Origin of the sequence: Allobosea sp. Root483D1, from assembly GCF_001429505.1 — a bacterium.
In the GTDB taxonomy this organism is placed as follows: domain Bacteria; phylum Pseudomonadota; class Alphaproteobacteria; order Rhizobiales; family Beijerinckiaceae; genus Allobosea.
In genome coordinates, this window is sequence record NZ_LMJW01000011.1 from 1 (window position 1) to 224,848 (window position 224,848).

Below are 224,848 nucleotides of genomic sequence, written 5' to 3' on the forward strand. Positions count from 1 at the left end.
TTCGTATTTGTGATCCCAGGAGATGATCGGAATGGACGGCGACGCAGACATTGCCCTCGCCGAAGGGGGTGAGCTAGCCACTACGCAGAGTGGCTCGCAACAATTTTCGGGACTGCCTCTGAATATATCATACCGAGCTGGAAGCCTGCAGTCCGTCTATTTCTTTCAATCGCCCGCGACATCAGGTCCGGAGAAAGCGCCGGCAGAGCAGGTCGTAAAGGACATCCGCCGAGCGACGCGGCGACAGTTCTCGGCCGAAGAGAAGATCCGCATCGTGCTGGAGCGCGTGCGCGGCGAGGAGAGCATCGCCGAGCTGTACCAGCCCGAGGGGATCGCCGCGTCGATGTATTACGGCTGGTCAAGGCCTCGCATCTGCCGGCACGGCGCACACTGGACAAGCTCGGCATTTTCCCTGCGCCACGTTCTACCGCTGGTCTGATCGCTATCTCGCAGGCGGGATCGAGGCGCTTGCCGATCATCGCTCGCGGCCAGATCGCGTCTGGAACCGGATCCCCGACACAATCCGGGCCGAGATCGTCGATCTGGCGCTGCGCGAGACGGAGCTGAGCCAACGCGAGCTCGCGGTGCGCTTCACCGACGAAAAGCGCTACTTCGTCTCGGAAGCATCGGCGTGTCGGCTGCTGAAGGCGCATGATCTGATCACCAGCCTTAGCCTACATCGTCATCAAGGCGGCGTCCGAGTGCAAGGACAAGACGACGGCGCCCAACCAGCTCTGGCAGACCGACTTTACCTACCTCAAGAACACCGGCTGGGGCTGGTACTATCTCTCGACACACCTAGACTTTGAGGTCCTGACGAGTCGCGCATTGGTTAGAGCAGCGTGTGGCCGCTCTCAGTCTTGCTTGCCACGCGTACGTCGGCCGCCTTCAGCTAACGACCCACCTGACGACCTCCGACTGCACCACTCGTTCGGTTTTGAAGCTATTCGCCGCATGGGCATCGTCCGGCCATCCGAATGATATGCCGCAAACCACCCTTCGGTTGTCCGGCAAGAAAAAATGCTCACGGATATCAGCGGCATACTCGGCGAGGGCTCCTTGCGCGATCGTGCCGATACCGAGCGACTGGGCGGCCAGAATGAAATGCGAGACATAGCCGCCGCAGTCGACGGCGCCGTACACGCCCAGCGCCTCGTCGCTGGTGACGATGGCGACATGTGGGGCGTCGAACAGGGCGAAGTTGCGCATCGTCTGATGTGCATAGGCCGCCTTGTCGCCGCGCTCGATGCCGACCGCGGCATAGAGCTGGAACCCGCAGGCGCGTCGCCGCGCGAGATGGTCGCCGGCATATTCGCGCGGAAAGGGGAAGTCGCGCCGGGCAGGTGCCGACGAGCCCGCCTTGTCCAGCATCAGCCGGCGGAAGCGCTCCGTCCCCTCGTCCCGGGTGATCAGGAGCTGCCAGGGCTGTACATTGTTCCAGGAAGGCGCCCGCTGCGCGATCGTCAGGATACGGTCGATCAGCGCCTGCGGAAGCGGATCGGGCAGGAAAGCGCGACAGCTGCGACGCGCATCGGCAAGCCGCTCGAAGGCAAGGGCGTCCCCGGCCTCCAAAGCGGCAGGTGTCGGCAGGCTCCGTTCCATCATACTCAGTCCGTCTCTGGAGCGCGGTCTCGGCATGGACTGCGAGGGGGTGGCGGAAGCCGCCGGGCTATCGTCCCGCCTCGGCGACCTTTGCACCGGGATTTGCGCCCAGCATCATGGCGAGGAGGCAGACCGCGAAGGAGAGCAGCGTCAGCATGGTCGAGACGGCCGCGATCACCGGCGTGTTCTCCCACATGATGCTGCTGTACATCTTGACCGGCAGGGTAATCGTCGTCGGGCCGTTCAGGAACCAGGCGATGACGACCTCGTCGAACGAGGCCAGGAAGGCGAAGAGGAAACCGGCAAAGATCGAGATTTTCAGCTGCGGCAGCACAACCTGGACGAAGACGCGTGCCGGCGATGCGCCCATCACCATGGCCGCCTTCTCAAGGGCCGGGTCGACCTGGGTCATGCCGCTGAGGACGAGCATGACGACGAAGGGCAGCCCGTACATGGCGTGGGCCAGGACGAGCGTCGTGAACCGCCCCTGCTGTCCAGTCGCCGCGGCCAGGAAATAGAGCCCGAGCGCGATCACGATGACCGGCACGAACATCGGCGAGATCACCAGCATCTGCACGGTCGAGCGCCCGCAGAAGCGTCCGCGCGCAAAGGCATAGGCGGCGGGGATGCCGATCAGCGTTGCCAGTATCGAGGCGGCGGTCGCGACCTGCAGGCTGTTCCACAGGGCCGCGATCCAGGCCTCGGAGCCGAAGAACTGCCGGAACAGGTTCAGCGACAGGCGCGCCTTGTCGAACGTGAACTCACCGGCCTCCGACAGAGAAATCGGCATGACGACGAGGCTGGGCACGACCAGATAGGCATAGACCAGGCAGGCGAGCACGGTCGAGGCGCGCGGCAGGCGCGCTCCGATCCGGAGGCCGGGTCTTGCTGTCGTCGCGGTCATCTAGCGCCCCACCTTCAGCTGCAGTTTCAGGACCGCGCCGGCGAGCAGGCCGCAGAACAGCAGCAGCAGCAGCGCGATGATCGAGGCGCTCTGCCAGTCCAGGACCTCGCGGGTATAGAGGTCGATGACGTTCGCCATCATCATGTCCTGGCGCCCGCCGAGCAGGGCCGGGGTGACGAAGAAGCCCATGGACAGGACGAGGCAGAGCAGGAAGGCCGCCAGGACGCCGGGCAGGCTCTGCGGGAAGGTGATCGACCAGAACACCCGCATCGGCGAGGCACCCATCACCTCGCCCGCGGCCTGGATCGACTGGTTCTGCGCGGACAGACTGGCGAGGATCGGAAAAATCGCAAAGGGAATGAGCGCGTTGCTCATGCCGACGATGACGGCGAAGCGATTGAACATCATGTCGAAGCCTTCGAACCCCCAGGCGCGCAGGGCGGTGTTGATCACGCCGCGCTCGCCGAGGATCACGATGAAGGCGTAGCTCTTCACCAGAATGCTGGTCCAGAACGGCACCAGCACCAGCGTCAGGCAGACCGCCTTCCAGAGCCGCTTCTGGCGCATCACGTGCAGGGCCACCGGATAGGCCAGAAGCACGCTGACGAAGGCGGTGGTCAGGCTGATGTGTACGGTGTTCAGGAAAACCCGGAAGACGAGGTTCGACCCGGCGACCTCGCGGACGCCGTCCAGCAGGCCGCGCTCCTCGCCGACCGTGTAGGCCGCGACGAAGATCATCGGAAGCACGAACAGGCAGAGCGCGACCAGCGCCGCCGGCGTGGCGAAAAGCGCGAGCGAAGGCAGCAGCTCGGGGCGTCGGGTTGCGATCATTCCAGCCTCTGTCGAGGGCGATAGTTATATCACTATGTGCCATATGTTATCAATTTACAATATCGCTCATCGACAATATGCTCTGCCCTGGATGCGGCGATAGGGAGCCGCACAATGGGGTCGAGCATGAGCACGGTGGCACTGAGCGGCATTGCGAAGAGCTATGCGAACTTCGCCGCGCTCAACGGAGTCGACCTGACCATTCCCGAGGGAGAATTCCTGACGCTCCTCGGCGCCAGCGGCTCAGGCAAGACAACGCTGCTGAACGTCGTTGCCGGGATGATCTCGCCCGATCGCGGCATCGTCTCGATCGGCGGCCGCGACGTGACCCATGTGCCGCCGCGCCAGCGTGGCCTCGGCATGGTGTTCCAGAGCTATGCGCTCGTGCCGCACATGTCGGTGTTCGACAACATCGCCTTTCCGCTGCGGATCCGGCGGACGGCATCGGCCGAGATCAAGCGCCGGGTCGAGAAGATCCTCGACATCGTACAGCTCGGGCATATCGCGCATCGCAAGCCGCGCGAGCTCTCGGGCGGCCAGCAGCAGCGTGTCGCCATCGCCAGGTGCCTGGTCTACCAGCCGCCGGTGATCCTGATGGACGAGCCGCTCGGCGCGCTAGACAAGAAGCTGCGCGAGCAGTTGCAGCAGGAGATCCGGCGCATCCACAAAGAGATGGGCATCACGATCCTCTACGTTACCCACGACCAGGAGGAGGCTCTCTATCTCTCGGATCGGATCTGTCTGATGAATGCCGGCCAGATCGAGCAGCTCGGCACACCGCAGGAACTCTACTTCAAGCCCGCTAACGCCTTCGTCGCCGATTTCATCGGTGAATCCAACCTGCTTGCCTGCGATATCGTCGCGCCCGATCGCGTGCGCCTCGACGCGTCGGGGCAGGACATCCGCATCGCCCAGTATGCCAGCGGCGCAGCCAACCGCCTGATGATCCGTCCCGACAAGATCGCCGTCCTCGCCGATGGCGAGAGCCGCGCTAACGAAGTCTCGGGCCAGATCGAGGAGATCGCCTTCGTCGGGGAGACGATGCGCCTGACGGTTCGCAGTGGCAGCCAGGCTTTTACTGTAAAGGCGCCGACGAGCCACTCGGCGGATCGCAAGCTCGGCTCCACTGCCCGCATTGGTTGGGAGCCTCAGGACGCACTGCTGCTCGAGGCCAAGTCCTAAGGCCTCGAGAACCCGAATCAGGCGAGGCTGTCTGCTGAGGTTGCCTCCACCGCAGCCCGGCAACCTGTTGCGGCGAGCCGGGCGAAAATGAAACGGGCCAGCGCATCAGCGCCGGCCCGTTCGTCTAGCTGGTCATTTGCGCGGGGCCGATCAGATTCGAACAACCCGCCTGGCAAAGCCCGCGCCCCTCGACGGGAGCACCGTATCGGTCGGCCTGCGACTACGGCCGCCCGATAGGTGCCCTCGGCGCTGCGATCAGAGCAGCAGCCATTCCTTGAAGCGCTTGTCCAGCGTGTCGTAGTTTTTGCCCCAGTACTCGTCGTCGATGAATGCGTTGGTCTGGCTCGTCAGGTTCGGCAGCCATTTGCGGGCATCTTCCGACATCAGCTTGGTCGCCTCGGTGAGCACGGGGGCGAGGCTGAGCTTCTCGGCGAGCTTGGCCTGCGTCCCGGGCTGCAGGGCGAAGGCGAGATACTCCATCGCCGCCTTCTTGCGCTTCGAACCCTTCAGCACCGCCATGTAGTTGAACGCGTTGACGTTCTGCTCGAACGAGAAGGCCAGCGGCACACCGGTCTGCACGGCCGCCCGGATCCGGTTCGGATAGGCGTAGATGAAGTCGATCTCGCTGCTCTGGATCAGCGTCACCATCTGCGGGGTCTGCTCGAACCACTTGCGGACATGCGGCTTGATCCGCTCGAGCGCCTTGAAGCCGCGCTCGACATCCAGCGGATAGAGATCCTTAGGCGCAACTCCATCGGCCAGGAGTGCGACCTCGAGCGTTTCCGAGACGCGGTTGCGGAAGCCGCGTCGGCCCGGAAAGGCTCCGGTGTCCCAGAGCTGAGCGAAGGTCTGCGGCCGCTTGGTCGCGTTGCCCGTCGTGTTCCAGGCGATGCCGCCGCAGAAGATGTAGTTCGGCACCCGGTCACGGCCGACGCCGCCGACGATCGCCCCGGTCTTGACGATCGAGGTGTCGATATCCTCCCAGTAGTTGTTGTTCGAGCCGGCCATGATCAGCGGGCCGGAGGCGTCGAAGATGTCCCATTCGACATTCTTCGAGGTAACCTGCGCCTTGACCTTCGCGAGGTCCGGCGTGTTCAGGATCTGGACGGGAATGCCGCTCGCCTTGGTGAAAGGATCGGCGATCACTTCCTTTAAGGCTTCGGCATAGGAGCCGCCATAGCTGACCATCACCAGCGGCTGCGCCTGGGCACGGGCACCGATGATCGCGGGCGCAGAGGCAGTGAATGCGGCCGTTGCCGCAAGACCACCCAGGAAGCGGCGGCGATTGCTCGCGAGGAGCAGTTCAGGCTTGTCGGTCATATCCCCTCCTTATCATATATTGATAACTTATATCTAATATCGTTGCACAACGGTCGAGGATGTCAACGTTGAACTGCGATGGTGCGAACGGGAAAGTCCGTGAGCGCGCCACGCCTCCCGTCCACGCCGTCGACATCTCCGCCGCCATGCCGCGCTCTCACGGCGCTGACGCAAGCTTTTCGGCATCCCAGCCATCGTCCAGCGCCTTGCTGAGCTCGTGCTTGCGGATGCGCTGGGTCGGCGTGCGCGGGAAGTCGTCGGCAAAGGCGACGAAGCGCGGTACCTGGAATTTCGCCATGCGCTCGCGACACCAGGACAGGAATGGCTCGACCGCGAAGGGTTTCCCGACCGGCTTGATGAAGACCTTGAGGTCCTCGTCGCCGAACTCGTTGACCACCATGATCGCGGCGCTCTCCTCGACCTGCGGATGCTGGTTGATCACGCGCTCGACCTCCCAGGCCGAGACGTTCTCCCCGCGCCGGCGGATGCTGTCCTTCTGGCGGGCGAAGAACCAGAACACGCCGTCCTCGTCCTGGCGGACCAGATCGCCGGTATGCAACCAGCCTTCCCGGATGGTCGCCGCCGTCGCCTCGGGATTGCGGTAGTAGCCGGGCGTGACGATGCCGGGCTGCTTGCCGCGGATCAGCAGTTGTCCGACCTCGCCGGTGCCGGCAGGCTCGCCGGCCTCGTCGATCACGCGCGCCTCGAAATAGGGCAGAGGGACGCCGAGCGCGCCCGGAATGCCGCGGGTGTTGACGATGTTGAGCGCCGCCGTCTCGGTCATGCCGAAGCTGTCGCGCATCTCGATGCCGAAGCGCTCCTCGAAAGGATGCCAGGTCTGCGTTGGGCAGCCTCCGCCCCAGGCGACGCGAATGCCGTGGCTGCGATCCTCCGGCTGTGGCGGCTGGCGAAGCAGCAGCTGCAGCACGCCGCCGACATAATGGATGTGGGTCGCCTTGCTCGCGCGCGCCCAGCGCCAGAAGCTCGAGGCGCTGAAACGCTCGACCATGGCGAGGGTCACCGGCTTGCACAGGGCGAGCACCACCACCTCGATGCCGAAGAGATGGTACATCGGCTCCCAGAACAGCGGCACATCGCCTTCGTCGATGCCGGACAGCAGCAGCGAGCTCGTCGCCGCGGCGCGGTACATCGCATCGGTCATCAGCACGCCCTTCGGCGCCCCGGTGGTGCCCGAGGTGTAGCAGATCGCCACGATGTCCCCGGCGCCGGCGCGGTGCGCCGGCCGCCCGGCCGGACCGCGGCTCATCTCGACGAAGCCGATCACCTGCGTCTGAGCAGTGGGTTGCGGCTCGTTGGCGCCGCGCCAGATCAACCGTACCGGCCCACCGACGGCGTCGAGCGCCGGCAGCAGCTGCTCCGCGAACTCCTCGTCGGCGATGATCGCCTGCGGCTCGCTATGGCTGAGCTGGTAGCACAGGCCCTCTCCGCGCAGATGCGTGTTGATCGGCACCTCGATCGCACCGATCCGCAGCAGGGCGAGCAGGGTCAGGATATGGTCGGGATGATGGGCGAGCATGACCGCGACGTGGCTTCCGGCCGTGATGCCGTTCGCCAGCAGGCCGTTCGCCAACCGGTCCACCCGCTCGCCGAGTTCGGCATAGGTGATGCTCTCCTGTTGCCAGGTACAAAACACCCTGTCGCCGTGCTCGCGGACGCGCGCGTCGAGGAGATCGCTGACCGAGAGGTCAGTGTCGATATGCTGCATGATCGGCAATGCCTTGGTCTGGGCGGGCGTCAGTAGAGCCAGCGGCCGGCGTTCGCGATTTCCCAGGTCTCGCCGGTCGGGTTGCGCGCATCCGGACTCGGCTGGCGGGAGACCGCGACGCGGCCGTTCAGCGTCCAGGCCGTGACGCTCTGGAAGGCGAAGCTGGCATGGCGCAGCGCCTCCGGCGCATCCGGCGTAAAGGGCAGGAACGAGCCGAGCGTGATCGCGAACCGGTCGTCGCTGAGGCGCTGCAGCTCGAAATCCTGGCCCTGGGCCTTGAGCATGCGGGCGAAGAAAGTCGCGATCGCCTCCGCATCGTTGCCGTCGACGCCGGTATCGGACTTGAGTTCCCTGGCATATTGCACGGCCATGCCGCGCATCGTCTGCTCCCAGAGATAATTGGTGGTATGGGGGCCATACATCTGCCGAAGGCAGTCGAGCGTCGTCGCGACGTATTCGCGCGACCAGTTGCGGCGCGCCTTCAGCATGCGGGACTCTGGCCACAGGTTCTCGTCGAGGCGGGGCGCCTTGGCGGGGTCGAATTCCGGCGTATGCGCGACTTGTTCGAAGCGCAGCTCCTCGCCCGGTGCGAGGTCGTGGTCGTATTCGTAGAAATAGCCCTCGTCATAGGGCTCGCCCTCCATGACGAATTTGGTAGCGACCCAACCGAGGCGCTTATTGCCCATCATCCGGCCATTGGCGGGGTGCCAGATCGAGAAGATCGTGCGCCGGAGCGAGGCCGGCATCGCCAGCATGGACGTGCCTGGATAGGTCCACATCGGCGCGGTGTAGCGGATCCAGACCTTCTTCGGCGTCTCCTCGACATACTCCATCGTCAGGCCGCCGATCAGGTTGGTGTACCAATGGTACTTGCCTGCCGCGACCGCCGGCGGCTCGTCCGGCGAGATGCCGAGCTTGATCAGCCCCTGCTTGTAGAAGCCCTGCTGGTGCTGGTGGAGCATCAGCTGCCAGAGACGCTTGATCGCGTCCTCGCCCTTCTCGCGGAAGACGATGGCGCCGATGGCGCCGAAGGTCCGGCCCCAGAACTTCGCGGCGAGGCCGCAATCCGCCCGCAGTTCCTCGATCTCGCTCTGGATCATGCCCCGACTCCACCTTTGTTGCTATCTAATAATGAGTAGAGATATCAAATAATGATTGTCAATGTCCTTTGTCGCTAGTGCTGCAGCCCGCGGATCCCTGCGATCGCGTCGGTGCAGTCTTCCTGGCGGGGCGCATTTCCGGCTTGATCGCCTTCCGGGTATCGGCGTAATGTGATAGTTACTATCAATATTCGATGTCGACCGGCATGAAGAAGCTCGGTCGCGCAATCCAGTGGGGCCCGTGATGACCGATCCCGAACTCCTTCTGCGCCATGAGGATGGCGTTGCGATCGTCACGCTCAACAACCCCGCGCGGCTAAACGCCTGGACGAGCGCGATGCGCGCCGCACTGGGCCGGATGCTGGCGCAGATCGGCGCCGATGATGCCGTCAAGGCGGTCGTGCTGACCGGCGCCGGCGAGCGGGCTTTCTGCTCCGGGCAGGATTTCAGCGAGTCGCAGAATTTCGATGGCGGCGCCGACGCCGATCGGTGGCTCGCCGCGGTCAAGAGCTTCTACGAGATCATTCGCAGCATCGAGAAGCCGACCATCTGCGCCCTCAACGGGCTGGCGGCGGGGTCCGGTTTCCAGGTCGCGCTGCTGCTTGATTACCGGGTCGGCCATGCCGGCGTGACCATGGGCCAGCCCGAGCTCAACAACGGCATTCCGAGCGTCGTCGGCCCCTGGGCGATCTTCGCCGAGCGCATCGGTGTCGCAAGGAGCATGGAGCTGATCCTGACGGGCCGCATGATCGACGCGCAGGAAGCGAGGCAGATTGGCCTGCTCAACGAGATCGTCCCACCCGCGCAGGTGCTCCCGCGGAGCATCGCATTCGCGCGCGAGCTAGGCGGCAAGCCGCCGGTCGCACTGCGGCTGACCAAGCGCGCCTATCGCGAGGCGACGCAGCCGGCTTTCGACCGCGCCTTCCAGATCGCCGAGGAGGCGCAGAGGCAGGCTTTCGCCTCGGGGGAGCCACAGCGGTGCATGGAGGAGTTCTTCCGCATTCGCGCCGCCCGCAAATCCGCCTGACCCCGCGCACGCACGCTATGGTGCAAGGAGAAGCCGCGATGAATGAGACGCTGAGGCAGCTGGTGGAGCGGCGGGCCGCGACCAATGGCGCGGACGTCTTCTTGATGTTCGGCGAGGAGGTGATCACCTTCGCCGAGCTCAAGACGCAGATCGACGCGCGCGCCGCGGCGCTGCTACGTCATGGCATCCGGCCGGGCGACCGGGTCGGCCTCATGCTGCCGACCGTGCCCGAGCACATCTACCTGTTCTTCGCGCTGGCCTGGCTCGACGCGATCGTTGTGCCGATCAGCGTCCATCTCAAGGCGCTCGGCATCCGGACCCAGCTCGCCAGCGCGCGGCCTCGCTTCATCATCGCCGATGGCGGATTCGTGGAGCTCGCCCACGCGCTGTCCGAAGACGCGCGCGTCGAGGGCGTGCTCTGGCGCGGCGAGACGCCGGACGGCGATCCGCGTTTCAAGGCCCTCGCCGACATCATGGCGCAGGGCGGGCTGGTCCCCCCGCACGCCGCCGGCGGCCTCGAACGGCGCTGCATGGTCTCTTACACTTCGGGCACCACCGGCGAGCCCAAGGGTGCCGTGCTTTCCGAGCGCTGGTTCCAGATCGGCGCCAAGAATGCCGGCCTGTTGGCCGAGGTCCGGCCTGGTGACGTGCTCTTCCTCTGGGAGCCGTTCTTCCACGTCGCGGGCTGGATGACGGTACTGATGAGCCTGCAGCATGGCGTGCGCGTCGGCATGGTCGAGCGCTTCAGCGCCTCGCAGTGCTGGGATCAGATGCGCCGCTATGGCGCGACGCAGTTCCACTATCTCGGCGGAGCCATGAACCTCTTGCTCAAGCAACCTGAGCGGCCGGATGACGGCGACAACCCCGTCCGCATCGCTTGGGGAGCGGCGGCGCCGACCCAGAGCTGGAAGGCCTTCGAGCAGCGCTTCGGCGTATCGATCCGCGAGGGCTACGGCATCACCGAGGCCGGAAACTTCACCATGCTCAACCACGATGGGCCGCTCGGCTCGATCGGCAAGCCGGTCGAGGAGTTCGACGCATTCATTGCCGACGAGGCGGGAAATCAGATCGCGGACGGCACGGTCGGTGAGATCGTCCTGCGGCCGAAGGAACCCGGCATCACCATGCTCGAATATCTCGGCAATCCCGAGAAGACCGCCGAGGTGCTGCGCGACGGCTGCGTCTTTTCCGGCGATCTCGGCTATCGCGACGCCGAGGGCCAATTCTATTTCTCGGGCCGCAAGAAGGACGCCCTGCGCCGGCGCGGCGAGAACGTCTCGGCCTGGGAGGTCGAGCGCGTGATCAACGCTCATCCGACCGTCGAGGAATCGGCGGTGATCGGCGTCCCCTCCGAAATGGGCGAGCAGGATATCAAGGCCTTCGTGCGCGCGGCGCCCGACGTGGCGGTGGCGCCAGCCGACATCCTGGCTTGGTGCAAGCAGCATCTCGCCTATTATCAGGTGCCTCGTTTCATCGAGATCGTCACGGATTTCCCGCGTGGGCCGACGCAGCGCATCCGCAAGACCGAGCTGCCGCTGTCGACGGCCGGAAGCTGGGATGCCGAAACAGCGCGCGAAGGTAGTGATTCAGCACGCTGACGGCGAGCTATTGCTTCACATGTCGATAGAAACGGTCGGATATTGCTATTCCTGATCCGGCCGGCCATAGGTGGAAGCGTCTGGTTTCCAAGCTAAGGGCTCGGCATGAACAGTGGCAAACCTGCCGCGAAAACGGTTCGCCCTGCGGGCGAGTCCGGCCTCTTCAACTCCTCGTTGGAGAAAGGGCTGAGCGTCCTGCAGGCCTTCGACGACGGCCGCCCCAGCCTGACGCTGACACAGGTGGCGGCCGTGACCGGGCTGGAGAAGAGCGCCGCCCAGCGCTTCACGGCGACGTTGGTTGCCCTCGGCTATCTGCAGAAGGACCAGGCGACGCGCCAGTACAGCCTGACCTCGCGGGTGCTGCAGCTGAGCGCCAATTATCTGCGCTGCCACGCCCTGCTGGAGCGAGCGACGCCCTATATGCTGGAGTGGAACAGCCGCTATGGCGAGGCGGTCAACCTCGCCGAGATGGACGGCACGGACGTAATCTTCATCGTCCGCTACCGGAACAGTCACGTCGTCAGCCCCACCATCGTCGCCGGGTCGAAATTCCCCTGGTATATCAGCGCGCTCGGACAAGCCATGGTGGCCTATAAGCCGGCCGAGGAGCGCGCCCGCATCCTCGCCGCGACGGAGCCCGTCGCCTATGCCAGTCAGACCCTGGTGACGCGCGAGGCGCTGGAAAAGCGCATCGAGACGATCAGGGCCGATCGTTTCGCGATGACGCATCGCGAGTCCTTCGAAACCGAGATATCGCTAGCCGCTCCCGTCTTCGGACCGACCGGCGCCGTGATCGCGGCGGTAGGCACGGCCGTCGTGACGACGCAATGTACAGTGGAAGAGGCGCGCACCCGGCTCGCGCCCGCTCTCCTCGATCTGGCGCAGGCAGTGTCGAGCCCGTCGCAGGTTAGTCGACCTGACAGAGGCATCTAGAGGACCAGTCAAGACGCCGTTGAACGAATGTCGGGCGCCTCGATTTTCGGAAGATCATGGCTGAGGTTGGCCGGAGAACCGGGCGAGTCATCGCAAGGCCTGCTCCAGCCGACCTCTGTCTGACCGATGCAGCTTCGTCAGTGAGGTTGAGGCGTCACTTCGCTCGCAAGCTGCTCCCCGTTTCAACTTGAGAATGTCAGCTGCCCGGCAATCGCCAGATGTCCGCTCATGGCGCTTTACGTGTAGACGCACTGCCAAATGCGTGCCGTCCTGGCACGTGTCGTCACTGGCGGGGTTAGGGTTGCCCGCGCCAATCGACGCGCCGGACTCGGCATGCCCGGAGCTTGCAAGCATCAGGCCGCTGATTGCCGCACTCGAAATTGATGCGTCGGCAAGAGAAGGCAGGGTCCGGCGCGCCGCAGGCCGCTGAAATCACAGAGGCTTGCGGATGCTTGCCCGAAAGGCGCTGACTACTCCTGATAGGTCTCGTCACCATCCGGGACCGGCTTCTCGAACAGAATAAACGCCAGGTTGTCTCCGGGCTCCGACATCACGTCGGTGCGCAGGCCCGATATCTCGCCGGTCACGCTGCTTGCATATTCCGCCACCACTTCGCCGAAGCTGTTGCGCTGGATGGCGATCTTCTGGCCGGCTTCGACCTTGTCGTTGAGCTTGACCAGATGCTCGACGAACCCGCCCTGGGTTGCGGCAACCGGGACTGCGCCACGGCCGACAAAGACGCGCACATCCTTGCCGGTGCGCCCCATCGGGCCGGTGATGATGCCGTGCTGCTTGAGCACGTTCATTGTGCCCTCCACGAACAGCGCAATCATCGGGAGGTCCAGGACGCGCGCGGCGCCGACTTCCGGGCAGATTGCTGGGATGCCCGCGGCGAGAAGCGCGTTATGCAGGGTTGTGGGATAGGCACGTTTCGGCATGTCGAGGATCTGGCCGACTGGATAGAGGTCGGCCATCGCCTTGACCTCCGGCACATCCATGCTGGCAATATTGAATGCGCTGACTTCGAAGCCGGTTGTTCCGGTATGGAAGTCGATCGCGGCGTCCGCGTTCGGCCGCAGCAGCCGGTTGAACACCAGCGCGGCGTGCCGGCTGGGCGCGGTGCCGTTCTCGTTTCCGGGCCACTCCCTGTTGAGGTCGACCAGATCGATGCTCCGGCTCGCATTGGGCCATTTGCGCTGCATGACCAACATGGCCGGGCGCGATATATCGGTGACCGCCATCACCGTGCCCGACATCTGAGCCGGATCGAGCTGGTTCATCACGGTCATGACCGCATGCACGGAGCTCATCTCGTCGCCATGCACGCCACTGGTCAGGACAACGCGTTTGCCGGGCTTTGCGCCCCTGGCGACCGTCACCGACACGTACCAGTACTGTCCAGTGCGCATCTGTGCGCCCTGAAAATACAAGAGGTGTTTCTTGCCGGGTTCCAGGTCGTTGACGTCGAGCGCGCTGACGACTTTCTTCCCCTGGATGACCTCTCCGGTATAGACCGTGCCCTGAGGTTTTCCGGCCGCGGCGCCGGCAGAGGGAGCGGCCAAGCCCTGAGCCGTCGCCGGATCGGCACTGGCCGCAAGCGCTGTCACCGCCCCGACCGCAGCAAGAGACGCCACGATCAGATCACGGCGATCGATGCCGTTTTCGGGTTTGTCCGTCATGTCCGGAGCCTTTCTTGTGGTGAAGGGAGACACTCGCACCGGGACGGCGCAGAAAGGTCTTCCTGGGGGCGGTTGGTGTCGTCGTGGCCGAAGTCTCGTAGCGTGTCAGGGCTCGCCCTGATTCCGGCGAGGACCATGACGCCGAGAACTCTACGCAGCCTTGGCTAGGCTTCGAAGTTAGATCCAGACCCAGCGGCACTGCCGGACACGCCGGCCGCGCCTATCCGTCTCGAACCGGCAGACCTGACGGCGCCTGACATGACGAGGACGGTGGCGAAAACGGCTGTCCCGATGCTGCCAGTGAGGCGATTGGTTCTGGCCTTGAGCATATTCGAGCTTGAGATCATCGAGCGACGCAACCGGCTCGCGTTTGACGAGAGGCGCGGGCGGCGATGCAGGGGCCACGGCTGCTTCGGCGCGGCTGGCGCCCGCAGCCGCAAGCGCACCCAAAATGAAGAAACGACGATCCATACCGAGATCCTTTCCCGCGCTTGAAACCCGACAAGGCCAAAGCTCACAAGGCGGCCGCGTCCCGATCGAAACCACGAGAAATGGGCGGCCGTCATGTCGGAAGCTTAAGTCCCCTGGAATTGACCCTCCTTAACTTCCCGTGTCGATCTTTGACGCCCTGTCCCGATCTGCCGGTTCGGAGCCAGATGGGCCATTTTTGTTCGGGGCATTCATCGCGCACCGAGCGGCGTCCGTAGGAATGAGTGCAGACGCCTCCGTCGTGAAGCGCGACGGGATTCACCGCTTCCGACACCTTGCCGTCATTCGGTCCGTGAAACATCGACGAGAGCAAGGGGTTTGCTCGCGCCTCTGCGTGCTCGAAGGCTTCTACGGGCATGCAGAGCAAGCGAACATCAGGGTTCGACGCTATTCGGGCAGGAATGTCGCATATGCCGAGGCCGTCGAATAGCAAAGCCGTGTGCCGCAGCTTCGCAACGAGCTCTTCGGGCTTGTGCTTCTTCTGCGGCATAATGGGCATCCTCCAAGGCGCGAAAGCCTACTTCAGGGAGGACCACTTTTCAGGGCCCCGCCAGCTCGCTGACCCTGCCAGATTTGCTACATTCGTTTGCTACAAAACCTAGGTGATCCGCTCATCCGGGCCGTCATAACCGCTTGATAGAATTGGTGCCGTGAAACTGGATTCTGGCGTCTCTGAATCTTCATAAATTATTGAATTTAAATATAAATTTGTGACCCCGGGGGCCGACCGAGAAGATGTCCGGCCGGGCTTCGACAGGCCCTGCACATCAATGGATGTGCAGGGGTTCGGCGAGTGCGCGGAGCAACCGAGCATGGCCGCGATCGACGTCTTCGCCGCCGAGCCGGGATCTCCTCACGCGTTGCAAAGACTCTCTGGCGTCGGGACGATAATCGGTTGCCGATCCGAGTTATCTGGTATAATGTATGCCAGATGGGTTTGTGACGAGCGCTGTGCGCTGGTGGAGGGACCGGATCATGAGAATCCATGAGTTCCAGGCAAAGCATCTCCTGGCCCGCTATGGGCTGAACGCGCCGGAGGGCGCCGTCGCGATCACCGCCCGGGAGGCCGGCGAGATTTCGCAGCGCCTCGCTGGCCCGGTGGTGGTCAAGGCGCAGATCCATGCCGGTGGCCGGGCGCGCGCCGGTGGCATTTTACGCGCGGAGAGCCCTGCCGCCGCCCAGGCTGCGGCCGAGGAGCTGCTCGGCAAGAACCTTGTGACCGCCCAGGCGGGGCCGGCGGGCCAGATCGTCAGGCGCGTCCTCGTCGAGCGCGCCCTGCCGGCGCGGCGCGAGCTGCATCTCGCTTTGCTGGTCGATTCCACCTCGGGCGAGGTGATGCTGATCGGCAGCGAACGGGGCGGCGCCGATATCGAGGAGCAGGCGGCGCGCGGCGAGCTCCAGATCCGCGAGCTCAGGCTCGGCACCGGCGGCGAGGCGCGGGCGCAGGAGGTGGCAGCCTTCGTTGCGACGCTTGGTCTGGAGGGCGCGCTGCACGAGCAAGGCTGCGCGCTCGTGGACGGCCTGCGGCGAGCCTTTGTCGAGCTCGACGCCAGCCTGATCGAGCTCAATCCGCTTGCGATCACCGAAGACGGGAGGTTGGCCGCGCTCGACGCCAAGATGACGCTCGACGACAACGCCCTGTTCCGGCATCCCGAACTCGCGGCGCTGCGCGACGAGGACGACACCAGCGCCGCCGAGTTGCAGGCCCAACGCCATCAGCTCAACTATGTCCAGCTCGACGGCGATGTTGGCATGGTAGCGAATGGCGCCGGCTTAGGTCTCGCCACGCTTGACATGGTCGTCGCCGCCAAGGGCCGGCCAGCCAATTTCATGGACATCCGGACCACCGCCAAGAGCCTCGACATCGCCCATGGCTTCGGGCTGCTGCTCGACAATCCGGCGACGCGCGCGATCCTCATCAATGTACATGGCGGCGGGATGCAAGCCTGCGACACCATCGCCGAGGGGCTCGGCATCGCCTTGCGCCGCACCGGCCGCTCGCTGCCGCTGGTCGTCCGCCTCGCCGGCAACAACGCCGATTTCGGGCGCTCGCGCCTGCAGAACTTCGGCTGCGCGGTGATCGACTGCCCGGACATGTGGACTGCGGCCACGAAGGCGGTCGCGCTGGCGCAGAAGGGAGCCTGAGCCATGGCCGTCTTTCTGAATCGCGAGACCCGCGTTCTCTGCCAGGGCATGACCGGCTGGGCCGGAACTTATCATGTCGCGCGGATGATGGAGTACGGCACGCAGGTCGTCGGCGGGGTGACGCCGGGCAAGGGCGGTCGCTCGCATCTGAACCTGCCGGTCTATGAGCGCGTGGCGGAAGCGCGGCGCGAGACCGGCGCCAATGCGAGCATCGTCTTCGTGCCGCCGGCCAATGCCGCGGCCGCGATGATCGAGGCGATCGAAGCCGAGATGCCGCTGGTGGTCACGGTCACCGAGCGCGTGCCGACACTGGACATGGTGCGGGTGCGGGCCGCGCTGAAGGGCGGGCGCACCATCCTGGTCGGCGCCAATTCGCAGGGCATCCTGGTGCCGGGCGTCGGCAAGCTCGGCGTCATGGCGACCGGCAGCGAGCGTCCCGGCGGCGTCGGCATCATCTCGCGCTCGGCCTCGTTGACGAGCGAGGTGGTGGCGCAGGTCACCGCGGCGGGGCTCGGCCAGTCGGCGACGATCGGCGTCGGCGGCGATCCGATCCATGGCATCGGCATGCGCGAATGCCTCGAGCTCCTGCTCGACGACGCGGATACCGAAGGCGTGGTGCTGATCGGCGAGATCGGCGGCACGGAGGAAGAGGAGGTCGCCGCCTACCTTGCCGGCACGCCTGCGTCGAAGCCTGTGGTCGCGCTGATCGTCGGCCGCGAGGCGCCGCCCGAGCGCCGCATGGGCCATGCCGGCGCGCTCACCTTGCGCGGCAAGGGTGATGCTGCCGGCAAGATCAGGGCGCTGGAGGCCGCGGGCGTTCGGATCGCGCCGAGCGCGCATCTCGTCGGCGAGACCATCAGGCAGGCGCTCGCCGAGCGTGGGTAGCGCTCTTCTTCCCTTGCGGGAGAAGGCCGGGAGCACCTCACTCCCGCTTCGGCAGCCGGCCGCCGATCGAGCGGGTGATCTCGTCGGCGGCGCGGCGCACCATCGGTCCGTAGTCGTCGAGCTTGCGCGGGGTCACGCGCACGGTCGGCCCCGATACCGAAACGCCGGCGATCGCTTCGGCATGTTCGTTGAAGATCGGCGCGGCGACGCAGCGCATGCCGAGGGTGCGTTCCTCGTCGTCGAGCGCCCAGCCGTTCCGACGCCCCTGCGCGAGCTCGCGCAGGAACTCGCCCAGATCCGTGATCGTGTGCTCGGTGAAGCGGTCGAGGCGCCTGAGCGCGCAGATCTGGCGCACGCGGTGCTCGGGGAACTCGGCCAGCAGCGCCTTGCCGACGCCAGAGGCATGCATTGCGCCGCGGCTGCCCGCCCGGAAGAAGGCGCGCAGCGTGTCGTGGCTCTCGACCTGCGAGATGAACACCACCTCGCCATTGTCCTCGATGCCGAGATTGACCGTCTCGCCGCTGGCCTCCATCAGCGCATGCATGGTGGCGCGCCCCATGCTCGCGACGCGGCGGTTGCGCAGGAAGGCCGAGCCGGTCTTGAAAGCGCCGACACCAACCAGCCAGATGCCACGCTCCATGTCGTGCTGGACGTAAGCGCGGCTCTCGAGCGTCAGCAGGACGCGATGCGCCGTCGAGGCCGAGACGTCCGAGCGCCGGCTGAGCTCGCTGAGCGTCAGCCCGTCCTCTTCGGCCAAGATCTCCAGCAGGGCCAACCCGCGATCGAGCGCCTGTACCGCTCCGCCGGCGATCGCCGGCTTCAGCGAGCGCGGCCGCCCGCGCCCCTTGCGTTGCTCGATCGGGCTCATGCGCATCTCCTTGACCGTCGCCGGGACGGTAGCAGACCACGGATGGTCCGCCATGGCCAATTCAAAGCGAAATCATTTTCACGTAATCAAAATTATGGCTGTCTGATATTATTGTAAAATCTTGTTTTTAAACAAGAAATTATTTTCTATCAAAGTATGAAAAAATATTCTGAAATAAATTGACCCAGTCCCATATCTGGAATTTGGTATGCCAGTACACGGTTTTCTCACGGGAGAACGGGCCATGCCGAAAATGAGAGCCGTCGAGGCTGCGATCAGGGTTCTGGAGCGGGAAGGCGTGACGCAGGCCTTCGGCGTGCCCGGCGCGGCGATCAACCCGCTCTATGCCGCGCTGAGGAGCCGGCAAAGCATCCACCATATCCTGGCGCGCCATGTCGAAGGCGCCTCGCATATGGCGGAGGGCTATACCCGCGCCAAGGCCGGCAATATCGGCGTCTGTATCGGCACCTCGGGTCCGGCTGGCACCGACATGATTACCGGTCTCTATTCGGCCATAGCCGATTCCATTCCGATCCTCTGCATCACCGGCCAGGCGCCGCGCGCCCGCCTCTACAAGGAGGATTTCCAGGCCGTCGACATCGAGTCGATCGCCAAGCCGGTAACGAAATGGGCGGTGACGGTGCGCGAGCCGGCGCTGGTGCCGCGCGTCTTCCAGCAGGCCTTCCACATCATGCGCTCCGGTCGCCCCGGCCCGGTGCTGATCGACCTGCCGGTCGACGTCCAGATGGCCGAGATGGAGTTTGATGACGAGACCTATGAGCCGCTCCCGGTCTACAAGCCGGCCGCGTCGCGCCGGCAGATCGAGAAGGCGATGGCGATGCTGGACGCGGCCGAGCGGCCGTTGATCGTCGCCGGCGGCGGCATCATCAATGCCGATGCCGCGGAGCTGCTGGTCGAGTTCGCTGAACTGATCGGCGTGCCGGTGGTGCCGACGCTGATGGGCTGGGGCGCGATCCCCGACGACCACCCGCTGATGGCGGGTATGGTCGGGCTGCAGACCAGCCATCGCTACGGCAACGCGACGATGCTCGCCTCGGATTTCGTGATGGGCATCGGCAACCGCTGGGCCAACCGCCATACGGGCTCGATCGAGACCTACACCAAGGGCCGGAAATTCGTTCATGTCGACATCGAGCCGACCCAGATCGGCCGTGTCTTCGATCCCGATTTCGGCATCGTCTCCGATGCGAAGGCGGCGCTCGAACTCTTCGTCGACGTGGCGCGCGAACGGGAAGGCAAGGGACTGCTGAAGAACCGGACGAGCTGGGCGCAGGATTGCCGCGACCGGCGCGCGACCATGCTGCGCAGGAGCCATTTCGACAACGTGCCGCTGAAGCCGCAGCGAGTCTACGAGGAGATGAACGAGGCCTTCGGCCGCGACGTCTGCTACGTCTCGACCATCGGTCTGTCGCAGATCGCCGGCGCGCAGTTCCTGCGGGTCCACAATCCCCGCCACTGGATCAATTGCGGCCAGGCCGGCCCGCTTGGCTGGACCCTGCCGGCGGCGCTGGGCGTGCGTGCGGCCGATCCGGAGCGCGAGATCGTGGCGCTCTCGGGCGATTACGATTTCCAGTTCCTGATCGAAGAGCTGGCGGTCGGGGCGCAGTTCAAGCTGCCCTACATCCACATCGTCGTGAACAACTCCTATCTCGGCCTGATCCGCCAGGCCCAGCGCGGCTTCGACATGGATTTCCAGGTCGGGCTCGCCTTCGAGAACATCAACTCGCCCGACCTCGACGGCTATGGCGTCGACCATGTCGCGGTCGCCGAGGGGCTCGGCTGCAAGGCGATCCGGGTGAAGAGCCCCAACGAGTTCAAGGCCGCCTTCGCCCAGGCCAAGGCCTGGCTCAAGGAGCATCAGGTTCCCGTGGTGATGGAGTTCATCCTCGAACGGGTCACCAACATCGCGATGGGAACCGAAATCGACAATGTCGTCGAGTTCGAGGAGGTGCTCGACCTGCCTCTGCCCGAACCCGAGCTGCAGCCAGCCCAGTAAGCCCGATCAGCCTACGCCATCAGGGGAGAGACCCATGCCTCGCTTCGCCGCAAACCTGACGATGCTGTTCAACGAATTGCCCTTCCTGGAGCGCTTCCAGGCGGCGGCGGAAGCCGGCTTCCACGGCGTCGAGTACCTGTTCCCCTATGGTTACGACAAATACGAGCTGGCAAGCCGGCTGAAGCGCTGGAAGCTGACGCAGGTGCTGCACAATCTGCCGGCTGGAGACTGGGCCGCCGGGGAGCGCGGCATCGCGATCCTGCCCGACCGGATCAGCGAGTTCCAGCGTGGCGTGTTCGACGCTATCGACTATGCCACCAAGCTGGGCTGCAGGCAGGTCAACTGCCTTGCGGGCATCGCGCCGCAAGGTGTCGAGCGGGCCAGGCTGCACGAGACGCTGGTCAACAACCTGCGCTTTGCCGCCCATGAACTGTCGCAGGAGGGGATCGCGCTCTTGGTCGAGCCGATCAACACGCGCGACATGCCCGGCTTCTTCCTGAACAGCACGGCGCAGGCGCTGAGCCTGCTCGACGACGTCGATTCAACCAACGTCTTCATCCAGTACGACGTCTACCATATGCAGGTCATGGAAGGGGATCTCGCCCGAACGATCGAGGCCAATCTCGACCGGATCGCCCATATCCAGATCGCCGACAATCCCGGCCGCAACGAGCCCGGCACCGGCGAGATCAACTTCCCCTTTCTGTACCGGCATCTCGACGCCATCGGCTACGCCGGCTGGGTCGGCTGCGAATACAAGCCCGCCCGCAGCACCCGCGACGGCCTGGCCTGGCTGCCGGGGCAGCCGCAGGCCGCGTGACCGGAGACGGTCGACGATCCAGTCGAACGGAGGCTACGAAAACATGGCGAATATCGGCTTCATCGGCCTCGGCATCATGGGCCGCCCCATGGCGGAACACCTGATCACGGGCGGCCATACGCTGCACGTCTCGAGCCATCACAAGGCGCCGGACGCCGAACTGCAGGCGAAGGCGATCACGGTCTATCCGACGCCGAAGGCGGTCGCGGCGGCGAGCGAGATCGTCATGCTGATGCTCCCCGACACGCCGCAGGTCGAGGATGTCCTGTTCGGCACCAACGGTGTCGCCCTCGGCCTGAACACGGGCAGCATCGTCGTCGATATGAGCTCGATCTCGCCGATGGCGACCAAGGAGTTCGCGAAGCGGGTCGAGACGGCCGGCTCATCCTATCTCGACGCGCCGGTCTCGGGCGGCGAGGTCGGCGCCAAGGCGGCGACGCTCACCATCATGGTCGGCGGGCCGCAGGCGGCCTTCGACACGGTCAAGCCGCTGTTCGAGCTGATGGGCAAGAACATTACGCTGGTCGGTGGCAATGGCGACGGCCAGACCACCAAGGTCGCCAACCAGATCATCGTCGCGCTCACGATCGAGGCGGTCGGAGAGGCCCTGCTCTTCGCCTCCAAGGCGGGGGCGGATCCCGCGAAGGTGCGCCAGGCGCTGATGGGCGGCTTCGCCTCCTCCAAGATCCTGGAGATCCATGGCGAGCGCATGGTCAAGCGCAGCTTCAATCCAGGCTTCCGCATCGGGCTGCACCAGAAGGACCTGAACCTCGCTCTGTCGACGGCGCGCTCGCTCGGCGTCTCACTGCCGAACACGGCGACGGCGCAGGAGCTGTTCAATGCCTGCGTCGCCCATGGCGGCAAGGACTGGGATCACTCGGCCATGGTGCGGGCGCTGGAGATGATGGCGAACCACCAGGTCGCGACTCCATAAGAGCAAGAAAGGGACGGCCCATGAAGATCTGCATCTACGGCGCCGGCGCGATCGGCGGCTATATGGGCGTGATGCTCAAGCGCGGCGGCCTCGATGTCTCGCTGGTGGCTCGCGGCGCCCATCTCGAGGCGATCAAAGCCAGGGGCCTGACCCTCGTCACCAAGACCGAGACGATCACCGAGCAGATGCCGGCGAGCCAGGATCCGCGCGATCTCGGCCGCCAGGACGTGGTGATCATCGCGCTCAAGGCGCACCAGGCCTGGGAGGCCGCGGAGAACCTGAAGCCACTGCTCGGGCCGGAGACAGCCGTCGTCACCGCCCAGAACGGTGTGCCCTGGTGGTATTTCCACGGGCTGGACGGTCCCTATGCCGATTTGCGCCTGCGCAGCGTCGATCCCGGCAACCGGCAGTGGAACGCGATCGGCCCGGAGCGCGTCATCGGCTGCACGGTCTACCCGGCGACCGAGGTCATCGAGCCCGGCGTCGTCAAGCACGTCTATGGCGACCAGTTCGGCCTCGGCGAGCCCAATCGCAGGGAAAGCGAGCGGCTGACGCGGTTCGCCGATGCGCTGACCGCCGGTGGCCTGAAGCCGCGCCTGTTTGCCGATATCCGCGACGATATCTGGCTCAAGCTCTGGGGCAATCTCTGCTTCAACCCGATCTCGGCATTGACCCATGCGACGCTCGATGTCGTCGCCACCGAGCCCGGCACGCGGGCGCTCGCGCGCAACATGATGCTGGAGGCCCAGGAGATCGGCGAAAGGCTCGGCGTCACCTTCCGCGTCGACGTCGAGCGCCGGATCAACGGCGCAGCGGGCGTCGGCGCCCATCGCACCTCGATGCTGCAGGATCTGGAGAAGGGTCGCCCACTCGAGATCGACGCCCTGCTCGGCGCCGTGCAGGAGATGGGGCGGCTGACCGAGACGCGCACGCCCTATATCGATGCCGTGCTCGGACTCGTCCAGCAGATGGCCAGCGTGAAGGGGCTCTATCCGACCTTCCCGCCCGACGTGTTCGCCGAGGAGGGAAGGGCGGCCGAACTCGCCCAGGAGCCGCCGCTCCAGCTGGCGGCCTCGTGACGGAGGAGATGGTGCCATGTTGAACGCGACAATCGAGCCGATGGTGCGGAGAGAGACTAGCCGGGCGAGTGCGCGTTGGGTGCGCTTTGCGCTTGCGGGCCGCGAACGCTTCGGCACGCTGATTGGGGAGACGATCGCGATCCATAGCGGTGACATGTTCGCCGGCGCGCGACCGACGGGCGAGAGGGTGCCGCTCGCCGAGGTCACGCTGCTGGCGCCGAGCACGCCGTCCAAGATCATTGCGCTCTGGAACAATTTCCACGCGCTCGCCGGCAAGCTGGCGATGCCGGTGCCGGCGGAGCCGCTCTATCTGATGAAGGCGCCGTCCAGTGCCGCGCCGCCCGGCTTCACGGTGGTGCGCCCGCCATCCTATGGCGGCAAGGTGGTCTATGAGGGCGAGCTCGGCATCGTCATCGGCCGCAATTGCAGCCGCGTGAGCCCTCAGGCCGCCGGCGCGTTCATCTTCGGCTATACCTGCATCAACGACATCACGGCGCTCGACCTGATCGCGGCCGACCCGACCTTCCCACAATGGGTGCGCGCCAAGAGCTTCGATGGCTTCGGGCCGTTCGGGCCGGTGGTGGCGACCGGGCTCGATCCGCGGGAACTCACGGTCCGGACGCTGCTGAACGGCCAGGAGCGCCAGAACTACCCGATCGCGGACATGATCTTCCAGCCGCATGAGCTGGTCAGCCGCCTCTCCCACGACATGACGCTGCTGCCGGGCGACCTGATCTGCTGCGGCACCTCGCTGGGGGTCGGCGTGATGAAGGAACCGGTCAACACGGTCGAGGTGACGATCGAGGGCATCGGCACGCTGGCGAACGCCTTCGTGCAGGGCGCCTGATCGGAACCTGCCCTAATCGAAGATGTCGGCGTGCTGGTCGACATAGGCGGCGAGGCCGAGCGTGTGGTCGCGCGACAATTGCTCGGCCAGGCTGATGTCGCGCCGCTCCAGGGCCTCGATGATCTGCAGATGGTCGACGATCGAGCGGCTGGCGCGGTCGTGGCGCCCGATCGTCATCTGGCGGATGCCGCGTACATGCAGCAGCAGGTTGTCGGTCATCTCGACGAGCAATTGCGATTTGCTCAGCCCGATCAATGTCTGATGGAAGACGAGATTGGCAGACGAGTATTCGCCGACATGGTCGGACGGCTTGTGGGCCTCGTCGAAATCCTTGAACAGCGTGCGCAGCTTGCCGATCTCGGCATCGCTGGCGCGCTCGACGACGAGCCGCGCGGCCATGCTTTCCAGCGCCGCCCAGGCCTGGATCATCTCGACGATCTCGTTCTTGGTCTTCTTCAGCACCATGATGCCGCGACGCGGCAGCGACTTCACCAGTCCTTCCTGTTCGAGCATGGCGACGGCTTCGCGCACCGGCGTGCGGCTGACGCCGAGCTGTTCGGAGAGCTGGCGCTCGTCGATCCAGGTCGGCTCGGGTGAGCCGTAGATATCCATGTTGATGATCGCCTGCTTCAGCGAGGCATAGACCTTGGTCTTGAAGGTCTCCTCAGGCGTGAAGCGTTCGAGGACGAGCTTCTGGGTCGCGCTGGCCGGGGTGGTGGTTTTCAAGGTCGCTGCTCCCTGCATTGCTGCAGCGCATAGCGCCCGGCTGACGCTACGTCCATGCGGGAGGTGGCAATGGGGCCCTCGATGCCGCCATCAAGGCGGCCCCGCGACCAGGTTGTCGCGAGGCCGTCAAGCGGGCAGGTCGGCCCCGCCGATCGTCGCGAGAATTAGAAGGACCACTCGATCTCGGCGCAGCGCTTCTGGATGCCGACCTCGCCGTTAAGCAGCTCCATTAGCGTCTTGCCGAGGCGCGCCGGCGAGGGCGAGACCGTGATGCCGGCGGCTTCCATCGCCGCGATCTTGTCCTCGGCGCCGCCCTTGCCGCCCGAGATGATCGCGCCTGCATGGCCCATGCGACGGCCCGGAGGCGCGGTGCGGCCGGCGATGAAGCCGACCATCGGCTTGCAGCGGCCGCGTTTGGCTTCGTCCCGGATGAACTGCGCCGCGTCTTCCTCGGCCGAGCCGCCGATCTCGCCGATCATCACGATCGACTCGGTCGCGGGGTCGGCCAGGAAGAGCTCCAGCATGTCGATGAATTCGGTGCCTTTCACCGGGTCGCCGCCGATGCCGACGGCTGTGGTCTGGCCCAGCCCCTCGCAACTGGTCTGGAACACCGCCTCATAGGTCAGCGTGCCCGAGCGCGAGACGATACCGACCGAGCCGCGCTTGAAGATGTTGGCCGGCATGATGCCGATCTTGCTCTCGCCGGCGGTGACGATGCCGGGGCAGTTCGGGCCGATCAGCCGGGACTTCGAGCCGCTCAGCATGCGCTTGACCTTGACCATGTCCATCACCGGGATGCCTTCGGTGATGCAGACGATCAGCGGGACCTCGGCGTCGATCGCCTCGCAGATCGCGTCGGCCGCGCCCGGTGGCGGGACATAGACGACGGAGGCGGTGGCACCGGTCTTCTGCTTCGCCTCGGCGACCGTGTTGAAGACGGGCAGGCCGAGATGGCTCTGGCCGCCCTTGCCGGGGGCGACGCCGCCGACCATGCGGGTGCCGTAGGCGATCGCCTGCTCGGAATGGAAGGTGCCGTTCTTGCCGGTGAAGCCCTGGCAGATGACCTTGGTGGTCTTGTCGATCAGGATGGACATGCTCGCTCCCCCTCAGTTCTTGCGCACGGCGGAAACGATCTTCTGGGCGGCGTCGTCGAGGTCGTCGGCGGGTATGACGTTGAGGCCGGAGGAGCGGATGATCGCCTTTCCCTCCTCGACATTGGTACCTTCGAGCCGGACGACGAGCGGAACTTCGAGCCCGACCGTCTTCACCGCCGCGATCACGCCGCGGGCGATGACGTCGCACTTCATGATGCCGCCGAAGATGTTGACCAGGATGCCCTTCACGTTGGGATCGGCGGTGATGATCTTGAACGCCGCCGTGACCTTCTCCTCGGTGGCGCCGCCGCCGACATCGAGGAAGTTGGCGGGGCTTTCGCCGTAGAGCTGGATGATGTCGAGCGTCGCCATGGCGAGGCCGGCGCCGTTGACCATGCAGCCGATCNTTCCTCGGTCTCGTCGCGCAGCCTGTAGACGTCCGGATGCCGGTAGAGCGCGTTGTCGTCGAAGGAGATCTTGGCGTCGAGGCAGCGCAGCTTGGCGTCCTTGGTGACGATCAGCGGGTTGATCTCGAGCATCGCCATGTCTTTGGCGATGAAGGCCGCATAGAGCTTCGCCGTCAGATCCTCGGCCTGCTTGGCGAGGTCGCCGGCAAGACCCAGCGCTTCGGCGACGGTGCGGCCATGCAGTGGCATGATCCCGGTCGCCGGATCGACCGAGAAGGTCTTGATCTTCTCCGGCGCGTCGTGGGCGACAGCCTCGATATCCATGCCGCCCTCCGTCGAGACGACGAAGGATATCCGCGAGGTCTCGCGGTCGACGAGCATGGAGAGGTAGAATTCGCGGTCGATCAGCGACCCGTCCTCGATGTAGAGGCGGTTGACCTGTTTGCCGGCCGGGCCGGTCTGGACGGTGACCAGGGTGTGGCCGAGCATCTGCTGGACGAAAGCCTTCGCCTCGTCGATCGACTTGGCCAAGCGTACGCCGCCCTTTTCGCCGGCCTCGGGCTCCTTGAAGCTGCCCTTGCCGCGGCCGCCGGCATGGATCTGCGATTTGACCACCCAGACCGGGCCGCGCAGCTGTTTCACCGCGGCGTCGGCATCTTCCGCTGTCAATATGGGAAACCCGTCCGGGACCGGCACCCCGAATTCCCTGAGCAACCCCTTCGCCTGGTATTCATGGATGTTCATCGCGATCTCTCTCGGATTTCGGGGAGAGCGACCGGGCCTTTCCGCGGCGCCGGCCATTCGGAACAGAAGCCTTGAACGATTTGTAAGCGGCCGCTCCCCTCCAGCAGGCAGGGAGCGGCGATCACGCGAAGCGAGGGGCCGACGGCGGACGGAGTCCGGGCGTCGGCGGAGTCGGTACCTGCCGGTCAGCCCTTGATCAGGCCGGCGGCGCGCGCCCACTTGTACTTGGCGCCGAGCACCTCGACGGGCGTCTCCGTGGTGTACGGATAGGCCACGATGCCATGGTCGTAGAGCTTCTCGCAGGCCTTCTCGACCTCGACGTCGCCGACCAGCGAGGCGACGATCGGCTTGTCGATGCCCTTGGCGCGGGCTTCGGTGACGACCTCGATCATCTTGTCGGCGAAGACCAGCGGCGGGGTCACGATCGTGTGCCAGTAGCCCAGGATGAGCGCATGGATGCGCTCGTCGTTGAGGCCGAGCCGGACCGTGTTCTGGTAGGTCAGCGGCGGCTCGCCGCCGGTGATGTCGACCGGGTTGCCGGCGGCGCCGAAGGGCGGAATGAACTTGCGGAAGGCCGCGTCGAGATCATCCGGCATCTTCATCAGCGTCAGGCCGTTGTCGAAGCAGGCGTCCGAGAGCAGCACGCCGGAGCCGCCCGCACCTGTGATGATCAGGACGTTCTCGCCCTTCGGCGCCGGCAGGACCTGCACGCCGCGGGCATATTCGAGCATGCCGCGCAGCGAGGGCGCGCGGATGACGCCCGAAGCCTTGAGGATGTCGTCATAGATCTTGTCGTTGCCGGCGAGCGCGCCGGTATGCGAGGCGGCTGCCTTGGCGCCGTAGGCCGTGCGCCCGGCCTTGAGCACGATCACCGGCTTCTTCTTCGAGACGCGTTCGGCAACCTCGGAAAAGGCGCGGCCGTCCTTCAGGTCCTCGCAGTGCATCGCGATCACCGAGGTGTTCGGATCCTGCTCGAAGAAGGTCAGCAGGTCGTCCTCGTCGAGGTCCGACTTGTTGCCGAGGCCGACGATCGCGGAGACGCCCATCTTGGTCGAGCGGGCAAAGCCGATGATCGACATGCCGACACCGCCGGATTGCGACGACAGGGCCGCCTTGCCCTTGACGTCGAAGGCCGTGCAGAAGGTCGCGCAGAGGTTCTCCGGGGTATAGTAGAAGCCGTAGATGTTCGGCCCCATGATGCGGACATTGTACTTGCGGGCGGTCGCCAGCAGCTCTTCCTGCAGTTCGGGCTCGCCCGATTCGGCGAAGCCCGAGGGGATCATCACCGTGCCGGGAACGCCCTTGCGGCCGACCTCGTCCATGGCGCCGTTGCAGAGCTTCGCCGGTACCGCGAAGACCGCGACGTCGACCTCGCCGTCATAGTCGAGGATCGACTTGTAGGCCTTGATGCCCTCGATCGTGTCGGCCTTTGGGTGGACCGGGACGATCGTGCCCTTGTAGCCGCCATTGATCAGATTCCTCATCACCGAATTGCCGATCTTACCGACCTCGTTCGAGGCGCCGATCACCGCCACGGCCTTCGGATGGAAGATGCGGTTCATCGCCTTGACGATGCTGTCCTGATCCGGACGGAAGCGTTCCTTGCGTGCCTCGAAATTGCAGACGATGCGGGCATCGACCGCGGTCGCGCCGGATTTCGTCGCGAATACGGGGTTGAGGTCGAGTTCCTCGATCTCCGGGAAGTCGTCGAGCAGCGCCGAGACCTGGACGAGGATCGCGGCAAGCGCGCCGCGGTCGACGGCTTCGCTGCCGCGCACGCCGTCGAGCATCTCCTGGGCCTTGATCGAGCCGATCATCTCAAGTGCCTGCGCCTCGTTCACCGGCGCGAGGCGGAAGGTCAGGTCCTTCAGCACCTCGACGAGGATGCCGCCGAGACCGAACGCAACTAGCTTGCCGAAAGAGGGATCGGTGATCGCGCCGACCAGCGTCTCGGTCGCGCCCGTGGGCAGCATCTGCTGGACCTGGATGCCCTCGATCTTGGCGTCGGCCTTGTACTTGCGGGCATTGGCCAGGATCGTGTCATGGGCGGCGCGGGCCTCGGCGTCGCTCTTGACGCCGACGATCACGCCGCCGGCATCGGTCTTGTGCAGGATGTCGGCTGACACGATCTTCATAACGACGGGGTAGCCCATGCCGCCGGCGAGCTTGACCGCCTCATCGGCCGATTTGGCGAGGCCTTCCTTGGGCAGCGGAATGTCGTAGGCGTCGCAGACCAGCTTGGCCTCAGGGGCCGTCAGGCTGGTGCGGCCATCGGCCTTGACGCCATCCAGGACCTTGCGGACCGTGGCCTGGTCGACAGCTGTTTCGCGCGGCTTAATCTTGAGGGCTGCCTGGTTCACCATGATGCGCTTCCTCCCGTGGAATTTTATTTTGTTGAGCCATCGTCGGGCCGCCGCCTGCTTTAGGCGCATCTGCCCGCTCGGGTTCTTGGTTGGTATTTGGCATGCCAATTCGCGTCGCTGTCAAGAGGGAGAATGACGGCGCGAATCCACGGAGCGGAGTAAACGTATGCGGCTCAACGAAGACGGTTGTTATGATCTGGCATTATGCATGCCAGAGGTTGGCACCTTAGAATCTTTCGGATAATCTCGCGTTTCGCCGCAAGTGCCGGGATAACGGCACAGGCAGACGGGATCCCGGTTCCGGAGAGGGAGGACATTTCGGCCGATGAGTGGGCAGCACGATCCGCGCAACCAGAATGTCCATGCCTTCGAGCATCCGGGCCTCGGCCGGAAACGCGCCAGGTCGACCCCGAAGGGACGGCAGGTCGAGCCGCGCGCGCTGGAGGAGATCGCGGAGCTGCTCGGCGAACGCCCGCGCCGGCGCGACCTCCTGATCGAGCATCTCCATCTGGTCCAGGACCGCTACCACCAGATCTCGGCGGCCCATCTGGCGGCGCTGGCCGATGAGATGCAGCTATCCTTCGCGGAAGTCTTCGAGACTGCGACATTCTACGCCCATTTCGACATCGTGAAGGAAGGTGAGCCTGCGCTCCCGCCGCTGACCGTGCGCGTCTGCGACAGTCTCACCTGCGCGATGCACGGCGCGGAAGAGCTGCTTGGAAACCTGACCAATGCCGCCGGTCCGTCGGTCCGGGTCGTCCGGGCGCCTTGCGTCGGCCTGTGCGACCAGGCTCCCGCGGTGGAGGTTGGCCACCATTTCATCCATGCCGCGACCACGCAGAGCGTCCTCGCCGCGATCGAGGCGGGTGATACCCATCCGCACCCCGCGGATTATGTTGACTACGACGCCTATGTCGCGGGCGGCGGCTACGCGTTGCTGAACGCCTTGTGCTCGGGCGAACGCAGCGTCGATTCGATCCTGTCCATTCTCGACGATTCCGGATTGCGTGGGCTCGGCGGCGCCGGCTTCCCGACCGGCCGCAAATGGCGCGCCGTGCTCGGCGAGCCGGGTCCGCGCCTGATGGCGGTCAACGGCGACGAGGGCGAGCCCGGCACGTTCAAGGATCGCCATTACCTCAACACCGATCCACACCGCTTCCTCGAGGGGACGCTGATCGGCGCCCATGTCGTCGCGGCCACCGACGTCTACATCTATCTGCGCGACGAATACCCGCTGGCGCGCGAAATCCTGGCGCGGGAAATCGCCAAGCTCCCGCCGGGCGGTCCGGCGCTGCATCTGCGCCGCGGCGCTGGCGCCTATATCTGCGGCGAGGAATCCTCCCTGCTCGAAAGCATCGAGGGCAAGCGCGGCCTGCCGCGGCACAAGCCGCCCTATCCGTTCCAGGTCGGCCTCTTCGGCCAGCCGACGCTGATCAACAATGTCGAGACGCTCTACTGGATCCGCGACATCGTCGAGAAGGGCAATGGCTGGTGGAATTCCCATGGCCGCAACGGCCGCACCGGCCTGCGCAGCTATTCGGTCTCGGGCCGGGTCAGGGAGCCCGGCGTCAAGCTCGCCCCGGCCGGCGTCACTATCCGCGAGCTGATCGAGGAATTCTGCGGCGGCATGCAGGACGGCCACCGTTTCCGCGCCTATCTGCCGGGCGGAGCCTCCGGCGGCATCCTGCCGGCGTCGATGGACGACATTCCGCTCGATTTCGGCACGCTCGAGAAGCATGGCTGCTTCATCGGCTCGGCCGCCGTGGTGGTGCTCTCGGATCAGGACGACATGCGCGCTGCGGCGCTGAACCTGATGCGCTTCTTCGAGGATGAGAGCTGCGGGCAGTGCACGCCCTGCCGCGTCGGCACGCAGAAGGCGGTGACGCTGATGCAGCGTCCGATCTGGAACCAGGACCTGCTCGGCGAGCTCTCCCAGGCGATGCGCGACGCCTCGATCTGCGGACTCGGCCAGGCGGCCTCGAACCCGCTGACCTGCGTGATGCGTTACTTCCCCGAGGAATTCATGACGAGGGATGCTGCGGAATGACCCAGGGCATCAGCTTCGAACTGAATGGCGAGCGCGTCGAGGCCGCTTATGGCGAGACGATCTGGCAGGTGGCGCAGCGGCTCGGCACCGCGATCCCGCATCTGTGCTACTCGCCGGAGCCCGATTACCGGGCCGACGGCAATTGCCGCGTTTGCATGGTCGAGATCGAGGGCGAGCGCGTGCTTGCCGCCTCCTGCATGCGCAAGCCAACCGTCGGGATGAAGGTCCACACCGGAACCGAGCGCGCCGAGAAGGCCCGCAAGATGGTGATGGAACTCCTCGTCGCCGACCAGCCGGCGCGGGCGACCTCGCATGATCCGACCTCGAAATTCTGGAACTGGGCGGACAAGACCGGCGTCACCGAGAGCCGTTTCCCCGCGGCCCAGCGCTGGAGCTCGGATGTCAGCCACACCGCGATGAGCGTCAATCTCGACGCCTGCATCCAGTGCGGCCTGTGCGTGCGGGCCTGCCGCGAGGTCCAGGTCAACGACGTGATCGGCATGGCCTATCGCAGTGCCGGCACCAAGATCGTCTTCGATTTCGACGACCCGATGGGCCAGTCGACCTGCGTCGCCTGCGGCGAATGCGTGCAGGCCTGCCCGACCGGGGCGCTGATGCCCTCGGCCTTCCTCGACGAGAACCAGACGCGCACCGTCTGGGCCGACAAGAAGGTCGATTCGCTTTGTCCCTATTGCGGCGTCGGCTGCCAGGTCAGCTACAACGTCAAGGGCAACGAGATCGTCTACGCCGAGGGGCGCGACGGCCCGGCCAACCGCAACCGGCTCTGCGTCAAAGGCCGCTTCGGTTTCGACTATATCCATCACCCGCATCGGCTGACCAAACCGCTGGTACGGCTGCCGAACATGCCCAAGGACGCCCGCGACCAGGTCGATCCCGCCAACCCCTGGACGCATTTCCGCGAGGCCTCCTGGGAGGAGGCGCTTGATCTCGCTGCAAAGGGGCTGAACCGCGTCCGCGATGAGAAGGGGCGCAAGGCGCTCGCCGGCTTCGGCTCGGCCAAGGGCTCGAACGAGGAGGCCTATCTCTTCCAGAAGCTGGTGCGCACCGGCTTCGGCTCCAACAATGTCGACCATTGCACCAGGCTCTGCCACGCCTCCTCGGTGGCGGCGCTGATGGAGGGCGTCAATTCCGGCGCGGTCACCGCGCCGTTCGCGGCCGCGCTCGATGCCGAAGTCATCATCGTCATCGGTGCCAATCCGACCGTGAACCATCCGGTCGCGGCGACCTTCATCAAGAACGCCGCCAAGAAGGGCACCAGGCTCGTCATCATGGATCCGCGCCGGCAGACGCTCTCGCGCCATGCCTGGAAGCACCTTGCCTTCAAGCCGGGCAGCGACGTCGCCATGCTGAACGCGCTGCTGCACACCATCATCACCGAGGGGTTGACTGACGAGCAGTACATCGCCGGCTACACGGAAGGCTATGAAAGGCTGAAGGAGAGCATCCAGGCCTTCCCGCCGGAGACCATGGCGGCGGTCTGCGGCATCCCGGCCGAGGAGCTGAAGGAGGTTGCGCGTGCCTATGCCCGTTCGCGGGCCTCGATCATCTTCTGGGGCATGGGCATCAGCCAGCACATCCACGGCACCGACAATGCCCGCTGCCTGATCGCGCTCGCGATGGTGACCGGCCAGATCGGCCGGCCCGGGACCGGCCTGCATCCGCTGCGCGGCCAGAACAATGTCCAGGGGGCTTCCGACGCCGGCCTGATCCCGATGGTCTATCCGGACTACCAGTCGGTCGAGAAGGCCGAGGTCCGCGCGGTCTTCGAGGAACTCTGGGGCCAGTCGCTCGATCCGAAGAAGGGCCTCACCGTCGTCGAGATCATGAACGCGATCCACGCGGGCGAGATCAACGGCATGTATATCGAGGGCGAGAATCCGGCGATGTCGGACCCGGACCTCAACCATGCCCGCGGCGCGCTGGCCATGCTCGGCCATCTGGTCGTGCAGGACCTGTTCCTGACCGAGACCGCCTTCCACGCCGATGTCGTGCTGCCGGCCTCGGCCTTCGCCGAGAAGGTCGGCACCTTCACCAATACCGACAGGCGTGTCCAGATGGCCCGCCAGGTCGTACGTCCGCCGGGCGATGCCAGGCAGGACTGGTGGATCATCCAGGAGGTCGCCCGGCGGATGGGCTGCGACTGGCGCTATGGCGGCCCGGCCGATGTCTTCGCCGAGATGGCGCTGGTCATGCCGTCCTTCCGCAACATCACCTGGGAGCGGCTGGAGCGGGAAGGGGCGGTGACCTATCCGGTCGACGGGCCGGACCAGCCCGGCAACGAGATCATCTTCGCCCGTGGTTTCCCGACTGAGAGCGGGCGCGCCAAGATCGTGCCGGCCAAGATCGTCGCGCCCGACGAACTGCCGGACGACGAATATCCGATGGTGCTGTCGACCGGGCGCGTGCTCGAGCACTGGCATACCGGCTCGATGACCAGGCGCGCCGGCGTCCTCGATGATCTCGAGCCGGAAGCTGTGGCGCTGATGTCGCCCCGCGATCTCGGCCGCCTCGGCCTCACGCCCGGCGGCTTCGTCAGGCTGGAGACGCGCCGCGGAGCGATCGCCGTCAAGGTGCGCAGCGATCGCGACGTGCCGCAGAACATGGTCTTCCTGCCGTTCTGCTATGCCGAGGCCGCGGCCAATCTTTTGACCAATCCGGCGCTCGACCCCTTCGGCAAGATTCCCGAGTTCAAGTTCTGCGCCGTAAGAGCGCTCCCGGTCGAGGAAGCGCTGATCACCGCGGCGGAGTGAAGCCCGGTGAGCGGCGCATTGCACGAGATGTCATAGGGCAGGGCGGTCCGCAGAGGACCACCACCGGCATGGTGGATGCGCGCTCTGGTCGGAAATCAACACTGTCCGGGTACGGCCCATCGGGCTGACTGGCCGGCCGATGGGCCGGAGCATCTCGCCACCCGAGAAAGAATCAGGCGGGCCGGGCGTTGCAGCGCCCGGCCCNGCTTCCAGCGGCCCCTTGGGCAGCGGCACCAGGAACCAGACCTCGAACATCATGAAATTGACGATCGCGATGCCGAGCGAGACAGCCAGGGCCTTCCACACCGCAAACTTGCCGAAGAACACCATGAAGCTGCCGATATAGATCGCGGCCGAGACGTAGATACCGATGTAATTCGTCGCCAGCACGAAGAGGACGGCGGGAACGAAGATCGCCGCCATGCGCTTGATCCCCGGAATGGTCGTTGCGATCTTCTCGCCATCCGGGGTGCGCGGCAGTGCCTGGGCCAGGTTGACCAGGGAAGCGATGGCCATCGCCACGACGATGTAGAACGGGAACAGGCCGGGCTGCGGTCCCTCGTTCGGCTTCCAGGAGATACCGAGGCGCAGGCTGTCGGTTATCACGATCGCCGCGACGATCAGGAAGAAGATCGCGACCGCGATGTCCAAGGTGCGATAGCTGACGAGTGGACGGCCTTCGGCTTCTTCGTTGCTGCTCATTGTCTTGCTCCTCCTGCCGGCGCGCCAGCTCCGTGATGGTGGCTGATCGGAGCGCGGTTGCTTACGCCGCGCTCCGATGTCGTCAGACTCACTGCGACGCGAGGAAACCGGCCTTCTTCATCAGGTCGGAATGCAGCGCCTCGGCGTTCACCAGCCACTTCTCGTAGTCGGCGCCGGTCATCACGGTCTGATTGAAGGCGCCCTTCTCCATGAATTCCTTCCAGTCCGGCGTCGCCATCACCTTCTTGAGCAGGTCGACGTAGAAGTTCACCTGAGCCGGCGTCGCATTCTTGGTAGTGAAGATGCCGCGCAGCATCTGGTACTCGACCGGCAGGCCAGATTCCTTGCAGGTCGGGATATCGCTCCAGGCTTCTTTCTCGGTGACCTTGGCGGTGTAGGTCGAGCGCTGCGCATCGAAGATGCAAAGCGGGCGCAACTGCCCGGCCCGCCATTGCCCAACGGCCTCGATCGGGTTGTTCACGGTCGAGTCGACATGGTTGCCGACGAGCTGAACCGCGACCTGTCCGCCGCCGGCATAAGGCACATAGGTGAACTTCTTGCTGCCGGTCTGCTGCTCGATCGCCGCCGTGACGATCTGATCTTCCTGTTTCGAGCCGGTTCCGCCCATCTTGAACTGGCGGTCGTCGCCGGCCTTCACCGCTTCAATATAGTCCTTCGCGGTCTTGTAGGGCTTCTCGCTGTTCACCCACAGGACGAACTGGTCGAGCGCCAGCATTGCGACCGGCTTCATGTCCTTCCAGTTGAAGGGCGAGCCGGTACCGAGCGGGGTCGTGAACAGATTCGACAGCGTGATCGTGATTTTGTGTGGGTCGCTGGCGCTTGCCTTCATCTCCAGGAAGCCTTCGGCGCCCGCACCACCCGCCTTGTTGATCACGATCAGCGGCTGCTTCATCAGGTTGTGCTTCTGGACGACGCCCTGAATGAAGCGCGCCATCTGGTCGGCGCCGCCGCCGGTGCCCGCCGGGATGACCAGCGTCACGGGTTTGGTCGGCTCCCAGCTTTGCGCCCAGGCGGGCGAGGCCAAACAGGCGCTCGCTGCCAGCGCCGCTGCAATTGTCTTGGCCTTGGATACTTCCCTCCGGATCATCACGCTTCCTCCCATTAAAGGCGGCTTTTGTCGCCGCGTTGGTAAAGTCACGAAGGCGAATTTGTTGCGGGAACCATTGCCGGGCGGCCTCAGGCCGCGCTGGTGACGGCTCCGTTGCCCGAGAGCTTGACGCGCAGCGCCTGCAGCATCGGCCAGAACGCCATCACCAGGCCGAGGGTCATGATGCTGCCGCACAGCCAGTTCGACCAGAAAATGCCGACATGGCCCTGCGAGACCAGCATAGCCTGGCGGAAGGAGCTTTCCGCCTGGTCGCCGAGCACCAGTGCCAGCACGAGTGGCGGCAGGGGGTAACGCAGCTTGTTGAACAGATAGCCGAGCACGCCGAAAGCCAGCATCAGCCAGACATCGAACATCGCGTTGTTCACGGTGAAGGCACCGATGGCGCAGACGAAGACGATCGCCGGGGCGATGATCGAGAAGGGCACGCGCAGGATCGCGGCGAAGAAGGGCACGCAGGTCAGCACCATGACGAGGCCGACGACGTTGCCGAGATACATCGAGGCGATCAGGCCCCAGACGAAGTCCTTCTGCTCGACGAAGAGCAGCGGGCCGGGCTGCAGGCCCCAGATCAGCAGGCCGCCGAGCAGCACGGCAGCGGTCGGTGAGCCCGGGATGCCGAGCGTCAGCATCGGCAGCAGCGCGGCGGTGCCGGCGGCGTGGGCGGCGGTCTCCGGCGCCACCACGCCTTCGAGCTCGCCTTTGCCGAAATTGTCGCCGCGCTTCGACAGGCGCTTGGCGATGCCATAGCCCATGAAGGAGGCAGGCGTCGCGCCGCCCGGCGTGATGCCCATCCAGCAGCCGACGATGCAGCTGCGGAGGAAGGTCAGCCACATCCTGGGCAGCTGCTTCCAGGTGCGGATGACCGCATCCATGCGCAGCTTGGCGGCGGCGCCGTTGAACTTGAGCCCGTCCTCCATCGAGCAGAGGATCTCGCCGATACCGAAGAGGCCGATGACGGCGACGAGGAACTTGAAGCCGTTCAGGAGCTCGTCCTGTCCGAAGGTCATCCGGAGCGTGCCGGTCACGCCGTCGAGGCCGACGGTGGCCAGCGCGAAGCCGAGGCACATCGAGGCGATCGTCTTGAACGCCGAGCCGCGTCCCATCCCGATGAAACTGGCGAATGTCAGGAACTGCACCGCGAAGAACTCCGCAGGGCCGAATTTCAAGGCGAATTTCGCGACCACCGGCGCGAGGAAGGTGATCAGCACCACCGCGAAGATCGCGCCGACGAAGGAGGCGGTGAAGGCGCCGACCAGTGCCTCGTCGGCCTTGCCGTTCTGCGCCATCGGGTGCCCGTCGAAGGTCGTGGCCACCGACCAGGGCTCGCCGGGAATGTTGAAGAGGATCGAGGTGATCGCGCCGCCGAACAGCGCTCCCCAGTAGATGCTGGTCAACAGGATGATCGCCGAGGTCGGCGGCATGCTGAAGGTCAGAGGCAGGAGAATGGCGACACCGTTCGCGCCGCCGAGCCCCGGCAGGACGCCGATGACGACGCCGAGCGTGATGCCGATCACCATGAGCATGATGTGGTAGGCGCTGAGAGCGACGGCGAATCCGCCGAACAGGGCGTTCAGTTCATCCATAGCGCTTCGTCCCCAAAAAAATGGCCTTGTTCAGGGACCGCGCGCAATGCCAACGCAGAACCGACTGGCCTTGTTTGAGTTAGCCTAGGATGAAACTTCGTGGCATGCAATATGCCATATTTGGATGCGCTGCAGCATAATTATTGCGTGGTTTGGGCCGTTGCGCGGCCATTTCTTTCATTATATGGTATGCCAGAAACCACCGCTACCGAAGCGCACGCTGCGCGCCGGTAGCGTTCGGCAAGGCAACACGGGTATCGATTTCGCAATGGTCAAGGCACAGCTTGAAATTCAGCCGATCGAGGAGGTTCAGAGCCTCAAGAGCCGCACCTATGAGGCGCTGAAGGTCGCGATCGGGACGATGAAGATCTACGACGCGGGCGCCGAGCTTCGGCTCGACGAGCGCGCGCTGTCGCTTCAGTTCGGTGTCAGCCGCACGCCGTTGCGCGAGGCCCTCGCTCAGCTCGAGCAGGAGGGGCTGGTCAGGATCGCGCCGCGCCGCGGCATCTTCATCGTGCGCAAGACCAAAGCCGAGATCCTCGAGATGATCACGGTCTGGGCCGCGCTCGAAAGCATGGCCGCCCGCCTTGCCACCGAAGTCGCCTCCGATGCCGATATCGCCGGGCTGCACAATCTCGTCGACACCTTCGACAGCGCCGACATCGAAGAGCATCTGGGCGAGTACTCGGACGCCAATATCCGCTTCCACGCGGCGATCGTCGCGCTCTCCGGCTGCAAGCTCATCACCGAGATCACCACCGGATTGTTCACGCATGTGCGCGCCATCCGCCAGCGCACGATCTTCGAGAGAGACCGGGCCCGCCGTTCCATCGTCGATCACAAGGAGATCGTCGAGGCGTTGGAAACGCGCAATGGCGAGCGCGCCGAGCGGCTCGTCCGCGAGCACACGCTCAAGCTGAGGCAACACGTCGAACAGTTCGTCCAGCTCGACTGAGCAGGACCAAGATAAACAACAAGAACCGCCAAGAAGAAACAATTGACTAGGGAGAAAGCGGGATGTCCGCAGTTGTACAAAGCATCTCTTCTGCCGCGCCCGAAACCGAGCGCGAGCTGACCGACGGCTTCAACCTCATCATCGACGCGCTGAAGCTCAACGAGCTCGACACGATCTATGGCGTGCCGGGCATCCCGATCACCGATTTCGGCCGCATGGCGCAGGCAGCGGGCATCCGCGTGCTCTCGTTCCGCCACGAGCAGAACGCCGGCTACGCCGCTTCGATCGCCGGCTTCCTCACCAAGAAGCCCGGCATCTGCCTTACCGTTTCGGCGCCCGGCTTCCTCAATGGCCTGACCGCGCTCGCTCACGCGACCACGAACTGCTTTCCGATGATCCTGATCTCGGGTTCGTCGGAGCGTGAGATCGTCGACCTGCAGCAGGGCGACTACGAGGAGATGGACCAGCTCGCCGTCGCCAAGCCGCTCTGCAAGGCGGCGTTCCGCGTCCTGCACGCCCAGGATATCGGCATTGGCCTTGCGCGCGCGATCCGCGCCGCGGTCTCCGGCCGGCCCGGCGGCGTCTACCTCGACCTGCCGGCCAAGCTGTTCGGCCAGGTGATGGACGCCGAGGCGGGCCGGAAGTCGCTGGTCAAGGTGATCGACGCCGCACCGGCGCAGCTTCCGGCGCCGGACTCGATCCAGCGCGCGCTCGACGTGCTGAAGGGCGCGAAGCGACCGCTGATCATTCTCGGCAAGGGCGCCGCCTATGCCCAGGCCGATGACGCGATCCGCCAATTCGTGGAGAAGAGCGGCGTTCCCTTCCTGCCGATGAGCATGGCCAAGGGCCTGCTGCCGGATCTCCACCCGCAATGCGCCGGCGCGGCGCGTTCGACGGTGCTGAAGGATTCCGACGTCGTCATGCTGATCGGCGCGCGCCTCAACTGGCTGCTCTCGCACGGCAAGGGCAAGAGCTGGGGCGACGCACCAAAGCAGTTCATCCAGATCGACATCGAGCCGAAGGAGATGGACTCCAACGTCGAGATCGTCGCGCCCGTCGTCGGCGACATCGGCTCCTGCGTGTCCGCACTGCTCGCGGGCATGGGCGGTGGATGGCCCGCGGCGCCAGCCGACTGGACTGCGTCCGTCGCCAAGAAGCGCGACGAGAACATCGCCAAGATGGCGCCGCGCCTGATGAACAACAACGTGCCGATGGACTATCACGGCGCGCTCGGCGTGCTGCGCACGATCATCAAGGAGCGGCCTGACGCCATCCTCATCAATGAGGGCGCCAACACGCTCGATCTCGCCCGCGGCGTCATCGACATGCATCAGCCGCGCAAGCGCCTCGACGTCGGCACCTGGGGCGTGATGGGCATCGGCATGGGCTACGCCGTCGCCGCCGCCGTCGAGACCGGCAAGCCCGTGCTCGCCGTCGAGGGCGATTCAGCCTTCGGCTTCTCCGGCATGGAGGTCGAGACGATCTGCCGGTACGACCTGCCGATCTGCATCGTCATCTTCAACAACAACGGCATCTATCGCGGTACCGACGTCAACAGCGCCGGCGACGACCCGGCCACGACCGTGTTCGTCAAGGATGCGCGCTACGACCGCATGATGGAGGCGTTCGGCGGCGTTGGCGTCAACGCGACGTCGCCCGATGAGCTGAAGCGCGCCGTCAATGCGGCGATGGACAGCGGCAAACCGACGTTGATCAACGCGGTGATCGATCCGACCGCCGGCAGCGAAAGCGGCCGCATCGGCAACCTCAATCCGCAAAGCGCACTCAAGAAGAAGTAAGGGAGGGATCCAATGAAAGCGCTCGAAGGCGTCAAGATTCTCGACTTCACCCATGTCCAGTCGGGGCCGACCTGCACGCAGCTCCTCGCCTGGTTCGGCGCCGACGTGATCAAGGTCGAGCGTCCGGGTACCGGCGACATCACGCGCGGCCAGCTCTGCGACGTGCCGGATGCCGACAGCCTCTATTTCACGATGCTGAACCACAACAAGCGCTCGATCACGCTCGACACCAAGAACCCGAGGGGCATGGAAGTGCTCTGGGAGATGGTGAAGGTCTGCGATGTCATGGTCGAGAATTTCGCCCCCGGCGTGCTCGACCGCATGGGCCTGACCTGGGCGAAGGTCCACGAGGTCAATCCGCGCATGATCGTCGCCTCGATCAAGGGCTTCGGCGCGGGACCTTACGAGGACTGCAAGGTCTACGAGAACGTCGCGCAATGTGCCGGCGGCGCGGCCTCGACCACCGGTTTCCGCGATGGGCTGCCATTGGTGACCGGCGCGCAGATCGGCGATTCCGGCACCGGGCTGCATCTGGCGCTCGGCATCGTCACGGCGCTCTACCACCGCACCCATTCCGGCCTCGGCCAGAAGGTCGATTGTGCGATGCAGGACGGCGTGCTCAATCTCTGCCGCGTCAAGCTGCGCGACCAGCAGCGCCTCGGTCACGGCCCCCTCAAGGAATACAGCCAGTTCGGCGAAGGCCTGCCCTTTGGCGACGCGGTGCCGCGCGCCGGCAATGATTCCGGCGGCGGCCAGCCGGGCCGCATCCTGAAATGCAAGGGCTGGGAGAACGATCCCAACGCCTACATCTATTTCATCACCCAGGCCCCGGTCTGGGAGAAGATCTGCGATGTCATCGGCGAGCCGACCTGGAAGACCGATCCGAACTACGCCAAGCCGCCGGCGCGCCTGCCCAGGCTGAACGAGATCTTCGGGCGGATCGAGCAATGGACCATGACCAAGACCAAGTTCGAGGCCATGGACATCCTCAACGAGTACGACATCCCGTGCGGGCCGATCCTCTCGATGAAGGAGATCGCCGAGGAGAAATCGCTGCGTGAGACGGGCACCGTGGTCGAGGTCGACCATCCCACGCGCGGCAAGTACCTCTCGGTCGGCAACCCGATCAAGTTGTCCAACAGCCCGTCCGAGGTCAGGCGCTCGCCGCTGCTCGGCGAGCATACCGAGGAAGTGCTGCGCGACGTGCTGAAGTTCGATGAGGGCCGCATCGCGGCGATCACCGAATCGGGCGCTACCGGCGCAGTGACGCGGGCGGCGGCGGAGTAACTTTTCCAAAGCGTCGGTGATCTCTTGGGATGGCGCCTCGGCAACGAGGCGCCATCTTTCTTGGAACCGCCGCGTGTTTCGAAGAGGCGCCACTCCTGAGGGGAGGGGGCCATGACGAGCAGGACGACGAACACGTTCTCGCCTGGGATGCGCGATCGATCTCGACCAGGATCGCGAGCACAGCTGCCGACTGACGCGCAAGGAATGTAAGTAAAACGGGGAGCACGTCAGTTGAGGCCCCCTTCGTGGTTGGCGAATTCAACCAGACGGCACGGTTCTTCAGCCGTACCATCTGGGGTCTTGAGATGCGTCTCAGAACGCCGGGAGCGGCTTCCAGGCGCCGCCCATCCACTTCTCGTAAGCCTTGGGGATGCTGCCGTTCAGGATGTTCACGAACAGGAAGGTGTCGACCCAGCGCTGGAAGTCGAAATCGCCGCGGCGCACGCCCATGGCGTAGACATTGCTGGTCAGCGTGACCTTCCGCTCGAACTTCTTGTCGGGATAGCGCTTGTTCAGTTCCGAGGCGAGATAGGAGACGGTGCCGGCGGCATCGACCTGGCCAGCGACCAGCGCAGTGAGATTGGCGCTGTCGTCGGCGAACTGGACGAGTTGCAGGCCGGGGATGTTGGCCTGCGCGATCAGGTTGGCGTAGGCCGAGCCGCGCGAGACGCCAACGCGCTTGCCGGCGAGATCGGCGAGCTGCGACACCTTCAGCTCCGGCGGGCCTATCACCATTGATTCATGCATGCCGTAGGGCGCGGTGAAGAGCACCGACTTGGCGCGCTCCGGCGTGATCTGGAGGGTCGAGGCGATGACGTCCGCCTTGCCGGTGAGCAGGGTCGGGATGCGGTTCTCGTTGGTGACCGGCACGATCTCGAGCTGCACGCCCAGATCCTTGGCCAGCATCTTGGCGATCTCGACATCGTAGCCATCCGGCATCATCTCGGCATTGGTCGTGCCGAAGGGCGGCGAGGCCGTATTGACGCCGACCAGCACCTTGCCGCGCTTGAGCACAGCATCGAGCGTCTGGGCTTGGGCGGTGGCGCCGAGCAGCAGCAGCGGAAGTGTCGCCGCCAGGCCTCGCAACCAGGTTCCGAATCTCGTCGTCATCGTCTTGTCCCCTCTTCTGCTGTGGATGGGTCGCGGTTTCAGTGGAGGCGGGCCTGTCGCTGCTCCAGCCAATCGGACAGCAGCGTGAAGGGCAGGCACATCACGAAATAGGCGGCAGCGACCACGCCGAAGGCGAGCAGCGGCTGGAAGGTCGCGTTGCTGACGATCTGTCCGGCGCGGGTCAATTCGATGAAGCCGACGATCGATGCGAGCGAGGTGTTCTTGATGACCTGGACGACGAAGCCGCAGCTCGGGGCCAGCGCGGTCCGCAGCGCCTGCGGCAGGACCACCAGGCGCATCCTCAACCAGCGCGACAAACCGAGCGCAGAGGCGCCTTCCCACTGGCCCGGCGGCACCGCGCGGATGGCGGCGAGCCAGATCGTCGAGAAATAGGAGCCCGCATACAGCGTCAGCGCCAGCGCGCTGGACAGGAGCGCACCGATGTCGAGGCCGGCGGCGCTGAGTCCGAAATAGGCGATCAGCAGCAGGATCAGCAGCGGCGTGCCCTGGACGAACTGCACGAACAGCATCTGGCCGCGCCGCACGAGCTTGCTGCGGCTGAGACCGAGCCCGGTGAGCAGCGCGCCGAACGCCGCGCCGCCGGCGAGCGCCAGCAGCGACAGGAGCAGGGTCCAGCGCAGTGCCAGGACGATATAGGTCAGCTCGTTGACACCGATACTGCATGGTTCAGGCCCAGACCCGGCTGCCGCGGAACAGCCTCAGCCCCAGCAGCCAGAGCAGCAGCCGCTGCAGGTAGTTGAGGACGAGGTAGAGGCCCGCCGCCACCGAGAAGGCTTCGATGCTGCGGAAGGTGTCGGAATTGATGTCGGAGACGACAGCGGTCAGCTCCTGCGCGCCGATGGTCGAGGTGATGCCGGTCGACAGCATCAGCAGCACGTTCTGGCTGACGAGCGCTGGATAGACGCGCGCCAGCGCCGGCGGAAGCACGATGAAGGCCAGGATCTGCCAAGGGCGAAGCGCCAGGCTCTTGGCCGCCTCGACCTGGCCGCGCGGCGTCGCGGCGAGCCCGGCGCGGATGATCTCGCTGGTGTAGGCGGCGTTGTTCAGCACCAGCGCGACACAGGCCGCCGCGACGGGCGAGAAGCGGATGCCCAGCGAGGGCAACCCGAGATAGACGATGAAGAGCTGGACCAGCAGCGGCGTGTTGCGGAAGATCTCGACATAACCACGGGCGAGCCAACGCAATGGCCAATGCGCCGACCGCCGCGCCAGCGCGATGAGGAGGCCTGCGCCGGTGCCGAGGAACATGCCGACCAGCGTCAGCACGATCGTCAGCACGAGCCCGTCCACGAGGAGGGGCCAGCGCTCGATGACAGGCCCGAAGGTGAGCGAATAGCCGGTCATCGCACCACAGTCATGGCAGGGGGCGCGGGGTCATCATCGGCCCGGCGGCAGAGAGGCTGTCGGCGCGGCAGAGCCCGAGCGCCGCTGCGCTGTACCACCAGGAATTGTCGGCCCAGCGCACGATCATGCATTCGGTGCTGACCTTGATGTGCTGCCCCTCCATCGAATGGCCGAGCGCGATATGCGCGATCGTTTCCGGCAGCCCGGCCGCCAGGCAGATATGGGCTCCGTAGACCGAATGGCGGAGCGAGGGATAACCGGCCCGGTCGGGGCGCTCCTGCCAGCGGGCAAGGTTGACCGGGTCGCATTCCCAGCACTTGCCGATGTCGTGGCAGAGCGCGCCTGCCAGCACGAGATCGCGGTCGATCCGGACCTGCGGGAAGGTCGAGGTGAATTCGTCGACGGTCGCCATGGCGAGCTTGGCGACGCCGCGCAGATGCAGTTCCTGCGAACCCTCGTGCAGCACGAAATGGTTGGGCGCCCCCTCGCCCGGCATATCGGAGATACGGGTGAAGGAGGAATCGCGCAGCGACAGCGCCCAGGCGCGGATGACGGCCTCGCGCAGGGCCTCGTCACGGATGCCGAGGATCTCCGGCAGGTCCTCCAGGATGCTCGCACGAACCTCGGGCGAGACGTTGTTCAATTCCGCTTCAGGCAGGGTCGGCACAAAAAACCTCGGCTGTTAGGCTCGGCTGGGAGCGGAGCCTAAGCCGAGCCCTTTCCTGGTTTCCAATCGAAAATGCGACTAGGCTGATAGAGCCATTGTATCGGATCACCGATGACGAGCCTGAAATTGATCGAGGCCTTCTATTGGGTGGCCAGGCTGCGCAGCTTCCATGCGACGGCGAGGCGCCTCAACGTGACGCAGCCGACCGTGACCTACCGGGTCAAGGAGCTGGAGCGCCAGATCGCCCGCCCGCTCCTGGTCCGCAGCGACCAGCCGGTGCGCCTGACGCCGCAGGGCCAGGCGGTCTTCGCCTATGCCGAACGGCTCGTTGGGCTGATGCAGGAGATGCAGGAGCATCTCGGGCGCGACAGTCCGGTGAGCGGCGTGCTGCGGCTCGGCGTGATGGACGCCTTCGCGGCGATCTGCCTGCCCGATCTGCTCCAGGACTTGTCCGAACGGCATCCGAACCTCGCCGTCTCGGTTGTGGTCGACCTCAGCCACAGCCTGACGATGAAGCTCGACGCAGGCGAACTCGATATCGCCGTCGTCTCGACCCCGCCGAGCGTGGCCGGCCTACGCTACATCCGCCTGGGTACGTTGAACGTCGCCTGGATCGCGACGCCGCGCTATCGCAGCGTCGTCGGCGATGCCCGGGCTTTGTCGCGCCAGCGCATCTTCTCGACGCCGCCGCCGTCGAATGTCGGCACGATCATTGCCGAATGGTTCCGCAATGCCGGGATCGACATGCCGACACTCAGCATCTGCAACAGCATGCCTGCGATCGTGGGGCTGGTGACGGCCGGCGCCGGCATCGGCGTGATGCCGGTCAAGCTGGTCGAGGCGGCCATCCGGTCAGGGGCGCTGTGCGTTTTGAGCGAGATCGAGCCCGTGGCTCCGCAGGACATCTTCATCGGCGTCCCCGTCGGCGTTCTCGACCCGGTCATTCCCGTCGCGACGGACGCCATCCGGAATGTGGTCGGCCGGCATGCCCTTTGTGACTGACGACGATTTTCAGCTGGCCAGGCCACGGATCAATGCTTCGCCCGTCTGATCGTGCTCTCGGGCGCGACGGCCTTGTCAATGACGGGCTGATCGGACTCGGCAGCTTCGAGGGCTGCCTGCTCGGCACCGCGTGCTGGACGATCAACCGCGAGGACCCGGTCGACGCCGGCTTCCTCGTCGCCTGACGCGATCCTGCGACGGGGTGGATTTCAGGCCGCCCCGCCGCAACTACGCTGCTATTGCGCGCCCGAGGCCGTGCGCGCTGCGATCCATTCGGCCACCGCGTCCAGGCGAGCGCGGTCGATGCCGGTCGCAATGCCCTTGGTCTCGAAATGCGCGACGAGCCGTTCCGTTGCGAGATTGCCGGCTGCGCCGGGCGCATAGGGGCAGCCGCCCAATCCGCTGACCGAGCCGTCGAAGACGCGCAAGCCCAGCTCCCAGGCGGCTGCGACGTTGGCGATGGCTCGGCCCGAAGTGTCGTGGAAATGCCCGGCCAGCATCGTCGCCGGCGCCCGCCGCAACGCCGCCTCGACCATGGCCGCGGTCCGCTCCGGTGTGCCGCGCCCGAGCGTATCGGACAGGGCGATCTCATTGCAGCCGAGCGCGAGCAGGTCCGCCGCGACTGCTGCGACTGCTTCGGGAGTGACCTCTCCCTCATAAGGGCAATCGAGCGCGCAGGAGACATAGCCCCTGACCGGCACGCCGGCACGTTCCGCCAGCACCATCACCGACCGGAAGCGTTCGATGCTCTCCGCGATCGAGCAATTGGTGTTCTTCCGGCAGAAGCTCTCGGACGCCGCGGTGAACACGGCGAGCGCCCGTGCGCCAGCAGCGAGCGCCGCTTCTGCCCCCTTCTCATTGGGGACCAGGGCCGAATAGGTCACACCCGGTCGGCGGCCCGCGCCGCGCATCACCGCGTCGTGGTCGGCCATCTGCGGCACCCAGCGCGGCGAGACAAAGGCCGTCGCCTCGATGTGGGAGAGGCCGGCGTCGGCGAGCTGGCCGATCAATGCGAGCTTGTCCTGCGTCGCGACCTGAACCTTCTCGTTCTGCAGCCCATCGCGCGGGCCGACCTCGACAATGATGACGCTGTCGCCGGCCATCTCAGGCGCCGAGATAGGCCGAGCGGACGCGCTCGTCGCGCAGCAGCTCGGCGCCAGTGCCGGCTAGCGTGATCGTGCCGGTCTCGATGACATAGGCGCGGTCGGCGATGGCGAGCGCCTGGTTTGCCATCTGCTCGACCAGGAGGATCGTCATGCCCTCCTCGCGCAGCCGGCGGATCACCGAGAAGACCTCGCGCACGATCAGCGGCGCCAGGCCGAGCGAAGGCTCGTCGAGCAGCAGGAGCTTGGGCCGCGCCATCAAGGCGCGAGCGATCGCCAGCATCTGCTGCTCGCCGCCCGAGAGCGTCCCGGCGAGCTGGTCCTGGCGTTCGGCGAGGCGCGGGAAGACGCTAAAATAGCGCTCGATATCGGCGGCGATGCCATCCTCGTCGCGGCGGGCATAAGCGCCGAGCACGAGATTGTCGCGCACGCTCTGGTCGCCGAAGACCATCCGCCCTTCCGGCGAATGGGCGATGCCGAGGCGAACGCAGTCATGGCCCCGGATGCCGGTGATGTCGCGGCCCTCGAAGCGGATCGTTCCGGCGGCGACCTTCACCAGCCCGCCGATCGCCCGCATCAGCGTCGACTTGCCGGCGCCGTTGCCGCCGATCAGCGTGACGACCTCGCCCTGTCCGACCTCTAGCGAGATGCCCTTCAGCGCCTCGACCGCGCCGTAGCGGACCTTGAGCCCTTCGATCGCGAGCACGGTCATGCGGCGTCTCCGGTCAGGGCGGCATCCTCGTCGGCGCCGAGATAGGCGGTGACGACCTTGGGATCGCGGCGGATCGCCTCCGGCTGTCCCTCGGCGATCAGCGCGCCATAGTCGAGCACCAGCACATGCTGCGAGATGCCCATGACCAGGTCCATGTGGTGCTCGATCAGCAGTACGGTGACGCCGGCCTGCTGGATGCGCCGGATGACCTCGCCGAGCTCATGCGTCTCCTGCGGGTTCAGGCCCGCCGCCGGCTCGTCGAGCAAGAGTAGCTTGGGTCGCGAGGCCAGCGCCCGGGCGATCTCGAGCCGTCGCTGCAGGCCGTAGGGCAGGCTCTTGGCCGGCTCATGGGCGCGCTCGCCAAGGCCGAGATCGGCGAGCAGCGCCAGCGCATCGGCCCGCGCCGTCGCTTCGGCGCCTCGACTCGAGGGCAGGCCGAGCAGCGAGGCGGCAAAGCCGGTCTCGACATGCCGGTGCGCACCGAGCAGGACATTGTCGAGGGCCGAGAGCTCGCCGAACAGTTTGAGGTTCTGGAAGGTGCGGGCGATGCCGAGCGAGGCGACGCGATGCGACGGGCAGCCGGCGATCTCCTGGCCCTCGAAGCGGATCGAACCGCTGCCCGGCGCGACATGGCCGGAGAGCAGATTGAGCAGCGTCGTCTTGCCGGCGCCGTTCGGCCCGATCAGCGCATGGACCTTGCCGGCAGTGATAGCGAAGGAGACGTTCCGCACCGGCACGATGCCGCCATAGGCCTTGTAGAGGTCCTTGACGACGAGGAGTTCGCCACCCGCGGGAGCCGTCGCGGTCGCGGACAGCGTGCTATGGCCGGCGACGCTTGGCGGCGACGCCTTACGCGGCCGCCAGCGCGCCGCGAGGCCGGAGACAGCACCGGCAATGCCGTTCGGCATCAGATAGAGCGAGAACAGCAGGAGCGCGCCATAGCTGAAATGCTGCAGCGCCGGCCAGCGCGCCAGCCAGGCGTCGAGCAGGGTCAGGATCACCGCGCCGAAGAGCGGCCCGTAGAGCGAGCCCGAGCCACCGAAGATCACCACGACCAGCAGGAAGATCGACAGGTTGAAGGTGATGAAGTCGGAGTTGAAATACTGGTTCTGCTGCGCGACCACGGCGCCGGCGAGCGCGCAGGTCACCGCCGAGATGACGAAGGCCAGCGTCTTGGCTCGCACTACGGAGATGCCGACCGATTGCGCCGCCGGCTCGGCCATCTGCACCGCCAGGAAGGCGCGGCCATAGCGGCCGGCAAGCAGCGAGCGCAACATCAGATGGGTCGCGATACAGAGCGCGCCGACGAACCAGACCCAGTGCAGGTTGGTGAAGCTCGTGCCGGCGATCGAGGGCGCACTGATGCCGTAGAAGCCGGCTTGGCCCTTGAAGATGTCGGTCCACTCCGTGACGATCTTCTCGACGACGATGCCGAAGCCGATCGTCACCATGGCGAGGCTCGGCCCGGAGACGCGCACCGACGGCATGGCGATGACGAGGCCGAAGACCGCGCCGAAGCCGCAGGCCAGCACCAGCGAGAGCCAGGGGGAGAGGCCCCATTCGATATTGGCGATCGCCGCCGTATAGGCGCCGACGGCGAAGAGCCCGGCATGGCCGAGCGATTTCTGGCCGGCATAGCCGACGAGCACGTTCAGGCCGGCGGCGGCGAGATAGTTCACCCCGATCGTGAACAGGATCTGCAGGTAGAAATCGTTGAAGCCGAGATAGGGCACGAGTGCGAGGGCTGCGACCAGCGCCGCCAGCCCGATGGCGTGGGCGGGCGCAGGCATCAGATCTTCTCCACGCTGCGCGCGCCCATCAATCCGCCGGGCCGAACGACCAGCACGATGATGATCAGCAGGAAGATGGTGATCTCGCGCATTTCGGCGCGCCAGAGCCCGACCAGCGCCTCGACCACGCCGAGCAGGAAGCCGCCGAGCATACAGCCGCGCGGGCTGGTCAAACCGCCGACGATCGCGGCCGAGAACGCCTTCAGGGCAACGCCGAGCCCGATGAAGACCGAGGCCGTGGTGATCGGCGCGATCAGGATGCCGGCGAGCCCGGCCAAGGCCGAGGAGATCACGAAGGCGGCGATCACGATCGACTCGACATTGATGCCGACAATCGCCGCCGCTTGCGGGTTGAAGGCTACGGCCCGGAGCGCCTTGCCGAAGCGCGTCTTGCGCAGGACGATGTCGAGCCCGATCATGACGGCGACCGCGACGACCGCGATCAGGACTTCCTGGGGGCGGATGCCGGCCCCGGCGATGCGCCAGACCTCGCTGCCGAGCGGCGAGGGCACGGCGATCGAGGCCGGGCCCCAGATAGCCAGCGCGGTGTTCTGCATGATGATGCCGAAGCCGATCGTGCTCAGCACCCAGTTCAGCCCGCCCGCACCGACGAAAGGCTTGATTGCGCAGTAGTAGAGCGCGATGCCGATCGCCCCGACCACGACGACACTGGCGAGCGTCGCCAGCATATAGGCCGTCATCGTCATCTCGACCTGGGTGAGATTGCCGAAATGCGGTTTGCCCGCCGCCAGCAGCAGGAGCGAAACGCCGACCAGGCTGCCGGGAACAAGGAAGGCGCCCTGGCCGAAATTGAAGGTCTTGGTCGTGGCGTAGGTGATGTTGAAGCCGAGCGCGATCAGCCCGTAGATCGCGCCGAGCGCCAGACCGCTGGCCAAAGCCTGAAGGATTGCCGTCATCGTCTCTCCGCGGGCCTGCTGTGCCGACGCCGAACCCTGTGATCTGAAATCACGTCGTCATCCCGGGCGAGCGCAGCTCGACCCGGGATCCATGCCGGAACCGTTCAGGCATGGATCCCGGCTCTACGCTACGCTCCGGCCGGGATGACCAGTCTGCTTCTTTCGCTGGTCCTCAGCGCTTCAGATCCGCCGCCGTCAGCCCCTTGACCACCGGATCGTCGAGCTTGACCACGCGGCCGTCCTTCCACTGCGCCAAGTGGAAGTCGGCGACGCCGAGCGCTTCGTGCTGCTCCTTGCTGAAGGGCTTGTCATAGGCCTTGATGATGCCCTGAACCTTGCCGAGATTCTCGAGCGCCTGCTGCAGCTTCGGGCCGTCCGTGCCTTCGGCCTGCTTGATCGCCGCGGCGATCAGCATCACCGCGTCATAGCCCTGTGCGGCCGAGACGAAGGCCGGCATGTTCGGGTGCTTGGCGACGAGGCGCTTGTGCAGCGCTGCGGCGCGATCGCTGGCGTCCTCGGTGGTCGAGGCCGCGAAGATCGTCTTCTCGGCGAGCTTGGGCCCGGCGATGTTGACCAGCGGCGTGTTGATCGAGCCCCAGGTCGAGAGCAGGCCGGGGTAATAGTCCATCTTCTCCATGCTCTTCAGCACCTGCGCGGTCGCGTCCGCCAGCGAGCCGGTGATGATCATGTCGGCGCCGGCCGCCTTCAGCTTGGCGAGCTGCGAGGTCATGTCGGTGTCCTTCGGCCCGAACTTCTCGATGCCGACCGGCTTGATCCCGTGCAGGGCCAGGATCTCCTGCAGGTCCTTGGTCGCGGCCTGGCCATAGCCGGTGGTGTCGGCGATGATCGCGACGTTCTTGGTCTTCGAGGCCTTGACCGCATAGGCGGCAAGCAAGGCAAGCTGCTCGCGATCGACCATCGACACCCGGAAGATGTAGTTCTGCGGCTCCTTGGCATAGCGGGCGGTGATGTCGGTCGCGGTCGCGACATGCGAGATCACCGGCACCTTCTTCTGCTGCGGGATGTGCAGCCAGGCGAGCGCATTGCCGGAATTGGTCGGGCCGACCACGGCCGCGACCTTCTCGTTGTCGATCAGCTCGTTCATGTTCTGGATCGACTTCGGTGGCGCGCCGGCATCGTCGCGGACGACGCCGACGAGCTTGCGGCCGAGGACGCCGCCCTGTGCGTTCAAATCCTCGATCGCAGCCTGGAAGCCATAGAGGCCGGAGAGGCCGAGCTCGGCCGCGCCCGAGGCCGACTGGTCGGCATTGTAGCCGATCTTGATCTCGTTCTGTGCGTAAGCCGGCAGCGACAGCGCCATGCCGGCCGAGACCAGCAGGGCACTGAGCGTGCGGCGGGTGATGCGATTGTCCATGAACGTTCCTCCGGTTGTCGTCCGCTTGCTGCGGTTCTGTGGTGAGAGTTGAAATGGGGCAGTGTCAGCCTTTGCGCCGCTCCGCCAGCAGTTCGCGCGCTCGGTCGACGCGGACGTCGTGGCTGCGGGCGAGCTCGGCGGCGATCGCCTCGATCTCGGCGCCCTCGGCCCCGGCGACGATGGCGATATTGCGGGCATGCAACGCCATGTGGCCACGCTGTATGCCTTCGGTCGCCAGCGCCCGGAGCGCCGCCATGTTCTGGGCGAGCCCGACCGCGACGGTGACCTCGGCCAGCTCCTGCGCCGTCTGGACCCCGAGCAGTCGCAGCGACCATTGCGCCAGCGGATGGGTCTTGGTCGCGCCGCCGACGAGGCCGAGCGCCATCGGCAGCTCGATCGAGCCGACGAGATTGCCGTCCCGATCCTCCTCCCAGGTCGTCAGCGAGGTGTAGCGGCCGCTGCGCGCGGCATAGGCATGGGCGCCGGCCTCGATGGCGCGCCAGTCATTGCCGGTCGCGACCACGACGGGGTCGATGCCGTTCATGATGCCCTTGTTGTGGGTGGTGGCGCGGTACGGGTCGATCGCGGCGAAGGTGTAGGCGTCGAGCATGCCGTCGATCATGCGGCGGCCGGAGAACTCCTTGGTCGCCAGCGCCGCCTCGGGAATGGTGACGCTGGCGCGCGCCAGGCGGAGATCGGCGAGGTTCGAGAGGATGCGCAGGCGCACCGTGCCGCCGGTGATGCGCTCGACGATCGGCGCCACCGTCTCGGCCATGGTGTTGACGGTGTTGGCGCCCATGGCGTCGCGGACATCGACCAGCAGGTGCATGACGACGATCGGCCCGCGCGGCGTCTGCGGGAAGACATGGACCTCGATGCCCTGGCAGCCGCCGCCGAGCGAGATCAGAACCTTGTCCCTGGCATTGGCCGCGGCGACGATTTCGGCCCGCGCCGCCAGCAGCTTGTGGCGGGCGCCCTCGGGATCGCCGATGCCGAGCAGCTGGACCTGCGCCCGCATGATCGGCCGGTCGCTCGAGGTGCGGAAGCCGCCTGAGCCCCGGGCGATGCGGGCCATATAGGAGGCGGCGGCGACGACGGAGGGCTCCTCCACCGCCATCGGGATCAAGTAATCCTTGCCGTTGACGGTGAAGTTGGTGGCGATGCCGAGCGGCAATTCGAAGGTGCCGACGACGTTCTCGATCATGCCGTTGGCGAGATTGAGCGGCAGCGCGCCGGGCTGCGCCAGCAAGGCGCGGTCGGCATCGGAGAGCCCGGCCGCCGCGACGGCCTGTTCCAGCCGCTCGGCGCAGCTCAGATTGCGGTAGTTCTCGATGCGCGAGTTCACCCCGCGCCCGGCGGCGCTTTGCGCCTCGGCCGTCGTCATGTCGTTTCCTCCCCAGCCGGGGTTTCTTTTGCGCCGCGCGATCGGCGTCGGCGCTTCTTCGGTTGACAAGCTCGGACAATCGCCGGAGAGCGGCAAGGCACAATTTCCGCAATGTCCCATTCTCTGTACCAGTGCCCCGACTGGTACAGATGCGAGGTTCGATGGACGAGCAGGCCGACAGCAACCGCACCGGCGCGATCGTCACCCGGATCGGCCGGATGATCGACGAGGGGCTGCTCCAGCCGGGGCGGCGCATGGCCTCGCTGCGGTTGGCCGCCGGCGAATACGGCGTCTCCAAGAATACCATGGTCGAGGTTTATGACCGGCTGGTCGCCAGCGGCCGGCTCGAAGCCCGTCGCGGCGCCGGCTTCTATGTCCGCGCGCCCGGACAGCGGCCGAGCGAGGCGCCGCCGCCGCATATGAGCGAGGCGATCGACATCGTCTCGCTGCTGCGCGAGCAGCTCTGCCAGGTCCATCCCGTGCGCGTCGGCGACGGCCGCCCGCCACGCTCCTGGATGGAGGATTCCGAGCTCGGACGGCATCTGCGCCTGCGCGCCGGCAAGGGCGACCTGCCGGTCGAGCACGGCTATGGCGATCCTGTCGGCTACGCGCCATTGCGCGCCCAGATCGGGCTGATGCTGGCCGAGCGCTCGATCCAGGTTTCACCGGCGCAGATCCTGCTCACCTTCGGCGCCAACCACGCGCTCGACCTGATCATCCGCCAGCTGCTACAGCCCGGCGACACCGTCCTGGTCGACAGCCCCGGCTATTACCCGCTGTTCGGCAAGCTGAAGCTGGCGCGGATCGAGATCGCCGGCGTCAGGCGCTTAGCCGACGGGCCGGACCTCGACGATCTCGCCGCGCAGATCGCGCGGCACCGGCCGAAGGTCTTCTTCACCCAGTCGCTGGCGCATAACCCGACCGGCGGCTCGATCGCGCTGCCGATCGCCCATCGCCTTTTACAGATCGCCGCCCAGCACGATCTCACCATCGTCGAAGACGATCCCTTTGCCGATGTGATGCCGGCGAGTGCACCGCGGCTCGCCGCGCTCGATCAGCTCGAGCGCGTGATCTATCTCGGCACTTTCTCGAAGACGCTCTCGGCCAGCCTGCGGATCGGCTACGTCGCCGCAAGCCCGGCACTCGCCCGCTCGCTCGGCGACATGAAGATGCTGACCGTGGTCAACTCTTCCGGCTATCTGGAGCGGCTGGTCAGCGACCTGATCGCCAGCGGCCAGTACCGCCACCATCTCAAGCGCCTTAAGGAACGCATCGGCAAGGCGACGCGCACTGCCTTCGGCGGTCTGGAGCGTCTCGGCCTGCCGATCTTTTCACGCCAGGGCGGCGGCTATTACCTCTGGGTCGGACTGCCGCCCGGCCTCGACGACCTCGCGCTGGCGCGGCGCGCTTCGGAGCAGGGCATCTTTATCGCGCCCGGCACGGTCTTCCTGCCGGAGCGCCAGCATCTCGACCCCACCGAGCGCTCCGCGGGCATGCGGGTGAACGTCGCCTATGCCGACGATCCCGCCTTCATGGCCTTCCTCCAGGCCGAGCTGGCGAGCGCTTCCTAGCAGTGGGAGCTTCGGCGACGCTGAATTCAGTCGATGTCGGCTGGCGTGAGGCGGCGGACATGGCGCCGCAGCACCGTCTCGAACGTCGCCAGCGCCGGCGAGATCGAGCGGCCGCCGGGCCTGATCATGACGATGTCGCGCGCGATCGCCGGGTTTGACAGTGGCCGGGCAAGGATCCGGCGATGCGGCGCGGCGGCCCGCGCATAGGTCGGGAGCACTGCGACGCCGAGACGGGCCTCGACCAGGGCCAGGGCGGTGGTGATCTGCGAGACCTCATAGGCCGGCACGAGCGGGATGCCGACCGTCTCATAGGCGACCTCGACCAGAAGCCGGATGCCGCTGTCGCGCGTCAAGGTGATCAACGGCTCGCTTTGCAATTCTCGCCAGTCGACGGTCGTGCCGGCGAAACGGCTGCCCGGACTGCAGAACAGCATGAGATGATCGCGCGCCATCGGGATGCGCTCGATGCCGTCCTCGACGGCGGCGAATGTTCCGAGCCCGCAATCGGCCCGGCTCGTCCTGACAGCCTCGATGATCGTGTCGGTGCGAGCATCGAGGACCGCGATCTGCACGCCGGGAAAGCGCTCGCGCATCTCCGCGATCGCCTCGGGCAGGATCGCCGCCGCCAGCAGCGGCGGGGCGGCGACGGTGATCCGGCCGCGCCGGCGTTCGGCGAGGTCGTTGGCGTTCTGGATGGCGAGGTCGAGATCGTGGACGATCTTGGCGCAGGCGCCCTGGAACTCCCGGCCGCCCTCGGTCAGCTCGACCCGGCGGGTGGTACGGTCGAACAGGCGGATCCCGAGCGCGTGTTCCAGCTCGCGCACCAATTGCGACAGCGCCGGCTGCGCCATATGCAGACGCTCCGCCGCCTTGGTGAAGGTGCCGAGCTCGGCGACGGCGAGGAAGGCCTGGATCTGTCGCAATGTGACTGCCATGGCCAATTTATAATCAGATCATCTGAATTAAGACAAATAAGCTGAATTCCATATGATCCAGGCTCCGGACATCATACCTCGACATCGCGCCGCTGGCCGCTTCGTTCGAGGCTCTTCATGACCGCCTATCCCGACCTGCAGCTCTATATCGGCGGCGCCTGGCGCAAGACGTCCGACAGCCTGCCGGTGCTCAATCCGGCCGATGAGAATGTGATCGGGGCCGTCCCTGTGGCGACGCGCGCCGATCTCGATGACGCGCTGGCGGCGGCCAAGGACGGATTCAGGATCTGGAGCCGGACCTCGCCGCGCGCCCGTGGCGAGATCATGCTCAAGGCGGCGGCGCTGATGCGAGCCCGCATCGACGAGATCGCCTATGCGATCACGCTCGAGCATGGGAAGCCCTTCGCCCAGGCGCAGCTCGAGGTAATCCGCGGCTGCGAGTTCTTCGAATGGGACGCGGCCGAAGGCCAGCGCACCTATGGCCGGGTCATCCCGAGCGAGCCCGGCATCAAATACGTCGTGATGCACCAGCCGATCGGCATGGTTGCGGCGTTCTCGCCCTGGAACTTCCCGATGAGCCAGCCGGCGCGCAAGATCGCCGGTGCGCTGGCGGCCGGCTGCTCGATCATCCTGAAGGCGGCGGAGGAGACGCCTGCCGGCGCCATGCACATCGCTCGCGCTCTGCACGATGCCGGCCTGCCGCCCGGCGTGTTCAACCTGGTCTTCGGCATCCCGGCCGAGATCTCGCAATATCTGATCCCGCAGGAGCAGACCCGGCTGATCGCCTTCACCGGCTCGACGGCGGTCGGCAAGCATCTGACCCGGATCGCCGCCGACCATATGAAACCGGTGCTGATGGAGCTCGGTGGCCATGCCCCGGTGATCGTCTGCGACGATGTCGATCCGGTCGCGGCGGCAACAACCTCGGCGATCCGCAAGTCCCGCAATACCGGCCAGGTCTGCACCTCGCCGACGCGCTTCTTCGTCCAGAAGCCGATCTACGAGGCTTTCGCCAGGACCTTCGCCGAGAAGGCGCGCTCGGTCGTCGTCGGCAACGGTCTCGACGCTGCGACGCAGATGGGCCCGCTCGCCAATCATCGCCGCATCGAGGCGATGGAGACGCTGGTCGCCGACGCCAAGGCCAAGGGCGCGCGCGTGCTGGCCGGCGGCGAGCGCATCGGCAATCGCGGCTATTTTTTCCCGGTCACCGTGCTGGCCGACGTGCCGGACGAGGCCCGCGCCATGCGCGAGGAGCCGTTCGGACCGCTCGCCCTGATCAGCCCGGTCTCGTCGCTCGACGAGGCGATCGAGAAGGCGAATTCCTTGCCCTTTGGCCTGGCGGCTTATGCCTTCACACACTCGGCAAGCAATGCCGACCGCATCGCCGACGGGATCGAGGCGGGCAACGTCTCGATCAACACACTAGAGGCCTCGGTGGCCGAGACGCCCTTCGGCGGCGTCAAGGATAGCGGCTATGGCCGCGAGGGGGGCGCCGAGGGGTTGGCGCATTATACGGTCATCAAGACCGTCTCGCACCGCATGGCGATCTAGCCAGCGAACGAGGAGGAGGCAGTCGCATGAACTACGCCAGGAAAGACGCCAAGGCTTATGCCCGCGCCAATATGAAGGGCATCTGGGCGGCGGCGCTGACGCCCTTCACCCAGTCGCTCGCCATTGACGAGGATGGCGTGCGCGAGAACATCCGGCATTGGACGCAGGACCTGAAGATCGACGGCCTGTTCATCGCCGGCAAGCAGGGTGAGTTCTTCTCGATGTCGGTCGAGGAGCGCAAGCGCAGCTTCGAGCTCGCGGTCAAGGCCACGGCTGGCAAGGGCCAGACGATCATGTCCTGCTCCGACCAGAACATGGACGTCGTCATCGACCTCGCCAGGCACGCCCAGAAGGTCGGTGCCGACTACATCGTCGTGCACGCGCCGATCCTCCATTTCTTCAAGGCGCAGGACGAGACGCTCTACGAATACTACCGGACGATCGCCGAAAAGGTCGACATCGGCATCGCGCTCTGGAGCCATCCGGACTCGGGCTATCTGATGAGCCCGCAGCTCTGCAACCGCCTCGCCGACATCGAGAACGTCGTCGCGATCAAGTACAGCGTGCCGCGCGCCATGTATGCCGAACTGACCCGGCTCGCCGGCGACCGCATCCTGGTCAGCACCGCCTCGGAGGAGGAATGGCTCGACAACATCGTCGAGCTTGGCTGGCAGCTCTATCTCTGTTCCTCGCCGCCCTATCTGATCCAGAGTGCGAACGATCTGCGCATGCGCGAATACACCGATCTCGCCTTCGCCGGCGAGGTGGAGAAAGCGCAGGCCGTGCGCGACAGTCTGGCGCCGGTGCGTGAGGCGCTGCGTGTGACGCGGCCGGCCGAGAAGCCGCATGCACACCAGAAGTATTGGCAGGAGCTGCTGGGCCAGGTCGGCGGGCGCGTGCGGGCGCCGCTGCTCGAGCTGACGGAGGCTGAGAAGGCGGCGACGCGCGCCGCCTTCGAGAGCTGCGGGCTCAAGCTCGCGGCGAGCCGGCCCTTGGCGAAGGCCGGCTGAAATTCAGGTAGGACCGCATAAAACGGGAGAGGTGAAGCGATGGCGACCGAAGGACGGCTCAAGGCCTTCAACTTCAAGAAGTGGATCGAGGAGAACGAGCACCTGCTGAAGCCGCCGGTCGGCAACAAGAAGGTGTTCTCCGACGGCCAGATGACCGTGATGGTGGTCGGCGGTCCGAACCAGCGCGCCGATTTCCATGACGACCCGGTGGAAGAGTTCTTCTACCAGCTCAAGGGCGACATGATGCTGAAGCTGGTCGACGACGGGAAGCATTACGACGTGACGATCCGCGAGGGCGACGTCTTCCTGCTGCCGCCGCATGTGCGCCATTCGCCGCAGCGCCCGCAGGAGGGCTCGATCGGGCTCGTGGTCGAGCCGGCGCGCCATGCCGACCAGGTCGATGGCTTCGAATGGTACTGCTTCGAGTGCAACGGCCTGGTGCATCGCATCGAACTGAAGGTCGGGGATCTCGTGAAGGACCTGCCGCCGCTCTACGAGGCCTTCTTCGCTGACGAGAAGGCCCGCACCTGCAAGCAGTGCGGCGCCCTCCACCCCGGCCGGAAGCCGCCGGCCGGCTGGGTCGCGCTCTGAGCGATGAGAGAGGCGCCGGTCCGCCCGGCGCCTCGACGCGCTTGCGCTGCGATCCAAAATTGTTTTAAGCTTAAAATAATTTCGTACATTCCGACGCACAATGATCGGAGGAGGGGAACCATGCAGCACCGCAAATCAGTATGCCTCGGATTGATGCTGGCAGCCGCCGTCGCCTTGCCGGCGCTCGCCCAGCAAGCGCCGGTCAAGATCGGCATGGTCACCACGCTGTCGGGGCCGGGCGGCTATCTCGGCCAGGATATTCGCGACGCCTTCAAGCTCGCCATCGACATGGGCGGCGGCAAGCTCGGCGGCGTGCCGGTCGAGCTCGTGGTCGAGGACGATGCGCTGAAGCCCGGCCAGGGCAAGCAGATCGCCGAGAAGATGCTGAAGACCGACGGCATCAAGATCATGACCGGCATCGTCTTCTCGAACGTCGCTGGCGCGACCGTGCCCGATATCGTCGATGCCGGGGCGCTCTATGTCAGCCCAAATGCCGCGCCGTCGAACTTTGCCGGCAAGGAGTGCAACGAGAACTATTTCGTCGTCTCCTGGCAGAACGACAGCCTGCACGAGAGCGCCGGCCAGCACGCCACCAATCTCGGCTACAAGAAGGCCTTCATCCTCGCGCCGAACTACCAGGCCGGCAAGGATGCGCTTGCCGGCTTCAAGCGCCTGTTCAAGGGCGAGATCGTCGGCGAGGTCTATACCCGCCTCGACCAGACCGATTTCGCGCCGGAGATGGCGCAGATCCGCTCGGCCAATCCGGACGTGGTCTTCCAGTTCCATCCGGGCGGGCTCGGCATCGCCTTCCTGCGCCAGTACCAGCAGGCCGGCCTGCTCGGCAAAACCCCGATGGTGCTGGCCGAGCCGTCGCTCGACGCGACCACGCTCAAGGCCGTCGGCGAGGCCGCGCTCGGCCTCAGCGTCACCGCGCACTGGAACACCGACTTCGACAACGCCTCGAACAAGGCCTTCGTCGAGGCCTGGACCAAGGCCTACAACCGCGTGCCGACCTATTACGCCAGCCAGGGCTACGACACCGCGCTCGCCATCGCCTCGGCGCTGAAGGCGACCGGCGGCAAAACCGATGTGCCGGCGCTGCGCAAGGCGCTCGCCAAGGCCGATTTCCAGTCGGTGCGCGGCGCCTTCAAGTTCGGCACCAACCAGCACCCGGTCCAGGACTGGTATGCGCTCAAGGTCGAGAAGGGCGCGGACGGCACCCCGGTGCTGAAGACCTCGGGCAAGGTGCTGAGCAATCATGCCGACGCCTACGCCAAGGATTGCAAGCTCTGAGCGGAGGGCATGCCTCCTCCGCCTTGCTTCTTGCTTGAATCCTCTTTGGGAAAGTGAAGGGCGCGGGGAACCCTTCTCCCGTGTGGGAGAAGGGCAGGGATGAGGGCCTGCCCTAACAGCAGAAGGTGCTGCGGCACTGTATCCGCCCTAACGATTAACGGCGGTCCCTCACCCCTGCCCCTCTCCCATCCGGGAGAGGGGTGCCCCGCGCGATCCTTCAATGGCTCCAGGCCAAGCCCAAGCATCTCATCCTTTTCCGGTGCATGATCGGCTCATGACCCTCGTTCTCGAACAACTGCTCAACGGCCTGCAGTTCGGCGTGATGCTGTTCCTGCTCGCTGCCGGGCTGACGCTGATCTTCGGCATCATGGGCGTGATCAACCTCGCCCATGGCTCGCTCTACATGGTTGGCGCCTATGCCGCCGCCTTCGCCGCGGCGCAGACCGGCTCGGTCATCATCGCCATCTTTGCTGGCCTCGCGGCTGCGGCCCTGGCCGGCATGGCGATGGAGCTCTTCGTGCTGCGCCGGCTCTACGCCCGCGACCATCTCGACCAGGTGCTGGCGACCTTCGCGCTGATCCTGATCTTCAACCAGGGCGTGACGATCCTGTTCGGGCGCCAGCCGCTCTTCGTCTCGGTTCCGCCGGCGCTCAACGGCTCGGTCGAGCTGCTGCCCGGGCTGATCTATCCGGTCTATCGGCTGATCATCATCGCGGTCGGCTTGGCCGTCGCGCTTGGGCTCTATTTGCTGATCAACCGCACCCGCATCGGCATGCTGGTCAGGGCCGGCGCGACGCATCGCGAGATGGTCCGGGCGCTCGGCGTCGATATCCGCCTGCTCTACACCGCTGTCTTCGGGCTGGGTGCCCTGCTCGCCGGTCTCGCCGGGCTGATGGCCGGTCCGATTCTGGCAGTCCAAGTCGGCATGGGCGAGCAGATCCTGATCATGACTTTCGTCGTCGTGGTGATCGGCGGCGTCGGCTCGATCCGTGGCGCCTTTTTCGGCGCGCTGCTCGTCGGCCTCGTCGACACCTCCCTGCGTGCCTTCCTGCCCGGCCTGCTGCGCCAGGTCATGGCCGGTTCGGAAGCCGATGCGCTCGGTGCCGGCCTCGCCTCGATGGGCATCTACATGCTGATGGCCGTGGTGCTGCTGGTGCGGCCCAAAGGACTCTTCCCCGCCAATGTCTGAGGACGCCATCACTCACGCGAGGCCATCCGCGCCGACTGCAGGCCGCGCCTTGGCGCTTCTCGCACTGGCGCTGGGCCTCGTCGCATTGCCCTTCCTCGTGCAGGCGCTCGGCCAGCCGGCACTGGTGCCGCTGGCGACCCGCGTGCTGATCTATGCGATCGCCGCCGCCAGCCTCAATCTGGCGCTCGGCTTCGGCGGCATGGTCTCGTTCGGGCACGCGGCCTTCTTCGGCGTCGGCGGCTATGTCGTCGGCATCCTCTACCGAACCTATGTCGACGACGGGCTCTTCCTCGGCCTGATCCCGGGCACGAGCCAGCTTCTGATCACGCTGCCTGCCGCGATCCTGGTCGGCGGCCTGCTCGCCCTGCTGATCGGCGCGCTCTGCCTGCGCACCAGCGGCGTGCAGTTCATCATGATCACGCTCGCCTTTGCGCAGATGCTGTTCTTCCTGTTCGTCTCGCTCAAGGCCTATGGCGGCGATGACGGCATGACGATCCGCCGCCGCAACGAGCTGTTCGGCCTCAACACCCGCGACGACATCACCTTCTATTTCATCTGCCTTGCCGCCGCGGTGCTGGTGTTCCTCGCTCTCTGGCGCATCATCGGCTCGCGCTTCGGCATGGTGCTGGCCGGCATCCGCCAGAACGAGCGGCGCATGGCGGCGATCGGCATCGCGCCCTATCACTACAAGCTCGCCGCCTTCGTGATCTCCGGCATGGGCACCGGCCTCGCCGGCGCGCTGATGGCGAACTATCTGCGCTTCGTCAGCCCGGACATGCTGCACTGGACCAAGTCGGGCGAGCTGATGATCATGGTCATCCTCGGCGGCGTCGGTACCTTGCTCGGCCCGCTCTTCGGCGCCGCCGCGCTCGTCATATTGGAGACGGTGCTGACCTCCTGGACCGAGCATTGGCAGCTCATCCTCGGCCCGATCCTCCTGCTCGTCGTCCTGTTCACGCAAGGCGGACTCAACGGGCTGTTCAGCCGGCTTGGCATCGGCAGGAGCGAGCGATGAGCCAGCCGCTCCTCTCAGTCCGCGGCCTGCGCAAGCGCTTCGGCGGCCTGATCGCGACCGATAGCGTCGATCTCGACGTCGTCGAGGGCGAGATCCATGCGCTGATCGGCCCCAACGGTGCCGGCAAGACGACGCTGCTGACCCAGCTCTTCGGCGAGCTCAGCCATGATGCCGGGGAGATCAGGCTCGAGGGCGAAGCGATCGATGCGCTGGCAACGCCGCAGCGCGTCCGGCGCGGCCTCGCCCGCACCTTCCAGATCAACCAGCTGTTGCCCGACTTCAGCATGCTCGACAATGTCGCGCTCGCGGTGCAGGCGCGGCAGGGGCACAGTTTCCGTTTCTTCGCCAATGCCCGCCGCGACAAGGGCCTGCGCCAGCGCGCTCGCGAGCATCTCACGGCGGCCGGCCTCGCCCATCGGGCCGAGGTCAGGGTCGCCGATCTCTCCCATGGCGAGCAGAAGCAGCTCGAATTTGCCATCGCGCTCGCCTGCGAACCGCGCCTGCTGCTGCTCGACGAGCCGATGGCGGGCCTGGGCCATGCCGAGAGCGAGCAGATGGTCGCGATGCTCCTGGGGCTGAAGGGCCGCGTCACCATGCTGCTGGTCGAGCACGACATGGATGCGGTCTTTGCCCTCGCCGACCGGATCTCGGTGCTGGTCTATGGCCGCATCATCGCGACCGGGACGGCAGAGGAGATCCGCGACAACCAGGACGTCCGCACCGCCTATCTCGGCGAGGGAGACGCCTGATGCTGAGCGTGCGTAACCTGCAATCGGCTTATGGCGCGAGCCAGGTCCTGTTCGATGTCGGCCTCGATATCGGCGAGGGCGAGGTCGTGACCCTGCTCGGCCGCAACGGCATGGGCAAGACCACGACGGTGCGCTCGATCATGGGGCTGCTGGCTCCGAAAGGCGGCGAGATCAGCTTCGACGGCCGCGCGCTCCGGGGTAGCGCACCGGAGGTGATCGCCCGCTGTGGCGTCGGCCTGGTGCCGGAAGGGCGGCAGGTCTTCCCGACCCTGAGCGTGCGCGAGAACCTCATTGCCACCGCTGCGAACCGGCTCGGGCGCGCCGCGCCCTGGACGCTGAACCGTGTCTACGCCCTGTTCCCGCGCCTTCAGGAACGCGCCGGCCAGTCCGCCCGCACGCTTTCCGGGGGCGAGCAGCAGATGCTCGCGGTCGGCCGGGCGCTGATGACCAATCCCAAGCTCCTGATCCTCGACGAGGCGACCGAGGGGCTGGCGCCGGTGATCCGCGCCGAGATCTGGCGTTGCCTCGAGGCGCTCAAGGCGCAGGGCCAGTCGATCCTGCTGATCGACAAGAATATCGCCGTGCTCAAGCGCCTCGCCGACCGCCACTACATCATCGAGAAGGGGCGCACGGTCTGGTCCGGCTCCAGCGCCGAACTCGCGGCCCAGGCGGAGATGGTGCATCGCTATGTCGGCGTCTGAGGTCAGCACCGGGGAGATCGTCGCTCACAGCGCTGCGAATGATCCCGTCGAAGCATTGCGTGACGCGCTGAGCGAGATTCTGGCCGGCCTGGTCGCTGCTGGTTGCGGTCCGCACCATCTCGTCGGCATGGACTGGGAGTCCGCCGATCCGGCCGCTTTTCACATCTCGCGCCACGCAGTCGAGCTGGCCTATCGCGAAGTTTTCGTCGGCTTCCGGCCACCAATCAGGCTGCGGCCATCGGCGGGGCAGGGGCTGACGGTTCGGGCCCGTTTCGGTCCACCACAACCACCGCCGGACATCGAGGTCGAGGGCTACCCGCTGCGCGAACTCGCGCGACAGTATAGCCCGCGCCTGCAGGCCGACATGAAGGCGCTGCTCCGGCAGTGGAGCCGGGATGGCGCGGCCTTTCGCGCCGACCATGCCGGGCTCGACCTTGCCTATGGCCCGGGCCGCTTCGAGACCCTCGACCTCTATCGCCCGGCCGGCACGCAGCGCGCTCCGATCTTCGTCTTCGTCCATGGCGGCTATTGGCAGGCCACCGACAAGATCCAGCATGCCCAGTTCGCGCAAGGGTTGCTCGAGGCCGGCTTCGGCGTCGCCATGCCGAATTACGGATTGGCGCCAGACACACCGCTCGAAGCGAGCATCGCGCAAACCGTCGCAGCGCTGAACTTTCTCGTCGGCGAGGCCGGTTCACTCGGCCTCGACCCGGCGCAGCTGCACCTCTCCGGCCATTCAGCCGGCGCCCACCTCGCGGCGATGGCGCTGTGCGAGCCCGCTGCGCCGCCGATCGCCTCGGCGCTGCTGCTCTCCGGACTCTATGATCTCAGGCCGCTCGGACATCTGCCGATCGGGCGTCTGCTCGGTCTCGACGATGCCGAGCGAGCGGCGCGGCTCAGCCCGCTTGGTCGACTACGCCCAGCCAGCACACGCCTTGCCTTCGCCGTCGGCGAGGGCGAGAGCGAGGCGTTCAAGCGGCAATCGGCGATGCTGGCAACGGCTTGGCGGGCAACCGAGCCGCCGATCTGCCCCGGCCATCATTTCAGCATGCTCGACGGGCTGAACGGTGGCGCGCTGCTCGACCTCGCCTTGCGGACGGCGGGGCGATGACCGGCCGCCTGCGCAGGCCGCTCCGGATTGCGTTGATCGGATGGGGCGCGATCAATCGGCATGTCGCCGGTCTGCTATCGCGATCGGCGGTTGCCGAGGCCGTCTCGATCGTCGCCATCGGCGTGCGTTCGCCGGTGCGCGCGCAGGATATCCCGGCTGGCGCGAGCCTCCTGACCGATCCGCGGCAGCTTGCCGGGCTCGACCTCGATTTCGTGGCGGAAGCGGCAGGGCAACCGGCTGTCGCGGTCTGGGGCGAGAGCGCCTTGCGACAGGCGGGAGCATTTGCGGTGACCTCGACCGGCGCGCTGGGCGACACGGCGCTGCTCGACCGCCTCGTCTCGGTGGCGGACGCCGCCGGCAGCCAGCTTATCGTCACGCCCGGTGCGCTCGCCGGTATCGACGCGCTCGCAGCGGCCTCAGTGCTGCCGCTCGACGAGGTCGTCCACGGCATCGTCAAGCCGCCGGCGGCGTGGCGAGGCACGCCGGCCGAGACCCTTGTCGCGCTCGACGAATTGACCGCGCCAATCGCTTTCTTCACCGGCTCGGCCCGCGAGGCGGCCGCGCGCTTTCCCCAGAACGCCAATGTCGCGGTGATCTCGGCGCTCGCCGGCATCGGGCTGGACCGGACCCGTGTCGAGCTCGTCGCCGACCCCGGCATCACTTCCAATTGCCACCGCTTGAGCGCACGCGGCGCGTTCGGCCGCCTCAGCGTCTCGATCGAGAACAGGCCGCTCGCCGACAACCCGAAATCGTCGGAAATGGCGGCGCTGAGCCTGGTGCGGGCAATCAGCAACCGTGTCAGCCCGCTCGCACGATAGAGTTCCGGCACGAGGTTGGACCGTGTCGCCGGTTCACAGCCGGCTCGGCGGCGGGCGCTCGCCCGCATAGGTACGCGCCGGCGGGCCGCGAATGGTGTCGCGCTCTGTCGGGCGCGTGTTCCAATGGCCGACAGCGAAGGCGATTATCTGGGTCGCGTGGCTGCAGCGCCGACGACGTCTACAATCTCATCGCCGCGACAGTCGCCCAGGCAAATGAGGAGACAAGGCCTCTATAGTCGAAAGCAGCGGTGCGGACCGCGATGATCACGCCCGAGACATGGCCCGCCTCGGAGGTCCAGCCGACCATCGGCCGATCCTCCCGAAGCCGAACGGAACGGCCGCGGCCGGCAGGGGCCGCGGCCGAGATCGTCACAGGTCGACCGGCTTGCCCGAAGTCTCTTCTTCCAGCGTCACGGCGATGTCGGCATTGGCGGAGAGACGCACCTTGTCGCCTTCGACACCCGCGACGAAGCCGAGCTCGATATAGTGATGATGCCCCTCGTGCCGGCCGTAAGCATCGCTCTTCTTGAGCTTGATGCGCTCGTCCTCGACGCGATCGACCGCTCCGACATGGACGCCGTCGGCGCCGATGACCTCCATGCCTTCCCTGACCTTGTCTTTCATCTTGACGTCCTCCTGAATTGAAATCTGTCGGCTGCCGAAATCACCGCCGCGAGAGACCGCTCCCCTCAGGCGGGCAAAAGCCTAACTGCCCGCGCTCACCTCAGTTCCAGTTCGTCCTCGTCCACCATCGCCGGCTTCTTGCCGTTGAAGGTCAGGCCGTCTTTCCTGGCCGACGCGAGCAGGCTCGAACTTGCGAGGAGATGAAGCCCTTGCAGGAGCAGGCACAACTGGCGTTCTCTTGCTCGTCCGACGCCCGTTCATCAGCTACTCCAGCCTTCAGGAATCCGCGATGCCCGATGCCTTCTCCTTCGAGGCCCTGAAGACCGCGGTGGCGGCCGGGGAGATCGACACCGTCATCGTCGCCATGGTCGACATGGCCGGGCAGTTGATCGGCAAGCGCTTCCACGCCGAACATTTCGTCGCGACCGCGCATGACGAGACCCATGCCTGCAATTATTTGCTGGCAAATGACATCGATATGGAGCCGGTCCCCGGCTATGCCGCCGCCAACTGGGCGAAGGGTTATGGCGATTTCGTGCTGAAGCCGGACCTGACGACGCTGCGGCGCATAGCCTGGCTGCCCGGCACTGCGCTGGTCATCGCCGATGTGCTCGACCATCACAGCCATGAGGACGTGCCGCATTCACCGCGCGGCATGCTGAAGAAGCAGCTCGCTCGCCTGCAGGCCATGGGCATCAAGGCCTATTTCGCCACCGAGCTCGAATTCTATCTGTTCGACGAGAGCTTTGAAGCGATCCACGCCAAGGGCTACCGCGAGCCGAAGACGGCCGGTTACTACATCGAGGATTACCACGTCTTCCAGACCACCAAGGAAGAGCCGGTGATGCGGGCGATCCGCAACGGGCTGCACGACAGCGGCATCCCGGTCGAGAATTCCAAGGGCGAATGGGGCCCGGGCCAGGCCGAGATCAATGTCCGCTATGCCGACGCACTCGACATGGCCGACCGCCATGTCGTGATCAAGAACGGCATCAAGGAGATCGCCCACGCCCAGGGCAAGGCCGTCACCTTCATGTCGAAATGGCGCTATGACCTCGCCGGCTCGTCGAGCCATGTCCACGCCTCGCTCTGGGACGCGAAGGGAGAGACATCGCTCTTCGCCGACCCCAATGGCGCCCACGGCATGTCGGAGCTGATGCGCCAGTATGTGGCGGGCCAGCTCGCCCATGCCCGCGAGATCACCTATTTCCTGGCGCCCTACATCAACTCCTACAAGCGCTTCCAGCAGGTCGGTACCTTCGCGCCGACGCGCGCCGTCTGGAGCGACGACAACCGAACCGCCGGCTTCCGGCTCTGCGGCGCCGGCAGCAAGGCCATCCGCATCGAGTGCCGGATCGGCGGCTCCGACTTCAACCCCTATCTCGCCTTCGCCGCGCTGATCGCGGCGGGCCTCTCCGGCATCGAGCGGAAGCTCGAACTGGAGCCGGCCTTCGTCGGCGATGCCTATGGCGGGGCGGAGCTGCGCCAGATTCCCAACACGCTGCGCGAGGCGACGCAGACGCTCGACGGCTCGCGGATGCTGCGGGCCGCAATGGGCGATGCCGTCGTGGACCATTACGTCCATACCGCGCGCTGGGAGCAGCTCGAATATGACCGCCGCATCACCGACTGGGAACTGAAGCGCGGCTTCGAACGCTACTGAGACAGAGATGGGCTCGACGATGACTGATGTGCTGCGCTGCGTTTCGCCCGTGGATGGGCGTGTCTATGCCGAAAGACCTGCCGCCACCGATGCTGCGATCTCAGTTGCGCTGGCGGCCGCCCGCGAGGCCCAGCGCGCCTGGCGCAAGCTCGATATCGCTCGCCGCGCCGAACTCTCCTCGGCCTTCGTCGAGGCGATGCTGGCGATGAAGGACGAGATCGTCCCCGAGCTCGCCTGGCAGATGGGCCGGCCGGTGCGCTACGGCGCCGGCGAATTGCGTGGGTTCGAGGAGCGCGCCCGCCACATGATCGGGCTCGCCGAAACCGCGCTCGCACCGCTGCGGCCAGAGCCAAAAGACAAGTTCGAGCGCTGGATCGCGCGCGAGCCGCTCGGCGTCGTCATGGTCGTCGCGCCCTGGAACTATCCCTATCTCACCGCGGTCAACACGGTGGTGCCGGCTCTGATGGCGGGCAATGCCGTCATCCTGAAGCACGCGGCCCAGACCCTGCTGGTCGGCGAGCGCTTCCAGAAGGCCGCGGAGGCTGCAGGGTTTCCAGCCGGGCTGTTCCAGAATCTTTTGTTGAGCCACGCGCAGACGGGCCGGATCATCGCCGAGCGCCAAGTCGACCAGGTCAACTTCACCGGCTCGGTCGCCGGTGGCAAGGCGATGGAGGCGGCCGCCAGCGGCAGCTTCATCGGCCTCGGGCTCGAGCTCGGCGGCAAGGACCCCGCCTATGTCCGAGCCGATGCCAACCTCGCGCAGGCGGTCGAGAACCTGGTCGACGGCGCCTTCTTCAATTCCGGCCAGTCCTGCTGCGGCGTCGAGCGCATCTATGTCCATCGCGACCTCTATCCGAAGTTCGTCGAGGGCTTCGTCGAACTGACGAAAACCTATGTGCTCGGCGATCCGCTCGACGAGGCGACGACGCTGGGCCCGATGGTGAAGGCCGAGGCCGCCGAGTTCGCCCGCGGCCAGGTCACGGATGCCGTGCGCGCCGGCGCCAGGGCGCTGGTCGCACCCGAGCTCTTCCCGCGCGATCGTGTCGGCACGCCCTATATGGCGCCGCAGGTCGTGGTCGACCTGAACCATCAGATGAGCCTGATGCGCGAGGAGAGTTTCGCGCCCACCGTCGGCATCATGGCGGTTGCCGATGACGAGGAAGCGGTCGCGCTGATGAACGACAGCCCTTATGGGCTGACCGCTTCGCTCTGGACTGAAGATCCGGCGGCCGCCGCGCGCCTCGGCGCCGAGATCGAGACCGGCACGGTCTTCATGAACCGCTGCGACTACCTCGACCCGGCGCTGGCCTGGACCGGCGTCAAGGACACCGGGCGCGGCGCAACGCTCTCCCGCATCGGCTACGAGATGCTGACCCGTCCGAAATCCTTCCATTTCCGCACTGTTTTCTGAACGAGGCGACCCGTGACGCTGAAGGCTAACTGGAACTACCCCACCGCTGTCCGCTTCGGACCCGGGCGCATCGCCGAACTCGTGCAGGCTTGCCGCGCCGCCGGCATCGAGCGCCCACTGCTCGTCACCGATTCCGGCCTGTCCGGCCTGCCGATGATCAAGGACGCGATGGCGCGGCTCAGCACCGAGGGGCTGAAAGTCACGCTGTTCGACCGCGTCCAGGCCAATCCCGTCGCGGCCAATGTCGAAGATGGGCTCAGCGTCTTCCGGGACAGCGGTAGCGACGGCGTCATCGCCTTCGGCGGTGGCTCGGCGCTCGATTGCGGCAAGGTCGTCGCCTTCATGGCGGGGCAGAGCCGCCCGATGTGGGATTTCGAGGATGTCGGCGACTGGTGGACGCGCGCCGATCCCGCCGGCATCGCCCCGATCATCGCCATTCCGACCACGGCCGGCACCGGCTCGGAGGTCGGCCGCGCCGGCGTGATCACCGACGAGACGACGCAGACCAAGAAGGTGATCTTCCACCCGAAGATGATGCCGCAGATCGTGATCTGCGATCCCGAGCTCACCGTCGGCCTGCCGCCGAAGGTGACGGTCGGCGCCGGCATGGACGCGCTGGCGCATTGCCTCGAGGCCTATTGTGCGCCCGGCTTCCACCCGCTGGCGGACGGGATCGCGCTCGAAGGCATCCGGCTCTGCAAGGTCTTCCTGCCGCGTGCAGTCGCCGATGGCAGCGATATAGAGGCGCGGGCGCAGATGATGGCTGCCGCGGCGATGGGCGCGACCGCCTTCCAGAAGGGGCTCGGCGCCATCCACGCCTTGTCTCACCCGGTCGGCTCGGTGCACCACACCCATCACGGCATGACCAACGCCGTGTTCATGCCCTATGTCCTCGTCTTCAACCGCCCGGCGATCGAGGAGAAGATCGCGCGCCTTGCCGCCTATCTCGGCCTCGAGCCGAGCTTCGACGCCTTCTTCGCCTGGATCGTCACCCTGCGCCGCGAGCTCGGCGTGCCCGATACGCTCACCGCCTTCGGCGTGACCGGGCTCGACTACGGCAGGCTGGCGAAGATGGCGATCGTCGACCCGACCGCCGGCGGCAATCCCGTGCCCCTCACCGAGGCCGCCGCCGAGGCCTTGTTCCGGGAGGCTACAGGGTGATGCAGCGCGCGAAGGCGTGCATGGCGAGATCAGCGAGATAGGTCTGCTTGGGAGCCACTGGCGGTCAGCAGAGGGATTTCGCCAGATCTCGCGCGCCAATACGCGGGTCGTCCATCATCGGATTGGTCAGCGGCGAGCTTCTCCGACTCGAATCGGCTGCGCGCATGACGGTTCATGTGCCGGAGCGACAGCTGGTTCATTTCGACGATCCCTATCGTGCGCAATTGCGCATAGCGCATCCATTCGGGTTTCGCCTTACTCACGAGTAAGCTCGTGAATATCGAGTAGAACTGGAGATACCGCGGCGGCCAACGACCGTGGACCCGAGGGGAACGTCATGGACCAGGCCGAGAGCCCGGTGCTGCTCACGATCGAGCAGGCCGTCGCCACCGTCACGCTCAATCGTCCGCGCGTGCTCAACGCGATCGACCCGCAGATGGCGCGCAGCCTTGCGGATGCGATCGAACGCATCGCACGCGATGGCACGGCGCGCGTCCTGCTGCTGCGCGGCGAGGGCCGCGCCTTCTGCGCCGGCGGCGATGTCGCCCGCTTCTTCGAGGGCGATCCGGCGGCCGCAATCCAAGCCATCATCGACCCGGTTCACGCTGCCCTGCGTGCGCTCGACGCACTGAAGCTGCCGACGCTCGCCGCCGTGCAGGGGCCGGTCGCAGGGGCGGGTTTCAGCCTTTCCATGGCCTGCGACCTCTGCGTCGCGGCGGACGATGCCGTCTTCACCCTGGCCTTTGCCCGCATCGGCATCAGCCCCGACAGCTCGTCGACCTATCGGCTGCCGCGTATCGTCGGCGCGCGCAAGGCGCTCGAGCTTGCGATGCTGGCGGAATCCGTCCCCGCGCCAGAGGCGCTGGCGCTCGGACTCGTCAACCGGGTCGTGCCGGCCGCCGATCTCGCGGACGAGGCCATGTCGCTGGCGCGCCGGCTCGCGCAGGGGCCGACGGCGGCCTATGCCCGGATCAAGCATCTCATCGGCCGCTCGCTCGGCAACGACCTTTCCGCCCAGCTCGATCTCGAACGCGAGGCTTTCCTCGCCGGCGCGCGCACGGCAGACTTCAGGGAGGGCGCACAGGCCTTTCTGGCCAAGCGCGCGCCGCAGTTCGAGGGGCGCTGAGATGGTCGCCTCCGCCATTCTGGAGGTGTCTGGCGTCTCGCTCGCCTTCGGCGGGGTGCGGGCGCTCAGCGATGTCTCCTTTAAGGTACCTGAAGGCGCGATCACCGCCGTGATCGGCCCGAACGGCGCCGGCAAGACCTCGCTGTTCAACACGATCTCGGGCTTCTACCGGCCGCAGGCCGGCAGCATCAGCTTCGCGGGCGAAAGCCTCGACGGCGTGCGCGCGCCGCAGCGCGCCGCTCGCGGCCTCGCCCGCACCTTCCAGAACATCGCTCTGTTCCGCGGCATGACCGTGCTCGACAACATCAAGCTCGGCCGCCACGCCCATATGCGCACCGGCGTGCTCGACGCGCTGTTCTATTGGGGCCGGGCCCAGAAGGAAGAGCTGGAGCTGCGGGCCGAGATCGAGGAGCGCATCATCGATTTCCTCGAGATCCAGCACATCCGCAACGCCTCGGTCGGCACGCTCTCCTACGGCCTGCAGAAGCGCGTCGAGCTGGCGCGTGCGCTGGCCATGCGCCCGCGCATCCTGATGCTCGACGAGCCGGTCGCCGGGATGAACCGCGAGGAGACCGAGGACATGGCCCGCTTCATCCTCGACGTGAAGGAGGAATGGGGCGTCACCATCCTGATGGTCGAGCACGACATGGGCATGGTGATGGATATCTCCGACCATGTCGTGGTGCTGAATTTCGGCCAGGTCATCGCCAGCGGCACGCCGCGCGAGGTGCAGGGCAACGACGCGGTGGTCGCCGCCTATCTCGGCTCCGGCGATGTCGGCGAGATCGCACGCCGGATCAAGGCGGAGGCGGCGTGATGGACACCCTCTTCCTCTTCGAAGTCACCCTCGCCGGGCTCGGCGCCGGCGCGCTCTACGCACTGACCGGCGTCGCCTTCGTGCTGATCTACAAGGCGACGCGCGTGGTCAACCTCGCCATCGGCGAGATCCTGATGCTCGGCGGCTATGCCTTCCTCGGCTTCGCGGCCGGGCTCGGGCTGTCGCCCTGGCTGGCGCTGCCGCTCGCGATCGCGGCCGGCGGCGCCTTCGGCTGGCTGGTCGAGCGCGCCCTGATCCGGCCAATGCTGGGCGAGAGCCCGATCTCGGTGTTCATGGTGACGATCGGCCTCGGCTCGATCCTGGCCGGCATCGTCCAGCTCGGCTGGGGCGCCGATCCGCTGCGGCTGCCGGAGTTCATGCCGTCGACGCCGGTCTTCATCGGCGAGGCCTATCTCGCGCCCAAGGTCGCGATCGGCTTCGTTGCGGCCACGGTGGTGATCGGGCTCTTCCTCGCGCTGTTCCGCTTCTCGCGCGGCGGCGTCGCGCTGAAAGCGACGGCGGCTGACCAGGGCGCGGCCTATTCGGTCGGCATCGACGTGCCGCGCGTCTTCTCGGTCGCCTGGATCCTCGCCTGCGCCACCGCCGCCGGGGCCGGCGTGCTGATCGGGGCGATCGGCGGGATCTCACCGACCATGGGCGTGTTCGGCCTCTCCGTTCTCGTCGTGGTGATCATCGGCGGGCTCGACTCGATTGCCGGCGCGCTGGTCGGCGGCCTCTTGATCGGGCTGGTCGAGGCGCTCGCCGGCGCTTTCCTCGGCGGCGAGTTCAAGCTCGTCGTCACCTTCGCGCTGCTGCTCGTCTTGCTGATGGTCCGTCCCTACGGGCTGTTCGGTACGCACGAGATCGAGAGGCTGTAGCGCCATGCGGATCGGCACGCTCAAGACCAGCTACGCCGCCGACGAGGCGCTGTTCGACACGCCGACGCAACGCATGCTGCTGGGGCTGCTCGCGCTTTGCGCGATCGCCTTCCCCTTCGCCGCCAGCCCCTATTGGCTCTTCCTCGCCTGCCTCTGCGCGATCAATGTCGCGAGCGCGACGGGCCTCAACCTGCTCACCGGCTATACCGGCCTCGTCAGCCTCGGCCAGGCCGCCTTCATGAGCGTTGGCGCCTATACCGTGGCGGTGCTGGAGATCCGGCTCGGCACGCCCTTCCTTATTAACCTGCTGGTCGGCGCCAGCCTCGCCGCGATGATCGGCATCCTCGTCGGCATCCCCAGCCTCAAGGTGAAGGGGCTCTATCTCGCCATCGCGACGATCGCGGCCTCGGTCATCCTGCATTTCCTGTTCGCGCACTGGAGCTTGACCGGCGAGTCGCGCGGCCTGTCGATGCCGCCGGCACGCCTGTTCGGGCTGACGCTCGACCAGCCGTTTTCGCTCTACTGGCTGATCATGCCGGTGACCTGCCTGATGGTGCTCGGAGCGGCCAACCTGCTGCGCACGAGGATCGGGCGCGCCTTCATCGCGATCCGCGACCGCGACATCTCGGCCGAGGTTCTCGGCATTCCCCTGCTGCGCTACAAGCTGACGAGCTTTGCGATCTCGTCCTTCTATGCCGGCCTCGCCGGCGGGCTCTGGGCCTATTTCTTCCGCGTCGTCACGCCCGAGAGCTTCCCGCTGGTCAATTCGATCTTCTATCTCGCCGCGATCATCGTCGGCGGCATGGGCACGATCCTCGGCGGCATCCTCGGCGCGGTCTTCATGACGCTGGTGCCGGAGCTGCTGAAGTTTGTCGCGAACTGGGCGACGCCGATCTATCCGGATGCGCTCGCGGCGCTGGCGCCGGTCCGCACCATCGTCTTCGGCGGCCTGATCGTCGGCTTCCTGATCTTCGAGCCGCGCGGCCTCGCCGAAATCTGGCGGCGGCTGCGGCGCTTCTTCCATCTCTGGCCGTTCAGGACCTGAGCACTTCGCTGAAACGGCTGCCGTCAAGAGCAGCCAACCCTAGGGAGGATGAGATGACGAATATGAAACTCGACAAGCGCCAGTTCCTGGCCGGCACGGCGGCGCTCGCCGGACTGGCGCTCGGCATCAGGCCGCTCGCGGCGCAGGATAGCGGCGATATCGTGCTCGGCGGCTCGATCCCGCTGACCGGCGTCTTCGCCTTCGCCGGCGTCGGCATCCATGCCGGCATCCAGGACTATCTCAAGATCCTGAACGATGGCGGCGGCATCAAGGGCCGCAAGATCAAATACGTCGCCGAGGACACCGCCTACAAGGTCGACGCCTCGGTCGCCGCCTTCAACAAGATCACCAGCCAGGAGAAGGTCTCGCTCTACTATGGCGACTCGACCGGCTTCTCGAAGACGATCAACCCCGAGCTCGACCGGCGCGGCAGCATGATCATGGCCGGCGCCTCCTTCGCGACCGAGCTCAACGACCCCAAGAAGTTCCCGCTGCAGTTCATGGCCGGGCCCGACTACACCGAGATGTTCGGCATCCTGCTGCGCTACATCGCCAAGGAGAAGCCGGGCGCGCGCGTCGCCTTCGTCTATTCCGACAGCGAGTTCGGGCGCGATCCGATCGTGCCGAGCGAGGCCGTCGCCAAGGAGCTGAAGCTCAACGTGGTCGAGAAGATCGTGACGCCGCCCGGCAGCGTCGACGTCTCCACGGAGGTGCTGAAGCTGCGCCGCGCCAATCCCGACTTCACGATCTTCCACGGCTATGTGCTTGCGCCGATCCCCGAATTCGTGGCGCAGGCCAAGCAGATGGGCATGAAGAGCCAGTTCATGGGCACGTTCTGGACCATGGACAACTCGACCGTGCAGCGCATGGGCGATTCAGCCGACGGCTTCATGGGCGTGATGCCGTACCGCTATTATTACGACAAGGAAGGCACGGCGCCGATGCTGGAGAAGATCCGGCAGATGCGGCCGGAGTATCAGTCGACCGGCTACATGCAGGGCTTCGTCACCGCCATGCTGATGGCGGAGGCGGTGAAGCGCACGCTCGATGCCGGCAAGGAGCTCACCGGCGTCAACCTCAAGGCCGGGCTCAACAGCATCAAGGATTTCGACACCGGCGGCCTGTTCGGCGTGCCGATCTCGATCCCCGGCAATTCCGTGCCGGTCGGCCGCATCTATCGCTTCGACGCCAAGGCCAAGCAGATGCAGCCGGCCTCCGACTGGATCAAGCTGTAGCCGCGGCTGCCGGATGAAGGGCTAGAGGTCATGGCCGGTCCCGCGGTGCTCGACGTCAACAATGTCGAGGTGGTCTATAACCGGACCGTGCAGGTGCTGCGCGGGCTGTCGCTGCAAGTGCCGGAGGGCGAGATCGTCGCCCTCCTCGGCTCGAACGGCGCCGGCAAGTCGACGCTGCTGAAGGCGGTGTCGAACCTGCTCTCGCTCGAGGATGGCGACGTCACCGCCGGCGCCATCCGCTTCCGCGGCGACGACATCGCCAGCCTGACCCCGCACGGGCTTGTCCGGCGCGGCCTGTTCCACGTCATGGAAGGGCGGCGCATCTTCGAGGACCTGACCGTCGAAGAGAACCTTACCGCCGCGACCTTCGCCCTGACCGGGCGCAAGCTGCCCGCCGCCGATTTCGACCTGGTCTACGGCTACTTTCCCCGCCTGCACGAGCGCCGGAAGGGGCTCGCCGGCTATCTCTCCGGCGGCGAGCAGCAGATGCTGGCGATCGGGCGGGCGCTGATCGCTAGGCCCTCGCTGATCCTGCTCGACGAACCCTCGCTCGGCCTCGCGCCCAAGCTGGTCGAGGAGATCTTTTCGATCATCGCCCGCATCAACGCCGAGCAGAAAGTCTCGATGCTGCTGGTCGAGCAGAATGCCGCCGTCGCCTTCGCGGTGGCGAGCTACGGCTACATCCTCGAAATGGGCAAGGTCGTGATCGACGGGCCGGTCGAGAAGCTGATGCGTGACCAAGACGTGCGCGAATTCTATCTCGGCCTCGGCGGCGCCGGAGGCGAGCGCAGCTATCGCGACATCAAGCATTACAAGCGCCGCAAGCGCTGGCTTTCGTGAGGGGGGCGACGATGCGCGAGCTCCCTAATCTCACCTTGCCGCAGATGCTGCGCGAGAATGCGCGGACGATGCCGGAGCGTATCGCGCTCAGGCAGAAGGATTTCGGCATCTGGCTGCCGATCAGCTGGGGAGAGTACGACCGGCGCGCCCGCCATTTCGGCCTCGGCCTGCGCGCGCTCGGCTTAGGCGAAGGCGGCCATGTCGGCATCCTCTCCGAGAACCGGGCCGAATGGGTCGTCGCGCAGCTCGGCGCCGGCATGGTCAGCGCCGTTGCGGTCGGGGTCTACGCGACGAGCCCGGCCAATGAGGTCGCCTATGTGCTCGGCCATGCGCAGGTCGAGATCGTCGTCTGCGAGGACCAGGAGCAGACCGACAAGGTGCTGGAGCGGCTGGCGGAGCTGCCGCAACTGAAGCGCATCGTGGTGATCGACCCCAAGGGCCTGCGGGGCTACGCCTCCGAGCTGGTCGTCGCCTTCGCCGAGGTGCTGCGGCTTGGCGCGCAGCATGAGACCGAGCATCCCGGGCTGGTCGAGGCCTGCCTCGCCGCCCAGACGCAGGCCGATATCGGCCTGATGGTCTACACCTCCGGCTCGACCGGCAAGCCCAAGGGCGCGATGCTGAGCTATCGCAACATGCGCGCGCAGGCGGCCGGCGTGGTCGAGCGGCTCGGCTATGACGCCACGACGACCAACCTGTCCTATCTGCCGCTCTGCCATGTCGCCGAGCAGATGCTGAGCACGATGGCGCCGATCTATGCCGGCTCCTGCGTCTCCTTCGGCGAGTCGATCCGGACCGTGCAGGAAGACCTGCGCGAGATCGCGCCGACGCTCTTCCTCGGCGTCCCCCGCATCTGGGAGAAGCTGCACGCCTCGATCCACATCAAGCTGATGGAAGCGGGCGGCTGGCGCCGGCGCCTGTTCGAGGCCGGCCTTGCCGCCTGCGAGCCGTTCGCCACCAAGCCGAGAGCCGCGCGAAGCCTGCGCGAGCGGGCGCTGGCGCTGTTCTATCACCTCGTCATCTTCCGCCCGCTGCAGAATTTCATCGGCCTGCGCAAGGCCAAGGTCGCGCTCACCGGCGCGGCGCCGATCCCGCCGCGCATCGTCCAATTCTTCCGCACGCTCGGCGTGCCCCTCGTCGAGGTCTACGGGCTGACCGAGACCTCCGGGATGGCGACCGGCCAGCGCCTCGAGCACCTCATCCCCGGCGCGGTCGGCGAGGCGGTTGCGGGCGCGCAGGCCAAGCTCGGCGAGCAGGGCGAATTGCTGGTGCGCGGCGACATCGTCTTCGAGGGCTATTTCCGCAATCCCGAGGCGACGGAAGGCGTGCTGCGCGACGGCTGGCTCCACACCGGCGACGTCGCCGTGATCGAGGGCGAGCAGGTCCGGATCGTCGACCGGCTGAAGGACATCATGATCACCGCCGGCGGCAAGAACCTCAGCCCGTCCGAGATCGAGAACACGGTGAAGGGCAGTGCCTTCATCAAGGAATGCATCGTCGTCGCCGATGGCCGCCGCTATCCCTCCGCCCTGATCCAGATCGACGCCGAGACCGTCGGCAAATGGGCCGAGGAGAACCGCCTCCCCTTCACCCATTTCCGTAGCCTCGCCGAGCATGAGCGCGTACGCGAGCTGGTCGCCGCCGAGATCGAGCGAGCGAACACCCAGCTCGCGCCGGTGGCGCAGCTCAAGCGCTTCCACCTTCTCGTCAAGGAGCTCGACCATGACGATGACGAGGTCACCGCGACGATGAAGGTACGCCGGTCAAACATCGCCCAGAAATACGCCGCCGAGATCGAGGCCCTGTACAAGCCCGAGCGGCAAGCCGAGCCAGTCTGAAGGAGCAATCTCATGAGCCGACATGTCGTCATCACCGCGGGCGTACGCACCGCGATCGGAACCTTCGGCGGAGCGCTTGCCGGCCATGCGCCGACCGCACTCGGCGCAGCTTGCGTCGGCGAGGCGCTGCGCCGCGCCGAGCTGCCGGCCGCCGAGGTCGGGCATGTCGTGTTCGGCAACGTCATCCTGACCGAATCGAAGGACGCCTATCTCGCGCGTGTCGCGGCGATCGAAGCCGGCATCCCGGTCGAGGTCCCGGCGCTGACGCTGAACCGGCTCTGCGGCTCCGGCGTCCAGGCGATCATCTCCGCTGCCCAGGCGATCATGCTCGGCGATTGCGATACCGCTGTCGCCGGCGGCGCCGAGACGATGAGCCGCGCGCCGCACCTCTTGTCGACCGCCCGCTTCGGCCAGCGCATGGGCGATACGGTCGCGTCCGACCACCTGACCGGCATCCTGACCGACCCGTTCGGCAACGGCATCATGGGCATCACCGCCGAGAACGTCGCCGAGCGCTACGGCATCGACCGCGAGGCGCAGGACGCCTTCGCCGCCGAGAGCCAGCGCCGCGCCGCCGATGCGATCGCCGCCGGCCGCTTCCGCGACCAGATCCTGCCGGTCGAGGCGCGCAAGGGCCGCGACACGATCAGCTTCGACACCGACGAGCATCCCAAGCCCGGCACCACGGCGGAGTCGCTCAAGGGCCTGCGCCCGACCTTCAAGAAGGATGGCACGGTCACGCCCGGCAACGCCTCGGGCATCAATGACGGCGCCGCCGCGATGGTGCTGATGGAGGAAGGCCGCGCCGGCCGCGAGGGCAAGCCGATCCTGGCGCGGATCGTCGGCTATGCCCATGCCGGCGTCGAGCCGGGGGTGATGGGCATCGGCCCGGTGCCGGCGGTGCAGGCGCTGCTCAAGCGCACCGGGCTCTCGCTCGCCGATTTCGACGTGATCGAGTCGAACGAGGCCTTCGCCGCCCAGGCCTGCGCGGTCGCCAAGGAACTCGGCTTCGACCCGGCCAAGGTCAATCCCAATGGCGGCGCCATCGCGCTCGGCCATCCGGTCGGCGCGACCGGTGCGATCATCACCCTGAAGGCGGCCTATGAGCTGAAGCGCACCGGCGGTCGCTACGGGCTGGTGACGATGTGCATCGGTGGTGGCCAGGGTATCGCGCTCGCGATCGAGCGGGCCTGAGCCAGGCGATGGCGACAGCTCTCTGGAAGACGCCGGCTGAGCGCGAGCGCGAGCGAGCCCTCAAGCGCGAGGCGGTGCTGCGCGTCGCGGCGCAGGCCTTCGCCGAGCAGGGCTTCCACCGGACGTCGCTCGACGACGTCGCCGAGCGGCTGAACGTCACCAAGCCGACGATCTATCACTATGTCCGCAGCAAGGACGAGATCCTGTTCGAATGCGTGCGCATCGGGCTGGAGCGGCTCGATGCCGCTGCTGCCTCGGCCGAGGCCAGGCGCAGCGGCGGCAGCGGCCTCGCCCGGCTGATCGTGCTCTGGACCGAATATGCCCATATCGTCACCGAGGATTTCGGGCGCTGCCTGATCCTCGTCGGCGAAGACCCGCTGCCGGCCGAGACGCGCAAGGAATTGCGCGCCCTCAAGGGCAAGATCGACAAGCGCTTTCGCGGGTTGATCGAAGCGGGCATCGCCGACGGCTCGATCCGCTCCTGCGACCCCAAGTTGCTCGCCTTCGCGGCCGCCGGCGCGCTGAGCTGGATCGCCCGCTGGCACGACCCGGCCGGGCCGCTCTCCGTCGATCACATCGCCCGAGAGACGATCGGGCTCTTCGTCAACGGCATCGGGGCAAACGGCCTTGAATCAGCCCCCCGTCGCGAATGATCGAGGTGACCCGGCCATTGCCGACCGGCAGTGTCACCGTCTGGCCGAAAGCGCGCGCGGCGAGGGCCTCTGGGGGCCTTGATGTCGAGGTAGCAGAAGCCGGTCATATTGGTGAATAAGCCGGAGCATCGAAAGGGCGATGCTGTGAAGCCGCAGCGCGAAGCCGGACATCACGTAAACTCTCGATATCAGCTAAGGTGCTGACAAACCACCACTCTGGTAGCTGAGTGGTGCCCAGGAGAGGACTCGAACCTCCACGCCCTTGCGAGCGCCAGCACCTGAAGCTGGTGCGTCTACCAATTCCGCCACCTGGGCAACGGCGGTTCGTTTACGGGGGTTGAACGCGACTGTCAACGGGCGAAGCCGGCTTTTTGACAATAGTGTATCGGCCGCGGGGCGGGCGGCGTCGCGCCGCCTTCACAGCCGCGCTGCGATGAACTAGGACAGGCACAATAGAGCCAGTTTTCAGCGCTTCCAAACGGAGCTTCGCGTCATCATGACGGTCCTGCCTCCCGCTTCGCAACTCGTCACGGTTTTCGGCGGCTCGGGCTTCCTCGGGCGGCATGTCGTGCGGGCGCTGGCACGGCGCGGCTATCGCGTGCGCGCCGCCGTGCGACGCCCGGATCTCGCCGGCTTCCTGCAGCCGCTCGGCATCGTCGGCCAGGTCACTGCAGTGCAGGCCAATCTGCGCTATCCCGATTCGGTCGCAGCCGCCGTGCAGGGCGCTGACGCGGTGATCAACCTCGTCGGCATCATGCGGGAGAAGGGCCGGCAGAATTTCTCCTCGGTGCAGGGGCAGGGCGCGCGCACCGTGGCGCAGGCGTGCGCGCAGTTCGGCGTCGACCGGCTGATCCAGGTCTCGGCGCTCGGCGCCAGCGCTGATTCGAAATCAACCTATGCCCGTAGCAAGGCCGAGGGCGAGGCGGCGGTCCACGCATTGGTCAAGCAGGCGGTCGTGCTGCGCCCCTCGGTGATGTTCGGTCCGGAGGACACCTTCTTCAACCGCTTCGCCTCGCTGGTACGCATGCTGCCGGTGCTGCCGCTCGCCGGCGCCGAGACGAAATTCCAGCCGGTCTTCGTCGGCGACGTCGCCGAGGCGATCGCGCGTGTCGTCGACGGCAAGGTCGAAGGCGGCAAGGTCTATGAGCTCGGCGGCCCGCAGGTGAAGACGCTGCGGGAGCTGGTCGACTATGTCTGCGAGGTCACGGGCCGCAAGTGCCCGATCGCGCCGATGCCGTTCGGCCTCGCCCGCCTGCAGGGCCAGGTTCTCGAGATCGCCGACATGCTGACGCTCGGCCTCATGCCGAACGAACTCATCCTGACGCGTGACCAGGTCAGCCTGCTCGAGAGCGACAACATCGTCTCCGCGACGGCCGAGAAGGAAGGCCGGACCCTGCACGGGCTCGGCATCGCACCGGTCTCGGCCGAGGCCGAGGTGCCCGGCTATCTCTGGCGCTTCCGCAAGGCCGGACAGTTCGCGACCGCCCGCGCCAGCTGAGCGCCACGGATCAGCCGTACAGCGCGGCTGCGCACCGGACTGCAATAGCCAAGGTTACCGAAAACGCGGCGTTTCGCGCGTCGAAGGCCTTCGGCGGTATGCTCCGAAGGCTGCCCGAAACCGCTTCAAAGCATGCTGGGCAGGACGCGGTCCGGCGGCTTGTGCCCGTCCATGAAGGTCTTGATGTTGACGATGACCTTCTCGCCCATGTCGGCGCGGCCTTCATGGGTGGCCGAGCCCATATGCGGCAGCACCACGACGCGGTGCTGGCGGGCGAGCTTGAGCAGGCGCGGATTGACCGCCGGCTCGTGCTCGAACACATCGAGGCCGGCGCCGGCGAGTTCGCCGGCCTCTAGCATGCGCGACAGCGCCGATTCGTCGACGATCTCGCCGCGCGCCGTGTTCACCAGGATGGCATCGGGCTTCATCAGCTTGAGCCGGCGGGCCGAGAGCAGATGGTAAGTCGCCGGCGTGTGCGGGCAGTTGACCGAGACGACGTCCATCCGCGCCAGCATCTGGTCGAGCGAATCCCAATAGGTCGCGTCGAGCGCCTCCTCGATGCGCGAATCAAGCCGGCGGCGGTTGTGGTAGTGGATCGACAGGCCGAAGGCGGCGGCGCGCCTGGCCAGCGCCTGGCCGATCCGGCCCATGCCGACGATGCCGAGGCGCTTGCCGGTGATGCGGCGGCCGAGCATCCAGTTCGGCGACCAGCCGGCCCATTCATCGTCGGTGATGATGCGGGCGCCCTCGGCGATGCGCCTGGCGACGGCGAGGATCAGGGCCATCGTCATGTCGGCGGTGTCGTCGGTCAGCACGCCCGGCGTGTTGGTCACGGTGATGCCGCGCTGCACCGCGCTGGCGACGTCGATATTATCGACGCCGTTGCCGAAATTGGCGATCAGGCGCAGTTGCTCGCCGGCCTGGGCGATCAGGGCGGCGTCGATCTTGTCGGTCACGGTCGGGACCAGCACGTCGGCGGTCTTCATCGCCTCGGCGAGGGCGGCCTGGCTCATCGGCGTGTCGTCGAGATTGAGGCGGGCGTCGAAGAGCTCGCGCATGCGTGTCTCGACCACGGCGGGCAGCTTGCGCGTGACGACGACCAGGGGCTTCTTCTTCGACATGGGCGGCTCCTTAAAGGCCCCTCAGGCACCGATATTGCCGGCGCCGCGCCCGGCCGGGCGCGACCAGTGGCCGCAATGTCGCCATTCCGCCTCAACCCCCCATTAACCGAGGCGCATCAGGAATTGAGTCGGGCCGTTCCGACGGTCGGCAGCCGTCTCGTTGTCTAGCAGCGTTGCGGCGGAACACAACCTGACCCTTCGGCGCGAGCGCGCCGGATTCAAGGCAGGCCGAGGAGTGAGGTTGATGACGGTTCAGAGGATGCGCGGAGCGCTCGGGCTCGTGGTTGCGGCGGGCCTCGCCCTGCTGGCGACGCAGAGCGTTGCCCAGGAGGTCGCGAACGGGCCGGTCTCCGGCCTGCCGTTGCCGCGCTATGTCAGCCTGAAGTCCGACCGGGTCAATCTGCGCGAGGGGCCCTCGAAGGAGCACCGCACCAGCTGGGTGTTCCAGCGCGCCGGGCTGCCGGTCGAGATCACCGCCGAATTCGAGACCTGGCGGCGGGTCCGCGACGCCGATGGCACCGAAGGCTGGGTGCTGCACAGCCTGCTCTCGGGGCGCCGCACGGTGCTGGTTTCGCCCTGGTCGAAGAACAAGAGCGAGACCTTCGCCCTGCGCGAGACCGCCACTGAAAGCGCGACGCTGGTCGCGACGCTCGAGCCCGGCGTCATCGCCAATGTGCAGTCCTGCCAGAACGCCTGGTGCCGCGTCACGGTCAGCAAGATGTCCGGCTACATCAAGCAGGATCGGCTCTGGGGCGTCTATCCCAACGAGACCGTGCAGTAAGAGGCTGTTCGAAGAACCAAAGCCCACATGGTGAGGAGCGCCGCAGGCGCGTCCCGAAGGATGCGGGCTTAGAGGATTGTCGAGCGGCCGCAAGAACGCGTGCGTTCGCCGCAAGACGCTTCAGTCGGCGATCTTGCGCAGCCTGACAACGACGTCGACCCGGCTGATCTCGTAGCCCTCGGGCGGAGGCGGCAGCTCGGCGACGTCGACCGCCGCGGCCGGGATGTCGATGACCTTGTCCTCGCCATCGACCACGAAATGGTGATGGTCGCTGTTGTCGGTATCGAAGAAGGTCTTGGCGCCGTCGATGGCGAGCTCGCGCAGCAGGCCCGCCTGTGTAAATTGGTGCAGCGTATTATAGACCGTCGCGAGCGAGACTGGCACGCGCGCCTTCATCGCCTCTTCATAGAGCATCTCGGCGCTGACATGCCGGTCGCCCTTGGCGAACAGCAGCCAGCCGAGCGAGACGCGCTGGCGTGTCGGCCGCAGGCCCACCCGGCGTAGCTTCTGGCGTACGTCGTGGAAGGGGCAGCCCTGCCGCGCGTTCGATCCGTAGCCCTGGTCCTGCGTCAGGCCGTCCATGCCTTGCGTCGACTCCATGAATCCGTCCCTGCACTTGGGACACCGCCGTTTAGATTCGATGTAAGGCCTTGGGTGCTTAGCCGCAAGCATTGCGGCGCTGCGGGCGATCCTCGGCGCGATCATCGCAGTGACATAGTTCGGCGCCTATGGTGGGCTGGCTGTCGCTGCAGGCAGCGGCCGTGGCATGGGCAGCGCTGCTGATCGTCGCCGCGGTTGCGCTCGTCGAGGGCTGGCGCAGCCTCGTCGGCCGATCATCCACGGCCTAGCCGCGCTCGCGCCCTTTCGTTCCGCAGCGACACCGTGTTAGGCACATTGCATCGGGAGATGGCCGCCGGATCATGGCGGGCGAAGGGGAGTGAAGTCGGATATGGAGCGGCAATCGTCATTCAGCTACGAAGAGATCCTCGCTTGCGGGCGCGGTGAGCTCTTCGGGCCGGGCAATGCGCAGCTGCCGCTGCCGCCGATGCTGATGTTCGACCGGATCGCCGAAATCTCCGAGACTGGTGGCCCTAACGGTAAGGGCTTCGTTCGCGCCGAGTTCGACGTCAGGCCCGACCTCTGGTTCTTCGACTGCCATTTCAAGGGCGATCCGGTGATGCCGGGCTGCCTCGGGCTCGACGCGCTCTGGCAGCTCACCGGCTTCTTCCTCGGCTGGCTCGGCCTGCCGGGCCGTGGCCGGGCGCTCGGTGTCGGCGAGGTCAAGTTCGCCGACCAGGTTCTGCCGACCGTCAAACAGGTGGTCTACGGCGTCGAGTTCAAGCGCGTCTTCAAATCGAAGCTCGTGCTCGGCATCGCCGATGGCTGGCTCGAGGCCGACGGCAAGCGGATTTATACGGTCAGTGACATGCGTGTCGGCTTGTTCAAGCCGGAAGCGGCCTGAGCAAAATCGCAGGGCCGCCTTGCGTCGGCCCTCGCCGCGGTCCATTTGCGCGGTACGACTAGGACAGCGAGCCGGAGATATCCGTCCCGGCACGCGACGGAACAGCCGGAGAAATGAGCATGAGACGCGTTGTGGTCACCGGGATGGGCATCGTCTCATCCATCGGCAACAATACGCAGGAAGTGCTGTCCTCCCTGCATGAGGCCAAGTCCGGCATCTCCTTCGTGCCCGACTTTGCCGAGCACGGCTTCCGCAGCCGCGTCGCCGGGGTGCCCTCGCTTGATCCTTCGACGGTGCTCGACCGCCGCGCCATGCGTTTCCATGGCGGCGGTTCGGCCTGGAACCAGGTCGCGATGGAGCAGGCCATCCGCGACGCCGGGCTCGAGGAAAAAGAAATCAGCCATGAGCGCACCGGCATCATCATGGGCTCCGGCGGCCCGTCGACCCGCGCCCTGATCGACGCCTATGACAAGGCGCGCGAGAGCGGCTCGTCCAAGAAGGTCGGCCCGTTCGCGGTGCCCAAGGGCATGTCCTCGACCGCCTCTGCGACGCTTGCGACCTGGTTCAAGATCAAGGGCGTCAACTATTCGATCTCCTCGGCCTGCGCGACCTCGAACCATTGCATCGGCAACGCCTATGAGCTGATCCAGTGGGGCAAGCAGGACGTGATCTTCGCCGGCGGCTGCGAGGAACTCGACTGGACGCTCTCCGTGCTGTTCGACGCGATGGGCGCGATGTCTTCCGACTTCAACGAGACGCCTGCCGTCGCATCGCGCGCCTATGACGCGAAGCGCGACGGCTTCGTCATCGCCGGCGGCGCCGGCGTCGTGGTGCTGGAGGAGCTCGAGCACGCCAAAGCCCGCGGCGCCCGGATCTATGGCGAGATCGTCGGCTATGGCGCCACCTCGGACGGCTACGACATGGTCGCTCCCTCCGGCGAGGGTGCCGAGCGCTGCATGCGCATGGCGCTGCAGGACGTGAAGGCCAAGGTCGACTACATCAATCCGCACGGCACCTCGACCCCAGTCGGCGATGCCAAGGAAATCGAGGCGATCCGCGCCGTCTTCGGCGCCGGCGAGAAGAGCCCGCCGATCTCGGCGACGAAGTCGCTGACTGGCCATTCGCTCGGCGCCACCGGCGTGCAGGAGGCGATCTATTCGCTGCTGATGCTCAACAACGATTTCATCTGCGAGAGCGCCCATATCGAGGAGCTCGATCCCGCCTTCGCCGACATGCCGATCGTGCGCAAGCGCATCGACAAGGCCGGCCTCGGCTGCGTGCTCTCGAACTCCTTCGGCTTCGGCGGCACCAACGCGACGATCGTGATGAAGCGTCTCGAAGCCTGAGAGACTTCGATAATTCTACCAGCGTGGCCGTCTGACACGGTCGCCTGCGCTTCCGGTGCTCACGGACCAAAAAGTCCGTTCCGCTCCGGTTCTCGGCAACCGCGCCAGCCGACTCACGCTGGCGAATTCTCGGAAGGTCTCTCTTCCATGCTCTTCATGGTGATCGAGCATTTCGACCAGGCGCGGGTGAAGGAGATCTACACCCGCTACCACAAGCACGGCCGGATGATGCCCGAGGGCCTCACCTATATCGACAGCTGGATCTCCGCCGATTTCGCCCGCTGCTTCCAGGTGATGCAGTGCGACGACGTCACCAAGCTGCAGGAATGGGTGCTGGCCTGGGGCGACCTCGCCCGCTTCGAGATCGTGCCGCTGGCGAGCTCGAAGGATACGGCCGAGGCCGTGAGGAAGCATTTGTAGCGAGCGGGTCTGCCGCTTAATGGTTGGAGAGTGCTTCTAACCACGCCATAGAATTCCCATCCCTTTCCGAGTTCCGGAAATCCGCCGAGACAGGCTCATGCTCCCCTTGATGCAGAACAAGCGCGGCCTCGTCATGGGCGTGGCCAACCAGAACTCGATCGCCTGGGGCATTGCCCGGACCCTGCATGCGCACGGCGCCGAGATGGCCTTCACCTATCAGGGCGAGGCGCTGGGCAAGCGCGTCAAGCCGCTCGCCGAAAGCATCGGCTCGAAGCTGGTGATCCCCTGCGACGTCGAGGACGTTTCGACGGTTGACGCCGCCTTCGCCGCGATCGACGAGGCCTGGGGTGGGGATCCCGAGCGCAACACGCTCGACTTCCTGATCCACGCCATCGGCTTCTCCGACAAGAACGAGCTCAAGGGGCTCTATGCCGACACCACCCGCGAGAATTTCTCGCGGACCATGGTGATCTCGTGCTTCTCGTTCACCGAAGCTGCGAAGCGTGCCGCCGAGCGCATGCCGCAGGGCGGCAGCATGATCACGCTGACCTATAGCGGCTCGACCCGCGTGATGCCGAACTACAACGTCATGGGTGTCGCCAAGGCGGCGCTGGAAGCGAGCATGCGTTATCTCGCCGCCGATTACGGGCCGAAGGGCATCCGCGTCAACGCGCTCTCGCCCGGACCGGTGCGCACCCTCGCCGGCGCCGGCATCTCAGACGCGCGCGCCATGTATTCCTGGCAACGCGCCAACTCGCCGCTGCGCAAATCGGTGACGCTGGACGATATCGGCGGCTCGGCCCTGTATTATCTCTCGGATCTGTCCGGCGGCGTCACCGGCGACATCCACCATATCGATGCCGGCTATCACATCACCTCGATGCCGGTGCTGGACGGGCTGCGCGCCGCCGATACCGGCAACGGCGACTAAGTCGACCAAGCCCTTCCGCCGCTCGCATGGCAAGGCTATTCTCCTCTCCGGTGGAACCTTGGGCGTATGCCGTCGGTTCGATCAGTGAGCCATGGAGGACGCTCATGGTCATGGTGAAGTACGAGATCGTCCAGCACGATGGCGGCTGGGCCTACAAGGTCGGCGACGCCCTGTCCGAGACCTTTCGCTCGCATGATGCGGCGCTGAAGGCGGCCAACAAGGCCGCCGCCCGCCAGAAGCGGCCAGGTGTCACCGACGGTATCGTCTACCAGGACGCCAAGGGCGAATGGCATGAAGAGCTGGCCGATGGCCGTGACCGGCCGAGCACCAGGATTGTCGACGGCGGCTGAGTGTCATCCTCGGGCGCAGCGAAGCGCAGACCCGAGAATCTCGTGACGGGAAGGCGCTACCGGAGCCTCCTTCGGCCCGAGATGCTCGGGGCAAGCCCGAGCATGACGTGCCCGGGCCGGCTAGCGCTGCGTGAAGAAGGTCAGCAGCACCTTGCCCTTGTCGCCGATGAGGCAGAGGAAGCGGCGCGGCTTGTCGGATTTGTCGGTCTTCAGATAGGCCTCGCCCATGATGATGCGCGTCACCGGCGTGTCCTCGACCTTGGTCTCCGCCACGGCGATCGTCAGCCCGTCCTCGTCGATGAAGATGTCCTTGATCTCGGGTTCGCGCGCCGTCAGCGCCGCCATCGCCGTCGCCTTGCAGGCGGAGAGCTCGGGCGAGGCTGGCTTCTCGACCGGCGCGGGGGAGGCCGGCGAGGCGTTCTGGGCGAGCGCCGGGGCGGCGAGAAAAGCGAGTAGCGCAGTCGTGCAGGCGATCTTCTGGAGCATGTGAACCTCGGTTGTTGCCGAGGTTCAACGCGGACGGGCCTGTCGGGTTCAATCCCGGCTGCTGGCGCCTGTGGCCGCGATCAGCCGCCCAGCGCCTGCTTCAGGTCTGCGATCAGGTCGTCAGGATGCTCCAACCCGATCGAGAGACGGATCAGCCCGTCGCCAACGCCCATGCTGGCGCGCACCTCCGGCGTGAAGCGCTGATGCGTCGTCGTCGCCGGATGCACGATCAGGCTCTTGGCGTCGCCGAGATTGTTGGAGATGCGGATCAATGTGAGCTTGTTGAGGAAGCGGAAGGCGCCTTCCTTGCCGCCTGCGACCTCGAAGGCGATCAGCGTCGAGGGCCCGCTCATCTGTTTGGCGATGATCTTCGCCTGCGGATGGTCGGGGTCGCCGATGAAGGCGACATGCGGCAGGTCCTTGCGGCTCTTCAGCCATTGGGCCACGGCCGTGGCGTTCTGGGCCTGCTGGCGGACGCGCAGGGGCAGCGTCTCCAGGGCTTTCAGCATCACCCAGGCGTTGAAGGGCGACAGCACCGGGCCGGTCTGGCGCAGATAGGTCTGGATATCGCCCTCGATCAGCTCCTTCGCGCCGAGGATCAGCCCGCCGAGGCAGCGGCCCTGGCCGTCGATGTGCTTGGTGGCGGAGTAGGCGACGAGATCGGCGCCGAGCTCGAGCGGGCGCTGGAACAGCGGCGTCGCGAAGACATTGTCGACCACGAGGAGGACGCCGGCCTCCTTGGCGATCGCGGCGACGGCGGCGATGTCGATCACCTCCAGCGTCGGGTTCGCCGGGCTCTCCAGGAAGAAGAGCTTGGTGTTCGGCCTGATCGCAGCGCGCCAGGCGGCTAGGTCGGTGCCGTCGACCAGCGTCGACTCGACGCCGTAGCGCGGCAGGTGATCCTCGATGACGTAGCGACAGGAACCGAACAGCGCGCGCGCCGCGACGACATGGTCGCCAGCCCGCACCGGCGCCATCACGGCGGCGGTGACGGCGGCCATGCCGGTCGCGGTGGCGCGGCAGGCCTCGGCTCCCTCGAAGGCGGCCATGCGCTGCTCCAGCATGGAGACGGTGGGATTGGAGAGGCGCCCGTACTGGAAACCGGGGTCGGTGTTGAGGAAGCGGCCCTCGCTCTGCTCGGCGCTGTCGTAGACATGGCCCTGCGTCAGGAACAGCGCCTCCGAGGTCTCGCCGAACTGCGAGCGCAGCGTGCCGGCATGGACCAGCCGGGTTTCGGGGTGGAGCGCTGTTGTGTCTGCCGCTTCGATGGTCATGGCCAGCCATCCGATCCGTTCGTTATAACGGACAAAGGGAATATCACCGTCGATTGCGTTCGTAAAGGCGAACGAATTTTCTGCGTAGCGTACGGTGGGCGTCGCCAACGCATTGGCAACCTTTGATTGGTAGTTGAGGTCAGCCACAACTGGCGCCCCATGGGTGATCGTTGCTGGATCGAACGGGAGGCCATGATTGAAGCGCTTCATCTCGTGGTGGTGCTCGCTGTTCGGCCTGAAGGATCAGGTCCTGATCAATCTGGTCACGGCCATCGTCGCCGCGGCGGCCTTGATGTGGAGGGCCGGGACGGTCTTATCGATCGTCGTCGGCTTGGGGTTTCGAGCGCTGATCCGAAGCCAGGGCCATGAAGCAGTTTCTTCGCTGGTCGATCGTCGCCGTTCTGGCAGCCCTCGCGCCGAGCGCTTTCGCTGAAAGGCTGGAGCTGCCGCTGGCTGCGCCGAAAGAGCTTGCGGTTCCGCGCGCGGGCGAGCGCTTCGAGCCTTATGAGGCACTGCACGGCTCATTCAGTTCACCCGCGCATTGCGCCGGCGTTCCCGGAGGCTTCTGGATCGAGGTCGACCGCAAGGGTGATTGCCTGCGCAGCTATGCGCAGGGCTTGAGCGCGGCGGATAATCCGACAGTCCTCGTGTATTTCAGCGGCGATGTGCTCCTGAAGACGAAAGAGGGCGTCCGCTTTGTCGGGGCGGGATATGAGCGACAGTCACCGGAGCGGATCGAGCGCGACATGGCGCGCTGGTCGGAGCGGGCGGGCGTCCCGGCGATCTTCGTCGCTCGCCCCGGCATGTTCGGCTCGTCCGGCGATCACGATCAGCGCCGCGAACCGCGCGAGGTCATGCTGCTGGAGCGCACGCTCGATGCGATCAAGCGGCGCCATCGCGTGTCGGCATTCATCCTGGTCGGGCAATCGGGAGGCGGCCACATCGCCGCGTCCCTGCTCAACCGGCGGCGTGACGTCTCGGCCGTGGTCCTGTCGTCAGCCTTGCTGTCCGTGCGCGAGGTGACCGACCATTGGAACAAGCGGCGCACGGTCCAAAGCGCCAGCGCCGCGCTGTACGATCCGATCGATCACCTCGACGGCATTCGCCGCGACCCCAAGCCACTGATCCTCGTCCTGTCCGATCCTCGGGACCGGGTCGTGCCGTATCCGAGCCAACGGACCTATGTGCGTCGCCTGCAGGCTGCCGGCTTCGAGCCGCAACACATCATCCTGTCCGCCACAGACAAGAACCACCACGCGCTTGCGCGCCATGGCCGGCGCGCCGCCGAGCTGATCGCTCGCGGGGAGCAGGTCGGCGCCATCAGGGCGGCGCTGGAAGGATTGAGCGCGCAACCTGCCGAGTAACGTCGGCTTGGAGGGGGCCGATCTTCGCAGCCTCTGAAGACGTTCAGATCGCCGCGCCATCGCTGACGATGTCCGCTCCGAGATCGACGCGCACGGCTCGTACGATCTCGGCCTCGGCCTCGGCTCCGCGCCGGCGCGGATGGGCTGCCGAGATCTTGTGCTCGGCGATGATCTGGCCGGGCGCGCCCGAGAGCACCACGACCCGGTCGGCGAGATAGGCGGCCTCGTCGATGTCGTGGGTGACGAACAGCACGGTCTTGCCGGTGCGCTGCCAGACGCGGATCAACTCGTCCTGCAGGGTTTCGCGGGTCAGCGCGTCGAGCGCCGAGAACGGCTCGTCCATCAGCAGGATTTCAGGCTCGACCGCCAGCGCCCGCGCCAGCGAGACGCGCTGGCGCTGGCCGCCGGAAAGCTGGTGCGGCCAGCGCTGCGCGAGCTGGCCGAGGCCGACGAGATCGAGCGTCTCCTGCGCCTTGGCGAGGCGCTCAGTGCGTGGCGTCTGGCCTTCGAGGCCGAAGCCGACATTGGCGATCACCTTGCGCCAGGGCAGCAGCCGCGAATCCTGGAAGACCAGCGCGACAGGCCGGCGGGTGTTATCCCTAGCGTTGATCACGACCTCGCCGCCGCTCGGCCGAGCAAGGCCGGCGATAACGCGCAGCAGGGTCGACTTGCCGACGCCGGAGGGGCCGACGATGGCGAGGAACTCGCCGCGTGCCACCGACAAGTTCAGCTTGTGCAGCACCTCGGTCGCTTCGCCGTCGCGGGTGAAGGTGAGCGACAGCTCCTTGATGTCGATCACGCTTTCCAACGCAGCACCCATCCCTGGAAGGCGACGAACAGCGTGTCGAGCAGGCCGTAGAGCGCCGCCATGGTCAGCATGTAGATGACGACGAGGTCGGTCGCGAGCAGGCTGGACGCCTGCATCATGCGCTGGCCGACGCCGGCGACACCGAAGATCTCGGCCGCGACCACCGCCATCCAGGCCTGGCCCAGCGCGGTGCGCACGCCGATGAGGATGCCCGGCATCGCCGCCGGGAGCAGGATCTTGGTGAGGCGCTGGACCGGCGAGCGGAAGCCGAAGGCGTCGGCGACCTCGATCAGATCGCGATCGACGCCGCGGATCGCGCCCTGCGCCGCGAAGAAGACGATCCAGAACACGCCGATCGCGATGATGAACACCGCCGCCTGCGGATTGACCCCGAACCAGATGATCGCGAATGGCACCCAGGCGAGGCCCGGAATGGGCCGCAGCAAACGGACCACCCAGGCGGTCGTCTCCTCGGCGATCTTCGACATGCCGGTAAGCACGCCGAGCGCGACGCCGAGGCCCGCGCCGGTGAAGAGGCCGATGAAGTAATGGCCGAGCGAGCCCATGATCGCCGAGAGCCAGGCGCCGGACTTGACCTCGCGCAGGAAGGCGCTCGGCAGGGCGCTCGGCCCTGGCAGGAAGGCTGGGTTGACCAGGCCGAAATAGGGGATCGCCTCCCACAGAAGGAGGAAGGCGACGAGGCCCGTCAGGGCAAGGGCCGGAGCCCGCAGCGAACGCAAATCTGTAGCCCCGTCAGCCCTTGATGGCGCGCTCGTAATACTGCGTCTCGAACAGGCCGTCGAACGGAAGTTCCTTTTCGAGCGAGCCGAGCTTGACCTGGTAGGCCTGCATGGCGCGCGCCGGCTCGATGATCTTGCGCGGGTCGATCTCGAAGTGGGTCGCCGGCGAGGTCAGCGCCTTCTCGATCAGAGCGGGGTCGACGATGCCCTTGCCGAGCGCGGCGCCGACATGGGGCGCGGCCTTGGCAGGCGTCTTGATCAGCACATCGGCCGCCTTGACCAGGCCGGAGACGAGCTTCTGCACCGCGTCGGGATTCTTGGTGACGAAGGCGCCGGAGACGGCAACCACCGTGCCGGGCTGGCCGGGGAAGACGTCCTCGCCGCCGGCGATCAGCTTGATGCCGGGATTGCGGGTCTGGATGATGGTCAGCGCCGGCTCGCGGACGATCGCGCCCTCGACGGCGCCGGCGAGCACCGCCTGCTGCGTCGCGTCGATGCCCATCGGCACCACCTCGACATCGGCCTTGTCGGCCTTGGCGACCTCCCAGAGCCAGTATTGCAGCACGGTATTGGGCACCGAGCCGGCCGGCTGGGTGGCGAGGCGCGCCGGCTTGCCGGTCGCGGCCTTGTGCGCCTTGAAGGCGGCGGCCGCGCTCGTTCCGGTGGTGAAGAACTTCGCCAGGGCGGGAGCGGCGACGAAGACGTTCTCGCCGGTCGCGGTCGAGGCGACGACGCGGATGTCGACACCGCGCGAGCGAGCGACGGCGAGCGGGGCGACGCCGGCGACATAGAGGTCGATCGTGCCCGAGGCGAGCGCCTGGATCATGTTGGGGCCGGATTCGAACACCGTGAATGTCGGCGTGATGCCGGCCTGCTTCAGCCAGCCCTCGCCATTGGCGACGAAGATCGGGGCGGTGCCGATGATCGGGATGTAGCCGATGCGGGCGGGGACAGCTTCCTGGGCGCGAGCACTGGCAAAGGGCAGCGCTGCAGCGAGCGACGAGCCGGCGAGCAGGAACTGGCGGCGGTCCATGATCTAATTCCCCAGATGGCGCGTGATATCAAACCTATTGACGTTTGATAAAAGGATTTTCTATCTAAAGACAAGTATCGCCCCTCAAAAAGAAGAAAATTCTCCATTGTCACGGTATGGCAAAGGGTTTTTTCTCTACCGACATGGATCGAGAGATGGACGCCATCGACCGCAAGATTCTGACCGTGCTGCAGGCTGACGCCAATATCTCGATCGCGGAGCTCGCCGATCGTGTGGGGCTGTCACAGACGCCGTGCTGGAAGCGCATCCAGCGGCTTGAACAGACCGGCGTGATCATCAAGCGCGTCGCGCTGGTCGCGCCTGAGAAGATCGGGCTCGGCCTCACCGTCTTCGTCCAGATCGAGACGGCCGACCATTCCGGCCCCTGGCTGGAGAAGTTCGCCCAGAGTGCCGCGGCGATGCCGGAGGTGATGGAGTTCTACCGCATGGCCGGCGACGTCGATTACATGCTGCGTGTCGTCGTGGCCGACATGGCCGCCTATGACACCTTCTACAAGAAGCTGATCGAGACGATTCCGCTCAAGAACGTCACCTCGCGCTTCGCCATGGAGCGGATCAAGGCGACGACCGCCTACAAGGTGCCGGACCTGCCGAAGGCTTCGTAGGCATTCTCTCCGGCCTCATCCTCGACCTCATCCTGAGGAGGCCGCGTCAGCGGCTGTCTCGAAGGATGCTCCAGTTGTTTCCGGAACCTCCTGAAGCATCCTTCGAGACGCGATCTGCGATCGCTCCTCAGGATGAGGGCGGGTAAGGGGACGTCGGGAATTCCGGCGGCGCAAGCCGGTCCCACCCGTGACGCCCCTTGCCGAAGCCGCCCCGCTCCCGCATGAACGCTCCCGCATTTCTCGAACGGGGCGCCGCCATGTCCAGCTATGTCATCGATCCGCCGAAGGTTGCCGCCATCCCGGTGGCTGGCGGTGGCTCGTTCCCGGTGCGCCGCATCTTCTGCGTCGGCCGAAACTATGCCGAGCACACCCGCGAGATGGGCGGTGACCCCGATCGCGAGGAGCCGTTCTTCTTCACCAAGCCGTCCGACGCGGTGCTGACCGGCGGCGCCGACATGCCCTATCCGCCGAAGACCGCCGATTTGCACCATGAGATGGAACTTGTCGTCGCGATCGGGAAGGGCGGCAAGGACATCGCCGAGGCCGACGCGCTTTCGCACGTCTTCGGCTACGCCGCCGGCTTCGACATGACCCGTCGCGACCTGCAGGGCGCCGCCAAGAAGGCTGGCAAGCCCTGGGACATGGGCAAGGGCTTCGACTCGTCGGCCCCGATCGGCGAGCTTGTCCCGGCTGCCAAGGCCGGCCATCCCGACAAGGGGCTGATCGAGCTCAAGGTCAACGGCACCGTTCGCCAGAGCTCCGATCTCGCCAAGATGATCTGGAACGTGCCGGAGACGATCGCGTATCTGTCCAATTTCGTCACGCTGGCGCCGGGCGATCTGATCATGACGGGCACGCCAGAAGGCGTCGCGGCCGTGGTCAAGGGCGATCTGCTCGAAGGCACGATCGCGGGTGTCGGCACTGTCCGCGCCAAGATCGTCTGAACTGGCCGGCTTAAGGAGAATACCATGCGTCTGACCACCGAAGCCTCCGGCGTCTTCCCGATCGCGCCGACCCCGTTCAATCCGGACGGCAGCGTCGACTGGACCTCGGCCGACCGGCTTTTCGAGTTCTATGCCGGCATCGGCTCTGATGGCGTCACCGTGCTCGGCCTCATGGGCGAGGCGCCCAAGCTCGAGCCGGAGGAATCGATCGGCCTGGTCAAGCGCGCGGCCGCCAAGATGGGCGGCAAGCCGATCATCGTCGGCGTCTCGGCGCCGGGCTTTGCGGCGATGCGCTCGCTGGCGCGGCAGGTGATGGAATTGGGCGCTGGCGGCGTGATGATCGCTCCGCCGACCAATCTGCGCACCGACGACCAGATCACCAGTTATTACGCGCAGGCCGTCGAGGCGATCGGCACCGACATCCCCTTCGTCATCCAGGATTATCCGCTGACGCTCTCGGTGGTGATGACGCCTTCGGTGATCCGCAAGATCATCCAGGACAATCCGTCCTGCGTGATGCTGAAGCACGAGGACTGGCCGGGCCTCGAGAAGATCTCGACGCTGCGCAAGTTCGAGGCCGAGGGCTCACTCAGGCGCGTCGCCATCCTGACCGGCAATGGTGGGCTCTTCCTCGATTTCGAGATGGAGCGCGGTGTCGACGGCGCCAATACCGGCTACGCCTTCCCGGAATTGCTGATCGACGTGGTCAAGGCGAGCAAGGCCGGCCGCCGCGACGACGCGCACGATATCTTCGACGCGCATCTGCCGCTGCTGCGCTACGAGCAGCAGCAGGGCGTCGGCCTCGCCGTGCGCAAATACGTGATGATGAAGCGCGGCATCCTTGCCCATGACGCCCAGCGCAAGCCGGGTCCGGGCCTGACCGCGACGGCGAAGGCCGAGGTCGACTACCTGCTCGGGCGCCTGGCGAAGCGCGACCCGCGCGCCGGGATCTGACCGCGGCGAATAAACAGGCGGCGGCACCGGGACGGTTTTTCGGGTGCCGCAGAGGCCGCGAAATCACTGCCAAATCGCCAGGCGATGCTCTATCGTTCTCCGGTTCTTACCAGGAGGCGTGCGATGGCCTACGCCAAGATTCCGCTGAGTTGGGACCAGTTGAGAGCCGGCTACAAGACTTACGATCCGAAGGAGTTACCGGGCGAGATCACGACCCAGCTCAAGCAGTGGAATGATCAGGTCGAGAAAGACAACGACGAGATCAAAAAGAACAACGAGCTGATCGAGCAGCAAAACAGGGCTGCTGGCATCGACCCCGACAAGGGCAAGAAGGCGCTCAAGGGCAAGAATACGTCCTGCGTGATGCAGCTCAGCCTGGGGCTGAACAGCACCAGCGATACAGTGCCGCAGAATGGCGCCAAGCTGCGTCAGAACACCTATCTGATGGGACAGTACATGATCCTGTCGGTCGACGAATTGCACGACTGGCTCGACTGGCAGTACGGCCGGACGGATGCGGTTCCCAAGGGTGACATGTCGTCGATCAAGGGCAAGCGCGGCATCCTGGTGATGGGCAGCGCCCATGTCGAACTCTGGGACGGCGAGAAATGGCTGCAGGCCATGGACTCACGATTCACCAGCGGCGCCAGCGCTTTTCCCTACTGGTTCTGGGAGGTGAATGACGGCACCGCGACGGGCGGGAGTGCGCTCCCCGGCTGGCTGCTCGGCTGGTGGGAGGTCTATGACGGGAACTACTATTATTACCATTTCGCCGGGTCGGGCCGCGTCACCTACATCAAGAGCAAGGTCGCCTCGCGCGGCGCCCCGGCGCCCAAGACGCCGTCCAATGTCGGCAAGGCGGTGATGGACGACACGGTTCATGGCCCGATCATCAGCTGGGCCAAGATCGGCAAGACGCCGGCGACGGTCGAGAAGTTCACCCGCCTCAACTGGACCAGCGAGACCGACATGAACGGCCGCTCGAACAATTATGGCGAGCTCTATGCCCGCCGCCGGCCGGAGTAGAGGCTGGACCGGCGCTGCTCCCGGCGACGACTCGCAGGCGGTCAATTCGCCAGCTGCGCCAGCCGGTCAAGCGCCGGACCGAAGCCGCTCAGCGCGATGTTGAACGAGACCACGTCGTTGTTCGACAAATTGAGCGCGGCCGCGGTCAGCGTCTTGCCGCTCTTCATCGCGTCGGTCGCGACGGTCGGGAAGGAAATCGGCAGCAGGCAGCCGCTCGGCACGCAGGTCGAGAAGCGCAGGCCCTGGCCGAGATCCTTCTGGTCGAGCTTGAGCACGGCGCCGTTCTCGAGCTTGAGCCCGAACGGCATCAGGATCGTGCCCTCGGCGCGGCCATCCTTCGGCGCCCGCAGTTCGATGGCGAAGACACGCTGATTGGTGCGGCTGTCGCCCTGCGATTGCGTCAGCAGGCAGAGCTTCTGGCCGTCGGTGATACGGCAATCGACCGTCCAGTCGCCATAGACCTCGTTGACCGACGAGGCGCCGTTCGGCAGTTGCGCAGCCGCGGCGGCGGGCTGGCTCACGTTCGAGGCAGCGGCCGGAGCCTGCGCGGTTGCGGGGCGCGCCGGAGGGCTGGCCGGGCGGGCTGGCGGATTCGCCGTTGCCGGACGCGCCGCAGGGGCAGGACGTGCCGCGGGAGCAGGGCGTGCAGCCGGCGCGCGCGGTGCCGGCTCCGCATCCTCGGCTTGCTCGGTCGCGGGCGCTTCGGCCTGGGCGAGGGCTGAGGCGGCCGGCAGGATGATCCATCCAGCGAGCAGGGCGGTACCGAGGAGTAGGCTTGCTTTAGTCACGTCAGAGGCTCTCGTTGCAGCAGCCGGTCGGCGCGGTCGAGATGCGGTTAAGGCATTCGCATGAGGCAAGCAAGTTGTCGTGACAGAAGATCAGCCTCTGTGTCGCAGAAAGACTGTCCCTGTATTGTTTTGAGTTATTGTAAACAAAAAGCCTATTGCTCGATTGACGGTATGGCCGCGGAGCTTTGAGTCCGCTCCGGACTGGCAGCGGCCGCTTGCTTACCTTCAACCGAGCCCGGCCGGTGCGCCGGCCTGCCAGGCCGGCGCCATGCTGCGAGCTTGGGCCGAGGCGGTTCAGGCCTTCTTCTCGTCGGCGAGCTTGGCCACCCGGCGCAGCGAGAGCAGATAGCCCTGCGTGCCGAAACCAGCGATGACGCCGTCGGCCCGCAGCGACATGTAGGAATGGTGCCGGAAGCTCTCGCGCTTGTGCACGTTCGAGATATGGCACTCGATCACCGTGCCGTCGAAGGCGTTGAGCGCATCGAGGATCGCGACCGAGGTGTGGGTGAAGGCACCGGGGTTGATGACGATGCCGGTTGCGGTCTCGCGCGCCTCATGGATCCAGTCGATGATCTCGTATTCGCGGTTCGACTGGTGGAAGCGGATTTCGAGATCGAGCTCCTTTGCCAGCGCCCGGCAGGCGTCCTCGACATCGGCCAAGGTCTCCGCGCCGTAGATATGCGGCTGGCGCTTGCCGAGCAGGTTCAGGTTCGGGCCGTTGAGAACGTAGACGAGACGGGACATTGAAAGCTCCTGAGATCGCGGCGGCATGTTGCCGCGATCCCGCCGCGGCGCAAGATCGAGTTTCGGGGGATGAGGCTCAGCCGCCGATGCGCCGGTCACTCGCGACGCCGAAATGGCAGATCGCCTCGCCGAGCTTGGGCGCGGTGTTCGGGAAGATGATGTAGCCGTCGCGGGGCGCCGTCACCTTGCTGCCATCGGCGCGGTGGGCGAGCGTGGCGCCGGCCTCGACCGCATCGCCGGTACGCCAGCCGGTTTCGGCGCCGTCGCCTTCCGCCTCGCAGAGCAGGACCTCGACCATCTCGATCACGTCGCTGAGCGCGGTGGGTGGTAGCGGCGCGTCGACCAATTGCAATTGCGCCAATGTGTTGCGGATCGCGGCATAGCCGATATCGGCGGCCTTGGGGTCATCATGCGTGCCGCATTCCAGCGTCACCGCATAGCCGCCGCAAAAGCGCATGAACTCGGTCGTGCCGTAGCCCTCGGTGACGTTGAGCTTCGGCACCGGCAGGCGGGCGCGGATATCGAGCAGCCGGGCATAGTTGTCGAGCCAGCCATGGATCGCGGTCGAGACGCCCAGGCATGCGGCGAGCGCCAGCTCCTCTTCGGCGCGGGCGAAGGGTTCGAGCTCGCCGCGGTTGTTGCCGGGGCCGAAGAAGACGAAGGGTTCGCCCTCCTGCCGGAAGGAGTGGATGTCGAGCAGGGCATCGTGCTGGCGCAGCAGCGCGCACACAGGGTTGCCGATCCGGTCCTCGTAATCGCCGGACAGCGGCCGCTCGCGCAGGTCGCGGTTGAAGTTGCGGTCGCCCTCGCGGGTCTTCAGGCGGAAGGCCTTGGGGTTGGTCACGGGCAGGAAGGTGACTTCGCCGCGCAGGATCTTGATCTTGCCCGCCCGGCACTCCTCGATGGCGCGCCTGATCGCGGTCGGCCCGCAAGGCTCGTTGCCATGGACGGCGCCGGTGACGATCAGTTTCCGGCCGGGCTTCAGGCCGATGAAGCGGATGGTTTCGAGCGGGCCGTCGTCGAGGTCGGTCAGGGTCACGGGATAGGCTTTCGTCGGAAGGGAGGTTCAGGCCTTGCGGGTCTGAGAATGTGGATCGAGGATGTCGCGCAGCCCGTCGCCGAGCAGGTTGAGGCCGAGCACCGTCAGGAAGATGGCAAGGCCCGGGAAAATCGAGATCCACGGCGCGGTCGAGATCTGGTCGCGTGCATCCGACAGCATCGAGCCCCAGCTCGGGAAGGGCGGGCGGATGCCGAGGCCGAGGAAGGAGAGCGAGGCTTCGGCGAGCACGGCGCCGCCCATGCCGAGCGTGCCGATCACGATGATCGGACCGGCGATGTTCGGCAGGATCTGCGTGAACATGATCCGGAAGGTGCCATAGCCCAGCGATCTCGCCGCCTCGACATAGCCGAGCTGCTTGACCGAGAGCGTCGCCGCCCGCGTCAGCCGGCAGGTGAAGGACCAGTTGGTCAGGCCGAGCGCGATCAAGAGGCTGGTCAGGCCCGGTTGCAGGATGGCCATGATCGCCAGCGCGAAGATCAGCGACGGGATGGCGAGCATCATGTTGGTGAGGCCGTTGACGAAATCGTCCCACCAGCCGCCCCAATAGGCGGCGGAGAGGCCGAGCGCGACGCCGATCAGCGTGTTGATCAATTGCGAGACGATGCCGACCGTCAGCGAGATGCGCGCGCCGTGGAGCACGCGGCTGTAAATGTCGCGACCCTGCGCATCGGTGCCGAACCAGAATTCGGAGCCGGGCGGAACTTCGGCGTTCATCAGATTGGCGTCCATGACCGGGTCGGTATGGGCGAGCCAGGGCGCGAAGACCCCGCCGGTCACGACGAGCGCGAAGCAGGCGGCGCCGATCCAGAGGTTGGCACGGAACTTCATGGGGCGACCTAGCTGTACTTGATGCGCGGATCGACGACGGCGCAGAGGACGTCGACGGCGATGTTCACGACGAGGAAGAAGAGCACGATCGTCAGGATGCAGCCCTGTACCGCCGGGATGTCGCGCCAGGTGACGCTGTCGACCAGGAGCGAGCCGAGCCCGGGCCAGGCGAAGAGCTTCTCGACCACGACGGCCTGGCCGAGGACCGAGCCGAACTGCAGGCCGAGCGTGGTCAGGACGATGACCAGCGCGTTGCGGGCGACGTGCCAGCGCATCACCCGGTAGGCGCTGGCGCCCTTCGCGCGGGCGGTCCGGACGAAGTCGGCGTGCAGGATCTCGAGCACGGCGGCGCGGGAGGTGCGGGCCAGGAGGGCTAATGGCGAGACGCCGAGCGCGATCGCCGGCAGCACGATGTAGCGCGGATCGCCATCGCCATAGCCAAAACTGGGGAACCAGTTCAGCGTCAGCGCGAAGGCATACATCAGGAGCAGGCCGAGCCAGAACATCGGTAGCGACAGGCCGGACACGGCGAAGACCATCGAGAGCATGTCGAGCCACCCCCCCGGCTTCAATGCCGCCAGGAAACCGAGCGGCACGCCGATGACGATGGCGAAGAGCATGGCCGCGAGCGCGAGCTGCAGGCTAGGCCAGAGCCGCTCGCCGATCAGTTTGGTCACCGGCTGGCGGGTGCGGAAGGAATCGCCGAGATCGAAGGTTGCCAGGCCCCCGACATATTTCGCGAAGCGCAGCGGCAGCGGATCGTTGAGGCCGAACTGCTCGTTCATGCGGGCAATGGTCGCGGCGTCGACATTGGTGCGCCCATCGGCCATCTGGCTGGTGGCGAAACTGCCGGGGATGACGCTGAACATCACGAAGATCAGCGCGGCGACCGCGAGCAGGATCGGGATGGCCTGCAGGAGGCGGCGAAAGACATAAGGCAACATGAACAAGGCTCCTGACCGCCGCTAACGCGGGTCGTCGCCGACGAGCGGAAGGCGGACAAGCTCCCGCCGTCGCGCGGGGGCGCGGCGGCGGGAGCTCAGGACGGTTTTACTTCGCGGCCGGCGAGGTGGTGTCGACCCAGAGCTCCTCATAGCGCTGCAGCGCGAGCTCGGTCGAGTTCGGCTGGAGCCCGTGCAGCCAGGGCTGATAGGCCAGCACCGCCTTGTTGTAGTTGAAGAACCAGACCGGCGCCTCGTCCTGCAGCAGGGCGTTGGCTTTCTTCAGGAGGTCGAGCTGCTTGGCGGCATCGGCCTCGTTCGAGGCGTCGTCGATCAGCTTGTCATAGCCTGCGTTCTTGAAGGTGGTGTAGTTGCAGGACGAGCGCGGCGTCGCGGAGTGGAAGCACTTCAGTGCCGTCAGCGTGTCCGGCCCGGAGGTGTTCGACCAGATATAGGCCTGGAAGTCGCCACCCACGACGACACCGCCGAGCGCCGAGGTCTCGACCGGCTTGACCTTCACCTTGATGCCGACCTTGGCGAGCATCGGGATCGTCGCCTCGACGATCGGAACGCCCCAGCTCTCGTTCGGCGTCGCGGTCCATTCGAACTCGAAGCCATCGGGGTAGCCGGCCTCGACCAGAAGCTTCTTGGCCTTTTCCGGATCGAAGGCGTAGGGCTTGGCGTCCTTGTCGAAGGCCGGCGAAGACAACGGCAGCCAGCTCGCGGCGCGGTAGGCCTTGTCACGGACGAGACGCTTGATGATCAGCTCGCTGTCGATGGCGTAGTTGATCGCCTGGCGCACGCGCTTGTCGGAGAAGGGCTTGAAGGTCGGGTTCATGCCCATATTGCGGGTAAAGACCTCGGCGACCTCCAGAATGCCCTTCGACAGGTTCGGGTCGGCCTTGTAGGCGACGTACTGGGTCGAACCCAGGATCGAGACGTCGACCTCCTTGTTGCGGAAGGCGACGTCGCGCGCAGCCGCCTCGCCCATCGGCGAGATCACGAGCTTGTCGGCATAGGGCTTGCCGGTGAGATAGTATTTCTCCCAGCGCTCGAAGGCCATGCGCGAGCCCGGAACGTGCTCGACGAACTTGAACGGCCCGAGGCCGATCGGCTTGTCGAAGAAGCCGGCAGCCTGCGCTTCCTTGGCCGGCAGGATCGCGGTCTGCGCCTGGAACAGGAAGTAGCCGGGATCGGCCTTGTCGGTCAGCGTCATCGAGAAGCTGGAATCGTCGATCTTCTTCAGGCCGGAGATCTCCTTGGCCTGGCCCTTCTGGACCTCGGTCGCGCCGGCGATGCGGGCGACATAGCGCGCGCCGGGATAGTTCTTCGCGCCGTCCATGATGCGGGTATAGGACCAGATGACGTCGTCGGCGGTCAGCTTGCGGCCGTTGTGGAAGAGCGCGTTGTCGCGAAGCTTGTAGGTATAGGTCTTGCCGTCGGCCGAGACCTGGACGCTCTCGGCGATGTCGAGCACCGGCTTGCCGTTCTTGGCATCCCATTTGTAGAGCATGCCGTGCAGCGCATAGCCGTAGATCTCGTCCTGGATCTGGTTCGAGACATGGCTGTCATTGCTGACGAAGGACGCGCCGTACGGCGCGGTGAAGCGGATGGTGCCGCCGCGGCGCGGCTCCTGGGCCTGCGTCTGCAGGGTAAACGCCGCGAATGTCAGCGCGGTCGTGAAGGCAAGCTTTTTCAACACGTCGAAACCTCCCAATTTTGTTGGTGAACTCTTGTGAGATCGGCGCCGTTGGCCGGCGCCGGTATTCGTTCCATCTGAGACCTTAGCGGGCTTTCACGCCCTGTCTTCTTGTTTCCATTGTGCAGCGCGTCGTTCACGCGGTGCCCGGACGCGCGTAGACGACCTTGCCGCCGCGAATGGTGATGTCGCAACGCGTATCCTTGAGAATCGTCTCGGGAGAAGCCGAGAGCAGGTCCTGCGAGAATACGGCGACATCGGCGAGGAAGCCGGGCTTGAGCTTGCCCTTCACCGCTTCCTGCTTCTGCGAGAAGGCGCCGTATTCAGTGTAGGCCTGCAGCGCCTCCTCGATCGAGACGCGCTGGGCCGCGTCCATCACCGTGCCGCGCCAGGTCTGGCGCGTCAGCATGGTGTGGAAGTTCGGGAAGGGATCGGGATCGCAGACCGGCGCGTCGCTGCCGGTCGCCGGCTTCAGGCCAAGGTCGAACCAGGTCCGGAATGGATAGCTCGGCAGCGCCCGCTCCTCGCCGAGCACCTTGACGTAGGCGTCGCCGAAATCATGGATGAAGACCTGCTGCGGGCAGGGATAGATCCCGGCCTTGACCATCCGCTCGTGCTGCTGCGGCGTCGAGAAGCCGCAATGCTCGATGCGGTGGCGCCGGTCGGGATCGGGATGGGCGGCGAGCGCCTTTTCATAAGCGGTGATCAACTGCTCGATCGCGGCGTCGCCGATGGCGTGGCAGGCGAGCTGGTAGCCCTTGGCATGGGCGTCGAGCACCTGCCGTTCCAGATCCTCGTTCGAGAGCATCTGGACGCCGGTGGTCTTGTCCTCGCCGAGATAGGACTTGCTCATCCAGGCGGTGCGGCCGCCAGCCGAGCCGTCGAGGAAGATCTTGACCGCGCCGATCATCAGCATCTCGTCGCCGGTGCCGGAGATCAGCCCTGCATCATGACACTGCGGCACGATCGAGCGGCCCTCGTCGCCGAGCAAAGCGAGCCAGGTGCGCACCGGCAAACGGCCGTCGCGCTTGGCCTTGTGGTAGGCCGCGATCTCATTGAAGCCGGTGACCATCCCGACCGCGGCATCCATGCAGCTGGTGATCCCGAGCGAGAGCAGATACTGCCCGCCGCGCTCGATCGCGGCAATCAGCTGCTCCTCGCTCGGCGCCGGAATCGCGGCCTTCACCGGGGCGCGGGCGTTCTCCGCCAGCATGCCGGTGAGCCGGCCGTTCTGCTGCTCGATCAGCCCGCCCGGCGGGGTCGGCGAGTACTCGTCGATGCCGCCAAGCGCCAGCGCCTGCGAATTGCAGATCGAGATGTGGCCGCAGGTGCGGACCAGCATCACCGGATTGTTCGGGGAGGCGCGGTCGAGCTCCTCGCGGAACGGGTGTCGGCCGGTGTCGAGCTTGGTCTGGTCGTAGCCGCGCGCCAGCACCCACTCGCCGGGCTTCGACTTCGCGGCGCGGGCCGCGATCTGGCCTAGCAACGCCTCCAGCGTCGGTGCTGCGGCAGGCCGGGCATCGACCCAGTCCATGGTCAGGCCGACCGAGATCAGATGCAGGTGGGAATCGTTCAGCCCCGGCGTCGCCAGCCGGCCGGCGAGGTCGATGACCTTGGTCGATGGCCCGACCAGTTCGGCGAGCTCGGCCTCCTTGCCGGCGGCGAGCACCTTGTCGCCCCAGAGCGCCAGCGCTTCGACAACGCCCTCCTCGCGGCCGCACCAGATCGGCCCGCCGCGCAGCACGATATCGGCCTTGACGCTCATACCTTCAGCTCCGTCGTCCCAACCATGGTCATCCTCTTTCGTCTTGTCGCCGCCGGCGCTTGGCGGCCGGTCGTCTGGTCTGCGTCAGCCTCGCTCAGATATCGTCGAGCGGGAAGATCGGGCGGCGCACCTTCTTGTAGGGGCGCTCCTTGAAGTTCTTCGTCGAGAGCGCGCCGGTGTCGACCTCGATCACCTCGCGCGCGATCGGCTCGAAGGCGGCGCGGAAATGCTGCATCGACTTGACGATGACAGTCGACTTCCGCGTCGGATCGACGCCGAGCGAGGTGAACTGGGCAAGGTCGGTCGCCTGGCCGTTATGGGTGATGACGATGATCTCGACATCGTCGACCCGCAGCAGCGCCGAGAGCCCGTAATTGCGCCAGACGCCGCCGGCCATCGGGCCGTAGCAGATGAAATGTCCATCGGTCAGCGCGACGACATGGGCATCGAGATCGAGCGGGCCACCGCCGGTGTTGGGATCGACCTTGCCGCCGAGCTTGAGCTTGACGCGGTTGCCGACGCCGGCCGCCTGCGCCGCGAGCGCAGCTTCCGGATCGCGGATGGCATGAAAGCCGACATTCCTGAGGCCGGCATCGAGCACGGCGCGCAGCAGGTTGGTCGCGTCGCCATAGGCTCCGGAGCCGGGGTTGTCGGAATAATCCGAGATCACCAGCGGCTTGCCGCCGGCCTCGGGGCCAAGCGTGCCTTCGCCGGCCTTGGCCCTGGCCATCGCCTCCTTCAGCGGGGTGAAGTGGATCGAGGAGAAGTGCCGCTGCTCCCAGGCATAGTCCATCAGCTCCTCGGCGATGGCTTGCGCCTTGCCGCGGTCGTCATGGGTGACGGCGATGGAGGGGCCGATATCGTGGACATCGGCCGAGGAGAAGCCAGCCTGGACGCTGACGACCAGCGCATCGCCCGCCGCCTCCAGCGCGTCGCCACGGCGCAGCAGCTCCAGGAACGGCGGCGAGGTCGTGCGCCCGCCATCGAGCGCGTAGAGGATGGGCCGGCGCGCAACCGCGACACGCGGCTTGATCTCGCCTTTCATCGCCCGCTCCAGCAATTCGGCGCCCTGCCAGGTCCGCTCGTACTGGTCGATATGCGGATAGGTCCGGTAGGAGATCAGCGCATTGGCATTGTCGGCCATCAATTGGGTCAATGTCGCGTGCAGGTCGAGGATCGCGACGACGGGAACATCGGGGCCGACCTTGGCGCGGATGCGCTTCAGCAGCTCGCCCTCGCCGTCATCCGAGCTCCCCGTCGCCATCGCGCCGTGCAGATGCAACAGCACGCCATCGAGCCGTTCGCAGGCGGCAAGGATCATCCCGGCAAAGACGTCGAAGGCCGCGTCAGTGACGCGGCCCGAGGGATTGGCTCCGGTGACCAGCGGGTGGACAAGACTCCAGCCGAATTTCCCGGCTGCCTCGAAGGCGGCGCCCATCGAGGTCCGCGTGCCCTGGAAGGCCGCCGGCACCTCATTGTCGCGGAAGACGCCGTGATGGCGGAACACCGCCTCATCGGTGAGCTGAACACTGAACGTGTTCGTCTCGTGCATGAATTCCGCGATCAGGACGCGTCTGGCCATCGTTCGATCGTTTCCCCGAACAGTTCCCTATGGAACCATTTTTCTTGTTCTAGCGCGGTAGCGGGCCACTGCCAGCCCGCACCCGCTCATGCACCCCTTGCGTTCGCCCGCTTGCGGGCGGGGGAGGATTATGCTTGGCGCGGGTCAGGCAGCGCGGGCGGCGTGGCTCTCGCCAGGCGCGTGGCCGAGATCCTCGGGACGGGCATAGGCTCGGCCGAAGCGGTTGGCGAGGAAGGCGTCGAAGCCGATATCCTCCTGCTTGACGAAGCCCTTCTGCGGCAGCTTGCCCTGGGCGAGCAGGTCGAGCACCGCGCAGATGCCCGACGCCGTGGTGATCTGGATGGCGCTGCGCATCACGCCGCCGACCACGGCGCTGTAGACCTTGTTGGCATAGGTCTGCTGGGTCAGCCGCCCGTTCAACCGGCCGCTGGCGGTGACGAAGATCACGACCACGTCCTGCAGCGTGCTCGGCAGGGCGTTCTCGAAGATGTCCTTCAGCACGTCGCGGCGATCGGCCAGGCGCAGATCCTGCAGCAGCGCCTTCATGATCGCGCAATGGCCGGGATAGCGGATGGTGCGGTAGTTCAGGGTGCGGACCTTGCCGGCGAGCGTGTCGCAAAGCGTGCCGAGTCCGCCCGAGGTGTTGAAGGCCTCGTAGGTGATGCCGTCGAGCGAGAACTCCTCGCGCTCTTCCATCGCCGGCACCAGCACGCGCTCGCCGTTGACGACGGCTTCGCAGGGCTCGCAGTACTCGTTGATGACCCCGTCCGTGCTCCAGGTCAGGTTGTAGTTCAGTGCGTTGGACGGATATTGCGGCAGCGCGCCGACACGAAGCTTCAGGCTATCCAGCTGGTCGAAATCGCGGGCGAGGTCGGCCGCGACGATCGAGATGAAGCCGGGCGCCAGCCCGCATTGCGGGATCAGCGCCGCCTTGGCGGTCAGCGCCAGTTCCTTGACCCGCCGCGTCGAGGCGACGTCCTCGGTCAGGTCGAGGTAATGCACGCCCTGCGCCGCGGCGGCTTCGGCGATCCGCGTCGTCAGGTCGTAGGGGGCGGCCGAGAGCACGGCGAAGGCGCCGTTCAGGACCTGGGCGAGCTCGGCGTCGTCGGTGATGTCGACCCTGCGGGTCGAGATCGTCGGGCTGGTCCTGATCGCGGCGAGCTGTTCGTTGGCGTGGTCGGCGATCACCACGCGGTAATCCCCGGTTGCGCCGAGCAGGTCGGCGATGGTTGCGCCGATCTTGCCGGCGCCGATGACGACCACGTTTTTCATGGTTCCCCCGATGAATCTGTTTCTGAAAGACAGAGTCACTCAAGGTCTCGTCGGTTAGAAGCCGGCGACGCGACGATTCATATGGGTTTTCTCAGCGAAACGCCGTAAGCTTTCGGCATTATGCCGATAGACCCGACCGATCGTCAGCTCCTGACCCTGCTCACCGAGAATGCCCGCGCTCCGGTGGCGGAGCTCGGCCGCAAGCTCGGCCTGTCGCGCACCACCGTGCAGAGCCGGATCGAGCGGCTCGAGCGCCGCGGCGTCATCGCCGGCTACACCGCGCGGCTCTCGGAGGATTACGAGAAGGGCCAGGTCAAGGCGCATGTGCTGATCACCGCCTTGCCGAAGCTCGCGGCCCGGGTCGAGACGGAATTGCGCCGGATTCCCGAAATCAGGACGCTGCATTCGGTCAGCGGCCAGTTCGACATGATCGCCGTGGTGGTCGCGCCCTCGATCGGCGAGCTCGACGGGCTCATCGACCGGATCGGCGCGCTCGAAGGCGTCGAGCGCACCATGTCCTCGATCATCCTCTCGACGCGGATCGAGCGCTAGCTCAGGCCGGCAGCACTCTTGCCCCGATCCGCGCCGCAGCATCGCGCAGCGCGTCGAGATGCACCGGATGCCCTTCCGGCGCGACGATCGAGGTCAGCGAGGAGATGCTGAGCGCCCCTGCGAGCGCGCCCGAACGGTCGAAGATCGGCACGCCGACGCCGGTCAGGCCGATGAAGAAATCGTCGGCTGCAAGCTCCCAGCCCTGCGCCCGAATGCGGTCGGCCTCGCGCCAGAGCAGTTCGGGGTCGGTCTGGCTCGCGGGGGCCCGCTTGGGCAGTTCAAGTGACAGCGCCAGCCGGCGCCGATCGTCGTCGAGAAAAGCGAGCAGCACGCGCGGCCCGCCGCCGCAGTTCAGCGGCGCCTGTGCCCCGACCGCGAACCAGGTCGCATCGACATGCGGCAGCGAGGCGCGGACGCGATCGACGCAGAAGCCGCGCCCGGCGATATGAACCCAGAGGAAGGCGGTCGCGCCGGTCTTCTCGGCGATCGCGGTCAGATACGGGCCGGCGATGTCGCGGAGTTCGCGACCGGTCGTGACGGCGCCGCCGAGTTCGATCAGCCCGACGGCCAGCGCATAGCTCTGCGAGCGTTCGTCATATTCGACGAGTTCGTTGAGCTGGAGGGTCAGCAGGAGGCGCCGCGTCGTGCCCTTGTCGAGGCCGACTTGCCGCGCCAGCTCGCTCAGGCCGAGGCGAGGGTGCTCCGGGCGGAAGGCCTTGAGCAGGGCTATAGCGCGATCGACCGCGCGGACGATCGGCACGCCCGGCGGCAGTTGCGCAGTCCTGTCCAGGTCATTCTGGTTCATCGCAAGTGTGGGTAGGCCATGTTCGTTTGCTAAGCGTGTCGCCTAATAACACGACATGTCAATCCTTGACACGGAATTTGTCTCTCGCTTTCATGGCGGCGGAGCTTGCCAACGGGCGCCCGATCGGGTGCGATCCGCCTGAGCTGGCCGGTGAACGAAAAACGGGGACGCCTGGACCGCTGCGTGCTGCGGATCTCGGCGCTGGGAACGGAGAACGATGATGACCGGATTGAGATTTGGCCTGGCGCTCGCCGCCTCCGTCCTGGCGCTCGGCGTGGCGCAGGCGCAGGAACCGAAGAAGGGCGGCACGGTTCACGTCGTCGTGCAACCCGAGCCCCCAATGCTGATGCAGGGGCTCAACCAGAACGGCCCGACCAACATGGTCGCCGGCAACATCTACGAATCCCTGCTGCGCTATAACGAGAAGCTCGAGCCGCAGCCCTCGCTCGCCAAGAGCTGGGAGATCTCGCCGGACGCCAAGGTCTACACCTTCAAGCTGCAGGAGGGCGTGACCTGGCATGACGGCAAGCCGTTCACGGCCGACGACGTCGTCTTCACGCTCGACAAGTTCCTGCGCGAGGTCCATCCGCGCTGGCGCCCGATCGTCAATGCCCAGGTCGAGAAGATCGAGAAGGTCGACGACCTCACGGTGAAGATCACGCTGAAGCAGCCCTTCGGTCCGATGATCATGACGCAGGAGGTCGCCTCAGCGCCGATGATCCCCAAGCACATCTATGACGGCACCGATTATCGCGCCAACCCGGCCAACAACACGCCGATCGGCACCGGTCCGTTCAAGCTGAAGGAGTGGAAGAAGGGCTCCTACATCCACCTCGTCAAGAACGAGAACTACTGGCTGAAGGGCAAGCCGAACCTCGACGAGATCTACTGGCAGATCATCCCGGATGCGGCGGCGCGCGCCGTCGCCTACGAGACCGGCAAGATCGACGTTCTGACCGGCGGCTCGGTCGACGTCTACGACGTGGCGCGCCTCTCCAAGCTGCCCAACACCTGCATGACCACCAAGGGCTGGGAGATGTTCGCCCCCCATGCCTGGCTGACGCCGAACGTCCGCAACGGCGTCCTCGGCAACAAGCAGTTCCGCCAGGGGCTGATGTACGCGATCGACCGCGAATTCGGCCGCGAGGTGGTCTGGGGCGGGCTCGGCAAGCTGCCGACCGGCCCGATCTCGTCGAAGACCAAGTTCTATTCGGCGGACGTGCCGAAATACGCCTTCGATCCGGCCAAGGCGAAGGAGCTGATCAAGGCATCCGGCTACAAGGGCGAGACGATCCGCCTGCTCAACCTGCCCTATGGCGAGACCTGGACCCGCTGGACCGAGGCGATCAAGCAGAATCTCGAGGATGTCGGGGTCAAGGTGCAGGTCGAGAACACCGACGTGCCGGGCTGGACCCAGAAGGCCAGCAACTGGGACTTCGACCTCAACTTCAACTTCCTCTACCAGCTCGGCGACCCCGCCATGGGCGTGGCGCGCAGCTACATCACCAGCAACATCGCCAAGGGCAATCCCTTCGCCAATGTCGGCGGCTACTCCAATCCCGAGGTCGACAAGCTCTTCGCCGAGGCAGCGATCGCGCCGACGGACAGTGCGCGACAGGAGCTTTACACGAAAGTGCAGAAGCTCCTGGCCGACGAACTGCCGGTGCTGTGGCTGCTGGAGATGGACTTCCCGACCATCTACCGCTGCAACGTCAAGAACCTCGTCACCACCGGCATCGGCGTCGACGACGGCTTCCGGGATGCCTGGAAGGAGTGACGTGATCCGACAGGATCACGTCATGCTCGGGCCTGACCCGAGCATCTCCTGCAAGAGATTCTCGGGTCTGCGCTTCGCTGCGCCCGAGAATGACACCAGCGGAACCTGAATGAACCTCGCGCAATTCCTCGCTGGCCGCCTCGCGAAGGGGATCGTCGTCCTCTTCGCCATCGCGGTGCTGAACTTCTTCCTGATCCGCGCCGCCCCTGGCGATCCGGCGCAAGTGCTGGCTGGCGAGGCCGGTGCCGCGGATGAGCAACTGCTGATTCAGCTGCGCGAGCGCTTCGGGCTCGACCAGCCGCTGCTCACCCAGCTCTGGGTCTATCTCAAGGGCTATCTCAGCTTCGATCTCGGCTTCAGCTATCGCCAGCAGCAGCCGGTGCTGAGCCTGATCCTCGACCGTTTGCCGGCGACGCTGCTGCTCACCGGGGCGGCCTTCATCGTCTCGCTCGGCCTGGGCACGCTGATGGGCGCGCTCGCCGCCCGCCGCGCCGGCCGCTGGCAGGACAGCGTCATCACCACGCTGGCGCTGGTCTTCTATGCGACTCCACTGTTCTGGGTCGCGCTGATGAGCCAGATCGTCTTCTCGCTGAAGCTCGGCCTCGTGCCCAATGTCGGCTACGAGACCATCGGCGCGAACTATACGGGGCTCGCCCGCGCGCTCGACATCGCCAGCCATCTCGTCCTGCCGGCCCTGACGCTCGGCCTGTTCTTCACGGCTCTCTATGCGCGGATGATGCGGGCCTCGATGCTCGAGGTCGCCGGCGCCGATTTCGTCAAGACCGCCCGCGCCAAGGGCCTCGGTCCCGGCGTGATCTCGCGGCGCCATGTCGCCCGCAACGCGATCCTGCCGGTGGTGACGCTGGCGGGTCTCCAGGCCGGCCAGCTCGTCGGCGGCGCGGTGCTGACCGAGACCGTCTTCGCCTGGCCCGGCATCGGGCGGCTGATGTTCGATGCCCTGGTGCAGCGGGACTATTCGGTGCTGCTCGGCGTCTTCTTCGTCTCCTCGGCCATGGTCGTCGGCTTCAACATTCTGACCGATATCGTCTACCGGCTGGCCGATCCGCGCATCGAGGCGGTGTCATGAGCTTTCTCAAGCGCTTCGCCCGCAACCGCGGCGCCCTGATCGGCCTTACCATCCTGGTCGCGGTGGTGCTCTTTGCCATCCTCGCGCCCTCGCTCTATCCGCAATCGCCCTGGCGGACGGTGGCGCGGCCCTTCCTCGCCCCCTTCGTGATGGAGCGCTTCCCGCTCGGCACCGATACGCTCGGGCGCGACATTGCTTCGGGCCTGGCGCATGGCGCCCGCGTCTCGCTGACGATCGGGCTGGTCTCGACGATTGTAGCGCTCTTGATCGGCGTGCCGCTCGGCGCGATCGCCGGCTATGCTGGCGGGTTCGTCGACGATGCGCTGATGCGCTTCACCGAGTTCTTCCAGACGATTCCCTCCTTCGCACTCGCCATCGTCCTGGTCGCGATCCTGCAACCCAAGCTCGGCTCGATCGTGCTCGCCATCGGCGTGGTGAGTTGGCCGCCGGTGGCGCGATTGGTGCGCGGCGAGGTGCTCTCGTTGAAGACGCGCGAATATGTCCAGGCCGCGATCACCCTCGGCCAGCCGACTTCGCGCATCATCTGGAGCCAGGTCCTGCCCAACACGATCGCGCCGATCATCGTGATGGGCTCGCTGATGATCGGCTCGGCGATCCTGCTGGAATCCTCGCTCTCCTTCCTCGGCCTCGGCGATCCCAGCCTGATGAGCTGGGGCTACATGGTCGGCGCGGGCCGCACGCGCCTGCTCGACGCCTGGTGGATCAGCTTCTTCCCGGGCGTCGCGATCTTCCTGACCGTGCTGGCGCTCAACCTCGCCGGCGAGGGTTTGAATGACGCAATGAACCCGCGCCTTGCCCGGGAGAGCGAGTGATGGCCGATCCCGTTCTCTCGATCGAAGGCCTGAAACTCGCTCTGCCGGTGATGGCCGACCGCCCCTACGCGGTCGAGGATGCGACGCTTGCGATCGCCGCGGGCGAGACGCTCTGCGTCGTCGGCGAATCCGGCTCCGGCAAGTCGATGATTGCCCATGCGGTGATGGGTCTCCTGCCCAGGGCGGTGAAGCCGGTCTCGGGCAGCATCAAGCTCGCCGGCCGCGACCTGCTGGCGCTGTCGGAAGACGCGATGCAGGACGTGCGCGGCCGAGAGGTCGGCATGATCTTCCAGGAGCCGATGACCTCGCTCAACCCGGTCATGCGCGTTGCCGACCAGATCATCGAGACCTTCGAGGCGCATCGGCTGCTGAGCAAGCCGGAGCGCTATGCGCGGGCGCTCGCTCTGCTGACCGAGGTTGGTCTACCCGAGCCCGAGCGACTGGCGCGCGCCTATCCGCACGAGCTCTCCGGCGGCCAGCGCCAGCGCGTGATGATCGCGATGGCGCTGGCGCTCGAACCCAAGCTGCTAATCGCCGACGAGCCGACGACGGCGCTCGATGTCACCACACAGGCGCAGATCCTCAAGCTGCTCGACAATCTCCGCCACAAGCACGGCACGGCGGTGCTGTTCATCACCCACGACATGGGCGTCGTCGCCGAGATCGCCGACCGCATCGCCGTGCTGGAGAAGGGCGTGCTGGTCGAGGAGGGCACCGTCGATCAGGTGCTGGGCTCGCCGCGCCATCCCTATACGCAGAAGCTGCTCGCCGCCGTGCCCTCGCTGACGCCGCCGGAGCGGCCGGCGCTGCCGGACTCAAAGCCGGTACTCACCGTCGAGAAGCTCGGCAAGGTCTATCGCAAGCGCGCCTTCTTTCGCCCCGGCCGCGAGGTCAGGGCGGCCGATGATGTCAGCTTCACCCTGGTGCGGGGTGAGACGCTCGGCCTCGTCGGCGAGTCCGGTTCGGGCAAGTCGACGGTCGGGCGCTGCTGCCTGCGCCTGATCGAGCCGGATTCGGGCCGCATCATGCTTGGCGATCTCGCCATCACCGACCTCAGCGTCGCGGCGCTGCGCCCGCATCGCAAGCGCATCCAGATGGTCTTCCAGGATCCGTTCGCCTCGCTCAATCCGCGCCAGACCGTCGGCCGGATCATCTCGGACGGCCCGGTCGCGCATGGCGTGTCGCGCAAGGACGCGCTGGCACGGGCGAAGGAACTGCTCGAACTGGTCGGCCTCTCGGCCAATGCGATCGACCGCTATCCGCATGAATTCTCCGGCGGCCAGCGCCAGCGTATCGGCATCGCCCGCGCGCTTGCGCTCGAACCCGATGTGCTGGTCGCGGACGAGGCGGTTTCGGCGCTCGACGTCTCCGTGCAGGCGCAGATCCTGACGCTGATCAAGGATATCCAGCAGCGGCTCGGCCTCGCCATCCTGTTCGTCACCCATGACCTGCGTGTCGCCGCGCAGATCTGCGACAAGATCGCGGTGATGCAGCGCGGCAAGATCGTCGAGAGCGGCCCGACTGCGGCGCTCTTTGCCGCCCCCCAGCACGAGTATACCCGCCAATTGCTCGCCGCCGTCCCGGGCGGGGAGCGGTTCGGGCGGTGAGCCCATGCGTCATTCTCGGGCGCAGCGTAGCGGAGACCCGAGAATCTCGTGACCAGATAGCTGGTTTCCGAGATGGTCGGGTCAAGCCCGACCATGACGAGCTAGCCAAACGCTTGCCTATGTATCGGAGACCCCAGCCATGCCGCTCGACCTCGCCTTGCGCGACCGTATCCTCGCCTCCGTCGAGGCGGGCTTTGCCGAGCAGATCGCCTTCACCCAGGAGATGATCCGCTTCCCCTCGACGCGCGGCGACGAGCACACCGTCCAGGACTTCGTCTTCCGGGCCCTCAAAGCGCGCGGCTTCACCTTGGACCGCTTCGCCATGGACCGTGAGGCGATCGGCCGCCATCCCGGCGGTGCGCCGTTCTCGGATACCCATTCCGAGGCGCCGATCGTCGTCGGCATCCATCATCCGCGCGAGGAGAAGGGCCGCTCGCTGATCCTGCAGGCCCATGTCGACGTGGTGCCGACCGGTCCGGCCGAGCTCTGGACGCACCCGCCCTTCGATCCCGTCATTGACGGCGACTGGCTCTATGGTCGCGGCGGCGCCGACATGAAGGCCGGCGGTGCCGCCAATCTTTTCTGCCTCGACGCGCTCCGGCGCATCGGCCTGCAGCCGGCGGCGACCGTCTATGTCCAGTCGGTCGTCGAGGAGGAATCGACCGGCAACGGCGCGCTGATGACGCATCTACGCGGCTACGAGGCCGATGCAGTGCTGATCCCCGAACCCGAGGAGGAGATGCTGGTCCGCGCCAACACCGGCGTGCTCTGGTTCCAGCTCGAGGTTCGCGGCGTGCCGGTGCATGTCCGCGAGATGGCGGGTGGGGCGAACGCGATCGACGCGGCCTATCGCGTCATCGGCGCCCTGCGCGAGGTCGAGGCGGCGCTGAACCGCGAGAAGATCGGCCGGCCGCATTTCGAGGATGTCGCCCACCCGATCAACCTCAACATCGGCAAGATCGAAGGCGGCGACTGGGCCTCGTCGGTGCCGTGCTGGTGCAAGGTCGACTGCCGCATCGGACTCTATCCCGGCATGTCCGCCGACGAACTCGCCAAGCGCATCGAGGCCAAAGTGCTCGCCTTCGCGCGCACCGACAATTTCCTCTCGAACAATCCGCCCAAGGTCGTCTTCAACGGCTTCTGGTCGGAAGGCTATGTCCTCGAGCCCGGCAGCGAGGCCGAGGCCGTGCTCGGCCGTGCCCATCAGGGCGCAACCGGCAAGACGCTGAAGAGCTTCATGACCCCCGGCTATCTCGATACCCGCGTCTACGCGCTCTACGACAAGGTGCCGGCGCTCTGCTACGGGCCGATCTCGGAGAACATCCACGCCTTCGACGAGCGCGTCAGCCTGGCGTCGCTGAAGCGCATCACCGGCACCATGGCGCTCTTCGTCGCCGAATGGTGCGGCGTTGAGCCGGTCGCGGGCTGAATGAGGTAGGCTGGATGCACGCCTGTCGTGCATCCAGCTTCCGTCGAAATGGCATGACGCCGCCAACGCATCCTCCCGCATAGTCTGTTCATGCCGTCCGCTCCCGCCCGCTCGCTCCTGCTCGTCCCGCTGCTCGGGCTGCTCTGGGGTTTCAACTGGCCGGCGGTCCGGATCTCGCTGACCGAGATCGCGCCCTGGACCCTGCGGGCCGGCGGTATGACCTTTGCCGGCCTCGCGCTGGTCGCGGTGGCGCTGGCGCGCGGCGTCAGCCTCAAGGTGCCCGCGGCGCATTGGCCGAGGCTGATCGTCGCCGGCATCCTCTCGATCGCCGCCTTCAACATCCTGCTCGCCTTCGCCCAATTGATGGCGCCGACCTCACGCGCCGCGATCCTGACCTTCACCATGCCGGTCTGGGCGACGCTGATGGCCTGGCCGGTGCTGGGCGAACGCTTCGATCGGCCAAGGCTGATGGGATTGGGGCTCGGCATCGCCGGACTGCTCTGCCTCGGGCTGCCGCTGATCCAGGCTGGGCAATTCTCGCCGGGGCTTGCCCTGGCATTGCTCGCCAGCCTGAGCTGGGCGCTTGGCACCATCGTCACCAAGCGCTGGCCGGTCGCGGCGCCGACGCTGACGATCGCCGCCTGGCAATTGCTGATCGGCGGCGCGGCGGCGGGCATCGGCATGCTGATCTTCGAAGGTGTTCCCGTGCCGAAGGCCCTGTCTGCGCCAGTTACAGCCGCGCTCGCTTTCCATATCCTCGGCGCGCAGGCGCTCGCCTATTTCCTCTGGTTCACCGTGATTGCACGGCTGCCGGCCGGGATCGCCAGCCTCGGCACCTTGATGGTTCCGGCTGTCGGAGCGTTGGGTTCGGTGCTCCTGCTCGGCGAGCGTCCGGCGGTGAGCGACTGGCTCGGGCTGGTGCTGGTCGTCGCAGCTTCGGGTGCGATCCTGGTCTCGCCCAAGTCGGCGCGCTGACCTTGCGTCAATTTTTCTTTGTCCCACCGGGAACCTTTTGTGCAATGCCGCGTTCAGCGCGTTCGACATGTCACATGCCAAGGTTCCAAACGTGCTTCAGATTGCGGAAGGTCCGGTGACCGCCGAGCGTTACCGGCTGCTGGTGGAGTCCGTCACGGACTACGCAATCTACATGCTCGATCCGCAGGGAACGGTGATCAGCTGGAACTCCGGAGCCCGGCGCTTCAAGGGCTATGAGGATCACGAGATCATCGGCCAGTCCTTCTCTCGTTTCTACACGGAGGAGGATCGCGCCGCCGGCGTGCCGGAACGTGCCCTGCGCGTGGCCGCGGAAGAGGGCCGTTTCGAGAAGGAAGGCTGGCGCGTCCGCAAGGACGGCACCCGCTTCTGGGCCCATGTCGTCATCGATCCGATCCTCAACCCGGGAACCGGCCGTGTGCTCGGCTACGCCAAGGTCACGCGCGACCTGACCGAGCGGCGCGAGGCCGAGCAGGCGCTACGGCGCAGCGAGGAGCGTTTCCGCCTGCTGGTCCAGGGCGTCACCGACTATGCGATCTACATGATCGATCGCGACGGCATGGTCACGAACTGGAATGCCGGGGCGCAGCGGATCAAGGGCTATTGCCCCGACGAGATCGTCGGCCGGCATTTCTCGCTATTCTATCGCCCGGAGGACCGGGCCAGCGGAGAGCCCGAGCGCGCCTTGCAGACGGCCATCGACAAGGGCAGCTTCGAGAAGGAGGGCTGGCGCCTGCGCAAGAACGGCGAAGCGTTCTGGGCGCATGTCGTGATGGACCCGATCCGCGACGACGCCGGCGAGATCATCGGCTTCGCCAAGATCACCCGCGATCTGACCGACCGCCGCAAGGTGGAGGCCGAGCTCGACACGGCGCGCGAGGCGCTGTTCCAGTCGCAAAAGATCGAGGCGCTGGGCCAGCTCACCGGCGGCGTTGCGCACGACTTCAACAATCTGCTCACTGCCGTCATGGGCAGCCTCGAACTGGTCCGCCGCCAGATCAGCGACGAGCGCCAGCTCGGCCTGATCGACAATGCGATCAAGGGGGCGAGCCGGGGGATCTCCCTGACGCAGCGCATGCTCTCCTTCGCCCGCAAGCAGGAGCTCGAGCTGCAGCCCGTGGCGGTCGACGTGCTTGTCGCCGGGATGGGCGATCTGCTCCAGCGCTCGCTGGGACCGCTGACCCGGATCGAGACCGATTTTCCCGCCGATCTCGCAATGGCCACGGCCGATCCGAACCAGCTCGAGACAGCCTTGCTCAATCTCGCGGTCAACGCGCGCGATGCCATGCCGGAAGGCGGTGCGCTGCGCATCGGCGCCAGCAATGAACATGTCGGCGGTGGGCACCGCACCGGCTTGCCGGCGGGGGACTATGTCCGCCTTTCGGTGGCCGACACCGGGAGCGGGATGGACGCCAAAACGCTCGCCCAGGCGACCGAGCCCTTCTTCACCACCAAGGGCATCGGCAAGGGGACGGGGCTGGGCCTCTCGATGGTGCATGGCATGGCTGAGCAGCTTGGCGGCCGGCTCCTGCTCGACAGTCGCCCAGGACAGGGCACGACGGTGGAGATCTGGTTGTCGGCTTCTACCGCGGCAGCCATTGCGGCCGAGCCTGTCCGACTGCCCGCGGGGGACAAGGTCGAAGCTGCGGCAGCGCGCCCGCTCACCGTGCTTGCGGTCGACGACGACGCGCTCGTGCTGATGAACACCACCGCATTGCTGGAGGATCTCGGTCACAGGGTCATCGAGGCCAACTCGGGACGCGAAGCGCTGTCCGCGCTGGAGAGCAACGAGATCGATTTGCTGATCACCGACCATGCCATGCCGCAGATGACCGGTGCGCAATTGATCGCGGTGGTTACCGAACGCTGGCCGGCCCTGCCGATCATCCTCGCCACCGGCTATGCCGACCTGCCCGCAGGCGCTGGAGCCGGCGTGCTGCGCCTAAGCAAGCCGTTCTGGCAGGCCGATCTGCAAAAGGCGGTTGCCGGGGCGATGGCCCGACGCACCACGGCGGCGGCGGCCTGAGGCTTATCCCGACTTTCCGTATTTGTTGGGCGGTGGCGCTGCTGAGGCGCGTTCGATGAGCCGCGTCGGCAGCACGAGGTCGCGGTGGCCGGCGCGCCCTGATAGCTGTTCGATCAGCAGTGCCATCGCGGCCTGGCCGATCTCGCGGCGCGGCTGGTGCACGGTGGTGAGCTGCGGCTCGACCGCTTCCGCCAACACGATATCGTCGAAGCCGACGACCGAGACGTCATCAGGAACGTTGCGGCCGCGGGCGCGAAGCTCGCCCATCGCGCCGACCGCCATCTGGTCGCTTGCGGCGAAGACGGCAGTATAGTCGACGCCTCGCTCATCCAGTGTACGGACCGCGGCGCGGCCGGCTGCGAGGCCGAAATCGCCTTCGACGATGAGATCAGGATCGGCTGCGATGCCGGCATCGGCGAGGCCGGCGAGATAGCCGTCGCGACGGTCGAGGCTCATTGGATCGGGCATCGGTCCGGCGATATGGGCAATGCGGCGATGGCCGAGCTTGGCGAGATGAGCGACCGCGGCGCGTGCTGCTGCGTGGTTGTCGACCTTGACCGTCGGCAGGTTCAGCCCCGGCAGCATCTCCAGCGCAACCACGATGGGTGGCAGGCGGGTGCGTTCGGCGAGCGCCGCGGGAAAGCGGCCGACCATCAGGATCAGCCCGTCGGCATGGCGTTCCCTGACCATGTCGACATAGCGCAGGATGCGCTCGTCATCGTCGCGGGCATCGCCCATCAGCACCTTGTAGCCGGCATCGATCGCCGCCTCTTCGACGCCCTTGTAGATCTCAAGATAGAACGGATTGCTGATGTCGCGCACCAAGAGGATCACGGTGCGCGTCGCCTGGAGGCGGAGATTGCGGGCCTGGGCGTTGGGGACGAAGCCGGTCGCCTTCACGGCCTCCAGCACGCGCTGGCGGGTGCGCGCCTTGACCTTGTCCGGTTGCGCCAGCGTGCGCGACACCGTTGCCGTCGAGACACCGGCGAGGCGCGCGACTTCGGCGATGGTCGGAGCGGCTATGGGTGCGTCTTGCAAGGCCAATGATCTGGGAAAAGCGACTGCGAATCGGCAGGAGGAGGCAGGACGCCCATCATGCCGCAATCGCTGCCGGTAGGGCAGGGGTGGGCGCCCGTATCATCCGGGCGCCCGGCGTCGTCGTTACATTGCCGGGTTACTTGGCCGCGTTACTTGCCGCCCCAGCGGGCCGGATAGTTCGTCATCTGCTCGCAGCCGCAGAGCGCGTAGTGCAGCGGCGGCATCTTGTCGTTGATGTATTTGTCGAGGTTTTCGGCCGTGATCGCCGGCTGCGGCAGCTTCCAGGTCGGGCCCACGACCGGCTCGCCCTTGAGGATGCGGATCGCCGCGATCACCGGGGTGCGCCACTGATAGGTCGGATAGGTCGGCGCGATCGCGGTGAGCTTGTTCTTCTTCCACTTCTGCAGGAAGTCCTGCTGGTCCTCGCCATTGATCACCGGAAAGGGCTTGCCGGCATCCTCGAAGGCTTCGAGCGCCGCGACCGCGGTCGCACCGGCATCCATCCAGACGCCGTCGATCTTGCCGAAGCGGTTGAGATAATCCTCGACGATCGCCTTGGTCTTGGCGTTGTCACCATTGGTGAACTCGGCGCCGACGACCTTGATGCCCTTCTCCTTGAAGATGCGCTCGGCTGCCGCCCAGCGGTTCTCCAGCACATCGACACCCGGCAGGATGCGCAGCGCCAGCACCGCGCCGCCGGCCGGAATCTTCTCGGCGATGAAGCTCGCGCCCTGGATGCCGAAGCCATAGCCGCCGATCGGATTGATGAAGGTGACCGGTGCCTTGCTGTCGACGCCGCGGTCGAAGACCACGACGGGCAGCTTCTTCGCGGCCGCTTCGACCGCCGGGGTCAGTGCCGCCGTGGTGTTCGGCGAGACGATCAGCGCGTCGCACTGTCCGCTGTTGACGAAGGCGTTGATGTCCGAGATCTGCTTGTCGTCCTTGCCCTCGGCATCGGCATGGGTGAACGAGGCGATGTCGGCCTTGTTGGCGTCGACCTCGGCCTGCATGTTGGTGAAGCCGACGACGCGCCAGGGATTGTTCACGCCGGCATTGGAGAAGCAGAGCTTGTAGGGGCCCGGCTTCTTGTACTTGGCGGTGTCGACCTTCTCGCCGCCGAGATTCTGCTCCCAAGGCTTGCCCTCCGGTCCCTGCGGCGCGACCGTGAGCAGGGCCTTCTGCCGCTCGAACTCGGCGGGATCGTTGAAGTTCTGCGCCAGCGCGCCGCTCGACAGGCCTGCCAGCAGTGCGGCCAAAGCAATATGCGTCTTCATCGTCACCTCCCTCTTTGTCGCACCGCCTTGCCGGCGGCCTTTGGCGGAGCGCGTGGGATCACGTAGCTCCGAAAACTCTCAGTCTCAGGCGCGCCTCATGCGCCAGGCGCTCGACGCCACCGCGGCGATCAGGATCAGGCCCTGCACGGTCTCGCGCAGCGGCTGCGGCAGGCCCATCAGGTTGAGCAGCGTGAACAGGGCGAACAGGCTGAGCGCGCCGGCGACGGCGCCAGTCACGCTGGCGCGCCCGCCCAGCAATTGCGCCCCGCCGATGACGCAGGCGGCGATCGCCTGTAGCTCGAGCCCCTGTCCGACCGCGGTCGAAACCCCGGCGAAGCCGCCGAGCAGGATGCCCGCGGTCACCGCCGACAATGCCGAGATGATGAAGACCAGCACGCGCGTCGTGCCGACCGGCACGCCGGAAAGCTCCGCCGCGCGCGGATTGTCGCCGACCGCCAGCACCTGCCGGCCGAAGACCGTCGCGTGCAGCAGCCAGGCGGCGAGCCCGACGAAGACGATGAGGATGATCACCGAGAGCGGCATGATCCCGGTCAACGGGACGTCGCGATAGACCAGGCGGCCGAGCGCCCGGAAGTTCTCCGGCAGATAGCCGCGCGGCGCCCCGCCCGACCACATCAGCGCCGCGCCGTTGAGCGAGAGCAGCATGCCGAGCGTGGCGATGATCGAGGGCACCTTGAGCAGGGTGACGACGAGCCCGTTCACCAGCCCGACGCCGAGGCCGATCAGATAGAGCACGCCGATCGTCCACCAGGTGTTGTCGGGATTGCCGCCGGCAAGCATCGAGCCGCCGAGCACGGTCAGCGTCACCAGCGAACCCATCGACAGGTCGAAGCCGCCGCCGGCGATGACGAAGAGCTGGCCGCAGGCGAGGATGATCAGCGGTGCGGCCCGGCGCAGGAAGTTGAGGAAGCCCTCGACCTCGAAATAGCTCGGCTGCAGCACCGCGATCGTGCCGTAGAGCACGAGGAAGACGGCAACGCCGACATTGACGCCGCGGGCGAAGCGCAGCGCTGCCGACGGTCCGGACTGGGCGGCTGCGGCGCTCATGCGACATGCCCCCTGCTGCGCACCGCGTAGACGGCGACCGCGAGGATGACGATGGCGCCGCGCAGCACCTGCTTCGGGAAGGCGTCGATGCCGGTCATGTTGAAGACGGCGTCGAGCGTGGCGAACAGGAAGACGCCGGCCATCGTGCCCCAGACACCGCCGCGCCCGCCGGCGAGCAGCGTGCCCCCGATCACCACGACGGCGATCGATTCAAGATCGTAGACGCCGTCGCGGCCGACCCAGGGCGCCCCGGCGCGCAGGCGGCTGGCGAGATAGAGCCCGGTCAGCCCGGCCATCAGCGAGCACAATACATGCGCGCCGATGGTGATGCGCTCGGTGCGGATGCCGGCGAGGCGGGCGCCGTCGCGATTGCCGCCGGTGGCGTAGAGATGAGCGCCGAAGCGCGTGCGGGTCAGCATCAGCCAGATCGCGAGCGCGAGCAGGAGGAGCAGCAGCACCGACCAGGGCAGGAGCCCGATCCGGCCATAGGCGAAGGCCTGGAAGGCCGCTGGAACCGAGCCGGCGAAATTGCTGAAGCTCGCCGAGAGCAGGCCTTGCAGAATCAGCCCGACGCCGAGCGTCGCGATCAGCGGGTTGACGTCGAGCCGGGCGATGATCAGCCCGTTGACGAGGCCGACTGCCGCCGACACCGCCAGCACTGCGAGCACAGCCGGGGCGATCATCGCGGGCTCGCCCTTCATGATGAAGGAGGCGAGCACGGCGGAGACGCTGATCAGGTTGGCGACGGAGAGGTCGATCGAGCCGACCAGGATGGTCAGCGTCTGTCCGAGCGCGACGATGCCGAGGCCGACCATGCGCTGGGTGAGACCGACGAAGCCTTCGCCGGTGAGATAGGCGTGCTGCCCGGTCGCGAGCGCGGTTGCGACATAGAGCGCCAGCGAGCCGGCGAAGAGCAGCGGCGCCACCGGCACTTCGCGCGCCGGGCGGGGGGCCGCGATGTCGGCGCTGGCGCTCATGCCGCGGCCTCCGTCGTCCCGGTGCCCAGCGCGAGGTGCATCACGTCTTCTTCGCCGGCGCCGCGCTTGAGCTTCCCGGCGATGCGGCCCTGATGCATGACGAGGATGCGGTCGCTGACGCCGATGATCTCCGGCAGATCGGACGAGATCATCAGGATGGCGCGGCCGCGATCGGCAAGGCCACGCATCAATTGGTAGATCGCCGCCTTGGCGGCGACGTCGATGCCGCGGGTCGGCTCGAGGAAGATCAGCACCTTGGGATCGCGCGCCAGCCAGCGGCCGATCACGACCTTCTGCTGGTTGCCGCCGGAGAGCTCGCGGATCTCCTGCGCAAACCCGGCGGCCCGGACGTCGACCTCGGTCAATTGCCGGTCGGCGGCGGCGCGCGCCATGGTGCCGGAGCCCGGTGGCAGCAGGCGGCGCGCAAAGGCGCGCAGGGTCATGAGGACATTGTCGCGCAGCGATTGCTGCGGGGCGATGCCCTCCTTCTTGCGGTCGTCGGAGAGGAAGCCGATGCCGGCGGCGACCGCAGCGCGCGGCGAGGCGATCAGCCCATCATGTCCGTCGATAGACATGCGGCCGCGCGTGAAAGGCTCGTCGCCGAACAAGGCACGCCCAAGCGCACCCTTGCCAGAACCCTCTAGCCCGGCGACACCGACGATCTCGCCGGCGCGCAGGTCGAGAGCAATGTCGGAGAGGATGGCGTTGCCGGCATCCTTCACAGACAACACGACGGGGCCGAGCCGAGCCGGATCGCCCGGCGCCGGAAAGAAGTCGGCGAGGTCGCGCCCGACCATCAGCCTGATGATCATCGCTGGCGTCAGCGCGGTAGTGGGGCGCGTCGCGACGAGCTTGCCGTCCTTCAGCACGGTGATGTGGTCGGCGATCGCCTTCAATTCGGCCATGCGGTGCGAGATGTAGAGGATCGCCGCGCCTTCGCGTCTGAGCGTCCCGACCAGTTCGAGCAGCCGGCCGGCATCGCGCTCGTCGAGCGCCGCGGTCGGCTCGTCCATGACGATGATCTGCGCATCGAGCGCCAGCGCCTTGGCGATCTCCACCAGCTGCTGCTCGGCGATCGACAGCGATTTTACCAGCGCGCCCGGATGGACCCTGGCGCCGACACGCTCGAGCAATCTACGGGCGCCATTTTGCATGGCATCGCGGTCGAGCAGGCCGCTGCGGGTCGGCTCCAGGCCGAGGAAGATATTGTCGGCGACGCTGCGCTCGGGCAGCAGGCTGAGTTCCTGGTGGATGATGCTGATCCCGGCCCGGCGCGCCTCGACCGGATGCCGGAAGGCGATCGGCTGCCCGCTGAGGACGATTTCGCCTTCGTCGGGGCGATAGACGCCGCCGAGCACCTTCATCAGCGTCGACTTACCGGCGCCGTTCTCGCCGCAGATGGCGTGGACCTCGCCGGCACGGCAATCGAGGCTGACATCGTCGAGCGCCCGCGCGCCGGTGAAGCTCTTGCCGATGCCGCGCATCGAAAGGACCGGCGTATCAGCGCTCATGCCGCACCCGCCTCGGCCCAGCCTTGCCGGATGAAGTCGTGGCTCTCGACCAATAGCGTGTCGAGATTGGGGAAGAGGTCGCGCCAGACCCGCGTCGCCGCCGCCAGCGAGGGTAGGGCCCGCCCGAAGGCCTCGACCGTCAGCCAGCCATCATAGTCGGTGGTGCGGATGGCGCGGAAGGTCTCGGCCCACGGCACATGGCCGCGCCCGACGATGCCGCGATCGTTCTCGGAGAGGTGGATGTGGTTGATCTCGGGCGCGTAGCGGCTGTAGGCGCCGACCGGGTCACGCTCCTCGATATTGGCGTGGAAGGTGTCGTACATGTAGCCGAAGTTCGGATGCGCGACCCGCGCATGCAGCGCGCTCGCGGCTTCCATTGTGGTCAGCGCATAGCATTCGAAACGGTTGATCGCCTCCAGCGAGAGCGCGATCCCGGCCTTGCCGGCATCATCCGCCATGGCGTGCAGGGCCTCGGCGAGATGAGCGAGTTCGTCCTCGCGCGGCCCTTCGCCGGTGAAGACACCGACCGGAGAGTGATAGGGCCCGGCGATGACGGTGGCGCCGAGTGCCGCGGCGCAGTCGACCGCCCAGCGATGACGCTCACGCGCCCGCTGGCGGATGGCCGGGTCCGGCGAGAGCGGGTTGCTGTCCTCGGCGACGATGGTGACGATGGTGCGTGCAAGGCCGATCGCGTCGAGGCGGCGGCCGAGCCGCTCGTAATGGCCGACATCGCCTTCGAAGACCGGGATTTCGACGCCGTCATAGCCGATCTCGCGGATGCGTTCGCACAACGGCAGATGCGCCTCGTCGATGAAGCCGCCGACCGTCAGCAGGTTGAAGCCGATCTGGACCATGGCCCGGGCTTTCGAGGCGCGCTCAGCGCCGCAGCGCGGTGATCGCGCCGGAAAAAGCCGATGAAACGACGATGCTGATGCGCATGACCGGCACTCCTCCCTCATGCGGCTCATTCTGTGGAACCGCTCTGGATCGGATTATGTAATCGATTGCAAAACTGTCAACCGCCGAGTTTTCAGGCCTTGTTCCAGTCGGCCGGGTTGCCGATGCTGAGAGATCGCTCAGGCTTGCGGCCTATGGGACAGACGCACTAAACCCTCCGCCACTGACCGATCGAGGATCGATGATGCGGTCGGCACTGTGGCGATCACGAAGACAGGAAGCGTTCATGCGCGTCGCGATCATCGGCTCGGGTGGAATCGGGCGCGGCTATGCGGCCTATCTGGCGTCGACCGGCCATCAGCCGGTTCTGTGGTCGCCCAGCGGCGCGGCGCTGGGCGATTTCGCCGATGGAGCGGAATTGTCCGTCACCGGCAAGCTCGCAGGGGCGTTCCCGTTCGCGCTCGCCCGCGACTGTGCCGAGGCGGTGGATGGCGCCGAAGCGGTCATCGTCGCGGTGCAGGCCAATGGCTTCCGCGCAGTGTTCGAGGCGCTGGCGCCGCAGCTGCGCGCCGGTCAGGCGGTGATCGTCAGCGCGCATTGCTCCTTCGCCGCGCTCCATCTGCATCGTCTGCTGGCGGCGCGCGGGCTCGACCTGCCGATTGCCGCCTGGGCGACGACGGCGCTGACCGCGCGCAAGAGCGGCTCGCGCAGCGTCCATCTCTCCGGCATCCGCGCGCGGCTCGACGTCGCAACCTTGCCGCAGCGCCATGCCGAGGCCGGCCTCCTGCTCTGCCGCACCCTGTTCGGCGATCGTTTCGAATCGCGCCCGGACCTGCTCGCGATCATGCTGAGCAATCTCAATCCGCCGGCCCATATGGCGACCATGCTCGGCAACCTGACGCGGGCCGAGAAAGGCGAGGACTGGCCGAATTACGGCTCGATCACGCAGGGCGTCGGCCGCATCATCGACGCCATGGACGTCGAGCGGCTAGGGCTGGCGCGTGCCTTCGGGCTCGAGGTCCGCAGCGTCCAGGACCATTACCGGCTCTCCTTCGGCGTCGAGCCGGCTCCGGTTGGCGAGATGGCGGCGGAAATCTACCGCAAGCGGCCGGAGCTGCTCGGGCCAAAGTCGCTCGACACCCGCTTCATCACCGAGGATGTGCCCTTCGGCCTCGTGCCGCTGGAGCTTCTCGGCGCGGTGGCCGGCATGGAGCTGCCGCTGCACAAGGCCGGAATCGCGCTGTTCGACGCGATCTGCGCGCGGGATTTCCGTGCCGAGAACGACCTGCTCCCGGCGCTCGGGCTCAGCGGGTTGAGCGCAGCCGAATTGCATCGCCAGCTGCGCGAGGGCTAGGCATTCAGTCTCGGACCGGCTCGCCGAGCGTGTGCATCAGGCGGTTGGCCCAGCCGAAGATCGCCGCCGACAGGATGAGGTCGAGGATCTCGACTTTGGAGAGGCCGAGATCGGCGAGCTTTGCGATGTCGTCGGCTGCGGCCTCTGACGGGGTCTTCGACAGCTTGGCGGCGAAGTCGAAGATCGCCTGCTGGTGCTCCTCCAGCTCGGCGTCGAGCCCCCTGGCGAAGATCTCCTCGATCACGTCGGTGCACTTGGTCAGGGCGTTGAAGCGCGAGGCATGCACCGCTGCGCAGTAGACGCAGCGGTTGACGATCGAGGCGGCAGTGGCGCCGAGCTCGCGCTCGGCCGAGGACAGGCCGCCCTTGCCGTACATGATCGCGTTGAACAGAGGCGAGCGCACCTTCAGCGATTCCGGATCATGCGCCAGCGTCAGGACGTAGTCGGAAATCTTTTTGTTCGACGGCGTCACCTGCATGGCGTCGAGCTGCTCCGGCGTCGCCTCGGCAAGCACGACCGGCGTGACATAGGGCGACCAGCGCGGGACCTTGTCGGTGAATTCGTGGACGACAGTGCTCATGCGATGGCCCCCAGCAGCCGCAGCCCGGCGATGACGCGGGCCTGGTAGTTCACGAAGGCGATCAGCTCGGCGAGCCTGACGATATCGGGCTCGGACAGGCCTGCTGCGGCCAGCGCGGCGATGTCGGCCTTAGTCGTGTCCCTGGGCGAGAGCGTCACGAGGTCGACATGGCGGATGATGGCGCGCAACCGTGCGTCGGTGTCCGCAGCGGGACCAGCGCCCTCGGCGAAGGCGAGCAAGGCAGGGCTCTCGCCGGCCTGACGCAGCAGTTCGCGATAGTGCTCCGCGAGCGCGGCGTCGGCATTGGCGCTGGCCATGCGGGCGGCAAGTGCCGCGCGTTCGACATGACTGATACCGCCGGGCGCCAGCGGCAGCAGGACCGCGTCATGCGCGGCCTGGCTCAAGCCTAGAATCTCGGCCCGCTCGGCCAGCACCCCGGCGAGGCCGGAGCCTGCACCGGACAGGGTTTCGATGAGATGGGGGCTGCTCATCCGCATTCTCTCCCAGGCTGCCTGCGAAGCGATCACCACCAGCCTATGCTTCATGCTTGACCTGCATCAACTAGTATCTATCATCCGATTTAGGAATAATGATCCAGCCAGTGAACGCATGGACCTGCGCCAGCTCGAAGCCTTCGCCGCAGTCTTCTCCGCCGGCAGCATCACCGGCGGCGCGAAGCTGCTCGGCCGCTCGCAGCCGGCGCTGACCCGGCAGATCCAGGAGCTGGAGGAGACCCTCGGTTTCAGCGTATTGCACCGCGCCGGGCCGCGGGTGACGCCGACCGAGCAGGGCCTGCGCTTTCATCAGGAGGTCGAGCCGGTCATCGCCTGGCTCCGGCAACTGCGCGAGCGCGCCGCCGCGATCGCCGCCGACAAGCCGCGCTCGCTCGAAATCGCCTCGATCGCCTCCTTCGCCGCCGGCATGCTGCCGGCCGCCCTGGCGCGACTTGGCGAGGAGGCCCTGCCCGGGCAGGTCCATATCCGGGCGGCGCTGGCCGAGCAGGTCGTGCAGTCGGTCGCGACCCATGTCGCCGAGATCGGCGTTACCAGCCTGCCGGTCGACCACCCGGCGCTGGAGATCCACTGGATCGGCGAGGCGCCCTGCGTCGTCGCCGTGCGCGCCGACGACCCGTTGGCGCAGGCTGAGACGATCCCGCTCGCCGCGGTCGCTGGCCGCAGGCTGATCGCCATGGCCAATCCCTTCCGCTGGCGCCGGCGCGTCGATGCGGCGCTGGAGCGAGCCGGGGTTCAGCCCGCCGGTCTCCTCGACGCGAACACCTCGAACACCGCGCTGATGGCGGCGCGGGCCGGGCTCGGCATCGCCATTCTCGAGCCGGTCATCGCCTATGGCATGCCGCTTGAAGGCGTCGCGATCCGCAAGCTCGACGTTCCCATCTCCTTCCTCTGGGGCGTGGTAACGCCCTATGGCCGCCCGGCGACGCCGCTGGTCGAGGGGCTGATCGCGGCGCTGGAAGAGATCTCGCGCGAGACCTTGCCCGGTTTCGTCAAACACCCGCCGACGGCGCGCGAGCGGCTGATGGCGGACCTGTTCGGCCCCAAGCCGATCCGGGGCGCGGCATGAACGCGGTCTCGCCCGTCCCGACCGGTCTGCCTGCGCTTGAGCAGCGCCTGCGCCAGGATCTCGAATGGCTGGAATGGCCGGCCAAGGACTGGGTGCCGCCGCGCGAGCATCAGGGCCAGCGCGTCCGCGATGTCGTGATCGTCGGCGCCGGCATGTGCGGCCTTGCCGCCGCCGGGGCACTGAAGGGGCTCGGTCTCTCGAACATCGTCCTGCTCGACCGCGCGCCCGCCGGCCGCGAAGGCCCCTGGGTGACCTATGCCAGGATGGAGACGCTGCGCTCGCCGAAGCAGCTCACCGGCCCGGCGCTCGGCTTGCCGGCGCTGACCTTCCGGGCCTGGTACGAGGCACAGCATGGCCGCGCCGCCTGGGAGGCGCTCGGCAAGATCCCGCGGCCGATGTGGATGGATTATCTTGTCTGGTACCGGAAGGTGCTGGCCCTGCCGGTCGAGAACGGTGTCTCAGTTGATGCGGTCGTGCCTGAAGGCGATCTGCTGGCGCTGACGGTCTCGGATGCGGCGGGCTCGCGCACGATCTTCGCCCGCCATCTCGTGCTCGCCACCGGTCGTGACGGGCTCGGCGCACCCTGGGTGCCGCCGATCGTCGAGACGATCGATCGCCACTTCTGGGCGCACAGCGCCGACGCGATCGAATTCGCCGCCTTGAGAGGCAAGCGCGTCGGCGTCGTCGGCGCCGGGGCCTCGGCCATGGACAATGCCGCGACCGCGCTGGAGCAAGGCGTTGCCAGCCTCGATCTGTTCGTGCGTCGCAAGGAATTGCCGCGCATCAACAAGTTCACCGGCATCGGCAGCCAGGGCGTGGTCCACGGCGTCGCCGGCCTGCCGGATGAATGGAAATGGCGCTTCTTCGACTATGCGCTGAAGGCGCAGACACCGCCGCCACGTGACTCGACGCTGCGCGTCTCGCGCCATGCCAATGCGCGCTTCCATCTCGGCAGCCCGATCCTCGATCTGACGGAGCGGGATGGTGCGCTCGCGCTGACGACGCCGAAGGGCAGCTACATCATCGATTTCCTGATCTTCGCCACCGGCTTCTCGGTCGATCTCGGCGAACGTCCCGAGCTTGCCGCGGTCGCGCCGTTCATCCGCTTCTGGAGGGATCGCTACGTCCCGGAGGGTATCGACAATCCCGAGCTGGAAAGCGCGCCCGATCTCGGCCCATCCTTCGAATTCCAGGAGAAGCGGCCCGGCAGCTGTCCAGCGCTGGCGCTCATCCATTGCTTCAACTACCCGGCGATGCTGAGCCATGGAAAACTCTCCGGCGACATCCCGGCCGTCAGCGCTGGCGCCGACCGGCTCGCCCGCGGCATCGCCCGCGCCCTCTTCGTTGCCGATCGCGAGGCGCATTACCGCTCGCTGGTTGCCTATGACACGCCCGAACTGCTCGGCGACGAATGGACCGATGCCGACGCCGCGCCTGCCGACCTCTCCGTTTTCACCTCCTGAAGGAGCGCCTCGATGATCAAGCGTTTGTCGATCTCTGCAGCCCTCGCGGCCACGCTCCTCATGACCGGCGCTGCCCGGGCCGAGTACCCGGAGAAGCCGATCGAGATGATCGTCGCCTTCGCGCCGGGTGGCGGCACCGATGTCGCTGCCCGCTCGATCGCCCGCTACATGGAGAAATATCTCGGCGGCAGCGCCCGCATCGGCGTGATCAACAAGCCCGGCGCCGGCGGCGAGATCGGCTGGACCACCGTCGCCCAGGGCAAGCCCGACGGCTCCACGATCGGCTTCATCAACGCCCCCGCGATCAACGCGCTGGTCGTCGAGGGCAAGACCAAGTTCAAGATGGGCGACCTGCAGCCGATCGCCAATCTGGTCTACGATCCCGGCGTCCTGGTCGTGCCGAAGACCAGCGCCTACGCCTCGCTGAAGGACCTGATCGACGCGGCGAAGAAGGCGTCGACACCGCTCGTCATCGGCACCTCCGGCGCCAGTGGCTCATCCGAGCACATCGCGCTCTTGAACTTCCAGCGCCTGGCCGGCACCAAGTTCACTCCAGCCTTCTTCGGCGGCACCGCCCCGGTCCGCCAGGCCGTGCTCGGCGGCCACGTCCCGGCCGCGACGATGAACCTGAGCGAAGCGCTTCAGATCGCCCGTGAGGGCAACATCAAGGTGATCGGCGTGATGAGCGCCGAGCGTTCGACCTATCTGCCGGATGCGCCGACCTTCCGCGAAGCCGGCTACGATGTCGTCGTCGGCGCCTCGCGCGGCATCGCGGCGCCCAAGGGCGTACCGGCCGATGTCGTCGCCAAGCTGGAGAAGGCGATCGATCAGGCGCTGAAGGATCCTGAATATCTCGACGCCGCCAAGAAGGCCGAGATCCCGCTGCAATACCTCGCCTCCAGCGACTTCAAGGCCTTCCTCGATCGTGCCACCACCGATCTCGAGGCGACCTGGAAGGCGACGCCGTGGAAGTGACGGAGGACGCCGCGCCGGCTGCGCCCGAGGGCCGCTCGCGCAGCCCGGTCGAGATCGTCTTCGCGCTCGTGCTCGTCGCGGTCTCGCTCGCGGTCATCGCGACGGCATCGACCTACCCCTTCGAAAGCGCCGCCTACCCCATCGCGATCGCGGCAGGAATGGCGGTGCTGGGGTTGTGGATCGCGGCGCGTGAGATCCTGCGCCGCCTTCGCAGGAAGCCGACGCCGGGCGCCTTCGCGCTGCACGGCCCGCGCCTCGGAATCGGCGTCGCGGGGCTTGTCGCCTATTTCGCCGCGATCAGCCTGATCGGCTTCATCCTGCCGAGCCTTGCGCTTTGCGTGTTCCTGCCGGCGGCGGTGGGCTTCCGGCGCTGGGGGCTGGCGGCGGTGGTCGGCGTGGTCTGCGTCGTCTCGATCCTGCTGATCTTCGTCTACGCGCTCGGCCGTCCCATCCCGGAAGACCTCCTCTCACCCCTGCTGGCGAAGCTCAGATGATCGACGCGCTGCTGCACGCCATCCCGCTCGTCTTCGCGCCGATGAACATCCTCGCCATGTTCATCGGCCTGATCGCCGGTCTCGTCGTCGGCTGCCTGCCTGGGCTGACCGTCGTCACCGGCCTTGCCGTGCTGATCCCGCTGACTTTCGGGCTCGATCCGATGTTCGCGCTCGGCATGATGGCCGGCATGTACAATGGCGGCTCCTATGGCGGCGCGATCCCGGCGATCCTGATGCGCGTGCCGGGCACGCCGGCCTCGGTCGCGACCGTGCTCGACGGCTACAAGATGACCCAGAAGGGTCAGGCCGCCTATGCGCTGCAGGTCGCGCTGCTCTCGGGCGTGATCGGCAGCGTGCTCTCCTCGATTTCGCTGATCCTGCTCTCGCCGCCTTTGGTCTCGTTCAGCCTGCTCTTCGGGCCAATCGAATATTTCTGGCTCGGCATCCTCGGGCTCGCCACCGTCTCCTCCCTGCTCGGCGACGATTTGCCGAAGGGGCTGATCGCCTGCGGCATCGGCCTCCTCATCGGCGCGGTCGGACAGGACATCTCGAACGGCACCGAGCGCTTCACCTTCGGCCAGCTCGATCTGCTCGACGGCTTCAGCGCGATCGTGCTGCTGACCGGGCTTTTTGCCGTGCCGCCGGTGCTGCAGATCGTCGAGGAAGCGGTGAAGACCGGCATGAGCGGCGACAAGCTCAAGCTGCATCGCCAGGGCTCGGCGCTGAGCCAATGGCGCTTCTTCACGCCGGTCTGGATCCGCTCTTCGATCATCGGCATCATCATCGGCATCCTGCCGGGCGCGGGCGGCAGCATGTCGTCCTTCCTTGCCTATAACGAGGCCAAGCGCGTCGCCCGCAATCCCGAGACCTTCGGCCACGGCAATCCCGAGGGCGTCGCCGCGTCCGAATGCGGCAACGGCGCCGACAATGCGGCCTCGCTGATCCCGGCGTTGGCGCTCGGCATCCCCGGCTCCGGCGTCGCCGCCGTCATCCTCGGCGGCCTGCTCGTGCATGGCCTTCGGCCCGGCCCGCAGCTCTTCCGCGAGCATCCGGACATCGTCTACGGCTTCATGCTGCAGTTCCTGGTGACGTCCTTCCTGCTCGCCATCGTCGGTGGCCTGGCGGCGACGCGTATCTTCGGCCAGGTGCTGCGCCTGCCGCGCATCGTGCTCGCCCCGGTGATCCTGCTCTTCGTCACCGTCGGTGTCTATTCGGTCAACAACTCGCTGTTCGACCTCTGGGTGCTGCTCGGCGTCGGCCTGATCGGTTACATAATGGAGCGGCTCGACTATCCGAGCGCACCGATCGTGCTCGGCCTGCTGCTGGGGCCGATGGTTGAAAGCCAGCTCAGGCTGGCGCTGACCATCTCGGGTGGCAATGCCTCGGCGCTTGTCTCGACGCCGATCGCTGTCATCCTGGCCCTGCTCAGCGCCGCCATCCTGTTGACGCCGGCCTGGCGGCTTTTCCGGCAGCGCCGCACCGCTGCGGCCTGAGCAGCCGGCCTGTCGCTGCAGAGTAGAAACCTGCCGCGCCGCCGGCCGGAGGCGAGCGCTTCCGCCTCCGGCCGGCCGCATCTTTGAAAAGACATTTCATTGACCCTGCATGGTTTCGCAGGAACAATGCCAGTATCGAGCGCTGATCACTGCGCCCGGTCGCGGGATTTGCTGGAGCAGCTTGCGCCGCGTCAACAATGCTAAAAGCACCACGAGATAATCGTGGGCTCCGAGCGCGGAGACACGTCGATGAAATCGAGCAATACTTTGGAATTCGATCACCTCGGCAATCTGCCGCGATGTTCCTGATCCTTCGTCCCGCGGCCTGACCGCAGGACTATCGCTTCCCAGCAGCGTCAGCGTGCCGGTTCGTCCGGCCGGAGCGTCGTTCCATGACGACGCACGTTTCGCTGCGCCCTCTCGCCAGCCGAGGTCTGCATGACCGTTGTCTCGCTCGTCACTCCTTCATCCGCGTCGTCCCGCCCGTTCGCTCGAGCCACGTCAGCGCACGCCGAGACGCCGAGCTTCCGGGCGGCGCTGCGCCATCTCGCCGGCGGCGTCAGCGTGATCACGACCGGGAAGGGCGCTGATCGTACCGGCCTGACCGTCACCTCGCTCGCCTCGCTCTCCGCCGAGCCGCCGACGGTGATGTTCGGACTCAACCTGAGCTCCTCGAGCTTTCCGGTGCTCGCCCGCCATCGCAGCTTCGGCGTCAACTTCCTCAACGCCACGCAGAAGCAGATCGCCGACCGTTTTGCCGGTCGCGCCGGTGAGAAGGGCGAGGCGCGCTATGCCGGGGCGAACTGGACCGAGGGCGTCACCGGCGCGCCGCTGCTGGAAAGCGCACTGGCGACGCTCGATTGCGAGGTCGAGGAACTGATCGAGCGGCACTCGCACGCCATCGTCATCGGCCGGGTGCGCGAAGTCAGGCTCGGCGGCGACGACGCGGCGCTGCTCTATTGGCGCGGCGACTATGAGCGCCTCGGCTGGATGGCCGAGGAGGCGCGCACGGCGCTCGGCCTGCGCGGCATCTGAGCCCTACGAGACATCCCATGGTCTATTCCCTCAGCCTGCTCGACAAGAGCCCGATCCTCGACGGCGAGACCGCGGTCGACGCCCTGCAGCGCACGATCGCGCTGGCTCAGACCGCCGAGCGGCTCGGCTATCGCCGCTTCTGGCTCGCCGAGCATCACGGCTTTCCCGGTCTCGCCAGTTCGGCGCCGGAGATCCTGGTCGCGCATCTGATCGCCCGCACAAGGCGCATCCGGATCGGCTCCGGCGGCGTGCTCTTGCAGCATTACAGCCCGTACAAGGTCGCCGAGACCTTCAACCTGCTCGCGGCGCTGGCGCCGGGTCGCATCGATCTCGGCATCGGCAAGGCGCCGGGCGGCCTGCCGCTCTCGACCCAGGCGCTGCGCGTCCAGCACGATCCGGAACGCGAGCGCTCCTTCGAAGCGCTGCTGGCCGAGCTCGATGGTTTCCTTGCGAATTCGCCCCACGCGAACGATCCGTTCGCCGGCGCGCAGGCCCTGCCCAAGCCGCCGGTGCCGGCCGAGCGCTTCCTGCTCGGTGCCAGCCCGGACAGTGCTCGGCTCGCAGCCGATCTCGGCTGGCGCTTCGTTTTCGCCGGCCAGCTGAACGGCGATCCGAAGGCGCTCGAGGCTGCGCTCGATGCTCATGCCAAGGCCGGCGCCACCGAGCTGCCGCTGCTGGGCGTCGCTGCCCTCGCCGCCGCCACCGCCGAGGAAGCACGGGCGCTGACCGATCAGCTCCGCGTCGTGCGTGTGACCCTCGACAATGGCCAGAGCGTCAATCTCGGCAGCGAGGAGCAGGCGGCGGAGTTCGCTCGCCAGGCCGGGGCCGCCTCCCACACGATCGAAATCCGCCGGCCGAGCATCCTCGCTGGCACGGCCGAGGATGTTCGGCGCGAGCTCGATGCGCTCTCCGCCCGCTTCGGCATCGCCGAATTCGTCATCGACACGCCCGCCGCCGCGACGGCGCAACGCCTCGCCTCGATCACGCTGCTCGCCGGTGATGCGCCGGCGCTCGCCGCCTGAGCCGACAGGAGAACCCGATGAGCAAGACCCGCCTCACCTTCGGCCTGATGCTGCAGGGCCCCGGCAGTCACATGAACGCCTGGCGCCATCCGAGCAATCCGCCGGACGCCAGCGTCAATCTCGACTTCTTCATCCGCAACGCCCGCAAGGCTGAGGAGAACGGCATCGCCTTCGCCTTTGTCGCCGACGGGCTCTACATCAACGAGAAGTCGATCCCGCATTTCCTCAACCGCTTCGAGCCGCTGACCATTCTTTCGGCTCTCGCCGCGACCACCTCGAAGCTCGGCCTCGTCGGCACGGTCTCGACCTCCTATAGCGACCCCTTCACCATCGCCCGGCAATTCGGCTCGCTCGACCTGATCTCGGGCGGGCGCGCAGGCTGGAACGCCGTGACCTCGCCGCTGGAGGGCTCCGGCCGCAATTATGGGCGCCCGCATCCCGAGCACTCGCTGCGCTACGAGATCGCGCATGAATATCTCGAAATCGCCAAGGGGCTCTGGGATTCCTGGGACGACGACGCCTTCGTCCGCGACCGCGAGGCCGGCCGCTTCTTCGACCGCGAGAAGCTGCACACGCTCGGCCATAAGGGCCGTTTCTTCCAGGTCGAAGGCCCGCTCAACATCCAGCGCTCGCCGCAGGGCCAGCCCGTGCTGTTCCAGGCCGGCGCCTCCGATGCCGGCATCGGCCTCGCCGGTCGCCATGCCGATGCGGTCTTCGCCAACCATGTCTCGCTGGAGGAGGGGCAGGCCTTCTACCGCAGCATCAAGACCAGCGCCGTTGCGCAAGGGCGGCTGGCTGACGACGTCAAGATTTTCCCGAGCGCCGGCCCGATCGTCGGCCGCACGCGAAAGGAGGCCGAGGACAAGTACCAGGCGATCCGCGCTCTCGTCTCGATCGACGACGCGCTCGCCTATCTCGGCCGCTATTTCGACCATCACGATTTCAGCGCCTATCCGCTCGATGCGCCATTCCCGGAGCTCGGCGAGATCGGCAAGAACAGCTTCCGCTCGACCACCGATCGCATCAAGCGCACCGCCGCCCTGAAGCGCCAGACCCTGCGCGAGGCAGCGCTGGAAGCGGCGACCCCGCGCGCCGACCTGATCGGCTCGGCGCAGGAGATCGCCGATATCCTGGTCGAGCGCGTCGAGAAGCAGGCGGCCGACGGCTTCATCCTCGGCTTCCCGGTGATCGGGCAGGGGCTCGATGATTTCGTCGAGCTGGTCATCCCGGTGCTGGAGGATCGCGGCGTCTACGACCGCAACCTGCCGGGCGAGACGCTGCGCGACCATCTCGGCCTGCCGCGCCGCGAGAGCCGCTATGCCCGCTCCGCCCCGGCATCCGTGCCGCGCAAGGCCGGCTGAAAGCCACGCAGAACTCGTTTTCAGCAACCCGAGACCCGAGAGGCTGTCCGATGGCCGACGAATTTCTCTACACCACCCCGCTCGATCCGCTTGCCCAGCCTCTGGTCGAGCAGCTCACCTGGGAATACGCCACGCGCTACGGCACTTACTTCGGCGAGGCTCCCGGCGCCGAGATGAGCCGCTATCCGGCCTCGTTGTTCGCGCCGCCCGAGGGGAATTTCGTGCTGCTGCTGCGCGAGGGCCGCGCCATCGCCGGCGGCGCCTTCAAGCGTTATGACGCGCAGACGGCCGAGTTGAAGCGGATGTGGACCGACACCGCCTTCCGCCGCCAGGGGCTGGCCCGCCGCATCGTCGAGGAGCTCGAGGCGCAGGCCGTGCGCCAGGGCTACGGCAAGATCTTCCTGACCACCGGCTTCCGCCAGCCGGAAGCTCGGGATCTCTACCTCACCACCGGCTACACGCCGCTCTTCGATCCCGCCGTCGATCCCGAAATCTACAAGAAGCTCGCCTTCGAGAAGGATCTCGCCGTCGCAGCCTATCGGCTGCGGCCGCCCGCAGAGCAGTTGCCTGTCAGCGCCGCCTGATCGCGCCGTTCACCCCAGCAAACAGAAAACGAGTTCCAGCCATGAGTCTCGCCAGCGATTTCGCGGGCTTGCCGACGCGCGCCGCCAGCACGCCGCCGACACGCGACTTCAGCCGCTTCCGGATCGTCCCGGCGCGCTATCCGGCCCGGACGATCGGCACCGTCTTCGCGGTCGTCGTAATCGTCGCGGTCGTGAACTCGGTCCTCTCCAATCCGCGCTGGGGCTGGGATGTCTTCGCCGAATGGTTCTTCGCCGAGCCGGTGCTGGCCGGGTTGGCGCGGACGCTGCTGCTGACCCTGCTCGGCACCGTGCTTGGCTTCCTGCTCGGCACCGGCCTGGCGCTGGCGCGCGTCTCCGGCTCGCCGCTGCTGGCCTCTTTGTCCTGGGCCTATGTCTGGCTCTTCCGCTCGATCCCGCTGATCGTGCTGCTCTTGATCCTCAACAATCTCGGCTATCTCTACTCGACGATTTGGCTCGGCGTTCCCTTCACCGAGATCACCTTCGCCACCTGGTCGACGACGCAGCTGATTACGCCGTTCTTCGCGGCGGTGCTCGGGCTGACTCTGCATGCCGGCGCCTTCTCCTCCGAGATCGTGCGCGGTGGCATCCTCTCGGTCGACCAGGGCCAGCACGAGGCGGCGGCCGCGCTCGGCCTGCCGCGCCGCCGGCAGTTTTCGCGGATCGTGCTGCCGCAGGCGATGCGCACCATCCTGCCGAACGGCTTCAACGAGATCATCCTGCTCGCGAAGGGCACCAGCCAAGTCTACATCCTGGCGCTGCCCGAGCTGTTCTACACCATCCAGATCATTTACCGGCGCAATCTCGAGGTGATCCCGCTCTTGATGGTGGCGACGGTCTGGTACCTCGTCATCCTGAGCGTGCTGTCCTTCGTCCAGCACCATATCGAGCGCTATTACTCGCGCGGTGCGCTGCGCAATCCGCCGCCCTCGCTGATCGGCCTGGCACTGGTCCGCTTCGGTCGCTCGCGCGATGCCGCAGCGGCGCGGCGCACGGAGGCTGCTCTGGCCCAGCCGAGTTCATCCGCCGCGGCAGTTCCTTCGCTGGCGAGCCTGCGGCGCAGCGGCGGCGAGATCCGCATCAGCAATGTCTCGAAGAGCTTCGGTCCGCTCAAGGTTCTCGACGACGTCAGCCTGACCCTGCGCTCCGGCAGCGTCACCGCGATCATCGGCCAGTCCGGCTCCGGCAAATCGACGCTGCTGCGCTCGATCAACCATCTCGAGCGCGTCGATGAGGGCTTCATCGCGATCGACGGCGAGCTGATCGGCTACCGCCAGGATGGCGACACGCTCTACGAGCTCAAGGAGCGCGAGATCCTGAAGCGCCGTGTCGATGTCGGCATGGTCTTCCAGAGCTTCAACCTGTTCCCGCACCTCACGGCGATCGAGAACGTCATCGAGGCCCCGCTTTCGGTGCGTGGCGTGACCCGTGAGCAGGCTCTGGCCGAAGCGCGCGAACTGCTCGCCCGCGTCGGCCTCGCCGACAAGGTCGATGCCTATCCGCGCCAGCTCTCGGGCGGCCAGCAGCAGCGCGTCGCCATCGCCCGGGCGCTGGCGCTGAAGCCCAAGGTCCTGCTCTTCGACGAGCCGACCTCGGCACTCGATCCCGAGCTCGTCAACGAGGTGCTCGACGTCATCAAGGAGCTCGCCCGCTCCGGCACGACGCTGGTCATCGTCACCCATGAGATCGGTTTTGCCCGCGAGGTCGCCGACGAGGTCGTCTTCATGGAGGCCGGCCGCATCCTCGAAGTCGGCCCGCCGGCCCGCGTCCTGGGTGAGCCCGACCACCCCCGCACCCGCGAATTCCTCGCCAAGGTCCTCTGACCATCATTTCCCTGGGAGCTAAGCCATGATCACCAGACGCAACACGCTCGCTCTGCTCGGCGCGACTTCCGCCAGCGCGCTTCTCCCCTCGCTCGGGCTCGCCCAGCAGGCGATCGACCTCTCGCCCGAGCAGGCTGGCCGGCCGCGCGCCGGGCGTGACGAGGCGGCGATCAAGCTGATCGGCAAGGACGCCAAGTTCGTGAAGGACGGCGTCTTCACCGTCGCCAACGCGACTGGCCGTCTGCCTTTTGCCGGCTATACCGCGGATGCCAAGACCATCGTCGGTTCCGAGCCCGACATCGCCCAGCTCGTCGCCGATGCACTCGGCCGCAAGCTCGAGATCGTCCCGGTTTCCTGGGCCGATTGGCCGCTCGGCGTCGCCTCCGGCAAATACGATGCGGCGATCTCGAACATCACCGTTACCGAGCAGCGCAAGGAGAAGTTCGACTTCTCGACCTACCGCAAGGACCTGCTCGGCTTCTATGTGAAGAGGGACAACGAGATTCAGATTCGCGAGCCGCGCGACGTCGCCGGGCTCAAGATCATCGTCGGCTCCGGCACCAATCAGGAGCAGATCCTGCTGCGCTGGAACGAGCAGAACGTGAAGGACGGGCTGAAGCCGGCCGAGATTCAGTACTATGACGACGACGTCGTGCTCTATCTCGCGCTCGAGACCGGGCGCGCCGACGCTTATCTCGGCCCCAACGCCCTGCTCAGCTTCAAGGCGGCGCAGGAGAACAAGACCCGCCTCGCCGGCAATTTCAGCGGTGGCTGGCCGGTGCTGGCCGAGATCGCGGTGACGACCCGCAAGGGCGCCGGCCTCGCCGAGGCGATCACCCACGCCGTCAACACCCAGATCGGCAACGGCAATTACGCCAAGGCGCTGGGGCGTTGGAATCTCGCCCCCGAGGCGATCGAGCAGTCGCGCACCAATCCGCCCGGCCTGCCCGCCAAGTGAACGCAGCGGGCGCCGCCGCGTCTGGCCGCGGCGCTCACCTCATCAGGAAGGACGGAAAGACGATCATGTTGCGAGCACGCGCCATGCTGGCCCTTCTCCTCGGTGGCCTGGCCATCTTCGGCCCGGCGCAGGGCCCGGCCGCGGCTCAAGCGCCTTTCGATCTCGGGCCGGAGCAGCCGGGCCGGGTCAGGGCCGAGCAGCAGCCAGTGGCGATCGCCGCCATCCCGAAGGGCTTCAAATTCGCCGCACCCGGCGTCCTCACCGTGGCGGTCAGCCCCGGCGGGCCGCCGCTCGCGACCTATGCGACGGACGCCAAGACCGTGGTCGGCGCCGATGCCGATTTCGCCCTGCTGGTCGCCGACAGTCTCGGACTCAGGCTCGACCTGCAGCCGATCGCCTGGGCCGACTGGCCGCTCGGCCTTGCCTCCGGCAAATACGACGCCGTCATCTCCAATGTCGGCGTCACCGAACAGCGCAAGGAGAAGTTCGACTTCTCGACCTATCGCAAGGGACTGCACGGCTTCTTCGTCAGGGCCGACAGCCCGGTCCAAGAGATCAAGGAGCCGAAGGATGCGGCGGGCCTCAAGGTCAGCGTCGGCGGCGGCACCAATCAGGAGCGCATCCTGGTCGAATGGAGCAAGCAGAACGTCGCCGCGGGCCTGAAGCCGATCGAGCTCCAGCTCTTCGACGACGAGGCCGGGCGGCTGGTGGCGCTGCGCTCGGGCCGCGTCGACGTGATCGTCCAGCCGCATGCGCAGCTCGTCTTCATCGCGGCGCGCGACAAGGACATCAAGCGCGTCGGCACGCTCAGCGCCGGCTGGCCGCTGAAGTCGGATGTCGCGATCACCACGCGCAAGGGCAGCGGCCTGGTCGATGCGCTCACCGTCGCGACCAACGGGCTGATCGCCAACGGCAAGTTCCAACAGTCGCTGGCACGCTGGAGTCTGGAGGAGGAGGCGCTCGACCGTTCCGAGACCAATCCGCCCGGCCTGCCGAAATACTGAAAGCTGCCATGTCCGCGCTCGCCATTCGGCACCTCGCCTTCCTGACACCGGGCAATTATGACGACGCCGATCCGCGGGCCGGCCTCGAGGAGACGCTCTCGCTCTTCGAATATGGCGAGGCGCTCGGTTTCGACAGCGCCTGGGTGCGCCAGCGCCATCTCGAGCCGGGCGTCTCATCCGCCGCGACCTTCCTTGCTGCGGCGAGCCAGCGCACCAGCCGGATCGGGCTTGGCACCGCCGTTATCCAGATCGGTTACGAGAATCCGTTCCGGCTGGCTGAGGACCTGTCGCTGGTCGACGTCCTCTCCGGCGGGCGGCTCAATGTCGGCCTGAGCGCTGGCCCGCCGCCCTTCGGCAAGCTTCTGGGCGAGCGCTTCTTCGACGGCGACCCGGCGGCTTACGATTTCTCGCATGCGCGCGTCGCCAGGCTCGCCAACAATCTCGACGGCGACTGGCTCGGTGACGCCGACAGCCGCATCACCTCGGCCGCCGGCGAGCACCGCCCGCGGCTGCGCCCGCATGCACCGGGCTTGCGCCAAAGGCTCTGGTACGGCGGCGGCTCGCTGCGCTCAGCCCGCTGGGCTGCCGAGAACGGCTTCCACCTGCTCGTCGGCAATCTCAACACCGGCGAGGAGACCGACGACTTCTTCGTGGCGCAGCGCCACCATATCGAGACGTTCCGCGCTCATTGGCGCGGCGAGGGCGCGCCTAAGGTCGCGGTCGGCCGCGTGATCGTGCCGCTCGACGGCGCGGATACGGTCACGCGGCAGCGCTATCGCGACTACGCCGCGAGCCGCCATGCCCGAACGCTCGCGCCGCAGGGCGAGCGCCGCACGTTGTTCACACCCGATTTCGTCGGCACGGCGGCGGAAATCATCGAGCGGCTCGCGGCCGATCCCGTCCTGCCGCTGGTCGACACCCTGCGTCTGGAGCTGCCCTATAATTTCTCGATCGCGGACTATCGCCAGATCATCGCCGATTTCGTCGCGCTGGTCGCGCCTTCGCTGGGCTGGCGTGCCGCGGAAACAACCCAGCGCCGCAAGGCGGTTGGGGAATAGCGAGCGGCGGCGGGATCACCCAGCGCCGCTCCGCAATGCTGCCGCTCAGCCCTGCTGGCCAGCCATCACCCGCTGCATGCCGCTGAGCACGGCCTTGAGCGAGGCCATGACGATGTTCGGGTCGATGCCGACGCCGTGCACGACCCGGCCCTTCTCGTCCTGGAGCTGGACATAGCAGGCGGCGGTGGCGTTGGCGCCGCGCCCGACCGCGTGCTCGTGATAGTCGAGGAAGGAGAACTCGACACCATAGGTCGTCTTCAGCGCGTCGACGAAGGCGTCGATCGGCCCGTTGCCGACGCCCTCGATGGTGCGGAGCGCGCCGTCCTGCTTCAGCTCCGCCGTCAGGGTGCGTGAGCCCTGCGCGTCAGGGAAGGTCTTGTGCGTGATCAGCTCCAGCGGCGCATCGCTCAGGAGATAGGTCTTGCTGAACAGCGACCAGAGCACCGCGCTGGTCAGTTCCTTGCCCTCCTCGTCCATCTGCTCCTGCGCGATCTTGGAGAACTCGATCTGCAGCGGGCGCGGCAGGTCGAGGCCGTGATCGGCCTGCAGGATATAGGCGATGCCGCCCTTGCCCGATTGCGAGTTGATCCGGATCACCGCCTCATAGTCGCGGCCGACATCCTTGGGGTCGATCGGCAGATAGGGCACCTGGAAGATCGGGTCGTTGCGCTTCTCCTGCGCGTCGAAGCCCTTCTTGATCGCGTCCTGATGCGAGCCGGAAAAGGCGGTGTAAACGAGCTCGCCGACATAAGGATGGCGCTCGTGCACCGGCAGCTGGGTGCAGTATTCGGCGATGCTGCGGATCTCGTTGACATCTCGCAGGTCGAGCTGCGGGTCGATCCCCTGCGTGAACAGGTTCAGCGCCATGGTGACGATGTCGACATTGCCGGTGCGCTCGCCATTGCCGAACAGCGTGCCCTCGACGCGGTCGGCGCCGGCCATCAAAGCGAGCTCTGCCGCCGCCACCGCCGTGCCGCGGTCATTGTGCGGATGGATCGAGAGCAGCACGCTGTCGCGGTCGGAGATGTTGCGGCCGAACCATTCGAACTGGTCGGCGTAGACGTTCGGCGTCGCCATCTCGACGGTCGCCGGCAGGTTGAGGATCAGCTTGTTCTGCGGCGTCGGCTTGATCACCGCCTTGACCGCCTCGCAGATCTCCAGGGCGTAGTCGAGCTCGGTGCCGGTGAAGCTCTCCGGCGAGTACTCGAAGGTGAAATTTGTCTCGGGCGCCTGCGCGGCCAGAGCCTTGATCTGCGCCGCCGCATCGGTCGCGATCCTGACGATGCCCTTGCGGTCGGAGCGGAAGACCACGTCGCGCTGCAGGGTCGAGGTCGAGTTGTAGAAGTGCAGGATGACGTTCTTGGCGCCCTTTACCGCCTCGAAGGTGCGCTCGATCAGCTCGGAGCGGCACTGCGTCAGCACCTGGATCGCCACATCGTCCGGGATCGCGCCGCTCTCGATGATCGAGCGGACGAAGTCGAAATCGGTCTGCGATGCGGCGGGGAAGGCGACCTCGATCTCCTTGAACCCCATCTTCACCAAGAGGTTGAACATGCGGTCCTTGCGATCGACGCCCATCGGCTCGATCAGCGCCTGGTTGCCGTCGCGCAGATCGACGGAGCACCAGGTCGGGGCCTTGGTCAGCACCTGCGAGGGCCAGCGGCGATCGGGCAGGTTGACCGGCGCATAGGCGCGGTACTTGGAAATCGGCATCGTGGTCATGGGACAACCCTTGCGAAGGATGCGGCGTCAGGCCTGCTCGGGACCTTGCTGCGCCGTCATGCGATGGACAGGCCTTTGAACCCCGGCGCGCTCACAGCGCCGGGTGGCTAAGTCGCAGGGTCAGGCCCCGGATGGCGGACCGAAATCGCATGACCGGACCTAACCACCTCAAGAGATGAAGATCAATCCTGACGCCACTGCTCGCATGCGGGCAGCGGCGATGCCGGCCGCCGCCCGGCATCGTCTTATCCGGCCGCGGCATATCGTGGATCGCGATCGAAGAACGGTTCGCTACGATGAAACGCGCCGAGTCTGGAGGGTTTTTAATCTATCAGCAAAGTCTTGAGGCAAGCGGTGATTGATTTATGCTGCGCGCGTGAACTCGATCCAGCCTCTTTCCAATCACGAATCCTTGGTGGGCTTGCCGCTGTTCTCGCAGCAGCTGTCGCTGTCGGCCGGGACATTTCCGAACCCGGAAGGCGAGCGCATCGTCGGGCCGATGCGCCGGGGCTTGAAGATCGCGGTCATGCTCGACGGAAGGCAATCGCTCGAGCTCGATGATCGTCCGGCCGTGCTGGTTCGCGGACCGGCCCTGCTGGTCGTGGCGAACAGCGGTGACCATGTCCAGCAGCGCACCGGCCTCAGCGGCGGCGTCGTCCGCTGTGTCCTGATGCAGTTCGACCTCGATTTCGTCGAGCGGGAGTTCGCCGCGCCGATGCAGCAATTGTTCGCCCTGGCCGGAGCCGGGGATGCCGGGATCTGGGTGCGCCCGGCCGATGCCGATCTGTGTGCGCTCGCCCTCCAGATCGCGGAATGCCCGGTGGCGGCGCCGCTGCGGCGACTCTATCTGGCCGGAAAGGCGCTGGAGCTCGCCGCCGTGGCGCTCGACCGGATCGTCGGGCAGCCGCCCTTGCGGCCGGCGCGGCTTCCGGCCCGGACGCGCGAGCAGGTCCATGCTGCCCGGGACATGCTCGTCGCCGCGATGCAGGAGCCGCCGAGCCTCGCCGAGCTCGCCCGCGCCACGGGCCTCAACCCGACCAAGCTGACCTCCGCCTTCCGCGCCGAGTTCGGCGCCAGCGTCTTCGGCTATCTGCAGGAGCTGCGGCTGCAGCAGGCCCATGCCTTGATCGCAGAAGGCGAGGCCAGCATCGCCGAGGCGGCCTTCCGTGTCGGTTACACGCCGGCGCATTTCTCCAGCCTGTTCCGCAAGCGCTTCGGCATGCCGCCGAGCGGGCTGCGCTGAGGGATGTGTTTCAGAGCTGGAAAGGCTCGAAACTGCGCCGAAAGAAAAACTGCCGCAATCGAAAGCCGACGGCGTTGCGGGCGCAGCATGCTTCCTAAACAACCCTGCCAACGGGTCGCCAGAATGGCGAAGGGGCAAGGGCGAAGGCATGACTGGGGTTTTCATTACCGGCAATCGGGCTGTCTTGGTCGCCGGCGTCGCGTTCGGCGCGATCGTCGCGGCCTGGCCGGGCGCCGCGTTTGCGCAGAGCGGCGAAGCGGTCAGCCTCGACACGATCGAGGTCCAGGGAGAGCGTGCGAACGGCCCGGTCAACGGCTATGTCGCAAGGCGCAGCGAGAGCGCGACCAAGACCGACACGCCGCTGATCGAGACGCCGCAATCGGTCACCGTCGTCACCCGCGAGCAGATGGACGACCAGGGTGCCCAGAGCGTCAGCCAGGCGCTGCGCTATTCGGCGAGCGTTCTCGGCGAGACGCGCCTGTCGATGGGCCGCTATGACAGCGTCTTCATCCGCGGCTTCGGCGGCGCCGGTACCGGCGCTGGCTTCGTCAACTTCCTCGACGGCCTAAGATTGCAGCGCGGCGTCAACTTCCTGGTGCCGGCGGTCGATCCCTGGGGGCTGGAGCGCGTCGAGGTGATCCGCGGTCCGGCCTCGGTGGTGTTCGGCCAGGTCAAGCCCGGCGGGCTGATCGAGATGGTCAGCAAGCGCCCGCGCGACGTGGCGCATGGCGAGGTCCAGGTCCAGTTCGGCAGCTTCGAGCGCAAGCAGCTCGCCTTCGACATCGGCGGGCCAGTGACGCCGGACAAGACGATCCTCTACCGCATCGTCGGGCTCGGCCGTGCCGCCGACACGCAGGTGGATTTCACCAAGGAGGAGCGCCTCTACATCGCGCCTTCCGTCACCTTCCAGCCCAACGCCGCGACGAGCCTGACGCTGCTGACCTCGTTCCAGCGCGATCCGGAAACCGGCTTCTATGGCTTCATTCCCGCGGTCGGCACCGCGCTGCCGAACCGCAACGGCAAGATTCGCAGCAACTTTTTCCCGGGCGAACCGAACTATGAAGGCTATAGCCGCAATCACCTGATGCTCGGCTATGCCTTCGAGCATCGCTTCAACGACGTCTTCAGCTTCCGCCAGAACGTCCGCTACAGCGACCTCGAATCGCGTTTCCGGACGGTTGCGGCGGCCTCGCTCGGCGCCGACCAGCGCACCCTGACGCGCCGTGTCACCACCTCGAACGAGAAGGCGCAGACCTTCGGCATCGACAACCAGCTCCAGGCCGATTTCCGCACAGGCGCGCTGACCCACAAGCTGCTGTTCGGCGTCGACGGCTATTGGAGCGACGGCACCGCCTTCACCGGCGCCGGCGGCACGGTGCAGACGCTCGACGCCTTCAACCCGGTCTATGGCCGCCTGCCATTCGCCGTGCCGGCGATCCCGGGCACGGGCCAGGTCCAGCAGCAATACGGCGTCTACATCCAGGACCAGATCAAGCTCGACCGGCTCTCGCTGGTGGTCGGCGGCCGCTTCGACCGGGCGATGGCGCGCACGCGCAACATGACCAATGGTGCGCTGACCAAGCAGGACGACTTCGCCAATACCGGCCGCGTCGCGCTGATGTACAATTTCGACAACGGCTTTGCGCCCTATGCCAGCTACTCGACCTCGTTCGAGCCGGTCGCCGGCACGACCTTCAACCGCGTCGCTTTCAAGCCGACCGAGGGCGAGCAATACGAGGCCGGCTTCAAATACCAGCCGCCGGGCTACAACGCCTTCCTGCAGGCTGCCGTCTATCAGCTGACGCAGACCAATGTGCAGGTGGCCGACCTCAATAATCCCGGCTTCCAGATCCAGACCGGCGAGGTCCGGGCGCGCGGCGTCGAGGTCGAGGCAAGGGCGACGGTCTTCGACAATCTCGATCTCGTCGCGGCCTATACCTTTACTGATGCCGAGGTGACGAAGAGCACTGGCGTCGATCTCGGCAAGCGGCCGACAGTAGTGCCGCGCCACATGGCTTCGCTTTGGGCACATTATACCTTCAAGACCGGCCTGTTCTCCGGCCTGGGCCTGGGCGCTGGCGTGCGCTATGTCGGCAAGGGTGCCGGCGATCCCGGCAACACCTTCTTCACCGACGACTACACGCTGGTCGATGCCGCGATCAGCTATGATCTCGGCGCCGCCAATGCCGCGATGAAGGGCTGGAAGGTGCAGGTCAACGCCCAGAACCTGTTCGACAAGGAGTATGTCGCCGGCTGCTACGGCGCGGTGCAATGCTCCTTCGGCATGCGCCGGACCGTGCTCGCCACCTTGTCCTATCGCTGGTGAGGACGGGCGGGATGCTGCGGCCGGAACGGTTTGTATTCGAGGGGTATCCGGCCCCGGCGCTCCGGCCGGTCGAGCTGCCGCACACGCATAGCCTCGCCTTCACCGCGCCCGGCGGGGCCGAGTATCGGCTTCTGGTCGCGATCCCTCCCGAGCCGGCGCCGGCCGCGGGCTTTCCGGTCGTGGTTCTCGTCGACGGTGACGCGCTGTTCTCGACCGCGCTGTCCGCCGCGCGGCTGCAGGCCGGGCGTCCCGAGGTCTCCGGCGTCGGCCCGGCGATCATTCTCGGCGTCGGCTATCCGGGGGCTGCGCCCTTCGATGCCGAGCGGCGCCGGCAGGATCTGCTGCCGGCCGATGGCGGCGCCGACCGTTTTCTCGATCTGATCGCTGGCAAAATCCTGCAGGAGATCGAGACACTCGCGCCGATCGACCAGACCCGCCTGTCGCTGGTCGGCCATTCCTTCGGCGGGCTCTTCGCCCTGCACGCGCTGTTCGCGCGACCTGGCCTGTTCCGCAGCCATGTCGCCGGCAGCCCGTCGATCTGGTGGGACGACCGCGCCATCCTCGCGACGCGGGTCCGCTTCTTGAGTTCGCCCGCGGCGGTGGCCTTGCCGCGCCTGCTGATCAGTGTCGGCAGCGAGGAGCAGAGCAGCGACGAGCGGCGCGATCCGCAGCGGGCGGCGCGCTTGCGCATGGCCCGCATGATCGACAATGCCGCCGAGATGGCAGAGGTGCTGACGGCGTCCGGGCGGGTCGCATGCGAGCACGTCGTCTTTCCCGGCGAGAACCATATCTCGGTCGTTCCGGCCATGCTGTCGCGCGCGGTCGCGTTCACGCTTGGCGGAGACGCCGGTGAAAGGGGCTCGCCATGATCGCTTTGCCGTTGTCGCTCCCGATGCGGCTGCTGCTCGTCGTCGCCGCGCTACTTTCAGCGCTGGTACTGCCTGCCCGCGCCGAGCCTGTCACGGTGACCGACCTGCTCGGGCGCAGCGTGACCTTGCCCGGTCCGGCCAAGCGGATCGTGCTGGCTCAGGGGCGCCAGCTCAACGCGCTCGGCCTGATCCATCCCGACCCGATCAGCCTGCTCGCCGGCTGGGGCGCCGACCATCGCCGGCAGAACCCCGATGCCTATGCCCGCTACCTCGCCAGATTCCCGGCGATCGAGTCTGTGCCAACCGTCGGCGACGGCGCGACGCCGGAAGGCTTCTCCTTCGAGAAGACAGTGTCGTTGTCGCCCGATCTGGTGATCCTCAGCGCGTCGCTCGCCGGGACGCGGCGCGGCCCGGGCGATCTCGTCCAGCGTTTCGAGGCGGCCGGTATCAAGGTCGCCGTCGTCGATTTCTATCTGCAGCCGATGCGCGACACGCTGCCGAGCCTGCGCATCCTCGGCAAGCTGATCGGCCGCGAGGAGCAGGCGCAGGACTATATCCGCTTCTACGAGGAGCGCCGGCGCCTGATCGAAGAGCGCGTGCGCGGCGCGGAGCGTCCGGCCGTGTTCATGCATGCTCATGCCGGCGGTTTCGATTGCTGCCCGACGCCGGGCAAGGGGACCTTCGACGATTTCATCACGGCGGCCGGCGGGCGCAATATCGCCGCCGCGATCCTGCCCGGCGCGACCGGGCAGATCAGCCTCGAGCAGCTGCTTGCCGCCGATCCCGCCATCTATGTTGCGACCGGTGGGACGCATCTGGCCAAGTTGGGCGGTCTCGTCCTCGGGCTCGGCGTGCCGCGCGAAACCGCGACCCGGAGTTTCGCTGCGCTGCTCGGCCGGCCTGGCATCGCCGCGCTCGCTGCCATTCGCAATGGCCGCGCCTATGGGCTCTGGCAACTCTTCAACGACACCCCGCTCCACATCGTCGCCATCGAGCAACTGGCGAAATGGTTCCACCCAGGCCGCTTCGCCGATATCGACCCGCAGGTGACGCTGGACGAGATCTCCCGCCGCTTCTCGGCCATCCCGCTCGACGGCGCGCTCTGGATCGACAGCACCGGCAAAGCCCGGCCCTGACCGCCAGGGCAGCGAGAGGACACTCCCATGACAATGCTCCGCGCCGAAACGCGCATCGCCTTGCCTGATCCTGCCGCCGTGCTGCGTCCGCTCTGCGAGCATCTCCGCGAGCATGAGGCCGAAGTCGGCGAGGTCGATGGCGTGACGACGATCGGGCTCGATGGCAGCCGGGCGGAGCTGCGTACCGTCGCCGGCGCTCTCGTCGCCGTCGTGGAGGCGTCCGATCTCGCCGGCCTGCAGGGCATGAAGCTGGCTGTCGCGAGCCATGTCGTCGAGTTCGCGCCGCAGGGGTTTGCCCCGACGATCCGTTGGAGCGGCGACGGCGCCGAGCCGATGCTGCCGCCGGATTTCCGCGTGCTGATGGTGACGACAGCCGAGCAGCTGACGCCGCATATGCGCCGCATCCGGTTCCGTGGTGAGGACCTCGCCCGCTACGACACGCTGGAGGCGCTGCATGTGCGCCTGTTCATCCCGCCGCCGGGCCTGCCCGAGCCGGCCTGGCCAATGATCGGCGCGGACGGCCTGCTGCAGACGCCGCCGCCGGAGCAGCGGCCGGCAATCCGCAAATACACGATCCGCGAGATCGACGTTGCGGCAGGCACGCTCGCCATCGATTTCGTGCTGCATGACGATGCCGGGCCGGGCTCGGCCTTCGCGGCGCGCGTGCAGGTCGGCGACCGCATCGGCATGGCAGGGCCGGGCGGCCGCGGGCTGAAGCAGGCCGCGCGCTACCTCTTCCTCGCCGATGAGACCGGCCTGCCGGCGCTCGCCCGCATGCTCGGGCATCTGCCTGCGGGCGCGACCGGGCTGGCGCTGGTCGAAATCGCCGACGCCGCCGAGCGCCAGCCTCTGGTCCTTCCGTCGGGGGTCAGCCTGCGCTGGCTGCATCGCGACGGCGCTGCGCCTGGTTCGACCAGCCTGCTGACGGACGCCCTTGCAACGCTCGACTGGCCGGCGGGTGAGGGCAGCCTCTATCTCTGGGCCGCGTGCGAGCACACTGCCTTCCGCGAGATCCGAGCGGCGGCGCGCCAGTCTCTGCGCCCCGAGATCGATGCGCATCTCGTCGTCAGCTACTGGCGCGCTGGAATCTCCGAAGAGCAGCACGCGGCGGAGAAGAAGGCCGCGTAGGGCCGGTCGGCTCAGGGCTGGAAGCGGGTGGCCGCGAATGGCGCGGGATCGCAGAACGGCGCCTGCCCGACCATCATCTCCGCCAGCAACCGCCCGGTCGCGGGGCCGAGCGTGAAGCCGTGATGGGCATGGCCGAAGGCGAGCCAGAGGCCGCCATGCCGCGATGCCGGACCGATGACCGGCAGCATGTCCGGCAGGCAGGGCCGCGCGCCGCGCCAGGGTTCGGCATCGAGGCGATGGCCCAGCGGCATGAGCCGCCGGGCGACGCGTTCGGCCCGGTCGAGCTGCCAGGAATCCGAGGGAGCATCGCGTGCCGCGAGCTCGATGCCGGTGGTCAGGCGGATGCCGCGCGCCATCGGGGTCAGCACGAAGCCGGCCTCGACGTCGCAGACCGGATGGCGCGGGACAGCTCCCTCGGCGGGTGCGTAGTGCATGTGGTAGCCGCGCTTGAAGGCGAGCGGAAAGCGATAGCCGAGCCGCCCGCAGAGATCGTTCGACCACGGACCCAGCGTTACGACGGCTTCGGGAGCCCGCCAGCCCTCGGCGCCGGCCGGCAGCCGCCAGCCCGCGCCGTCATGTTCCAAGCAGTTCGCGTCGGCATGCAGAAACTGGCCACCGCGCGCGGTGAAGAGGGCGGCATAGGCGCGCGTCACCGCTCCGGGATCGCTGACGGTCGCCGGATCGCGCCAATGCACCGCGCCGGCGACGATGCCTGGCAGCAGGCCCGGCTCGCGCGCCCGCAGTGCGGCCTCGTCGAGCAGATCGTAGGCCAGGTCGTAGGAAGCGAGCTCTTCCGCGGCCCTTGCGGCCTCCTGGAAGCCGCGCCGGCTGCGGTAGAGCTCGATCCAGCCCTCGCCGCGCATCAGCGCTTCGGTCCCGGCCGCCTTGCTCCAGTGCCGGTGTTCGTCGATGCAGCGCTCGATCAGCGGCAGGATGGCGCGTCCGAGCCGCTCGAGCCGGTCGGGCGCCGAGTTCCACCAATAGCGCGCCAGCCAGGGCGCCATCCGCAGCAGCGTCGCAGGCCGGTAGCGTACCGCGATCGAGCGGTTCGAGGCGAAGGCGGCGAGCGTCGCGAGGCTGCGCGGGAAGGCATAGGGGACGACCGAGGCGCGCTCGATCAGCCCGGCATTGCCGTGGCTGGTCTCGGCCCCGGGCTCGCCGCGGTCGACCAGCAGGACATTGCGGCCGCGCTCTTGCAGATGAAGGGCCGCGCTGACGCCGACGATGCCGGCCCCGAGCACGATTACATCGGCCTGTCGTTCCGCGGTCGTCATCGCCCGAGTGAGCCCGTCTCCAGAGGCCCGAAACGAGCACGGCCGCAGCGAGCCTCAAAACGCGATACTTGGCAAGACGAAGATGTCGTCGCGCGGCCCTCGTTCAAACCAGATGTCCCAGGAGCAATGCGGCCTGGCTCGCGGCGGTGTCGGGATGGGCAGATTCGATGGTCGTGCCGGTCAAAGCGTGCAGGGCCTCAACCGTCTCCGCTGTGAAGACGATGGTGCCGTCGGATTCGATGCGCGCGATCCCGTCCCAGGGCAGCGAGGCCTCGTTGGTAGCGATCGCCTGCGCCTCGCTCCAGTGCGCGGGCAGGTCGAGCCGGATGCGGCCGGCCTCGACACTGACCGGATAGCCGCCGACAAGACCGAGCACCCCCGGCAGATGCGTGCGCATCGGCGAGGAACTGAGCAGGGCGCGCATCCCGTCGATCGCCGCAGAGGCGGTGATGCGGTTGAAATGCAGATCGTACGGGAACGGGAACGGCTCGCGCAGCGCCTCATGGCCCAGCGCGGTGCGGTCCTGCCCGTCGACGGTCACCTCGAGGAGGTAGGGTGGCAGCTCCGTGGGCGGCTGCGCCTGGAACACGCCGTATTCGAAAGCGTGCTGGGCGACGAGCCTGACCTCGACCTGCGTCGGCGGCACGCCGAGCCGGCGGCCTACGGAGGCCTGGATCTTGGCGATTGGCTCGCGGACATTGCCGATGCCGCAATCGGGGCCGAACCCCGTCCGGGCCAGGCAGGGATTGATCACATCGGGGAAGGAGGCGGCGATCCAGCGCGCGGCGAGGCCGGAATCGGCCAGCCGGGCCCGGAAGGTCGCCATCGGTGCGAGCTGGAGGCTGACATAGCCGCCGAACGGCACCTTCTCGGCCGCTGTCTCGGTCGCGCCGTCGAGACCGCCGACCTTCCACCAGGGCAGCAGGGTCGGCGCGCTGAAGACGATGTCGGGGGCGAGGCGGCGCAGCGTCGCGACGCAGGCCGGATCGTTGAAGTCGAGCCCGATCGCCTCGAAGTCCGGGAAGAAGCCGTCGATCCCGCAGCCGATCAGGGCGTTGTTGATCCGGGCGCGAGCTTTCTCGACGGAGCGGCTCGCCACCACGATCCGGTCGAACAGGCCGCTGCGGCCGGCGGCTTCGAGCACATTGGTGCCGAGCTCGCCGAGCGAGACGATGAGAAGCGTGGCAGGCATGGTCACCCCAGACGATCGAGGATATCGGCGACGGTCTCGCCGAGCTCGGCGGAGGCATAGCCGCCTTCCTGCACGATCGCGGTCGGCAGCTTCAATGTTGCGATCGCTTCGGCCATGCGCCGGAAGCCGTCATCGCTGACGGCATGGCGCCCGTGCGGATCGTGGACGGAGGCATCGACGCCGAGCGAGAGCACCAGCGCCTGTGGCGCGAAGCGGTGGATGCCGGCGAGCGCCGTCGTCAGCGCGGCGAGGAAGGGGCCGTCGCCGGAGCCGACGAGAAAGGGGACGTTCAGGGTCGCGCCCGCCCCGTCGCCCTCGCCGGTCTGGTCGGCATAGCCCCAGTAGAACGGGTAATACTGGTCGGGATCGCCGTGGATCGAGGCGAAATAGACGTCGCCGCGGCGATAGAAGATCTCCTGCGTGCCATTGCCGTGATGGACATCGACATCGAGGATGGCGACACGATCGAAGCTCCGGCGCAGCTCCTGCGCGGCGATGGCGGCGTTGTTGAGATAGCAGAAACCCATGGCGCGATCGCCGCCGGCATGGTGACCGGGCGGCCGGCAGAGCGCGTAGGCGCAAGCGCTCCCCTCGGCGACGAGCTGTGCCGCGGTGGCGGCTCCCTGCGCAGCGGCATAGACGGCTTGCCAGGTGCCGTCGGTGATCTCGCAGGCCATGTCGCCGGTGTACCAGCCGAGCTGCCCGACCGGGCCGGAGGGCCGGCGGGCATGAGGGCCGCGCGGATGGACGTTCGGCATCGCGGCGGCATCCGCCCCGGCGAAAGCGGACCAGCCGGCGTGGGCGCTCTGCAGGAACGAGACGAAGTCGGCGTCGTGCACGGAAAGGATCGGGGCGAGCCCGAGCTCACGCGGCTCCACCAATGAGTGACCGTGCCGGATCAGTGCATCGCGGATGAAGGTCGCCCGCTCGGCGGTCTCCGGACTGGGCACGATCTGGCCGGCGCGGACGAAGCGCGGGCCCTGGTGCGCCAGTTGCTTAGCCGACCAAATGACCTGCATTCCGTTCCCTCTTTTTCTCCGGGGAAGCGTCTTGACAACGCAAGCCGGCTTGTTTCCAATAGTGAACAAGTGAGCATAATAGAGAACACGGGTCAAGGCGTGCCGCAGGCTGACGGCACGCCGACCACAAGGCGAGGAAGGCTAAAAATGCTGCGGAATACGGCTTCGGGCCAGCTCTTCGAGCGGGCGATGAAGGTGCTGGTGGAGGGGGTCAGTTCGGCCTCGCGCGGGCCGACCAATTATGCGCCCTATCCGCCCTATATGCGCAGCGGCTCGGGCGCCCGCCTCGTCGACGTCGACGGCAACGAATACATCGACTGGATGATGTCCTTCGGCGCCCTGCCGCTCGGCCATGCCCATCCGGCGATCGTCGAGGCGGTCCAGCGCGAGGTCGTGCACGGCACCCATTTCGCCACGGCGCTCGAAGTCGAGGTCGAGGTCGCCGAGATGCTGGTCGACCTCCTGCCGCATGCGCAGAAGATCCGCTTCGCCAACACCGGCACCGAGGCCTGCATGGCGGCGTTCCGCCTGGCCCGCGGCCTGACCGGGCGCTCGAAGATCCTGAAGTTCGAAGGCCATTACCATGGCTGGTACGACGCGGTGCTGCTCAACAGCAATCCGCAGCTGCCGACCTCGCTCGGGCACCCCAACGATCCGATCCGCATCCCCGACAGCTCGGGCCTGACCGCCGGTTCCTGGGCGGACACGCTGGTGGTGCCGTGGAACGACGAGGCGGCGCTGACCCGGGTGATGGAGGCCCATGGCCGCGACGTCGCCTGCGTCGTCACCGAGGGCATCATGACCAATATGGGCGTGATCCCGCCGAAGGAAGGCTATCTCCAGTTCATCCAGTCGATCTGCAAGGCGCATGGCGCGCTGTTCTATCTCGACGAGACGGTGACGGGCTTCCGCCTCGGGGCCGGCGGCTGCGCCGAGCGTTACGGGCTCTCGCCTGATATCGTCACCTACGGCAAGGCACTCGGCCAGGGCTTTCCGATCGCGGCGATCTGCGGTCCCGACCACATCATGGCCGGGCTCGAATGGGGCAAGATCCTGCACTACGGCAGCCACAACGCGCCGCGGCTCGGGCTCTACGCCACCAAGACGATGCTGGAGATCCTGACCGCCGACAAGGCGGCTGGCTTCGACCAGCTGCAAGCCTGCGGCACGGCGATGGCGAGCGCGCTGCGCGAGGTCATCGGCGCCCAGAAGCGCCATCGCGCCATCGTCCAGAATGTCGGCTCGGTCTTCCAGATCTACTTCACCGATCGCGACGAGATCACCGACTACCGCGAGTTCTGCACGTATGTCGACCGGGCGAAGTTCAAGGCTTTCGCCAACGCCCTGATGCATGAGGGCGTCTACATGTCGCCGGCCAACACGCTGCACAGCCTGAGCTCGCTCGCGCATGGCGAGGCCGAGATCAAGGCGACCGCCGAGGCGGTGGCTCGCACGCTCGCGACGCTCTGAGACGGAGCGGGCGGCGAGAGCCGCCCGCTTACGAAAAAACGATCAACAAGGGGAGGATGTCATGACTGATATCAACAAACGGGAGCTGCTCAAGGCCGGCGCCGCCGGCCTTGCGGCGGGAGAGTTGTTCTTCGGCTTGAGCCCGCTAGCGACCGGCTCGATCACCGCACTGGCGCAGTCGCCCAAGCGCGGTGGTGTCGTGCGGGCGGTGGTTCATCCCGAGCCGTCGAGCCTGATGCTTGGCCTCGTCCAGAACACGCCGACGCAGATGGTCGCCGGCAGCATCTATGAGAGCCTGCTGAAATACGGCCACGACCTGAAGCCGATCCCGTCTTTGGCCGAGCGCTGGGAGATTTCCGAGGACGGCAAGGCCTACACCTTCCATCTCAAGCGCAACGTCAAATGGCATGACGGCAAGCCCTTCACCGCCGACGACGTCGTCTTCTCGACTGACGTCTTCCTGCGCGAGCTGCACCCGCGTTGGCGGCCGGTGGCGACCACCCATGTCGAGCGCATCGAGAAGCTCGATGACTTCACCGTGCGCTACCAGCTCAAGAACCCCTTCGGCCCGTTCATCCTGATGTTCGAACTGAGCACGACGCCAATCGTGCCCAAGCATCTCTATGCCGGCACCGACTACAAGACGAACCCGAACAACAACACGCCTGTCGGCACCGGCCCGTTCAAGCTGGCGGAATGGACGCGCGGCTCGCATATCAAGCTCACGCGCAACCCGGACTACCATGTCCAGGGCCTGCCTTATCTCGACGAGATCTACTGGCAGATCATTCCGGACGCCGCGGCGCGCGTCGTCGCTTACGAGACCGGCGCGGTCGACATCCTCACCGGCGGCACGGTCGAGAACTTCGACGTCGCCAAGCTCGCGAAGATGAAGAACACCGCGGTCACCGGCAAGGGCTGGGAGATGATCGCGCCCTTGTCCTGGCTCTGGTTCAACCACCGCCAGGGCCTGATGGCGAAGAAGTCGTTTCGCCAGGCGGTGATGTACGGCATGGACCGGGAGTTCGCCAAGGACGTCATCTGGAACGGCCTGGCGCGCCTCGCGACCGGGCCGGTCAGCTCGAAGACGCGCTTCCACAGCGATAAGGTCGCGGCTTACGGCTTCGATCCGGCCAAGGCCAAGGCGCTGCTCAAGGAGTCCGGCTACAAGGGCGAGCCGATTCGCCTGCTGGCGCTGCCCTATGGCGAAGCCTGGACGCGCTGGGCCGAAGCGGTGAAGCAGAACCTCACCGACATCGGCATGAACGTCCAGCTCGTGACGACCGACGTCGCCGGCTACGGCCAGCGCCTCTCGGACTGGGATTTCGACCTCGCCTTCACCTGGCTGTCGCAGTTCGGCGATCCGGCGCTGGGCGTCGCGCGAACCTATGTCTCCAGCAATATCGCCAAGGGCTCGCCCTGGAACAATGTCGCCGGCTATTCCAACCCGGAAGTCGACCGGCTGTTCGCCGAGGCGGCCGCCGCCAATGGCGATGCCGCCCGGCAGGAGCTCTACACCAAGGTGCAGCAGATCCTGGTCGACGACCTGCCGGTCGCCTGGATGCTCGAGCTCGAGTTCCCGACGATCTACCGCAGCAACTTCAACAACCTGATCAAGACCGCGACCGGCATGAACGACGCCTTCCAGGACGCCTGGAAGGCCTGATATTGGACCGGCCGTCGGCGGGAAGGGGCATTTCCTTCCCGCCGCGGGACCGCGGAGGGAACGCGTGACGTTCGCATTGTTTCTGCTTCGCAAGGCGCTGGGGGCGGCGGTCATCCTGATCGCCATCGCCGCGCTGAACTTTTTCCTGCTGCGCCTCGCGCCGGGCGATCCGGCGCAGGTCATGGCCGGGGAGGCTGGTGCCGGCGACGCCGTCTTCCTGCAGCAATTGCGCGAGCGCTTCGGTCTCGACCGGTCGCTGGCCGAGCAGTTCTGGCTCTATCTCAAGGGCATGCTCAGCCTCGATCTCGGCTTCAGCTATCGCCAGCAGCGCCCCGTGCTCGACCTGATCCTGGAACGGCTGCCGGCGACACTGCTCCTGACCGGCGCGGCACTGATCATCTCGCTGGCGGCCGGCGTCGCGCTCGGCGTCGTCGCGGCGCGCCGGGTCGGGCGCGTCTCCGACAGCGCGATCATGACGGGATCGTTGGTGTTCTACGCCATGCCGCTGTTCTGGCTGGCGATCATCGCCCAGATCGTCTTCTCCAAATATCTGGGATGGCTGCCGAATGTCGGCTACGAGAGCATGGGCGCGGGCTATACCGGCGCCAGGCGCGCGCTCGACATCGGCCGTCACCTGATCATGCCGGCGACGACGCTCGGGCTGTTCTTCACCGCCGTCTACGCAAGGATGATGCGCTCCTCGATGATCGAGGTCTCGCGCTTCGACTACGTCAAAACCGCTTATGCCAAGGGGCTGGCGCCAAGCGCGGTGGTCCGCCACCACATGGTCCCGAACGCGATCCTGCCGGTGGTGACGCTGGCCGGGCTGCAGGCCGGCCAGCTTGTCGGCGGCTCGCTCCTGGTCGAGACCGTCTTCGCCTGGCCGGGAATCGGGCGCCTGCTCTTCGACGCGCTGATCCAGCGCGACTACCAGGTCCTGCTCGGCGTGTTCTTCACCTGCTCGGCCATGGTCATCCTCTTCAACATCCTGACGGACCTGATGTACCGGCTCGTCGACCCGCGCATCGAGGCGGCCTCGTGAACTCCTTCTTGCGAACCTTCGCGCGCAATCGCGGCGCGCTGATCGGGCTGTGCATCCTCGGCATGGTCGTCGCGGTCGCCATCCTCGCCCCGCTGCTCTATCCGGGCTCGCCCTGGCGGATGGTGCACCGGCCGTTCCTGGCCCCCTTCGTGCTCGACCGTGCCCCGCTCGGCTCCGACACTGTCGGGCGCGACATCCTCGCCGGGCTGGTGCATGGCAGCCGCGTCTCGCTGCTGATCGGCCTGGTCTCGACGCTGGTGGCGCTGCTCGTCGGCGTGCCGCTCGGGGCGATCTCCGGCTATTTCGGCGGCTGGGTCGATACGGCGCTGATGCGGATGACCGAGTTCTTCCAGACGATCCCCTCCTTCGCGCTCGCCATCGTCATCGTCTCGATCCTGCAGCCCTCGGTCGCCTCGATCGTGCTCGCCATCGCGATCGTCAGCTGGCCGCCGGTGGCGCGCCTGGTTCGCGGCGAGGTGCTGAGCGTGCGGACACGCGACTATGTCCAGGCGGCGATCGTCACCGGCCTGCCGGTCCACAAGATCATCCTGACCGAGGTGCTGCCCAATGTCGTCTCGCCGGTGATCGTGCTGGCCTCGCTGATGACCGCGACGGCGATCCTCCTGGAATCCTCGCTTTCCTTCCTCGGCCTGGGCGATCCCAATGTGATGAGCTGGGGCTACATGGTCGGCTCCGGCCGCAGCCGCGTGCTCGACCAGTGGTGGATCAGCTTCATCCCGGGCACGGCGATCTTCGTCACGGTGCTCGCTCTGAACCTGATCGGCGAGGGCCTCAACGACGCCTTCAACCCGAGCCTGCGCGCGAGGCGGGCATGAGCGCGGCACAGGCGGGCGAACCCGTCCTCTCCATCCGCGACCTCTCCGTCGCGCTACCGGGCGGCGGCGACCGGGCCCATGCCATCCGCGATGTCGGCTTCGAGGTCCGTCGCGGCGAGACGCTCTGCATCGTCGGGGAATCCGGGTCAGGCAAGTCGATGACCGCCCATGCGGTGATGGGACTTCTGCCGCAGGGGCTCTCGGTTGGCGCCGGCGAGATCAAGCTGGCTGGCCGGATGCTCACCACCTGCTCCGATCGCGAATGGCGCGGCATCCGCGGCCGGGAGATCGGCATGATCTTCCAGGAGCCGATGACCTCGCTCAATCCGGTGCAGCGGGTCGGCGACCAGATCGTCGAGGTCTTCAAGGCCCATGGCGTGCTGACACAGGGCGAGCGTCGCGCCAAGGCGCTGGCGCTGCTCGCCGAGGTCGGCCTGCCCGAACCCGAGCAGCTGCTGCGGGCCTTCCCGCACCAGCTCTCCGGCGGCCAGCGCCAGCGCGTGATGATCGCGATGGCGGTGGCGCTGGAGCCGCATCTCCTGATCGCCGACGAGCCGACCACGGCGCTCGACGTCACCACGCAGGGCCAGATCCTCAAGCTGATCGCCAGGCTCCAGCGCGAGCGCGGGATGAGCGTGCTGCTGATCACCCATGATTTCGGCGTCGTCGCCGAGATCGCCGACCGGGTCGTGGTCATGCATCAGGGCCGGGTCGTCGAGAGCGGGCCGGCCGAAGATGTCCTCGAGCGCCCGCAGCATGCCTACACCAGGGCGCTGCTGGCTGCGGTGCCCTCGCTGACGCCGCCGCCCCCCACCGTGCTCGACGGGCAGCCGATCGCGCTCAGCGTCGAGGGCCTGCGCAAGACCTATGTCAGCCGGGCGAGCCTGTTCGGGACAAAGCGCAGCGTCGCCGCCGCCGACGATGTCAGCTTCACGCTGCGCCGCGGCGAGACGCTCGGCCTGATCGGGGAGTCGGGCTCGGGCAAGTCGACCGTCGGCAAATGCCTGGTGCGGCTGCTGACGGCGGATGCGGGAGCGATCCGGCTGGGCGAGGTCGATTTCCTGGCCCAGCGCGGCGAGGAGTTGCGGACCCTGCGCCGCAAGGTCCAGATGATCTTCCAGGACCCATACGCCTCGCTCAACCCGCGCAAGAGCGTCGGCCGGATCATCACCGACGGGCCGATCGCCCATGGCGTTCCACGCGCCGAGGCCGAGCGGCGCGCCGGCGAATTGATGGAGCTCGTGGGCCTCGGCGCGGACGCCCTGAAGCGCTATCCGCATGAATTCTCCGGCGGCCAGCGCCAGCGCATCGGCATCGCCCGGGCTCTGGCGCTCGATCCCGACGTTATCGTCGCCGACGAAGCGGTGTCGGCGCTCGACGTGTCAGTGCAGGCGCAGGTGCTTGCGCTCCTCGCCGATCTGAAGCGCAGGATGGCACTGTCTCTGGTGTTCATCACCCATGATTTGCGCGTCGCGGCCCAGATCTGCGACCGGGTCGCGATCATGCAGCGCGGCAGGATCGTTGAAATCGGGCCGACGGCCGCGGTATTTGCAGCGCCGGAGCACGCCTACACGCGCGAGTTGCTCGCGGCCGTGCCAGGTGCGATGTCGCAGCACGCGAATGCTGCTGGTACCGAGAACGCGAAAGGTCGTTGACGCATGCCGGATCTCGCGACACCGCCCGTCAACGCGCTCGATCCTGGGGCGGCGCGTCCCCAGATGAGGATCGGCGCGCGGATCCGGGCCTCGCGCACCGAGCAAGGCCTGACGCTCGATGAGACCAGCCGCCGCAGCGGCGTCTCGAAATCGGCGCTGTCGAAGATCGAGAACGGCCGGGCCTCGCCCACCTTCGAAATCCTGGAGCTGATCGCCGCCGGCCTCGGCGTCACGCTGGTCAGCCTGCTCTCGGAGCAAGGCGCTGGCCAGCCCGGCCGCCTGACGACGACGCCGGCCGGGCAGGGACGGCGCAGTGACGAAGCCAACTACATCCACGAATATCTCTGCACCGGGCTGAAGGACCGGCGCATGGTGCCGTTCGTGACCACGGTCAAGGCACGCAGCGCCCACCAGTTCGAGAAGCCGGCCTCGCACCGGGGCGAGGAATTCCTCTATGTGCTCTCAGGCGAGGTCGCCTTCGTCAGCGGTTCCTATGACGAGATCAGGCTGAAGCCGGGCGACAGCCTCTATTTCGACAGCCGGCTGACCCATCTCTGCTATACGACCGGCGATGTCGACGCGACCCTGCTCTGGGTCTGGTGCGAGACGGCCTGAGCGTTCAGTTCAGACCAGCTCCGCCGAGGCGACGATGCGCGTTCCCGGCCTGCCGGCGATGGCGGCCTCGATCATGGCGGCGGCGATGCGCCCGGCGGGGTTGATGCGCCAGGCGCTCGGCAGCACCGGGCCGAGGATGCCAAGCAGGGCGAGCGCGGCGCGCTCGGCCGGACGGGTTTCGCGCCGCTCGCCGCCGATCAAACCCGGCCTGACAAAAGTGAGCGAGGCGAAGTCGAGGCCGGCGAGATCGCGCTCCAGTTCGCCCTTCACCCGATTGTAGAAGATGCGCGAGGCCGGATCGGCGCCGATCGCCGAGTTCAGGACGAAAGTTGGCGTGCCCTGCCGGCTGGCGAGCCGGGCGACAGCGAGCTGATAGCCGTGATCGACCCGGCGGAAGGCCTCCTGCGAGCCGGCAGTGCGCATGGTCGTGCCGAGGGCGCAGATCACCGCATCGGCTGCCCACCAGGGCGCATCCTCGGGCAGCGCCTCGAAATCGATGGTGGGGGCGAGCAATTTGGGATGAGTCGGCAGGGCGCGGCGGGTCGGCGCGACCACCGCATCGATACGCGGATCGGCGAGCGCCTGCGCCAGCACATGGCTGCCGACCAGCCCCGTCGCACCTGCCAGCAGCAGCTTCATCTCGACGGCCTCCGCCCATGACCGGGAGCCAGATGTCGCAGATCGGGCGGAGCCGGTCGAGCCTCAGGCGACCGCAGTCGCCTCCGGCTTCAGTTCTTCCGCCGAGGGGATGCGACCCTCGTACCACCAGGAAGCTGCGGCGCGCGACATCGCCGCCCCGTCATGGCCGATGCCGGGCACGGTGATCAGCGACCAGTTGCAGGCCAGGCCGAGCCTGGCCGCTTCCGCCTTGGCGAAGTCGAGCATGAAATGGGCGCGGGCATAGCGCATCGGCCCCTGCGCCAGCGCCTCTGCCTGCGCCGGCAGGTTCGGATCGCTCGTGACGATGTCCTGGTCGCCGGCGAAGATCACCATCGGCCAGGCCAGCCAGCGCGCCAGCTCCGTGTCGCCGAGGCCGAGCCCGCCGAGTCCCTCCGGGAAGCGCCGCTCCAGCGTCGGCAGCGTATACCAGCCGGAATTGGCGGCGAAGGCTGTCTCGAAGGGTGTTTCGCTCTGCGTCGCCAGCAGGCGGTGCACGAACTGGCCGCCGGCGGAATGGCCGAACAGCTTAACCTTGTCGCGCGTGGTGACGCCTGCCTTGCGCAGCGCCGCCAGCACGCGAGCGGGCACCGCATAGAGCCAGTCGGCCTTCGCGGCGACCGCGCCGTCCTCACTAAGGAGCAGGCCGTTATTATAGCCCTCCGCCTGTGGGAAATGCTCGTTGCCGAAGGTCGGCGCGACGATCAGCAGGTTGTGCTTTTCGGCGGCGTCGATCCAGAAGTCGCGATAATCGTCGCCATTGCGCAGCATGCCGTGCTGGACGAAGACGACCTCATCCTCGGGGCGGTGCCGCGCCGGCCGGTAGAAATTGACCTCGAGTGGGCGCTGCGGATGACGGGCGTCGACGAAAGGCAGGGCACTGCGGCCCTGCGGCGGATCGAGTGTGAGCGTGGTCATGCGGCCTTCGCGATGCTGTGCAGGTGGCAGGCGGCGCTGCGGCCAGGGGCGATCTCGCTGAGCTCCGGGCGGACCTCGCGGCAGACCGCCATGGCGTGCTCGCAGCGCGGGTGAAAGGGGCAGCCAGGCGGCGGGGCCAGCGGCGAGGGCAATTCGCCCTTGAGCGGCTGGAAGGCGCTCTTGCGCCGCGCTGCCGAGGGGATCGCCTTGATCAGCGCGGCGCTATAGGGATGCGCCGGCTCGGCGAAGATCGCCGTGGCGCTGCCGATTTCGACGATGCGGCCGAGATACATGATTGCGACGCGGTCGCTGATATGGCGGACGAGGCCGAGATCGTGGCTGACGAAGAGATAGGTCAGCCCGTGCCGCGCGCGGATATCCATGAACAGGTTGATCACCTGCGCCTGGATCGAGACGTCGAGCGCCGAGACCGGCTCGTCGCAGACCAGGAAGTCAGGCTTCACCGCGAGTGCGCGGGCGATGCCGATGCGCTGACGCTGCCCGCCTGAAAACTGGTGCGGGTAGCGCTCGCGATAGGCGAGGTCGAGACCGACCTCGGTCAGCGCCCGGTCGACCGCGCCGTCGAGCTCGGCCTTCGGCACGAGCTTGTGGACCGCAAGGGCCTCGCCGACGATGCGGCTCACCCGCATGCGCGGATCGAGCGAGGCATAAGGGTCCTGGAAGATCATCTGCACCTTGAGCAGATAATCGAGCCGGTCCTTGCCCTTCAACGCCGCGGCCGAGCGCCCCCGATAGAAGACCTCGCCTTCGGTCGGCGGCAGGATGCCGGTGGCGATGCGCGCCAGCGTCGACTTCCCGCAGCCGGATTCGCCGACGAGACCGAGCACCTCGCCCTTTCGGACGCTGAGATCGACGCCGTCGACCGCCTTAAGGGTCGAGGGCGGTGCATGCCGGCCGATCGCGGTCAGGATGCGCTCGGCGATGTTGGCCTTGCCGCGAAAGTATTTGCGCACGCCGCGCAGCTCGAACAGGGTCTCGCTCATGCCGCCACCCGGTCCGGAACGGGGTTGTGGCAACGCAGGGTGCGGCCGTCATGGGCCTGCGGCTGCGGATCGCTGTCGGTGCAGACGGGAAGCGCCCGCTCGCAGCGTGGCCGGAAGGGGCAGCCCGAGGGGCGCGAGTCGATGCGCGGCGCCATGCCGTCGATCTGGTGCAGGCGCTCGCCGGGCTCGACCATGGTGGCTGAGGAGTTGAGCAGGCCGAGCGTATAGGGATGGCGCGGCCGGTCGAGCACGGTCTCGACATTGCCGATCTCGACGATGCGGCCGGCATACATCACCGCGACGCGGTCGGCGAGCTCGGCGACGACGGCGAGGTCGTGGGTGATCCAGATCACGGCGGCCCCAGTCTCGCGCGAGAGCTTTTGCACCTCGTAGAGGATCTGCGCCTGGATGGTGACGTCGAGCGCCGTGGTCGGCTCGTCGGCGATGATCAGGTCGGGATCGTTCAAAAGCGCGGTCGCGATCGCGACGCGCTGGCGCATGCCGCCGGAGAATTCGTGCGGGAACTGCTTCAGGCGCGTCTCCGGCGAGGAGATGCCGACCCGCGCCAGCGCCTTTGCCGCCTTGGCGAGCGCCTCCTGCCGGCTGCAACCGCGATGCTCGAGGATCGCCTCGCTCATCTGCTCGCCGATGCTGAGCACCGGGTTCAGCGTCATCAGCGGGTCCTGGAAGATCATCGCGATCCGGTCGCCGCGCAATTGACGCAGGCGCTCCTCGGAAGCGGCGCGCAGGTCGGTGCCGTCGAACAGGATTTCACCTGCGACGACCTCGCCTGGCGGGTCGATCAACTGCACCAGCGAGAAGCCGGTCACCGACTTGCCCGAGCCGGATTCGCCGACGAGGCCGAGCACCTCGCCTTTGGCGACGCTGAAGTCGACGCCATCGACCGCCGGCCAGGCGCCGTCCTGCGCATGGAACACGGTCTTGAGGCCGCTTACGGAGAGGAGGGGAGTGTCGTTCATGCGCGCACGTTGAAGCTGCGGCGCAGGCGATCGCCGACGAGGTTGAGCGACATGATCAGCAGTACCAGCGCGATGCCGGGGAAGACGGCGATCCAGTATTCGCCCGAGAGCAGGAATTCGAAGCCGTTGGCGATGAGGAGACCGAGCGAGGGCTGCGTCACCGGCACGCCGACGCCGAGGAAGGAGAGCGTCGCCTCCAGCGTGATCGCCGAGGCGATGCTGATCGAGGCGACGACAAGCACGGCGCCGACCGAGTTCGGCAGCAGATGCGCCAGCATGATGTGGCGCGTCGGCAGGCCGAAGTTCACGGCTGCCTCGATATACTCCTTGCGCCGCTCGACCAGCGCCGCCGCCCGCATCAGCCTTGCATACTGCGCCCACTGCACCAGCACGATCGCGAGGATCACCTTGTCGACGCCGCGCCCGATCGAGGCGAGCAACACGAGCGCGACCAGGATCGAGGGAAAGCCGAGCATGAAGTCGACGATGCGCATTAGCACCGCATCGACTGCACCGCCGAACTGCGCCGCAGCGAGCCCGGCGAGGATGCCGATCGAGAGCGCGCCGATGGTCGAGGCGAGCCCGACGAGCAGGCTGGTGCGCAGGCCATAGAGGATAGCGCTCAACATGTCGCGACCCTGCGCGTCGCTGCCGAGCCAGTAGCTGAAGCCGGTCATGCCCTGCTCGCCAGGCGCCAGCCGGTTGTCCATCACGCTGAGCGCGGCGAGGTCATGCGGGTTCTGCGGTGCGATCACCGGGGCGAGCAGAGCGAGCAGCACCATGATGCCCAGCAGGATCACGGCGCCGCGCGTCGTCGGCCGGTTGCGCAGGCGGCGCAGCACCTTCTCACGCAAGGGCGTGTCGGCCTGCGCCGGGCCGGCGAGGTGGGGCGTGTCCAGGTTCATGCCTGCTCTCCGGCGAGCTTCACCCGCGGGTCGAGCGCGGCATAGAGCACGTCGACCAGGAAGTTGACGGTGACGAAGAGCAACGTCGCCAGGAGGACGTAGGCGACGACCACCGGCCGGTCGAGCTGGTAGACCGAGTCGATCAGCAGCTTGCCCATCCCCGGCCAGGCGAAGACGGTCTCGGTGATGGTCGAGAAGGCGACGAGGCTGCCGAATTCGACGCCGACCACGGTGACAACCGGGATCAGGATGTTGCGCAGCACATGCCGGTTGACGATGCGCCGGGGCCGCACGCCCTTGGCGCGGGCGTATTTGACATAGTCCTGCGTCATCGTCTCAGCGGTGCCGGCCGCGACGAGACGCACGATCAGCGCGAGGTTGGGGATCGCAAGGTTGAGCGCCGGCAGGGCGATGTGCTGCAAACCGTCCAGCGTCAGCAGGCTGGTCTGGAGGCCGAGAAGCGAGACCGTCTCGCCACGCCCCGCGGTCGGCAGCCAGCCGAGCAGCACGGCGAAGAGCAGGATCAGCATCATGCCCTTCCAGAAACTCGGCAGCGAGAAGCCGAGCACGGTTCCGGCCATGACGATGCGGGCGCGCCGGCTGTCCGGGTTGAGGCCGACCATCAACCCGAGCGGGATGCCGACGGTGAGCGCTAGCGTCATCGCCAGCAGCACCAGCTCGAAGGTCGCGGGCAGTCGCGCCAGGATCAGCTGCAGCGCCGGCACGCCATGCACGAAGGAGCGACCGAGATCGCCCTTCAGGGCGTTGGCCATGAAGGTGAGGTATTGCTGCCAGACCGGCAGGTCGAGCCCGAGCCGCCGGATCAGCGCCTGCCGCTCGGCCTCGCTGACCTGCGGCGAGACCAGGAGCTCGATCGGGTCGCCGATGCCGTAGACGGCGAAGAAGACCACGACCGAAACCGCGAGCAGCACGAGCACGCTCTGGATCAGCCGCTGCAGGACATAGGCGGTCATGCGCCGAACCTCGAAAGGATGATCGCCGGCTTACTTCGCCGGCTTCACCGACATGGCCAGCATGAACTGGTCGGCGCGACCGGCGACGGCGAGTTCGGACTTGAAGGCCCAGATGCCGCTTTCGAAATGGAGCGGGATGAAGGCGCCGTCTGCGAGGACCAGCGTCATCGCCTGCTGCAGCAATTCGGCGCGCTTCTTGTCGTCGAGCGTCGTGACCGCGGCGCGGATGACCTTGTCGAACTCGTCGTTCTTGTAGCCGCCATAGTTCGAGCCGCCGAGGGTCTTGGCCTCGTTCGGGGTGGGCGGCCACTGACGGAGGAAGGAGGCAGCCTCGCCGGTGGCGGAGCCCCAGCCGCCGAGCGCGGCGCTGAATTCCTTCTTGGCCCGGCGCGGGAAATAGATCGCCCGCGTCATCGCGTCGACCTCGGTCTTGATGCCGACCTGCGTCAGGTACTGCGCGACGGCCTGGGTGATCTGGCTGTCGTTGATGTAGCGGTCATTTGTCGAGGACAGGGTGAGCTGGAAGCCGTTGGGATAGCCCGCCTCGGCCAGCAGCTTCTTGGCCGCAGCCGGGTCATAGGCGAGCTTGGGCGGGTTCGGCAACGTGCCGGACATGCCGGTCGGTAGGTACTGGTAAGCCGGCTCGGCGGCGCCATCCATGATGCGCTTGACGATCGCCTCGCGGTCGATGGCGAGCGACATCGCCTTGCGAACGCGCGCATCCTTCAGCGGATTCTTGCCGTCCGGCGCCTTGACGAAGGGACTCTCGTCGCGGGCGACGTCGAGCTGGAAGTAGATCACGCGGGTCGAGGGCGTGATGACATGGCCGAAGCGCTTGTCGCCCTTGATCCGGCCGAGATCGCGCGCGGCCGGGTTCTCGATCACGTCGTAGTCGCCGGCGAGCAGGCCGGCGAGGCGCGGGCCGGCATTGGTCACAGGAAGGAAGCGCACGCTCGCCCAGGGCTGCTGCCCGCCCCAATGGTCCGGGTTGCGTTCGAGCTCGATCGACGATCCCCGCACATAGGACTTCAGCTTGTACGGCCCGGTGCCGACCGCCATCGTGCCGTCATTGAAGTTGTTGACCGCCGGCCAGGGGCCGGTGACGCCGCAGTTCTTGGCGATATCGTAGCTGATGGCGTCGTGCTGGACGATCGAGGCGGAGAGGATCGGCAGGCCCGACAGCAGCGTCGGCAGCAGCGGCTCAGGCTCCTTGGTCTCGATGATCAGCGTGCTGGCGTCGGGAGTCTCGACCTTGGCAAAGTTGCCGGTGATGTCGGCGAAGGAGTCGGAGACCTTGGTCTCGTTCTTCAGCGTGCGGCAGAAGGTGAAAACCACGTCCTGCGCGCCGAAGGGCTGGCCGTTGGTGAACTTGACGCCCTGGCGCAGCTTGAAGGTCCAGCGGTTCTTGCCGTCATTCTCCCAGGAGGTTGCGAGGCCAGGCTGCAGCGCCTGCTTCTCGTCCTGCCGCACGAGATTGTCGAAGATGTGCTGGGCGAGCGCGTTATTGGGGGTCAGGTCGTGATAATGCGGGTCGACAGCAGTCGGCTCGGAGGCGAGCGCAACGCGCAGGCTCTGCGCCATGACGGGCGCGCTCAGCATGCTGGCGCCGAGCAGAATGGTGATGAGCGCGCGCTGACGCATCGGTCGGTCTCCGTTCCCGTAGCTGGTCGTTTTGACAGCTTTATTTTCACGCGGTAGCAAACATGAAAATGATCCGACGTCAATCAGCGGGAAAGCCATGTCACGCGCCCTGAAGCCGACGACGGACCTCGCCAACCGCATCGCCCAAGTCTACCCCTCACTCAGCGACGGGCATCGCAAGGCGGCCGACTTCGTCCTGCAGAGCCCGCTCGATTCGGCGACGGTGACGATCGAGGGGCTGGCCGAGAAAAGCGGGACCTCGACCGCGACCGTGACCCGCTTCGTCCGGGCGTTGGGCTATCGCAATTATGGCGATTTCCGCGCGGCGCTGTCGACGGCACTTAAGGTCGCGCTCGGGCCGGTCGAAGGTCTTGCCGATGCCCGCGCCGCAGCCGGCTCGGTCTTTTCCACCATGGCGACGACATTGAAGGGCGAGGCCGCCAATCTCGACGAGGCGATCGCCACGTTGGAGGAGGCGACGGTCAACCGCGCCATCGCCTTGCTCCTGAAGGCGCGCCGCATCTTCATCGTCGGCTCGGGCGCGAGCCACTATGTCGGCGCCTTCCTCGAGGACGGGCTGGCGCTCTATCTCGACGCCGATGTCGTCTTCGCCTCCTCGCGCGGCGGGCCGGAGCGCGCCGTCCGCCACATGCTCTCGGCCGGGCCGGAGGACGTCGTCATCGCGATCTCGCTGCCGCGCTATTCGCGCGCCACGCTGGAACTCGCCAAGTTCGCCAAGAAGCGCGGTGCCATCCTGCTCGCGCTCACCGACGGGCCGTCATCGCCTCTGGTTCCGCTGGCGGACATGACGCTGTACGCCCCGGCCCGCAACAGCTTCCTGCCCAACTCGCCGACCGCTGCTTTCGCGGTGGCGGATGCCCTGATCACGACGCTGGCGCGTGAGCGCCCCGATGCGGTCGAGGCGCTGAAGGGGCTGAGCGAAAGCCTGCTCTGGACCTTCCACTATTGAGCGACCCGGCGTGCCGCCATCGCCGCGCCGCACAACTGGCCCGCGCAAATCTCTCATGTACGCGCTCGCTCTCTGCTTTTAGAATGATTCGTAGAAACGAGATGTGCTCGTCGACAGCAGGGGAGGCCGCGCGTGAAGGCGGATCTGTCGCGAAGAAGCTTCCTCAAGGCCGGCGCTGCCGGCATCGCCATCAAGATTTCCCTGCTGCCCTCGGCCACCCAGGCGGAACTGATCGAGACGCCGCCGCGTCCCGGAGCCGACTGGCTGGCCGGCGGCAAGCCGAAATACCGGCTCGACGCCATCGCCAAGGTCACCGGCGGCAAGACCTTCACCCGCGACTACCGCGCCCGCGATCTCGACGGCTGGCCGAAGGAGCAGGCGCACGCCTTCATGCTCCATGCGACGCGGGTCGACCGCGTCTTCGACGGTGTCGACCTTGCCCTGCTCGGCGGTGATCTCAAGCCCGACCGGCTGGTGCTGCAGGAGGATCTCGTCGCCGACGGCGTCGCGCTGCCGGCACCGTGGCCGGGCTTCTATGGCGACGTCTTCTTCGTGCCGAAGGGCCAGACGGCCCGGCTGCTTGGCCAGCCCGTCGCGATGCTGATCTATCACGACTTCGCCCGCTATGACGCAGCCAAGCGCAAGCTGCGCTTCAACGACAAGGTCGTGCGCTATGGCGCCGAAGGGCCCTCGACCACGCCCGGCCCCTATGGCGCGGCGCGCTATGTCCGGATCGACGGCGGCAATCCCGATGCCGAGGACCGCTATTCCGCGCTCAAGGACACGACGATCCGCGCCGGCTTCAAGGGCACCGAGCCGCAATGGCCTGCCCCCGGCGAGGGCGACGCCATGGCGCGCGGCATGGCGGCGGCGGCGGAGATCGAGCGCGAGATCGCCAACGCCGGTGACGACGTGCTGGTGCTGCGGCGCTCCTACTCGACCCAGTCGGCCGACGCCTCGGCGATGGAGGCCGACAACGGCAATGTCTGGTACGAGCGCTCGACCGGCGTCCTGCACGCTCTGATCGCGACGCAGTCGCCGCACGAGGTTGCAGAGATGGCGGCCCAGTTGGTCTCGAAATCGAAGTTTCCGCTAGGGAGTATCGACCTCAAGATCGGCTACACGGTCGGCTACGGCACCAAGGACCACGCGATCTTCCCGTTCTTCTGCGTGCTCGCCGGCCTCTATGGCGAGGGGCGGCCGGTCAGGCTCGCCAACGACCGCTACGAGCAGTTCCAGACCGCGCTGAAGCGCCATGCCTTCCAGATGGACAAGGTCATGGTGATCGACCGAAAGACCGGCAAGTTCCGGGCGATGACCGGGCGCTACCGCAACGATGGCGGCGGGCGCGAGAACTTCTCGGTCTCGGTCGGCACGGTCGGCGCGACGGCGGCGCAATCGATCTATTACCTGCCGAAGAGCGACTTCTCCGCCGCGATCATGTCGTCGCGCGCGGTCGATGCCGGCTCGATGCGCGGCTACGGCACACTGCAGACCATGGCGGCGACCGAGATGATGGTCGACGAGGCTGCCGAAGCGCTCGGCCTCGATCCGATGGAGTTCCGGCGGCGCAATGCGCTGAAATCGGGCATGAAGAACTCGCAGGGCGCGATTCCCTCGGGAGCGCTGCGTCATGACGAGATCCTGGCGCGGGCGGAAAAGCATCCGCTCTGGACGAACCGGCAGAAGCGGAAAGCCGAGTTCGAGGCCAACAATCCCGGCAAGAAATACGGCGTCGGCTACGGCCATGTGCACAAGGACTACGGCACCGGCGCGGAAGCCGCGCTCTGCGCGCTCGAATTCGATGCGAGCGGGCGGCTGAAGCTGTCGCATGTCGCGCATGAGATCGGCACGGGCGCCACGACCTCGCAGGCGGTGATGGCCGCCGCCATCCTCGGGCGACAGCCGGACGAGACCGTGTTCGGCAAGGTGCGTTGGCCGCAAATGCCGCTGGAGACCACCGACGAGCCCTATACGCTGTCGCAGGAGGAAGAAGACAAGCGGATGGCCAATCCGCGCTGGACGCCCAGCTTCACCTCGCCGATGAGCGCCTCCAACAGCGTCTATTATCTCGGCCACGCGACACGCGAGGCGGCCCGGGCACTGGTCGATCTGACGGTCTGGCCGGCGGCGCGCTCGCTCTGGTCGCGCGGTATCGGCGGCGGCCAGATGGCGCCGGAGGCGGTGCGCCGCGAGGACCTGCGCGTCGTCGACGGCAGGGTCACGGCTGCCGCGATGCAGCCGCTCGCCTTCGCCGAGATCGCGGCCGAGGCGCACCGGCTCGGTCTCGTCACAGGCGTCACCGTGCACAGCTTCAACCGCTGGCAGTGGGCTGAGGCCGAGTTCGAGCTGCCGGGGATCGGGCGCCGCCGCTTCGCCATCGACGCTCTGGCGGTGAAATACGGCGATGGGGCACCGGCCGAGCACAAGGCCCTGATGACGCAGGGCGACTGGCATTTCGTCGAGCGCGCCTCGGTCTCCTACCCGTCGGCGCAGCGCAACAATGCCGGCGTCACCTATTATGCGCCGATGGCGACTCTCGCCGAGATCGTCGTCGACACCGGCAGCGGCGAGGTCAGCCTGCTCTCGCATCACTCCATCCTCGAATGCGGCAACCAGATCGTGCCGGAGCTGGTCTCCGGCCAGATCCAGGGCGGCCTCGCCATGGGCATCGGCCACGCCCTGAAGGAGTATCTGCCGCTCTATGAGGACGGGCCGGGCGACGGCACCTGGAACTGGAACCGCTACGAATTGCCGACTTCCAGGGATGTCGCGGTCTGGAATCAGACGGCGGAGGTGCTGCCTCCGCTGTCCGATACCGATCCGCCCAAGGGCATGGCCGAGGTGGTGATGATCGCGGTGGTGCCGGCGATCGTGAACGGCGTCGCCCACGCGATCGGCAAGCGCTTCTACACCCTGCCGCTCACGCCCGAGAGGATCCGAGAGGCGCTGGCATGACGATCGCGACCAAGACGCTCTCCCTGACCATCAACGACAAGGCCGTCGGCCCGATCGACGTGCCCGAAACGATGCTGATGCAGGACTTCCTCTACGAGTACCTCAACCTCACCGGCTCGCGCATGGGCTGCGGCCAGGGCATCTGCCATGCCTGCACCGTCGTGCTGGAGAAGGCGGACGGCTCGCTCGAGGAGATGCGAACCTGCATTACGGGCGCGCACTGGTTCGCCGGGCGCAAGATCAGGACCGTCGAGGGGCATGCCAGGCGCGACGCCAATGGCGCGATCACCGAGCTCTCGCCGGTCCAGCTGGCCTTCATCGAACATTTCTCCTTCCAGTGCGGCTACTGCACGCCCGGATTCGTCACCGGCGCGACGGTGCTGCTCGACCAGTTGAAGCGCAACCCAGTCAGGCGCGAGGCGCTGGAGCAGGTGATCAGCGCGGCGCTCGACCGCCATATCTGCCGCTGCACCGGCTATGTCCGCTATTTCGAGGCGGTGCGCGATCTCGTCCTCAGGACGCCCGGCTTGGTGAGGACGTAGCGCATATGGCGAGGAAGCTGCTTCTGGCCGCTCTGGCGGTCGCCGTCGTCGGTGCGCTCGCGGCGGGGGCCGTGTTCCTCGGCCTGTTCGAGCGCAGCGTCGTCGCCAGGGAGATCGAGCAACCACTATCAGCCGAGCAGATGAAGGCGCTCGCCAAGCGCGGCGCCTATGTCGCCGTCGCCGCCGATTGCTATGCCTGCCATGTCGTCAAGGGCGGCGCGCCCTGGGCCGGCGGGCTGCCGTTCGAGACGCCGCTCGGGACGATCTTCTCGACCAATATCTCGCCCGACAAGGAATACGGCATCGGCAACTGGACCCGCGCCGAATTCCACCGTGCCGTGCGCGATGGCGTCGGCAAGCACGGCCATCTCTATCCGGCGATGCCCTACGCCTCGTATCGCAAGCTGACGGCAGATGATGTCGACGCGGTCTATGCCTTCCTGATGAGCCGCGAGCCGATGAAGGTGGCGAACCGCGCCAACCACATGCCCTTCCCGCTCAACATCCGGCAGGGCCTGACCTTCTGGAACCTGGTCAACCTGCCCACCGACACGAAGACCGAGATCACCGGGCGCTCGGCGATGTGGAATCGCGGCCGCTATCTGACCGACGCGCTCGCCCATTGCGGCGAATGCCATACGCCGCGCAACCTTGCGATGGGCATGAAGGAGAGCGCCTATCTCCAGGGCTCGGAGCTCGAAGGCGTGGTGGCGCCGGATATCACCAAGGCCGGGCTGACCCGGATGGGCTTCGATCCGCTGGTGTTCGCTGGTTTCATGAAGTCTGGTATCTCGGCGCAAGGGGCGATGACCAACCAGATGTTCGAGGTCGTCCACTTCTCGACCCAGTATTTCACGGCCGACGACCTCGCGGCGATGTCGGCCTATCTCTTCGACCTAGACAAGCTGCCGGAGCGCGCGACCCCGCTGGCGCCGCCGCAACCCGTCGCGGTCTCCGCGGATGTCGCGGTCTCGGCTCGCGCCAGCTATCTTGCCGTCTGCGCCAGCTGCCATGGCGTCGAGGGGCAGGGCATCCCGCATGTCGTGGTGCCGCTGGCGACCAATGCCTCGCTGCGGCTGGCCGATGCGCGCAACCTGAACAAGGTCATCCTGACCGGCATCCCGGCCCAGCGCTTCCCCGGGCTGGAGCGCATGCAGCCCATGCCGGGCTTCGCCGCGCAGCTCTCCGACCAGCAGGTCGCCGACCTCTCCAACTGGCTGCGGGCGAGCTGGGGCGGGCAGAAATCGAGCGTCACGGCGGACGAGATCAAGCGGCTGCGCTGAGCCCGGATAGAAGCGGCGCGACATCGGTGGGCATGATGATTTCGGAGGGTTGAAGGGCGTCTCGCGCCCTTCGCGCATCTGCGTGTCGAGAGCCTGGCGCCGGTCAGCCCCGACGCGGGCGCATTTGACAACCACGACTCCTTCCATGTGACATCTGGCAGGCAAATCGTTCTGCTCCCGGCAGCGGGATCGCCGGTCGATCCGGCCAATTCTCCACCATGGTGCCTCGTCATGAACATGCGCGCAGCTCCCGCCGAGCTTTCCTCGGCGTCGTTTGGAATCGGCCAGCCGGTGCCGCGAAACGAGGATCCGATCCTGGTACGCGGCGAGGGGCGCTACACCGACGATCTGTCGCTGGACGGACAGCTCTATGCGGCTTTCGTCCGCAGCCCGCATGCGCATGGCGTGATCGAGGGCATCGATACGTCCGCCGCGAAGGCGATGAAGGGCGTGATCGCGATCTATACGGGGGCCGATATCGACGGCCAGGGCTACGGCCCGCTGCGGTGCCAGATCGACCTGCCGAACCGCGACGGAACGCCGATCCGCAAGCCGATCCGCATGGCACTGGCAACCGACAAGGTCCGCTTCGTCGGCGATCCCGTCGCCATGGTCGTGGCCCGCACGGCGGTTGAGGCGCGCGATGCCGCCGAGGCGGTCGCGCTCGACATCGCGGTCCTGCCTGCCGTCATCTCCGGCGAGGACGCCCTCGCCGCCGGCGCGCCGCAGCTCTATGACGAGGTGCCGGGCAACCTCATCCTCGACTACCATTCCGGCGATGCCGAAAAGGTCGCTGCCGCCTTCGCTGGCGCTGCCCATGTCGCCAGGCTGCGGATCGTCAACAACCGCATCGTGGTCAACCCGATCGAGCCCCGCTCGGCGATCGCCAGCTATGATCGCAAGGCCGGCCGCTACACGCTGCATGCTCCCAGCCAGGGCGTCTTCGGCCTGCGCAACAACCTCGCGGCGGCGATGGGCGTCCCGGCGGGCCTGATGCGGCTGGTCACCGGCCATGTCGGCGGCTCCTTCGGCATGAAGGCCTCGGTCTTTCCCGAGCATGTCGTGCTGCTCCATGCGGCCCGCCTGCTGAAGAAGCCGGTGAAGTGGACGGACCAGCGCTCTGAAAGCTTCGTGGCGGACCATCACGGCCGCGACATGGTGTTCGAGGCCGAGCTCGCGCTCGACGCGCGTGGCCGCTTCCTGGCGACGCGCTTCACCGGCATTGGCAATATGGGGGGCTATCTCTCGCCGGTCGGGCCGATGATGGCGACCCTGAACATCGGCAAGAACAGCGTCGGCATGTACCGCACGCCGCTGGTTGAGGTGCAGGCCAAATGCGCCGTCACCAATACGCCGCCGATCGGCGCCTATCGCGGCGCCGGACGGCCCGAGGGCAATTATTTCATGGAGCGGCTGATCGATGCCGCCGCCCGGGAGACGGGGATCGACAGTGCCGAGCTGCGGCGACGCAACCTGATCAAGCCTGGGCAACTGCCCTGGGCGACGCCGATCGGGACCGTCTATGACAGCGGCGATTTCCCGGCCCTGTTCGCACAGGCGCTCGAAGCTGCCGATTGGAAGGGCTATGCGGCGCGCCTGCGCCGGAGCCGCAAGGCGGGCAAGCTGCGCGGCCGCGGCATCGGCTGCTATCTCGAAGTCACCGCGCCGCCGAGCAATGAGATGGGCGGCCTGCATTTCGAGCCCGACGGCAGCGTCACCATCGTCACGGGAACGCTCGACTACGGACAGGGGCACTGGACGCCCTTCGCCCAGATCCTGTCGAGCCAGCTCGGTGTGCCCTTCGACAAGATCCGCCTGGTGCAGGGCGACAGTGACCGCTTGATCGCCGGCGGGGGGACCGGCGGCTCCAAATCGGTGATGGCGAGCGGATCGGCGATCATCGAGGCGAGCGAGCTCGTCATCGAGAAGGGCAAGCTGCTCGCAGCCCATTTTCTGGAGGCAGCTGCGGCCGATATCGAGTTCACTGGTGGCCGCTTCAGGATCGCGGGGACCGACCGCGCCATCGGCATCATGGCGCTCGCCGAGAGGCTGCGGACGGGAGCGCCGCTCCCTAGCGACCTGCCGCAGACGCTCGATGTCGACCATGTCTTCAAGGCGGCGCCATCAGCCTATCCGAATGGCTGCCATATCGCCGAGGTCGAGATCGACCCTGAGACCGGGCAGGTCGAGATCGCCAGCTACGTCATGGTCAACGACTTTGGGACGGTGGTGAACCCGATGATCGTCGAGGGGCAATTGCATGGCGGCGTCGTCCAGGGGATCGGCCAGGCGCTCTATGAGATGACGGCCTATGACGAAGCCGGCCAGCTCATGACCGGTTCCTTCATGGACTATGCGATGCCGCGCGCGGCGGACGTGCCGTTCTTCTCCTTCGCCAGCCGGGGCGTGCCGACGAGCACCAACCGGGTCGGCGCCAAGGGCTGTGGCGAGGCCGGCTGCGCGGGATCGCTGCCCTCGGTGATGAACGCGGTCGTCGATGCGCTCGCGCCACATGGCGTGCGCCATCTCGACATGCCGGCGACGCCGCTGGCGATCTGGAAGAGCATCCACGCGCGCGATTGAAACAGGGCCGTTGCCGGGCTCTTGCTGGCCGGCAGGATGCGTCACGCCTCGCCGGGATCGGTCACGTCGATGTCGATCGCGAAGACGCGGCTGCCACCCGGCGCCAGCAGGGGCGACGGGGCGTTGCGCCCGTCCTCGAGGCGCCCGATCGAACAGGGTTCGATCGACATCACGGCAGCGCCCGGCCGCAAGTCGCGCCAGAGCTGCAGCCAGGGCAATTCGACGGTATCCCAGTGAAAGGCGATGGTCGCTCCCTTGCCGCGCACGCTGCAGCTCGCCTGTGCGCTGGTCGCGGGGTGCAAGGAGGCCGGCACCATCGCGTCTTCGGGCACGGAAAGCGGGCCCGCCAGGCATTCGCCGTCGAGCTCGATCGTGCCGCCTTCGATCATCGGATAGCCGAGGTTGAAATGGTAGAGCGCCATGACCGGAGCGGGCTCGGCGCCGATCACCGTCACGCGGTCGCGAAGGCTGAGCGAGCTGCCGCCGATCGGAGCCTCGATCCGACGATGCAGGCGGTAGCCGAGGCCGCCATGGGCCCAGCAGATCGCCTCGCCCTCGCAGAACAGCATCGGCACGGCGGCGTCCCAATCCTCGCCATGGGCGGTAAGCCGCGCCGGGGTGAAGGGAGCCGAGCCGTGCAGGGGCCGCCCGTCCGCCGGCTGGCGGATATGGTCGAAGCCGCAGGTGTTGAGGAAGCCACCGAAGGCCGTGCTGAAGCGCCGCTCCCGGTCGGCCGGACCGGTATCGGGCCGGCGCAGGCCCGCGGGGCTTTGCCAAGCGAGCTGGACGCCGCGCCAGGATAGGGTCGCGATGTCCATCAAGCGCCCGGCGGTCACCCAGAAATCGAGCCCGCCGCCGGTCGAGAAGGCCAGGGTCTCGATGCCGGTCTCGGGGCCCTCGCTCAGGACGATGCGGCGCACGCTGGCGAATTGCCGGGGATCGGCAGCGAGATGGCGCGGAAAGGTCGCCGGCTTGCGCATCGTCAGCCGGCCGCGTCCGGGGCGAGGTCGATGCGGGTGAAAGCCTCCGGCGGCGCGCCATTGGCCGCCATCAGGCGTCGCATCAGCGCCGCAAGCCGCGCCTCGGTGGCTGCGTCGTCCAGGGGCGCTTCCTGACCGGGGTCGACCTTGAGGTCGTAGATGCGCGTCTCGGATTCCAGCAGCCCTCCCGGGCCGTAATTATTGTACATCGGCGAGCGCTCAATCACCGGCACCTTCAGCAGGTTCGCGCCCTTGGTGAAGCCCAGCGGCGGCGAGATCGTCGCGCCTGCAAGCTCCTCCGGCGAGAACGGCGAGAAGATGTGCGTCGGCATCAGCGTGTACTGGTAGAGCTCCTGCTTCGACAGGTCCTCCGGGAAGCGGTGATAGGTGTAGTGGCCGTCGGCCACGTTCACCGCGCCGCCGAAATAGCCGAACAGCACGCCGTCGCGCAGCGCGGTGCCGTCGGCCATGCGGCAGAGCGACATGCCTTCGTTTTCGGCCGGCGGCGTGGCGCCGAACAGGTCGAGGAATGTCGGCGCGAGGTCGATCGACTGGGTCAGCGCCTGCGAGCGCGTGCCGGCGCGCTCCGGATGGCGGGGGTCGTGCAGGAAGAGCGGGATATGGGCGACCTCCTCATAGAGGTTCATCCGGTTCTTCGCCCAGAAATCATGCTCCCCGAGCAGGAAGCCATGGTCGGTGGTGACGACGAGCGCAGTGTCCTTCCACATGTCGTTGGCGTCGAACCGGTCGAGCAACTGGCCGAGCAGGTCGTCGCACATCGCCACGACGGCGTAGTAGTTGGCGCGGAGCTCCTCGCACTCCGCCGGCAGTTCGTCGACGCGGCCATAGCGCGGCCAATCACGGATCGGGCCGTTCCAGCCGGTGTCGAACGCTTCCTTGAAGCGGGCCGGGGCGGTGAAGGGCTCATGCGGATCGAAGGTCTCGATCTGCAGCAGCCAGTTGTCGGCGTCCTTGTTGCGCTCGAGGAAGTCGAAGCCCTCGGCGAAGCAGCGCACCGAGGGGAAATCCTCTTCCGCCTTGATGAACTCGCGGTTGATGATGTTCTGGCCGAAATAGCTGCGGCGGGCGTCGCTGAACTGGCGCGCATGATATTTCTCGCGCAGCCGTTCCCAATGCGGCTGGACCATCGCCTTCCAGCGATCGCCCTCCTGCCCGCGCACGAACTCGTAGGAATCGTAGCGGTTGTGATAGGTCGCCCCGCCATCCTCCCAATAATGGAAATGGTCGGTGATGAGGTGGCTGTAGGTCCCCGTCTCTCTGTGCAGGATCTCCGGGAAGGCATTGTCGAAGGGTTCGAGCGGGCCCCAGCTGCGGTGCAGGAAGGTCAGCCGCCCGGTCAGCATGTCGCGCCGCGCCGGCATGCAGGGCAGGCTGCCGACATAGTGCTGGTCGAAGCTGACCGACCGGCGCGCCAGCCTGTCGAAATTCGGCGTCGGCACGCGCTTGCCGCCATAGCAGCCGAGCATGTGGCGGTTCAGCGAATCGAAGAGGACAAATACGGCCTTCACATTGGTCTCCCGGCTCGGGCTCGCTGGCAGGGCTATTTTACGGCGCCCTGGGTGAGGCCTTTCACGATGTAGCGTTGGGCGAAGAGCATCACGATCAGGGCCGGCAGCATGGCAAGGCCCGCGCTGGCCGCCATCTGCGTGTACTGGATCTCGAATTCCTGGGCGAATTTGGCGATCGCGACAGGGACGGTCGCGGTCTGCTTCATCGTCAGTGCCAGCGACACCGCGAACTCATTCCAGGAGAAGACGAAGGTCAGGACCGAGGTGGCGGCGAGCCCCGGTGCGATGACCGGCAGCACGACGTTCCAAAGCAGGACCGGCGTGGTCGCGCCATCCATCAACGCGGCCTCTTCCAGTTCCTTCGGCACCTCGCGCACGAAGACGCTCATCAGCCAGATCGCCATCGGCAGGTTGAGGGTCGCATGTGCCAGGATCAGGCCGGTGAAGCTGTTCTCCAGGCCGACGGTGCGCAGCATGGTGAACCAGGCGCTGGCGAGCGCCACCGGCGGGATCATGTGGAAGATCAGCGTCCAGGCGAGGAAGACCTGCACGACCCAGCGACGCCAGCGCGTGCGGTTGAGCGAGAAGGCGGCGAGCGTCGCAGCGCTGACGCAAAGCAGGGTGCTCGCCACGCCGACGATGATCGAGTTGCGGTAGTTGACCAAGAATTCCGAGGTCTTGGAGAACAGCACCTCGTCGAAATTGAAGAGGACCGGCGAGAAGGTGACCTCGCCCATCAGCAGCGAGATCTGGGTGCGGAAGCCGGCGGCGACCGTCCAGATCACCGGGACCAGCACGATCGCCGCGCTGATGAGGAGCGCGGCGTGGGTTGGCCAGCCCGAGGAAGCGCCCGACCTGCCGCTCATGCCCGGCCCTCCGAGCGCCGGCGTGCCGACAGCGCCACGACGAGCAGCAGGCAGACCAGGAAGATCACCGTGACCGACATCGCCGAGCCGTAACCCGCCTTATCCTCGGTGAAGAAGCGCTGGTAGAGCGTGAAGCTGATGACCTCCGTCGCCGTGCCGGGTCCGCCCTTGGTCAGGAGATAGACCTCGTCGAAGACCTTGAAGGCGAGGACGAGACGGAAGGCGAAGGTGACGATGATCGTCGGCACCATCAGCGGCAAGGTGACGTAGAGCAGCTCCTGCCAGGCGCTGGCGCCGTCGATCTTGGTGGCCTCGTAGACGTCCTGCGGAAGGGATTCGAGCCCTGCCAGGAAGAGCAGGAAGCAGAACGGCGTCCAGTGCCAGATGTCGACCATGATGACCGAGAGCAGCGCGATCTGGCCATTGCCGAGCCAGTCGACCGGCCCCAGCCCGACGAGGCCGAGGACCTGGTTGGCCAGCCCGAAATCATAGTTGAGCATCAGCTTCCAGATCGCGCCGATGACGATGCCGGGGATCAGGATCGGCAGGATGAAGATGGTCCGGTAGAGAACGCGGGCGCGGCTGACCTTGCTGACCAAGAGCGCGAGCGCAAAACCGAGCAGCATCTGCCCGGTCACCGCGCCCAGCGCGAACAGGCCGGTGTTCCAGAGACCGGCCCCGAACAGGGTATCGCTGAACAAGGCGCGGTAATGGTCGAGCCCGGCCCAGCTGCGCACCGCCCGGCCCTCGGCCCAGGCGATGTTCTGGAAGCTGGTGAGGACGAGCCCGACGAGCGGGATGATGCTGAGCGCCAGCAGCAGCACCAAGGCAGGGGCAAGCGTGAGCCAGCGCCAGAGACGCTGGTCGGCATTCTCCACCTGTCGGTCGATGCGCTGCGCATCGACCTTTGCCGCGGCTCCCGCCATGCCCCGTTCCCCTTGTCGCCCGAACGTCACTTGAGCGGCTGGAGCCCGCCGGTCTTGTAGGAGTACTTCTCCATGATCTTGTGGATCTCGGCAGACATGCCGTTGAGGGCATCGACGCTGCTGATCTCGCCGGCCACGGCCCGGTTGAGCCCGATTTCGAGTACGGCGATGACGTCGTTGGCTTCGGGGAACTGGTAGATGTTGACTGCGTGCGGCAGCGCCTCGGCCAATGGCTTCATCCAGCGGTATTTGCGCTCTTCGGCGATCGGATCCTTGTAGACGGCGGCGTGGACCGGGATGCCGCCGGCCTTCGCCGTCTCCATCTGGGCGTCCTTGGTCTGGAACCAGCGCAGGAACTCGACCGCCGCGCGCTTGCGGTCATCAGGCACGTTGCGGGAAATGCCGGCGAGCCAGTGTCCCAGGCCCGGCGCTGTCGGCAGCCCCGGCTGCGAGGGCGGCGGCGCGAATTCGATCTTGTCGACGACGGCAGACTTGTTCGGATCGTCCATCTGCGACCAGGCGGCGATCACCATCATGATATGCGCGGCATGGCCGGTCACCATCGCCTGGATCACCTCGGCCTGGTCGGAGGCGGCCGTCTTGGGGTGACCGACGGTGCGCGCCAGCCGGATGTAGTAGTCGAGCGCTGCGCGTCCTTCCGGCGAGTTCAGCGTGACCGAGTAATCGCCGGCCGACTGGTCCTTGAAGATGCCGCCGCCGAAACCGTAGAGGTAGGGATAGAAGTCGTAGGCGACGGTATGGGGGCCGCGCGCGCCGCGCTGGACGATGCCGTACATGCCGGGCGGCTTGTGGAACTTGGCGGCGTTGGCCTCGAGTTCGGCGAAGGTCTTCGGCGCCGACAGCCCGGCCTGCTTGTAGAGGTCGCCGCGGTAGTAGAGCAGCGGGATCAGCGGCGAGACCGGCAGCGACATCAGCTTGCCGTCGGCGGTCACCGTCTTCTTCTGGGCGTTGTAGTAGATGGTGTCGCCGAGCGTATAGATTTCCGGATCGAGCTTGAAGCCCGGGTCGATGTCGGTGATCGCATCGAGGAACCCGCCGGCATACATCTCGGTGAACCAGCCCGAGTTCATGATCAGGATGTCGTACTGGCCCCGGGCCGAACGGACCGAATTGCGCTGCTTCTCCAGCGAACCGGCGAAGGGATTGACGTCGAGCTCGACCTTGTTTCCGGTCGCCGCCTCATAGGCCTCGACCGTGCGGCGGAAGCTGGCGAACCAGGGCGACTGGTTCACGACGATGGTGATCGGCGCCAGGCCCTTGGCGTAGAGCGGCCGGATGCCGCCGGTGCCCAAGGTGGCGCCGAGGCCTGCGGCTCCCATCCCCTTCAGGAGATCGCGTCGCGGCATGCGAAAGTCGAAGCTCATGTCATCCTCCCTGCGAAACCGTTCCACGCCATTCTGCCGTCAGCTTAACGGTGTTTCCTCATGCCCGCGCCGTCACCGGCAGAACACCGGGCTGGCCCAGGCCCACTGGCCGTTGGCCTGGCGCATGCGAGCATAGACCCAGTCCCCTGATCGCAGCGGTTCGAGAGCGATCTTGCCCTGCCATTGCCACTGATGCGGGCGGGGCAAAGGGAAGAGCCTGAAGGCCGGGCTGTCGATCGGGCCGAGATTGCCCGCCAGCGCCCCGTCCAGCAGGCGTGCCACTGTCGCCTCGAAACGCTGGCCGTCGGCGTCGAGCACGAGGCGGGCATCGCTGCCCAGCCGCACGCGCGCAGCGATCGCCTGCATAGCCGGCGTCATGTTGTTCGGGTTCGACGATGCGGTGATCGAAAAGGCGATCCGGTCGCCGTCGAGCGAGACCTCGTCCTCGTCCTGCCCGTCGGCGTCGCCTTCGAGCGGAGAGACGATTTCCGTGCCGCGCAGGCGCGGCTCGATCGAGAGGATCTCGCCGCCCTCGACCCGCAGCGATCCGGTCCAGCGGTGCTGCTTGCCGCGCGAGCCCCAGCCCAGCTCCAGGACGAGGATCGTCTCGAGCTCGGCGCTCTCTGCGCCGATCGGGGAGGCCTCCAGCTCCGGCATCACCCGCCGCACGAGCGCGCCGTTCCGGATGACGTCGATATAGTCGATATGTCCCGGCGCGACGGCTTCGAGGCTGAGATTGGAAGCCGCGCCCGCCTCGACCTCTCCGCCCGGCATCGCCCCGCCAAGGGTAAAGAACAGATGGGCGTTGTCGCCGGTCAGCGCGCCGGTGCGGCGCTGCATGATCGCGTCCCAGAGCGCGCCGCGATCATTGCTGCCGGCATAGACCACGGAGCGGCCATGCCCGTAGGAACCGGGATAGCCGCTATGGTGGTCAGTATTCCCCAGAAAGCCGAAGCGATGCCCAAGATCAAGGCCGTGCCGCACGGTCGAATGGCCGTCGCTCGGGCCCATCGAATGCAGGAAGGGCCGGTCCATCACCGAGGTCTCGGAGCAGCCATGCATGGAGACGATCTCCAGCACCGGCGACAGTTCCGGATCGAGGGAGGCCCAGTTGATGCCGCGCGCGCCGAGCCGGTAGCCGATATGGTGCGGGAAGGCGAAGGCGCCCGCACCGGCCTCTGCCCGCAGCATCGGCTTCAGCTCCGCCGGGCTGCCTGCCTTGAGGATCGGGCGCGGCGTCAGATCGCGGTAGACGATCGTGTAGTCGCCATGGGCGAAGGAATGGATCTCGTAGCCGGGGAAGACCGTGAAGCGGCCGGGCTCGTCGGCTGCGGCGAGCGTGGCGAAGTGCCCTGGCCACAGCGTTTCCAGCCGGGCGAAGCCCTTGACGTGGAAGTCGACGATATGGGCGACGCTGGCATCGTCGACCGGCATGTCGGGCCAGTAGGCATGGCCGGTCACCGAGACGAAATCGAGCTGCCGGCGCGCCCGCTTCAGGGCCTGTTCGAGGCTGCCATGCCCGTAGGAGATGCCGCAATGATTGTGCAGGTCGCCGTAAAAAGGTCGGACCCCCGTCTTTGAGGCCAGGGGTGACAGCCTTTCCGGGAGACGCTCGCCAAGCATGCCGTTTCCACCCGCGGTTTTTTCTTATCGGGGGCTCACGCTAGCGCGGGTCAATATATATTGCAATGTACCTTTGACGTGATGCCGTCAGGGGTGCTTTGGCCTCGCGGTGCTGCCCCGCGTGACCTGGTCGCAATGCAGGTAGACGATCTGCGGCGACAGCGTCGGCTGCTCGATCCGGCGTCGGATCGTCTCAACCAGTTTCTCGGCCGCCTTCCGCTGCGAGCTGCCGGCGATGGTCATGACGCCGAGATGCTCGCTCGGGACGTCGCGATGGCCGAGCACCACCACACTCAGATCCTCCGGCCAGTCGATCCCGAGCCGCTGCAGGCCCTGGGTGATGCCCAATGTGTCGGAGATGCCAAGCGTCAGCAGTGCCGTGAACGGCAGCCTTCCATCCTCGGAGAGGAGCGGCGCCAGCGTCTCGGCGACGGCGTCGAGCACGCTGTGGCTGGGATGTTGAACGCGTTCCAGAACGATGGGCGGATGGAAGCTGAAGCGGCCCCGCTCGATCGCCGCATGGCGGCCAAAGGCGCGGCGCGCCGCCAGGATCGGCTGGGCCATGGTGTTGATCGAGACCAGGCCGAAGGAGTGGTGTCCGAGATCGACGAGCTGGCGCAGCGCCATTTCCAGCGCGTCCTCCCAATCCGTGCCGATGCGGTCGATGTCGACGCCGGCGACGGTATGGCCGTCGACGACCAGCGCCTTGGTCTTCTGCTGCAGCAGGTGGAGCAGGCGGATGGGGATGCTCTCGTAATGCGACTGCAGCACGACCGCGTCGAAATCCGGGAGGGAACTGAGGATCTCGAGCAGGTGCTCGGTATGGTGATAGGAGATCTGCACCACCTTGGCGTCCTGCCGCGACATCTCCTCGACGATGTAGTTCTGCACGAGCGCGCAGCGCTCGTTCATGCTGGCGTTCGACAGGATGAGGAGGCTGTCGAGCCCGGTCCTGCGGCTGCTCCCGCCGGCCTGCATCGCGCCGCCGCGGGTGACATAGGTGCCGCGCCCGACCTGCGAGACGAGCAGACCCTCGGCCTTCAGATGATCGAGTGCCTCCTGAACGGTCGCCTGGCTGACCTGATGCTTCTTCATCAGGTCCCGCACGGTGGGCAGGCGCGCTCCATCGTCGAGCCGCTCGATCATCTCGTGGAGCGTCCTCAGGACGATGTTCGCCGAGCCGTTGCGCATGGGTTCCTCTCGACAGCCTCCCGATGCGACACCGCCGACGTGCCTTGGCCGCATACAATCGCCACCAGCGTGCCGCAACCGGAGATACCGACTTCGACTCGCGGATCGGCATTATATGCCCTGAAATACAAATTGCACTTTACAATTTGTCCTCTTGCATTAGCCTGACCTCAGGGCCGGCTCCAAGACCGGGGGAGGAACGCCGATGACCTGCGCCGGCAATGTCTCGATGTGCGAGCCGGACGCGACGCCGCAGGCGGGCCGCCCGGCCCGACCGCCCTTCATCCACATCGGCGCCGTTCACAAGGCCTTCGCGGCGCGCCAGGGCGGCGAGCTCACAGTCCTCGACAGCATCGACCTCGACATCGCCGAGAACGAGTTCGTCTCCCTGATCGGCCGCAGCGGCTGCGGCAAGACCACGCTCCTCAACATCATCGCCGGCCTCGACGCAGCGACCTCCGGCCGGATCGCGATCGGCGATCGGCCGGTTACGGGTCCCGGCCAGGGGCAGGGCGTCGTCTTCCAGCAGCATGCGCTGTTCCCGTGGCTCACGGCTCTCGGCAATGTCTCCTTCGGTTTCCGCAAGGCCGGCCTGTCGCGCGAGGACCGTCGCGAGCGCAGTCTCGAACTGCTGCGCCTTGTCGGGCTGGAGGCGGCGGCGAACAAATATCCGCGCGAAATGTCGGGTGGCATGCAGCAGCGCATCTCGATCGCCCGCGCGTTGGCGCTCGATCCGCAGATCCTGCTGATGGACGAGCCCTTCGGCGCCCTCGACGAATTGACCCGCATCGAGTTGCAGCAGGAGTTGCTGCGCATCTGGCAGGCGCGGCGCAAGACCGTCGTCTTCGTCACCCACTCGATCGACGAAGCCCTGATGCTGTCGGACCGTGTCGTCCTGCTCGCGCCCAATCCCGGCCGGATTAAGCGGATCTTCGAGGTGCCGATGCCGCGGCCCCGTTCGCGCACCGAGCGGGCCTTCAATGCGCTCTACGACGAAATCTGGAGCGAGCTGTCGTCATGAGCGCCCGGCTCGCCCGCGCCGCCAGCTCGCTCGTGGTCATCGCCGTGCTGCTCGCGGCCTGGGAGCTCGCCGTCGGCTATGGCCTGCTCAAGGCCTATCAGTTCCCGCCGCCGAGCAAGATTGCCCGCGGCTTCGTCGAATTGTCGCTGACCGGCTTCCCGACCGGCGTCTCGCTCTGGACCCATACCGGCGTGACGATCTGGCGCGTGCTGCAAGGCTATGTCGCGGCCATCCTGCTCGCCGTGCCGCTCGGCCTGCTGATCGGCGCCTTGCCGGTGCTCGACAAGCTGAGCGCCCCGCTCATCGTGTTCTGCCGCTCGGTCGCGACGCTGAGCCTGCTGCCGCTGGTCATCGTCTGGTTCGGCGCAGGCGAGCTGACCAAGGTCGTGCTGATCGGCTATGGCTGCTTCTGGACCATGCTGTCCAACGTGATCGCCGGCGTCCGCTATGTCGATCCCGTGCTGGTGAGGGCGGCGCGCTCTTTCGGCCTGCAGGGCCCGGAACTCTATCGCGAGGTCGTGCTGCCGGCGGCGCTGCCGCGCATCTTCGCCGGGGCCCGCATGGCGCTCGGCGTCGGCTTCATGGTCATCGTCGGCGCCGAGATGATCGGCACGATCCAGGGCCTGGGCGCCCTGATCATGGAGGCGCGCACCTTCTATCGCAGCGAGATCACCATCGTCGGCATGCTGGTGATCGGCCTGCTCGGCTTCCTTATCTCCAGCGGGCTCGCCGGGCTCGAGCGGCTGCTCATGCCCTGGGCGGGCAATCTCGATCAGGTGCGGCGATGAGCGCGAGCACCCTTCGCAGCAACGATCTTACGCTCGGCGTCATCGGCACGCTGGCGGTGATCGGATTCTGGGAAGCGGCGGTGCGCACGGGCCTGATCGACCCTTCGGTTTTCCCGAGCCCGTCGCTCGCCATCGCCGCGGCAGCCGAGCGCCTGACGGCGCGGCAGCTCGGCGAGAACCTGTCCTGGAGCCTGGCCCGGGTCTTCTCCGGCTTTGTCCTCGGGGCGCTTGCCGGTGTGGTGGTCGGGGTCCTCGCCGGCTGGTACCGCCGCTTCGGCCTGGTGGTGAGCCCGCTCGTCGAGCTGCTGCGGCCAATCCCGCCGCTCGCCTGGATTCCGCTCGCCATCATCTGGTTCGGCCTCGGCGAGCCCTCCAAGTTCTTCATCATCTTCCTCGGGGCCTTCTTCCCGGTCGTCACCGCCGCCTATCAGGGCATGCGCGGCGTCGATCCGATGCTGCTGCGCGCCGGCCAGACCATGGGCCTCTCGGGCGTGCCGCTGCTGCTGCGCGTCGCGATCCCAGCGGCTGCGCCCGATCTCGCGACGGGCCTGCGCATCGGCTGGGGCCTGAGCTTCGGTGTGCTCGTTGCCGCCGAGCTGATCGCAGCCGACAGGGGGCTCGGCTACATGATCATCGCCGAGCGCAATGCCGGCGGCTCGGTCGGCGTCATCATCGTCGGCATCCTGTTGATCGGCGCCCTCAATCTCCTGACCGACGCGGCCATCGGCGTGGCGATCCGGCATTGGGTCGGCCGCTGGCACGGCATCTAGAGGCGACTATCCAAAACCAAAAAGGGGAGGTTCGAATGAAGGCATTTCCTGGGTATTTGCGGACCGCGGCGTTCGCCGGGCTGCTGACGCTGGCCGGTCTGCTGCCGGCGGCGGCGCAGAAGATCGAGACCGACAAACTGTCGATCAGCATCGGGCCGGACCTGCCCTTCCTCGTCCATATCGTCGCAAAGGAGAAGGGCTGGTTCACCGAGGCCGGCTTCAAGACTGTCGAGTTCAAGACCTTCGCATCGGGCAATCTCGCCGGCGAAGCGCTTCTCGCGGACCAGATCCAGCTCTGGACGCCCGGCAACCTGCCGCCGGTCTCGATGGCGCATAACGGCGTGCCCGTGGTCATCCTCGGCACCAACGCCGTCAGCCACGGCCTGGAGAAGATCGTCGTCCGCAAGGATGCCGGCGTCGAGAACCCGGAAGACCTCTACAAGGTCAAGCTCGGCCTGCAGGTGAGCTCGACCTCCGGCGCGCTGCTCGACAACGTCGCCAAGCGCTACGGCCTGGAGGCGAGCAAGATCAAGACCGTCAACCTCGCCCCGCCGGAAGCGTTGGCGGCCATGGCCAGCAACGAGATCCAGGGCATGGTGTTCTGGGAGCCGTTCCCGTACCGCGCTGTCAAGGAACAGGGCGCCAAGATCGTCCACAGCGGCACGACCAGCTATTTCGCCAAGAACAGGGGCGAGGCCGCGCCGGTCTCCAACAACCGGACGATCTGGGTCGCCTCGCAGGACTGGGTGCGCAAGAACCCGAATGCGGCGAACGCCCTGGTCAAGGTGCTGCTCAAGGCGCAGGCCTATGTCGCCGATCCCGCCAACAAGGCGGAGGTGATCAAGATCTTCTCCGAGGTCCAGAAGCAGCCCGTCGAGATGAACGAAGCGCTGCTGGCGGACTACAGCTTCGGTGCGAAGGTGGACCAGGCCTATGTCGACGACATGGCGGCGATCGTCGGCTTCCTGAAGGCGACGAACCGCATCCCGGGCCAGCCCATGGACGTGCTGACCTATACCTATACGGCCCCGCTGAAGGCGGTAGACCCGGCTCTGGTCGCAATCGAGGGCCGATGGAAGCCCTGATCGCCCCGCTCACCACGTCCGAACCGCCGTCTTTCCGCGAGGCATCATGAGCCGTTCCCCGTCGGACAAGGTCGCTGTCGCGCTGATCGGCGCGGGCTTCATCGCCGACTATCATGTCGGCGGCCTCAGGGCCGCTGATGGGGCTGAGATCGCGGCGCTCGTCGGCCGGCGGCGCGACGTGGCCGAAGCGCGCGCCGCCGTGCTCGGCATCGCGCGCGTCGAGACCGACTACCGGGTCGTGCTCGACGACCCCGCGATCGACGCCGTCGTCATCGCCTCGCCCGACAATACCCATGAGCGCATCGCCATCGATGCGCTTAGCGCCGGCAAGGCGGTGCTGCTGCAGAAGCCGATGGCGCTAGACAGCACGCAATGCCGCGCCATCCTGGCGGCAGCGGCGCAGGCCTCAGTGCCGCTGAGCGTCAGTTTCATGCATCGCTACTTTCCGGAGGTGCTCTGGCTGCGCGAGTTGCTGGCGAGCGGGCGGCTCGGCGCGGTTCATTCGCTGCGGCTGCGCAACGCCACGCCCGGCGCCGACTGGGCCGACTGGTTCTTCCGGCCCGGCGAGGTCTCGGGCGGGGTCGTGATGCAGCTCGGCGTGCACGGGATCGACCTGTGCCGCCATCTGTTCGGCGAGATCGGCGATGTCGAGGCGCGCGCGCGGACCGCGCGGCCGGAACGACGATTGGCCGATGGCCGCACCGTCCGCACGGCGCTGGAGGACACCGTCGCCGCAAGCTACGGCCTGGCGGACGGCGCGATAGCCAGCCACGAGATGAGCTATACCGAGCGGGCCGGCTGCGACCGCTTCCGGCTCGAGCTTTACAGCGATGCCGGCACGGTCCTTCTGCGCACCGAACGAGGGCCGGCCGCGCTCTTCGCGCCTGATCTGACCGGCGAGAACGCCTGGGTCGCGCCGCCGCTCGTCGACGCGCCGCTCGGGCAAGCCCATCACCGCCACTGGCTCGACGTCGTGCGCGGCCTCGCGCCGGCCGACGGCACCGCCGAGGCGGGCCTGCGCTCGATCGAGGTCGCCGAGGCGATCTATCACGCGGCGCGAACCGGGCAGCGTGTGCCGGCCGCGCCAACAGCACATATGGAGCAGAGATGAGCCTGCGGATCGCGATCCTCGGGGTCGCTCATTACCACGCCAATTTCTGGACCCAGGCCTTCCTGAAGAGCGAGGGCGCCACCGTCGCGGGTGCCTTCGATGCCGAGCCCGGGCGCCTGGAAGTTTTCGCCCGGCAGCACGGCATCGCGGCCGTCGCCGACCTCGCCACGCTGCTCTCCAACAGCGATGCGGTCGCGATCTGCTCGGAAACCGTGAACCATCCGGCGCTGGTCCGCGCCGCCGCGGAGAAGGCGCTGCCGGTCCTCTGCGAGAAACCGCTCGGCGCCACGATGGAGCAATGCGACGCCATCGCCGGCATCGTCGCGGACACCGGCATCCGCTTCATGCAGAGCTTCCCGAAGCGCTTCGACCCGATCAACCACGAGATCGCCGATTTGCTGCGTGACCGCGCCGTCGGCCGCGTCACGCTGGTGCGCATCCGGCACGGGCACAGCCACGGTTTCGATCCGAATTTCAGGACGGGCTGGTTCGTCGATCCCGCGCAATCGGGCGGCGGCACCCTGCTCGACGAAGGCGTGCATGCGGCCGATTTCCTGCACTGGCTGTTCGGGATGCCGGCCAGCGCCTTCGCGACGACCTCGTCCGATACCTTCGGCCTGCCGGTGGAGGACACTGCCGCGGCGATCTTCCGCTACGAGAACGGGATGATCGCCGAGGTCACGACGAGCTGGGCTTTCGCCGCCGCGGACACCTCGATCGAGATCTACGGCACGGAAGGCACCATCCTGCTGGGCGGCGTCGACATCGCCTCGCGCCCGACGCGCGAGAGCGAGTTCCTCAGGGTGTTCCGCCGCGAAGCGGGTGGCGGGAGCTGGGCCTCGTCGCCGACCGTGCCGCACTTCAAGACCGGCGTCTTCCACGAGCATGTGGCCTGGGCCTTCGTCAAAGCCCTCAAGGATGGCGGACCGATGCCGGTCACCCTGGATGATGGCCGCCATGCCTTCGCAATGATCGACGCTGCCTATCGCTCGGTGCGCTCCGGGCGCGCCGAGCCTGTCACGGCCTGAGCAGAGAGAAGCGAGGGACGCCATGGCGAGCCAGATGCTCGACGAAATTCTGTCGATCCCGGCGGTCGTCGAACGCCAGAACGCCGAGGTCGGGCGGATCTACCGGGAGATCGGCCGCAGGCTGCGCGCAGCTGATCCGCGCGCCGCCATCTCCAATGCGCGCGGCAGCTCGGACCATGCCGCGACCTATCTGAAATACCTGCTGGAGATCACGATCGGCCTGCCGCTGGCCTCGGTCGGCCCCTCGGTCGCATCGATCTATGGCGGCAACCTTCGCCTTGCGGGGCAGCTCTGCATCACGATCTCCCAGTCCGGCGCCAGCACCGATCTCGTCATGCTGCAGCAGGCCGCCGCACGGGATGGCGCGCTGACGCTCGCCCTCGTCAACGAGGTCGAGTCGCCGGTCGCGCGGCAGGCCAAGCTGCTCGCACCGCTGCATGCCGGCCCGGAGCGGGCGGTGGCTGCGACCAAGACCTTCGTCGCTTCGCTGGTGGCGGCTGCGACGATCATCGCCGCCTGGAGCGAGGACGATGCGCTCCTGTCGGCGATCGAGGCCCTGCCCAACCCGTTGCAGGCGGCCGTCACACTGGACTGGTCGCCCGCGCTTGCCGCGGTCAGTGCGGCGTCCTCGATTTTCACGGTCTCGCGCGGGCCGGGCCTGGCCGTCGCCGCCGAGGCGGCGCTGAAATTCAAGGAGAGCTGCCGCCTGCACGCCGAACCGTTCAGCGCGGCCGAGCTGCGCCACGGCCCGATCGCGCTGCCCGGGCCGGATTTCGCCGCCCTGCTGTTCGTGCCGCGTGACCAGGGTCGCGCCAGCATGGCCGAAGCGGAAGCCGCGCTGCGCGGGACCGGGGCGGCGGTGTTCCGCTGCGATGTCGAAGGCGGTGACCTGCCCGTCGTGGCAGCGCCGCACCCTCTGCTCGATCCGATCTGCCAGATCGCGAGCTTCTACCGCTTCGTCGAAGAGGTGGCGCGCGAGCGCGGGCTCGATCCGGATCGCCCGCCGAACCTCAGCAAGGTCACGGTGACGCAATGAGCGCGATCCGATGACGGCACTCGTCTCCGATATCGGCGGCACGAATACGAGGCTGGGTCTCGTCGAGGACGGCCAGCTCGTCCCCTCCACCCTGGACAGCTTCGCCAATGACGATTTCGACAGCTACGAAGCCGTCGTCGAAACCTATCTCGATCGCCTCGGGCAGCGGCGCCTCGATGCCTGCTGCATCGCGCTCGCCGCGGTTCCGACGCCGGACGGCGCGCAGCTGACGAACCGCGACTGGACCATCGCCCGGACCGGGATGCAGGCGCTGACCGGCGCTCCCTTCATCGGCTTCCTGAACGATTTCGAGGCCCTTGGATATTCCCTCATCGCGCCCGAGCGGCTGGAGGCGCAGCCGGTCTTCGCATCGGCCGCACAGCCGCCACTGAGAGCCACCCGCATGGTCCTGGGCGCCGGCACCGGCTTCAACGCCGCCGCCTGCTATTGGCCTGCCTTCGGCGCTGCTCCTCATGTCGCGGCCGCCGAATGCGGCCATACGACGCTGGCGATCGAGGGCGACGAGGAATGCGAGCTCCAGGCCGCGCTGGCGGCAGGCCGCGGCCGCGCCTCGGTCGAGCGCGCCTTGTCCGGCAATGGCCTGCGCGAGATCTATGCCTGGGTCTGCGGCCGCGACGGCCGGCCGTGCGAGGCCGGGACGAGCGCCGAGATCACCACGGCCGCGGTCGCTGGCACAGATGAGCAGGCGGTGGCGGCCGCCCATCTCTTCCTGCGGCTGCTCGGGCGCGTCGTGGGCGATCTTGCCCTCACCTTCCTGCCCCATGGCGGCATCTATCTCTCCGGCGGCGTCTGCCGGGCCCTGGCTCCCTTGGTCGTCAGCACCGACACCTTCCGCGACGCGTTCCGCGCCAAGGGCAGGATGGGCTCGTTCATGGCGGATTTCGACGCGCATCTTCTCCTCGACGATCGCGTCGCCTTGATCGGTTGCGTCGAATGGCTGCGGATCGCGGCTGCGTCGCGCTCGGGCGAAGCCGGAGCGTATCCCGCCTGAGCCGCTGACGCCCCTAAGTCGATACGGGTAGACCGGCGAAGGTTTCGGCTTGCGTGGCCGCGATGCGCCAATCGAGCTCTCCGCCGAAGAGCTCCGCCGCCAGGCTGGAGTCGAGGGCGCTGTAATGGGGGCGGATGACCGAGGAGCCGAGATCACTCATCGGGACAGGGACCAGCTCGGGTGTGCGCCGCCCGGCGCGGCGCAGCGCTTCGAAGGCCGTGGCGACCCAGTCTGCCCGCGACACGGCCGGCGAGCCGGCCAGATGGATCAGGCGAGGGATGGGTTCTCTTGCCGTCATGCGCTCGGCCAGGGTCAGGAGCCGTTCGGCGAGCGGAAAGATCGGTGTCGGCGAGCCGATCTGATCGCTGGCGACCCTGACGCTGTCGTCCTGTCCTTTCAGGAGGTGGGTGATGAAGTCCTTGCCGTCGCCGAACAGCCAGGCCACCCGGGCGATGCAGACTTCTTCACCGGCGGCGAGAACATGTCGCTCGGCCTCTGCTTTCAGCTGGCCATAGCTGTTGACCGGCGATACAGGATCGGTTTCGCGCCACGGTTGGCGCGTCGGGGCGCCAAAGACGTAGTCCGTCGACATGTGGATGAAGGGCGTCCCGGCCTCTGCACAGGCGTGTGCCATCTGGCCGGGCGCCAGCGCGTTGACGGCCTGCGCGCGCTCCGGCGCGCGTTCGCAGGCCTCGATGCCGCTGATCGCTGCCGCATTGATGACGACGTCCGGCTTCAGCCTGGCAAGCGCAGCCTGGAAGGCGGGAGCATCCGAGATATCGAGTTCGGCGCGTGACAGGGCCTGCACGCGATCCCCGCCGACAAGCGACAGCGCCTGGGCAAGGCGGCCGCCCCCGCCGCTGACGAGAACCCGGATATATGGTTGTCGCCCCGCGCTCATCGACCTTCACCCCAAAATCGGATGCTCGTGGATATCAGCTACGGGTCGACCATGGTGAAAAAGTCCGGCGGAACCGAACAGGAAACTGCACCGGCGCCAGACGCGGAACCGCCGGCATGTCCGAACGGACGATCCCGAGCACGCCGCCCAGAGATTCTCACCGCCCGGATTGTCAGAACGGGTTGATGTAGTTGGTGATGGCGATCTGGCGGAGCAGCACGCGCCGGATGAGGTGGGCCGGCTTGACGTGTTCGGTGAAGATCGCGGCGTCGCCGGCGCTGCCGGCCGGAAGCGTGCTGGCGAAGGCCTCATCGTCGAGCTTGATGCGGACGGTGAAGGGCGCCGCCTGCACGGCCCTGGGCGCTACGGCGAGCCCCGAGGTCTGGACCTGCCCGGTCGATATGGCCTGCAGCACGGTCTGGACCGTGCCGGTCTGCACCCGGCCGGGCGTCAGCTTGAAGGTCGCCTCGACGCGTTGCCCCGGCGCGATGTTGCGGGCGTCGATCTGATTGATCTCGACGCCGACGATGGTCTGCGAGGTGTCGATGAAGGCCATGACCGGGGCAAGCGGCAGATTGGTGACGCGGGCGCCCTTCCGCAGGGCGAGATTGGTGACGTAGCCGTCGGCAGGCGCGCGGACCGTCGTCTTCTCGAGGTTCCATTTCGCTCCGACCAGTTGCGCGCGCAGCTGGTCGACCGAGGCCTGGCGCTCTTCGACGTCGAAGGTCCGCCCGGTGCCGTGCGTCTGCAACTGCGTCACCTCGGCCAACCGCATTTCCTGCAGCTTCAGCTGCGCCTGGATGGCGTCGACCTGCGCCTGGAACGGAACCGGGTCGATGCGGAAGAGGACGTCCCCGGCCTTGAGCGGCCGGTTGGGCGTGACGGGTACGTCGACCACCTCACCGGCGACGTCCGGCACGATGGCGACCGAGTTGCGGACCACCAGCGCAGTTCCTTGCGGCGCTCCCCAGCTCATTGGAATGAACAGGCCGACAAGCAGCAGCACGAAAACGAGAGCCGGCGAAATCTTCCAGAACAGGTTGAAGGGGACGATTCTGAGCTTCACCAGCACGAAGAGCAGAGCGAGGTAGACGTTGAGGAGGACGACGATCATCGCGCCTCTCCCCGGGGTGCGGCTGTCTTCGCCGGGACATCGACATAGGCCCAGATCAGCACGACCGGCCAAAGCACGAAGCCGAGGAACAGGGTGACCCAGCCGCCGATCGAGACGGCTTCGGCCCAGGGATGGTTGCGCCTTCGCGCCACCAGGCCCGGCCACATCGCCATGAAGACGATCACGAAGATCGTGCTCGCGACGAGGACGAGGAGGACGATCCAGGCAAAGATATCGACACCCGACATGGCATCCTCCGCGCAACGACGGCCGACAAGCTGCCTAGCGAGATTTGCATGCGGCTTGGCCCGGTTTGAGTCTGTAACGGTTACAGCGGCGGCTCTCCGCCGACCGGATTGAGCGCCGGCAGCGGGTCGGCTCGCGCGGGTGAAGCCGGCCGCCGGCTGCGCCACCGGCCGACCGCCCGCGCCAGGGCGGCCCCCTGTTCCCGGCCCCAATCTCCTCCGTCACCGAAGAGCCTCTGTTCGAGGCCGGCGAGCAGCGGGGCGAGGGCGGTATCCCCATGGAGACGAGCCGCCTCGCCGGGCACGAGGCGCTCGCGCCAGCAAGAGAGAGCCCGATAGGTCGCCTCGGCCGAGCCCGACCGCGCCGCCGCCTGCAGCTGCCTGCGGGCGAACGCTTCCGAGGCGCGCACTTCAGCGCGCACCTTGCGGCAGAAGGCTGCAAGCTGTCCGGCCGCCAGAACGGCGATTCCCGCCAGAGCCAGGACGGCGAGGCCGGTGATCAGCCAGCCCGATCGCCAGGTGCGATGTGGGCTCGAGGCCGGTTCCGCAGCCGCGGTGACCGTCACCGTGACGCCGGGCAGGTCTTCCTGGCGCGCCTGCCGATCCGCGAGGCTCCACCAGGGCTGGACGAGCGCCGGGAGCGTGTAGTGTCCAGCCTTCTCGAAGACATAGGTGACCGTGTCGGTGCGATGCCCCTCGACATTGCCGCGATTGGTGCGGTCGTCGACGGCCGGCGGGTCGACATAGACGCGCACGCCCTCCGGGGCAGCGAATTGGAGCTCTGCCATCCCGAGCGCGGGAACGCCGTCGGCCTGGCGCCGGATGGTGCGTGTGATTGCAGCGCCGGCCTTGACGGGCTGTGCACCCGGATCGGGCGACCAGCTCTGCGTGACGCTCACCGCGTCGGCGACAAGGACGGGACCGGACGGGTCGATCCCGGCGGGGACGGTGACGCCGATCCGGGTCGGCTGTCCCTCGGCGGTGCCCGCCGGATTGCCGCTGCGGTCGAGCAGGGTGACATGCGGCGCCGGAATCGCGATCTCGCCGCCGCGGCGCGGGAACAGGATGAACTCGAAGCTCTTCCCGACATAGTCCTGCCCGTCGATCCGATCCCGGATGGTGATCGCCTGCGTCTCGAAGCGCATGATCTGCGCACCCCTGGCCTCCGGCATGCTGGCGAGCGGGGGATAGGGCATATCACCGGGGAAAAGGACCTCGACGCCGAGGCGCACCGGCTGGCCGATGACGACGCCCTCGGCCGGATCGAGCTTGGTGCGCACCAGCGGCGGTCCGGCCGGCGCCTGAGCCCAGGCCATGGCGGAGGCGAAAAGCAGCGCCAGCGTGACCGCGACCCGGATCATGGTGCCCCTCCGTCCGGCCCAGCCTGGAGCTGGTAGGCGAACTTGGCCCTGAGGAAATCGGCCGGCCTGGTCTGGACGCGCTTCAGCCAGAGCGCGCGCACCGCTTCATCCGACATCGGCTTGTCGCCCTGGACGGTCGTGTCGTCGCCGCCCTTCCGGTCCTTGTCGAACACCACCTGATCGGGCGGCAGGTCCGGCTGCTCGGCGGCGGGGCCGTCGGCCTTGCGGCGCTCGCCGCGGACGCGCGCGATCTCGCGGTTGTTGAGAGCCTCCGGCCAGCCGGGACGCAGGGCCAGCGCCCGGTCGTAGCGCTTCAGCGCGTCCTCGTACTGGCCGAGCAGGACCAGCGCATTGCCCTGGTCATAGGCGCCTTCGGCGCTGTCGCGAGCAGCGAAGGCCTGCGCGGCCGCCTTGAAGTCCCCCGCCCTGAACAGGGCGACGCCGCGCCAGAGCGGATCGCGAAAGGCCCGCGCCGCATCGGCCGGGCGGTTTTGCGCCAGCAGCAGGCGACCGCGCTGGTCGGGCGTCAGCCAGAGATCGCGCCAGCCGAAGCGATAGCCCATGACCAGCAACGCCAGTCCTGCCGCGATCGCGACGATGCCGAAGGGCGATGCCAGGAACTTGCGGATGCCGATCATGCAATCACCCATCCGCGCCGGAACCATGCTAGCGCCAGCAGAGCGAGCAGCGGCGCCAGCCAATAGCCCGCCTCGCGCCAATGCGAGCCGTCTCCGGCAACGCTGGCGGCCGCGTCGCGGCTGTCGAGCCGACGGATCACGGCGGTGACATCCTCCTGATCGACCGTCGTCGGGACGAGCCTCGCGCCGATCGCCCGCGCCGCTTCGGACAAGGCGCCGGCATCGGTGTCGGCGGGCAGCAAGGCGAGCAGTGTCGCTGCCGTCCTCTTCGTCCCGGTCAGAGCCGCCACCGCCTCGGGCGAGACGGTGTCCGCCATGACGAGGATCGAGCCGCCATCGGCGCCGCCGGCGAGGGCGCGCCCGGCCAGTGCGAGCGCACCGGCGAGATCGTCACCCTCCTTCGGCATGATCTGCGGCGACAGAGCCTTGGCGAGGTCGAGCACGACGGCGCTGTCTGCTGTTGCCGGCAGGACGAGATGGGCCGAGCCGGAATAGGCGATTAGCGCGGTCGCGGCGCCTTCGCGGGCGGCGAGGATGTCGGCGAGCTTCTGCCGGGCGCGATCGAGCCGCGTCGGCGCCAGATCCTCGCTCAGCATCGACGGCGTCACCTTGAGCACGATGGCGACGGGCGGCTTGGCCTGCGCGAAGGGGGAGGGCTCGCGCTGCCAGGCCGGTCCGGCGACGGCGATCGCCGCGACCAGCCAGGCGAGCAGAAGCCAATCGCCAGGCCGGATGCGCGCGCGCCGGTCGTCGCCGACGATCAGATGAGGCAACAGGGCCGGGTCGATGACGCCGCGCCATTGCAGCATCGGATCGGCATCGCGCCGCTCGATCAGCCAGAGGAGCGCTGCGGGGATGAGGGCCAGCAGCCAGAGCGGCCGTTCGAAATGGAAGGCCGAGAGGCTCGCGATCATCGCCCCGCTCCGGCAAGCTCAGTGGGAGCAGGCGTCCTGCGGCGGTGCCGACCGGCGAGCCGGAGGGCCTGCACGAGCAGCGTCAGCACCAGCCCGACCGCAAGCGGCATCCAGTAGATATCCCGCCGCGGCCGAAAGCTCACCGTGTCGACGCGGCGCGTCTCGATCGCGTCGAGGCGGTTGTAGATCTCGGCGAGCTGGGCCCGGTCGAGCGCCCGGAAGAAGCCGCCTCCGGTCGTATCGGCGACCTGCTTCAGCGCTGCTTCGTCGAGCTTGTCCTCGCCGGCTGCCCGGGGATCGCCGACCGCGACGGTGTGGATGACGATGCCCTTGTCCTTGGCGACGCGCGCCGCTTCCGCTGGCGGGACCTTGCTCATGGTGTCGTTGCCGTCGGTCAGTGCGATGATCGTCTTCGCCTTGACCGTGCTCTTGGCGAAGAGCCCGATCCCCAGGCCGATCGCATCGCCGAAGGCGGTGCGTGGCCCGGCCATCCCCACGACCGTGTCGCGCAGCATGAGGCGGCAGAGGTCGAGATCGGTGGTGAAGGGCACGAGCGCAAAAGGCGCATCGCCAAAGACGACGACGCCGACGCGGTCGCCCTTGCGCCGCGACAGGAAGTCGTCGAGCACCTGCTTCACCGCCGTCAGCCGGTCGACCGTCTTGCCGGACGCATCGACGAAATCCTTCGTGTCCATCGAGCCGGAGAGGTCGACCAGCACGAGCAGGTCGCGCGTCGGCACCTCCCGGTGCAGCGGCGGGTCGATCCATTGCGGCCGGGCGAGCGCCGCGAGCACCAGCAGCCAGACCAGCAGCAGCACGAGCCAGCGGCCGGCATCGCGCCGCGTCACGACGCCACCGGAGACGGGATCCTGCCCGGACAGGCGCGCCAGCCTGTCGAAGAACGGGACGCGCAGGCCGATGCGCAGCTCGACATGCGGCGGCAGCCAGAACCAGACCGCGAGCGGCAGCGGCACCAGCAGGACGATCCAAGGATAGGCGAAAGAGAGCATGTCATGCGCTCCCCGCGCGGCCGCGCTGGCCGTGCAGCCAGGTCTTGGCCTGCGCAACGAGGGCCGCCGTTTCGCCAGCGCCGCCGCGAGTGGCGAAGAGCCGCTCCAGGCTCGCGGCCAGGGCATCGGTGTGCGCAGCCGGTGGCGCGGTTTGCGCGATGAACGAGATCCAGGCCGGCCCGGTCAGCGCCGCGACCCGCTGCCGGCCATACGCGACCATGGCGGCGCGTTTCAGGACGGCCGAGACGGTTTCGGCAGCCTCGGTCCCGCTCGGGCTCGCCGGGAGCGAGGCATCGAGCTCGGCAACAGCGGTCCGCAGATAGGCGTCGGCCCGATAGCGCTGCAACGCGCGCCAGCCGGCTATCGCCATGATACCCGCGACTGCTCCGCCGACGATCCAGACTCCGGCAGCAGGTGGCCAGAACGGCACTGCCGGCGGCAAGGCCAGATCGGCCATTATGGCGAGATCGCCGGGATCGCTGCTCATGACGCTGCCCCCGCTCCGATGCCGGCGAGCTTGCGCGCTTGGCGCCGGCCGATCAGCTCGCGCAACTGCATCGCGACATCGCGGTCGGTGGCGATCGGCAGGATCGGAATCGCCCGGTCGCGCGACAGCCCGGCCAGCCGCGCCCGCCATTGCCGGCGCTCTTCCGAGAAGCGCCGGCGCAACGAGGCCGCCGAGGCGTCGAGCTCGATCTGTGCTTCGCTCGAGCTGAACGTCGCCCGCCCGACATCCGGCAGCTCCTGCTCGAGCGGGTCGTGGACGAAGACCGCGATCATGTCGTTGTGGGCACAGAGATTGGTGATCAGCCGCCGCGTCTCGTCATCCTCGCCCGCGGCATCCGAGATCAGGCAGACCAGCCCGTCATGCAGGCTCATCTGCGCGGCGGCGCTCAGGGCCTCGTTGAGCCTTGCCGCGCTCTGCCCCGCCTCCGCCGGCTTGCCCAGGGCGGCGTTGCGGCGGGCGACCTCGGCCAGGACGCGGACCGCGCCGGCGTCGCGCGCCTGCGGCTTCACGCTGGTCAGACCGTCATCGCCGAAGACCACGGCGCCGATCCGGTCGCCCAGCGAGGCGACGCGCCAGGCTGCGAGCGCCGCGGCTTCCGCCGCCGCGACCGACTTCATCGTCCGCTGGCTGCCGAAGAACATGGTGCTGCGCTGGTCGACCAGGAGCAGGACCGGCCGGTCGCGCTCCTCGGAATAGACCCGGACATGCGGGGTGCCGAGCCGCGCCGTCGCCAGCCAGTCGATCGTGCGGGTGTCGTCGCCTTCGACATAGTGCCGCAGCTCCTCGAAGTTCAGGCCGCGGCCACGCAGGCGCGAGGCATGCCGGCCGGCGAGCAGGCTGTGCACCGGCTGGCGCGGCTGGAAGCTGAAGCCGCGGGCGCGATGCTTCAGGCGCAGCAGCTCGTCGAGCGTGACGAAGGCGCGGGCTGCCGCCTCCCCAGCCCCGGCCTCGATCCGCGCCTTCTCCCGCATCATCGCCATGGGCTTTGCCTCGCTACGCCGCGACGGCGACCTGCTTCACCACCTCGTCCAGCACCGCATCGGGTGTCATGCCGTCGGCGCCGGCCTCATAGCTCAGCGACAGCCGGTGCCTCAGGCAATCATGCGCGACGGCCTGGACATCCTCGGGCGTGACGTAGTCGCGCTCTTGCAGCCAGGCATAGGTGCGCGCGCAGCGATCCAGCGCCAGCGTACCGCGTGGACTGGCGCCGACCGCGATCCAGTTCTTGAGATGCTCGCCGAATTCGGCTGGCCGGCGCGTCGCTGCGATCAGGGCGACCATATAGGTCTCGACCACCGGTTTCGTCGTCACGCGATCGATCTGCGCCCTCGCATCGAAGATCGCCTGCTGCGGAATCATCGCGGGAGCGGGTACCGCGCCGGCCGGTGCGGCGACGCTCTCGGAGCGCACCAGCCGCATCACCTTCACCTCGTCGGCATCCGAGGGGTAGTCGATGCGGACATGCATGAGGAAGCGGTCCATCTGCGCTTCCGGCAACGGATAGGTGCCTTCCTGCTCGATCGGGTTCTGGGTGGCGAGCACCATGAACAGCGGCGGCAGGTCGTAGCGCTTGCCGGCCACCGTGACGTGGCGCTCCTCCATCGCCTCGAGCAGCGCCGACTGCACCTTCGGCGGCGCCCGGTTGATCTCGTCGGCCAGGATGAGGTTGCCGAAGATCGGCCCCTTGCGGAACTCGAAGCTCCCGTCCTGGCGCAGGATCTCGCCGCCGGTCACGTCGGAGGGCAGGAGGTCGGGCGTGAACTGGATGCGGCTGAAATCGGATTCGAGGTTCTTCGACAGGCTCTTGATCGCGCGGGTCTTGGCCAGGCCGGGCAGCCCTTCGAGCAGGACGTTGCCATTGGCGAGCAGCGCGATAACGATGCGCTCGACCACGCGCTCCTGCCCGATGATGTCCTGGTTGATCCGGCTCTGGAGCTCCCGGACGGCGTCGCGTGCGGTCGGTCCGGTCTGATCCATGCGCAGGCTCCCAGAGGTCGTCGTACCGAGTTTTGGTCGAAGCCCGGCCCAAGTCAGCTACGTAACTGTTACAGCCGGCGGGCCCGCGTCTTCGGCCTTGCCGTTGCTCAGCTCCGGACCACGCAGCGGAAGCCGACATGGCTGGTGGAGGTGTCGACCGGCTCGGCATGGCGGGCGGCCGGGCGGTAGCGCCGGCAATAGCTCGGCGCGCACAGATGCGAGCCGCCCTTCAGCACCTTGCGGGGGATGCGGATCGCGGGCTGGCGCGGATCGTAGCTGTCGGCCTCCGGGCCGCCGCGCGGGTTTTGCGGCACGCAGCAGGCCTTGGGCGCATCGCCCTGGTGGCGGACCGACCAGAAGTCCGAGGTCCATTCCCAGACATTGCCGATCATGTCGTAGAGTCCGTAGCCGTTCGGCGGAAAGGTCCCGACCGGCGAGGTTCGGGCCCAGCCATCCTCCTTGCTGTTCTCGTTGGGAAAGTTGCCCTGCCAGATATTGGCCATGTGCCGGCCCTCCGGCGTGAGTTCGTCGCCCCAGGCGAATTCAGAGCCCTCGCGCCCGCCCCAGGCCGCGTATTCCCATTCTGCCTCGGTCGGCAGCGACTTGCCGGCCCAGGCGGCATAGGCCTCAGCATCGCGATAGGCGACATGGACCACAGGGTGATCGTCGAGACCCTTGAGCGACGAGCCAGAGCCATAGGGCTTGCGCCAGGTCGCGCCGAACTTGAAGCTCCACCATTGCCCCCAGTCGCGCAGGTCGACGGGGTGAGATGGCGGGCTGAACATCAGCGAGCCGGCGCGCAGCATATGCGGCAGGGCGCCGGGGTAGTCCTTCGGGTCGGGCGCGATCTCGGCGAAGGTGACATGGCCGGTCGCCTCGACGAAGGCGCGGAACTGCCGGTTGGTCACGGGCGTCGCATCGATCCAGAAACCGTCGACGCTAGCCCGGTGGCTCGGCGCCTCCTCGGCGTAGTGATGGTCGGACCCCATGCGGAAGCTGCCGCCCTCGATGCGACGCATGCCGGTAGCGAGAACAGGCTTGTCCAGCACGTGATCCTCTCCATTCATTTGCTGGCCGGAAAGACCGTCTTCCAATCCGCCTTCATGTCGACGACCGTCCAGCCCTTGGCCGCAGCCTCGTCGAGCGCCTTGTCGAGCTTGCCGATCTTCGAGGTTCGATCATAGGCCCATTCGCGCTCGGCGTCGGTATGATGGATGATCAGCGCCAGGCGCGCGCCCGGGCCCGCCGCCGCATATTGCAACATCTGCAGGTCACCGTCGGAATTTCCGAAGGCAAGGATCGGGCGCCGGCCGATGGCGCGGTTGATGCCGACGGGCTTGCCCGGCCCGTCGTCGACGAACTCGACCTTGCTGTCCTTGAAAAGCTCCGGCCGGCCGTCGCCGCCGATGCGGAACTTTACGACGCCGGTCGAGCCGACGACCTGCTCGGGCGGGATGCCATAGGCCTTCTCGGCGAAGACGCGCATGAACTCGACGCCGCCGCCGGAGACGATGAAGGTCTTGAAACCATTGGCTCGCAGATAGGTCAGCAATTCGAGCTGGGGCTGGTAGACCATTTCGGTATAGGGCCGCTGCTTCGTCGGATGACGGGCCGAGGCCAGCCAGTTGGCGACCGTGGCGGCGAACTGGTCCGTGGTCATCCCGGTATGCGTTGCGGCCATGATCTGGAGCAGGCCCTTCTCGCCCGAGGCGGCGAGGCCTTTGAGGTCCCGGGCGAGAACCGAGCGAAAGGGCTCTTTCGCTTTCCAGTCCGGGTTCTGCGCGGCGAGCCGCTTGACCTCGTCGAAGGCGAACTGCAGCTGGAAATAGACCGGCTGCTCGGCCCACAGCGTGCCGTCATTGTCGAAGGTCGCGATGCGTTCCGCCGGCTTGACGAAATCCGCGCCGCCATCGCGAGTCACCTTGGCGACGAAGTCGATGATCGCCTGCTTGGCCTTGCCGTCGTTCCAGGACGGCAGAGGATCGCTCTGCGCCAGAGCGCCGAGGCTCCAGCTCGACAAGCCAGCAAGCAGGAGCGCCGCGACCACGATACGCCGGTTCAACATTCGAACCTCCTTTGAGAACAGGTGGGCGACGTCGGGCGTCACGATGCCGGCTGCGGTTGCGGGAAGCTCCATGTGCCGTTCAGGATCTGGGCACGCGGGCGGTAAAGCCGCACGGTGTAGTTCCAGCCCGGCATGGTCGGCAGGCAGTTGGGAATCTTGCCGTCACAGCCGCCGAACTGGATCGCGATCGAGCCGTCGCCGCTCTTCTTAGCGGTCAGGTTGTTGAGCGTGTAGGCGTCGTAGGGGTTCTTCTGGTAGTAACCCTCGCCATTATAGAGGCTGACCGACCAGAAGCCGTCGACCGGCACGTCCTTGACGACGAGCTTGTAGACGGTCTTGCCGTCATTCCCGCTCGGCGTGATGTTGAGATAGGTCGCGTCCTTGTCGGGATTGCCGCCCCAGGCCGAAGCGGAACCGATCAGGTGCCTGACGGGATCGACCTGCTGCCTGGTGCCGAAGGCCTTCTTGAAATCGGGAATCGTCGAGCCGAGTACGATCAGCGCATCACGGACCTTCTTCTGGCTGGCCTGATCCCAGTTCGGCACCTCGAATTTGCCGGGGCTCTTCTGGCTGACCTTGATGGCGTCCTGCAGGGCATGGACCTGCTGGACATCCTTCGGGTCGTTAGGATCGACGAGCGTGCGCACCGCCGTCGCGACATAGCGCGTGCCGACCTTCTTCCTGTCGAGGGTGTAGGTTCCCGCGCCATAGGCCACCATCGGCGTATAGTGGTCTTCGCTGATCACCTGCAGCGACATGAAGCGCTTGCCGGCATTCGGCAGGGTGATCGTCACCGGCCCGGCATCGAGATCGAACACCGCCGCCGAATAGAGCGTGTCGCGGTTGAGCCGGATGACCGTCTGGTTGTCGATCGAAGCCGGCTCGCGGCGGTGCAGGAACTTCCCGAAACTGCCGTCCTTGACCATGTTGCTCATGTAGAGATCGGATTCGGCGCGGACGAAGTTGTCGACGCCGACCGGCGTGGCGGCGCCGCCGCCCGCTGCCTGTGCCCGGGCTGCTCCGGTTGCGGCGATCGTCATGGCGAGGATCGAGATGGCGTATCTGGCGAGCATGATCTGTCTCCCTTTCGTCAGGCGGCACGCGCCAGCGGTGGCGCTTTCCATTTTCCGTTAACGGCCGCCTGCTTCGGCCAATACAGGCGCATCACCGCAAAGAACGGTCCCTTAGGCGCGGGGAGCCAGTTGGTCTCGCGATCCTTCCCTGGCGACTCGTTCTGGAGATAAATCGTGATGCCGCCGTCCGGATCGCGCTTCAGCGACGGTAGCATCGGCGAGTTGATCAGATAGCGGTTGATGGAATTGGCGTAGAGCAGGCTCGCCGGCAGCTCGTACATCGTCAGCGACCAGAAGGCGTTGACCGGCGGCAACTGCCCCGGCGCGAAGCGCAGGACATAGCGGTTGGCACCCGCAAGCGGCTGTTTGGCGGCGTCGATGAAATAAAGCGGATAGATCGCCTCATCCTTGGAGTTGCCATAGATTCCGAGCACGGCCGCGGACATGCGCGCCATGTAGTCGTTCTTGAGAAAGGCACGTGTGCCGAAGCCATCGGCGCTGGTCTTCTTGCCGGTATCGAGCACTGTCGCCTTGTATTCGGCGAAGGCCTTCCAGGCGTCGGCCATTCCGTCCTGCAAGGCCTGGCGGATTTCCGGCGAGAGCGTGGCCGCGTCGAACGGCTTGCCGGCACCGATCCCGATCCTGGCGAAGCGCGCCATCAGCGCCCGCTCGGACGGATGGGGTGGGCAGAACTGCAGGATGAAATTCAGGAGACCGAAGAATTCGAGCGAACCGCGCTCCTGTTCCGGCCCGAGCGGCTTTGCGAACGTCACGGCGGGCGCGGCTGCGGGCGCTGGCTGGCCGAGGAATTGCGAAAGCGGCTGGACCTTGTAGCCGGCCTGGACCGCCTTGACCTTCTCGATATCGGCCGGATCGAAAAGCTGCGTCCGATAGAGCACGAAGGCGAAATCGGTCTCGCAACGGATCACCGACTTGATGCCCTTGGGTTTGCTGCCCTTCCATTTCGGCCCGGCGAGCAGGTAGTTGCCGGCGCCGTTGCCGGTGGCCCGGCTGCCGACATAGGCGAAGTCGAAGGTGTAGAGGTCGATGAACTGCAGCGAATAGTAGCGCCCTTTCTCGACCGTGGGCACGGTGAAGACGAGCGGCTCTGCCCGCAGATCGGCGCCGACATAGGAGTAGGGCGTGTCGGAATTCGGTGTCTGGATCGCCTTGTCTTCGGGCGTATAGACTCGCGCATTGTTGACCAGAGTGTTCCAGGACGCCTTGTACTCAGGGCCGCCGCGGTCGACGAAATACGAATGCTGGATGCGGTAGCTATCGACCATGGGAAAGCCGTAGATCATGGCCTCCCTCGCGATCGCGCGCACCTCCCCGGCGGAGGGAGCCTGCGCTCCCGCGGGCTGGGGCATGATCGCGAACGCGCCAAGCGTTGCCGCTCCGCCCAGCACGAGATCTCGCCGGCTGATCCCCCGGCGGTCGGGTTCGCAATGAGGGGTACTCGACCTTGCAACGCTGCTCATTTGTGTGGCCCTCCAGTGATACTGGCGATGACTTCGCTCCATTCGTCGCGCAGTTGAACGCTGTAGGAAGTGCCCCTTGACCTCGGGCATTCGTGGAAGCGGTTCATTCCTGCCGCTCCCCTCCGCTGAACCAGCGGAAATATGCGTTGTCCGGCGCGGCTTGTGCGACCTGCCGCATCTGCCGCGCCCAGCGCGCCCTCTCCCCCGAATAGGCGGCGAGGCCGGCGTCGTAGAAGGTCAGAAGCGTGTCGGTTTCGGCTGTGAGCGCCGTCCTGAAGGCGTCGTCGGCTCCAGCGACGGCAGGCGCGCGCTGCATGTCCATCAGCGCCGGCAAGGTCGTGGTCAACTCCTGGCGGCGGACCCAGCCGGCATACTCGATCCGGGGATCGTCGTCGGTCACGGGCCGGGCGGCGCCGGCGTAGCGTTCCAGTCCCGCGCGATCGGTCACATAGGTCGCCAGCAAGGCAGCGGGAGAGGCGATGCCGACGTCCGCCAGGGCCTTCGCCACCTCCGGCTGGGTGAGCCGGGCCGCAATCCGGGGCAGGTCGAGCGTGACGGGCTCCTGCGAGCCGATCAGCAGCATCTCGTGAAGCTCACTGGTCCAGAGCGTCGCATGCGGGAAAACGTCGAGAAAGCTGCGGACCAGGGAACGGGTATCCTCGTCGTTCTGGGTCGGCAGCGGCAGCCATTGTGCGACGAGGCCGCCCTCGACGAGGCGCGAGCGTGCGAGCGCATAAAAGTCGGTGGAATAGAGGTTCGTCACACCGGCGGCCGAGGGCGGGGGCGGTTCCAGCGTGATCAGATCGTAGCGGTCCGGATTGCGCAGGAGTTCGCGGCGTCCGTCGCGCAGCCGGATGTCGAGGCGTGGATCGCGCGTCGCGCCGAAATTGCCTGCGAAAGCGGAGGCCGCGCGCACGACGCTCGGCAGAAGCTCGGCAACGACGCGCCGTTCGAGGCCGGGATAGGTGAGAAGGGCGCCGGCCGTGATGCCGGTGCCGAAGCCGATCACCAGCGCCGATTTCGGTTCGCGATTGTGGATGATCAAAGGCAGCAGCGCCTGCAGACGCATGTAGCGCAGCGATGGCATGGCGTCGCCGGAGTTCGAGACGCCCTGGATGTAGAGGCGACGGAAACGGTTGCGTCCCGAACCGCGCTCGACAACCGCGACCGTGCCGCCAAGACCTTCCTCGTAGGAGACAAGACTTGCCCCGCGTGCGCCCGGCAGGAGGGTGGCGAGCCGATCGCTGGGGAGAAGGATCGCCGTCAAGCAAGTCGCTGCGCTAACCGCCAGCGCGGCGATCCAGGCCTTCGAGGAGCCGCTCCGCTCGCGCAGTGCCGCGACAGCGCCGAGCACTCCAGCCGCGATGGCGAGGATGGCGAGGGTGCGCACGAGGCCGAGCAAAGGCACGAGGACGAATCCGGTCAGGACGGTTCCGAGAATGCCGCCGAGCGTGTTGAGCGCGACGATCGTGCCGACGCCACGGCCGACCCGGCGGGGATCGACGATCAGTCGCAGCGCTGCGGGGAAGGCCGCGCCGAGTAACAGCGTCGCCGGAAGGACCACACAGATGGCGGCGACGGCGAAGCGAGCGGCCATGCCTGCGAACGCATTTCCGGTCAGCCGGACGACAGTCGCTTCGATTACGCCTTGCAACTGGATCAGCCAGGGGCCGAGCACGGCGATCGCGAGTGCGGCCGTGAGGCCAGCTCCGGCGATAAGCAACCCGAAAACGCTCCACGGATGTCTGACGCGATCGGCCCAGCGGGCGTAAATGGCGGCACCGAGCGCAAGGCCGGTCAGATAGGTCGCCAGCAGGACGGAGAAGGCGAAGCTGCGCGTGCTCATGAACGGCACGATGGTTTGTGACCAGACCACCTCGTAGCCGAGGGCGATTCCGCCCGCGATCGCATAGAGACCGATCGCGAGCAGCGCGGAGGCGGAGAAACGGCTTTCCGTGGCCTCTGGCAATGCGGAAACAGAAACCGCGGCGCTCCTGCTCGCGGCGAGCGCCAGAAGGGCCGCGATCAGGCAGATCGCTGCCGCGACCAGGGCTGATCCGCGAATCCCCGCGGCCGGAATGACGATGAACGAAGCCAACAGGGCACCGGCGATCGCGCCAGCCGTGTTGGCGGCGTAGAGGTTGCCGCCGACGCGGCTTACATCCTCGCGCCGGCTGGCGGCGAAGCGAGTCAGCGCGGGCAGAGTTCCGCCCATCAGCACGGCCGGAAGGCCGACGAGCAGGAAGACCAGCGCCCAGGCGAGCAACGGGGTCGTCGCTTCGAGCCGGGCGAAGAGCGGAGCGGCCTGCGACAGGCCAAGCGTCGTCAGGACGGCGAGGACGGCGACGCCGGCTTCGAGCGCCGCATAAAGGCGCAAGGGGCGAGCGGTGCGATCGGCGATGCGGCCGAAGAGCAGGCCGCCGACGGCGAGGCCGGCGAAGAAGGCGCTGACGCCGGTGGTGATGGCATAGACATCGATGCCGACCACGAGCGTGAGCTGCTTGATCCAGAGCACCTGGCAGATCAGCGCCGCCAGACCCGAGAGGAACAGCAAGAGCGCGGGGACGGCGTTGCCGCCCGCGCGCCATTGCGAGGTTCCGGCCGAGGAACGCCTGGTTCTCCGACTGGGACGCGGCACCGGGGCCTGCTCGGTGCGTGCCAAGGTCACTTCTTGGTCTTCTCATCCTTGAGGAGGACGTCGAGCGCCTGGATGATCTTCTTGTCGGGATTGGCCTTGCAGTAGACGATGAGCTGGTGCTCGCCAGCCTTCGCACGCGTGAGGTGCGCATAATGCTTCTTGGCGAGGCCGTTATACCAGCCGCTATACCAGGCGGCCAGCATATCGGCGTCCTCCTGATAGGTGTTGGCGAGCTGCTTGCAGGTCAGTTCCTGCACATTGATGAAGCCTTCGGCATCCGCATAGGCGGAGAGCTCGGTCTGGGCGTTTGCGGAGAAGGAAACGGCTGCAGCCATCGCCGCAGCGCCGGCGGCAGACGCGAAGAGACGGGTCATGGTCATGAGAAGAGCCTCATTGGGTCAGGCAGGGAAACGTGCCGGCCGCCCCTGTTGAGGCGGCCGGCACAGCGATCACTCGAGACCGCGCTTCTTGAAGGACTCGTCGATCTTCCGATCGACTGCCTTGCGGATGCCTTCGATGCTGAAGCTCGCCGGCCGCTGGCTTGGCGGATACTCGACGAAGGTCTCCAGGAATGCTCCCGCCTTCATCTGCGCCAGGCCGATCACATAGGCGTTCTCGACCCGCCACTGATCGTAGCCGCTGCCGGAAATCTCGGCATGCTCATAGGGGTCCATCCGCAGGTTGAACATCTTGGGCACGCGCAGAGGCGTGAACGGATGCGCCCAGATATCCATCTGGCCCTGTTGATCCTGCTTCTCGAAGACGAACTTGAAGTTGCCTTGACGCATCGCGACGAGAGCGCCGTCGTCATTGAAGTAGAAATATTCGTTGCGCGCACTCTTGTCGGTCTTGCCGGTGATGAAATCGAGCTGGTTGAAGCCGTCGAGATGGTTGCGGAAGGTGACCGGGTTGCCCTGCGGCTGCCAGCCCTTGAGCAGGCGTTCCTTCACGTCCTTGTCGCCGGCGGCGGCGAGCAAGGTCGGGAACCAGTCGAGGCCGGAGACGATGCCGTTGTTGATCTCGCCGGCCTTGACCTGGCCCGGCCAGCGGATCATCGCCGGCACGCGGAAGGCGCCTTCCCAGTTGGTGTCCTTCTCCGAGCGGAACGGCGTCGTCGCCGCATCCGGCCAGGTGAACAGGTTGGGTCCGTTGTCGGTGGTGAAGATCACGATCGTGTTGTTGGCGATGCCGAGATCGTCGAGCGTCTTCAGGATCTTGCCGACATTCTGGTCCATCTCCCACATGCCGTCGGCATATTCATTGCCAGGCATGCCGCTCTTGCCGCGGAACTCCGGCCGCACATGGGTGAAGATGTGCATGCGGGTGAAGTTCATCCAGGTGTAGAAAGGCTTGTTGGCCCGCGCCTGGCGCTGAATGTAATCGATCGCGGCGCCGGTCGTCTCGTCGTCGACCGTTTCCATGCGCTTGCGGGTCAGCGGCCCGGTATCCTCGATCTTGCCGTCCGCCGAGGTCTTGAGCACTCCGCGCGGCGACATCGCCTTGATGAAAGCCGGGTCATCCTTTGGCCAGTAGGGCCGCTCGGGCTCTTCCTCGGCGTTGAGATGGTAGAGATTGCCGAAGAACTCGTCGAAGCCATGGTTCGTCGGCAGATACTCGTCCTTGTCGCCAAGGTGGTTCTTGCCGAACTGGGCGGTGCCATAGCCAAGCGGCTTGAGCGCCTGTGCGATGGTGATGTCGCCCTTTTGCAGCCCGACGGGAGCGCCGGGAATGCCGACCTTGCAGAGTCCGGTGCGCAGGCAGGACTGGCCGGTGATGAAAGTCGAACGGCCGGCCGTGCAGCTGTTCTCGGCATAATAGTCCGTGAACAACATGCCTTCCTTGGCGATGCGGTCGATGTTCGGCGTCTTGTAGCCGACCAGGCCGTGCGTATAGGCGCTGATATTGGACTGGCCGACATCGTCGCCGAAGATGACGAGGATGTTGGGCCGGGCCGGCTGAGGTTGCTGGGCTTTGGCAGGTGCGGTTCCGAGGCCGATGACAGTTGCCAGAGCTGTCGCGGCCAGGATGTTCTGGAATCTCATGAAACACTCCCCGCTTCGGAGCGCGATCCTGGTCCGGCCAAGAAACCGGCCCAGCGCGCGGGGCGACCTTCGCATGGCCCATCAGAGCGCCTAAGGCTGTAACGGTTACAGCGCCGGCAGCTCGCGGCCCTCAGCGGCTGCAGCGCTTGTAGGTGGTCTCGACCTCCGGGAACTCCGGATCGAAGCGCACGATCCGGTCATCGCTCTCGAAGCGGACGGACACGCTGACCGTCTGGAAGATCATCTTGTCGGCGCAGTTCAGCAGGAAGGTCAGCACATCGCCTTTCTGCTTCGACGAGACGAGGTTGCAGCTCGCGTTGGTGCCGCGGACACGTTTGCCGCTGACGATGAAGCCCGACCAGCCCTCCGCATCGCGCTTGAGCGTGAACTGGCCGTTCCGCTTGGAAAAGACCGTGTCGCAGGTCGTCGCATCGGTGACCCAGGCGCCCTGCAGGCGATCCGCGGCTGGGGCCGCCTGCGACGCCACGAGGCACGCGATCGACAGCGCGCATCCGGATAGAAACTGGTTCAGCCGCATGAGTCTGATCCTCACCCGCAATCGAGGGGCCCGCGAGCGCCAATTACGGCGGTCTGCCGCTATTGCGAAAGCCGTCCGATGATGTCCTGCTCCATCGCGGAAGCCAGGTCGTTGTATTCGGCCACCCTGAGCGGTGCGATCGCAGCGCTCGACCTCAGCCAATATTCCGTCGCCACGCATGCCGCCTCGTAGGCCTCGCACAGTTCGGCGACCTGCGGGTCACGGGCCACGGACAGTCGCAGCGCCGCCCGTCGATCTGGCCAGCGCAACAACAGCCGCGACAAGCCACGCTTTTGAGCCTGTTCCATTGCACTCGATGAGCAAGTTCCAGAGGCCGCAACCATCACAATCCATCGGCGACGCCGCGCGCGGAAGACCGTAACCGTTACGAAAGGCCGGGTGCGCGGCATTCTCCTTGACGCCCTCGCGCGCGCGTTCCAGAGCTGTCGGTCAGTTCTTTGGGGACGGAACATGAGTCGGCTTCGCGCAGCGGCAATCGGAACACTGGCGCTGTGTGCAGCGGCCCTTTCGCATGGCGTTGCGCAGGCGACGGAAAGCGGCGCGAGCCTCTACATTCCCGGCACGCGCGGCCCTGCTGCGGGCATCGTTCCGCCGCCCGGCTTCTACTTCGAGAACGATTTCTATAGCTATTCCGGCCGGCTTTCGGCTGCGACCCGGACCCAGATCGGCGGCGCGGTCCTCGCCAACGTCAAGGTCCAGGCGCGCGCCGACTTCCTCACCCCGACCTGGATCACGCCGCTGGAGATCCTCGGCGGCAATCTCGGCTTCGCCGTGACCATACCGGTCGGCAATCCGCGCATCAGTGCCGGCACGGTGATCGCCGCCCCGCGCCTCGGCCGCGTCTTCGGTCTCAAGCAGCGCGATTCCGGCTTCTTCCTGGGCGACCCCGTCGTATCCAGCTTCATCGGCTGGCACGCCGGCAACTTCCATTGGCAGGTCGGCGGCTCGGTCAATATCCCGTCCGGCACCTATGATCCGGACCGGCTGTCGAACCTGTCGTTCAACCGCGTCATCGGCGACATCTACGCCGCCGCGACCTGGCTCGATCCGAAGATCGGCCTCGACATCTCCGCCGCCGTCGGCCTCGAGCTCAACGGCAAGAACAATGACACCGACTACAAGAGCGGCAACGCCGTCCACGTCGACCTCGCGGTCAGCCAGTATCTCAGCAAGGAGTTCTCGATCGGCGCGCTGTTCTCGCATTACCAGCAGATCAGCGGCGACAGTGGCTCCGGCGCCTCGCTCGGTCCCTACAAGGGCCGCACCACCGCGGTCGGCGGCACGATCGCCTATTCCTTCGCGGTTGCCGGCACGCCGGTCACAGCCCGCCTGAAGGTGCTGCGCGAGGTCAGCGTCGAGAACCGGCCGCAGGGCACCATCGCCTTCGTCAGCCTCGCCTTCCCGCTGGGCTATGTGCCACCGGCCGCGCCGGCGGCTGAGCCCGCCCCGCGCGTGGTGAAGCACTGACGAACGGGAGGCGACACTCGCGTTGCAGCCTGCTCGCCTGAAGCTGGCCAGGGAGACACCGGCCAGCCTTTCAGCGCTCGAGCGCGTTACATCTGCTCCGCAGGGTGGCCGCTCTGCTCGATCTGCCGGGCCAGCCTCACCACATCGCGCAGGATTTCGACCTCGGCCGCCTTGCGGCCGAGCAGCGCTTCGAGCTCGCGGATCCGCTTTCCGAGTTCATGAATCTTGTCCGCGCCGATCATCGGGCCATGATCGGGAACGACGCTCGGCAGCGCGCGGAGCGCCGGTCCCGGCTGCGCGATCCTGGGGAAGCTCGGAACATAGCGCCCTTTCGGCAAGTCGATGTGAATCTCGCGCTCGTGGCCGTGCAGCTCATAGTAGCGCAGCAGCGCCGCCCGAAGTCGGGTCGCCTCGATCCGTACGATCGGATCGATCGCGGCATCGAAGCTGGGCGGCCTGCCGAAGACATCGACGGCGATCGCGTAAGCCTTGATGGCCGCCTGCCGTCCCTCGAAGGACTCCTCGGAGATATACTGCAGAAAGCGCTTATTGCGGTCCGAGCACTGAAAATCCGGATCCGACAGCAGCCGGTTCAGTTCCCGGCGGCACTCAGCCAGTTTCGACGCCGATTTCCCAAACCAATCACTTGACGGTTCTGCATTGTCATCCATTCGAAACCTCCTTCGAACGAACTGCAACTGATAAAAATCAATTCGAATTATATTAATTCAGCTTCACGTCGACTAGGTCGACACCCTATCATCAACGTTCAGTTGAACCATATCAACTGCTATGATGGGCCTTGGTCCATCAACGCGTGGATGTCGCGAACAGGGGGCTCCGCTCGGGCGAGGAGGGCCTTTCTTTCCAGTTCTGGCTTGCGCCTGTCGAACAGTGGCGAGGCGAAGCCGATAAATATCCTCAGGCCAAAGATCGTTCCGTTGCCAGGTCTTACGTTACGATAGGGCGCTCGACCGCGGCCGCCATAGCGACGACCACCCTATCGATCCTAGCGTCAATCAAGGCGTCTTGCACCTAGAGACTGCTCGTGCACGCCCAGGCGAAGTCGGTGGGTTCGCCAAGCCTCGACCTAGCTTCCGCGCGCGGAAAAGCGGCCGAGCTTGGCGGCATGGTCCGCAACCAGCGCCTCGCCGAACGCGGTCGGTCGCATGGCCGGGGCACGATCGTGGATCGCGATGCCGGCGCGGGCCCCGAAGATGCGCTTGCCGTAGCAGATCAGGCTCTCCAGCGACTGCATCATGAACACGATCACAGGCAGGATGTCGCGGTAGATGCGCTCCGCCTCGGCCTCGTCACCGGCGACGAAGCTGTCATAGGCCCTGGTCGTGAAATCGATGATCTCGGGCGCGAGGATCATGCCGACGCAGCCGGCGCGCAGGTTCTCGATCAGTTCGAGACCGCCGCGGCCGTTCATCACCGGCAGGCGGCCCTCGGTCGTCTCGATCAGTTGCCGGATCTCGGTCGCCGCACCCTCGCCCTTCACCAGCTTGATGTTGGGGTGCTGCGCGACGAGGCTGCGAATATCCTCCGCCGACAGGCCGCGGCCCATATAGGCGGGCGCGTTCTGGATCGCGACCGGCAGGTGCGTGGCATCCGCGACCCGGCCGAAGAAGCGGATGTATTCGCTTGCCGCAAAGCTGCCGACCATGGGCGGCTGCAGGATGACCCAGTCGGCCTTCGCCGCCTCGGCCGCCTTGACCAGTTCGATCTGCTCGCCGACCGAAGTTCCGTAGATGGTGAAGCCGAGCGGCTTCACGCCACCGACATCCTCCGAGGTCCATTCCATCACCGTTCGCCGCTCGGGCACGGTCAGCTTGGAGACCTCCGTCGCGAGGCCCAGCGCCGCGATGCCATGGGCGCCGTGTTCGAGGCAGATCTCGACCTGCCGGCGCATCGCCTGCCGGTCGAGCCGTTCCTGCGCGTCGAACAGCGCGTAAAGGATCGCGTGGATGCCGGTGAATGCCGTGGTCATGAGGTCGCCTCCAATGATCAGATGTTAAACATCAGATGAATGCTTGCGCGCAAGTCCCGGACGTGACATTTTCCCGCCATGGGAGGTGACACGGGGCATGCAGCGCGGCAGCAAGCCAGGAAAGATCGGCGCGATGGTTGCGGCACTCGGGGCTGCGATCGTGCGTGGCGAGATCGCTTCGGGAACCGTGTTGCCCGCCGAGCCTGAGCTCGCCGAACGCTATGGCGTTGGCCGCAGCGTCGTTCGCGAGGCCGTCAAAACCCTCGTCGCCAAGGGTCTGCTCACCGTTCGGCCACGCCACGGCACGCAGGTCCGTCCTCAGCACGACTGGACGTTGCTCGACCGGGAAGTGCTCGGCTGGATGCGCAGCGAGGACGGGCTCGATCGCGACCTGCTGCTCGCTTTGGAAGAGACGCGTGAGATCATCGAACCGGAGGCGGCGGCACTGGCAGCGATCCGCGCCACGCCCGAGGATCTGGCCCGCATCCGCGCGGCTCTGGCCGCCATGGAGGCAGGGCAGGATGACCCTCAGGCCGCCATTGCTGCCGACAAGCGCTTCCACCTTGCGATCCTCGACGCCACCAACAACCCGATCCTGCGCAGCTTCCGCGGCGCGATCGATACGATCCTGAGTGCGATGTTCGATTTCACCGTCGACGTCTTTGCCGGGAACCTCGCCAACCATGCCGCGGTCGTCGACGCGATCGCCGCCGGTGAGCCCGAGCAGGCCCGTCAGGCGATGCGGCAAGTGCTCGGCTACACGCGTGGTCACATGCTTTCCAACCCTGCTCTGGCGGGTGGAATCAACCCAAACCAAAAAACTGCACTGGGAGAAACGCCATGAAATTCGGAACGATGTTGCTCGCTGCCGCCGTCGCGGCGGTGTCCGTCCCCGCCTTCGCCGCCTGGCCGGAGCGCCCGATCACCCTGGTCGTGCCCTGGGCCGCGGGTGGCGGTACCGATGCGGTCGCCCGCATCCTGGCAGCGGGGCTGGAGAAGGAGCTCGGCAAGCCGGTCAACGTCGTCAACCGCACCGGTGGCGGCGGCGTGGTCGGCCATACCGAGATGGTCAACGCCAAGCCGGACGGCTACACGATCGGCCTCGCGACGGCAGAGGTCACGACCTATTACTGGTCGAACACTGCTCCCTTCACCTATGAGAAGCTCACCCCGATCGCGCTGGTGAACTTCGACTCGGCCGCCTTCAACGTCGCCACCAACTCGCCCTGGGCGGACCTGCGCGCCGCGCTCGACGACATCAAGAAGCAGCCTGTCGGTCACTACAAGCTCTCCGGCATGGCGGCCGGCGCCGCCTATCACCTCGCCTTCGCCGGCCTGCTCCAGCTCGAGGGCATCAACCCCAAGAGCGTCACGGTCGTGCCGAGCCAGGGCGCTGCTCCCGGCTTCCAGGAACTGGCCTCGGGCGGCGTGCAGATCGTCCCGTCCTCCCTGCCAGAGGGCAAGCCGATGTTCGACGCCGGCCGCGTCAAGTCGCTGGCGGTGATGTCGAAGGAGAAGATCGGCGCGTTCCCGAGCGTGCCGACCGTCAAGGACGCGATCGGCAAGGAGTATGAGGGCGGCACCTGGCGCGGCCTCGCCGCCCCGGCCGGCCTGCCGGCCGATGTCGCCGCCCGCCTCGTCGAGGCGGCGGAGAAGGTCGCGAACTCCGAGGCCTACAAGTCCTTCCTCGCCGAGCGCGGCTTCGGCTACGCCTTCGCCAAGGGCCCGGCTTTCGGCAGCTTCCTCGCCACCCAGCACAAGAACAACGGCGAGATCATGGGGGCGCTCGGCCTGCGCCTGCGCCAGTAGTCCTCCGCTCTTCGCAATGACCAGGGCGCGGCGGCCTTCGCCGCGCCCGCTCCCGTCGCGCACACCGAGCACGCCATGAAGTTCAACGATCTCCTCGGAGGCCTCGTCTTCCTTGCCCTGTCGGGCCTGGTGGCAGCCGCGTCCTGGAGCCTGCCGAATCCGTCCGAGCAGCCGCTCGGCCCCTCGGCCTTCCCGCTGATCCTGTCCGGCCTGCTGGCGCTCTGCGCGGCGATCCTCGCGATCAACGGCGCCCGCGCGACGCAGGCCGGCCCGCTGCTTGGCCTTGCCGACTGGGCCCGCAGCGGCAGCGCGCTCGCACGGCTGCTGCTCGTGCCGGCGGCGGTGATCTTCTACATGCTCTGTGCCGAGACGCTCGGCTTCCTGATCTGCGCGCCGCTGATCCTCATCGTCCTCTTCCTGGCCGGCGGCACCAGGCCGCTGCAGGCCGTCGGGCTGTCACTCGCGGCCGCGCTCGTCATCCACTCGATCTTCTATCTGGCCCTCGGCGTGCAATTGCCCTGGGGACCGCTCGAACCCCTGCGCTGGTAGGATCGCCGCCATGCTCGATGCCTACGTCACCGCGCTGGGGATGGTGCTCGATCCCTATGTACTCTTCGTCATCACCGCCTCGGCGATCTACGGCCTCGTCGTCGGCTGCATCCCCGGCCTCTCGGCCACGATGGCGACGGCGCTCCTGGTGCCGCTGACCTTCTTCATGCCGCCGGTGCCGGCGATCGCCGCGATCGTCACCACCTCGACCATGGCGATCTTCTCCGGCGACATTCCGGGCTGCCTCTTGCGCATCCCCGGCACGCCGGCCTCTGCCGCCTATGTCGACGATTCCTACCAGATGACGCTGAAGGGCAAGCCCGAGCTCGCGCTCGGCATCGGCCTCTGGTTCTCGGTGATCGGTGGCCTGTTCGGCACGGCGGTGATGATGGTGGCCTCGCCGGCCATCGCCGATTTCGCGCTCGGCTTCGGCTCGGTCGAGTTCTTCTGGATCGTCATGCTCGGCCTCGGCGGCGCCGTCTTCATCGGCTCCTCGACGCCGCTGAAGGCCTGCCTCTCGCTCTTGATCGGCCTCTTGATCGCGATGATCGGCATGAACAACCCGGCCGGCCAGCCGCGCTTCACCTTCGACTCCACCGAGATGCTCGGCGGCGTCTCGCTGATTCCGATGATGGTCGGCATGTTCGCCTGCTCCGAGGTGATGCGGCACATGGTCTCCGATGGCAGCGCCCCGCATGCCGTGGTCCAGAAGATCGGGCCGATCTTCGCCAATATGTGGCGGCTGACCAAGCAGTATCCCTGGCAGCTGATCCGCGGCAGCGCGCTCGGCACCATCATCGGCATCCAGCCGGGCAGCGGCGCCGACATGGCCGCCTGGATGTCCTATGCGATGAGCAAGCGCTTCTCGAAGGAACCGGAGAAATTCGGCACCGGCCATCCGGAAGGGCTGATCGAGGCCGGCGCCTCCAACAACTCCTCGCTGGCCGGCGCCTGGATCCCGGCGCTGGTCTTCGGCATCCCCGGCGACTCGATCACCGCGATCGCCATCGGCGTGCTGATGATGAAGAACATGGCGCCGGGGCCGACGATCTTCGTCAACAACCCGGAGAACGTCTATGCGGTCTTCCTGGTCTTCGTCATCGCCAACCTTTTGATGCTGCCGCTCGGCTGGGCGATCATCAAGGTCGCGACGCGCGTGCTCTCGGTGCCGCGGCGCGTGCTGATGCCGATCATCCTGCTCTTCGCCATCGTCGGCTCCTACGCGATCAACAATTCGCTGTTCGATGTCGGCGTCATGCTCGCCTTCGGCGCGCTCGCCTTCGTGCTCGAGGAGAACGACTTTCCGGTGGCGCCGGTGATCCTCGGCGTCGTGCTCGGGCCGCTGCTGGAGGAGTATTTCATCAACTCGATGATCAAGTCCGACGGCAGGCTGATCGGCCTGGTCGACCGGCCGATCGCCGCCGTTCTCGCCGCGATCACGATCGGCATCATCGGCTGGACCATCCTCGCCTCGCTGAAGAGCGGCAAGGCGGACAAGCAGCCCGCTCAGGGCTGAGGCAGTGATCCGAAACCCACAGCCCTCATCCTGAGGAGCGCTCCGCAGGAGCGCGTCTCGAAGGATGGTTCAGGGGGGCTCCGGAGGCGGCTGGAGCATCCTTCGAGACGCAAGCTGCGCTTGCTCCTCAGGATGAGGGTTGCGGGTCCGAATATGCTTGCCGGATACGAACGCCGAAGGTTGTTGCCTCCGAACGTGTAAGCGCTATCATCATCGCGATCCTTGCGAGGCATGAGGGTGTGACGTCGTTGAAGACCATTCGCGGCCCGGGCCTGTTCATCGCCCAGTATCTCGGCGCAGCTCCGCTCTTTTCCGATATCGACGGCGTTTCCGGTTTCGCGGCGCAGAACGGCTTCAAGGCCCTGCAGGTGCCTGTCCACGACAAGGCGATCATCGACACCGAGCGTCTCGAAGAGAGCGATTACATCGATGATTGGCGCGCGACGATCGAGCGTCACGGCCTGGTGGTCAGCGATATCGCAGCCCATCGCGCCGGCCAGCTCCTGGCGGTCCATCCGGCCTATGACGGGGTCATGGACGCGTTCGCGCCCGCCGAAGTGCGTGGCGACCCGGCGGCGCGCCAGCTTTACGCCGAACAGGAATTGCGGCGCGCGATTGCGCTCGCGGCCCGCATCGGCGCAGGCAAGCTTGCGACCTTCTCGGGAAGCCTGCTCTGGCCGTTCTTCTATCCCTATCCGCCGGCCCCACCTGGCCTGATCGAACGCGGTTTTGCGGCGCTTGCGGCGCGCTGGCGGCCGCTGCTCGACTTCGCCGACCGTCTCGGCGTCGACATCTGCTTCGAGCTGCATCCGGGGCAGGATTTGCATGACGGCGCGACCTTCGCCGCCTTCCTCGCACAGGTCGACAACCATCCTCGCGCCCGGCTGCTCTACGATCCCAGCCATCTCAGGCTGCAGCATCTCGACTATCTCGGCTTCATCGACCGCTGGCACGCCCGCATCGCCGCCTTCCATGTCAAGGACGCCGAGTTCCGCCCGAGCCCGGATCGCGGCGTCTATGGCGGCTATGGCGACTGGGTCGACCGGCCGGGGCGCTTCCGCAGCCCGGGCGACGGCGACATCGACTTTTCCGGCATCTTCAGCAGCCTCACCCGCTACGGCTATGACGGCTGGGCCGTGCTCGAATGGGAATGCTGCCTGAAGAATGCCTTCGACGGCGCCCGCGAAGGCGCGCGCTTCATCGCCGACCACATCATCCACACCACGCAGCGCGATTTCGACGCAGGCATGCGCCGGTCCGCACCGCCTGGGGAGCTCGACCGCATGCTGGGGCTGAGATCATGAGCGAAGGCAATCCCGTGCTGGCCGCCCTCGGGCGGCCGATCCGCCTCGGCATCCTCGGCGGCGCTCCGCCCTCGCTGATCGGTCCGGTCCACCGCATGGCCGCCGCCCTCGACGGCCGCTTCGCCCTCGTTGCCGGCATGATGTCGTCGAAGCCGGAGCGCTCGCGCCGCGAAGGGCTCGCCATCGGCCTTGCCGAAGAGCGCTGCTACGGCTCGCTCGACGAGTTGCTGGCGCGGGAGAGGGCGCGCGCGGACGGCGTCGAGGCTCTCGCCATCATCACCCCGAACGACAGCCACACCGCCTATTGCAAGGCTGCCTTCACCGCCGGGCTCGACGTCATGGTCGAGAAGCCGCTGTGCAACGATCTCGCGGAGGCGCGCGAGCTCGCGGCGCTGGCGCGCGAGAGTGGCGTCGCCGTCGCGCTGACGCACACCTATTCCGGCTATCCGATGCTGCGCGAGATGCGGGCACGCATCCTCGCCGGAGAGATCGGGGCGGTCCGCCTCGTTCAGATCGACTACCTCGCCGGCGGTAACGCAACATTGGTCGAGGCGACGCCGGAAGGCGCGGCGCGCTGGCGGCTCAATCCCGAGATCAGCGGCCCCTCGCTCGTCCTCGGCGATATCGGCACGCATGCCCACCACCTCGTCGGCTTCGTCACCGGCGAGGCGATGGCATCAGTCTCGGCCGAGGTCGGCACGCTGGTGCCTGGCCGCAAGGTCCACGACATCGCGCAGATCCGCTTCCGGCTTGAAGGCGGTGCCCGCGGGCGGATCGAGGTCAGCAATGCCGCGGCCGGCATGTCGAACGTCTTCACCATCCGGGTCTTCGGCGAGAGCGGCCATCTCGCCTGGAGCCATGGCGCACCCAATGAATTGCAGCTGGGTCGGCTCAACGGCGACATCGTCGTGACCGGCGCCGGCCGGCCCGATCTCTCGGCAGCCGCGCGGGATGCGACGAGGCTGTCCCGTCCAGGCCACCCAGAAGGCCTGATCGAGGCGATCGCCAATCTCTATTGCGGCTTTGCCGATCTCGTCCTGGCGCGGCGCGGCCTGAGGCCCGCCACCGCGATGGCCCGCCTGACGCCCTCGATCGACGACGGCGTCGCCGGCCTCGCCTTCGTCATGGCCTGCCTCGAAAGCTCCGCCGCCGGCGGCGCGTCTACTGCTCTCGCTCCCAGTCATTAGCGGATATCGGCATGGCAACGATCGTCATTACGGGTTGCGATACAGGGCTGGGCGTTGAGTTCGCCAGGCAATACGCGGCCGAGGGCCACAAGGTCTACGCGACCTGCCTTGCTCCCGAAGCCGCGCACGAAACCCGCGCCATCGCCGGCGATGTCGAGGTTATCAAGCTCGACATGACCGACCACGCCGGCATCGAGGCCTTCGCCACCTCGCTGGGCGGACGCCCGGTCGACATCCTCCTGAACAATGCCGGCATCGGCCGGCCGCATCCGCCCTTCGGCGAGACGGACTATGCCAACTGGCGGCGCATCCTGGAGACCAACCTGATCGGACCGATGAAGCTCGCCGAGACGCTGGTCGAGAACGTCGCCGCGAGCGAACTGAAGATCATGGCCTTCGTCTCCAGCCGCATGGGCTCGATCGCGCTGAACCAGAGCGGCGGCTCCTATGCGTATCGCTCGAGCAAGGCGGGCCTGAACATGGTGGTCAAGGGTCTCGCGATCGATCTGGCGCCCCGCCATATCAGCGTCATCGCCCTGCATCCGGGCTGGGCTGCGACCGAGCCTGGCGGGCGCGTGCCGGTCGAGGAGAGCGTCGCCGGCATGCGCGGCGTGCTCCACCGCGCCGGGCGGCATCACACCGGCATCTTCCAGACCTATCACGATCAGCCCTTGCCCTGGTGACGCCGATGAAGCCCGAGATCGAGACCGTCCTGCCCGGCCCCTTCGCCCTCGGCGAAGGCCCGTGCTGGCATGGCGGGGAGGGCGCGCTCTACTTCGTCGACGCGCTCCGGCCGGCGATCCATCGCTGGCATCAGGTGGATGGGCTCGCCACCTGGCCGATGCCGGCGATCGTCGGCTCCTTCGCGATCCGGCGCGGCGGCGGGCTGATCGCCTCGCTGCAGAGCGGCTTCGCCGCGGTCGACCTTGCGAGCGGCGCGGTGACGCCGCTGGTCGATCCGGAGCCTGAGAAGCCCGCCAACGTCCTCAACGACGGCAAATGCGACAGGCGCGGCCGGTTCTGGTGCGGCTCGCGCGACGGCGCGCTCAAGGACCCGAGCGGCGCGCTCTACCGTCTCGATCCCGACCTCAGCGCCCGGCGCATGGATGAGGGCTTCATCGTCTCCAACGGCATCGCCTTCTCGCCGGACGACCGCACCATGTATTTCGCGGATTCGAGGGCCGAGACTGTCTTCGCTTATGATTTCGACATCGAGTCCGGCGCCATCTCCAATCGCCGCGTCTTCTTCTCGACCCGCGAGATCGAAGGTCGCTGCGACGGCGCGACCGTCGACGCCGAGGGCTTCTACTGGTGCGCGCTGGTGCATGGCGGCAAGATCGCCCGAGTCGATCCGAAAGGGCGCTTCGACCGGCTGATCGACATGCCGGTGAAGCATCCGACGATGTGCACCTTCGGCGGCGATGGACTCGACGTGCTCTATGTCACCAGCGCCGCTTCGATGCTGAGCGAGGAGGAGCGGGCACGCACGCCACAGGGCGGGAACCTGTTCGCTATCCATGGCCTCGGCGTGAAGGGCCTGCCGGAACCGATGTTCGCGGGGTGATCGACCTACGCCGCGCCCGCCGGCTTCGGCGTCGCTCCTTCCCGCCCGGGCGTGCTGCGCATCAGCGCCATCGTCTGGAGGTTTGCACGCTGCAGCCGCACCGGTGGCAGTCCGCGCAGGATCAAGGCGAGGTCGTCGAGGACGCGTTCGCCCATGTCGTGGAAGGCGGCGGGAATGCCGCCGGCGCGGTGCGAGGACAGCAGCATGTCCGAGCGCCGGATTGGATCATCGGCGGGTACGGGCTCCTGCGGGAAGACGTCGGTCGCGATCCGCAGGCGCCCGGCCTCGGCAAGCAAAGCGGGAAAGTCGACGATGGCGGCGCGGCTCGCCAGCACCAGAATGGCACCGTCACGCATCCGCGCCAGCGCCTTCGTATCGATGAAGCCGGGATTGTCCCTGGTCGCCCCCGCGAGCAGGAAGACGACGTCACTGGCGCCGAGCAATTCATCCAGTCCGCAGGCCCGGCAGCCCTCGTCGGCGATCGCCGAGGCGGGCAGCCAGGGATCATGGACCAGGATATCCGGCCGAAAACCTTCAAGCAGCCGGCGCAGCGCCCGGCCGAGATTGCCGAAGCCGACCAGCCCGATCGTCGCCCGCGACAGGAGGACCGAACCGGCACAGCCGAAGCGGCCATAGGCCTCGCGGCCCTCGCGCATGGCGCGGTCGCCGGCGGTGATGCCCCGCGCCAGGTCGAGTGCCAGGCCCAGCGCCATCTCCGCCACCGGCACGGCGAAGACCGGCGCGACCGAGAGAACCTCGATCCCCTGCGCGGCACAGGCGGCTGCATCGACATTGGGCAGGAAATTGCCCTCGACATTGATCACCGCCCGCAAGTGCGGCGCCCGCGCGATCCGCTCGGCCGGCAGGTCGGTCTGCCCGAGCACCGCGCTGATGCGTGGCAAGGCAGCCTCGACCAGCGCCGCCGGCAATCGCCCGTCGATATCCTCTGTCACCACCTCCGCCAGTGCATGGAGCCGGCGCATCTGCTCGGGATCGAAGATCGAGCCTGCCCGTCGCGGATGCGGATCGAGCAGGATGATGGGCCGGGTCATGCTCAGGCCTTGCCGGGGAGGACGAGCGGGGCCGCGAGCTTGGTGTTCTGAGAGCGGAAATAGAGCCGGATCGGGATGCGCTGGGAGGCGCCGATGCCCGGCTTCGCCGCGCTCAGCTGGATATGGTGCGACGGGTTGCCGGTGATGCGGAAGCTGCCGTCGCTGCCCGTCTTCACGCTGCGGTTCTCGGCGAAGGTCGTGAAGCTGAAGACCCAGAGCGTGACCTCGGCCCCCTCGACCGGCTTGCCCTGCGCGTCCAGCACCTGCCCGATGACGAGACCGTCATCATGCGCCGAGGCATAAAGGTCCCAGGCGCCTGCCACGGCGAGGATGGCAGCAGGCACCAGCACGAAGCGGTTGAGCAGCCA

Annotated in this window: 204 protein-coding genes, 1 tRNA gene and 5 pseudogenes (1 of these 210 cut by a window edge); 111 read left to right on the forward strand and 99 right to left on the reverse strand. The window is 66.8% G+C overall.

The genetic code is table 11. From position 1 onward, the window contains the following. Window positions 1-145 precede the first annotated feature (145 nt). A pseudogene (locus tag ASE66_RS31315) lies at window positions 146-804 on the forward strand (helix-turn-helix domain-containing protein); the annotation flags it as partial. 84 nt (window positions 805-888) lie between these two features. On the opposite strand, the gene ASE66_RS09890 reads toward ASE66_RS31315, so the two are convergent. The 3 genes from ASE66_RS09890 to ASE66_RS09900 are packed head-to-tail and all read right to left on the reverse strand — an operon-like array spanning window position 889 to window position 3,337. Continuing rightward, a complete protein-coding gene (locus ASE66_RS09890; protein ID WP_244494856.1) occupies window positions 889-1,638 on the reverse strand; it encodes a nitroreductase in 750 nt (249 codons plus the stop codon). A 31-nt stretch (window positions 1,639-1,669) separates the two neighbouring features. Then, window positions 1,670-2,506 (reverse strand): ABC transporter permease, encoded by an 837-nt coding sequence (locus ASE66_RS09895; protein WP_057189461.1) that lies wholly within the window; start codon window positions 2,504-2,506, stop codon window positions 1,670-1,672. Next, the gene (locus ASE66_RS09900) at window positions 2,507-3,337 is read right to left on the reverse strand and encodes an ABC transporter permease (RefSeq protein ID WP_057189462.1); all 831 of its coding nucleotides are present in this window, start codon (window positions 3,335-3,337) and stop codon (window positions 2,507-2,509) included. A 126-nt stretch (window positions 3,338-3,463) separates the two neighbouring features. On the opposite strand from ASE66_RS09900, the gene ASE66_RS09905 reads away from it, so the two are divergent. Beyond that, the gene (locus tag ASE66_RS09905) at window positions 3,464-4,519 is read left to right on the forward strand and encodes an ABC transporter ATP-binding protein (RefSeq protein ID WP_057189882.1); all 1,056 of its coding nucleotides are present in this window, start codon (window positions 3,464-3,466) and stop codon (window positions 4,517-4,519) included. Between the two features lie 255 nt (window positions 4,520-4,774). On the opposite strand, the gene ASE66_RS09910 is transcribed toward ASE66_RS09905, so the two are convergent. The 3 genes from ASE66_RS09910 to ASE66_RS09920 all read right to left on the reverse strand — a co-directional run bounded on the left by ASE66_RS09910 (window position 4,775) and on the right by ASE66_RS09920 (window position 8,665). Further along, window positions 4,775-5,839, reverse strand: coding sequence for an ABC transporter substrate-binding protein (locus ASE66_RS09910; protein WP_057189463.1), 1,065 nt, complete (start codon window positions 5,837-5,839; stop codon window positions 4,775-4,777). A 157-nt stretch (window positions 5,840-5,996) separates the two neighbouring features. Beyond that, window positions 5,997-7,565, reverse strand: a complete 1,569-nt coding sequence (locus ASE66_RS09915) for an AMP-binding protein (RefSeq protein WP_156412091.1) — start codon at window positions 7,563-7,565, stop codon at window positions 5,997-5,999. 29 nt (window positions 7,566-7,594) lie between these two features. After that, window positions 7,595-8,665 (reverse strand): hypothetical protein, encoded by a 1,071-nt coding sequence (locus ASE66_RS09920; protein ID WP_057189465.1) that lies wholly within the window; start codon window positions 8,663-8,665, stop codon window positions 7,595-7,597. 244 nt (window positions 8,666-8,909) lie between these two features. On the opposite strand from ASE66_RS09920, the gene ASE66_RS09925 reads away from it, so the two are divergent. The 3 genes from ASE66_RS09925 to ASE66_RS09935 all read left to right on the forward strand — a co-directional run bounded on the left by ASE66_RS09925 (window position 8,910) and on the right by ASE66_RS09935 (window position 12,223). Continuing rightward, window positions 8,910-9,692: an enoyl-CoA hydratase/isomerase family protein gene (locus ASE66_RS09925; RefSeq protein ID WP_057189466.1), complete on the forward strand. Its 783-nt coding sequence runs from the start codon at window positions 8,910-8,912 to the stop codon at window positions 9,690-9,692. A gap of 38 nt (window positions 9,693-9,730) precedes the next feature. Further along, window positions 9,731-11,290, forward strand: a complete 1,560-nt coding sequence (locus ASE66_RS09930) for an AMP-binding protein (protein WP_057189467.1) — start codon at window positions 9,731-9,733, stop codon at window positions 11,288-11,290. Between the two features lie 105 nt (window positions 11,291-11,395). Beyond that, on the forward strand, window positions 11,396-12,223 hold the full coding sequence (locus ASE66_RS09935; protein WP_057189468.1) for an IclR family transcriptional regulator: 828 nt from the start codon (window positions 11,396-11,398) through the stop codon (window positions 12,221-12,223). Between the two features lie 470 nt (window positions 12,224-12,693). Here the strand turns inward: ASE66_RS09935 and ASE66_RS09940 are convergent, their stop codons facing one another. Continuing rightward, window positions 12,694-13,902 carry a succinylglutamate desuccinylase/aspartoacylase family protein gene (locus ASE66_RS09940; RefSeq protein WP_057189469.1) on the reverse strand — a complete coding sequence of 403 codons (1,209 nt, stop codon included), beginning with the start codon at window positions 13,900-13,902 and terminating at the stop codon, window positions 12,694-12,696. A 258-nt stretch (window positions 13,903-14,160) separates the two neighbouring features. Between ASE66_RS09940 and ASE66_RS09945 the strand changes: the two genes are divergently transcribed. Continuing rightward, window positions 14,161-14,397, forward strand: a complete 237-nt coding sequence (locus tag ASE66_RS09945) for a hypothetical protein (protein ID WP_057189470.1) — start codon at window positions 14,161-14,163, stop codon at window positions 14,395-14,397. 67 nt (window positions 14,398-14,464) lie between these two features. Here the strand turns inward: ASE66_RS09945 and ASE66_RS32485 are convergent, their stop codons facing one another. Then, entirely contained in the window at window positions 14,465-14,881 is a 417-nt protein-coding gene (locus ASE66_RS32485) for a hypothetical protein (RefSeq protein WP_162262470.1), read from the reverse strand. 485 nt (window positions 14,882-15,366) lie between these two features. On the opposite strand from ASE66_RS32485, the gene sucC (ASE66_RS09950) reads away from it, so the two are divergent. Both sucC (ASE66_RS09950) and sucD (ASE66_RS09955) read left to right on the forward strand, forming a co-directional pair. After that, the gene (sucC, locus tag ASE66_RS09950; protein ID WP_057189471.1) at window positions 15,367-16,536 is read left to right on the forward strand and encodes an ADP-forming succinate--CoA ligase subunit beta; all 1,170 of its coding nucleotides are present in this window, start codon (window positions 15,367-15,369) and stop codon (window positions 16,534-16,536) included. A gap of 3 nt (window positions 16,537-16,539) precedes the next feature. Beyond that, window positions 16,540-17,421, forward strand: coding sequence for a succinate--CoA ligase subunit alpha (gene sucD / locus ASE66_RS09955; protein ID WP_057189472.1), 882 nt, complete (start codon window positions 16,540-16,542; stop codon window positions 17,419-17,421). 37 nt (window positions 17,422-17,458) lie between these two features. On the opposite strand, the gene bhcR is transcribed toward sucD (ASE66_RS09955), so the two are convergent. Continuing rightward, window positions 17,459-18,289: an HTH-type transcriptional regulator BhcR gene (gene bhcR / locus ASE66_RS09960; protein WP_057189473.1), complete on the reverse strand. Its 831-nt coding sequence runs from the start codon at window positions 18,287-18,289 to the stop codon at window positions 17,459-17,461. A gap of 244 nt (window positions 18,290-18,533) precedes the next feature. On the opposite strand from bhcR, the gene gcl reads away from it, so the two are divergent. The 5 genes from gcl to ASE66_RS09985 are packed head-to-tail and all read left to right on the forward strand — an operon-like array spanning window position 18,534 to window position 23,986. Continuing rightward, window positions 18,534-20,306 carry a glyoxylate carboligase gene (gene gcl, locus ASE66_RS09965; RefSeq protein WP_057189474.1) on the forward strand — a complete coding sequence of 591 codons (1,773 nt, stop codon included), beginning with the start codon at window positions 18,534-18,536 and terminating at the stop codon, window positions 20,304-20,306. Between the two features lie 34 nt (window positions 20,307-20,340). Then, a complete protein-coding gene (gene hyi, locus ASE66_RS09970; RefSeq protein ID WP_057189475.1) occupies window positions 20,341-21,126 on the forward strand; it encodes a hydroxypyruvate isomerase in 786 nt (261 codons plus the stop codon). Between the two features lie 43 nt (window positions 21,127-21,169). Further along, a complete protein-coding gene (locus ASE66_RS09975) occupies window positions 21,170-22,060 on the forward strand; it encodes a 2-hydroxy-3-oxopropionate reductase (protein WP_057189476.1) in 891 nt (296 codons plus the stop codon). A 20-nt stretch (window positions 22,061-22,080) separates the two neighbouring features. Then, window positions 22,081-23,139 carry a 2-dehydropantoate 2-reductase gene (locus tag ASE66_RS09980; RefSeq protein ID WP_057189477.1) on the forward strand — a complete coding sequence of 353 codons (1,059 nt, stop codon included), beginning with the start codon at window positions 22,081-22,083 and terminating at the stop codon, window positions 23,137-23,139. A 16-nt stretch (window positions 23,140-23,155) separates the two neighbouring features. Further along, window positions 23,156-23,986 carry a fumarylacetoacetate hydrolase family protein gene (locus ASE66_RS09985; protein WP_244494857.1) on the forward strand — a complete coding sequence of 277 codons (831 nt, stop codon included), beginning with the start codon at window positions 23,156-23,158 and terminating at the stop codon, window positions 23,984-23,986. A 12-nt stretch (window positions 23,987-23,998) separates the two neighbouring features. On the opposite strand, the gene ASE66_RS09990 is transcribed toward ASE66_RS09985, so the two are convergent. The 5 genes and pseudogenes from ASE66_RS09990 to ASE66_RS10005 all read right to left on the reverse strand — a co-directional run bounded on the left by ASE66_RS09990 (window position 23,999) and on the right by ASE66_RS10005 (window position 29,320). Next, entirely contained in the window at window positions 23,999-24,730 is a 732-nt protein-coding gene (locus ASE66_RS09990) for a GntR family transcriptional regulator (RefSeq protein ID WP_057189478.1), read from the reverse strand. 146 nt (window positions 24,731-24,876) lie between these two features. Next, window positions 24,877-25,806, reverse strand: a complete 930-nt coding sequence (sucD, locus tag ASE66_RS09995) for a succinate--CoA ligase subunit alpha (protein ID WP_057189479.1) — start codon at window positions 25,804-25,806, stop codon at window positions 24,877-24,879. Between the two features lie 12 nt (window positions 25,807-25,818). Further along, window positions 25,819-26,212: pseudogene (gene sucC / locus ASE66_RS33175) on the reverse strand (succinate--CoA ligase subunit beta); the annotation flags it as partial. Window position 26,213: 1 nt separating this feature from the next. Further along, window positions 26,214-26,957: pseudogene (locus tag ASE66_RS10000) on the reverse strand (ATP-grasp domain-containing protein); the annotation flags it as partial. A 185-nt stretch (window positions 26,958-27,142) separates the two neighbouring features. Then, window positions 27,143-29,320 (reverse strand): acetate--CoA ligase family protein, encoded by a 2,178-nt coding sequence (locus tag ASE66_RS10005; protein WP_057189480.1) that lies wholly within the window; start codon window positions 29,318-29,320, stop codon window positions 27,143-27,145. A 325-nt stretch (window positions 29,321-29,645) separates the two neighbouring features. Here ASE66_RS10005 and ASE66_RS10010 point away from each other — a divergent pair, with 325 nt between their 5' ends. Together ASE66_RS10010 and fdhF are read left to right on the forward strand one after the other, a co-directional pair. Next, entirely contained in the window at window positions 29,646-31,367 is a 1,722-nt protein-coding gene (locus tag ASE66_RS10010; RefSeq protein ID WP_057189481.1) for an NAD(P)H-dependent oxidoreductase subunit E, read from the forward strand. Further along, window positions 31,364-34,138: a formate dehydrogenase subunit alpha gene (gene fdhF / locus ASE66_RS10015; RefSeq protein WP_057189482.1), complete on the forward strand. Its 2,775-nt coding sequence runs from the start codon at window positions 31,364-31,366 to the stop codon at window positions 34,136-34,138. The genes ASE66_RS10010 and fdhF overlap by 4 nt, the downstream gene beginning before the upstream one ends. Window positions 34,139-34,343: 205 nt before the next feature. On the opposite strand, the pseudogene ASE66_RS10020 reads toward fdhF, so the two are convergent. From ASE66_RS10020 to ASE66_RS10030, 3 genes and pseudogenes are all read right to left on the reverse strand, one after another. Beyond that, a pseudogene (locus tag ASE66_RS10020) lies at window positions 34,344-34,840 on the reverse strand (tripartite tricarboxylate transporter TctB family protein); the annotation flags it as partial. Window positions 34,841-34,928: 88 nt separating this feature from the next. Beyond that, on the reverse strand, window positions 34,929-35,948 hold the full coding sequence (locus ASE66_RS10025; protein ID WP_057189483.1) for a Bug family tripartite tricarboxylate transporter substrate binding protein: 1,020 nt from the start codon (window positions 35,946-35,948) through the stop codon (window positions 34,929-34,931). Window positions 35,949-36,037: 89 nt separating this feature from the next. After that, complete coding sequence (locus tag ASE66_RS10030) at window positions 36,038-37,552, reverse strand: tripartite tricarboxylate transporter permease (RefSeq protein ID WP_057189484.1); 1,515 nt, start codon at window positions 37,550-37,552, stop codon at window positions 36,038-36,040. A 268-nt stretch (window positions 37,553-37,820) separates the two neighbouring features. On the opposite strand from ASE66_RS10030, the gene ASE66_RS10035 reads away from it, so the two are divergent. From ASE66_RS10035 to frc, 3 genes are all read left to right on the forward strand, one after another. Then, the gene (locus ASE66_RS10035; RefSeq protein WP_057189485.1) at window positions 37,821-38,507 is read left to right on the forward strand and encodes a GntR family transcriptional regulator; all 687 of its coding nucleotides are present in this window, start codon (window positions 37,821-37,823) and stop codon (window positions 38,505-38,507) included. Window positions 38,508-38,569: 62 nt separating this feature from the next. Continuing rightward, window positions 38,570-40,306, forward strand: coding sequence for an oxalyl-CoA decarboxylase (gene oxc, locus ASE66_RS10040; RefSeq protein ID WP_057189486.1), 1,737 nt, complete (start codon window positions 38,570-38,572; stop codon window positions 40,304-40,306). Between the two features lie 12 nt (window positions 40,307-40,318). Next, a complete protein-coding gene (gene frc / locus ASE66_RS10045; protein WP_057189487.1) occupies window positions 40,319-41,593 on the forward strand; it encodes a formyl-CoA transferase in 1,275 nt (424 codons plus the stop codon). Between the two features lie 312 nt (window positions 41,594-41,905). On the opposite strand, the gene ASE66_RS10050 is transcribed toward frc, so the two are convergent. From ASE66_RS10050 to ASE66_RS10065, 4 genes are read right to left on the reverse strand one after another with little or no spacing between them, the layout of a single operon-like run. After that, window positions 41,906-42,703 (reverse strand): transporter substrate-binding domain-containing protein, encoded by a 798-nt coding sequence (locus ASE66_RS10050; protein ID WP_057189488.1) that lies wholly within the window; start codon window positions 42,701-42,703, stop codon window positions 41,906-41,908. A 38-nt stretch (window positions 42,704-42,741) separates the two neighbouring features. Then, a complete protein-coding gene (locus tag ASE66_RS10055) occupies window positions 42,742-43,380 on the reverse strand; it encodes an amino acid ABC transporter permease (RefSeq protein ID WP_057189489.1) in 639 nt (212 codons plus the stop codon). A gap of 10 nt (window positions 43,381-43,390) precedes the next feature. Continuing rightward, the gene (locus tag ASE66_RS10060) at window positions 43,391-44,068 is read right to left on the reverse strand and encodes an amino acid ABC transporter permease (RefSeq protein ID WP_057189490.1); all 678 of its coding nucleotides are present in this window, start codon (window positions 44,066-44,068) and stop codon (window positions 43,391-43,393) included. Between the two features lie 10 nt (window positions 44,069-44,078). Continuing rightward, window positions 44,079-44,735 carry an HD domain-containing protein gene (locus tag ASE66_RS10065; RefSeq protein WP_244494859.1) on the reverse strand — a complete coding sequence of 219 codons (657 nt, stop codon included), beginning with the start codon at window positions 44,733-44,735 and terminating at the stop codon, window positions 44,079-44,081. A 111-nt stretch (window positions 44,736-44,846) separates the two neighbouring features. Here ASE66_RS10065 and ASE66_RS10070 point away from each other — a divergent pair, with 111 nt between their 5' ends. Both ASE66_RS10070 and ASE66_RS32030 read left to right on the forward strand, forming a co-directional pair. Next, entirely contained in the window at window positions 44,847-45,737 is an 891-nt protein-coding gene (locus ASE66_RS10070) for a LysR family transcriptional regulator (protein ID WP_057189492.1), read from the forward strand. Window positions 45,738-45,769: 32 nt separating this feature from the next. Then, window positions 45,770-45,922, forward strand: coding sequence for a hypothetical protein (locus ASE66_RS32030; RefSeq protein WP_200964573.1), 153 nt, complete (start codon window positions 45,770-45,772; stop codon window positions 45,920-45,922). A 51-nt stretch (window positions 45,923-45,973) separates the two neighbouring features. Here the strand turns inward: ASE66_RS32030 and ASE66_RS10075 are convergent, their stop codons facing one another. The 6 genes from ASE66_RS10075 to ASE66_RS10100 form a co-directional block, all read right to left on the reverse strand. Then, window positions 45,974-46,840: a hydroxymethylglutaryl-CoA lyase gene (locus ASE66_RS10075; RefSeq protein ID WP_156412092.1), complete on the reverse strand. Its 867-nt coding sequence runs from the start codon at window positions 46,838-46,840 to the stop codon at window positions 45,974-45,976. A 1-nt stretch (window position 46,841) separates the two neighbouring features. Continuing rightward, window positions 46,842-47,552 carry an ABC transporter ATP-binding protein gene (locus tag ASE66_RS10080; RefSeq protein ID WP_057189494.1) on the reverse strand — a complete coding sequence of 237 codons (711 nt, stop codon included), beginning with the start codon at window positions 47,550-47,552 and terminating at the stop codon, window positions 46,842-46,844. Beyond that, entirely contained in the window at window positions 47,549-49,342 is a 1,794-nt protein-coding gene (locus tag ASE66_RS10085) for an ABC transporter permease subunit (protein WP_057189495.1), read from the reverse strand. Before ASE66_RS10085 ends, ASE66_RS10080 begins: the two co-directional genes overlap by 4 nt. Next, window positions 49,342-50,259, reverse strand: coding sequence for a branched-chain amino acid ABC transporter permease (locus ASE66_RS10090; RefSeq protein WP_057189496.1), 918 nt, complete (start codon window positions 50,257-50,259; stop codon window positions 49,342-49,344). Before ASE66_RS10090 ends, ASE66_RS10085 begins: the two co-directional genes overlap by 1 nt. A gap of 172 nt (window positions 50,260-50,431) precedes the next feature. Beyond that, complete coding sequence (locus tag ASE66_RS10095; protein WP_057189497.1) at window positions 50,432-51,634, reverse strand: ABC transporter substrate-binding protein; 1,203 nt, start codon at window positions 51,632-51,634, stop codon at window positions 50,432-50,434. A gap of 64 nt (window positions 51,635-51,698) precedes the next feature. After that, window positions 51,699-53,018 carry a hydroxymethylglutaryl-CoA reductase, degradative gene (locus tag ASE66_RS10100; RefSeq protein WP_057189498.1) on the reverse strand — a complete coding sequence of 440 codons (1,320 nt, stop codon included), beginning with the start codon at window positions 53,016-53,018 and terminating at the stop codon, window positions 51,699-51,701. A gap of 161 nt (window positions 53,019-53,179) precedes the next feature. On the opposite strand from ASE66_RS10100, the gene ASE66_RS10105 reads away from it, so the two are divergent. Further along, window positions 53,180-54,589: a PLP-dependent aminotransferase family protein gene (locus tag ASE66_RS10105; protein ID WP_156412093.1), complete on the forward strand. Its 1,410-nt coding sequence runs from the start codon at window positions 53,180-53,182 to the stop codon at window positions 54,587-54,589. Between the two features lie 26 nt (window positions 54,590-54,615). Here ASE66_RS10105 and ASE66_RS10110 read toward each other — a convergent pair whose 3' ends face one another. Further along, complete coding sequence (locus tag ASE66_RS10110) at window positions 54,616-55,524, reverse strand: LysR family transcriptional regulator (protein WP_057189500.1); 909 nt, start codon at window positions 55,522-55,524, stop codon at window positions 54,616-54,618. Window positions 55,525-55,641: 117 nt separating this feature from the next. Here ASE66_RS10110 and ASE66_RS10115 point away from each other — a divergent pair, with 117 nt between their 5' ends. The 10 genes from ASE66_RS10115 to ASE66_RS10160 all read left to right on the forward strand — a co-directional run bounded on the left by ASE66_RS10115 (window position 55,642) and on the right by ASE66_RS10160 (window position 65,552). Continuing rightward, entirely contained in the window at window positions 55,642-57,075 is a 1,434-nt protein-coding gene (locus ASE66_RS10115) for an NAD-dependent succinate-semialdehyde dehydrogenase (RefSeq protein ID WP_057189501.1), read from the forward strand. 26 nt (window positions 57,076-57,101) lie between these two features. After that, window positions 57,102-58,085, forward strand: coding sequence for a dihydrodipicolinate synthase family protein (locus ASE66_RS10120; protein WP_057189502.1), 984 nt, complete (start codon window positions 57,102-57,104; stop codon window positions 58,083-58,085). 39 nt (window positions 58,086-58,124) lie between these two features. Next, window positions 58,125-58,676 (forward strand): 3-hydroxyanthranilate 3,4-dioxygenase, encoded by a 552-nt coding sequence (locus tag ASE66_RS10125; RefSeq protein WP_057189503.1) that lies wholly within the window; start codon window positions 58,125-58,127, stop codon window positions 58,674-58,676. 120 nt (window positions 58,677-58,796) lie between these two features. After that, window positions 58,797-59,969: an ABC transporter substrate-binding protein gene (locus ASE66_RS10130; protein ID WP_057189504.1), complete on the forward strand. Its 1,173-nt coding sequence runs from the start codon at window positions 58,797-58,799 to the stop codon at window positions 59,967-59,969. 274 nt (window positions 59,970-60,243) lie between these two features. Continuing rightward, window positions 60,244-61,158 carry a branched-chain amino acid ABC transporter permease gene (locus ASE66_RS10135; protein WP_057189505.1) on the forward strand — a complete coding sequence of 305 codons (915 nt, stop codon included), beginning with the start codon at window positions 60,244-60,246 and terminating at the stop codon, window positions 61,156-61,158. Continuing rightward, window positions 61,151-62,173: a branched-chain amino acid ABC transporter permease gene (locus tag ASE66_RS10140; RefSeq protein ID WP_082613335.1), complete on the forward strand. Its 1,023-nt coding sequence runs from the start codon at window positions 61,151-61,153 to the stop codon at window positions 62,171-62,173. The genes ASE66_RS10135 and ASE66_RS10140 overlap by 8 nt, the downstream gene beginning before the upstream one ends. After that, window positions 62,170-62,922: an ABC transporter ATP-binding protein gene (locus ASE66_RS10145; protein WP_057189507.1), complete on the forward strand. Its 753-nt coding sequence runs from the start codon at window positions 62,170-62,172 to the stop codon at window positions 62,920-62,922. Before ASE66_RS10140 ends, ASE66_RS10145 begins: the two co-directional genes overlap by 4 nt. After that, window positions 62,922-63,623, forward strand: a complete 702-nt coding sequence (locus ASE66_RS10150) for an ABC transporter ATP-binding protein (RefSeq protein WP_057189508.1) — start codon at window positions 62,922-62,924, stop codon at window positions 63,621-63,623. Before ASE66_RS10145 ends, ASE66_RS10150 begins: the two co-directional genes overlap by 1 nt. Beyond that, the gene (locus ASE66_RS10155; RefSeq protein WP_057189509.1) at window positions 63,610-64,734 is read left to right on the forward strand and encodes an alpha/beta hydrolase; all 1,125 of its coding nucleotides are present in this window, start codon (window positions 63,610-63,612) and stop codon (window positions 64,732-64,734) included. Before ASE66_RS10150 ends, ASE66_RS10155 begins: the two co-directional genes overlap by 14 nt. Continuing rightward, window positions 64,731-65,552, forward strand: a complete 822-nt coding sequence (locus ASE66_RS10160) for an aspartate dehydrogenase (RefSeq protein ID WP_057189510.1) — start codon at window positions 64,731-64,733, stop codon at window positions 65,550-65,552. Before ASE66_RS10155 ends, ASE66_RS10160 begins: the two co-directional genes overlap by 4 nt. 178 nt (window positions 65,553-65,730) lie before the next feature. Here ASE66_RS10160 and ASE66_RS33670 read toward each other — a convergent pair whose 3' ends face one another. The 3 genes from ASE66_RS33670 to ASE66_RS33675 form a co-directional block, all read right to left on the reverse strand. Beyond that, window positions 65,731-65,859, reverse strand: a complete 129-nt coding sequence (locus ASE66_RS33670) for a hypothetical protein (RefSeq protein WP_274532947.1) — start codon at window positions 65,857-65,859, stop codon at window positions 65,731-65,733. Window positions 65,860-65,921: 62 nt separating this feature from the next. Beyond that, window positions 65,922-66,176: a DUF2171 domain-containing protein gene (locus ASE66_RS10165; RefSeq protein WP_057189511.1), complete on the reverse strand. Its 255-nt coding sequence runs from the start codon at window positions 66,174-66,176 to the stop codon at window positions 65,922-65,924. Between the two features lie 95 nt (window positions 66,177-66,271). Next, window positions 66,272-66,403, reverse strand: a complete 132-nt coding sequence (locus ASE66_RS33675) for a hypothetical protein (RefSeq protein WP_274532948.1) — start codon at window positions 66,401-66,403, stop codon at window positions 66,272-66,274. A 62-nt stretch (window positions 66,404-66,465) separates the two neighbouring features. Between ASE66_RS33675 and ASE66_RS10170 the strand changes: the two genes are divergently transcribed. From ASE66_RS10170 to ASE66_RS10225, 12 genes are all read left to right on the forward strand, one after another. Continuing rightward, on the forward strand, window positions 66,466-67,839 hold the full coding sequence (locus ASE66_RS10170; RefSeq protein ID WP_057189512.1) for a glutamine synthetase family protein: 1,374 nt from the start codon (window positions 66,466-66,468) through the stop codon (window positions 67,837-67,839). Window positions 67,840-67,858: 19 nt separating this feature from the next. After that, on the forward strand, window positions 67,859-69,250 hold the full coding sequence (locus ASE66_RS10175) for an aldehyde dehydrogenase family protein (protein WP_057189884.1): 1,392 nt from the start codon (window positions 67,859-67,861) through the stop codon (window positions 69,248-69,250). Between the two features lie 12 nt (window positions 69,251-69,262). Beyond that, complete coding sequence (locus ASE66_RS10180; RefSeq protein WP_057189513.1) at window positions 69,263-70,411, forward strand: iron-containing alcohol dehydrogenase; 1,149 nt, start codon at window positions 69,263-69,265, stop codon at window positions 70,409-70,411. 337 nt (window positions 70,412-70,748) lie between these two features. Next, window positions 70,749-71,537 (forward strand): enoyl-CoA hydratase/isomerase family protein, encoded by a 789-nt coding sequence (locus tag ASE66_RS10185; RefSeq protein WP_057189514.1) that lies wholly within the window; start codon window positions 70,749-70,751, stop codon window positions 71,535-71,537. Window position 71,538: 1 nt separating this feature from the next. Then, window positions 71,539-72,354: an ABC transporter ATP-binding protein gene (locus ASE66_RS10190; protein ID WP_057189515.1), complete on the forward strand. Its 816-nt coding sequence runs from the start codon at window positions 71,539-71,541 to the stop codon at window positions 72,352-72,354. Beyond that, window positions 72,354-73,232 (forward strand): branched-chain amino acid ABC transporter permease, encoded by an 879-nt coding sequence (locus ASE66_RS10195; RefSeq protein WP_057189516.1) that lies wholly within the window; start codon window positions 72,354-72,356, stop codon window positions 73,230-73,232. The genes ASE66_RS10190 and ASE66_RS10195 overlap by 1 nt, the downstream gene beginning before the upstream one ends. 4 nt (window positions 73,233-73,236) lie before the next feature. Beyond that, a complete protein-coding gene (locus ASE66_RS10200; protein WP_057189517.1) occupies window positions 73,237-74,277 on the forward strand; it encodes a branched-chain amino acid ABC transporter permease in 1,041 nt (346 codons plus the stop codon). 53 nt (window positions 74,278-74,330) lie between these two features. Then, a complete protein-coding gene (locus ASE66_RS10205) occupies window positions 74,331-75,512 on the forward strand; it encodes an ABC transporter substrate-binding protein (RefSeq protein WP_057189518.1) in 1,182 nt (393 codons plus the stop codon). Between the two features lie 30 nt (window positions 75,513-75,542). Continuing rightward, window positions 75,543-76,352 carry an ABC transporter ATP-binding protein gene (locus ASE66_RS10210; protein ID WP_057189519.1) on the forward strand — a complete coding sequence of 270 codons (810 nt, stop codon included), beginning with the start codon at window positions 75,543-75,545 and terminating at the stop codon, window positions 76,350-76,352. Between the two features lie 11 nt (window positions 76,353-76,363). Then, window positions 76,364-78,187: an AMP-dependent synthetase/ligase gene (locus tag ASE66_RS10215; protein ID WP_057189520.1), complete on the forward strand. Its 1,824-nt coding sequence runs from the start codon at window positions 76,364-76,366 to the stop codon at window positions 78,185-78,187. A 12-nt stretch (window positions 78,188-78,199) separates the two neighbouring features. Further along, on the forward strand, window positions 78,200-79,381 hold the full coding sequence (gene bktB, locus ASE66_RS10220) for a beta-ketothiolase BktB (protein WP_057189521.1): 1,182 nt from the start codon (window positions 78,200-78,202) through the stop codon (window positions 79,379-79,381). An 8-nt stretch (window positions 79,382-79,389) separates the two neighbouring features. After that, a complete protein-coding gene (locus tag ASE66_RS10225) occupies window positions 79,390-80,034 on the forward strand; it encodes a TetR/AcrR family transcriptional regulator (RefSeq protein ID WP_057189522.1) in 645 nt (214 codons plus the stop codon). Between the two features lie 228 nt (window positions 80,035-80,262). On the opposite strand, the gene ASE66_RS10230 is transcribed toward ASE66_RS10225, so the two are convergent. After that, window positions 80,263-80,349: transfer RNA gene (locus ASE66_RS10230), tRNA-Leu, on the reverse strand. Between the two features lie 181 nt (window positions 80,350-80,530). On the opposite strand from ASE66_RS10230, the gene ASE66_RS10235 reads away from it, so the two are divergent. Beyond that, the gene (locus ASE66_RS10235; protein WP_057189523.1) at window positions 80,531-81,532 is read left to right on the forward strand and encodes a complex I NDUFA9 subunit family protein; all 1,002 of its coding nucleotides are present in this window, start codon (window positions 80,531-80,533) and stop codon (window positions 81,530-81,532) included. Between the two features lie 125 nt (window positions 81,533-81,657). Here ASE66_RS10235 and ASE66_RS10240 read toward each other — a convergent pair whose 3' ends face one another. Continuing rightward, the gene (locus ASE66_RS10240; protein WP_057189524.1) at window positions 81,658-82,653 is read right to left on the reverse strand and encodes a 2-hydroxyacid dehydrogenase; all 996 of its coding nucleotides are present in this window, start codon (window positions 82,651-82,653) and stop codon (window positions 81,658-81,660) included. Window positions 82,654-82,897: 244 nt separating this feature from the next. Here ASE66_RS10240 and ASE66_RS10245 point away from each other — a divergent pair, with 244 nt between their 5' ends. Beyond that, window positions 82,898-83,434 carry an SH3 domain-containing protein gene (locus ASE66_RS10245; protein WP_057189525.1) on the forward strand — a complete coding sequence of 179 codons (537 nt, stop codon included), beginning with the start codon at window positions 82,898-82,900 and terminating at the stop codon, window positions 83,432-83,434. 120 nt (window positions 83,435-83,554) lie between these two features. On the opposite strand, the gene irr is transcribed toward ASE66_RS10245, so the two are convergent. Further along, complete coding sequence (gene irr, locus ASE66_RS10250) at window positions 83,555-84,034, reverse strand: Fur family transcriptional regulator Irr (RefSeq protein ID WP_057189526.1); 480 nt, start codon at window positions 84,032-84,034, stop codon at window positions 83,555-83,557. A gap of 349 nt (window positions 84,035-84,383) precedes the next feature. Between irr and fabA the strand changes: the two genes are divergently transcribed. From fabA to ASE66_RS10275, 5 genes are all read left to right on the forward strand, one after another. Then, window positions 84,384-84,896: a 3-hydroxyacyl-[acyl-carrier-protein] dehydratase FabA gene (gene fabA, locus ASE66_RS10255; RefSeq protein ID WP_057189527.1), complete on the forward strand. Its 513-nt coding sequence runs from the start codon at window positions 84,384-84,386 to the stop codon at window positions 84,894-84,896. Window positions 84,897-85,015: 119 nt separating this feature from the next. Then, window positions 85,016-86,242: a beta-ketoacyl-ACP synthase I gene (gene fabB / locus ASE66_RS10260; protein WP_057189885.1), complete on the forward strand. Its 1,227-nt coding sequence runs from the start codon at window positions 85,016-85,018 to the stop codon at window positions 86,240-86,242. A gap of 147 nt (window positions 86,243-86,389) precedes the next feature. Continuing rightward, window positions 86,390-86,662, forward strand: coding sequence for a DUF3303 domain-containing protein (locus ASE66_RS10265; RefSeq protein ID WP_057189528.1), 273 nt, complete (start codon window positions 86,390-86,392; stop codon window positions 86,660-86,662). Between the two features lie 97 nt (window positions 86,663-86,759). Further along, a complete protein-coding gene (gene fabI / locus ASE66_RS10270; RefSeq protein ID WP_057189529.1) occupies window positions 86,760-87,593 on the forward strand; it encodes an enoyl-ACP reductase FabI in 834 nt (277 codons plus the stop codon). A gap of 104 nt (window positions 87,594-87,697) precedes the next feature. Further along, window positions 87,698-87,943, forward strand: a complete 246-nt coding sequence (locus ASE66_RS10275) for a DUF2188 domain-containing protein (RefSeq protein ID WP_057189530.1) — start codon at window positions 87,698-87,700, stop codon at window positions 87,941-87,943. 120 nt (window positions 87,944-88,063) lie between these two features. Here ASE66_RS10275 and ASE66_RS10280 read toward each other — a convergent pair whose 3' ends face one another. After that, window positions 88,064-88,429 carry a hypothetical protein gene (locus ASE66_RS10280; RefSeq protein ID WP_057189531.1) on the reverse strand — a complete coding sequence of 122 codons (366 nt, stop codon included), beginning with the start codon at window positions 88,427-88,429 and terminating at the stop codon, window positions 88,064-88,066. Window positions 88,430-88,509: 80 nt separating this feature from the next. Continuing rightward, entirely contained in the window at window positions 88,510-89,703 is a 1,194-nt protein-coding gene (metZ, locus tag ASE66_RS10285) for an O-succinylhomoserine sulfhydrylase (RefSeq protein WP_057189886.1), read from the reverse strand. Window positions 89,704-89,899: 196 nt separating this feature from the next. Here metZ and ASE66_RS32035 point away from each other — a divergent pair, with 196 nt between their 5' ends. Continuing rightward, window positions 89,900-90,136, forward strand: a complete 237-nt coding sequence (locus ASE66_RS32035) for a hypothetical protein (protein WP_156412094.1) — start codon at window positions 89,900-89,902, stop codon at window positions 90,134-90,136. Beyond that, window positions 90,069-91,067: an alpha/beta hydrolase family protein gene (locus ASE66_RS10290; RefSeq protein WP_057189532.1), complete on the forward strand. Its 999-nt coding sequence runs from the start codon at window positions 90,069-90,071 to the stop codon at window positions 91,065-91,067. The genes ASE66_RS32035 and ASE66_RS10290 overlap by 68 nt, the downstream gene beginning before the upstream one ends. Before the next feature lie 43 nt (window positions 91,068-91,110). On the opposite strand, the gene ASE66_RS10295 is transcribed toward ASE66_RS10290, so the two are convergent. Genes ASE66_RS10295 through ASE66_RS10305 form a run of 3 tightly spaced genes read right to left on the reverse strand, consistent with a single transcriptional unit; the run spans window position 91,111 to window position 93,648 of the window. Continuing rightward, the gene (locus ASE66_RS10295) at window positions 91,111-91,887 is read right to left on the reverse strand and encodes an ABC transporter ATP-binding protein (RefSeq protein ID WP_057189533.1); all 777 of its coding nucleotides are present in this window, start codon (window positions 91,885-91,887) and stop codon (window positions 91,111-91,113) included. Beyond that, window positions 91,863-92,615 carry an ABC transporter permease gene (locus ASE66_RS10300; protein ID WP_057189534.1) on the reverse strand — a complete coding sequence of 251 codons (753 nt, stop codon included), beginning with the start codon at window positions 92,613-92,615 and terminating at the stop codon, window positions 91,863-91,865. The genes ASE66_RS10295 and ASE66_RS10300 overlap by 25 nt, the downstream gene beginning before the upstream one ends. A gap of 13 nt (window positions 92,616-92,628) precedes the next feature. Further along, window positions 92,629-93,648 carry an ABC transporter substrate-binding protein gene (locus ASE66_RS10305; RefSeq protein ID WP_057189535.1) on the reverse strand — a complete coding sequence of 340 codons (1,020 nt, stop codon included), beginning with the start codon at window positions 93,646-93,648 and terminating at the stop codon, window positions 92,629-92,631. Window positions 93,649-93,764: 116 nt separating this feature from the next. Between ASE66_RS10305 and ASE66_RS10310 the strand changes: the two genes are divergently transcribed. The 4 genes from ASE66_RS10310 to ASE66_RS10325 all read left to right on the forward strand — a co-directional run bounded on the left by ASE66_RS10310 (window position 93,765) and on the right by ASE66_RS10325 (window position 97,198). Next, window positions 93,765-94,274 carry an Lrp/AsnC family transcriptional regulator gene (locus ASE66_RS10310; RefSeq protein ID WP_082613336.1) on the forward strand — a complete coding sequence of 170 codons (510 nt, stop codon included), beginning with the start codon at window positions 93,765-93,767 and terminating at the stop codon, window positions 94,272-94,274. Window positions 94,275-94,531: 257 nt separating this feature from the next. After that, complete coding sequence (locus tag ASE66_RS10315) at window positions 94,532-95,218, forward strand: fumarylacetoacetate hydrolase family protein (RefSeq protein WP_057189537.1); 687 nt, start codon at window positions 94,532-94,534, stop codon at window positions 95,216-95,218. Window positions 95,219-95,242: 24 nt separating this feature from the next. Then, window positions 95,243-96,172, forward strand: coding sequence for a dihydrodipicolinate synthase family protein (locus ASE66_RS10320; RefSeq protein WP_057189538.1), 930 nt, complete (start codon window positions 95,243-95,245; stop codon window positions 96,170-96,172). Window positions 96,173-96,295: 123 nt separating this feature from the next. Next, window positions 96,296-97,198 (forward strand): T6SS effector amidase Tae4 family protein, encoded by a 903-nt coding sequence (locus ASE66_RS10325; RefSeq protein ID WP_057189539.1) that lies wholly within the window; start codon window positions 96,296-96,298, stop codon window positions 97,196-97,198. A 41-nt stretch (window positions 97,199-97,239) separates the two neighbouring features. On the opposite strand, the gene ASE66_RS33180 is transcribed toward ASE66_RS10325, so the two are convergent. The 10 genes and pseudogenes from ASE66_RS33180 to ASE66_RS33955 all read right to left on the reverse strand — a co-directional run. After that, window positions 97,240-97,986, reverse strand: a complete 747-nt coding sequence (locus tag ASE66_RS33180) for an invasion associated locus B family protein (protein ID WP_244494860.1) — start codon at window positions 97,984-97,986, stop codon at window positions 97,240-97,242. 294 nt (window positions 97,987-98,280) lie between these two features. Beyond that, window positions 98,281-98,730 (reverse strand): type II 3-dehydroquinate dehydratase, encoded by a 450-nt coding sequence (gene aroQ / locus ASE66_RS10335; RefSeq protein WP_057189541.1) that lies wholly within the window; start codon window positions 98,728-98,730, stop codon window positions 98,281-98,283. Between the two features lie 76 nt (window positions 98,731-98,806). Then, on the reverse strand, window positions 98,807-99,769 hold the full coding sequence (locus ASE66_RS10340) for a succinylglutamate desuccinylase/aspartoacylase family protein (RefSeq protein WP_057189542.1): 963 nt from the start codon (window positions 99,767-99,769) through the stop codon (window positions 98,807-98,809). 27 nt (window positions 99,770-99,796) lie between these two features. Then, the gene (locus ASE66_RS10345; RefSeq protein ID WP_057189543.1) at window positions 99,797-100,618 is read right to left on the reverse strand and encodes an ABC transporter permease; all 822 of its coding nucleotides are present in this window, start codon (window positions 100,616-100,618) and stop codon (window positions 99,797-99,799) included. 8 nt (window positions 100,619-100,626) lie between these two features. Then, window positions 100,627-101,562, reverse strand: a complete 936-nt coding sequence (locus ASE66_RS10350; RefSeq protein WP_057189544.1) for an ABC transporter permease — start codon at window positions 101,560-101,562, stop codon at window positions 100,627-100,629. 106 nt (window positions 101,563-101,668) lie between these two features. After that, window positions 101,669-103,258 carry an ABC transporter substrate-binding protein gene (locus ASE66_RS10355; RefSeq protein ID WP_057189887.1) on the reverse strand — a complete coding sequence of 530 codons (1,590 nt, stop codon included), beginning with the start codon at window positions 103,256-103,258 and terminating at the stop codon, window positions 101,669-101,671. Window positions 103,259-103,394: 136 nt separating this feature from the next. Further along, a complete protein-coding gene (locus ASE66_RS10360; RefSeq protein ID WP_057189545.1) occupies window positions 103,395-105,023 on the reverse strand; it encodes an amidohydrolase in 1,629 nt (542 codons plus the stop codon). Window positions 105,024-105,117: 94 nt separating this feature from the next. Continuing rightward, window positions 105,118-106,605, reverse strand: a complete 1,488-nt coding sequence (locus ASE66_RS10365) for a M81 family metallopeptidase (RefSeq protein ID WP_057189546.1) — start codon at window positions 106,603-106,605, stop codon at window positions 105,118-105,120. Window positions 106,606-106,749: 144 nt separating this feature from the next. Next, the gene (locus tag ASE66_RS10370) at window positions 106,750-107,607 is read right to left on the reverse strand and encodes a saccharopine dehydrogenase family protein (RefSeq protein ID WP_413814260.1); all 858 of its coding nucleotides are present in this window, start codon (window positions 107,605-107,607) and stop codon (window positions 106,750-106,752) included. A gap of 3 nt (window positions 107,608-107,610) precedes the next feature. Then, window positions 107,611-107,808, reverse strand: a pseudogene (locus ASE66_RS33955) (saccharopine dehydrogenase NADP-binding domain-containing protein); the annotation flags it as partial. Window positions 107,809-107,997: 189 nt separating this feature from the next. Between ASE66_RS33955 and ASE66_RS10375 the strand changes: the two are divergent. Beyond that, a complete protein-coding gene (locus tag ASE66_RS10375) occupies window positions 107,998-108,429 on the forward strand; it encodes an Lrp/AsnC family transcriptional regulator (RefSeq protein ID WP_057189548.1) in 432 nt (143 codons plus the stop codon). Between the two features lies 1 nt (window position 108,430). On the opposite strand, the gene ASE66_RS10380 is transcribed toward ASE66_RS10375, so the two are convergent. After that, on the reverse strand, window positions 108,431-109,234 hold the full coding sequence (locus ASE66_RS10380; RefSeq protein WP_057189549.1) for an IclR family transcriptional regulator: 804 nt from the start codon (window positions 109,232-109,234) through the stop codon (window positions 108,431-108,433). Window positions 109,235-109,451: 217 nt separating this feature from the next. Between ASE66_RS10380 and ASE66_RS10385 the strand changes: the two genes are divergently transcribed. The 7 genes from ASE66_RS10385 (at window position 109,452) to ASE66_RS10415 (ending at window position 118,986) form a co-directional block, all read left to right on the forward strand. Further along, on the forward strand, window positions 109,452-111,011 hold the full coding sequence (locus tag ASE66_RS10385; protein WP_057189550.1) for an ABC transporter substrate-binding protein: 1,560 nt from the start codon (window positions 109,452-109,454) through the stop codon (window positions 111,009-111,011). A 109-nt stretch (window positions 111,012-111,120) separates the two neighbouring features. Next, window positions 111,121-112,098, forward strand: a complete 978-nt coding sequence (locus ASE66_RS10390; RefSeq protein WP_057189551.1) for an ABC transporter permease — start codon at window positions 111,121-111,123, stop codon at window positions 112,096-112,098. After that, complete coding sequence (locus tag ASE66_RS10395; RefSeq protein WP_057189552.1) at window positions 112,095-112,931, forward strand: ABC transporter permease; 837 nt, start codon at window positions 112,095-112,097, stop codon at window positions 112,929-112,931. The genes ASE66_RS10390 and ASE66_RS10395 overlap by 4 nt, the downstream gene beginning before the upstream one ends. After that, window positions 112,931-114,538 (forward strand): ABC transporter ATP-binding protein, encoded by a 1,608-nt coding sequence (locus tag ASE66_RS10400; RefSeq protein ID WP_057189553.1) that lies wholly within the window; start codon window positions 112,931-112,933, stop codon window positions 114,536-114,538. Before ASE66_RS10395 ends, ASE66_RS10400 begins: the two co-directional genes overlap by 1 nt. Before the next feature lie 139 nt (window positions 114,539-114,677). Beyond that, window positions 114,678-115,967 (forward strand): ArgE/DapE family deacylase, encoded by a 1,290-nt coding sequence (locus ASE66_RS10405; protein WP_057189554.1) that lies wholly within the window; start codon window positions 114,678-114,680, stop codon window positions 115,965-115,967. 90 nt (window positions 115,968-116,057) lie between these two features. After that, window positions 116,058-116,942, forward strand: a complete 885-nt coding sequence (locus ASE66_RS10410; protein ID WP_057189555.1) for a DMT family transporter — start codon at window positions 116,058-116,060, stop codon at window positions 116,940-116,942. Between the two features lie 67 nt (window positions 116,943-117,009). Next, the gene (locus ASE66_RS10415; RefSeq protein WP_057189888.1) at window positions 117,010-118,986 is read left to right on the forward strand and encodes a PAS domain-containing sensor histidine kinase; all 1,977 of its coding nucleotides are present in this window, start codon (window positions 117,010-117,012) and stop codon (window positions 118,984-118,986) included. 3 nt (window positions 118,987-118,989) lie between these two features. On the opposite strand, the gene ASE66_RS10420 is transcribed toward ASE66_RS10415, so the two are convergent. The 6 genes from ASE66_RS10420 to ASE66_RS10445 all read right to left on the reverse strand — a co-directional run bounded on the left by ASE66_RS10420 (window position 118,990) and on the right by ASE66_RS10445 (window position 125,708). After that, a complete protein-coding gene (locus ASE66_RS10420) occupies window positions 118,990-120,024 on the reverse strand; it encodes a LacI family DNA-binding transcriptional regulator (RefSeq protein WP_244494861.1) in 1,035 nt (344 codons plus the stop codon). A gap of 149 nt (window positions 120,025-120,173) precedes the next feature. After that, window positions 120,174-121,298 carry an ABC transporter substrate-binding protein gene (locus ASE66_RS10425; RefSeq protein WP_057189556.1) on the reverse strand — a complete coding sequence of 375 codons (1,125 nt, stop codon included), beginning with the start codon at window positions 121,296-121,298 and terminating at the stop codon, window positions 120,174-120,176. 84 nt (window positions 121,299-121,382) lie between these two features. Next, on the reverse strand, window positions 121,383-122,366 hold the full coding sequence (locus tag ASE66_RS10430; protein WP_057189557.1) for an ABC transporter permease: 984 nt from the start codon (window positions 122,364-122,366) through the stop codon (window positions 121,383-121,385). Then, window positions 122,363-123,343, reverse strand: a complete 981-nt coding sequence (locus tag ASE66_RS10435) for an ABC transporter permease (protein WP_057189558.1) — start codon at window positions 123,341-123,343, stop codon at window positions 122,363-122,365. Before ASE66_RS10435 ends, ASE66_RS10430 begins: the two co-directional genes overlap by 4 nt. Next, a complete protein-coding gene (locus ASE66_RS10440; protein WP_057189559.1) occupies window positions 123,340-124,854 on the reverse strand; it encodes a sugar ABC transporter ATP-binding protein in 1,515 nt (504 codons plus the stop codon). Before ASE66_RS10440 ends, ASE66_RS10435 begins: the two co-directional genes overlap by 4 nt. Continuing rightward, window positions 124,851-125,708 (reverse strand): sugar phosphate isomerase/epimerase family protein, encoded by an 858-nt coding sequence (locus ASE66_RS10445; protein WP_082613338.1) that lies wholly within the window; start codon window positions 125,706-125,708, stop codon window positions 124,851-124,853. Before ASE66_RS10445 ends, ASE66_RS10440 begins: the two co-directional genes overlap by 4 nt. Window positions 125,709-126,037: 329 nt before the next feature. Here ASE66_RS10445 and ASE66_RS10450 point away from each other — a divergent pair, with 329 nt between their 5' ends. Continuing rightward, a complete protein-coding gene (locus ASE66_RS10450; RefSeq protein ID WP_057189560.1) occupies window positions 126,038-127,105 on the forward strand; it encodes an NAD/NADP-dependent octopine/nopaline dehydrogenase family protein in 1,068 nt (355 codons plus the stop codon). Between the two features lie 4 nt (window positions 127,106-127,109). Here the strand turns inward: ASE66_RS10450 and ASE66_RS10455 are convergent, their stop codons facing one another. Both ASE66_RS10455 and ASE66_RS10460 read right to left on the reverse strand, forming a co-directional pair. Further along, window positions 127,110-127,685, reverse strand: a complete 576-nt coding sequence (locus ASE66_RS10455; RefSeq protein WP_057189561.1) for a peroxidase-related enzyme — start codon at window positions 127,683-127,685, stop codon at window positions 127,110-127,112. Next, window positions 127,682-128,176, reverse strand: coding sequence for a CMD domain-containing protein (locus tag ASE66_RS10460; protein WP_057189891.1), 495 nt, complete (start codon window positions 128,174-128,176; stop codon window positions 127,682-127,684). The genes ASE66_RS10455 and ASE66_RS10460 overlap by 4 nt, the downstream gene beginning before the upstream one ends. A 118-nt stretch (window positions 128,177-128,294) precedes the next feature. On the opposite strand from ASE66_RS10460, the gene ASE66_RS10465 reads away from it, so the two are divergent. The 13 genes from ASE66_RS10465 to ASE66_RS10530 all read left to right on the forward strand — a co-directional run bounded on the left by ASE66_RS10465 (window position 128,295) and on the right by ASE66_RS10530 (window position 142,554). Next, window positions 128,295-129,266: a LysR family transcriptional regulator gene (locus ASE66_RS10465; RefSeq protein WP_057189562.1), complete on the forward strand. Its 972-nt coding sequence runs from the start codon at window positions 128,295-128,297 to the stop codon at window positions 129,264-129,266. Beyond that, window positions 129,263-130,729, forward strand: a complete 1,467-nt coding sequence (locus ASE66_RS10470) for an NAD(P)-binding domain-containing protein (RefSeq protein WP_057189563.1) — start codon at window positions 129,263-129,265, stop codon at window positions 130,727-130,729. Before ASE66_RS10465 ends, ASE66_RS10470 begins: the two co-directional genes overlap by 4 nt. A 12-nt stretch (window positions 130,730-130,741) precedes the next feature. Next, window positions 130,742-131,704 carry a Bug family tripartite tricarboxylate transporter substrate binding protein gene (locus tag ASE66_RS10475; protein WP_057189564.1) on the forward strand — a complete coding sequence of 321 codons (963 nt, stop codon included), beginning with the start codon at window positions 130,742-130,744 and terminating at the stop codon, window positions 131,702-131,704. After that, window positions 131,695-132,198: a tripartite tricarboxylate transporter TctB family protein gene (locus tag ASE66_RS10480; RefSeq protein ID WP_057189565.1), complete on the forward strand. Its 504-nt coding sequence runs from the start codon at window positions 131,695-131,697 to the stop codon at window positions 132,196-132,198. The genes ASE66_RS10475 and ASE66_RS10480 overlap by 10 nt, the downstream gene beginning before the upstream one ends. Then, window positions 132,195-133,691 carry a tripartite tricarboxylate transporter permease gene (locus tag ASE66_RS10485; RefSeq protein WP_057189566.1) on the forward strand — a complete coding sequence of 499 codons (1,497 nt, stop codon included), beginning with the start codon at window positions 132,195-132,197 and terminating at the stop codon, window positions 133,689-133,691. Before ASE66_RS10480 ends, ASE66_RS10485 begins: the two co-directional genes overlap by 4 nt. 438 nt (window positions 133,692-134,129) lie before the next feature. Next, a complete protein-coding gene (locus tag ASE66_RS10490; protein ID WP_082613340.1) occupies window positions 134,130-134,726 on the forward strand; it encodes a flavin reductase family protein in 597 nt (198 codons plus the stop codon). Between the two features lie 17 nt (window positions 134,727-134,743). Beyond that, window positions 134,744-135,748 carry an MsnO8 family LLM class oxidoreductase gene (locus ASE66_RS10495; RefSeq protein WP_057189567.1) on the forward strand — a complete coding sequence of 335 codons (1,005 nt, stop codon included), beginning with the start codon at window positions 134,744-134,746 and terminating at the stop codon, window positions 135,746-135,748. Window positions 135,749-135,765: 17 nt separating this feature from the next. Then, window positions 135,766-137,109 carry an LLM class flavin-dependent oxidoreductase gene (locus tag ASE66_RS10500; protein WP_057189568.1) on the forward strand — a complete coding sequence of 448 codons (1,344 nt, stop codon included), beginning with the start codon at window positions 135,766-135,768 and terminating at the stop codon, window positions 137,107-137,109. 50 nt (window positions 137,110-137,159) lie between these two features. Next, window positions 137,160-137,693 (forward strand): GNAT family N-acetyltransferase, encoded by a 534-nt coding sequence (locus tag ASE66_RS10505; protein WP_057189569.1) that lies wholly within the window; start codon window positions 137,160-137,162, stop codon window positions 137,691-137,693. Between the two features lie 41 nt (window positions 137,694-137,734). Continuing rightward, complete coding sequence (locus ASE66_RS33680; protein ID WP_082613341.1) at window positions 137,735-139,534, forward strand: amino acid ABC transporter permease/ATP-binding protein; 1,800 nt, start codon at window positions 137,735-137,737, stop codon at window positions 139,532-139,534. Between the two features lie 25 nt (window positions 139,535-139,559). Next, the gene (locus tag ASE66_RS10520) at window positions 139,560-140,492 is read left to right on the forward strand and encodes an ABC transporter substrate-binding protein (RefSeq protein WP_057189570.1); all 933 of its coding nucleotides are present in this window, start codon (window positions 139,560-139,562) and stop codon (window positions 140,490-140,492) included. A gap of 83 nt (window positions 140,493-140,575) precedes the next feature. Beyond that, window positions 140,576-141,496, forward strand: coding sequence for an ABC transporter substrate-binding protein (locus ASE66_RS10525; RefSeq protein ID WP_413814257.1), 921 nt, complete (start codon window positions 140,576-140,578; stop codon window positions 141,494-141,496). An 8-nt stretch (window positions 141,497-141,504) separates the two neighbouring features. Continuing rightward, a complete protein-coding gene (locus ASE66_RS10530; RefSeq protein WP_057189572.1) occupies window positions 141,505-142,554 on the forward strand; it encodes an LLM class flavin-dependent oxidoreductase in 1,050 nt (349 codons plus the stop codon). A gap of 45 nt (window positions 142,555-142,599) precedes the next feature. Here the strand turns inward: ASE66_RS10530 and leuA are convergent, their stop codons facing one another. Next, window positions 142,600-144,267, reverse strand: a complete 1,668-nt coding sequence (gene leuA / locus ASE66_RS10535) for a 2-isopropylmalate synthase (protein WP_057189893.1) — start codon at window positions 144,265-144,267, stop codon at window positions 142,600-142,602. A 424-nt stretch (window positions 144,268-144,691) separates the two neighbouring features. Here leuA and ASE66_RS10540 point away from each other — a divergent pair, with 424 nt between their 5' ends. The 5 genes from ASE66_RS10540 (at window position 144,692) to ASE66_RS10560 (ending at window position 150,978) form a co-directional block, all read left to right on the forward strand. Beyond that, window positions 144,692-145,519, forward strand: coding sequence for a helix-turn-helix transcriptional regulator (locus ASE66_RS10540; RefSeq protein WP_156412098.1), 828 nt, complete (start codon window positions 144,692-144,694; stop codon window positions 145,517-145,519). A 148-nt stretch (window positions 145,520-145,667) separates the two neighbouring features. Continuing rightward, window positions 145,668-147,845, forward strand: a complete 2,178-nt coding sequence (locus ASE66_RS10545) for a TonB-dependent siderophore receptor (protein WP_057189574.1) — start codon at window positions 145,668-145,670, stop codon at window positions 147,843-147,845. Between the two features lie 11 nt (window positions 147,846-147,856). Beyond that, complete coding sequence (locus ASE66_RS10550) at window positions 147,857-148,714, forward strand: alpha/beta hydrolase (RefSeq protein WP_057189575.1); 858 nt, start codon at window positions 147,857-147,859, stop codon at window positions 148,712-148,714. Next, window positions 148,711-149,850: an ABC transporter substrate-binding protein gene (locus tag ASE66_RS10555; RefSeq protein ID WP_057189576.1), complete on the forward strand. Its 1,140-nt coding sequence runs from the start codon at window positions 148,711-148,713 to the stop codon at window positions 149,848-149,850. Before ASE66_RS10550 ends, ASE66_RS10555 begins: the two co-directional genes overlap by 4 nt. Window positions 149,851-149,877: 27 nt before the next feature. Then, entirely contained in the window at window positions 149,878-150,978 is a 1,101-nt protein-coding gene (locus tag ASE66_RS10560) for a siderophore-interacting protein (protein WP_057189577.1), read from the forward strand. An 11-nt stretch (window positions 150,979-150,989) separates the two neighbouring features. Here the strand turns inward: ASE66_RS10560 and ASE66_RS10565 are convergent, their stop codons facing one another. The 3 genes from ASE66_RS10565 to ASE66_RS10575 form a co-directional block, all read right to left on the reverse strand. Beyond that, window positions 150,990-152,252 carry an NAD(P)/FAD-dependent oxidoreductase gene (locus ASE66_RS10565; RefSeq protein WP_057189578.1) on the reverse strand — a complete coding sequence of 421 codons (1,263 nt, stop codon included), beginning with the start codon at window positions 152,250-152,252 and terminating at the stop codon, window positions 150,990-150,992. A gap of 103 nt (window positions 152,253-152,355) precedes the next feature. After that, a complete protein-coding gene (locus ASE66_RS10570) occupies window positions 152,356-153,444 on the reverse strand; it encodes a hypothetical protein (protein WP_057189579.1) in 1,089 nt (362 codons plus the stop codon). A 2-nt stretch (window positions 153,445-153,446) separates the two neighbouring features. Next, window positions 153,447-154,463, reverse strand: a complete 1,017-nt coding sequence (locus ASE66_RS10575) for a histone deacetylase family protein (protein WP_057189580.1) — start codon at window positions 154,461-154,463, stop codon at window positions 153,447-153,449. A gap of 147 nt (window positions 154,464-154,610) precedes the next feature. On the opposite strand from ASE66_RS10575, the gene ASE66_RS10580 reads away from it, so the two are divergent. The 6 genes from ASE66_RS10580 to ASE66_RS10605 all read left to right on the forward strand — a co-directional run bounded on the left by ASE66_RS10580 (window position 154,611) and on the right by ASE66_RS10605 (window position 161,747). Beyond that, complete coding sequence (locus tag ASE66_RS10580; RefSeq protein ID WP_057189581.1) at window positions 154,611-155,933, forward strand: aspartate aminotransferase family protein; 1,323 nt, start codon at window positions 154,611-154,613, stop codon at window positions 155,931-155,933. A 61-nt stretch (window positions 155,934-155,994) separates the two neighbouring features. After that, window positions 155,995-157,599, forward strand: a complete 1,605-nt coding sequence (locus ASE66_RS10585) for an ABC transporter substrate-binding protein (RefSeq protein WP_082613343.1) — start codon at window positions 155,995-155,997, stop codon at window positions 157,597-157,599. 64 nt (window positions 157,600-157,663) lie between these two features. Beyond that, complete coding sequence (locus ASE66_RS10590) at window positions 157,664-158,641, forward strand: ABC transporter permease (RefSeq protein ID WP_156412099.1); 978 nt, start codon at window positions 157,664-157,666, stop codon at window positions 158,639-158,641. Beyond that, window positions 158,638-159,477 carry an ABC transporter permease gene (locus tag ASE66_RS10595; RefSeq protein WP_057189582.1) on the forward strand — a complete coding sequence of 280 codons (840 nt, stop codon included), beginning with the start codon at window positions 158,638-158,640 and terminating at the stop codon, window positions 159,475-159,477. Before ASE66_RS10590 ends, ASE66_RS10595 begins: the two co-directional genes overlap by 4 nt. Beyond that, window positions 159,474-161,132 (forward strand): ABC transporter ATP-binding protein, encoded by a 1,659-nt coding sequence (locus ASE66_RS10600; protein ID WP_057189583.1) that lies wholly within the window; start codon window positions 159,474-159,476, stop codon window positions 161,130-161,132. Before ASE66_RS10595 ends, ASE66_RS10600 begins: the two co-directional genes overlap by 4 nt. Window positions 161,133-161,135: 3 nt before the next feature. Then, window positions 161,136-161,747, forward strand: a complete 612-nt coding sequence (locus ASE66_RS10605; protein ID WP_057189584.1) for a helix-turn-helix domain-containing protein — start codon at window positions 161,136-161,138, stop codon at window positions 161,745-161,747. Between the two features lie 9 nt (window positions 161,748-161,756). On the opposite strand, the gene ASE66_RS10610 is transcribed toward ASE66_RS10605, so the two are convergent. The 7 genes from ASE66_RS10610 to ASE66_RS10640 all read right to left on the reverse strand — a co-directional run bounded on the left by ASE66_RS10610 (window position 161,757) and on the right by ASE66_RS10640 (window position 168,826). Further along, the gene (locus ASE66_RS10610) at window positions 161,757-162,386 is read right to left on the reverse strand and encodes an NAD(P)H-binding protein (RefSeq protein ID WP_057189585.1); all 630 of its coding nucleotides are present in this window, start codon (window positions 162,384-162,386) and stop codon (window positions 161,757-161,759) included. 63 nt (window positions 162,387-162,449) lie between these two features. Further along, window positions 162,450-163,322 carry a hydrolase gene (locus tag ASE66_RS10615; RefSeq protein WP_057189586.1) on the reverse strand — a complete coding sequence of 291 codons (873 nt, stop codon included), beginning with the start codon at window positions 163,320-163,322 and terminating at the stop codon, window positions 162,450-162,452. Then, on the reverse strand, window positions 163,319-164,326 hold the full coding sequence (locus ASE66_RS10620) for an ABC transporter ATP-binding protein (RefSeq protein ID WP_057189587.1): 1,008 nt from the start codon (window positions 164,324-164,326) through the stop codon (window positions 163,319-163,321). Before ASE66_RS10620 ends, ASE66_RS10615 begins: the two co-directional genes overlap by 4 nt. After that, window positions 164,323-165,306, reverse strand: coding sequence for an ABC transporter ATP-binding protein (locus ASE66_RS10625; protein ID WP_057189588.1), 984 nt, complete (start codon window positions 165,304-165,306; stop codon window positions 164,323-164,325). Before ASE66_RS10625 ends, ASE66_RS10620 begins: the two co-directional genes overlap by 4 nt. Continuing rightward, window positions 165,303-166,211, reverse strand: coding sequence for an ABC transporter permease (locus ASE66_RS10630; protein ID WP_057189589.1), 909 nt, complete (start codon window positions 166,209-166,211; stop codon window positions 165,303-165,305). Before ASE66_RS10630 ends, ASE66_RS10625 begins: the two co-directional genes overlap by 4 nt. Continuing rightward, window positions 166,208-167,185 carry an ABC transporter permease gene (locus ASE66_RS10635; RefSeq protein WP_057189590.1) on the reverse strand — a complete coding sequence of 326 codons (978 nt, stop codon included), beginning with the start codon at window positions 167,183-167,185 and terminating at the stop codon, window positions 166,208-166,210. Before ASE66_RS10635 ends, ASE66_RS10630 begins: the two co-directional genes overlap by 4 nt. A 30-nt stretch (window positions 167,186-167,215) precedes the next feature. Next, window positions 167,216-168,826 carry an ABC transporter substrate-binding protein gene (locus tag ASE66_RS10640; RefSeq protein WP_057189591.1) on the reverse strand — a complete coding sequence of 537 codons (1,611 nt, stop codon included), beginning with the start codon at window positions 168,824-168,826 and terminating at the stop codon, window positions 167,216-167,218. Window positions 168,827-168,923: 97 nt separating this feature from the next. On the opposite strand from ASE66_RS10640, the gene ASE66_RS10645 reads away from it, so the two are divergent. The 5 genes from ASE66_RS10645 to ASE66_RS10665 all read left to right on the forward strand — a co-directional run bounded on the left by ASE66_RS10645 (window position 168,924) and on the right by ASE66_RS10665 (window position 177,162). After that, window positions 168,924-169,796, forward strand: a complete 873-nt coding sequence (locus ASE66_RS10645; RefSeq protein WP_057189592.1) for a MurR/RpiR family transcriptional regulator — start codon at window positions 168,924-168,926, stop codon at window positions 169,794-169,796. A gap of 132 nt (window positions 169,797-169,928) precedes the next feature. Next, entirely contained in the window at window positions 169,929-172,754 is a 2,826-nt protein-coding gene (locus ASE66_RS10650) for a xanthine dehydrogenase family protein molybdopterin-binding subunit (RefSeq protein WP_057189593.1), read from the forward strand. Next, window positions 172,751-173,296, forward strand: a complete 546-nt coding sequence (locus ASE66_RS10655) for a (2Fe-2S)-binding protein (RefSeq protein WP_057189594.1) — start codon at window positions 172,751-172,753, stop codon at window positions 173,294-173,296. Before ASE66_RS10650 ends, ASE66_RS10655 begins: the two co-directional genes overlap by 4 nt. Before the next feature lie 5 nt (window positions 173,297-173,301). Further along, window positions 173,302-174,579 carry a cytochrome c gene (locus ASE66_RS10660; protein ID WP_057189595.1) on the forward strand — a complete coding sequence of 426 codons (1,278 nt, stop codon included), beginning with the start codon at window positions 173,302-173,304 and terminating at the stop codon, window positions 174,577-174,579. Window positions 174,580-174,810: 231 nt separating this feature from the next. Beyond that, the gene (locus ASE66_RS10665; protein WP_057189596.1) at window positions 174,811-177,162 is read left to right on the forward strand and encodes a xanthine dehydrogenase family protein molybdopterin-binding subunit; all 2,352 of its coding nucleotides are present in this window, start codon (window positions 174,811-174,813) and stop codon (window positions 177,160-177,162) included. A 41-nt stretch (window positions 177,163-177,203) separates the two neighbouring features. On the opposite strand, the gene ASE66_RS10670 is transcribed toward ASE66_RS10665, so the two are convergent. From ASE66_RS10670 to ASE66_RS10700, 7 genes are all read right to left on the reverse strand, one after another. Next, window positions 177,204-178,142, reverse strand: a complete 939-nt coding sequence (locus ASE66_RS10670) for a DUF4432 family protein (protein WP_057189597.1) — start codon at window positions 178,140-178,142, stop codon at window positions 177,204-177,206. Window positions 178,143-178,144: 2 nt separating this feature from the next. Beyond that, window positions 178,145-179,671: a sulfatase gene (locus tag ASE66_RS10675; RefSeq protein WP_057189598.1), complete on the reverse strand. Its 1,527-nt coding sequence runs from the start codon at window positions 179,669-179,671 to the stop codon at window positions 178,145-178,147. Window positions 179,672-179,703: 32 nt separating this feature from the next. Further along, window positions 179,704-180,537, reverse strand: a complete 834-nt coding sequence (locus ASE66_RS10680) for a carbohydrate ABC transporter permease (protein ID WP_057189599.1) — start codon at window positions 180,535-180,537, stop codon at window positions 179,704-179,706. Further along, entirely contained in the window at window positions 180,534-181,463 is a 930-nt protein-coding gene (locus ASE66_RS10685) for a carbohydrate ABC transporter permease (RefSeq protein WP_082613344.1), read from the reverse strand. The genes ASE66_RS10680 and ASE66_RS10685 overlap by 4 nt, the downstream gene beginning before the upstream one ends. Before the next feature lie 26 nt (window positions 181,464-181,489). Continuing rightward, complete coding sequence (locus ASE66_RS10690) at window positions 181,490-182,848, reverse strand: extracellular solute-binding protein (protein ID WP_057189600.1); 1,359 nt, start codon at window positions 182,846-182,848, stop codon at window positions 181,490-181,492. Window positions 182,849-182,920: 72 nt separating this feature from the next. Continuing rightward, window positions 182,921-184,471, reverse strand: a complete 1,551-nt coding sequence (locus ASE66_RS10695; protein ID WP_057189601.1) for a hypothetical protein — start codon at window positions 184,469-184,471, stop codon at window positions 182,921-182,923. Between the two features lie 87 nt (window positions 184,472-184,558). Beyond that, window positions 184,559-185,662 carry a GntR family transcriptional regulator gene (locus tag ASE66_RS10700; protein WP_057189602.1) on the reverse strand — a complete coding sequence of 368 codons (1,104 nt, stop codon included), beginning with the start codon at window positions 185,660-185,662 and terminating at the stop codon, window positions 184,559-184,561. Between the two features lie 205 nt (window positions 185,663-185,867). Between ASE66_RS10700 and ASE66_RS10705 the strand changes: the two genes are divergently transcribed. The 8 genes from ASE66_RS10705 to ASE66_RS10740 are packed head-to-tail and all read left to right on the forward strand — an operon-like array spanning window position 185,868 to window position 193,513. Next, on the forward strand, window positions 185,868-186,683 hold the full coding sequence (locus tag ASE66_RS10705; RefSeq protein WP_156412100.1) for an ABC transporter ATP-binding protein: 816 nt from the start codon (window positions 185,868-185,870) through the stop codon (window positions 186,681-186,683). Beyond that, window positions 186,680-187,471 carry an ABC transporter permease gene (locus ASE66_RS10710; protein WP_057189603.1) on the forward strand — a complete coding sequence of 264 codons (792 nt, stop codon included), beginning with the start codon at window positions 186,680-186,682 and terminating at the stop codon, window positions 187,469-187,471. The genes ASE66_RS10705 and ASE66_RS10710 overlap by 4 nt, the downstream gene beginning before the upstream one ends. Continuing rightward, on the forward strand, window positions 187,468-188,241 hold the full coding sequence (locus tag ASE66_RS10715) for an ABC transporter permease (protein WP_057189604.1): 774 nt from the start codon (window positions 187,468-187,470) through the stop codon (window positions 188,239-188,241). The genes ASE66_RS10710 and ASE66_RS10715 overlap by 4 nt, the downstream gene beginning before the upstream one ends. A 35-nt stretch (window positions 188,242-188,276) precedes the next feature. After that, a complete protein-coding gene (locus ASE66_RS10720; protein ID WP_057189605.1) occupies window positions 188,277-189,326 on the forward strand; it encodes an ABC transporter substrate-binding protein in 1,050 nt (349 codons plus the stop codon). A gap of 46 nt (window positions 189,327-189,372) precedes the next feature. Beyond that, window positions 189,373-190,437 (forward strand): Gfo/Idh/MocA family protein, encoded by a 1,065-nt coding sequence (locus ASE66_RS10725; protein WP_057189606.1) that lies wholly within the window; start codon window positions 189,373-189,375, stop codon window positions 190,435-190,437. After that, a complete protein-coding gene (locus tag ASE66_RS10730; RefSeq protein WP_057189607.1) occupies window positions 190,434-191,465 on the forward strand; it encodes a Gfo/Idh/MocA family protein in 1,032 nt (343 codons plus the stop codon). The genes ASE66_RS10725 and ASE66_RS10730 overlap by 4 nt, the downstream gene beginning before the upstream one ends. A gap of 22 nt (window positions 191,466-191,487) precedes the next feature. Next, window positions 191,488-192,501, forward strand: a complete 1,014-nt coding sequence (locus ASE66_RS10735) for an SIS domain-containing protein (protein WP_057189608.1) — start codon at window positions 191,488-191,490, stop codon at window positions 192,499-192,501. A gap of 10 nt (window positions 192,502-192,511) precedes the next feature. Next, window positions 192,512-193,513 (forward strand): glucokinase, encoded by a 1,002-nt coding sequence (locus ASE66_RS10740; protein ID WP_057189609.1) that lies wholly within the window; start codon window positions 192,512-192,514, stop codon window positions 193,511-193,513. Window positions 193,514-193,526: 13 nt separating this feature from the next. On the opposite strand, the gene ASE66_RS10745 is transcribed toward ASE66_RS10740, so the two are convergent. The 19 genes from ASE66_RS10745 to ASE66_RS10835 all read right to left on the reverse strand — a co-directional run bounded on the left by ASE66_RS10745 (window position 193,527) and on the right by ASE66_RS10835 (window position 212,302). Next, the gene (locus ASE66_RS10745) at window positions 193,527-194,414 is read right to left on the reverse strand and encodes an SDR family oxidoreductase (protein WP_057189610.1); all 888 of its coding nucleotides are present in this window, start codon (window positions 194,412-194,414) and stop codon (window positions 193,527-193,529) included. A gap of 172 nt (window positions 194,415-194,586) precedes the next feature. Continuing rightward, window positions 194,587-195,528: an HlyD family secretion protein gene (locus ASE66_RS10750; RefSeq protein ID WP_057189611.1), complete on the reverse strand. Its 942-nt coding sequence runs from the start codon at window positions 195,526-195,528 to the stop codon at window positions 194,587-194,589. Then, window positions 195,525-195,776, reverse strand: a complete 252-nt coding sequence (locus ASE66_RS10755; RefSeq protein WP_057189612.1) for a DUF3302 domain-containing protein — start codon at window positions 195,774-195,776, stop codon at window positions 195,525-195,527. The genes ASE66_RS10750 and ASE66_RS10755 overlap by 4 nt, the downstream gene beginning before the upstream one ends. An 80-nt stretch (window positions 195,777-195,856) precedes the next feature. Further along, window positions 195,857-197,134: a BatD family protein gene (locus ASE66_RS10760; RefSeq protein WP_057189613.1), complete on the reverse strand. Its 1,278-nt coding sequence runs from the start codon at window positions 197,132-197,134 to the stop codon at window positions 195,857-195,859. Further along, complete coding sequence (locus ASE66_RS10765; protein WP_057189614.1) at window positions 197,131-197,772, reverse strand: tetratricopeptide repeat protein; 642 nt, start codon at window positions 197,770-197,772, stop codon at window positions 197,131-197,133. The genes ASE66_RS10760 and ASE66_RS10765 overlap by 4 nt, the downstream gene beginning before the upstream one ends. Then, window positions 197,769-198,686 (reverse strand): VWA domain-containing protein, encoded by a 918-nt coding sequence (locus tag ASE66_RS10770; protein ID WP_244494862.1) that lies wholly within the window; start codon window positions 198,684-198,686, stop codon window positions 197,769-197,771. The genes ASE66_RS10765 and ASE66_RS10770 overlap by 4 nt, the downstream gene beginning before the upstream one ends. After that, complete coding sequence (locus ASE66_RS10775; protein ID WP_057189615.1) at window positions 198,683-199,696, reverse strand: VWA domain-containing protein; 1,014 nt, start codon at window positions 199,694-199,696, stop codon at window positions 198,683-198,685. Before ASE66_RS10775 ends, ASE66_RS10770 begins: the two co-directional genes overlap by 4 nt. Before the next feature lies 1 nt (window position 199,697). After that, window positions 199,698-200,183: a DUF4381 domain-containing protein gene (locus ASE66_RS10780; protein WP_057189616.1), complete on the reverse strand. Its 486-nt coding sequence runs from the start codon at window positions 200,181-200,183 to the stop codon at window positions 199,698-199,700. After that, window positions 200,180-201,184, reverse strand: a complete 1,005-nt coding sequence (locus tag ASE66_RS10785) for a DUF58 domain-containing protein (protein ID WP_057189617.1) — start codon at window positions 201,182-201,184, stop codon at window positions 200,180-200,182. The genes ASE66_RS10780 and ASE66_RS10785 overlap by 4 nt, the downstream gene beginning before the upstream one ends. A gap of 13 nt (window positions 201,185-201,197) precedes the next feature. Beyond that, complete coding sequence (locus ASE66_RS10790) at window positions 201,198-202,181, reverse strand: AAA family ATPase (RefSeq protein ID WP_057189618.1); 984 nt, start codon at window positions 202,179-202,181, stop codon at window positions 201,198-201,200. Between the two features lie 107 nt (window positions 202,182-202,288). Next, on the reverse strand, window positions 202,289-203,200 hold the full coding sequence (locus ASE66_RS10795) for a formylglycine-generating enzyme family protein (RefSeq protein ID WP_082613380.1): 912 nt from the start codon (window positions 203,198-203,200) through the stop codon (window positions 202,289-202,291). Window positions 203,201-203,244: 44 nt separating this feature from the next. Then, window positions 203,245-204,246 carry an HAD family hydrolase gene (locus ASE66_RS10800; RefSeq protein ID WP_057189899.1) on the reverse strand — a complete coding sequence of 334 codons (1,002 nt, stop codon included), beginning with the start codon at window positions 204,244-204,246 and terminating at the stop codon, window positions 203,245-203,247. Between the two features lie 38 nt (window positions 204,247-204,284). Then, window positions 204,285-205,319, reverse strand: coding sequence for a DUF1254 domain-containing protein (locus tag ASE66_RS10805; RefSeq protein WP_057189620.1), 1,035 nt, complete (start codon window positions 205,317-205,319; stop codon window positions 204,285-204,287). A 17-nt stretch (window positions 205,320-205,336) separates the two neighbouring features. Then, a complete protein-coding gene (locus tag ASE66_RS10810) occupies window positions 205,337-206,689 on the reverse strand; it encodes a DUF1254 domain-containing protein (protein ID WP_057189900.1) in 1,353 nt (450 codons plus the stop codon). A 214-nt stretch (window positions 206,690-206,903) separates the two neighbouring features. Next, window positions 206,904-209,468 (reverse strand): fused MFS/spermidine synthase, encoded by a 2,565-nt coding sequence (locus ASE66_RS10815; RefSeq protein WP_244494863.1) that lies wholly within the window; start codon window positions 209,466-209,468, stop codon window positions 206,904-206,906. Next, entirely contained in the window at window positions 209,465-209,812 is a 348-nt protein-coding gene (locus tag ASE66_RS10820) for an HdeA/HdeB family chaperone (protein WP_057189902.1), read from the reverse strand. Before ASE66_RS10820 ends, ASE66_RS10815 begins: the two co-directional genes overlap by 4 nt. 75 nt (window positions 209,813-209,887) lie before the next feature. Continuing rightward, the gene (locus ASE66_RS10825; protein WP_057189621.1) at window positions 209,888-211,480 is read right to left on the reverse strand and encodes an arylsulfatase; all 1,593 of its coding nucleotides are present in this window, start codon (window positions 211,478-211,480) and stop codon (window positions 209,888-209,890) included. A gap of 130 nt (window positions 211,481-211,610) precedes the next feature. Next, a complete protein-coding gene (locus tag ASE66_RS10830) occupies window positions 211,611-212,018 on the reverse strand; it encodes a hypothetical protein (RefSeq protein ID WP_057189622.1) in 408 nt (135 codons plus the stop codon). Window positions 212,019-212,077: 59 nt separating this feature from the next. Then, entirely contained in the window at window positions 212,078-212,302 is a 225-nt protein-coding gene (locus ASE66_RS10835) for a hypothetical protein (protein WP_244494864.1), read from the reverse strand. Between the two features lie 187 nt (window positions 212,303-212,489). Here ASE66_RS10835 and ASE66_RS10840 point away from each other — a divergent pair, with 187 nt between their 5' ends. Further along, complete coding sequence (locus ASE66_RS10840; protein ID WP_057189624.1) at window positions 212,490-213,506, forward strand: transporter; 1,017 nt, start codon at window positions 212,490-212,492, stop codon at window positions 213,504-213,506. 86 nt (window positions 213,507-213,592) lie between these two features. Here ASE66_RS10840 and ASE66_RS10845 read toward each other — a convergent pair whose 3' ends face one another. Both ASE66_RS10845 and ASE66_RS10850 read right to left on the reverse strand, forming a co-directional pair. Further along, complete coding sequence (locus ASE66_RS10845) at window positions 213,593-214,177, reverse strand: hypothetical protein (RefSeq protein WP_057189625.1); 585 nt, start codon at window positions 214,175-214,177, stop codon at window positions 213,593-213,595. Between the two features lie 419 nt (window positions 214,178-214,596). Then, a complete protein-coding gene (locus tag ASE66_RS10850) occupies window positions 214,597-215,499 on the reverse strand; it encodes a dihydrodipicolinate synthase family protein (RefSeq protein WP_057189626.1) in 903 nt (300 codons plus the stop codon). Window positions 215,500-215,596: 97 nt separating this feature from the next. Between ASE66_RS10850 and ASE66_RS10855 the strand changes: the two genes are divergently transcribed. The 8 genes from ASE66_RS10855 to ASE66_RS10890 all read left to right on the forward strand — a co-directional run bounded on the left by ASE66_RS10855 (window position 215,597) and on the right by ASE66_RS10890 (window position 223,428). Further along, a complete protein-coding gene (locus tag ASE66_RS10855; RefSeq protein WP_057189627.1) occupies window positions 215,597-216,343 on the forward strand; it encodes a FadR/GntR family transcriptional regulator in 747 nt (248 codons plus the stop codon). Next, window positions 216,340-217,308 carry a tripartite tricarboxylate transporter substrate binding protein gene (locus ASE66_RS10860; protein WP_057189628.1) on the forward strand — a complete coding sequence of 323 codons (969 nt, stop codon included), beginning with the start codon at window positions 216,340-216,342 and terminating at the stop codon, window positions 217,306-217,308. Before ASE66_RS10855 ends, ASE66_RS10860 begins: the two co-directional genes overlap by 4 nt. Before the next feature lie 75 nt (window positions 217,309-217,383). Continuing rightward, window positions 217,384-217,857 (forward strand): tripartite tricarboxylate transporter TctB family protein, encoded by a 474-nt coding sequence (locus ASE66_RS10865; RefSeq protein ID WP_057189629.1) that lies wholly within the window; start codon window positions 217,384-217,386, stop codon window positions 217,855-217,857. A gap of 10 nt (window positions 217,858-217,867) precedes the next feature. Beyond that, window positions 217,868-219,373 carry a tripartite tricarboxylate transporter permease gene (locus ASE66_RS10870; protein ID WP_057189630.1) on the forward strand — a complete coding sequence of 502 codons (1,506 nt, stop codon included), beginning with the start codon at window positions 217,868-217,870 and terminating at the stop codon, window positions 219,371-219,373. 239 nt (window positions 219,374-219,612) lie between these two features. Continuing rightward, window positions 219,613-220,677 carry a sugar phosphate isomerase/epimerase family protein gene (locus tag ASE66_RS10875; protein WP_413814258.1) on the forward strand — a complete coding sequence of 355 codons (1,065 nt, stop codon included), beginning with the start codon at window positions 219,613-219,615 and terminating at the stop codon, window positions 220,675-220,677. Further along, window positions 220,674-221,864 carry a Gfo/Idh/MocA family protein gene (locus tag ASE66_RS10880; protein WP_057189632.1) on the forward strand — a complete coding sequence of 397 codons (1,191 nt, stop codon included), beginning with the start codon at window positions 220,674-220,676 and terminating at the stop codon, window positions 221,862-221,864. Before ASE66_RS10875 ends, ASE66_RS10880 begins: the two co-directional genes overlap by 4 nt. An 11-nt stretch (window positions 221,865-221,875) precedes the next feature. Continuing rightward, window positions 221,876-222,547, forward strand: coding sequence for an SDR family oxidoreductase (locus tag ASE66_RS10885; RefSeq protein ID WP_057189633.1), 672 nt, complete (start codon window positions 221,876-221,878; stop codon window positions 222,545-222,547). 5 nt (window positions 222,548-222,552) lie between these two features. Next, window positions 222,553-223,428, forward strand: a complete 876-nt coding sequence (locus ASE66_RS10890) for an SMP-30/gluconolactonase/LRE family protein (protein WP_057189634.1) — start codon at window positions 222,553-222,555, stop codon at window positions 223,426-223,428. A 5-nt stretch (window positions 223,429-223,433) separates the two neighbouring features. On the opposite strand, the gene ASE66_RS10895 is transcribed toward ASE66_RS10890, so the two are convergent. After that, on the reverse strand, window positions 223,434-224,480 hold the full coding sequence (locus tag ASE66_RS10895; RefSeq protein ID WP_057189635.1) for a hydroxyacid dehydrogenase: 1,047 nt from the start codon (window positions 224,478-224,480) through the stop codon (window positions 223,434-223,436). A gap of 2 nt (window positions 224,481-224,482) precedes the next feature. After that, on the reverse strand, window positions 224,483-224,848 hold the 3' portion of the coding sequence (locus ASE66_RS10900) for a carboxypeptidase-like regulatory domain-containing protein (RefSeq protein WP_057189636.1). 42 nt of this gene lie beyond the right edge of the window; the window shows 366 of its 408 coding nt (coding positions 43-408); its start codon lies beyond the right edge, outside the window; it ends in the stop codon at window positions 224,483-224,485.

Excerpts from the sequence above, each read along its gene's own strand:
- ASE66_RS09890 (WP_244494856.1), bottom strand. The coding sequence starts at position 1,638 with ATGCCGAGACCGCGCTCCAGAGACGGACTGAGTATGATGGAACGGAGC.
- ASE66_RS09895 (WP_057189461.1), bottom strand. The coding sequence starts at position 2,506 with ATGACCGCGACGACAGCAAGACCCGGCCTCCGGATCGGAGCGCGCCTG.
- ASE66_RS09900 (WP_057189462.1), bottom strand. The coding sequence starts at position 3,337 with ATGATCGCAACCCGACGCCCCGAGCTGCTGCCTTCGCTCGCGCTTTTC.
- ASE66_RS09905 (WP_057189882.1), top strand. The coding sequence starts at position 3,464 with ATGAGCACGGTGGCACTGAGCGGCATTGCGAAGAGCTATGCGAACTTC.
- ASE66_RS09910 (WP_057189463.1), bottom strand. The coding sequence starts at position 5,839 with ATGACCGACAAGCCTGAACTGCTCCTCGCGAGCAATCGCCGCCGCTTC.
- ASE66_RS09915 (WP_156412091.1), bottom strand. The coding sequence starts at position 7,565 with ATGCAGCATATCGACACTGACCTCTCGGTCAGCGATCTCCTCGACGCG.
- ASE66_RS09920 (WP_057189465.1), bottom strand. The coding sequence starts at position 8,665 with ATGATCCAGAGCGAGATCGAGGAACTGCGGGCGGATTGCGGCCTCGCC.
- ASE66_RS09925 (WP_057189466.1), top strand. The coding sequence starts at position 8,910 with ATGACCGATCCCGAACTCCTTCTGCGCCATGAGGATGGCGTTGCGATC.
- ASE66_RS09930 (WP_057189467.1), top strand. The coding sequence starts at position 9,731 with ATGAATGAGACGCTGAGGCAGCTGGTGGAGCGGCGGGCCGCGACCAAT.
- ASE66_RS09935 (WP_057189468.1), top strand. The coding sequence starts at position 11,396 with ATGAACAGTGGCAAACCTGCCGCGAAAACGGTTCGCCCTGCGGGCGAG.
- ASE66_RS09940 (WP_057189469.1), bottom strand. The coding sequence starts at position 13,902 with ATGACGGACAAACCCGAAAACGGCATCGATCGCCGTGATCTGATCGTG.
- ASE66_RS09945 (WP_057189470.1), top strand. The coding sequence starts at position 14,161 with ATGACGAGGACGGTGGCGAAAACGGCTGTCCCGATGCTGCCAGTGAGG.
- ASE66_RS32485 (WP_162262470.1), bottom strand. The coding sequence starts at position 14,881 with ATGCCGCAGAAGAAGCACAAGCCCGAAGAGCTCGTTGCGAAGCTGCGG.
- sucC (WP_057189471.1), top strand. The coding sequence starts at position 15,367 with ATGAGAATCCATGAGTTCCAGGCAAAGCATCTCCTGGCCCGCTATGGG.
- sucD (WP_057189472.1), top strand. The coding sequence starts at position 16,540 with ATGGCCGTCTTTCTGAATCGCGAGACCCGCGTTCTCTGCCAGGGCATG.
- bhcR (WP_057189473.1), bottom strand. The coding sequence starts at position 18,289 with ATGAGCCCGATCGAGCAACGCAAGGGGCGCGGGCGGCCGCGCTCGCTG.
- gcl (WP_057189474.1), top strand. The coding sequence starts at position 18,534 with ATGCCGAAAATGAGAGCCGTCGAGGCTGCGATCAGGGTTCTGGAGCGG.
- hyi (WP_057189475.1), top strand. The coding sequence starts at position 20,341 with ATGCCTCGCTTCGCCGCAAACCTGACGATGCTGTTCAACGAATTGCCC.
- ASE66_RS09975 (WP_057189476.1), top strand. The coding sequence starts at position 21,170 with ATGGCGAATATCGGCTTCATCGGCCTCGGCATCATGGGCCGCCCCATG.
- ASE66_RS09980 (WP_057189477.1), top strand. The coding sequence starts at position 22,081 with ATGAAGATCTGCATCTACGGCGCCGGCGCGATCGGCGGCTATATGGGC.
- ASE66_RS09985 (WP_244494857.1), top strand. The coding sequence starts at position 23,156 with ATGTTGAACGCGACAATCGAGCCGATGGTGCGGAGAGAGACTAGCCGG.
- ASE66_RS09990 (WP_057189478.1), bottom strand. The coding sequence starts at position 24,730 with ATGCAGGGAGCAGCGACCTTGAAAACCACCACCCCGGCCAGCGCGACC.
- sucD (WP_057189479.1), bottom strand. The coding sequence starts at position 25,806 with ATGTCCATCCTGATCGACAAGACCACCAAGGTCATCTGCCAGGGCTTC.
- ASE66_RS10005 (WP_057189480.1), bottom strand. The coding sequence starts at position 29,320 with ATGGTGAACCAGGCAGCCCTCAAGATTAAGCCGCGCGAAACAGCTGTC.
- ASE66_RS10010 (WP_057189481.1), top strand. The coding sequence starts at position 29,646 with ATGAGTGGGCAGCACGATCCGCGCAACCAGAATGTCCATGCCTTCGAG.
- fdhF (WP_057189482.1), top strand. The coding sequence starts at position 31,364 with ATGACCCAGGGCATCAGCTTCGAACTGAATGGCGAGCGCGTCGAGGCC.
- ASE66_RS10025 (WP_057189483.1), bottom strand. The coding sequence starts at position 35,948 with ATGATCCGGAGGGAAGTATCCAAGGCCAAGACAATTGCAGCGGCGCTG.
- ASE66_RS10030 (WP_057189484.1), bottom strand. The coding sequence starts at position 37,552 with ATGGATGAACTGAACGCCCTGTTCGGCGGATTCGCCGTCGCTCTCAGC.
- ASE66_RS10035 (WP_057189485.1), top strand. The coding sequence starts at position 37,821 with ATGGTCAAGGCACAGCTTGAAATTCAGCCGATCGAGGAGGTTCAGAGC.
- oxc (WP_057189486.1), top strand. The coding sequence starts at position 38,570 with ATGTCCGCAGTTGTACAAAGCATCTCTTCTGCCGCGCCCGAAACCGAG.
- frc (WP_057189487.1), top strand. The coding sequence starts at position 40,319 with ATGAAAGCGCTCGAAGGCGTCAAGATTCTCGACTTCACCCATGTCCAG.
- ASE66_RS10050 (WP_057189488.1), bottom strand. The coding sequence starts at position 42,703 with ATGACGACGAGATTCGGAACCTGGTTGCGAGGCCTGGCGGCGACACTT.
- ASE66_RS10060 (WP_057189490.1), bottom strand. The coding sequence starts at position 44,068 with ATGACCGGCTATTCGCTCACCTTCGGGCCTGTCATCGAGCGCTGGCCC.
- ASE66_RS10070 (WP_057189492.1), top strand. The coding sequence starts at position 44,847 with ATGACGAGCCTGAAATTGATCGAGGCCTTCTATTGGGTGGCCAGGCTG.
- ASE66_RS32030 (WP_200964573.1), top strand. The coding sequence starts at position 45,770 with ATGCTTCGCCCGTCTGATCGTGCTCTCGGGCGCGACGGCCTTGTCAAT.
- ASE66_RS10075 (WP_156412092.1), bottom strand. The coding sequence starts at position 46,840 with ATGGCCGGCGACAGCGTCATCATTGTCGAGGTCGGCCCGCGCGATGGG.
- ASE66_RS10080 (WP_057189494.1), bottom strand. The coding sequence starts at position 47,552 with ATGACCGTGCTCGCGATCGAAGGGCTCAAGGTCCGCTACGGCGCGGTC.
- ASE66_RS10085 (WP_057189495.1), bottom strand. The coding sequence starts at position 49,342 with ATGCCTGCGCCCGCCCACGCCATCGGGCTGGCGGCGCTGGTCGCAGCC.
- ASE66_RS10090 (WP_057189496.1), bottom strand. The coding sequence starts at position 50,259 with ATGACGGCAATCCTTCAGGCTTTGGCCAGCGGTCTGGCGCTCGGCGCG.
- ASE66_RS10095 (WP_057189497.1), bottom strand. The coding sequence starts at position 51,634 with ATGGACAATCGCATCACCCGCCGCACGCTCAGTGCCCTGCTGGTCTCG.
- ASE66_RS10100 (WP_057189498.1), bottom strand. The coding sequence starts at position 53,018 with ATGACGACGGCCGAGGCGCAAAGCGCCGCCGGGCGCGGGGTGAACTCG.
- ASE66_RS10105 (WP_156412093.1), top strand. The coding sequence starts at position 53,180 with ATGGACGAGCAGGCCGACAGCAACCGCACCGGCGCGATCGTCACCCGG.
- ASE66_RS10110 (WP_057189500.1), bottom strand. The coding sequence starts at position 55,524 with ATGGCAGTCACATTGCGACAGATCCAGGCCTTCCTCGCCGTCGCCGAG.
- ASE66_RS10115 (WP_057189501.1), top strand. The coding sequence starts at position 55,642 with ATGACCGCCTATCCCGACCTGCAGCTCTATATCGGCGGCGCCTGGCGC.
- ASE66_RS10120 (WP_057189502.1), top strand. The coding sequence starts at position 57,102 with ATGAACTACGCCAGGAAAGACGCCAAGGCTTATGCCCGCGCCAATATG.
- ASE66_RS10125 (WP_057189503.1), top strand. The coding sequence starts at position 58,125 with ATGGCGACCGAAGGACGGCTCAAGGCCTTCAACTTCAAGAAGTGGATC.
- ASE66_RS10130 (WP_057189504.1), top strand. The coding sequence starts at position 58,797 with ATGCAGCACCGCAAATCAGTATGCCTCGGATTGATGCTGGCAGCCGCC.
- ASE66_RS10135 (WP_057189505.1), top strand. The coding sequence starts at position 60,244 with ATGACCCTCGTTCTCGAACAACTGCTCAACGGCCTGCAGTTCGGCGTG.
- ASE66_RS10140 (WP_082613335.1), top strand. The coding sequence starts at position 61,151 with ATGTCTGAGGACGCCATCACTCACGCGAGGCCATCCGCGCCGACTGCA.
- ASE66_RS10145 (WP_057189507.1), top strand. The coding sequence starts at position 62,170 with ATGAGCCAGCCGCTCCTCTCAGTCCGCGGCCTGCGCAAGCGCTTCGGC.
- ASE66_RS10150 (WP_057189508.1), top strand. The coding sequence starts at position 62,922 with ATGCTGAGCGTGCGTAACCTGCAATCGGCTTATGGCGCGAGCCAGGTC.
- ASE66_RS10155 (WP_057189509.1), top strand. The coding sequence starts at position 63,610 with ATGTCGGCGTCTGAGGTCAGCACCGGGGAGATCGTCGCTCACAGCGCT.
- ASE66_RS10160 (WP_057189510.1), top strand. The coding sequence starts at position 64,731 with ATGACCGGCCGCCTGCGCAGGCCGCTCCGGATTGCGTTGATCGGATGG.
- ASE66_RS33670 (WP_274532947.1), bottom strand. The coding sequence starts at position 65,859 with ATGGTCGGCTGGACCTCCGAGGCGGGCCATGTCTCGGGCGTGATCATC.
- ASE66_RS10165 (WP_057189511.1), bottom strand. The coding sequence starts at position 66,176 with ATGAAAGACAAGGTCAGGGAAGGCATGGAGGTCATCGGCGCCGACGGC.
- ASE66_RS10170 (WP_057189512.1), top strand. The coding sequence starts at position 66,466 with ATGCCCGATGCCTTCTCCTTCGAGGCCCTGAAGACCGCGGTGGCGGCC.
- ASE66_RS10175 (WP_057189884.1), top strand. The coding sequence starts at position 67,859 with ATGACTGATGTGCTGCGCTGCGTTTCGCCCGTGGATGGGCGTGTCTAT.
- ASE66_RS10185 (WP_057189514.1), top strand. The coding sequence starts at position 70,749 with ATGGACCAGGCCGAGAGCCCGGTGCTGCTCACGATCGAGCAGGCCGTC.
- ASE66_RS10190 (WP_057189515.1), top strand. The coding sequence starts at position 71,539 with ATGGTCGCCTCCGCCATTCTGGAGGTGTCTGGCGTCTCGCTCGCCTTC.
- ASE66_RS10195 (WP_057189516.1), top strand. The coding sequence starts at position 72,354 with ATGGACACCCTCTTCCTCTTCGAAGTCACCCTCGCCGGGCTCGGCGCC.
- ASE66_RS10200 (WP_057189517.1), top strand. The coding sequence starts at position 73,237 with ATGCGGATCGGCACGCTCAAGACCAGCTACGCCGCCGACGAGGCGCTG.
- ASE66_RS10205 (WP_057189518.1), top strand. The coding sequence starts at position 74,331 with ATGACGAATATGAAACTCGACAAGCGCCAGTTCCTGGCCGGCACGGCG.
- ASE66_RS10210 (WP_057189519.1), top strand. The coding sequence starts at position 75,543 with ATGGCCGGTCCCGCGGTGCTCGACGTCAACAATGTCGAGGTGGTCTAT.
- ASE66_RS10215 (WP_057189520.1), top strand. The coding sequence starts at position 76,364 with ATGCGCGAGCTCCCTAATCTCACCTTGCCGCAGATGCTGCGCGAGAAT.
- bktB (WP_057189521.1), top strand. The coding sequence starts at position 78,200 with ATGAGCCGACATGTCGTCATCACCGCGGGCGTACGCACCGCGATCGGA.
- ASE66_RS10225 (WP_057189522.1), top strand. The coding sequence starts at position 79,390 with ATGGCGACAGCTCTCTGGAAGACGCCGGCTGAGCGCGAGCGCGAGCGA.
- ASE66_RS10235 (WP_057189523.1), top strand. The coding sequence starts at position 80,531 with ATGACGGTCCTGCCTCCCGCTTCGCAACTCGTCACGGTTTTCGGCGGC.
- ASE66_RS10240 (WP_057189524.1), bottom strand. The coding sequence starts at position 82,653 with ATGTCGAAGAAGAAGCCCCTGGTCGTCGTCACGCGCAAGCTGCCCGCC.
- ASE66_RS10245 (WP_057189525.1), top strand. The coding sequence starts at position 82,898 with ATGACGGTTCAGAGGATGCGCGGAGCGCTCGGGCTCGTGGTTGCGGCG.
- irr (WP_057189526.1), bottom strand. The coding sequence starts at position 84,034 with ATGGAGTCGACGCAAGGCATGGACGGCCTGACGCAGGACCAGGGCTAC.
- fabA (WP_057189527.1), top strand. The coding sequence starts at position 84,384 with ATGGAGCGGCAATCGTCATTCAGCTACGAAGAGATCCTCGCTTGCGGG.
- fabB (WP_057189885.1), top strand. The coding sequence starts at position 85,016 with ATGAGACGCGTTGTGGTCACCGGGATGGGCATCGTCTCATCCATCGGC.
- ASE66_RS10265 (WP_057189528.1), top strand. The coding sequence starts at position 86,390 with ATGCTCTTCATGGTGATCGAGCATTTCGACCAGGCGCGGGTGAAGGAG.
- fabI (WP_057189529.1), top strand. The coding sequence starts at position 86,760 with ATGCTCCCCTTGATGCAGAACAAGCGCGGCCTCGTCATGGGCGTGGCC.
- ASE66_RS10275 (WP_057189530.1), top strand. The coding sequence starts at position 87,698 with ATGGTCATGGTGAAGTACGAGATCGTCCAGCACGATGGCGGCTGGGCC.
- ASE66_RS10280 (WP_057189531.1), bottom strand. The coding sequence starts at position 88,429 with ATGCTCCAGAAGATCGCCTGCACGACTGCGCTACTCGCTTTTCTCGCC.
- metZ (WP_057189886.1), bottom strand. The coding sequence starts at position 89,703 with ATGACCATCGAAGCGGCAGACACAACAGCGCTCCACCCCGAAACCCGG.
- ASE66_RS10290 (WP_057189532.1), top strand. The coding sequence starts at position 90,069 with ATGAAGCAGTTTCTTCGCTGGTCGATCGTCGCCGTTCTGGCAGCCCTC.
- ASE66_RS10295 (WP_057189533.1), bottom strand. The coding sequence starts at position 91,887 with ATGGGTGCTGCGTTGGAAAGCGTGATCGACATCAAGGAGCTGTCGCTC.
- ASE66_RS10305 (WP_057189535.1), bottom strand. The coding sequence starts at position 93,648 with ATGGACCGCCGCCAGTTCCTGCTCGCCGGCTCGTCGCTCGCTGCAGCG.
- ASE66_RS10310 (WP_082613336.1), top strand. The coding sequence starts at position 93,765 with ATGGCAAAGGGTTTTTTCTCTACCGACATGGATCGAGAGATGGACGCC.
- ASE66_RS10315 (WP_057189537.1), top strand. The coding sequence starts at position 94,532 with ATGTCCAGCTATGTCATCGATCCGCCGAAGGTTGCCGCCATCCCGGTG.
- ASE66_RS10320 (WP_057189538.1), top strand. The coding sequence starts at position 95,243 with ATGCGTCTGACCACCGAAGCCTCCGGCGTCTTCCCGATCGCGCCGACC.
- ASE66_RS10325 (WP_057189539.1), top strand. The coding sequence starts at position 96,296 with ATGGCCTACGCCAAGATTCCGCTGAGTTGGGACCAGTTGAGAGCCGGC.
- aroQ (WP_057189541.1), bottom strand. The coding sequence starts at position 98,730 with ATGTCCCGTCTCGTCTACGTTCTCAACGGCCCGAACCTGAACCTGCTC.
- ASE66_RS10345 (WP_057189543.1), bottom strand. The coding sequence starts at position 100,618 with ATGAAGTTCCGTGCCAACCTCTGGATCGGCGCCGCCTGCTTCGCGCTC.
- ASE66_RS10350 (WP_057189544.1), bottom strand. The coding sequence starts at position 101,562 with ATGTTGCCTTATGTCTTTCGCCGCCTCCTGCAGGCCATCCCGATCCTG.
- ASE66_RS10360 (WP_057189545.1), bottom strand. The coding sequence starts at position 105,023 with ATGAGCGTCAAGGCCGATATCGTGCTGCGCGGCGGGCCGATCTGGTGC.
- ASE66_RS10365 (WP_057189546.1), bottom strand. The coding sequence starts at position 106,605 with ATGGCCAGACGCGTCCTGATCGCGGAATTCATGCACGAGACGAACACG.
- ASE66_RS10375 (WP_057189548.1), top strand. The coding sequence starts at position 107,998 with ATGCCGATAGACCCGACCGATCGTCAGCTCCTGACCCTGCTCACCGAG.
- ASE66_RS10380 (WP_057189549.1), bottom strand. The coding sequence starts at position 109,234 with ATGAACCAGAATGACCTGGACAGGACTGCGCAACTGCCGCCGGGCGTG.
- ASE66_RS10385 (WP_057189550.1), top strand. The coding sequence starts at position 109,452 with ATGATGACCGGATTGAGATTTGGCCTGGCGCTCGCCGCCTCCGTCCTG.
- ASE66_RS10390 (WP_057189551.1), top strand. The coding sequence starts at position 111,121 with ATGAACCTCGCGCAATTCCTCGCTGGCCGCCTCGCGAAGGGGATCGTC.
- ASE66_RS10395 (WP_057189552.1), top strand. The coding sequence starts at position 112,095 with ATGAGCTTTCTCAAGCGCTTCGCCCGCAACCGCGGCGCCCTGATCGGC.
- ASE66_RS10400 (WP_057189553.1), top strand. The coding sequence starts at position 112,931 with ATGGCCGATCCCGTTCTCTCGATCGAAGGCCTGAAACTCGCTCTGCCG.
- ASE66_RS10405 (WP_057189554.1), top strand. The coding sequence starts at position 114,678 with ATGCCGCTCGACCTCGCCTTGCGCGACCGTATCCTCGCCTCCGTCGAG.
- ASE66_RS10410 (WP_057189555.1), top strand. The coding sequence starts at position 116,058 with ATGCCGTCCGCTCCCGCCCGCTCGCTCCTGCTCGTCCCGCTGCTCGGG.
- ASE66_RS10415 (WP_057189888.1), top strand. The coding sequence starts at position 117,010 with ATGTCACATGCCAAGGTTCCAAACGTGCTTCAGATTGCGGAAGGTCCG.
- ASE66_RS10425 (WP_057189556.1), bottom strand. The coding sequence starts at position 121,298 with ATGAAGACGCATATTGCTTTGGCCGCACTGCTGGCAGGCCTGTCGAGC.
- ASE66_RS10430 (WP_057189557.1), bottom strand. The coding sequence starts at position 122,366 with ATGAGCGCCGCAGCCGCCCAGTCCGGACCGTCGGCAGCGCTGCGCTTC.
- ASE66_RS10435 (WP_057189558.1), bottom strand. The coding sequence starts at position 123,343 with ATGAGCGCCAGCGCCGACATCGCGGCCCCCCGCCCGGCGCGCGAAGTG.
- ASE66_RS10440 (WP_057189559.1), bottom strand. The coding sequence starts at position 124,854 with ATGAGCGCTGATACGCCGGTCCTTTCGATGCGCGGCATCGGCAAGAGC.
- ASE66_RS10445 (WP_082613338.1), bottom strand. The coding sequence starts at position 125,708 with ATGGTCCAGATCGGCTTCAACCTGCTGACGGTCGGCGGCTTCATCGAC.
- ASE66_RS10450 (WP_057189560.1), top strand. The coding sequence starts at position 126,038 with ATGCGCGTCGCGATCATCGGCTCGGGTGGAATCGGGCGCGGCTATGCG.
- ASE66_RS10455 (WP_057189561.1), bottom strand. The coding sequence starts at position 127,685 with ATGAGCACTGTCGTCCACGAATTCACCGACAAGGTCCCGCGCTGGTCG.
- ASE66_RS10460 (WP_057189891.1), bottom strand. The coding sequence starts at position 128,176 with ATGAGCAGCCCCCATCTCATCGAAACCCTGTCCGGTGCAGGCTCCGGC.
- ASE66_RS10465 (WP_057189562.1), top strand. The coding sequence starts at position 128,295 with ATGGACCTGCGCCAGCTCGAAGCCTTCGCCGCAGTCTTCTCCGCCGGC.
- ASE66_RS10470 (WP_057189563.1), top strand. The coding sequence starts at position 129,263 with ATGAACGCGGTCTCGCCCGTCCCGACCGGTCTGCCTGCGCTTGAGCAG.
- ASE66_RS10475 (WP_057189564.1), top strand. The coding sequence starts at position 130,742 with ATGATCAAGCGTTTGTCGATCTCTGCAGCCCTCGCGGCCACGCTCCTC.
- ASE66_RS10485 (WP_057189566.1), top strand. The coding sequence starts at position 132,195 with ATGATCGACGCGCTGCTGCACGCCATCCCGCTCGTCTTCGCGCCGATG.
- ASE66_RS10490 (WP_082613340.1), top strand. The coding sequence starts at position 134,130 with ATGACCGTTGTCTCGCTCGTCACTCCTTCATCCGCGTCGTCCCGCCCG.
- ASE66_RS10495 (WP_057189567.1), top strand. The coding sequence starts at position 134,744 with ATGGTCTATTCCCTCAGCCTGCTCGACAAGAGCCCGATCCTCGACGGC.
- ASE66_RS10500 (WP_057189568.1), top strand. The coding sequence starts at position 135,766 with ATGAGCAAGACCCGCCTCACCTTCGGCCTGATGCTGCAGGGCCCCGGC.
- ASE66_RS10505 (WP_057189569.1), top strand. The coding sequence starts at position 137,160 with ATGGCCGACGAATTTCTCTACACCACCCCGCTCGATCCGCTTGCCCAG.
- ASE66_RS33680 (WP_082613341.1), top strand. The coding sequence starts at position 137,735 with ATGAGTCTCGCCAGCGATTTCGCGGGCTTGCCGACGCGCGCCGCCAGC.
- ASE66_RS10520 (WP_057189570.1), top strand. The coding sequence starts at position 139,560 with ATGATCACCAGACGCAACACGCTCGCTCTGCTCGGCGCGACTTCCGCC.
- ASE66_RS10525 (WP_413814257.1), top strand. The coding sequence starts at position 140,576 with ATGCTGGCCCTTCTCCTCGGTGGCCTGGCCATCTTCGGCCCGGCGCAG.
- ASE66_RS10530 (WP_057189572.1), top strand. The coding sequence starts at position 141,505 with ATGTCCGCGCTCGCCATTCGGCACCTCGCCTTCCTGACACCGGGCAAT.
- leuA (WP_057189893.1), bottom strand. The coding sequence starts at position 144,267 with ATGCCGATTTCCAAGTACCGCGCCTATGCGCCGGTCAACCTGCCCGAT.
- ASE66_RS10545 (WP_057189574.1), top strand. The coding sequence starts at position 145,668 with ATGACTGGGGTTTTCATTACCGGCAATCGGGCTGTCTTGGTCGCCGGC.
- ASE66_RS10550 (WP_057189575.1), top strand. The coding sequence starts at position 147,857 with ATGCTGCGGCCGGAACGGTTTGTATTCGAGGGGTATCCGGCCCCGGCG.
- ASE66_RS10555 (WP_057189576.1), top strand. The coding sequence starts at position 148,711 with ATGATCGCTTTGCCGTTGTCGCTCCCGATGCGGCTGCTGCTCGTCGTC.
- ASE66_RS10560 (WP_057189577.1), top strand. The coding sequence starts at position 149,878 with ATGACAATGCTCCGCGCCGAAACGCGCATCGCCTTGCCTGATCCTGCC.
- ASE66_RS10565 (WP_057189578.1), bottom strand. The coding sequence starts at position 152,252 with ATGACGACCGCGGAACGACAGGCCGATGTAATCGTGCTCGGGGCCGGC.
- ASE66_RS10570 (WP_057189579.1), bottom strand. The coding sequence starts at position 153,444 with ATGCCTGCCACGCTTCTCATCGTCTCGCTCGGCGAGCTCGGCACCAAT.
- ASE66_RS10575 (WP_057189580.1), bottom strand. The coding sequence starts at position 154,463 with ATGCAGGTCATTTGGTCGGCTAAGCAACTGGCGCACCAGGGCCCGCGC.
- ASE66_RS10580 (WP_057189581.1), top strand. The coding sequence starts at position 154,611 with ATGCTGCGGAATACGGCTTCGGGCCAGCTCTTCGAGCGGGCGATGAAG.
- ASE66_RS10585 (WP_082613343.1), top strand. The coding sequence starts at position 155,995 with ATGACTGATATCAACAAACGGGAGCTGCTCAAGGCCGGCGCCGCCGGC.
- ASE66_RS10600 (WP_057189583.1), top strand. The coding sequence starts at position 159,474 with ATGAGCGCGGCACAGGCGGGCGAACCCGTCCTCTCCATCCGCGACCTC.
- ASE66_RS10605 (WP_057189584.1), top strand. The coding sequence starts at position 161,136 with ATGCCGGATCTCGCGACACCGCCCGTCAACGCGCTCGATCCTGGGGCG.
- ASE66_RS10610 (WP_057189585.1), bottom strand. The coding sequence starts at position 162,386 with ATGAAGCTGCTGCTGGCAGGTGCGACGGGGCTGGTCGGCAGCCATGTG.
- ASE66_RS10615 (WP_057189586.1), bottom strand. The coding sequence starts at position 163,322 with ATGACCACGCTCACACTCGATCCGCCGCAGGGCCGCAGTGCCCTGCCT.
- ASE66_RS10620 (WP_057189587.1), bottom strand. The coding sequence starts at position 164,326 with ATGAGCGAGACCCTGTTCGAGCTGCGCGGCGTGCGCAAATACTTTCGC.
- ASE66_RS10625 (WP_057189588.1), bottom strand. The coding sequence starts at position 165,306 with ATGAACGACACTCCCCTCCTCTCCGTAAGCGGCCTCAAGACCGTGTTC.
- ASE66_RS10630 (WP_057189589.1), bottom strand. The coding sequence starts at position 166,211 with ATGAACCTGGACACGCCCCACCTCGCCGGCCCGGCGCAGGCCGACACG.
- ASE66_RS10635 (WP_057189590.1), bottom strand. The coding sequence starts at position 167,185 with ATGACCGCCTATGTCCTGCAGCGGCTGATCCAGAGCGTGCTCGTGCTG.
- ASE66_RS10640 (WP_057189591.1), bottom strand. The coding sequence starts at position 168,826 with ATGCGTCAGCGCGCGCTCATCACCATTCTGCTCGGCGCCAGCATGCTG.
- ASE66_RS10645 (WP_057189592.1), top strand. The coding sequence starts at position 168,924 with ATGTCACGCGCCCTGAAGCCGACGACGGACCTCGCCAACCGCATCGCC.
- ASE66_RS10655 (WP_057189594.1), top strand. The coding sequence starts at position 172,751 with ATGACGATCGCGACCAAGACGCTCTCCCTGACCATCAACGACAAGGCC.
- ASE66_RS10660 (WP_057189595.1), top strand. The coding sequence starts at position 173,302 with ATGGCGAGGAAGCTGCTTCTGGCCGCTCTGGCGGTCGCCGTCGTCGGT.
- ASE66_RS10665 (WP_057189596.1), top strand. The coding sequence starts at position 174,811 with ATGAACATGCGCGCAGCTCCCGCCGAGCTTTCCTCGGCGTCGTTTGGA.
- ASE66_RS10670 (WP_057189597.1), bottom strand. The coding sequence starts at position 178,142 with ATGCGCAAGCCGGCGACCTTTCCGCGCCATCTCGCTGCCGATCCCCGG.
- ASE66_RS10680 (WP_057189599.1), bottom strand. The coding sequence starts at position 180,537 with ATGAGCGGCAGGTCGGGCGCTTCCTCGGGCTGGCCAACCCACGCCGCG.
- ASE66_RS10685 (WP_082613344.1), bottom strand. The coding sequence starts at position 181,463 with ATGGCGGGAGCCGCGGCAAAGGTCGATGCGCAGCGCATCGACCGACAG.
- ASE66_RS10690 (WP_057189600.1), bottom strand. The coding sequence starts at position 182,848 with ATGAGCTTCGACTTTCGCATGCCGCGACGCGATCTCCTGAAGGGGATG.
- ASE66_RS10695 (WP_057189601.1), bottom strand. The coding sequence starts at position 184,471 with ATGCTTGGCGAGCGTCTCCCGGAAAGGCTGTCACCCCTGGCCTCAAAG.
- ASE66_RS10700 (WP_057189602.1), bottom strand. The coding sequence starts at position 185,662 with ATGCGCAACGGCTCGGCGAACATCGTCCTGAGGACGCTCCACGAGATG.
- ASE66_RS10705 (WP_156412100.1), top strand. The coding sequence starts at position 185,868 with ATGACCTGCGCCGGCAATGTCTCGATGTGCGAGCCGGACGCGACGCCG.
- ASE66_RS10710 (WP_057189603.1), top strand. The coding sequence starts at position 186,680 with ATGAGCGCCCGGCTCGCCCGCGCCGCCAGCTCGCTCGTGGTCATCGCC.
- ASE66_RS10715 (WP_057189604.1), top strand. The coding sequence starts at position 187,468 with ATGAGCGCGAGCACCCTTCGCAGCAACGATCTTACGCTCGGCGTCATC.
- ASE66_RS10720 (WP_057189605.1), top strand. The coding sequence starts at position 188,277 with ATGAAGGCATTTCCTGGGTATTTGCGGACCGCGGCGTTCGCCGGGCTG.
- ASE66_RS10725 (WP_057189606.1), top strand. The coding sequence starts at position 189,373 with ATGAGCCGTTCCCCGTCGGACAAGGTCGCTGTCGCGCTGATCGGCGCG.
- ASE66_RS10730 (WP_057189607.1), top strand. The coding sequence starts at position 190,434 with ATGAGCCTGCGGATCGCGATCCTCGGGGTCGCTCATTACCACGCCAAT.
- ASE66_RS10735 (WP_057189608.1), top strand. The coding sequence starts at position 191,488 with ATGGCGAGCCAGATGCTCGACGAAATTCTGTCGATCCCGGCGGTCGTC.
- ASE66_RS10740 (WP_057189609.1), top strand. The coding sequence starts at position 192,512 with ATGACGGCACTCGTCTCCGATATCGGCGGCACGAATACGAGGCTGGGT.
- ASE66_RS10745 (WP_057189610.1), bottom strand. The coding sequence starts at position 194,414 with ATGAGCGCGGGGCGACAACCATATATCCGGGTTCTCGTCAGCGGCGGG.
- ASE66_RS10750 (WP_057189611.1), bottom strand. The coding sequence starts at position 195,528 with ATGATCGTCGTCCTCCTCAACGTCTACCTCGCTCTGCTCTTCGTGCTG.
- ASE66_RS10755 (WP_057189612.1), bottom strand. The coding sequence starts at position 195,776 with ATGTCGGGTGTCGATATCTTTGCCTGGATCGTCCTCCTCGTCCTCGTC.
- ASE66_RS10760 (WP_057189613.1), bottom strand. The coding sequence starts at position 197,134 with ATGATCCGGGTCGCGGTCACGCTGGCGCTGCTTTTCGCCTCCGCCATG.
- ASE66_RS10765 (WP_057189614.1), bottom strand. The coding sequence starts at position 197,772 with ATGATCGGCATCCGCAAGTTCCTGGCATCGCCCTTCGGCATCGTCGCG.
- ASE66_RS10770 (WP_244494862.1), bottom strand. The coding sequence starts at position 198,686 with ATGATCGCGAGCCTCTCGGCCTTCCATTTCGAACGGCCGCTCTGGCTG.
- ASE66_RS10775 (WP_057189615.1), bottom strand. The coding sequence starts at position 199,696 with ATGCTCTCTTTCGCCTATCCTTGGATCGTCCTGCTGGTGCCGCTGCCG.
- ASE66_RS10780 (WP_057189616.1), bottom strand. The coding sequence starts at position 200,183 with ATGAGCAGCGATCCCGGCGATCTCGCCATAATGGCCGATCTGGCCTTG.
- ASE66_RS10785 (WP_057189617.1), bottom strand. The coding sequence starts at position 201,184 with ATGGCGATGATGCGGGAGAAGGCGCGGATCGAGGCCGGGGCTGGGGAG.
- ASE66_RS10790 (WP_057189618.1), bottom strand. The coding sequence starts at position 202,181 with ATGGATCAGACCGGACCGACCGCACGCGACGCCGTCCGGGAGCTCCAG.
- ASE66_RS10795 (WP_082613380.1), bottom strand. The coding sequence starts at position 203,200 with ATGCGTCGCATCGAGGGCGGCAGCTTCCGCATGGGGTCCGACCATCAC.
- ASE66_RS10800 (WP_057189899.1), bottom strand. The coding sequence starts at position 204,246 with ATGTTGAACCGGCGTATCGTGGTCGCGGCGCTCCTGCTTGCTGGCTTG.
- ASE66_RS10805 (WP_057189620.1), bottom strand. The coding sequence starts at position 205,319 with ATGCTCGCCAGATACGCCATCTCGATCCTCGCCATGACGATCGCCGCA.
- ASE66_RS10810 (WP_057189900.1), bottom strand. The coding sequence starts at position 206,689 with ATGCCCCAGCCCGCGGGAGCGCAGGCTCCCTCCGCCGGGGAGGTGCGC.
- ASE66_RS10820 (WP_057189902.1), bottom strand. The coding sequence starts at position 209,812 with ATGACCCGTCTCTTCGCGTCTGCCGCCGGCGCTGCGGCGATGGCTGCA.
- ASE66_RS10825 (WP_057189621.1), bottom strand. The coding sequence starts at position 211,480 with ATGAGATTCCAGAACATCCTGGCCGCGACAGCTCTGGCAACTGTCATC.
- ASE66_RS10830 (WP_057189622.1), bottom strand. The coding sequence starts at position 212,018 with ATGCGGCTGAACCAGTTTCTATCCGGATGCGCGCTGTCGATCGCGTGC.
- ASE66_RS10840 (WP_057189624.1), top strand. The coding sequence starts at position 212,490 with ATGAGTCGGCTTCGCGCAGCGGCAATCGGAACACTGGCGCTGTGTGCA.
- ASE66_RS10845 (WP_057189625.1), bottom strand. The coding sequence starts at position 214,177 with ATGGATGACAATGCAGAACCGTCAAGTGATTGGTTTGGGAAATCGGCG.
- ASE66_RS10850 (WP_057189626.1), bottom strand. The coding sequence starts at position 215,499 with ATGACCACGGCATTCACCGGCATCCACGCGATCCTTTACGCGCTGTTC.
- ASE66_RS10855 (WP_057189627.1), top strand. The coding sequence starts at position 215,597 with ATGCAGCGCGGCAGCAAGCCAGGAAAGATCGGCGCGATGGTTGCGGCA.
- ASE66_RS10860 (WP_057189628.1), top strand. The coding sequence starts at position 216,340 with ATGAAATTCGGAACGATGTTGCTCGCTGCCGCCGTCGCGGCGGTGTCC.
- ASE66_RS10865 (WP_057189629.1), top strand. The coding sequence starts at position 217,384 with ATGAAGTTCAACGATCTCCTCGGAGGCCTCGTCTTCCTTGCCCTGTCG.
- ASE66_RS10870 (WP_057189630.1), top strand. The coding sequence starts at position 217,868 with ATGCTCGATGCCTACGTCACCGCGCTGGGGATGGTGCTCGATCCCTAT.
- ASE66_RS10880 (WP_057189632.1), top strand. The coding sequence starts at position 220,674 with ATGAGCGAAGGCAATCCCGTGCTGGCCGCCCTCGGGCGGCCGATCCGC.
- ASE66_RS10885 (WP_057189633.1), top strand. The coding sequence starts at position 221,876 with ATGGCAACGATCGTCATTACGGGTTGCGATACAGGGCTGGGCGTTGAG.
- ASE66_RS10890 (WP_057189634.1), top strand. The coding sequence starts at position 222,553 with ATGAAGCCCGAGATCGAGACCGTCCTGCCCGGCCCCTTCGCCCTCGGC.
- ASE66_RS10895 (WP_057189635.1), bottom strand. The coding sequence starts at position 224,480 with ATGACCCGGCCCATCATCCTGCTCGATCCGCATCCGCGACGGGCAGGC.